This window comes from Ketobacter alkanivorans, assembly GCF_002863865.1.
In the GTDB taxonomy this organism is placed as follows: Bacteria; Pseudomonadota; Gammaproteobacteria; order Pseudomonadales; family Ketobacteraceae; genus Ketobacter; species Ketobacter alkanivorans.
The window spans coordinates 115,343-346,028 of sequence record NZ_CP022684.1; the positions used below are offsets into that span (position 1 = coordinate 115,343).

198 protein-coding genes, 4 tRNA genes and 9 pseudogenes (1 of these 211 only partly in view) are annotated in these 230,686 nt (G+C 49.8%); 104 read left to right on the forward strand and 107 right to left on the reverse strand.

Translation table 11 applies throughout. The features are described 5' to 3' along the window. Positions 1-66: 66 nt before the first annotated feature. The 7 genes from Kalk_RS00525 to Kalk_RS00555 all read left to right on the forward strand — a co-directional run bounded on the left by Kalk_RS00525 (position 67) and on the right by Kalk_RS00555 (position 8,516). On the forward strand, positions 67-1,554 hold the full coding sequence (locus Kalk_RS00525) for a Wadjet anti-phage system protein JetA family protein (protein WP_101892362.1): 1,488 nt from the start codon (positions 67-69) through the stop codon (positions 1,552-1,554). Then, positions 1,544-2,179: a DUF4194 domain-containing protein gene (locus Kalk_RS00530; protein WP_101892363.1), complete on the forward strand. Its 636-nt coding sequence runs from the start codon at positions 1,544-1,546 to the stop codon at positions 2,177-2,179. Before Kalk_RS00525 ends, Kalk_RS00530 begins: the two co-directional genes overlap by 11 nt. After that, positions 2,176-5,604, forward strand: coding sequence for an SbcC/MukB-like Walker B domain-containing protein (locus Kalk_RS00535; protein ID WP_101892364.1), 3,429 nt, complete (start codon positions 2,176-2,178; stop codon positions 5,602-5,604). Before Kalk_RS00530 ends, Kalk_RS00535 begins: the two co-directional genes overlap by 4 nt. Further along, on the forward strand, positions 5,597-6,838 hold the full coding sequence (locus tag Kalk_RS00540; protein WP_101892365.1) for a Wadjet anti-phage system protein JetD domain-containing protein: 1,242 nt from the start codon (positions 5,597-5,599) through the stop codon (positions 6,836-6,838). Before Kalk_RS00535 ends, Kalk_RS00540 begins: the two co-directional genes overlap by 8 nt. 67 nt (positions 6,839-6,905) lie before the next feature. Further along, positions 6,906-7,103, forward strand: coding sequence for a hypothetical protein (locus Kalk_RS00545; protein WP_101892366.1), 198 nt, complete (start codon positions 6,906-6,908; stop codon positions 7,101-7,103). Between the two features lie 6 nt (positions 7,104-7,109). Next, complete coding sequence (locus tag Kalk_RS00550) at positions 7,110-7,382, forward strand: hypothetical protein (protein ID WP_101892367.1); 273 nt, start codon at positions 7,110-7,112, stop codon at positions 7,380-7,382. Between the two features lie 51 nt (positions 7,383-7,433). Next, positions 7,434-8,516 carry an IS5 family transposase gene (locus Kalk_RS00555; RefSeq protein WP_101892368.1) on the forward strand — a complete coding sequence of 361 codons (1,083 nt, stop codon included), beginning with the start codon at positions 7,434-7,436 and terminating at the stop codon, positions 8,514-8,516. 135 nt (positions 8,517-8,651) lie between these two features. Here the strand turns inward: Kalk_RS00555 and Kalk_RS00560 are convergent. The 3 genes and pseudogenes from Kalk_RS00560 to Kalk_RS00570 form a co-directional block, all read right to left on the reverse strand. Further along, positions 8,652-10,394, reverse strand: a pseudogene (locus Kalk_RS00560) (efflux RND transporter permease subunit); the annotation flags it as partial. Between the two features lie 10 nt (positions 10,395-10,404). Then, positions 10,405-13,458: an efflux RND transporter permease subunit gene (locus Kalk_RS00565; RefSeq protein WP_087461795.1), complete on the reverse strand. Its 3,054-nt coding sequence runs from the start codon at positions 13,456-13,458 to the stop codon at positions 10,405-10,407. Continuing rightward, on the reverse strand, positions 13,455-14,504 hold the full coding sequence (locus Kalk_RS00570; RefSeq protein ID WP_157678301.1) for an efflux RND transporter periplasmic adaptor subunit: 1,050 nt from the start codon (positions 14,502-14,504) through the stop codon (positions 13,455-13,457). The genes Kalk_RS00565 and Kalk_RS00570 overlap by 4 nt, the downstream gene beginning before the upstream one ends. On the opposite strand from Kalk_RS00570, the gene Kalk_RS00575 reads away from it, so the two are divergent. Next, on the forward strand, positions 14,503-15,189 hold the full coding sequence (locus Kalk_RS00575) for a TetR/AcrR family transcriptional regulator (RefSeq protein ID WP_087461793.1): 687 nt from the start codon (positions 14,503-14,505) through the stop codon (positions 15,187-15,189). The two genes, Kalk_RS00570 and Kalk_RS00575, sit on opposite strands and share 2 nt — an antisense overlap. 78 nt (positions 15,190-15,267) lie before the next feature. Beyond that, positions 15,268-15,444 (forward strand): YnfA family protein, encoded by a 177-nt coding sequence (locus Kalk_RS00580; protein ID WP_407656844.1) that lies wholly within the window; start codon positions 15,268-15,270, stop codon positions 15,442-15,444. A gap of 89 nt (positions 15,445-15,533) precedes the next feature. On the opposite strand, the gene Kalk_RS00585 is transcribed toward Kalk_RS00580, so the two are convergent. Continuing rightward, the gene (locus tag Kalk_RS00585) at positions 15,534-16,556 is read right to left on the reverse strand and encodes a tyrosine-type recombinase/integrase (protein WP_087461791.1); all 1,023 of its coding nucleotides are present in this window, start codon (positions 16,554-16,556) and stop codon (positions 15,534-15,536) included. A gap of 205 nt (positions 16,557-16,761) precedes the next feature. On the opposite strand from Kalk_RS00585, the gene Kalk_RS00590 reads away from it, so the two are divergent. Further along, on the forward strand, positions 16,762-17,811 hold the full coding sequence (locus Kalk_RS00590) for a DNA-binding protein (protein WP_101892370.1): 1,050 nt from the start codon (positions 16,762-16,764) through the stop codon (positions 17,809-17,811). A gap of 65 nt (positions 17,812-17,876) precedes the next feature. Here Kalk_RS00590 and Kalk_RS00595 read toward each other — a convergent pair whose 3' ends face one another. Together Kalk_RS00595 and Kalk_RS00600 are read right to left on the reverse strand one after the other, a co-directional pair. Then, entirely contained in the window at positions 17,877-20,240 is a 2,364-nt protein-coding gene (locus Kalk_RS00595; RefSeq protein ID WP_199767986.1) for a Tn3 family transposase, read from the reverse strand. 111 nt (positions 20,241-20,351) lie between these two features. After that, positions 20,352-21,829, reverse strand: a pseudogene (locus Kalk_RS00600) (DUF4158 domain-containing protein); the annotation flags it as partial. Positions 21,830-21,958: 129 nt separating this feature from the next. On the opposite strand from Kalk_RS00600, the gene Kalk_RS00605 reads away from it, so the two are divergent. Then, complete coding sequence (locus Kalk_RS00605) at positions 21,959-22,420, forward strand: YkgJ family cysteine cluster protein (RefSeq protein ID WP_158643243.1); 462 nt, start codon at positions 21,959-21,961, stop codon at positions 22,418-22,420. A gap of 35 nt (positions 22,421-22,455) precedes the next feature. Here the strand turns inward: Kalk_RS00605 and Kalk_RS00610 are convergent, their stop codons facing one another. The 3 genes from Kalk_RS00610 to Kalk_RS00620 all read right to left on the reverse strand — a co-directional run bounded on the left by Kalk_RS00610 (position 22,456) and on the right by Kalk_RS00620 (position 24,455). Beyond that, positions 22,456-23,802: a type II toxin-antitoxin system HipA family toxin gene (locus tag Kalk_RS00610; RefSeq protein WP_101892372.1), complete on the reverse strand. Its 1,347-nt coding sequence runs from the start codon at positions 23,800-23,802 to the stop codon at positions 22,456-22,458. After that, a complete protein-coding gene (locus Kalk_RS00615) occupies positions 23,803-24,168 on the reverse strand; it encodes a helix-turn-helix domain-containing protein (protein ID WP_101892373.1) in 366 nt (121 codons plus the stop codon). A gap of 62 nt (positions 24,169-24,230) precedes the next feature. Further along, positions 24,231-24,455 (reverse strand): hypothetical protein, encoded by a 225-nt coding sequence (locus Kalk_RS00620; protein ID WP_101892374.1) that lies wholly within the window; start codon positions 24,453-24,455, stop codon positions 24,231-24,233. A gap of 124 nt (positions 24,456-24,579) precedes the next feature. Between Kalk_RS00620 and Kalk_RS00625 the strand changes: the two genes are divergently transcribed. Beyond that, positions 24,580-24,966, forward strand: a complete 387-nt coding sequence (locus Kalk_RS00625) for a hypothetical protein (RefSeq protein WP_101892375.1) — start codon at positions 24,580-24,582, stop codon at positions 24,964-24,966. A gap of 12 nt (positions 24,967-24,978) precedes the next feature. On the opposite strand, the gene Kalk_RS00630 is transcribed toward Kalk_RS00625, so the two are convergent. Genes Kalk_RS00630 through Kalk_RS00645 form a run of 4 tightly spaced genes read right to left on the reverse strand, consistent with a single transcriptional unit; the run spans position 24,979 to position 29,320 of the window. Beyond that, positions 24,979-26,571: a flavin-containing monooxygenase gene (locus tag Kalk_RS00630; protein WP_101892376.1), complete on the reverse strand. Its 1,593-nt coding sequence runs from the start codon at positions 26,569-26,571 to the stop codon at positions 24,979-24,981. Further along, positions 26,568-27,536: an alpha/beta hydrolase gene (locus Kalk_RS00635; protein ID WP_101892377.1), complete on the reverse strand. Its 969-nt coding sequence runs from the start codon at positions 27,534-27,536 to the stop codon at positions 26,568-26,570. The genes Kalk_RS00630 and Kalk_RS00635 overlap by 4 nt, the downstream gene beginning before the upstream one ends. Before the next feature lie 14 nt (positions 27,537-27,550). Then, on the reverse strand, positions 27,551-28,378 hold the full coding sequence (locus Kalk_RS00640; RefSeq protein ID WP_101892378.1) for an SDR family NAD(P)-dependent oxidoreductase: 828 nt from the start codon (positions 28,376-28,378) through the stop codon (positions 27,551-27,553). A 9-nt stretch (positions 28,379-28,387) separates the two neighbouring features. Then, positions 28,388-29,320, reverse strand: a complete 933-nt coding sequence (locus tag Kalk_RS00645; protein WP_101892379.1) for a metal-dependent hydrolase — start codon at positions 29,318-29,320, stop codon at positions 28,388-28,390. Between the two features lie 245 nt (positions 29,321-29,565). Here Kalk_RS00645 and Kalk_RS00650 point away from each other — a divergent pair, with 245 nt between their 5' ends. Then, positions 29,566-30,168, forward strand: a complete 603-nt coding sequence (locus Kalk_RS00650) for a TetR/AcrR family transcriptional regulator (protein WP_101892380.1) — start codon at positions 29,566-29,568, stop codon at positions 30,166-30,168. Between the two features lie 12 nt (positions 30,169-30,180). Here Kalk_RS00650 and Kalk_RS00655 read toward each other — a convergent pair whose 3' ends face one another. Together Kalk_RS00655 and Kalk_RS00660 are read right to left on the reverse strand one after the other, a co-directional pair. Further along, the gene (locus Kalk_RS00655) at positions 30,181-33,231 is read right to left on the reverse strand and encodes an efflux RND transporter permease subunit (RefSeq protein WP_101892381.1); all 3,051 of its coding nucleotides are present in this window, start codon (positions 33,229-33,231) and stop codon (positions 30,181-30,183) included. Beyond that, a complete protein-coding gene (locus Kalk_RS00660; RefSeq protein ID WP_158643244.1) occupies positions 33,228-34,274 on the reverse strand; it encodes an efflux RND transporter periplasmic adaptor subunit in 1,047 nt (348 codons plus the stop codon). The genes Kalk_RS00655 and Kalk_RS00660 overlap by 4 nt, the downstream gene beginning before the upstream one ends. A gap of 702 nt (positions 34,275-34,976) precedes the next feature. Here Kalk_RS00660 and Kalk_RS00665 point away from each other — a divergent pair. From Kalk_RS00665 to Kalk_RS00715, 11 genes are all read left to right on the forward strand, one after another. Then, a complete protein-coding gene (locus tag Kalk_RS00665) occupies positions 34,977-35,846 on the forward strand; it encodes a metal-dependent hydrolase (RefSeq protein WP_101892383.1) in 870 nt (289 codons plus the stop codon). 21 nt (positions 35,847-35,867) lie between these two features. Then, positions 35,868-36,836, forward strand: a complete 969-nt coding sequence (locus Kalk_RS00670; protein WP_101896149.1) for a BtrH N-terminal domain-containing protein — start codon at positions 35,868-35,870, stop codon at positions 36,834-36,836. Between the two features lie 54 nt (positions 36,837-36,890). Continuing rightward, a complete protein-coding gene (locus Kalk_RS00675; protein ID WP_199767987.1) occupies positions 36,891-37,367 on the forward strand; it encodes a PaaI family thioesterase in 477 nt (158 codons plus the stop codon). Positions 37,368-37,370: 3 nt separating this feature from the next. Further along, entirely contained in the window at positions 37,371-37,793 is a 423-nt protein-coding gene (locus Kalk_RS00680) for a PaaI family thioesterase (RefSeq protein WP_233716760.1), read from the forward strand. 15 nt (positions 37,794-37,808) lie between these two features. Further along, a complete protein-coding gene (locus Kalk_RS00685; RefSeq protein ID WP_101892384.1) occupies positions 37,809-39,359 on the forward strand; it encodes a long-chain-fatty-acid--CoA ligase in 1,551 nt (516 codons plus the stop codon). Between the two features lie 43 nt (positions 39,360-39,402). Next, on the forward strand, positions 39,403-40,563 hold the full coding sequence (locus Kalk_RS00690) for an acyl-CoA dehydrogenase family protein (protein ID WP_101892385.1): 1,161 nt from the start codon (positions 39,403-39,405) through the stop codon (positions 40,561-40,563). Between the two features lie 9 nt (positions 40,564-40,572). Next, positions 40,573-41,685 carry an acyl-CoA dehydrogenase family protein gene (locus Kalk_RS00695; protein WP_101892386.1) on the forward strand — a complete coding sequence of 371 codons (1,113 nt, stop codon included), beginning with the start codon at positions 40,573-40,575 and terminating at the stop codon, positions 41,683-41,685. After that, a complete protein-coding gene (locus Kalk_RS00700; protein WP_324773228.1) occupies positions 41,672-43,276 on the forward strand; it encodes a GMC family oxidoreductase in 1,605 nt (534 codons plus the stop codon). The genes Kalk_RS00695 and Kalk_RS00700 overlap by 14 nt, the downstream gene beginning before the upstream one ends. Before the next feature lie 8 nt (positions 43,277-43,284). Beyond that, the gene (locus tag Kalk_RS00705) at positions 43,285-44,097 is read left to right on the forward strand and encodes an SDR family oxidoreductase (RefSeq protein ID WP_324773231.1); all 813 of its coding nucleotides are present in this window, start codon (positions 43,285-43,287) and stop codon (positions 44,095-44,097) included. A gap of 90 nt (positions 44,098-44,187) precedes the next feature. Then, positions 44,188-45,360, forward strand: a complete 1,173-nt coding sequence (locus Kalk_RS00710; protein ID WP_101892389.1) for an acyl-CoA dehydrogenase family protein — start codon at positions 44,188-44,190, stop codon at positions 45,358-45,360. A gap of 183 nt (positions 45,361-45,543) precedes the next feature. After that, the gene (locus Kalk_RS00715; protein WP_101892390.1) at positions 45,544-46,698 is read left to right on the forward strand and encodes an acyl-CoA dehydrogenase family protein; all 1,155 of its coding nucleotides are present in this window, start codon (positions 45,544-45,546) and stop codon (positions 46,696-46,698) included. Between the two features lie 247 nt (positions 46,699-46,945). Here the strand turns inward: Kalk_RS00715 and Kalk_RS00720 are convergent, their stop codons facing one another. After that, a complete protein-coding gene (locus Kalk_RS00720) occupies positions 46,946-48,163 on the reverse strand; it encodes a hypothetical protein (RefSeq protein ID WP_101892391.1) in 1,218 nt (405 codons plus the stop codon). Between the two features lie 489 nt (positions 48,164-48,652). Between Kalk_RS00720 and Kalk_RS00725 the strand changes: the two are divergent. After that, a pseudogene (locus Kalk_RS00725) lies at positions 48,653-48,982 on the forward strand (acyl-CoA dehydrogenase family protein); the annotation flags it as partial. 184 nt (positions 48,983-49,166) lie between these two features. Further along, positions 49,167-49,478, forward strand: a pseudogene (locus Kalk_RS21730) (transposase); the annotation flags it as partial. A 206-nt stretch (positions 49,479-49,684) separates the two neighbouring features. Here Kalk_RS21730 and Kalk_RS21150 read toward each other — a convergent pair. After that, positions 49,685-49,852 (reverse strand): hypothetical protein, encoded by a 168-nt coding sequence (locus tag Kalk_RS21150; RefSeq protein WP_156873100.1) that lies wholly within the window; start codon positions 49,850-49,852, stop codon positions 49,685-49,687. Positions 49,853-50,261: 409 nt separating this feature from the next. Between Kalk_RS21150 and Kalk_RS00735 the strand changes: the two genes are divergently transcribed. Then, positions 50,262-53,045, forward strand: coding sequence for a hybrid sensor histidine kinase/response regulator (locus Kalk_RS00735; RefSeq protein WP_158643245.1), 2,784 nt, complete (start codon positions 50,262-50,264; stop codon positions 53,043-53,045). 106 nt (positions 53,046-53,151) lie between these two features. Here the strand turns inward: Kalk_RS00735 and Kalk_RS00740 are convergent. The 10 genes and pseudogenes from Kalk_RS00740 to Kalk_RS00785 form a co-directional block, all read right to left on the reverse strand. Further along, positions 53,152-53,421: pseudogene (locus tag Kalk_RS00740) on the reverse strand (acyl-CoA thioesterase); the annotation flags it as partial. A 120-nt stretch (positions 53,422-53,541) separates the two neighbouring features. Further along, positions 53,542-55,779, reverse strand: a complete 2,238-nt coding sequence (locus tag Kalk_RS00745; RefSeq protein WP_158643246.1) for a TRAP transporter large permease subunit — start codon at positions 55,777-55,779, stop codon at positions 53,542-53,544. Positions 55,780-56,122: 343 nt separating this feature from the next. Further along, positions 56,123-57,142, reverse strand: a complete 1,020-nt coding sequence (locus Kalk_RS00750; protein WP_101892396.1) for a putative solute-binding protein — start codon at positions 57,140-57,142, stop codon at positions 56,123-56,125. 34 nt (positions 57,143-57,176) lie between these two features. Continuing rightward, the gene (locus tag Kalk_RS00755; protein WP_158643247.1) at positions 57,177-57,332 is read right to left on the reverse strand and encodes a hypothetical protein; all 156 of its coding nucleotides are present in this window, start codon (positions 57,330-57,332) and stop codon (positions 57,177-57,179) included. A gap of 111 nt (positions 57,333-57,443) precedes the next feature. Further along, positions 57,444-58,322 carry a metal-dependent hydrolase gene (locus tag Kalk_RS00760; protein ID WP_101892398.1) on the reverse strand — a complete coding sequence of 293 codons (879 nt, stop codon included), beginning with the start codon at positions 58,320-58,322 and terminating at the stop codon, positions 57,444-57,446. Between the two features lie 39 nt (positions 58,323-58,361). After that, complete coding sequence (locus tag Kalk_RS00765; RefSeq protein ID WP_101892399.1) at positions 58,362-59,222, reverse strand: SDR family NAD(P)-dependent oxidoreductase; 861 nt, start codon at positions 59,220-59,222, stop codon at positions 58,362-58,364. A 24-nt stretch (positions 59,223-59,246) separates the two neighbouring features. Further along, entirely contained in the window at positions 59,247-60,746 is a 1,500-nt protein-coding gene (locus tag Kalk_RS00770; protein ID WP_101892400.1) for a flavin-containing monooxygenase, read from the reverse strand. A gap of 4 nt (positions 60,747-60,750) precedes the next feature. Next, the gene (locus Kalk_RS00775) at positions 60,751-61,692 is read right to left on the reverse strand and encodes an alpha/beta fold hydrolase (protein WP_101892401.1); all 942 of its coding nucleotides are present in this window, start codon (positions 61,690-61,692) and stop codon (positions 60,751-60,753) included. Between the two features lie 187 nt (positions 61,693-61,879). Beyond that, complete coding sequence (locus Kalk_RS00780; RefSeq protein ID WP_101892402.1) at positions 61,880-64,975, reverse strand: Ig-like domain-containing protein; 3,096 nt, start codon at positions 64,973-64,975, stop codon at positions 61,880-61,882. Positions 64,976-65,022: 47 nt separating this feature from the next. After that, complete coding sequence (locus tag Kalk_RS00785; protein WP_101892403.1) at positions 65,023-66,414, reverse strand: OmpP1/FadL family transporter; 1,392 nt, start codon at positions 66,412-66,414, stop codon at positions 65,023-65,025. A gap of 314 nt (positions 66,415-66,728) precedes the next feature. Between Kalk_RS00785 and Kalk_RS00790 the strand changes: the two genes are divergently transcribed. After that, positions 66,729-68,528 carry a sensor domain-containing diguanylate cyclase gene (locus Kalk_RS00790; protein ID WP_158643248.1) on the forward strand — a complete coding sequence of 600 codons (1,800 nt, stop codon included), beginning with the start codon at positions 66,729-66,731 and terminating at the stop codon, positions 68,526-68,528. Positions 68,529-68,914: 386 nt separating this feature from the next. Here the strand turns inward: Kalk_RS00790 and Kalk_RS00795 are convergent, their stop codons facing one another. The 3 genes from Kalk_RS00795 to Kalk_RS00805 form a co-directional block, all read right to left on the reverse strand. After that, a complete protein-coding gene (locus Kalk_RS00795; RefSeq protein ID WP_156873124.1) occupies positions 68,915-69,346 on the reverse strand; it encodes a type 2 periplasmic-binding domain-containing protein in 432 nt (143 codons plus the stop codon). A 13-nt stretch (positions 69,347-69,359) separates the two neighbouring features. Then, a complete protein-coding gene (locus tag Kalk_RS00800) occupies positions 69,360-70,430 on the reverse strand; it encodes a hypothetical protein (RefSeq protein WP_101892405.1) in 1,071 nt (356 codons plus the stop codon). 822 nt (positions 70,431-71,252) lie between these two features. Then, positions 71,253-72,329, reverse strand: a complete 1,077-nt coding sequence (locus Kalk_RS00805; RefSeq protein WP_233716762.1) for an AraC family transcriptional regulator — start codon at positions 72,327-72,329, stop codon at positions 71,253-71,255. 111 nt (positions 72,330-72,440) lie between these two features. Here Kalk_RS00805 and Kalk_RS00810 point away from each other — a divergent pair, with 111 nt between their 5' ends. The 6 genes and pseudogenes from Kalk_RS00810 (at position 72,441) to Kalk_RS00840 (ending at position 77,859) form a co-directional block, all read left to right on the forward strand. Then, positions 72,441-72,761, forward strand: a complete 321-nt coding sequence (locus Kalk_RS00810) for a 2Fe-2S iron-sulfur cluster-binding protein (RefSeq protein ID WP_101892406.1) — start codon at positions 72,441-72,443, stop codon at positions 72,759-72,761. 14 nt (positions 72,762-72,775) lie between these two features. Next, on the forward strand, positions 72,776-74,188 hold the full coding sequence (locus Kalk_RS00815) for a cytochrome P450 (protein ID WP_324773257.1): 1,413 nt from the start codon (positions 72,776-72,778) through the stop codon (positions 74,186-74,188). Between the two features lie 17 nt (positions 74,189-74,205). Next, positions 74,206-75,843: a GMC family oxidoreductase gene (locus Kalk_RS00820; RefSeq protein WP_101892407.1), complete on the forward strand. Its 1,638-nt coding sequence runs from the start codon at positions 74,206-74,208 to the stop codon at positions 75,841-75,843. Between the two features lie 86 nt (positions 75,844-75,929). Then, positions 75,930-77,159, forward strand: coding sequence for an NAD(P)/FAD-dependent oxidoreductase (locus Kalk_RS00825; protein WP_101892408.1), 1,230 nt, complete (start codon positions 75,930-75,932; stop codon positions 77,157-77,159). Positions 77,160-77,178: 19 nt separating this feature from the next. After that, positions 77,179-77,670 (forward strand): annotated as a pseudogene (locus Kalk_RS21415) (transposase). A gap of 9 nt (positions 77,671-77,679) precedes the next feature. Further along, entirely contained in the window at positions 77,680-77,859 is a 180-nt protein-coding gene (locus tag Kalk_RS00840; RefSeq protein ID WP_101892411.1) for a hypothetical protein, read from the forward strand. Between the two features lie 245 nt (positions 77,860-78,104). On the opposite strand, the pseudogene Kalk_RS00845 reads toward Kalk_RS00840, so the two are convergent. The 5 genes and pseudogenes from Kalk_RS00845 to Kalk_RS00865 form a co-directional block, all read right to left on the reverse strand. Further along, a pseudogene (locus Kalk_RS00845) lies at positions 78,105-78,815 on the reverse strand (Tn3 family transposase); the annotation flags it as partial. 80 nt (positions 78,816-78,895) lie between these two features. Further along, complete coding sequence (locus tag Kalk_RS00850) at positions 78,896-81,829, reverse strand: Tn3 family transposase (protein ID WP_087461799.1); 2,934 nt, start codon at positions 81,827-81,829, stop codon at positions 78,896-78,898. A gap of 201 nt (positions 81,830-82,030) precedes the next feature. Further along, positions 82,031-82,399, reverse strand: coding sequence for a DUF4158 domain-containing protein (locus tag Kalk_RS00855; protein WP_087461798.1), 369 nt, complete (start codon positions 82,397-82,399; stop codon positions 82,031-82,033). Positions 82,400-82,519: 120 nt separating this feature from the next. Next, positions 82,520-83,917 (reverse strand): efflux transporter outer membrane subunit, encoded by a 1,398-nt coding sequence (locus Kalk_RS00860; RefSeq protein WP_101892412.1) that lies wholly within the window; start codon positions 83,915-83,917, stop codon positions 82,520-82,522. Further along, the gene (locus Kalk_RS00865; RefSeq protein ID WP_407656790.1) at positions 83,910-84,962 is read right to left on the reverse strand and encodes an efflux RND transporter permease subunit; all 1,053 of its coding nucleotides are present in this window, start codon (positions 84,960-84,962) and stop codon (positions 83,910-83,912) included. The genes Kalk_RS00860 and Kalk_RS00865 overlap by 8 nt, the downstream gene beginning before the upstream one ends. 48 nt (positions 84,963-85,010) lie before the next feature. On the opposite strand from Kalk_RS00865, the gene Kalk_RS00870 reads away from it, so the two are divergent. From Kalk_RS00870 to Kalk_RS00960, 19 genes and pseudogenes are all read left to right on the forward strand, one after another. Continuing rightward, the gene (locus Kalk_RS00870) at positions 85,011-86,774 is read left to right on the forward strand and encodes an efflux RND transporter permease subunit (RefSeq protein ID WP_456077567.1); all 1,764 of its coding nucleotides are present in this window, start codon (positions 85,011-85,013) and stop codon (positions 86,772-86,774) included. Between the two features lie 273 nt (positions 86,775-87,047). After that, complete coding sequence (locus tag Kalk_RS00875) at positions 87,048-88,556, forward strand: thymidine phosphorylase family protein (RefSeq protein ID WP_101892414.1); 1,509 nt, start codon at positions 87,048-87,050, stop codon at positions 88,554-88,556. Next, positions 88,553-89,482, forward strand: coding sequence for a ribose-phosphate diphosphokinase (locus tag Kalk_RS00880; RefSeq protein WP_101892415.1), 930 nt, complete (start codon positions 88,553-88,555; stop codon positions 89,480-89,482). Before Kalk_RS00875 ends, Kalk_RS00880 begins: the two co-directional genes overlap by 4 nt. Continuing rightward, positions 89,479-90,834, forward strand: coding sequence for an MBL fold metallo-hydrolase RNA specificity domain-containing protein (locus Kalk_RS00885; RefSeq protein WP_101892416.1), 1,356 nt, complete (start codon positions 89,479-89,481; stop codon positions 90,832-90,834). The genes Kalk_RS00880 and Kalk_RS00885 overlap by 4 nt, the downstream gene beginning before the upstream one ends. 121 nt (positions 90,835-90,955) lie before the next feature. Then, a complete protein-coding gene (locus Kalk_RS00890) occupies positions 90,956-91,216 on the forward strand; it encodes a DUF5676 family membrane protein (protein ID WP_101892417.1) in 261 nt (86 codons plus the stop codon). A gap of 10 nt (positions 91,217-91,226) precedes the next feature. After that, on the forward strand, positions 91,227-91,352 hold the full coding sequence (locus Kalk_RS21585; RefSeq protein ID WP_267892413.1) for a hypothetical protein: 126 nt from the start codon (positions 91,227-91,229) through the stop codon (positions 91,350-91,352). A 51-nt stretch (positions 91,353-91,403) separates the two neighbouring features. Further along, positions 91,404-92,384: an FtsH protease activity modulator HflK gene (gene hflK, locus Kalk_RS00895; protein ID WP_101892418.1), complete on the forward strand. Its 981-nt coding sequence runs from the start codon at positions 91,404-91,406 to the stop codon at positions 92,382-92,384. After that, on the forward strand, positions 92,381-93,337 hold the full coding sequence (hflC, locus tag Kalk_RS00900) for a protease modulator HflC (protein ID WP_101892419.1): 957 nt from the start codon (positions 92,381-92,383) through the stop codon (positions 93,335-93,337). The genes hflK and hflC overlap by 4 nt, the downstream gene beginning before the upstream one ends. A gap of 101 nt (positions 93,338-93,438) precedes the next feature. Then, entirely contained in the window at positions 93,439-93,960 is a 522-nt protein-coding gene (locus Kalk_RS00905) for an ATP-dependent metallopeptidase FtsH/Yme1/Tma family protein (protein ID WP_101892420.1), read from the forward strand. Between the two features lie 22 nt (positions 93,961-93,982). Further along, positions 93,983-94,762, forward strand: a pseudogene (locus tag Kalk_RS00910) (S1C family serine protease); the annotation flags it as partial. A gap of 32 nt (positions 94,763-94,794) precedes the next feature. Beyond that, complete coding sequence (locus Kalk_RS00915; RefSeq protein ID WP_101892421.1) at positions 94,795-96,090, forward strand: NAD(P)/FAD-dependent oxidoreductase; 1,296 nt, start codon at positions 94,795-94,797, stop codon at positions 96,088-96,090. Between the two features lie 121 nt (positions 96,091-96,211). Beyond that, the gene (locus Kalk_RS00920; protein ID WP_233716765.1) at positions 96,212-96,808 is read left to right on the forward strand and encodes a LemA family protein; all 597 of its coding nucleotides are present in this window, start codon (positions 96,212-96,214) and stop codon (positions 96,806-96,808) included. Further along, entirely contained in the window at positions 96,808-97,494 is a 687-nt protein-coding gene (locus Kalk_RS21590; protein WP_101892423.1) for a TPM domain-containing protein, read from the forward strand. The genes Kalk_RS00920 and Kalk_RS21590 overlap by 1 nt, the downstream gene beginning before the upstream one ends. Beyond that, positions 97,491-98,111 carry a TPM domain-containing protein gene (locus Kalk_RS00930; protein ID WP_101892424.1) on the forward strand — a complete coding sequence of 207 codons (621 nt, stop codon included), beginning with the start codon at positions 97,491-97,493 and terminating at the stop codon, positions 98,109-98,111. Before Kalk_RS21590 ends, Kalk_RS00930 begins: the two co-directional genes overlap by 4 nt. Before the next feature lie 58 nt (positions 98,112-98,169). Beyond that, complete coding sequence (locus tag Kalk_RS00935; RefSeq protein ID WP_101892425.1) at positions 98,170-99,165, forward strand: type I glyceraldehyde-3-phosphate dehydrogenase; 996 nt, start codon at positions 98,170-98,172, stop codon at positions 99,163-99,165. Between the two features lie 101 nt (positions 99,166-99,266). After that, positions 99,267-99,890 (forward strand): methyltransferase family protein, encoded by a 624-nt coding sequence (locus Kalk_RS00940; protein ID WP_233716768.1) that lies wholly within the window; start codon positions 99,267-99,269, stop codon positions 99,888-99,890. Beyond that, a complete protein-coding gene (locus tag Kalk_RS00945; protein WP_233716770.1) occupies positions 99,887-101,026 on the forward strand; it encodes a phospholipase D-like domain-containing protein in 1,140 nt (379 codons plus the stop codon). Before Kalk_RS00940 ends, Kalk_RS00945 begins: the two co-directional genes overlap by 4 nt. Positions 101,027-101,064: 38 nt before the next feature. Continuing rightward, positions 101,065-102,141, forward strand: coding sequence for a saccharopine dehydrogenase NADP-binding domain-containing protein (locus tag Kalk_RS00950; RefSeq protein ID WP_101892427.1), 1,077 nt, complete (start codon positions 101,065-101,067; stop codon positions 102,139-102,141). A 691-nt stretch (positions 102,142-102,832) separates the two neighbouring features. Continuing rightward, on the forward strand, positions 102,833-103,189 hold the full coding sequence (locus Kalk_RS00960; RefSeq protein ID WP_158643250.1) for a hypothetical protein: 357 nt from the start codon (positions 102,833-102,835) through the stop codon (positions 103,187-103,189). Between the two features lie 85 nt (positions 103,190-103,274). Here the strand turns inward: Kalk_RS00960 and Kalk_RS00965 are convergent, their stop codons facing one another. The 4 genes from Kalk_RS00965 to Kalk_RS00980 form a co-directional block, all read right to left on the reverse strand. Continuing rightward, entirely contained in the window at positions 103,275-104,168 is an 894-nt protein-coding gene (locus Kalk_RS00965; protein WP_233716772.1) for a DMT family transporter, read from the reverse strand. Positions 104,169-104,267: 99 nt separating this feature from the next. Beyond that, positions 104,268-104,885: a CBS domain-containing protein gene (locus Kalk_RS00970; protein ID WP_101892430.1), complete on the reverse strand. Its 618-nt coding sequence runs from the start codon at positions 104,883-104,885 to the stop codon at positions 104,268-104,270. Further along, positions 104,882-105,103, reverse strand: a complete 222-nt coding sequence (locus Kalk_RS00975; RefSeq protein WP_101892431.1) for a hypothetical protein — start codon at positions 105,101-105,103, stop codon at positions 104,882-104,884. The genes Kalk_RS00970 and Kalk_RS00975 overlap by 4 nt, the downstream gene beginning before the upstream one ends. A 249-nt stretch (positions 105,104-105,352) precedes the next feature. Further along, positions 105,353-105,589: a DUF2934 domain-containing protein gene (locus Kalk_RS00980; protein WP_101892432.1), complete on the reverse strand. Its 237-nt coding sequence runs from the start codon at positions 105,587-105,589 to the stop codon at positions 105,353-105,355. A gap of 703 nt (positions 105,590-106,292) precedes the next feature. Here Kalk_RS00980 and Kalk_RS00985 point away from each other — a divergent pair. The 11 genes from Kalk_RS00985 to Kalk_RS01035 are packed head-to-tail and all read left to right on the forward strand — an operon-like array spanning position 106,293 to position 116,226. Continuing rightward, on the forward strand, positions 106,293-106,703 hold the full coding sequence (locus Kalk_RS00985; protein WP_101892433.1) for a MerR family transcriptional regulator: 411 nt from the start codon (positions 106,293-106,295) through the stop codon (positions 106,701-106,703). Between the two features lie 2 nt (positions 106,704-106,705). Continuing rightward, entirely contained in the window at positions 106,706-109,315 is a 2,610-nt protein-coding gene (locus Kalk_RS00990) for a heavy metal translocating P-type ATPase (protein WP_233716774.1), read from the forward strand. Positions 109,316-109,327: 12 nt separating this feature from the next. Continuing rightward, positions 109,328-109,612: a DUF2933 domain-containing protein gene (locus Kalk_RS00995; RefSeq protein ID WP_101892434.1), complete on the forward strand. Its 285-nt coding sequence runs from the start codon at positions 109,328-109,330 to the stop codon at positions 109,610-109,612. 26 nt (positions 109,613-109,638) lie between these two features. Further along, on the forward strand, positions 109,639-110,292 hold the full coding sequence (locus tag Kalk_RS01000; protein WP_101892435.1) for a methyltransferase family protein: 654 nt from the start codon (positions 109,639-109,641) through the stop codon (positions 110,290-110,292). A 52-nt stretch (positions 110,293-110,344) separates the two neighbouring features. Next, positions 110,345-110,815 carry a hypothetical protein gene (locus tag Kalk_RS01005; protein WP_101892436.1) on the forward strand — a complete coding sequence of 157 codons (471 nt, stop codon included), beginning with the start codon at positions 110,345-110,347 and terminating at the stop codon, positions 110,813-110,815. 53 nt (positions 110,816-110,868) lie between these two features. Then, the gene (locus Kalk_RS01010) at positions 110,869-112,221 is read left to right on the forward strand and encodes an APC family permease (RefSeq protein ID WP_101892437.1); all 1,353 of its coding nucleotides are present in this window, start codon (positions 110,869-110,871) and stop codon (positions 112,219-112,221) included. A gap of 28 nt (positions 112,222-112,249) precedes the next feature. Then, a complete protein-coding gene (locus Kalk_RS01015; protein ID WP_101892438.1) occupies positions 112,250-112,621 on the forward strand; it encodes a hypothetical protein in 372 nt (123 codons plus the stop codon). Positions 112,622-112,642: 21 nt separating this feature from the next. Next, positions 112,643-113,101: an ATPase gene (locus Kalk_RS01020; RefSeq protein ID WP_101892439.1), complete on the forward strand. Its 459-nt coding sequence runs from the start codon at positions 112,643-112,645 to the stop codon at positions 113,099-113,101. A gap of 26 nt (positions 113,102-113,127) precedes the next feature. Continuing rightward, positions 113,128-114,261 (forward strand): ABC transporter permease, encoded by a 1,134-nt coding sequence (locus Kalk_RS01025; RefSeq protein WP_101892440.1) that lies wholly within the window; start codon positions 113,128-113,130, stop codon positions 114,259-114,261. A 3-nt stretch (positions 114,262-114,264) separates the two neighbouring features. Beyond that, positions 114,265-115,386 (forward strand): ABC transporter permease, encoded by a 1,122-nt coding sequence (locus tag Kalk_RS01030; RefSeq protein ID WP_101892441.1) that lies wholly within the window; start codon positions 114,265-114,267, stop codon positions 115,384-115,386. Between the two features lie 3 nt (positions 115,387-115,389). Next, positions 115,390-116,226: an ATP-binding cassette domain-containing protein gene (locus Kalk_RS01035; RefSeq protein ID WP_101892442.1), complete on the forward strand. Its 837-nt coding sequence runs from the start codon at positions 115,390-115,392 to the stop codon at positions 116,224-116,226. Between the two features lie 14 nt (positions 116,227-116,240). Here the strand turns inward: Kalk_RS01035 and Kalk_RS01040 are convergent, their stop codons facing one another. The 6 genes from Kalk_RS01040 to Kalk_RS01065 form a co-directional block, all read right to left on the reverse strand. Further along, complete coding sequence (locus tag Kalk_RS01040) at positions 116,241-116,603, reverse strand: hypothetical protein (protein WP_158643251.1); 363 nt, start codon at positions 116,601-116,603, stop codon at positions 116,241-116,243. Between the two features lie 81 nt (positions 116,604-116,684). Continuing rightward, the gene (locus tag Kalk_RS01045) at positions 116,685-117,257 is read right to left on the reverse strand and encodes a c-type cytochrome (RefSeq protein ID WP_101892444.1); all 573 of its coding nucleotides are present in this window, start codon (positions 117,255-117,257) and stop codon (positions 116,685-116,687) included. Positions 117,258-117,279: 22 nt separating this feature from the next. Beyond that, positions 117,280-117,558: a hypothetical protein gene (locus tag Kalk_RS01050; RefSeq protein ID WP_101892445.1), complete on the reverse strand. Its 279-nt coding sequence runs from the start codon at positions 117,556-117,558 to the stop codon at positions 117,280-117,282. A gap of 41 nt (positions 117,559-117,599) precedes the next feature. After that, complete coding sequence (locus Kalk_RS01055; RefSeq protein ID WP_101892446.1) at positions 117,600-118,460, reverse strand: copper resistance protein B; 861 nt, start codon at positions 118,458-118,460, stop codon at positions 117,600-117,602. Further along, on the reverse strand, positions 118,457-120,271 hold the full coding sequence (locus Kalk_RS01060) for a copper resistance system multicopper oxidase (RefSeq protein WP_101892447.1): 1,815 nt from the start codon (positions 120,269-120,271) through the stop codon (positions 118,457-118,459). The genes Kalk_RS01055 and Kalk_RS01060 overlap by 4 nt, the downstream gene beginning before the upstream one ends. A 116-nt stretch (positions 120,272-120,387) precedes the next feature. Beyond that, on the reverse strand, positions 120,388-121,140 hold the full coding sequence (locus Kalk_RS01065) for a MauE/DoxX family redox-associated membrane protein (RefSeq protein ID WP_101892448.1): 753 nt from the start codon (positions 121,138-121,140) through the stop codon (positions 120,388-120,390). 212 nt (positions 121,141-121,352) lie between these two features. Here Kalk_RS01065 and Kalk_RS01070 point away from each other — a divergent pair, with 212 nt between their 5' ends. Both Kalk_RS01070 and Kalk_RS01075 read left to right on the forward strand, forming a co-directional pair. Next, positions 121,353-122,045 carry a heavy metal response regulator transcription factor gene (locus Kalk_RS01070; protein WP_101892449.1) on the forward strand — a complete coding sequence of 231 codons (693 nt, stop codon included), beginning with the start codon at positions 121,353-121,355 and terminating at the stop codon, positions 122,043-122,045. Further along, on the forward strand, positions 122,032-123,441 hold the full coding sequence (locus Kalk_RS01075; RefSeq protein ID WP_101892450.1) for a heavy metal sensor histidine kinase: 1,410 nt from the start codon (positions 122,032-122,034) through the stop codon (positions 123,439-123,441). The genes Kalk_RS01070 and Kalk_RS01075 overlap by 14 nt, the downstream gene beginning before the upstream one ends. Before the next feature lie 91 nt (positions 123,442-123,532). Here the strand turns inward: Kalk_RS01075 and Kalk_RS01080 are convergent, their stop codons facing one another. The 3 genes from Kalk_RS01080 to Kalk_RS01090 form a co-directional block, all read right to left on the reverse strand. Continuing rightward, on the reverse strand, positions 123,533-124,396 hold the full coding sequence (locus tag Kalk_RS01080) for a sterol desaturase family protein (RefSeq protein ID WP_101892451.1): 864 nt from the start codon (positions 124,394-124,396) through the stop codon (positions 123,533-123,535). Positions 124,397-124,477: 81 nt separating this feature from the next. After that, on the reverse strand, positions 124,478-125,227 hold the full coding sequence (locus Kalk_RS01085; RefSeq protein WP_101892452.1) for a helix-turn-helix domain-containing protein: 750 nt from the start codon (positions 125,225-125,227) through the stop codon (positions 124,478-124,480). 513 nt (positions 125,228-125,740) lie between these two features. Then, a complete protein-coding gene (locus Kalk_RS01090; RefSeq protein WP_101892453.1) occupies positions 125,741-126,790 on the reverse strand; it encodes a DNA-binding protein in 1,050 nt (349 codons plus the stop codon). A 205-nt stretch (positions 126,791-126,995) separates the two neighbouring features. Between Kalk_RS01090 and Kalk_RS01095 the strand changes: the two genes are divergently transcribed. Continuing rightward, complete coding sequence (locus Kalk_RS01095; protein WP_101892454.1) at positions 126,996-128,021, forward strand: tyrosine-type recombinase/integrase; 1,026 nt, start codon at positions 126,996-126,998, stop codon at positions 128,019-128,021. A 16-nt stretch (positions 128,022-128,037) separates the two neighbouring features. On the opposite strand, the gene Kalk_RS01100 is transcribed toward Kalk_RS01095, so the two are convergent. The 8 genes from Kalk_RS01100 to Kalk_RS01135 all read right to left on the reverse strand — a co-directional run bounded on the left by Kalk_RS01100 (position 128,038) and on the right by Kalk_RS01135 (position 136,810). Beyond that, a complete protein-coding gene (locus Kalk_RS01100; protein ID WP_101892455.1) occupies positions 128,038-128,364 on the reverse strand; it encodes a YnfA family protein in 327 nt (108 codons plus the stop codon). 14 nt (positions 128,365-128,378) lie between these two features. Further along, the gene (locus tag Kalk_RS01105; RefSeq protein WP_101892456.1) at positions 128,379-129,278 is read right to left on the reverse strand and encodes a cation diffusion facilitator family transporter; all 900 of its coding nucleotides are present in this window, start codon (positions 129,276-129,278) and stop codon (positions 128,379-128,381) included. Between the two features lie 52 nt (positions 129,279-129,330). Then, a complete protein-coding gene (locus Kalk_RS01110) occupies positions 129,331-132,453 on the reverse strand; it encodes an efflux RND transporter permease subunit (RefSeq protein ID WP_101892457.1) in 3,123 nt (1,040 codons plus the stop codon). 10 nt (positions 132,454-132,463) lie between these two features. Further along, on the reverse strand, positions 132,464-133,537 hold the full coding sequence (locus Kalk_RS01115) for an efflux RND transporter periplasmic adaptor subunit (RefSeq protein ID WP_101892458.1): 1,074 nt from the start codon (positions 133,535-133,537) through the stop codon (positions 132,464-132,466). 66 nt (positions 133,538-133,603) lie between these two features. Continuing rightward, positions 133,604-134,878 carry a TolC family protein gene (locus Kalk_RS01120; protein WP_233716777.1) on the reverse strand — a complete coding sequence of 425 codons (1,275 nt, stop codon included), beginning with the start codon at positions 134,876-134,878 and terminating at the stop codon, positions 133,604-133,606. 67 nt (positions 134,879-134,945) lie between these two features. Beyond that, the gene (locus Kalk_RS01125; protein WP_101892459.1) at positions 134,946-135,374 is read right to left on the reverse strand and encodes a hypothetical protein; all 429 of its coding nucleotides are present in this window, start codon (positions 135,372-135,374) and stop codon (positions 134,946-134,948) included. A gap of 75 nt (positions 135,375-135,449) precedes the next feature. Beyond that, a complete protein-coding gene (locus Kalk_RS01130) occupies positions 135,450-135,821 on the reverse strand; it encodes a hypothetical protein (protein ID WP_101892460.1) in 372 nt (123 codons plus the stop codon). Between the two features lie 89 nt (positions 135,822-135,910). Continuing rightward, entirely contained in the window at positions 135,911-136,810 is a 900-nt protein-coding gene (locus Kalk_RS01135; RefSeq protein WP_101892461.1) for a cation transporter, read from the reverse strand. Positions 136,811-136,887: 77 nt separating this feature from the next. On the opposite strand from Kalk_RS01135, the gene cadR reads away from it, so the two are divergent. Beyond that, positions 136,888-137,295, forward strand: a complete 408-nt coding sequence (gene cadR, locus Kalk_RS01140) for a Cd(II)/Pb(II)-responsive transcriptional regulator (RefSeq protein WP_101892462.1) — start codon at positions 136,888-136,890, stop codon at positions 137,293-137,295. Between the two features lie 114 nt (positions 137,296-137,409). Here the strand turns inward: cadR and Kalk_RS21635 are convergent, their stop codons facing one another. The 5 genes from Kalk_RS21635 to Kalk_RS01165 form a co-directional block, all read right to left on the reverse strand. Then, complete coding sequence (locus Kalk_RS21635; protein ID WP_456077568.1) at positions 137,410-137,646, reverse strand: GDCCVxC domain-containing (seleno)protein; 237 nt, start codon at positions 137,644-137,646, stop codon at positions 137,410-137,412. Continuing rightward, positions 137,643-137,930, reverse strand: a complete 288-nt coding sequence (gene merP / locus Kalk_RS01150; RefSeq protein WP_101896162.1) for a mercury resistance system periplasmic binding protein MerP — start codon at positions 137,928-137,930, stop codon at positions 137,643-137,645. Before merP ends, Kalk_RS21635 begins: the two co-directional genes overlap by 4 nt. 17 nt (positions 137,931-137,947) lie before the next feature. Beyond that, positions 137,948-138,307 (reverse strand): mercuric transporter MerT family protein, encoded by a 360-nt coding sequence (locus tag Kalk_RS01155; protein ID WP_101892463.1) that lies wholly within the window; start codon positions 138,305-138,307, stop codon positions 137,948-137,950. A 76-nt stretch (positions 138,308-138,383) separates the two neighbouring features. Next, the gene (gene merR / locus Kalk_RS01160) at positions 138,384-138,788 is read right to left on the reverse strand and encodes an Hg(II)-responsive transcriptional regulator (RefSeq protein WP_101892464.1); all 405 of its coding nucleotides are present in this window, start codon (positions 138,786-138,788) and stop codon (positions 138,384-138,386) included. After that, entirely contained in the window at positions 138,785-140,023 is a 1,239-nt protein-coding gene (locus Kalk_RS01165; RefSeq protein ID WP_101892465.1) for an ATP-binding protein, read from the reverse strand. The genes merR and Kalk_RS01165 overlap by 4 nt, the downstream gene beginning before the upstream one ends. A 249-nt stretch (positions 140,024-140,272) precedes the next feature. Here Kalk_RS01165 and Kalk_RS01170 point away from each other — a divergent pair, with 249 nt between their 5' ends. Further along, positions 140,273-143,260, forward strand: a complete 2,988-nt coding sequence (locus Kalk_RS01170) for a Tn3 family transposase (RefSeq protein WP_101892466.1) — start codon at positions 140,273-140,275, stop codon at positions 143,258-143,260. Positions 143,261-143,574: 314 nt separating this feature from the next. Here the strand turns inward: Kalk_RS01170 and Kalk_RS01175 are convergent, their stop codons facing one another. Beyond that, on the reverse strand, positions 143,575-144,366 hold the full coding sequence (locus Kalk_RS01175) for a site-specific integrase (RefSeq protein WP_101892467.1): 792 nt from the start codon (positions 144,364-144,366) through the stop codon (positions 143,575-143,577). Positions 144,367-144,515: 149 nt separating this feature from the next. Here Kalk_RS01175 and Kalk_RS01180 point away from each other — a divergent pair, with 149 nt between their 5' ends. Beyond that, positions 144,516-144,863 carry an MbcA/ParS/Xre antitoxin family protein gene (locus Kalk_RS01180; RefSeq protein ID WP_101892468.1) on the forward strand — a complete coding sequence of 116 codons (348 nt, stop codon included), beginning with the start codon at positions 144,516-144,518 and terminating at the stop codon, positions 144,861-144,863. Between the two features lie 326 nt (positions 144,864-145,189). On the opposite strand, the gene Kalk_RS01185 is transcribed toward Kalk_RS01180, so the two are convergent. Beyond that, positions 145,190-145,378: a hypothetical protein gene (locus tag Kalk_RS01185; RefSeq protein ID WP_101892469.1), complete on the reverse strand. Its 189-nt coding sequence runs from the start codon at positions 145,376-145,378 to the stop codon at positions 145,190-145,192. Between Kalk_RS01185 and Kalk_RS21155 the strand changes: the two genes are divergently transcribed. After that, positions 145,377-145,532, forward strand: a complete 156-nt coding sequence (locus Kalk_RS21155) for a hypothetical protein (RefSeq protein WP_158643252.1) — start codon at positions 145,377-145,379, stop codon at positions 145,530-145,532. The genes Kalk_RS01185 and Kalk_RS21155 overlap by 2 nt on opposite strands. Before the next feature lie 109 nt (positions 145,533-145,641). On the opposite strand, the gene Kalk_RS01190 is transcribed toward Kalk_RS21155, so the two are convergent. Next, positions 145,642-146,679, reverse strand: coding sequence for a lipase secretion chaperone (locus Kalk_RS01190; RefSeq protein ID WP_101892470.1), 1,038 nt, complete (start codon positions 146,677-146,679; stop codon positions 145,642-145,644). A gap of 1 nt (position 146,680) precedes the next feature. Beyond that, entirely contained in the window at positions 146,681-147,616 is a 936-nt protein-coding gene (locus tag Kalk_RS01195; RefSeq protein WP_199767988.1) for a lipase family alpha/beta hydrolase, read from the reverse strand. 321 nt (positions 147,617-147,937) lie between these two features. On the opposite strand from Kalk_RS01195, the gene Kalk_RS01200 reads away from it, so the two are divergent. Beyond that, complete coding sequence (locus Kalk_RS01200) at positions 147,938-148,558, forward strand: TetR/AcrR family transcriptional regulator (RefSeq protein ID WP_101892471.1); 621 nt, start codon at positions 147,938-147,940, stop codon at positions 148,556-148,558. A 66-nt stretch (positions 148,559-148,624) separates the two neighbouring features. Here the strand turns inward: Kalk_RS01200 and Kalk_RS01205 are convergent, their stop codons facing one another. Continuing rightward, positions 148,625-149,605, reverse strand: a complete 981-nt coding sequence (locus Kalk_RS01205) for an oxygenase MpaB family protein (protein ID WP_101892472.1) — start codon at positions 149,603-149,605, stop codon at positions 148,625-148,627. Between the two features lie 461 nt (positions 149,606-150,066). Here Kalk_RS01205 and Kalk_RS01210 point away from each other — a divergent pair, with 461 nt between their 5' ends. From Kalk_RS01210 to Kalk_RS01220, 3 genes are read left to right on the forward strand one after another with little or no spacing between them, the layout of a single operon-like run. Next, entirely contained in the window at positions 150,067-150,909 is an 843-nt protein-coding gene (locus Kalk_RS01210; RefSeq protein WP_101892473.1) for a mechanosensitive ion channel family protein, read from the forward strand. After that, positions 150,881-151,738 carry a magnesium transporter MgtE N-terminal domain-containing protein gene (locus tag Kalk_RS01215; protein WP_101892474.1) on the forward strand — a complete coding sequence of 286 codons (858 nt, stop codon included), beginning with the start codon at positions 150,881-150,883 and terminating at the stop codon, positions 151,736-151,738. Before Kalk_RS01210 ends, Kalk_RS01215 begins: the two co-directional genes overlap by 29 nt. Next, positions 151,722-153,047 (forward strand): magnesium transporter, encoded by a 1,326-nt coding sequence (locus Kalk_RS01220; RefSeq protein ID WP_158643253.1) that lies wholly within the window; start codon positions 151,722-151,724, stop codon positions 153,045-153,047. The genes Kalk_RS01215 and Kalk_RS01220 overlap by 17 nt, the downstream gene beginning before the upstream one ends. On the opposite strand, the gene Kalk_RS21425 is transcribed toward Kalk_RS01220, so the two are convergent. From Kalk_RS21425 to Kalk_RS01235, 4 genes and pseudogenes are all read right to left on the reverse strand, one after another. After that, complete coding sequence (locus Kalk_RS21425) at positions 153,044-153,322, reverse strand: TrkA C-terminal domain-containing protein (RefSeq protein WP_407656845.1); 279 nt, start codon at positions 153,320-153,322, stop codon at positions 153,044-153,046. The two genes, Kalk_RS01220 and Kalk_RS21425, sit on opposite strands and share 4 nt — an antisense overlap. 9 nt (positions 153,323-153,331) lie before the next feature. After that, positions 153,332-154,255, reverse strand: a pseudogene (locus tag Kalk_RS01225) (ATP-grasp domain-containing protein); the annotation flags it as partial. Between the two features lie 19 nt (positions 154,256-154,274). Then, positions 154,275-154,718, reverse strand: a complete 444-nt coding sequence (locus tag Kalk_RS01230) for an ATP-dependent zinc protease family protein (RefSeq protein ID WP_101892477.1) — start codon at positions 154,716-154,718, stop codon at positions 154,275-154,277. Between the two features lie 76 nt (positions 154,719-154,794). Continuing rightward, complete coding sequence (locus tag Kalk_RS01235; protein WP_158643254.1) at positions 154,795-155,613, reverse strand: hypothetical protein; 819 nt, start codon at positions 155,611-155,613, stop codon at positions 154,795-154,797. 285 nt (positions 155,614-155,898) lie between these two features. Here Kalk_RS01235 and Kalk_RS01240 point away from each other — a divergent pair, with 285 nt between their 5' ends. Together Kalk_RS01240 and Kalk_RS01245 are read left to right on the forward strand one after the other, a co-directional pair. Beyond that, a complete protein-coding gene (locus tag Kalk_RS01240) occupies positions 155,899-157,053 on the forward strand; it encodes an NnrS family protein (protein WP_101892479.1) in 1,155 nt (384 codons plus the stop codon). 80 nt (positions 157,054-157,133) lie between these two features. After that, complete coding sequence (locus Kalk_RS01245; protein WP_101892480.1) at positions 157,134-157,370, forward strand: hypothetical protein; 237 nt, start codon at positions 157,134-157,136, stop codon at positions 157,368-157,370. Positions 157,371-157,385: 15 nt separating this feature from the next. Here the strand turns inward: Kalk_RS01245 and Kalk_RS01250 are convergent, their stop codons facing one another. Next, entirely contained in the window at positions 157,386-158,318 is a 933-nt protein-coding gene (locus Kalk_RS01250; RefSeq protein WP_158643255.1) for an adenylate/guanylate cyclase domain-containing protein, read from the reverse strand. Positions 158,319-158,393: 75 nt separating this feature from the next. On the opposite strand from Kalk_RS01250, the gene hisI reads away from it, so the two are divergent. Next, positions 158,394-158,828, forward strand: coding sequence for a phosphoribosyl-AMP cyclohydrolase (hisI, locus tag Kalk_RS01255; protein WP_101892482.1), 435 nt, complete (start codon positions 158,394-158,396; stop codon positions 158,826-158,828). 79 nt (positions 158,829-158,907) lie between these two features. Here the strand turns inward: hisI and ppsA are convergent, their stop codons facing one another. Next, positions 158,908-161,274: a phosphoenolpyruvate synthase gene (ppsA, locus tag Kalk_RS01260; protein WP_101892483.1), complete on the reverse strand. Its 2,367-nt coding sequence runs from the start codon at positions 161,272-161,274 to the stop codon at positions 158,908-158,910. 278 nt (positions 161,275-161,552) lie between these two features. Between ppsA and ppsR the strand changes: the two genes are divergently transcribed. Continuing rightward, entirely contained in the window at positions 161,553-162,371 is an 819-nt protein-coding gene (gene ppsR / locus Kalk_RS01265) for a posphoenolpyruvate synthetase regulatory kinase/phosphorylase PpsR (protein WP_101892484.1), read from the forward strand. A 42-nt stretch (positions 162,372-162,413) separates the two neighbouring features. After that, the gene (gene pabB, locus Kalk_RS01270) at positions 162,414-163,751 is read left to right on the forward strand and encodes an aminodeoxychorismate synthase component I (RefSeq protein WP_101892485.1); all 1,338 of its coding nucleotides are present in this window, start codon (positions 162,414-162,416) and stop codon (positions 163,749-163,751) included. A 9-nt stretch (positions 163,752-163,760) separates the two neighbouring features. Here the strand turns inward: pabB and thrH are convergent, their stop codons facing one another. Next, entirely contained in the window at positions 163,761-164,378 is a 618-nt protein-coding gene (gene thrH / locus Kalk_RS01275) for a bifunctional phosphoserine phosphatase/homoserine phosphotransferase ThrH (RefSeq protein ID WP_101892486.1), read from the reverse strand. A gap of 238 nt (positions 164,379-164,616) precedes the next feature. Between thrH and Kalk_RS01280 the strand changes: the two genes are divergently transcribed. Beyond that, positions 164,617-165,351 (forward strand): phosphoadenylyl-sulfate reductase, encoded by a 735-nt coding sequence (locus tag Kalk_RS01280; RefSeq protein WP_101892487.1) that lies wholly within the window; start codon positions 164,617-164,619, stop codon positions 165,349-165,351. A 12-nt stretch (positions 165,352-165,363) separates the two neighbouring features. Further along, on the forward strand, positions 165,364-165,699 hold the full coding sequence (locus Kalk_RS01285) for a hypothetical protein (RefSeq protein WP_101892488.1): 336 nt from the start codon (positions 165,364-165,366) through the stop codon (positions 165,697-165,699). 73 nt (positions 165,700-165,772) lie between these two features. Here Kalk_RS01285 and cysB read toward each other — a convergent pair whose 3' ends face one another. Beyond that, the gene (gene cysB, locus Kalk_RS01290) at positions 165,773-166,744 is read right to left on the reverse strand and encodes an HTH-type transcriptional regulator CysB (protein WP_101892489.1); all 972 of its coding nucleotides are present in this window, start codon (positions 166,742-166,744) and stop codon (positions 165,773-165,775) included. A gap of 174 nt (positions 166,745-166,918) precedes the next feature. Between cysB and Kalk_RS01295 the strand changes: the two genes are divergently transcribed. Beyond that, positions 166,919-167,704 (forward strand): sulfite exporter TauE/SafE family protein, encoded by a 786-nt coding sequence (locus Kalk_RS01295; protein ID WP_101892490.1) that lies wholly within the window; start codon positions 166,919-166,921, stop codon positions 167,702-167,704. Here Kalk_RS01295 and Kalk_RS01300 read toward each other — a convergent pair. Next, complete coding sequence (locus tag Kalk_RS01300) at positions 167,685-168,209, reverse strand: universal stress protein (RefSeq protein ID WP_101892491.1); 525 nt, start codon at positions 168,207-168,209, stop codon at positions 167,685-167,687. The two genes, Kalk_RS01295 and Kalk_RS01300, sit on opposite strands and share 20 nt — an antisense overlap. A 281-nt stretch (positions 168,210-168,490) precedes the next feature. On the opposite strand from Kalk_RS01300, the gene Kalk_RS01305 reads away from it, so the two are divergent. Continuing rightward, positions 168,491-168,967, forward strand: coding sequence for a hypothetical protein (locus tag Kalk_RS01305; RefSeq protein WP_101892492.1), 477 nt, complete (start codon positions 168,491-168,493; stop codon positions 168,965-168,967). A 6-nt stretch (positions 168,968-168,973) separates the two neighbouring features. On the opposite strand, the gene Kalk_RS01310 is transcribed toward Kalk_RS01305, so the two are convergent. The 3 genes from Kalk_RS01310 to Kalk_RS01320 are packed head-to-tail and all read right to left on the reverse strand — an operon-like array spanning position 168,974 to position 175,924. After that, on the reverse strand, positions 168,974-169,888 hold the full coding sequence (locus Kalk_RS01310) for a 5'-nucleotidase (protein WP_101892493.1): 915 nt from the start codon (positions 169,886-169,888) through the stop codon (positions 168,974-168,976). Continuing rightward, on the reverse strand, positions 169,888-173,265 hold the full coding sequence (locus tag Kalk_RS01315) for a UvrD-helicase domain-containing protein (protein WP_101892494.1): 3,378 nt from the start codon (positions 173,263-173,265) through the stop codon (positions 169,888-169,890). The genes Kalk_RS01310 and Kalk_RS01315 overlap by 1 nt, the downstream gene beginning before the upstream one ends. Further along, on the reverse strand, positions 173,252-175,924 hold the full coding sequence (locus tag Kalk_RS01320; protein ID WP_101892495.1) for a PD-(D/E)XK nuclease family protein: 2,673 nt from the start codon (positions 175,922-175,924) through the stop codon (positions 173,252-173,254). Before Kalk_RS01320 ends, Kalk_RS01315 begins: the two co-directional genes overlap by 14 nt. Before the next feature lie 169 nt (positions 175,925-176,093). Between Kalk_RS01320 and Kalk_RS01325 the strand changes: the two genes are divergently transcribed. After that, positions 176,094-177,161 carry a 3-deoxy-7-phosphoheptulonate synthase gene (locus tag Kalk_RS01325; protein ID WP_101892496.1) on the forward strand — a complete coding sequence of 356 codons (1,068 nt, stop codon included), beginning with the start codon at positions 176,094-176,096 and terminating at the stop codon, positions 177,159-177,161. Between the two features lie 81 nt (positions 177,162-177,242). On the opposite strand, the gene nfuA is transcribed toward Kalk_RS01325, so the two are convergent. Next, entirely contained in the window at positions 177,243-177,839 is a 597-nt protein-coding gene (gene nfuA, locus Kalk_RS01330; RefSeq protein ID WP_101896164.1) for a Fe-S biogenesis protein NfuA, read from the reverse strand. A gap of 228 nt (positions 177,840-178,067) precedes the next feature. On the opposite strand from nfuA, the gene metH reads away from it, so the two are divergent. From metH to Kalk_RS01365, 7 genes are all read left to right on the forward strand, one after another. After that, complete coding sequence (gene metH, locus Kalk_RS01335) at positions 178,068-181,754, forward strand: methionine synthase (RefSeq protein ID WP_101892497.1); 3,687 nt, start codon at positions 178,068-178,070, stop codon at positions 181,752-181,754. A gap of 5 nt (positions 181,755-181,759) precedes the next feature. Next, positions 181,760-183,097, forward strand: a complete 1,338-nt coding sequence (locus tag Kalk_RS01340; protein WP_233716779.1) for an MATE family efflux transporter — start codon at positions 181,760-181,762, stop codon at positions 183,095-183,097. A gap of 17 nt (positions 183,098-183,114) precedes the next feature. Further along, positions 183,115-183,360: a DUF2970 domain-containing protein gene (locus Kalk_RS01345; protein WP_101892499.1), complete on the forward strand. Its 246-nt coding sequence runs from the start codon at positions 183,115-183,117 to the stop codon at positions 183,358-183,360. A gap of 191 nt (positions 183,361-183,551) precedes the next feature. Further along, positions 183,552-185,204, forward strand: a complete 1,653-nt coding sequence (locus tag Kalk_RS01350) for a nitrite/sulfite reductase (RefSeq protein WP_101892500.1) — start codon at positions 183,552-183,554, stop codon at positions 185,202-185,204. Further along, a complete protein-coding gene (locus tag Kalk_RS01355) occupies positions 185,194-185,685 on the forward strand; it encodes a DUF934 domain-containing protein (RefSeq protein ID WP_101892501.1) in 492 nt (163 codons plus the stop codon). The genes Kalk_RS01350 and Kalk_RS01355 overlap by 11 nt, the downstream gene beginning before the upstream one ends. Positions 185,686-185,802: 117 nt before the next feature. Continuing rightward, the gene (locus Kalk_RS01360) at positions 185,803-186,849 is read left to right on the forward strand and encodes a methyltransferase domain-containing protein (protein ID WP_101892502.1); all 1,047 of its coding nucleotides are present in this window, start codon (positions 185,803-185,805) and stop codon (positions 186,847-186,849) included. A gap of 62 nt (positions 186,850-186,911) precedes the next feature. Beyond that, positions 186,912-188,078, forward strand: a complete 1,167-nt coding sequence (locus Kalk_RS01365; RefSeq protein ID WP_101892503.1) for a cation:proton antiporter — start codon at positions 186,912-186,914, stop codon at positions 188,076-188,078. Here Kalk_RS01365 and Kalk_RS01370 read toward each other — a convergent pair. From Kalk_RS01370 to Kalk_RS01405, 8 genes are all read right to left on the reverse strand, one after another. Beyond that, positions 188,075-189,076: a YhdH/YhfP family quinone oxidoreductase gene (locus Kalk_RS01370; RefSeq protein ID WP_101892504.1), complete on the reverse strand. Its 1,002-nt coding sequence runs from the start codon at positions 189,074-189,076 to the stop codon at positions 188,075-188,077. The genes Kalk_RS01365 and Kalk_RS01370 overlap by 4 nt on opposite strands. A gap of 10 nt (positions 189,077-189,086) precedes the next feature. Further along, complete coding sequence (gene sohB, locus Kalk_RS01375) at positions 189,087-190,124, reverse strand: protease SohB (protein ID WP_101896165.1); 1,038 nt, start codon at positions 190,122-190,124, stop codon at positions 189,087-189,089. An 81-nt stretch (positions 190,125-190,205) separates the two neighbouring features. Beyond that, on the reverse strand, positions 190,206-190,862 hold the full coding sequence (locus tag Kalk_RS01380) for a hypothetical protein (RefSeq protein ID WP_101892505.1): 657 nt from the start codon (positions 190,860-190,862) through the stop codon (positions 190,206-190,208). Between the two features lie 25 nt (positions 190,863-190,887). Then, positions 190,888-191,706 carry an NAD(+) diphosphatase gene (gene nudC / locus Kalk_RS01385; protein ID WP_101892506.1) on the reverse strand — a complete coding sequence of 273 codons (819 nt, stop codon included), beginning with the start codon at positions 191,704-191,706 and terminating at the stop codon, positions 190,888-190,890. Positions 191,707-191,718: 12 nt separating this feature from the next. Next, positions 191,719-193,431, reverse strand: a complete 1,713-nt coding sequence (locus Kalk_RS01390) for a hypothetical protein (RefSeq protein ID WP_101892507.1) — start codon at positions 193,429-193,431, stop codon at positions 191,719-191,721. Positions 193,432-193,702: 271 nt separating this feature from the next. Continuing rightward, the gene (gene dnaQ / locus Kalk_RS01395; protein ID WP_101892508.1) at positions 193,703-194,416 is read right to left on the reverse strand and encodes a DNA polymerase III subunit epsilon; all 714 of its coding nucleotides are present in this window, start codon (positions 194,414-194,416) and stop codon (positions 193,703-193,705) included. Between the two features lie 3 nt (positions 194,417-194,419). Further along, entirely contained in the window at positions 194,420-194,863 is a 444-nt protein-coding gene (rnhA, locus tag Kalk_RS01400) for a ribonuclease HI (protein ID WP_324775028.1), read from the reverse strand. Then, positions 194,860-195,678, reverse strand: coding sequence for a class I SAM-dependent methyltransferase (locus Kalk_RS01405; protein ID WP_101892510.1), 819 nt, complete (start codon positions 195,676-195,678; stop codon positions 194,860-194,862). The genes rnhA and Kalk_RS01405 overlap by 4 nt, the downstream gene beginning before the upstream one ends. A gap of 86 nt (positions 195,679-195,764) precedes the next feature. Here Kalk_RS01405 and gloB point away from each other — a divergent pair, with 86 nt between their 5' ends. Further along, positions 195,765-196,544 (forward strand): hydroxyacylglutathione hydrolase, encoded by a 780-nt coding sequence (gloB, locus tag Kalk_RS01410; protein ID WP_199767989.1) that lies wholly within the window; start codon positions 195,765-195,767, stop codon positions 196,542-196,544. 168 nt (positions 196,545-196,712) lie between these two features. Continuing rightward, on the forward strand, positions 196,713-198,305 hold the full coding sequence (locus Kalk_RS01415) for a lytic transglycosylase (RefSeq protein WP_101896167.1): 1,593 nt from the start codon (positions 196,713-196,715) through the stop codon (positions 198,303-198,305). Between the two features lie 2 nt (positions 198,306-198,307). On the opposite strand, the gene Kalk_RS01420 is transcribed toward Kalk_RS01415, so the two are convergent. Next, the gene (locus Kalk_RS01420; RefSeq protein ID WP_158643256.1) at positions 198,308-199,933 is read right to left on the reverse strand and encodes an HDOD domain-containing protein; all 1,626 of its coding nucleotides are present in this window, start codon (positions 199,931-199,933) and stop codon (positions 198,308-198,310) included. A gap of 204 nt (positions 199,934-200,137) precedes the next feature. On the opposite strand from Kalk_RS01420, the gene Kalk_RS01425 reads away from it, so the two are divergent. Genes Kalk_RS01425 through Kalk_RS01445 form a run of 5 tightly spaced genes read left to right on the forward strand, consistent with a single transcriptional unit; the run spans position 200,138 to position 207,590 of the window. Further along, positions 200,138-202,003 carry an extracellular solute-binding protein gene (locus Kalk_RS01425; protein WP_101896168.1) on the forward strand — a complete coding sequence of 622 codons (1,866 nt, stop codon included), beginning with the start codon at positions 200,138-200,140 and terminating at the stop codon, positions 202,001-202,003. A gap of 40 nt (positions 202,004-202,043) precedes the next feature. Next, positions 202,044-203,858 carry an extracellular solute-binding protein gene (locus tag Kalk_RS01430; RefSeq protein WP_101892512.1) on the forward strand — a complete coding sequence of 605 codons (1,815 nt, stop codon included), beginning with the start codon at positions 202,044-202,046 and terminating at the stop codon, positions 203,856-203,858. Between the two features lie 3 nt (positions 203,859-203,861). Beyond that, positions 203,862-204,947: a microcin C ABC transporter permease YejB gene (locus Kalk_RS01435; protein ID WP_101892513.1), complete on the forward strand. Its 1,086-nt coding sequence runs from the start codon at positions 203,862-203,864 to the stop codon at positions 204,945-204,947. Positions 204,948-204,950: 3 nt separating this feature from the next. Continuing rightward, the gene (locus Kalk_RS01440; RefSeq protein WP_101892514.1) at positions 204,951-205,976 is read left to right on the forward strand and encodes an ABC transporter permease; all 1,026 of its coding nucleotides are present in this window, start codon (positions 204,951-204,953) and stop codon (positions 205,974-205,976) included. Positions 205,977-205,991: 15 nt separating this feature from the next. Beyond that, positions 205,992-207,590, forward strand: a complete 1,599-nt coding sequence (locus Kalk_RS01445) for an ABC transporter ATP-binding protein (protein ID WP_101892515.1) — start codon at positions 205,992-205,994, stop codon at positions 207,588-207,590. A gap of 57 nt (positions 207,591-207,647) precedes the next feature. Here the strand turns inward: Kalk_RS01445 and Kalk_RS01450 are convergent, their stop codons facing one another. The 10 genes from Kalk_RS01450 to Kalk_RS01495 all read right to left on the reverse strand — a co-directional run bounded on the left by Kalk_RS01450 (position 207,648) and on the right by Kalk_RS01495 (position 217,092). Continuing rightward, a complete protein-coding gene (locus Kalk_RS01450; RefSeq protein WP_101892516.1) occupies positions 207,648-209,564 on the reverse strand; it encodes a SurA N-terminal domain-containing protein in 1,917 nt (638 codons plus the stop codon). Between the two features lie 115 nt (positions 209,565-209,679). Beyond that, positions 209,680-209,756: transfer RNA gene (locus tag Kalk_RS01455), tRNA-Asp, on the reverse strand. Positions 209,757-209,894: 138 nt separating this feature from the next. Beyond that, a complete protein-coding gene (locus tag Kalk_RS01460; RefSeq protein WP_101892517.1) occupies positions 209,895-210,170 on the reverse strand; it encodes an HU family DNA-binding protein in 276 nt (91 codons plus the stop codon). Between the two features lie 302 nt (positions 210,171-210,472). Then, positions 210,473-212,890, reverse strand: coding sequence for an endopeptidase La (lon, locus tag Kalk_RS01465; protein WP_101892518.1), 2,418 nt, complete (start codon positions 212,888-212,890; stop codon positions 210,473-210,475). A 167-nt stretch (positions 212,891-213,057) separates the two neighbouring features. Further along, positions 213,058-214,359 (reverse strand): ATP-dependent Clp protease ATP-binding subunit ClpX, encoded by a 1,302-nt coding sequence (gene clpX, locus Kalk_RS01470; RefSeq protein WP_101892519.1) that lies wholly within the window; start codon positions 214,357-214,359, stop codon positions 213,058-213,060. A 130-nt stretch (positions 214,360-214,489) separates the two neighbouring features. Beyond that, positions 214,490-215,119, reverse strand: a complete 630-nt coding sequence (gene clpP / locus Kalk_RS01475; protein ID WP_101892520.1) for an ATP-dependent Clp endopeptidase proteolytic subunit ClpP — start codon at positions 215,117-215,119, stop codon at positions 214,490-214,492. A 203-nt stretch (positions 215,120-215,322) separates the two neighbouring features. Next, positions 215,323-216,639: a trigger factor gene (gene tig / locus Kalk_RS01480; RefSeq protein ID WP_101892521.1), complete on the reverse strand. Its 1,317-nt coding sequence runs from the start codon at positions 216,637-216,639 to the stop codon at positions 215,323-215,325. Positions 216,640-216,757: 118 nt separating this feature from the next. Continuing rightward, positions 216,758-216,833, reverse strand: a tRNA-His gene (locus Kalk_RS01485). Between the two features lie 60 nt (positions 216,834-216,893). After that, positions 216,894-216,970: transfer RNA gene (locus Kalk_RS01490), tRNA-Arg, on the reverse strand. Positions 216,971-217,015: 45 nt separating this feature from the next. Further along, positions 217,016-217,092: transfer RNA gene (locus Kalk_RS01495), tRNA-Pro, on the reverse strand. Between the two features lie 209 nt (positions 217,093-217,301). On the opposite strand from Kalk_RS01495, the gene folD reads away from it, so the two are divergent. Genes folD through Kalk_RS01510 form a run of 3 tightly spaced genes read left to right on the forward strand, consistent with a single transcriptional unit; the run spans position 217,302 to position 219,461 of the window. Continuing rightward, positions 217,302-218,156, forward strand: a complete 855-nt coding sequence (gene folD / locus Kalk_RS01500; RefSeq protein ID WP_101892522.1) for a bifunctional methylenetetrahydrofolate dehydrogenase/methenyltetrahydrofolate cyclohydrolase FolD — start codon at positions 217,302-217,304, stop codon at positions 218,154-218,156. Between the two features lie 52 nt (positions 218,157-218,208). Next, on the forward strand, positions 218,209-218,718 hold the full coding sequence (locus Kalk_RS01505; RefSeq protein ID WP_101892523.1) for a peptidylprolyl isomerase: 510 nt from the start codon (positions 218,209-218,211) through the stop codon (positions 218,716-218,718). Positions 218,719-218,732: 14 nt separating this feature from the next. Further along, a complete protein-coding gene (locus Kalk_RS01510) occupies positions 218,733-219,461 on the forward strand; it encodes a UDP-2,3-diacylglucosamine diphosphatase (protein ID WP_101892524.1) in 729 nt (242 codons plus the stop codon). A 25-nt stretch (positions 219,462-219,486) separates the two neighbouring features. Here the strand turns inward: Kalk_RS01510 and miaE are convergent, their stop codons facing one another. Then, a complete protein-coding gene (gene miaE / locus Kalk_RS01515; protein ID WP_101892525.1) occupies positions 219,487-220,113 on the reverse strand; it encodes a tRNA-(ms[2]io[6]A)-hydroxylase in 627 nt (208 codons plus the stop codon). A gap of 113 nt (positions 220,114-220,226) precedes the next feature. Between miaE and Kalk_RS01520 the strand changes: the two genes are divergently transcribed. Then, positions 220,227-221,132, forward strand: a complete 906-nt coding sequence (locus Kalk_RS01520) for a lysophospholipid acyltransferase family protein (RefSeq protein ID WP_158643257.1) — start codon at positions 220,227-220,229, stop codon at positions 221,130-221,132. A gap of 230 nt (positions 221,133-221,362) precedes the next feature. Continuing rightward, on the forward strand, positions 221,363-223,966 hold the full coding sequence (gene acnB / locus Kalk_RS01525) for a bifunctional aconitate hydratase 2/2-methylisocitrate dehydratase (protein WP_101892527.1): 2,604 nt from the start codon (positions 221,363-221,365) through the stop codon (positions 223,964-223,966). A gap of 97 nt (positions 223,967-224,063) precedes the next feature. Here the strand turns inward: acnB and Kalk_RS01530 are convergent, their stop codons facing one another. The 8 genes in view from Kalk_RS01530 to Kalk_RS01565 are tightly spaced (at most 42 nt apart) and all read right to left on the reverse strand, a layout consistent with a single transcriptional unit that may run on beyond the window. Continuing rightward, positions 224,064-224,468: a GFA family protein gene (locus tag Kalk_RS01530; RefSeq protein ID WP_101892528.1), complete on the reverse strand. Its 405-nt coding sequence runs from the start codon at positions 224,466-224,468 to the stop codon at positions 224,064-224,066. Positions 224,469-224,510: 42 nt separating this feature from the next. Continuing rightward, positions 224,511-225,125 (reverse strand): outer membrane beta-barrel protein, encoded by a 615-nt coding sequence (locus Kalk_RS01535; protein WP_101892529.1) that lies wholly within the window; start codon positions 225,123-225,125, stop codon positions 224,511-224,513. Then, positions 225,122-226,039 carry a hypothetical protein gene (locus Kalk_RS01540; protein WP_158643258.1) on the reverse strand — a complete coding sequence of 306 codons (918 nt, stop codon included), beginning with the start codon at positions 226,037-226,039 and terminating at the stop codon, positions 225,122-225,124. Before Kalk_RS01540 ends, Kalk_RS01535 begins: the two co-directional genes overlap by 4 nt. Before the next feature lie 2 nt (positions 226,040-226,041). Further along, entirely contained in the window at positions 226,042-226,782 is a 741-nt protein-coding gene (locus Kalk_RS01545) for an SDR family oxidoreductase (protein WP_101892531.1), read from the reverse strand. 2 nt (positions 226,783-226,784) lie between these two features. After that, positions 226,785-228,086: an FAD-binding oxidoreductase gene (locus tag Kalk_RS01550; RefSeq protein ID WP_101892532.1), complete on the reverse strand. Its 1,302-nt coding sequence runs from the start codon at positions 228,084-228,086 to the stop codon at positions 226,785-226,787. 3 nt (positions 228,087-228,089) lie between these two features. Then, positions 228,090-229,511, reverse strand: a complete 1,422-nt coding sequence (locus Kalk_RS01555) for a UbiA family prenyltransferase (protein WP_101892533.1) — start codon at positions 229,509-229,511, stop codon at positions 228,090-228,092. 3 nt (positions 229,512-229,514) lie between these two features. Then, complete coding sequence (locus Kalk_RS01560) at positions 229,515-230,483, reverse strand: lysylphosphatidylglycerol synthase transmembrane domain-containing protein (RefSeq protein ID WP_101892534.1); 969 nt, start codon at positions 230,481-230,483, stop codon at positions 229,515-229,517. A 19-nt stretch (positions 230,484-230,502) separates the two neighbouring features. Continuing rightward, positions 230,503-230,686: the 3' portion of a transglutaminase TgpA family protein gene (locus Kalk_RS01565; protein WP_101892535.1), read on the reverse strand. The gene runs 1,859 nt beyond the window's last position; only the last 184 of its 2,043 coding nucleotides appear in the window; the start codon falls outside the window, past its right edge; the stop codon is at positions 230,503-230,505.

The window sequence follows — 230,686 nt, forward strand, 5'->3', positions numbered from 1 at the left end:
TGATCTTCTGGATTGCAATTTACATGCATGTTAATTTAACATTGATGTTAAAAGAAGGGAAGACCAATGACTGATTTGATCGCTAATCTCTTTGATCGAGTTCCGGAGCGTGTCTTTCGTCCATTAGGGGCGGTTGACCACACTCGGCGCAATTGGTTGTTGCTGTCCCATCTGTATAACGACTTTTTTGCGCCCGAGGCTGACCCTCCTGATGGAGAAGGCTGGACTCAAAAGCGCGTGACTGCCTCCATTGAGCGTTTTCTACAACGCTGGGACGATGAGCATGGGGCTGACCCTGAGGAGCTAGGAACACCACTCAATGTAAGAGCGCATGGTGCATTAAAAATGCTGACGGAGAGTGAGTGGCTTAGTGTTGACCGAGTGGGATTTACTCAATTCATCATCATGCGGCCAACTGTACAAGGGCTTTTTGAACTACTGAAGAACTTTGCAGAGCAAGGTCCGGAGTTCATCGGTGGTCGCGTACAGTCCATACGCAATAACTTGGTTCAGGTGCAAGCTGACCCTGAGGCGAATGCGGCTGTATTTCAACTGGCTGCCAAGGAGTGTTCAGCGCTGTTGCGCATGTTGAACACCACAAGGATGCGTGTACGGGAAGCAAGCGATTATCTTCGTCAGCAAAACACAACACACATTTTTCTCGAGCGCTTTTTTGGTGAGTATATATCGAGTTTGTATATTGGAGACTACTCCGATTTATTCTCTAAAAACCACCCATTGACATCTCGGTGGGAGATTATTGATCTGGTTTCCCAGATATCTGAGGAGACTGAAAGTAGAGGAAAATTGCGAGCCTGGTATCGAAAGAATCTCCGCTGTCGAAATGATGAGGAGGCGGATTACCTGATTGACGCCGACACCTCAAGGGTACTGGCACTGCGCGAAGTAGACAGGCTACTGACACGATTAAAAGATGCAGTGACCCGCGCGAACGATCAGGCACTGGGTTACCTAGAGTATAAAGTAAGGTCACAGGGTAATTTCGATCTGTGGATCGATCAGACGCTTGATGCTCTTGTTCGCACGGCAGATTCGCAGAAAGAAGAGGACTTGTTGATAGCGATGGGGTGGTCACAAGGCAGGCTTCTCAGTGAAGCAGCTCTGAAGTTACCTACTGTGAAACCACTCAAGCGTAAAGGCGCGGTTATTCAAAAACGCCAGCTCTCTCCCGAAGCTCAGGCCCGGCGTTTGGTGCGACAAATAATGAAAGGTAATCGCGAAGTTTCTGAGGCCAAAATACTAGCCTATGTTGATCGCCACTTGCCTTCTGGAGGTGAAATCGAAAGCGGATCGTTGGTCGTTGAGTCGATCAACGATTTATGTGTTTTGGCCGCTTTCAGCCGGTTAGGACTCGTGGCGGAAAGAGCGCTGAGAAACGAGAAAAAAGGTCTAGTGAGAGACAAGCTCTACAGAGAGCTCGGGCGATATATTGAGATTGAGCTCACCGGCGAGCGTTTTGAGAATCAATATCTGGAAGCGCCATCAGTAAGGATTCGTCGACTTCAAAACAAAGGGCAGGCGTATGTCGGTTAATTGGCACCGTGTTGCTGAACGCCAGGGAACGTTCACTGTTCAAGATTTTCAACGAGCAGCGCTTCGCTTGATCGTCGATCAGATTCTTTACCAAGCCAACGCAAAGCAACGTGTCGACTACGATCTTATTGCTGCCTACGAAAAAGAATACACAGAAGTGCTTGACCTGCTGGGTTGCAAACTTGACCACAATGCAAGAGAGCGCTATGTCGCGGCTGTCCCCACACAGCCGGATGTCAGCAAAATACCTCTAATGCATACGCTTTTGGCCTTGGTGCTGAGAAAGCTCTACGACCATCATATGAATCGCGGTTCTCTCAATGCCGGCATAGCGGGTGTCAGTCTATCCGAATTGGAAACAGCTTTTAAAGAATCGACCGGTCGCGATCTACCCATGAAGCCGCAAACTGAGTTGATGGCTATGTTAGACGCGATGAAGCGTTGGGGTATTGCTCGAGCTGTGAAAGCCGATAACGTGGGCGAGGTAACGTGGTATGTGGAAATACTGCCAGGGATTCAGAGTTTGATCACTGAGCGATCGCTGGCTATGTTGAAAGCCCACGCAGAAGTACTGTATGAGCCAGACGGAGTTAATCCAGAAGATACTGATGGGGGCAGGAGATGAAACAGCTTCGTCGCGTTGCATTGGTTCAATTCTACCTCCATGAAGCCTTTGATATCGAGATGGATGGGTCTACTGCTTTTCTCGGGCCAAACGGTTCCGGTAAATCGTCGACTCTGGATGCTATTCAAATTGCGATGCTCGGCGGCAACCAGCAATACGCCCGCTTTAACACTCAGTCTGTTTCAAGTAAACAGCGGCGTAGCTTATCCGGGTATTGTCTTGGTATGTTGCGTAACCCGGAAAAGGATAGCCAGGTTATTGGCCGAGCACGCGACGAGGCTCGTACTTACATTATTTTAGTATTTGGTGATATGGATTCTGGGGCAGACGTCCTTTCTGCGGGGATCTGTATAGAAGCTGATGTCGAGTCTGAACAGCATGAAGTGAAAGGCTTGTTTGTACTCCCTGGGCAAAACCTACGGGCCAATGATTGCATTGTTTATGACGGCAATGACCGCTTCCCAATGCCTTTCGCAGAGTTTCGGGACGCGGCAAGGGAGCAGGCAAAGAAAATTGGTCGTACAGCTATTTTCACAGATAAGTCCGGCGAATATGTACAAGAACTGCTCTATGCCCTAAATGGGCAGCGAATGCCTGATTCGCGCCGATTTATGTCTTCGTTCGTAAAGTCGATGACACTGAAAAATGTCGACTCTATTGATGATTTTGTGCGGAACTATGTTGTCGAGCCTAATCCTGTTGATATAGCTGCGTTTCGGAAGCAGGTAGAACAGTTTGAAGCATTGCGTGATCTTATCAAAAGAACCAAAGCACGGATTTCTCGCTTGACGGGCATTCTTTCAGATTTTGAACGCGCTCGTTCGGCTGAGCGTCGGATCGCATCACTTGAAGCCATTAAAGCGGTTTTTCAGGTTGAATGGCTGGGAGAGCAAATCGATGAGCTGGACGAGCGCATTGAAACACTGAGCAATCAGCGCCAAGTGGCACAGGACAAGGCGCAACAGGCAAAAAAGGATCGAGATACTCAACAAGAAAAGGTCAATAAGCTAACAGTCCAGTTGGAATCCGATCAGGCTGAACAGTCCCGTCTGCGGCTAGAAGGAGAAATCCGGGCAAATCAACAATTGATTGAGGCCTACCAGCATCCGGAGCTGGCAAGGGCGAATCGATTAATCAATGCATTGAGAGATGTGCTTGATGATGATGCCTTTAAAAGCACAAAGGGATTGGTTGTTTCCGCAATCGACTCTTTAGTGCAAGCGCGAAGCGAAGATGGTTCGGGCTCGGTTGTGGTAAAAGCATTGAGCGAGTTGGACACCCAAATTGCCCCCGTACGTGCTATTGCCAAGAATCAATTGTCTGCAGTTATAAAGCAAGGCGATGCCTTAACTGAAGAGAGCGAGGCGACTCGTCGACGAATCGCGGCTGCCGGTAGAACAGGGCGATTACTTAACGACGGTGCAGCACTACTCCTAGAATTATTGGAACGTGCCGGAATGGCTGTACAACCAGTATCTGCCCTAGCCCGTATTTCGAGGCCGGAGTGGGCGCCAGCACTGGAAGCCTATTTAGGTGGTGACCGTGATGCGATGGTGGTAATAGAAGGTCACTCCCAAGAGGCCGTGAAGATCCTGCGGGAAGCGCGACGACGCGGGCAAAAAGTCGATGGAGCCGCTGTTATACAACCCAACCACCTTCGCCAGGTTAACACCGCCCCCAAAGGGGCTGAGTTTGCTGTAGGCTTGCTGGAAACCAGCAACGATACCGCACGCCGCTTTTTGTGGCAAAAGTTTGGCAACATACGGCTTGTGGATACTGAAGAAGAACTGGAGACGCATTCTCGGGCGATTACTCGTGACGGCATGCTCAGCCAAGGCGGACTCACAAAGTCTATCAGGGTTGCACCTGTAAGCGATCTTCGCGTTGGCAAGGATATTGAAGATACCTCACATTTATCTCGCCATTTGGCGGATATTCAAGGTCAATTGGAAGTCCTGACAAAGCGACAAACGCGGTTGGAAACTTTGGTAAGGGCGTTGTCCAGTCAAGACAGCTTTGATGACGAAGGAATAGCCGAAAAATTGGCCGAAGCCGAAAAGACTATCGCCGTAGCAAAACAACAATTGGCGACACTGGATATCTCTCATCTGGGAGAGATACGAACGTTGTTGAAACAATCTCAGGCCAGCTATCAACAACTGGATGAAGAGTACACGAAAAATGATCGTCTAGCTGTCGGGCTTAATCAACAAATAGAGGATCGGGTTTGCGACAAGACCGCTTTGCTAGATCAATTACCCGAGTACCGTGAAACCGAACAATCTGCCTTGAAGAATTCACTGATTGTCGTTGAAATGATGGATAGCTTGAAGGATGAAATAGAGCGTTCTGAAAGTGCGTATCGCGCTCGAATTGCCGAAGTTGAGAAAAAGCTCACTAATAATCAATCGCGCCTTAAAACAGCCGAAGAGCGGGGATCATTGGATCTCGTAAGTTATGTGCAGGATGAACGTCTTGATGTGCAGGTGTCAGATATGCATTGGCACGATCGATTTTTCTGGGCATCTGAAGAAAAACACAAACTTGCTGATACCCAACTACAGAACTACGAAGCTGAAGCCGAGCAGGCACGCCTGGCATCCGAAGAAACCCTACGCTCTGATATTGCGATGTCGCTTCATGACCGATTCAAGGAGATGGATCTTGAACGACGGGAGCGAAATAAAATTCTCGATGCTTGTCCTGCATTTACCGGAGGCGAACGTTACCGTTTTACGAGCAGTGTCGTTCCACACTATGAGTCACTGGTGCGGTATATCAATCAGATTGCTCAAGATGAACAAAGTCTGTCGTTATTTGACGACAACGCAGATGACATAAATGAGACGTTGCGTGAACTTGTAGAAGCAGCTGCAGAGTCTGGAAATGCAAGCGCTGTTTTGGACTATCGCCAGTTTTTTACCTTTGATCTCGATATTCTAGTTGATGGAAAACGAGTTGACCGCATGAGTAATCGGCAGGGAGCGGGTTCTAATGGAGAACACATTGCGCCGATGTATGTTGCTGCGGGAGCGGCATTAGCTAAGGCCTATCGCCTTCATAACCGTAAGGGACAACAACGTGGAAGTGGGTTGATTTGCCTTGATGAAGCCTTTCATGGGATGGATACCACAAACGCGGTGGCAACTGCGCGCTTCCTGCAGAGTATTGGTTTGCAGCTGATCATGGCAGGGCCGGAGCTGGAGCGTACAAAGCTCGCGCCGATAACACAAACGATCTATGACTTGGACCGGGAAGGGTTGGATCTGCTAATGGAGCGAACCAAATTTAAGGCAGCAGCGAATGCGCTAATGGTCAGCGATATGCCAGGAGAAAATCCTGAGGTGATGGAGAACGCTTATCAACAGTTAGGGCTAGCGCCTCATACAGCAGAGTCCGTCGAGCAAGGTGTCGATAATGGCTAGCAAAGGTGCTGAAGCCTGTAACAAAACCATAAACAGGCTTATTCAACGTGCGGCTCGTCGAGTGTTCACTGAAGGCAATTTGTCGCCTACAGCCGAGCAGAGCTCAGTTAGCTTTCCTGCCACGTCATCGAGTCTTTCTGAGTATTTTCAACTCGAACGCTTTGCTGATCGTGAAGATTATCATGCCAGGTTGCAGTTCTTTATCAGAGCACGCGCTGTGAGGGCAGATTGGGATCGACACTCCAGTGAGCAAGGTCAACTAGCCAGGCTGACATTGAGCGACCCAGCGGCAGCTGCCGAGTTGCTTGGTATCGATTTGCCGTGGGTAGTTGCCGCAACGGCGATTGAACACCTTGAGCAGGTCGCAGAGGGCTCTAACATTTCGATTGATCTTATTATTGATGGCTGGAAACATGGTAGGGCACCCGGAGGCGTTTCAGCAAACAAGGCCAGTCAGTTTATTGATAGCATGCATGTCATAGAGACGGCTTACCAATTGGGAGCATCCCAGAAAGACTTGTTGCTTCGGAGAGTGAGCACGGAGTTGTTTGGTGATAGTAAACGCATAGAATCATTGGCGAGGCCTATCGCGTATCTACTGGGCGAATTTGATGGCGCCGATGACAATGTTTTTTCTCACCTTGGGCTAGTAAAGCATCCCCAGCCGATGCTGCTGAGTGGTGCCGCTACATGTCGGGTTCATGTGGGGGATGGCTTAATCCCCTTATTAAAACCTTACATAGGTCTTCGCCCAGATAAAATAGAGGGGCTCTCAGTTGGCAGTGGAAAAATTAAATATTTGCTGACTATAGAGAATCTTGCCAGCTTCAACGAGGCAGCGGAGTATTGTGATAATCCAGATGATTTACTGCTCGTGTATGTAGCAGGCAACCCCACGCCCTCATGGTTGGAGGCTTATAGGAGGCTCTTGATATCCCTCAAGCCTACTAAGCTGATGCATTGGGGGGATATAGATGTAGGAGGGTTTCGCATCGCTGGGAGGATCGCTGGGAGCGCGATGGATGCTGGTTATTCGCTTAATCTCTGGAAGATGAATGCTGCTGAATTTTCAAGCAACTCTCAAAATAATGCACCAAGTAGAGAACAGCTTACTCAAATTGTGCAGCTATGTGAAAAGTATGGCTGGGTTCAGGAGTTATCAGGATTCAAAGAGAATCCCATTTTTCAAGAGCAAGAGCTCATTGAATGGATGCCGCAGAAAGTAATGGTCTAGTGAAAACATAGCTCAAAAAACATAAATATATAGGTGGTAAAATGCGCAGATTAAGAAAGGAGAAAGTATGTTAGAGGATCTTTGGCAGACTATTTTAGCCGAAAAAGAGTGGGTATTTTCTGGAATAGGGGTCTTGGTGTTATCAGTTATATTGGGGATTTTCTTTAAGAAGAAAGCATCAACGGCCCAGAAAATCAAATCAGGAGCTGGCTCAACGAATGTGCAAGCGGGTCGTGACGCTAACGTGAACCTGAAAAGTGATTAGCATCCTATGCTTGATAAAAAAGAGCAAATAATCAACGCAGCCCCTAACTCCACAAACATTCAAGCTGGTAGAGATGTTTATATTGCTGGAGGGCCAAAAGAACTAATAGATGAAGCAATAACCAGAGACTTGCTTGAGATTAGGAGGAAACGTTTTTTTGGTGAGTATGACAAAATACCGAATGTGCTTCGGCTAGGTAATCTACTAGCAAGTGGCGACTATGTTGGTGGTAGTTCCGAAGTTAAAGCTAACAGCTTGTTGAAAAACTCCCCCTACTGACTATTTTATGGAAAAATAGCGTTTTCTTCTCTTTGAATACAGAGCCTATCTATGCGCGGTGAAGACATCAGCCAACCTAAACTGTTTATAACGACCACGGTTACGGATTTTGTACCCAAAAGTCATCCGTTGAGATCGCTGCGCAAACTGCTTGATGCCGCCCTGAAAGAACTCGATGATCATTTTGACGACATGTACTCCGATATTGGACGAGAATCTGTTGCCCCCGAGCGGCTGATTCGCGCGTCATTGTTACAGGTACTCTATACCATCCGCAGTGAGCGGCAATTGGTGGAGCAAATTCGATATAACATGCTGTATCGTTGGTTCGTGGGCTTGGAAATGGATGATGCCGTTTGGCATCACTCAACGTTCACGAAGAACCGGGCGCGTCTGTTGGAGCATGCGGTATTACCCGAACTGTTTGACGCAGTATTACGCCAGGCTCGCAAGCGCCATCTGTTATCAGACGATCATTTCAGTGTCGATGGAACGCTGATCGATGCATGGGCATCCCACAAGAGCTTTCAGCCACGCGACGATGACGATGATGACGCCCCTCAGAGCCGTGAACGGGACTTTCACGGCGAAAAACGGAGCAATCAGACCCATAGCTCCAGAACGGACCCGGATGCAGAATTGATGCGTAAGAATAAGGGACAGGAATCAAAGCTGCGCTATGGTGTTTGTCATGTAACCGAGAATCGTAACCACTTTGTGGTAAAAGTGAAAACGGCACCGGCAGCCAGTGTTACGGAAAGGGAAGTATCACTTGATCTGCTGGCGGAAATTAAGGGTGAGCATCTTAAGACATTGGGTGGCGATAAAGCCTTCGATACGCACGATTATGTTGACGCCTGCCGGGTGATGAAATTTACACCACACTTTGCTCAGAATATAGAACGTAAAGGTGGTTCCGCGATAGATGAACGTACAACTCGTCACCCTGGCTATAAAATAAGTTTACGCAGACGAAAAATGATTGAAGCCACCTTTGGTTGGGTTAAGCAATACGGTGGTTTGAGACGAATAATGTATCGGGGTATGCCGCGAGTGGATGCGGCGGTCACCTTTGCGGTGACCGTATACAATTTGCTAAGGATCAACAATCTACAACCGCATTGGCAAGAATAGGAGCTTGAAAAGAGGGAAATCAACGTGGCATGAACCAATTATTGAAACGGATCAGGCCATTTTCAATATTATTCACGAAAATCATTATTTATATCCAGAATTGTCGGCATTCAATGACGAATGTGATTTCTATTTTCAGGCTATTTTCAACAAGCTGCTAAACAGCACGTCAAGGCTTTCGCCGCTACGACTCTGAAGATAACCCTCGAAACCGCCGGTTGTACTGATGCCGGTAATTGGCGGTGGATTGAATGCAAAGACCATCGCTTCGCGAATATCGCCACCCAACATCATAAATCGACTTACCAACAGGCGGGCATCCTCCGCGGGTTCGGTACGCTCAGACCAATCTTTCAACGGCACAAACGACATGCCACTATTAGACTTTTGAGATCGACTTAGAATATCAAAGCCGGCGAAAGTCACCGTAGAGTGAACGGTAGGCTCATCTCTAAGCTTTTCTGACATCTGACGTGTGACTTGCTCGGTACGGTTGAGTGCCGTTGCGGGCGGCAGCTGGTAGACCATGACTACATAGCCTTGATCTTCAGGAGGTACCAGACTGCTGGGCACGCGTTCGAATAAATCGAATGTGATAGCCATTAGGCCGGTAAACACTAGCAAACCCAGTCCGATACGACGCAGTATAAAGCGCACACCGCCAACGTAGCCTGCTGTAAGGACGGTGAAGGCGCGATTGAACCAGCGAAAAGGCAGGGTAGGTTCGCCATGTGTGGGCTTGAGCAGCAGCGCACACAATGCCGGCGTCAGCGTGAGCGCAACAATACCGGAAAGTATTACCGATACTGCGATGGTCACTGCGAATTGCTTGTACATTTCCCCCGTAAGTCCACCAAGAAACGCAACGGGGATGAAAACCGAAGAGAGCACGAAAACAATGGCGATCACCGGGCCGGAGACTTCTTCCATGGCTTGGATAGCCGCCTCCCTGGGCGGCAATCCTTCTTCGCTCATGTGACGTTCGACGTTCTCGATAACAATGATGGCGTCATCGACCACGATGCCAATGGCTAGTACCAGACCGAACAAGGTCAGCAAGTTGATCGAAAAGCCGAGTAAATACATGCCGGCAAAGGTACCGATAATCGAAACAGGAATGGCCAGCACTGGAATAATGGTGGCACGGATGTTTTGGAGAAACAGGAAAACCACCAGCACGACAAGCATAGTGGCCTCAACAAAGGTCTTGATAACTTCGTTGATCGAAACCTCTACAAATTTGGTGGTGTCGAACGGGACGTCGTAATTGAGTCCCTCGGGAAAACGTTGCGCCAACTCCTCCATTTTGTCTCTGACGGCGGCTGCTGTTGCAAGGGCGTTGGCACCAGGTTGTAAATAGATCCCGATGGGCACGGCCGGTTCCCCATTGGCCGTTGCGGTGAAAGCATAGTCCTGAGCACCCAGCTCCACACGAGCCACGTCCTTGAGTCGCAAGACTCCCCCCTCAGCGTTAGAGCGAAGGATGATGTCTTCGAATTCGCTGGGCTGGACCATCCGGCTGCGGGTTGAAACACTGTAGGTAAAGGCCAGGTTGTCTGGCATGGGTTCCTGGCCGAATTGACCGGCGGCGAACTGCGCATTCTGGTTGCGAATTGCTTCGGCGACTTCACTGGGAGTAAGCCGATATGCGGCGAGCATATCCGGTCGCAGCCAGACACGCATGGCATAGTCTTTGGCGCCGAACAGGGAAGCGCTGCCGACGCCTGGTATGCGCTTAAGCTCGTCAATCACATTGATCAGCGTATAGTTGCTGATGAAGATTGAATCATAGTGTTCGCCGGGCGATGACATGGTCACGACCTGGAGGATACTGTTTGATCGCTTCTCGACCTTGACTCCTTGACGACGAACCTCCTCGCATACGCGCTTATCTACTGTCCAACCGGAATGCCAACGCATAAAGCGCGGGCACGAACAAAAGCGTAATGGCGGTGCCCACAACGACGCCACCAATCAAAACGTACGCCATCGGCCCCCAGAAAATATCGGTCGTCAAAGGAATGAACGCGAGCGCGGCAGCCAAAGCAGTTAACACCACCGGTCTTGCGCGCCTGACAGCTGCCTCGACTACCGCGTCTGATAGCAGCATGCCGTCATTAAGGTTATCGCTGACCTGTTGGGTTAGAATTAAAGTATTGCGCATTAATATGCCCGCCAATCCGATCAGCCCAAGCAAGGCGACAAATCCGAAAGGCTGTTTGAAAACCAGCAGTGCCAAAACGGCGCCAATGACGCCTAAAGGGGCTGTTGCCAGCACTATCAAGACACCAGTAAAACTTCGCATTTGCAGCATCACGCAAGTTACCATCAAGGCAATCATTAGCGGGAAAACTTTATTTATAGAGTCCTCTGCTTCTTGTGAACGTTCCAGACTACCAGCTATATCAATCCTGTAACCATCAGGGAGCGCTACACGAATTGATTCCAGATCCGCCCACAATGCTTTGGTGACATCTTGTGGTTGCGCATGCTTTACTTCCCCTCGAACCGCCAGAAATAGCTCCCGGTTGTGGCGTCGAATCATGGCATCTTCGTAAGCCAGTTTCACCTCACCCAGATGCGCAAGCGGTATCTTTTGACCCTCTTCATTCCGGAGTTCATAAATAGGAGGCTCATTTTGGGCTGGTTTGGCGCCTTGGCCACGAACGTAGACATCGACAGTTCTAATGTCTTGCCTGACCTCAGTGATAGGAACGCCTTCTTGTCGGTATTGTATTTGTTGAGCAACCGAGTTTGGTGTCAATCCCATTAGTCGTAGCCGCTGCTCATCCATTTCAAGTTTCAACGTCGGTACACGCTGATCCCACTCCAAGTGCGGATTGACAACATGAGGGTTTTGGGACATAACCTCCCTAACCTGGTGAGCCACTTTCCTTAAGGTTGCGGGGTCTGGCCCGACAATACGGAAGCTGACAGGCCAGTCAACTGGCGGCCCGAATAACAGGCGCCTAATACGAATACGCGCCTCGGCAAAAGCGCCATTGGCAACATGTTGCTCTAATGCACCAATAATTCGGTCACGTTCGACCGGTCCCGTCGCTGTTACGATAATTTTAGCAAACGAAGAGTCCGGATGCTCGGGATTGACTGAGATGAAAAAGCGTGGCGCGCCACCACCGACATAACTGGCATAGTTTTCAATACCACCCATGGAATCCAATAGCTCCTCAAGGCGCTTGACGGTCGCATCAGTTGTGATGATCGATGTACCGGGCGGTAGATTCACATCAATCAATATTTCGGGCCGATCGGAGCCTGGGAAAAACTGTTTTTCCACCGGCCCCGCCATGCCCGCGATGCCTAATACCAACATTGCAAAGGTAATAAAGACCACGGTTCGCCGATGGCGAACGCACCACGTAATCAAAGCCCGTAGATGCTCGTATACCTGGGATGATTTGTAATGATCGTCCATATGGTTGTCGGCTTTCTGCTTGGGTGCACGCAAAAATTTTACGCCCAAATAAGGGGTGAAGGTAACGGCCACCAACCAACTGATAATGAGCGAAAAAGCCAAAACCCAAAAAATATTACCGGCGTATTCGCCTACCCCAGACTTGGCAAATCCAATCGGAACAAAACCGAACATGGTGACCAGCGTGCCAAAAAGCATGGGCGAGGCTGTCGCATTCCAGGCATGAGTGGCGGCACTTACTTTACTCCAACCTTCTTCCAGTTTTACCAACATCATTTCGATCGCAATGATGGCATCATCAACCAATAAACCCAACGCGATGATTAATGCTCCCAAGGTAATGCGATCCAGATTGACATCGGCGGCTTTCATCGCTACAAACGTCAGCCCTAGGGTAATCGGAACCGCGACGCCGACAATAAGACCGGCGCGCAGTCCTAATGCTAAAAATCCAATCCCCATCACCACGATAACGGCCACCAGAAACTTCACCTGGAACAGATTAACTGCCGCTTTAATGGCATCCGCCTGATTGGTGATTTGAACCAGTTCCATACCCAAGGGTAGCTCAGCTCGCGTTTTTCTTAGAAAAGCATCAAGGCGTTCACCAAACACCAACCCGTTTTCACCTTTGTTCATGACAACGCCGACAAGCATTGCATCTTCACCATTGACTCGAGCTAAATATGATGGTGGTTCCTCGTAACCTTGGGTAATGGCTGCAATATCCCCCAGTCGGATTATATGCTCACCAGTACGGATAGGGACTTGTGCCAAGCGCCGAGGATCAGACAGATCTGCATCGAGCCGAAACCGTAAGCGTGGCCCAGTCGTGTCGATCTGACCGGCTGGGATCAACGTATTGTAAGCTCTTATCGCGTCGAACACGGCTTGGGATGTGATACCGCTGTTAGTCATAACAACATTGTTTAAATCTACATAGACTCTCTCCTCGCGCTCTCCGATCAAATCGGCTTTGCGGGCACCGGAAATGAGTTGTAATTCATCCCGGAGCCGTTCGGCGTAACGTGTTAGTTTTCGCATCGGAAGGCCGGGCGCAGAAAGGCTGAAAAGGCTGAAATACACATCGGAAAAGTCATCATTGACGATCGGTCCTATAACCCCTTCAGGCAGATGGGAAGACAGATCCAACATGCGCTTTCTAACCTGAAACTGTAGTTCCGGCATTTTTTCCTGTGGCGTATAACTATGAAACTGGACCTGGATATCTGCCCGACCAGCCTTAACGGTTGTCTTGATTTCGTCAAGATACTCAACTTTTTGAATGTTTTTCTCAATTGGATGCACCACTTGCTGTTCGATCTCTGCAGGCGTGGCGCCAGGCCAAACTGCGGACACCACTAACATTTGCAGTGTAATGGAAGGGTCTTCCGCGCGCCCCAGGGTGGCAAAGGCATAGACGCCTACGAAAATGGACAAAACCAGGAAATAAAGTGTGACTGACCTCTCACGTACAGCAATCGCCGATAGGTTAGGAAAGCTCATTGCGGATACTCCTTAACAGGCATCCCCGATACGAGCAAATGAGTACCCAAGGCTATAACTCGATCACCAGTCTTAAGGCCTTGCCCATGAATTTGAGCTGAGATAGGCGTAACCCCAACCACCACAATGGCCTGAGGCTGCGCCTGCCGATCGACGATTTTCCAGACCCGGGTACCTTCGCCTCGCTCATCCAATGCCGCCAGCGGTACTGAAAAAACCTTTACAGGAGAATCAGCGACCGTCACGTTGACCCTTACCAACATACCCAACTTTAAATCGCTTTCAGAGGACTCAATCTGATAACGTACGCGCCAGGTTCTACTGTGTTCATTAGCGGCGCCAGCGGTTTCACGCAGCTTTAGTGGTATACGAACATCATCGATATGTGCCAGCGCTTCGGTCGGCGGAAGAACGCTCCGGGGTAAAAACACTTCGACCTCTAACTCACGGGTATCGGCCAACATCCCCAGGGGTTGTCCAGCCGTTACCACTTGCCCTGGCATGCCCGTGACATCCGCCAGAATACCTTGCCTTGTAGCCTTTAGGGATGTATGTTGAAGAGCAATCTCGGCTTGCCGAAGCTTAGCCTGGGCAACCTCTTTTTGCGCTTGCGCGGCACGTTTAGACAACAAGGACGCTTCAAATATACGCTGACTGATACTGTTCTGCTCGATCAAGCGGCTGTCCCGCGCTAGGTTGGCTTCCGCGTGTATCAATTCAGCTTCAGCAACTGCCAATTGGGCCTTGGCAGCCTCCAGGTTTTGCTCAAAGTCCTTTGCGTCCAATGAAAACAATGTTTCGCCCGCTTCAACGAATTGACCGGCGTCCACATGCCGCTTCAAAATCCGGCCACTTACTTGAAAGGCTATCGGAACTTCGGTACGCGCTTGTACAGTGCCTGAAAACCCTTGCGGCATGGTCGGGGAATGCTCTGACAAAGCCACGGTGTATACTGGATGCGGTCTGTTCACCCCAGTATCCAACTGAGAGGATTCCTGACAGCCATACAGGGCTGCGGACAAGGTAAGAAAGAGAGCCAGACGCATGAAGAGTAAAACCTCAACAATTAATGAACGAAAGCGTACAGATAACATGTTAGACTCCGATAAGCAAGTCGCCCAGCCTGGGCGACCCATTGATAAGGATAAAGACCAGGCTATCCTGGAAGCAGCAAGGGAACTACTGTTTGGCGAGGGTCCGCACGCAGTCACAATGGAAGCGGTGGCCAAGCTGGCAGGTGTGTCAAAAGTGACGCTTTATTCCCGGCACAGCAATCGCAACGAATTAATAGCGGCCGTCATGCGCCGGCAAGCGGAAAGCTTTGCAGAAACGATCACCCTCATCCCAGGGGTAAAGCCAAATGCGAACAAATCGTTGCTTGATTTCAGCTTGGCTATTCTCAATTTCCTGGTTGACCCAAAGCATTTGCAATTTATGCGGGCACTCAACGCCGCGCATGGCACTGAACTGGATTTGCAGTTCTTTTATCTCCAGGGTCCCCAAAAAACGGTGGAACGGCTCAGTCAGTGGTTAACTGCGCTTGCACAAGCCGGTGAAATTGAGTGCGAAGATTCGATACGCTCAGCAGAGGTATTTCTCGGTATGTTGATGCGTTTGGATCTGGTGCGCGGGCTTTATGGCATTCCCATCGATAACTCTCTAGAAAATCTGACTGCACACGCCGAATTCGTGGTGAAGACCTTTCTTAAACTACATGAAAGCACCGAATAAGGTTGAACATTCTGTACGCACCTAGGTACCTAGGCGCAGAGCGAAATAGGTAACATATAAAAGTTGCTCACCTGGCTTTTGTCTCTGTACCCGACAGCTGGAGGTCGCATTTACGCGACTTATGGCGTTATTTATGTGTCGATCGTCCTGTTGTGGTTGTGGGGTGCGGATGAGATTCTTCCGCATTTGTGGGATTTTGTTGTCGTGGTGATAATGCTAATGGGTATGGGCATTGTTATGTTTTCACCGCGATAATGAGCATTTGTTTCTGAATCAGTTGTTTTTAATGCTTTAAGACTGTGGAGCGGATCCTCTGGATGGATTACATTGGCAGCAGAGGAAAGTTACATCAAATCAGACTCGATCGAGAGCAAGGAAGCCATTTTTTCCATCAATATGACTGTCGCATTGTCGGATAGCTGTTGGCCTTCCTCGATGTACTCCCAGACCGTGGCGTCGCTCTTCCAGCCCCCTTGCTTCTTGATCAACTCAAAGTCGACTTTCTCCCGTCCTGCAGACGTGGAGAGGCCCCGCCGAAAACTGTGGCTACTCAGCTCAGGGACAAAGTCAAACTGGCAGGCACCACCCAAGGTTTTGAGCAAATCATTGATGGCCCCAGGATTAAGCTGCTTGGTTTGAATCTGATCCCAGCGATTGACTGGCCGGAACAGCGAACCAGTCACTATATCAGCGATATCCATCCATTGCCTTATTGCGCTGCCTGGGCAACAGACCGGATTCTTTGCAAAAGGCAGGGCTCGCGCCAAACCGGTGGCTTGCTGATCGGTCTTGGAACGGGGCAACCGAATGATCAAACCCGCCGGCTCCCACACCAGGTCGTTGATTTGTATTGCGACCAGTTCACTGCGACGAAAGGCCCCGAAAAATCCCGTTAGCACCAGCGCGATATCCCGATACTTCTTCATGCTATCTGGTAGTTTCTGGAGATGCTTCACCATCTGCGCGATGTGCTCCAGCCGCAGGGCCTTGGCTTTGCGCTTGGGTTGACCATGGGTGCGGCGGATGCCATCCATGGTCTTACGCACCAGAGGATCGCGAACGGGATCATGCAGCCCCTGATAATGATGCCACTGACTGATCGCCGTCAGGTGCAGATCCAGGGTTCTGGGATTAAGTAGTTCGGCTCTGGCCAGTAGGTAGCGAACGATCGTATCTCGATCCGTAGGCAGTCGGCCGCCCCATTTTTCAAATTGGCGAATGGCAGATCGATAAGCCTTACGTGTGTTGTCGGAGGTGGCCGCCTGTAGATAGTAACGCAGTGCTTCGGATTCCTGATGGGCAATCTGGCCTGATTCCTCATTACGTAATGATAAGTCAGTGGTCAATTTGGGCGGTTTGCTGTGCATGAATCGAATTCCTATCGCAGTCGCTCAAAAGGCGGCTATGTACCGGCGTTACGAACAGAATATTTTAGACAAAACATTATAACCAACGATAACATTAATTATCAAAGGTTAAAGAATAGAATTCAATGCCGATTGAAAATCGCATATATAATGTTATATTGCATGTTATGTAATACGTTACTAAATAATCCGAGAGGAATCGACCATGGCCCGCGCTGGAGTCACCTATATCGATATCGCCAAAGCCGCCGAAGCGATTAAAAGCCACGGCCAGGAACCGACTGTCGACCGCATCCGTGAGCGCTTGGGAACCGGCAGCAAAAGCACCATTGCCCCCTTGCTCAAACGCTGGCGATCGCACAATACGGAGGCTACCGATATCAGCGGACTTCCCAATGACCTGGTTGAAGTCGTTAAGTCGCTCCATGAAAGGGTGCAGCAAGTGGCTAACCATAAAATCGAGCAGGCCAGGAAGGAGTACCAGGCGGCCAATGAGAACCTCCAAGCGGAGCTGACCGAGGCGCGCAACACCATTACCCAGCTCACGGCTCGCCAGCAGGATCTGGAGCAACAGAATAAAGGCTTGATCGACGAAAAAACTGAACTCTACAAAGCCCTGGAGGATACGCGTATCAATCTGGTAAAGGCGGAGTCGCAACGGGATGAAGCCTTAACACGCGTCGCTGAACTGAAGGCGGCAGTGAGCGACCTCAAACAAGAAAACCGGGATATACGCAACCATTTTGAGCATTACCAGCAACGAACTGCCGAAGATCGTCAGCACGAGCGAGAGCAATTCCGAGCTGCTAACCAGCAGCTACAGAGCCAGGTGCACAGCCTCTCTAACCAGCTAGCCCAGTCCGAATCACACCTATCCGAGCTACTAAAAGCAAACACACAACTGCAAACCATGATCGATGGGTTGAACGAAAGCAATCACGCACTTCAGCTAGAATTAAACCAAAAAAACGAGACGATGAAGAGTTTGAACCACAACCTTGAAGCTACTTTGGCAGAACACCAAACGTCGAGCCGCCAAAATGACGAGCTTCGCGAAAAAATAGCGGCGTTAACGAGCCGGCTTTCAGCGGCCGACAAAGAAAACTATCTATTAGCCCAGGCACTGGAAAAAGCAGAAGCGGAACTGGGGTCAACAAAAGACAAGGTTGCTTTTTTAGCAGAGGAGAACAAGGTTATTCTTCAAGAAAAAGCGGTAATTCAAGGACAATTTAAACAACTGCAAAGTTCATTGTAGGTAAACATTTGCCCTAAACAGTACGCAAGAGGCCGCTTTAGCGGCAAACTGACAGAAGCCTACGGTTACGAGGTGGCCATGGAAATCAAAACCGTAGGTTTTCGTTTAAATGCGCCCGCTGGTCCATGATTAACCCCATGGGTATCGGTCGATAATACATCGGGTTGTATCTCTGATGTATTGCTTTGCAACAAATCAAAGATGTAGTGGGATTCATGTTCGTTGGAGCCAATCACCTTGGCGTTTAGCGCTGCGTGATTGGCTATCAAAGTGATGGCCGAGACGCCTTTGTTAGTACCAAAGTATTTTGAGGAGTACCGGGTTTTAAAAGTCTCCAACCGGCTCTCGAACTTTTGCCCATCGGCACTGGCATGGATGAGGTCTTCCTGGATATTGTAGTGTTTAAAGATGGCCAGCCTGGCGACCGAGTTGTTGATTACATCATTGGCATTATTTAGCGTCTCCGGCCGCAGGTAATTGGCTTGGATACCTTTTAGTTGGTCATACGCCCGGTCGGAGATATTGGCCATGCCGTACAGCCCGTAATTAGTGCCGTTACCAATAATAACGGCCAACAGATCATTAACATTCGCACGGCCTTTCGACTGGACAGGTAGTACATGTTCAAAGTTGTCCAGAAAGCCAGTCTCCTGATCCACGTAGCGCAGTACATCGGTAATATTAATCGGTTTTATCTGGTCAAAGAACGGGTTGTTCAGCATACTTTTAACACCGGTTGAGGGCAGCCGCCACTTTGTTTTACCGGTGCGATTGCGCAGGATAACGTTTTGGTTGTCACCGTTTTCGATGCGCCGACTGACCTGTTGTAGTTTATCGTTGAGATCACAGGATAAAGTCTCGATTAGTTTGCTGGGTTTCGCCGTCAGGCGAGGCAACATGGATTGTTGGATCAGCGTCTTTTTGCCTTTCCAGCGCTCATTGCTGACCAAATCATCCTGGAGAGAACGGAACTTAATGACGGTCGGGAGATAGAGCTGTCCATTCAGCTTGCTGGGAATCTGCAGATATAGGAGCCACTCAAAACGATCCGGTAGGACGTTGTTCTCCTGATCAATAAGGTATGCCTTCTGTTTGGGCTGAATTAGCCGTCGGTTCATGGTTTGGAGAATAGCACCAGTGGCTAACTCGCCCTTAGTGACGGCTAGCTGTGTAGCCAGGGCCTGTGTGTTCTCAGTAGCCTGGAAGGCTAGACACTGGAAGATTGGCCGTAGCACCTTCTCTAACAGCGGCTTTTGTTGGTCATAGTATTCCCAGTAATAATCATCAAGTGCGCGTTTTTGCTTGTTAAGATACAGGCACAATGACTCGATATCCCGACATTTAAGCAGCTTTTGAGCCTCCCGTTTTACAGCACCAAAAGGCTGTTTTTCATCGATGGAGTTATCAATAAAAAGATGGAGCAATTCCGCAGCCTTGCTGATATTGGCAGCAGCGCCTTCCCAGTCCCGGTAGGCTGCCTCTTTCGCGTACACTTTGGCCTGCTCATGGACTTTCCGAATGTGGTAGACAAAACCGTCGGCCAGACGCTCACTATTTTGCTCGGCACGCTCCTGTAGATAGCACAGTAAATAGAGCTGCTGCGTAGATCGGTCAAAGCGCTTGAGTTTGCTCCCATAATAATCAACCATCGAAGCAAAGTGCTGTTGGTTTTTTATTGAGAGCGATAAGGCTTTAACCACGGTGTTAACTTCACTCATCCAAGGCTCGATTAATCGGTTCACCTTGAGCTCCTTTTCCAATTCCGGGGGAGTAAAGCTCTTGGCAGACAACCTCAATTTAGACAGAGGTAATGCCCCTTTTCCGTCCACCAAGTTTGCGAGCTCAGTCGACAACCTCCCTGATAACTGGTTTTGCAGCGAAGCAGTAATACGCTCTCGTTCCTGTTTCATCGCCTGGCTTACCACGGTCTGCATCACCGTGTATTTGGGAATTGCAATACGACGCAGTGATAAATACTCGGTGGTTGCATCGAACAAATACCGGGGTTCAACCCACGACTTAGCTGTTTGCTGTAAGTGAGTGATTAAGGAACCTCGATCCTGTCTATCCCGCCATTTTTGATAATTGAGGAGATCAAATATTTTCTGGTATAGGCGATCCTTTTGCTTTTGATCCAATGAGAAGCGCCTGATACCGGGACCAGGCAACTGTTCTTTGGCGATAAACCGCAAATCCTCTTCGACATCGCCAAAACTCGGACTCAGAACCACAGGCCTGGACTTGAAGTAACCCAACAGAGCGACAAAGAAACAGCGGTGAGCCCGGCTACGGATAGCGTTGGCGACACGGGCTTCCATCTCATTCAGAGTAAAGTAAAATCGACGTTCTTCGAGGGTGAAACTGGGAGGGCTGTACAAATCATTGATTTCTGAGTCAATGAGGATCTGGAGCCTTTCGGTATATGCCATATCTGATGCCTAAAAAGCTCAGCATAATAACCGAAAGGGACAAGTTAAGGGCTAGGAGGAAGTTAATACCCCGCTGGAGGCCAGGAGCCACGGGGGCTGTAGAGGATTATGTCTTTTTAAGACGGAAAATCCCCAGGACCCCAAAGGGGTCAGCTGGCCTTGCTTCAGCAGCGTATATTTGTGTTTTCGCCAGTGTTCCCCGTCGATCAGGTCGGCATCGAGTGCCCGGTATTTAATGATTTCAGGCAGTGTCAGTTGGCCATTCAGGCGATCGGGAATCTGTTGATAGAGGAACCACTCATAACGATCTAACAGGATATTGCCTGCACGATCCAGCAAGAATTCGCGTATTTTTTTTGATAGAAACCGGGTGTCGGCGTTTGCAATTGGGCCTGGGCGTTGAGTTCGCCTTGTGCATTCGCCAAGGCCGCCGCTAGGTGCTGGGTGCCATCGTTTCCTTCGAAGCGCAGACATAGGAACAAATCTCGTAGCAAACCTTTACGTAGACTGTCTTTCTCGTCGTAGTACTGCCACATGGATTCATCGACCGAGCGCCGCTGCTCATTCAAAAATAGGCAGACGGATTCCAGATCCTTTTTTGCCAGCAGGCCCAGTGCTTTTTGTCTTACGGTTGCAAACGGTTGCTGCAGATCAATGCTGTCATCAATAAACAAATGCAGTACAGCCGCCGCTTTGCTGACATTTTTGGCTGCTCGTTGCCAATCCTGATAAACCGCATCCTGCGCATACTCCTTTGCTTTATGTTTGGTCTGTCTGACATGATGCACAAAGCCATCAGCAATACGTTCCAGAGCCTGTTGCCATCGCGTTTGCAGATAGCACAATAAATATAACCGTTGGTTGCCTACGGTTTGCCGTTTCAGTTTGGCACCGTAGTAGTCGACTTTCTCCGCCAGGTGTTGTTGATTTTTCTGCGACAGCGATAGCATACCCAAAAGCTGATCCACTTCCGGTATCCAATGTTGGATATGGCGATAGACAACCAGTTCCTTTTCCAGCTCGGTTCCGGTGAAGTTGCGAGCTGATTGTCGCAACTGCCGAAACGGCAGTGGACCTTCGCCGTTAACTAACTCTGTCAGCACCTGCTTAAGCTCGTGTGACATTGCACACTCAAGCTGGGCTGCCATGTGTTCCTGCTCATCTCCCGCTACCTGACTGATTATCTTCTGCAGCGTGCTGTAAGCAGGGATCGCGATCTTCTGTCCCGCTAAATATTCAATGGCCGCATCGAAGAGGTGCCTTGGCGCTGTCCAGGCTCTGGCTTGCTGGGATAGGTAGGCACTTAACGCAAGTCCGTGTTCTTTGGCATTCCAGCGCTGGTAGTTGCAAAGCTGGAAGATACGTTGGTAAATCCGTTCGTTCTCTTTGGGCGTGAGATTGAAAGGCCTACAGCCCGGTCCCGGTAAAACGGTTTGATGAACGTATTTGAGGTCCTGCTTGATCTGATGGAAACCGGGACTCAGCGCCACCGGCTTGGCCTTAAAATAGCCCAGCAGCACAACCAGCATATAGCGCTGGCCCCGGTGTCGGAGGCCTTGGGCGACTGCCCGTTCCTTATCGTTTAGCGCACAAATGGGGATCTCGAAAAAAGTAATACCCTTCTGGAGGCCACGAATGGCAAGGCCTCCAGAGCACTTTGTCGTTTTTGGACGGAAAATCCCTAGAACCCCTATATCCGAGTTGAGATGGATTCGAAAGTGAAGAAGAAAGTTAAGCAACAGGCTAAGCGCTGGTTCCTTATGTTTGATCGAGTGACTCGCGAAGCTTCTATGGACAACCCACTCACCAGTGAAGAGTTTTTTTCTGCAGAGAAAGAGCTCAGTCAGATGAAAGTAGTATGTCCCTTCCTAATCAACCGAAGCTGTAGCATTTATTCTGTTCGACCAGTGGCTTGTCGTACCTATGTTGTCGATGACAGTCCCTCGGTCTGCGAACAAAACCCAGTGAGAAACACGTTACCCAAGGCTCACGAAATCTACAAAGAGGCCTATGACAAACTTCACAACCTGGTGACACATACTCAGATGAGACCGCTAGTGTATGCGGTTTCTGAAGCCCTTGGCTTAAAGATTAAATTCAAGCCTTTGTTAATGTCCGCATACGTGAATAATGATGCCGAATACAAGTTGCCTGCATTGGGCGGCATGGTGGAATCTTAGCACCTTCATTCATGGTATGAGAAGTGCGAGAACAACTACAGGCCTTCCCACTCTAACCGATGATCCTGCTGAATCAGCTCCATCCAGGAGGGACCCTTGGTGTGGCCGGGAAAGTGTGGGGGCACTCCCGCCTGCTCAGCAAACTCAGGCCACTGACTCACCTCTTCAAGGATTTCTCGGATAATGGTCTTTGCTTTAGTTGGTCGAATGTCCGCATGCCGCGCCACTGCCAATAGATCGTCCGTCACAAAGTGATTACGCTTACCGTTGACGGTCATCTGGTGCTGGCTGGTCCAACCACTGCCATTGCAATAGGTAATGTCATAGGCGGGGGAGAGTGACCAGATTCCGGCTTTGTCCATTAAAAACGCAATGTTCTTGGTGTGATCGTCCTGATTGCGGGCCACGACGTTAAACACAACCCTTCGAAAGAATTGTTCAAATTCCGGCTTGGGCAGATCCAGATCCCGCATCACACCGATGGCTTGTTCGTAGGAATAGGCGCCAGCCTGGTTAAAGTCATAATGCGCCAACCCACAGAGGGACTGCATATGGATCTTTTCGCCACCGTCTTTACGGTCAAACCGTCGGGTCATAAAATGAGAACGGCCGTTTTCCTTAAAAATACGGCATTCTGTCATGTTGATGCCACAGGCGATGGCCATTAGATAATAGGCGTATTCCACTAGACTATAGCCTTTGGGATCTGCTAATACTTCGTGATCCCGGTTTTCTTCCACCCCGTCGAACTTCAATAACCAGTAACCAAAGCCGGCATCGGTTTTCACCTGTCCGGAACGCACTTCCTGCGTATCCGGGTTCCATTCAATCACCGCTTTAGCGCGGGCGCCGCCGGCCGAAGTCCCGACCGAAATAATCTTTTCCAGCGCTTGCTTCTTGTTGGCATCCGCCCCGGCCAAATCCACAGCCATGGCTTGCTTGGCACTCAACGCTTCATTAGCCAGTCTGACCAGTTCCGCGATCTCGATGGGTTGGGCCGTTTCATCCCAGGTGGCTATAGCAGGTTGGAACTCCAGAGCACCCATGCCCCGTGAACCGATATAACTGAGGCGCTCCAAAGGACTGAAACTGTCCGGGGAACGACCCTGGCGTTCCAACCATTGATTGATCAGTCGATTACCAAATTTGTCCGGTAACGAGTCGGCCAGCAATCCCGGCAGCCCTTTGAAGGTTTCCCGGTTTAGTGTGGGAAAGGAAAAGGATCGGTTGCTCAATGGCATCATGATCGGGGAAGGCTCGATACCCGATGTTTGAAATGCCGGGTCATATTCAAAATAGCCTCGATCATTGGTCCAAATCAAGGTACCGATTTGTCGCCCCCATAACAGCACTCGGGCGACCGCTTGAGTAGTGTCTGCCATTTAATCATCCCCCCAGGTCCAGGGCTTTTTATTGCTTCCTTCATGTGTACTCTGACCGGAACGGGAAGCTCGTTGTCGGGTTTTTGCCTGTAACTTTTCAATCTGTACCAGGGCCTCGGCCCGGGGTGGAGGAGCCGGCAGAAACTGATCCAGTTCCTCTAGCTTGCCCAACGCCCGGAGAACGGCGACCACGTTCAATAACCCCACACTTTTTGTACCATTTTCCAGGTTATAGAGGGTGCGCTCAGTAATACCGGCTTTCTCCGCCAGATCCACCATGGTGATATTCTGGCTGAGCCGGGTCGCCCGGAAGCGTTCTCCAAGCCATTCCAGGACTTTTTGGTTGCTCAGATGTGATATCGACATAAAAGGAAATATATTGCCGATTGAGATCGTTTTAGGTTTATATAAGAACTATATTTCCATTTCTAAGTACTGTCAAGCTCGTGGGATGAGCGCAAACTATAAGCAACCACCTCCAGCTTAACGGGAACCGTCCCACCTAAACCAAAGGCTTCGTCACGTTCAATAAAACCCAACCAGGAAAAATACCCAACCTCACCATCGTGCCGCAGAATACCCACCACTTCCCCAGACCGCTCCCGATCCAGCAGGATATTCCGGTAATTCAACTTACGTAGGAGCATTGGCATACTGAATATACTTTACTGTTTTGGTGACTGGTAATATATACAGTGTAATGCTTAGGCTACTAAGGAGTGAAATGGAAGTTGGGCCATCAATAGTATTATAAATAACAAAAGCATTGAGGTTTATGTGACTTTAATACTAAACGTTCTTCACAAAGATATGTCTGTTTTAGCCGCAGAAATAATGGCGAGAGCAGAGTGGTCAATTTCGCCGATGTCCTTTTCTTCCGTACCTCTTGGAAAAGGCTACGCAGTTCATGACTTCAATAAAGTCACAATAAATTCAAGTAGGACGCTGGCTCTAGGTATCGCAGGCCTTACGCAAGATCATGGTTATACTCAGAAGATTGAGCATAGTGAAAAAATCGATGACGCGTTACAAGCGATTCGAAAGCACATCGAAGGTTTTGTGCCTATCTATGATCGCGGCAAATTAAGAAAATTGTCCCAGTTTAGTGCTAATGAGGGGATGGCTCCAGAACCCCATTTAGCTAGATATTTTCGAGCCCAGTAGCTCAAAATGCGGTTAGTTCCAGACGCTCTTCGCTGAGTCAGTCGCAGGCTGGATCATGCCTTGCCTGTCACCACCTCCGCTGAATTGGTAGTGTGTCATCGGCAAGTGCTTCGCGCGCCAAAGCATCTCCAGCGAAGTTGAGGGTCGCAGCATGGGTGCGTCACCATGACGATCAAAGTAATAGCTGTTCGAGGTAGCACAGTTGTGGTTCAGGAACACAGTCCCCTGCTGGCGCTTCTGTATGTCCTGGAAGTAACTATCATGCGCCTCTTGCCGAACCTCGACTCGCGTTGCTGCGCGCCTGTGGGACTCACGAATACACCTCGACAGGTGAATCGCGTTACCCTCCACCATTTTGAAATAAGACGTACCGATCAGGGCGTAAGGGCCGAGCATGATGTAGAAGTTCGGATAGCCCGGTATGGTCAATCCCTCGTAGGCTTGGTAGCGATTGTCATGCCAGAACTGTCCAAGGTCGGTGCCGTTGCTCCCGATCAGTTCGAAGGAGGGGATATTGCCTTTCTCGAATGTCTTGTAGCCGGTGGCGAGCACAAGTACGTCAATGGGGCGTGACTTGCCGTCGTTAGTGGTGATTCCCCTGCGGGTGATGTGTCGAATCGGTGTTGTCACCAGCTCGACGTTGTCCTGCGCGAAGGTTTTGAAATACTCGTTGGAGAAGGTGGGGCGCTTGCAGCCAAAGCCATAGGCAGGGCTGAGCTTCTCCCAGAGATCCTGCCGATCAGGAAGTTGTTCGTACATGTTTTGGAGGGCAGCCTTCTCGCAGGCACGCACGATCCAGGGAGCTTGGCGGTAGTAGATTGCGGACAATACCATCAGGGTTTCGCTGGAAGCGTCCGTTACACTGCGAATACCTTGCTGTAAAGCAGGTGAGGCGCGAAATAGGGTTTTTAGCCAGCCCGGCAAGGTTCGATCCGGCTTTTTTAGCACCCAGATAGGTGTTCGTTGGTAAACATCAAGTTGGCGGACCTGTCGAGCAATTTCTGGCACCAGTTGCACCGCGGTAGCTCCGGTGCCGATGACCGCGACACGCTTGCCCTTCAGGTCGATGCCCTTTGGCCAGCGGGCGGTATGGATGATATCGCCTTCGAAGTTGTCGAGACCCTCGATGTCGGGTAGTTTGGGCGAGATCAGCCCCCCCCCTGCGGAAACCAGATGTCGTGCCCGCAGGGTTTTGCCCTGCTTTAATGTCAGCACCCATAGGTCATTGTGCTTATCGAATCTGGCCTGTTGCACTTCGACGCCAAAGCGGATGTGCGGGTAGATCCCATATTTGCTCGCTACCCGGCGAGTGTATTGATAAAGTTCGCTGCCCGGCGCGAATATCCGTGACCAGTTGGGGTTCTGTTCGAATGAGAATGAGTAAGTGAACGAGGTGATATCCACGGCAATTCCAGGATAGCGATTGTCGCGCCAGGTGCCACCAACATCAATGCTGCGCTCAAGGATAAGGATGTCGTCAATACCGTCCGCTTTGAGTTGTACAGCGGTGCCAATGCCAGAGATCCCTGCGCCTACGATGATGACTTCGTGGTCAGGGCGCGCCGAATGCATCGATTCCTCAGGTGCAAAGGCAGTCATGTTCATGCGACGGTCTCCTGTACGTTGGAGCAAGCCGGAACGTCGTTACCAAAATCGTGGCGATTTTGAGCTTTAACCGGGGCACTGCGTAACTGCGTTTGTACGAAGTTGATCAACCGTTCGGTGTCTTTTCGTGCTTCCGGCAGCAGTAGCCGCAAGATCGGCCAGACATGCGGCATGTCTGGTCGCGATAGCAGTTTCACTGGCACGCCTGCCTGGCGTGCGCGTTCGGCCACGGCATAGGCATCATCGCGCAAGCATTCCTCCTCGCTCACCGTCAGCATCAATGGTGGTAGCTGTCGGTAATCGCCACGGCACGGGGAAGCGTAGGGGTGCAGCGGATCGGCGCCCTGCAGATAGAGCTTTGTGGCACCATCGATCATTGCTTGGGAAAGCATCGGATCGGAGTCGTTGTTGGCTTGCCGGGACATCAACTCGCCGGTGGCATCGGCACCTGGAGAGATGGCGATGGCACATACCGGCATCGGAAGTCCCTCGTCGCGGGCGCGCAGAAGTGTCACCAGCGTCAGATTACCACCGGCAGAGTCACCGGCCACGACCAATGGCCGAGAGTCATCAATCAATTCACGGTACACGCTCAAGGCATCGTCCGGTGCGGCCGGATAGGGATGCTCCGGGGCTAGCCGGTAATCGGCAAGAAAAATACGCGCGTTCAGCGCCTGGGCCAGCCTGCCACAAAAATTGTGGTAGGTGTCGAGGCGGCCACCGACAAAAGCACCACCGTGCAGGAAAAGCAGCGTTACGGTCGGAGTGGCGGTGGTCAGCCACTGTCCTGGGATATCGGCGACACGCGCATACCTAAGGCTAACACCGCTTGGCAGCAGTGAGGGTAACAAAGGCGCATTCATAACCTTACGCAAATGACGAACCAGATGTTCGGGATCCAGAATATCGCGTTTCATCATAACGCGGAAAAGGGGCTTAATAATTTTTGCAGGAAGGGATGCCATTAGTGTCTCCTAATTCAGTCGGCCAGCAGGCGATAGGTCTCACCCACGATACGGGTGTACAAGCGAGGCATGAGGCGTTTGAAACGCCAAGCCATGAGGCCATCAATTTGCGGCAGCATATAAAGTTCCCCTCGATCCAGCGCATCGAGTGTTTGTCGGGCGACCTTGTCGGCTGTGGTCAGGGCGAAGCGGGTCATGGCGGCACGGGCAAACTCTCGGCGCTTTTCCGGCAGTTTGCCATCATTGACGATGTTGGTGGGTACCACTGTAGGACACAGTGCTGTGACGTTTACGCCAGTGCCAGCCAGCTCGGCGGCCAGTGTTTCCGACAGCGCCAGTACACCTGCCTTGGTGACGTTGTAGGTGCTCATCTCCGGCGCAGCGCCAAATGCGGCGGCGGAAGCGACATTAATGATGCCGCCATAGCCGAGATCCCGCAGTTTCGGCGCAAAGAAATGGCAGCCGTGAATGACACCCCAAAGGTTGACGTTCATGCACCAGCGCCAGTCGTCCAAGAGCACCTCACCGATGGGACCCCCCAGGCCCACGCCGGCATTGTTGATTACCAGCGTCACCGGACGGCCGAGTAGTTTCTCGGCTTCATCGCTGAGGGCGGCCATCTCTTTTGCATCGCCGACGTCACAGCGATGGGGAATGGCCTTACTTCCTAGCGCCTGTATGCTGGCGGCGACCTGTTCGGCTCGTGCCTCATTGATGTCTGAGCAGATCACCACACCTCCACGGCGCGCCAATTCATACGCAAAGCTACGGCCAATACCGCTGCCAGCTCCAGTGACAACAGCGGCTGCGTTGCGGGAAGGTGGTAAAGGTTGCTTCGTCATAAGAACTCCTCAGGCGGGTTGCGCCACTGGATGTAGACCGTCGCCTATCCGAGGGCCGGACTGGTGCTTCCGTACCGCCTCGAACGCCTTGTGGGTGTCGCCGGTTTTTTCGTAAACACGCTTCCAGACCTTGATGATCTCACGATTGTCATCATCCCAAGGGTGGAAGGTGGGGGAGAAGTAGGGAAAGATGCCTGCCAGCACTTTGGACAGAATGCCTGGTTTAAGGAACAGAATCCTGGTCATAGAGGCCGCTGAACGCAGGTTGAGGATCTGCTTGTCCTTATAGAGCAAGAATGCCTGATTACCGAGCATGAGGGGAAAACCAAGAGCGATAGCCAGAAGCATGCCGCTGGTGCGCAGTCGATAACTACGCAGGCCGCCACCGCTTGCGTCGACGAACACATCAAAGCTTACACTCTTGTGTTCAGTTTCCTCAACGAAGTGCCAGTACAGCATGGCACGTAATTCAGGGTGTGTTTCATCGAATAGCTCCGGGTGCTCCAGCATCACCGCGGAAATGATAGCAGTGAAATGCTCGAACGCCGCCGCAATAGAGCTTTGCATGTCATCGCTCAGGCGATGCTGGAGCTCCTTGCGAATGTGCTTGAAGATCCCCTCGACCTTGTCGATAGGGACGCCCTGTTGCACGCATATGGCGTTCATCTCGTCATGCTCACGGGCATGGATGCGCTCCTGGCGGATGAACTCCAGCGCGGCCTTGCGCACTTCCGGGTCGCGCAATTTATCGAGCTGACGCCGTGCTGAATTCATTACCCAGCGCTCACCATCCGGCACTGCGGCCAGAATGGCATTCATCCAATGCGTACACCAGGGGTCTTTGTTAAACCAGTGGCGCGCGACCGTCTCACGGTTCATTGGGAAATGGATGTCGCGCGTTACAACTTCGTCATAACCGATCTTTCGACTTGCCAGCGCCATTTGTCTGTTCTCCTAGTAGATTTCTTCATGTTATTTGTTTGGACAACCAACCATATTATGTGTCTTGGTGACCTAATGGTCAAGCAGGTGTTAAACAAAAGGGTGGAAGATGTATGTATTTGGCACAAAAGAAGGATCGCTTTGAGAGTTGCTGATCAAGTCGGAGCTGGGTTGTAGAATTGAAAAAGGTGCGCCACGGAAACATATCGACTAATATCATCGACTTGCATACGCAGGAGGATTAAGTGAAAAAGAAAAATGAACCCCAGCAAGTAAAAGTGTCTGACCGCGACTTTGTGTTAAATTCAGCCGCTCGGCTGTTTCGAGAGCAGGGCTATGATCGGACGACGGTGAAAGAAATTGCCGAAGCATGCAATTTACTGCCCGGAAGCCTTCATTATCGCTATAAAGCCAAGGAAGACATTCTTGTTGATTTGATGCGACTGGGCTTGGAGCATGCTTCGAGCGCTGTCTACAGAGCGGTGACAAGCGTAACAGATCCTGTAGAGCAATTACGGCTAGGCATAAATTCGCACCTGGAATTAGTAGTCAGTGGCTCGGATTTGGTCTACGTGCTGCTGTTCGAATGGCGCTCCTTGCGCGGTGAAGCACGAGCGGAAATGATCGAACTGCGTGACCGCTACGAGGCATTATGGGGCGCTATGCTTAGGTCTCTTGCGGATATAGGGGGGCTACGTGAGGACGTTGATCAGGATTTGCTGCGCCTTATTGGTCTTGGAGCACTCAACTGGGTAGCAACTTGGTTTCGTGAAGATGGTCGCTATTCGCTTGAGGAGATAGGTGATTTCGTCTGGCGAGTGATTCGCGACGCGGTGCTTAAGGATTAGGTGCATAGTTCCTCATCTACTTTCCAAACGAAACGCCAATGCGTAAAGCGCTGGCACGAACAAAAGCGTAATGGCGGTGCCTACAATGACACCACCAATCAGAACATACGCCATCGGCCCCCAGAAAATATCGGTCGTCAAAGGGATGAACGCAAGCGCAGCTGCCAAAGCGGTTAGCACCACCGGTCTTGCGCGCCTGACAGCCGCCTCGACGACCGCATCTGACGGCAGCATGCCATCCTCAAGGTTATCGCTGACCTGCTGAGTTAGAATTAAAGTATTGCGCATTAATATGCCCGCCAATCCGATCAGCCCAAGTAAGGCGACAAATCCGAAAGGCTGCTTGAAAACCAGCAGTGCTATGACAGAGCCAATGACGCCCAAGGGTGCTGTTAAAAGCACTATCACAACACCAGGAAAACTTCGCATTTGCAGCATCACGCAAGTTACCATCAGGGCAATCATCAGAGGGAAAACCTGATTTATAGAGTCCTCTGCTTTTTGTGAACGTTCCAGGCTACCCGCAATATCAATCCTGTAACCATCAGGGAGCGCTGCATGAATTGGTTCCAGGTCCGCCCATAATGCTTTGGTGACATCTTGTGGCTGCGCATTCTTTACCTCCCCGTGAACAGCCAGAAAGAGCTCTCGATTGTGGCGTCGAATCATGGCATCTTCGTAAGCCAGTTTCATCTCGCCCAGATGCGAAAGTGGTATCTTTTGACCCTGTTCATTGCGGAGCTCATAAATGGGTGGCTCATTTTTGGCTCGCTTGGCACCCTGGCCGCGAACGTAGACATCAACAGTTCTGATGTCTTGTCTGACCTCGGCTACTGGAACTCCATCTGTTCGATATTGCATCTGTTGAGCAACTAAGAGCGGTGTCAATCCCAGTAGTCGAAGGCGCTGTTCATCCATTTCCAGCTTCAATGTCGGTACACGTTGATCCCACTCCAAATGCGGATCGACTACGTGAGGGTTGTGGGACATGACCTCCCTGACTTGGTGGGCCAGTTTCCTTAAGGTCGCAGGGTCTTCTCCGACGACACGAAAGCTGACAGGCCAGTCAACTGGCGGCCCGAACAACAGGCGTCTGATACGAATACGTGCCTCGCCAAAAGCACCATCGGCAACATGTTGGTCCAATGCAACAATAATTCGGTCACGCTCAATCGGTCCCGTCGCAGTTACGATTATTTTAGCAAACGAAGAGTCCGGATGCTCGGGGTTGACCGAGATGAAAAAACGTGGCGACCCGCCACCGACATAACTGGCGTAGTTTTCAACACCTCCCATTGAATCTAATAGTGCTTCAAGACGTTTGACGGTCGTATCCGTTGTCGTGACCGATGTACCTGGTGCCAGATTGACATCAATCAAAATTTCGGGCCGATCCGAGCCTGGGAAGAACTGTTTTTCCACTAACCCCGCCATGCCTGCTATGCTTAGCGCCAACATCGCAAAGGTAATAAAGACCACGGTCCGCCTATGGCTAACACACCATGTAATCAAGGCCCGTAGATACTCGTAGCCCCTGGATGACTTGTAGTGATCGCCCATATTGCCGGGTTTCTGCTTGGGTGCACGCAAAATCTTTACGCCCAAATAAGGGGTAAAAGTAACGGCCACCAACCAACTGATAATGAGCGAAAAAGCCAAAACCCAAAATATATTGCCAGCGTATTCGCCTACCCCAGATTGGGCAAACCCAATCGGAACAAAGCCGAACATGGTAACCAGAGTGCCGAAAAGCATAGGCGAAGCTGTCGCATTCCAGGCATGAGTGGCGGCACTTACTTTACTCCAGCCTTCTTCCAGTTTTACCAACATCATTTCAATCGCAATGATGGCATCATCAACCAATAAACCCAGCGCGATGATTAGTGCCCCTAAGGTAATACGATCCAGATTGATATTGGCGGCTTTCATCATCACAAACGTCAGCCCCAGGGTGATCGGAACAGCGATACCCACGATCAAACCGGCGCGCAGCCCTAATGATAAAAATCCAATGCTCATCACCACGATTACGGCCACCAGAAATTTCACCTGGAACAAATTAACTGCCGCTTTAATGGCATCCGTCTGATTGGTGATTTGATCCAGTTCCATACCTAAGGGAAGCTCAGCTCTTGTTTTGCTTAGAAGCGCGTCAAGGCGTTCACCAAATTCTAGTCCGTTTTCACCCTTGTTCATGACTACGCCGACCAGGATCGCATCTTCTCCATTTACTCGAGCAAAATACGACGGTGGTTCCTCGTAACCTTGCTTAATGACGGCAATATCTCCCAGCCGGATTAGATGGTTACCGACGCGGATAGGAACCTGTGCCAATCGCTGAGGATCGGACAGATCTGAATCGAGGCGAAGCCTCAGGAGCGGCCCGGTGGTGTCAATCTGACCGGCCGGGATAAGCGTATTGTATGCTCTTATGGCGTCGAATACGGCTTGGGATGAAATGCCGCTGTTAGTCATTACGACATTGTCTAAATCGATATAGACTCTCTCTTCGCGATCGGCGATCAAATCGGCTTTCCGGGCGCCGGGAATGAGTTGTAATTCATCTCGGAGCCGCTCAGCGTAACGTGATAAATTTCGCACCGGAAGGCCGGGCGCAGAAAGGCTAAATATGCTGAAATACACATCGGAAAAGTCATCATTGACGATTGGCCCTATAACCCCTTCAGGCAAATGTGAGGACAGATCCTGCATGCGCTTTCTAACCTGAAACTGTAGTTCCGGCGTTTTATTTTGTGGCGTGTAATCATGAAATCGAACCTGGATATCAACCCGGCCTGCCTTGACTGTCGTTTTGATTTCGTCAAGATATTCAATTTTCTGGATGCTCTTCTCGATTGGGTGAGCCACTTGCTGTTCGATCTCTGCAGGAGTGGCACCTGGCCAGACTGCTGAAACCACTAACATTTGTATTGTAATAGAAGGGTCTTCCGCACGTCCCAATGAAGCAAAAGCATAAGCCCCTGCGAACACGGATAAAATCAGGAAATAAAGAGTAACTGATCGCTCTCGTACTGCAAGTGCCGATAGATTAGGAAAGCTCATTGCGCGTATTCTTTAACAGGAATCCCTGGTACTAGCAGATGAGTACCTAAGGCGATAACACGATCACCAGTCTTAAGGTCTTGCCCTTGAATTTGAGCTGAGATAGGCGTCACCCCAACCACCGCAACGGTCTGGGGTTGGGCCTGTTGATCGACAATTTGCCAGATTTGGGTATTACTTCCTCGCTCATCCAGTGCCGCCAGTGGAACTGAATAGACCTGTGTGGGAGAGTCAGGGACCATCATGCTGACCCTGACCAACATACCCAACTGTAATTCGTTACCAGAGGACTCAATCTGATAACGAGAACGCCAGGTTCTGCTGTATTCGTTAGCCGCGCCAGCGGTTTCACGAAGCTTTAGTGGTATGCGGGCATCATCGATATGGGCTAGCGCTTCTGTCGGTGGAAAAACACTCCTGGGTAGGAAAACTTCGATCTCTAACTCGCGAGTATCAGCCAATATTCCTAGGGGTTGTCCAGTCTTTACCACTTGCCCCGGCATCCCTGTGACATTCACCAAGATACCTGGCCTTGTAGCGGTTAGGGACGTATGCTGAAGCGCAATTTCTGCTTGTCGAAGTCTAGCCTGGGCAGCCTCTTTTCGCGCTTGCGCTGCATGTTTGGACAACAAAGACGCTTCAAATATACTTTGGCTAATACTGTTCTGTTCGATCAAGCGGCTGTCCCGAGCGAGGTTGGATTCCGCGTGTATCAATTCAGCTTCAGCAGCTGTCAATTGGGCCTTTGCAGCCTCCAGGCTTTGTTCAAATTCCCTTGCGTCCAACAAGAATAATGGCTCGCCGGTTGCAACAATTTGACCGGAGTCCACATACCGCTTCAGAATTCGGCCACCTACTTGAAAGGCTATAGCAACCTCTGTACGCGCCTCTACTGTGCCTGTAATCCCTTGAGGCACGGTCGTAGAATGCTCTGACACTACTGCAGTGTATACTGGATGGGGTCTGTTCAGTACAGTATCTAAGTGAGAGGACTCCTGACAGCCATACAGTGTTAACAGCGTAAGAAAGAGAGCTAGACGCATGAAGAATAAAACCCCGGCAATTAATGAGCGTGAGCGCACACATAGCATATCGGGCCATGGTAAGCAGAGAAAACACACACAGATAGCCGTGCTGCCATAAATGCGTTAATGATTGCGAATCATCCTGGGAGGTCGATCTAAATAATATGCATTAACTTTCATGTTTGCCGCTATTGGCAATGTGGTGAAATATCAGACATCGAGGAACAGTTAGCGTCCTTAAGCTCTAGCTCTAAGAGGGGGTCCTCCACTAATTGCCGGTTGGTTAAATATACATTATTTGGCTTCGAATCATTTGATTCACTCACAACACTAACAAGAAATACGTTTATCGCTGTTAAGCAGCCCAGAATAGCAATGAACTCAAGCACAATGATCCCCCTTTAAAGATAAACGTAAAGTAGCGCACATCCATAGGTTGGTCAACCACCCAATGTCCGTGCAAAACAAGTCTATAGTGTTGAGGATGAGGAGAAGAAGGGGCAAATAAGCAGACACCTACGCTACAAGGCCACCTGGCTCAAAGCCGTATGTTTTCGTTCAGATGTCCACCCCCGCTGGTCCGTTATGCCGTCGCAGAGTCTGACAGAGGAATTTTGTTTCTTACTAAAATGTCCTGGTATAGTATTGAAGTTTGGTTGGCTAGCCAATAATATACCCTCAAAGGTTAACACCCTGTGAAGGCTTGTACGGAGGCTCTTTATGAACGCGATACCAATAAAACCACGAAAAGTAACCTTTGATGTATCTACTGTTCCACGACATTGGAATGGTGGAGACCCTGTGCTAACTCGTTTCTTTGATGCCCTGTCAGTGCATTTCCCCGAGGGTGAACGGTTTTTTATCCAGTCGGTACGGAATTTCCAGGATCGGGTAAAGGAGCCAGGTTTGCGTGAGGATATTCGCCACTTTATTCGTCAAGAGGGGCAGCATGGTATTGTCCACGATCGCTTCAATGAGGTGATGGTTGGGCAGGGTGTTGATGTTGACAAGATTACCAGCAATCTGCGGCGTTTCATTCGCTCGTCACAAAAGTACTTGCCAGAGAAGTATCAGCTGGCGATGACTGCGGCATTCGAACATTTTACGGCCACTCTGGGCGAGGCAATGCTTAAGGATGAAGCTGACATGTTTACCGAAGCAGACCCTGTGATGAGGGCGATGTTTCTCTGGCATGGTGTGGAAGAGGTTGAGCATAAGGCAGTAGCCTACGACGTCTACCAAACGGCGGCGGGCGGCGGTTATCTGTCACGGGTCTCGGCGTTGGTAGTGACCATGCTAATGATTCATCTGGTGGTCGGGCCAGTGTTCGTGAACATGTTGCGTCTAGATGGCGCCATGCGCCAGCCTGGGGTGTTGATGCGTGGGCTGAATCGTCTCTATGGCCGACGTGGTATTCTAACTCGAATGTTGCCTGAATTCATGGCCTGGTTTCGCCCCGGCTTTCATCCTTGGGATACGGGCATGCCAGAGAAAGTGGCGGCATGGCTGGAAGAGTATGGGGATCATGGCGACCCAATGCGTGCATCCGCTGCCGTTTACGGAAGCTCGCCGATGAGCGAGGCAGCCTGAGTGGATGGCGAAAAGGCGGTTATGACTCACTGCCATAGGCCAGGCAGGCACTGTGGCAGTTCAGCAATACGTGACTTACTTGAGTACCATGGCTTATTGATGAGCGAAGCATGTTGTTTCGGTCTCGGGGCTGGACTCGGTATTACTTACGTGGAGATACCAGGTACCAGCACTCCTTTCATTGTTCATGTGCGCTCAATGGGGTTCGAGGAGAAGGTGTTTAATACCTTAGAGGTTCCTTTTTGTTGGACCAGTTACAGCGACAAGCCGTCCGCCAGCGCTGATTTATATCAGGCATTGCATGAAAATCGGCCTGCATTGCTTTTAACGGATATATATCATCTGCCTTATTTTGGCAGTAGCACGCATTTTCCTGGACATGCCATCGTGGCATGGCACCTCGACGAGGAGCGTAACGAAGTGCTGGTTAGCGATACGGAGCGCCCGGACTTAATTGCTGTTGCGGCGAAGAACTTGGCTGATGCACGTTTCTCGACCGCGCCACCCTTCATTCATCACGGTAACATGTTCGCGCCTCACGCCATTGATTCCAGTGTAACTCCAGAACGTGTGCGGCAAGCAATCTTCGACAATGCCTACGCGTTGGCTAATGGAAACCGTTTTAGCGGGCTTGCGGCTTTGGATACCTGGGTTGATGCGCTACCACGCTGGTCAGCGGAGGAAAACTGGCGCTGGTCGTTGCGCTTTGCCTATCAGGTGATCGAAAAGCGCGGTACAGGTGGCGCTGGATTCCGTGCCATGTATGCCGATTTTTTGGAAGAAGTGGGAGAAATGCTCCCCGCTGTAATTCATGCGAATTTAGTAGAATTAATGCGCAGCGCGGCAGCGAGCTGGTCTGGTTTGGCTGAGACTTTGAAACAGGGCTCCGAGTCAATGGTGTTCCCCTTCGTTGAAATAAAGAGCGCCATTAATCATGTAAAGATGCGCGAGTCACATTACGTGAAGTATGCGCTGGATGTCCTGGCCTAAGTCACAGCAAATCCATAGGTTCTTGGATGCAATTAATTATATAAGAAGTTACCAATGATTGAGGAAGATACCTTGGCGGCGGATCGTAATATGACCATCGCCGAAACATTTTTTGGAACATCTCATCCCTTGTTCAATGCGTTTGGTGTACAAGTGGAAGAAATCGGCAAGGGGCGAGCAGTGATGAGTCTCGCCTGCCGTCCTGCCCTTTGCAACCGAGTTGAGGGCGTTCATCGCGGAGTGGTAGTCACGTTGCTAGACACCAATTGTGGGCTGGCGATATTTTCGCGACTCGGTGATATGCGTCCGATTGCTACTATCGATCTTCGCGTCGACTTTATCAAGGAAGTGCCTAGTGGAGAGGGTATTTTCAGTGAGGTGGAGTGTTATGCGGTGCAGGGTGATATAGCTTACGTCCGCGGGCGCGCTTGCGCGTGCTCTGATCACTCTTTGTTGGCTTCGGTGTCAGGCTCCTTTGCTGTTGGTACTCTTGGTCCAGCGTTTGATTCAGCGATGAAAGAAAGGAGCTAGGAAATGGGTGAACCAACTGTGTTTGAAGCTCCACGAATGAATAAAGTGCAGAAAGAGATGCTTGAGAATACCCCTTTTGTGGAGTTTCTGGGGCTTGAAACGGTGGATTCGGATAAAGGTATAGCTTATCAATTGTCTTTCCGCGAGGAGCATATCGGCAATACACTGCTACGCACTTTTCACGGAGGCATTCTCGCTAGTTTTGGCGAAATCACAGCGGCCCTCTATCTGGTGCAATCGCTTGATCTGGATAAAGAGCCTTCGTGTAACAGTATGACCTTTGACTATCTACGTCCCGCGTTTGCTGGGAGCATTCGTGCCGAGCCTCGCCTTATCCGTGCTGGCAGACGTTTTATCGTTGTTTCTGTCGATATCTATCTGGACAAGAAACTGGTCTCAATCGGACGTTTTATCTACACCCGTTAATATAAGGAGCTTGTTGTGATCATATCACAGACTTTGCGCCGTGCCGCGCAGCAACATCCCAATGGTACTGCGACGATCTATAAAAATAGAAAGCAGTCATGGCGGGAGTTTGAAGGCCGCGTGGCTAGACTTGCTGCAGGCCTGCTGTCATTGGGGATAGAAAGGGGAACCCGCATTGCGATCTTGTCTCTTAATAGCGACCGCTATCTCGAATATTTCTATGCGGTGCCCTGGGCTGGCGCGGCCCTTAATCCCGTCAATATTCGGCTTGCTCCCCCGGAAATCGCCTTTACTCTTAATGATTCCGGCTCGTCAATCTTGTTTGTGGATGACACCTTCAGTGCGATGCTACCGAAGTTGCGTCCGCTGCTTGATAGTGTCGAACATGTGGTGTTTATGGGCGACGGCGAGTTACCGGAAGGTTGTGTTAGCTACGAGGCGTTGATTGACGCGTCAAAACCTATACAGGATCTCAGCAAAGGCGGAAAGGAGCTCGCCGGACTTTTCTATACCGGGGGTACCACCGGCCGGTCCAAAGGCGTGATGCTGAGTCATGACAACCTCGTTTTCAACGCGCTTAATGTGGTGCCGGAAATGAGTTACGGGCCTGACACTATTTATATGCATGCGGGTCCGATGTTTCATCTGGCTGATATGGCAAGCACCCTTGCAGTAACCCTGGCCGGTGGAACCCACGGGATTGTGCCACGTTTCGAAGTCGGCGATGTGCTGGGCTTCATTGAGCGCGAGAAAGTCACACACACGCTACTCGTACCTACAATGATCAACCTTCTCGCGTCGTCCGGAAAAATAAAGGATTTCGATGTCAACAGCGTGAAGCGCATGCTGTATGGCGCGTCGCCGATGCCAGAGGCAGTATTGATCAGTGCCATGGAGCAGATGCCGCACGCCTTGTTTGCCCAGGGTTATGGGCAGACAGAGGCTTCACCCATCATTACCGCGTTGGCCCCGGAGTTCCATGTGCCGGGAGGCGACAAGCTACGAAGTGCGGGCAGGGCTGCGCTGGGTGTCGAGGTTGCCATTCTTGACAAAAATGATGTTGAGCTACCGCGTGGTGAAGTCGGGGAGATCTGTGCCAGAGGTGGGAACGTTATGCTCGGTTACTGGGGAATGGAGCAGGCATCGGCCGAAACTCTGCGCAACGGCTGGTTGCATACCGGTGATCTCGGCTATATGGATGAAGATGGGTTTGTCTTTATCGTCGATCGTAGCAAGGACATGATCATCAGTGGTGGAGAGAATATCTTCTCTGTCGAAGTGGAAGGCGCCATCTACAGCCATCCTGCGGTGCAGGAATGTGCGGTAGTAGGGATTCCCCACGACGAATGGGGCGAAACAGTGCATGCCATCGTGGTGCTTTGCGAAGGTCATACTCTTAAGGAAGATGAGCTGTTGGTCCATTGCCGGGAGCGCATTGCGGGCTACAAGCTCCCTCGAAGCGTCGAGTTTCGAAGCGAACCATTGCCCATAAGTGGTGCCGGTAAGATTCTCAAAAACGAACTTCGAGCTCCTCACTGGCGGCAGAAGGAGCGGGGGGTCAACTGAACCACTGTTTTCGCTAAGATCAATTACTAGCACGGAATAAACCATGAATCTTGAATTTACACAGGAAGAGTTGGATTTTCAAAAGTCCATACGCGCATGGATGCGGGAAAACGTACCTGAAGCGCTTGAGCGCGTGTCAGCACTTGGCAATATGCCAACCAAGTCGCAGCAGCAACAGTGGGAGAGGTGTTTGGGTAAACAGGGCTGGCTGGCGCTAACTTGGCCAGAACAGTACGGTGGGCCAGGCTGGACGGCGACGCAGCGCTATATCTTCGATATCGAAAGGGCGATGGCCGGAGCGCCGCCAACCAGCCCCTTCGGTGTCGCCATGGTAGGCCCAGTTATTTATACATTCGGCTCGCCGGAACAGAAGGAGAGATGGCTGCCTGGGATTACCAGCGGCGAGACTCTCTGGTGTCAGGGATATTCTGAGCCCAATGCCGGGTCGGATCTCGCGTCGCTTAAAACCCGCGCTGAACGCAAACAGGATCACTATCTGGTCAATGGACAGAAGATCTGGACCACGCAAGCGCATTGGGCAGACATGATGTTCTGTCTCGTCAGAACCGACCCCGAGGCAAAGAAGCAACAGGGCATCTCTTTTCTGCTTATTGACATGAAGACACCGGGCATCGAAATTCGCCCCATTTATTCCATTGATGGGCACCATCATCTCAACGAAGTATATTTCACCGATGTCGAGGTACCTCTGGAAAATCTGGTTGGCCAGGAGGGTATGGGCTGGACCATAGCCAAGTTTCTACTGACACATGAGCGTACCACGATAGCTGGCGTGGCCGACAGCTATTATGCGCTGGCACGGATGAAGCAGGCGATTGAAGATGTACCCTATTATACCGACAAGCCATCGGCAAGGCGGCGTATGGCCGAACTCGAAGTCGAATTGATGGCGCTGGAGTATACCAACTTTAGAACCGTTGCAGCCACAGACGAGGGTAAACCCTTCGGACCGGAGTCCTCCGGGTTGAAAATCAAAGGTACGGAACTGCAGCAAAAGATGTCTCAAGCCATGGTTGAGATTGGGGGGTTGATGTCGCTTGCCTGGGATAGCCCTTCGGTAGTGGGTAACGAAAGCTTCAATAATGCTCCCCGGCGTTACAATTTTTTACGTGCTTGCACGATCTATGGCGGCTCAAATGAGATTCAAAAGAATGTGCTTGCCAAAATGCTGCTGGGATTATAAGGGGCGATAATGGAATTCAATCTTTCTGAAAACACGACAATGGTTGCGGATACAGCGCGGCGCTATCTCAAGGATCACTATGGTTTTGTCACTTATAATGAACAGCTAAACCAGACCAGTCATTGTGATCCGGCACGATGGGGGCTAATGATGGAGCTTGGGTGGTTGGGTCTCCCGTTTCCCGAGACCGTCGGAGGCTACGGTGGCGAGCTGATTGATGTTGCGATGATTGTCAGGGAGCTTGGAGCGGCCTTGTGTCTGGATCCTTATGTTGATTTGGTGGTCGCCCCAGGAAAATTGCTCGAATATATTGGATCCGAGCGCGCGATCGGGCTATTGCAATCCATCGTCGAAAACAATGAAAAGGTGGCGTGTGCATTCTATGATTGTCATGCCGGTTACAACGTTCATAAACCGACTTCGTCCATCAGAGAAGGTAAGCTGTCAGGCCAGAAGAGTTTTGTTCCGGATGGCGGCTGCGCGAGCAAGGTTCTAGTGACGGCGAGGCTCGGAGAAGAGTTAGTATTGCTCGTCGTGCCGCTTGAAAGCTGCGAGATCACGCGTTATCGGGCGCTGGACGGTAGTCGATACGCAGATCTGGTGTTTCATGATATCGTGATTGAGGACGGAATGATTCTCTCGCGTGGCGCGGAGACTAGCCGTGTTATCAGCCAAGTTGTTGCCTGGCTTCAGGCCCTTGATTGTGCGCGGATGTATGGCGCTGCGAATGCGCTTTATCTGCGCACCCTTGAATATGCAAAGACGCGTAAGCAATTCGGCTCAGCCATAGGTAGTTTTCAAGTTATTCAACACTATCTTGTGGATATGTTTACTGACCTCCAGCAATTGGAGTCAATGTTATTCATGGTCTCAGTGAAAGCCGAGCTAGGAAATGCGCAAGAACGAGATCGTGCGTGCTCGGCGGCGAAGGCCTACTATGCCGACAAGGCGGTAAAGATCGCTCAGCAAGCCATCCAGATTCACGGTGGTATTGGCGTCACCGAAGAGCTGGACATAGGCCACTACTTTCGTCTTATGACCCACTGTTCCTTGACTCATGGTCATCGTGACTATCACCTTGATCGTTTGGCCTCCTTGAGCGAGGTGAATGGTCGTGGATGATTATGACTTTATCGTCGTCGGAGCGGGGTCCGCCGGCTGTGTCTTAGCCAATAGATTGAGTGAGTCGGGGGAGTTCTCGGTTTGCGTGCTGGAAGCAGGTCCGCATGACAATAGCGGGTTCGTGAACGTGCCATTCGGAGTCATCGGACTGATCAAGGAGGGAAAGCGCAACTGGGGTTATAATACTGTAGCGCAGAAATCGCTTGATAACAGGCAACTTTATTGGCCTCGCGGAAAAACCCTTGGTGGGAGTAGCTCGATCAATGCTATGGTTTACATTCGTGGTCAACCTCAGGATTACGATGCCTGGCGCGATTTAGGTTTGAAAGGTTGGGGTTGGGACGATGTGCGACCGCTCTTCAATGCTCATGAGCATAATGAGGAATACTTGTTTGACACATGGCATGGTAACGGAGGGCCGCTGAATGTCACCCGCGTCAGAGATCCGAACCCGCTGACTGAGCTGTTTATTCGTGCCGGCCAAGAGCTGGGCGAACAACGTAACGATGATTTCAACGGCGAAACCCAGCGCGGTTTTGGTCGTTTCCAAGTGACGCAAAAAGACGGTCAACGCTGGAGCGCGGCACGGGCGTTTCTTGATCCGGCGAAGGAACGAAAGAATCTGAACATTCTGACCGATGCGGTGGTCTCCCGAGTTTTAATCGAGAAAGAGCGTGCGGTGGGGGTCGAATATATTGATGCGGCGGGTACTTCGCACATACTTCGGGCGAAGTGTGAGGTTGTCCTTGCAGGGGGCGCTATCAACTCCCCTCAGTTGCTAATGCTTTCTGGTATTGGTGATCGTGACCATCTACAAAGTGTTGGTATTGATTGTCTAGTTCATTCTCCTGAAGTGGGTCGCAATCTTCAGGATCATCTCGACATGACTATATCGATTCATGATCGCAGCCGGCAGTCGATTGGCTTTTCCCCTTACTTCGTACCGCGTTTGCTGCGTGCGTTCTACGATTACTTCCGCTATCGGCGCGGGTTTCTTGCCAGCAATGCAGCGGAAGCGGGGGCGTTTGTCAATGTGGGTGGCGGCTCTTGTCCGGATGTACAGTTGCATTTTCTGCCTACGTTTTTACGTGATCACGGTAGAAAGTTGACCCCAGGCTTTGGTTGCACTATCCACGTCTGCCAGTTGCGACCCAAAAGCCGGGGATGGATTCGTCTGATCGATAACGATCCTGGTAGCGCACCACTAATCAATCCCTGTTATCTGTCCGACGATGATGATCTCCGAATTCTGCGTGAGGGTGTCAAGTTGGCTCGCCGGGTATTCCACACCAAAGCTTTCGCTAGAGCTTATGGAGGCGATGATCTGCCGGCTAGCGATGTCGTCACTGATGCCCAGATAGACGCTGATATACGTCAGCGTGCTGAATCCATCTATCATCCGGTGGGCACCTGCCGTATGGGAAAGGATAATCTGTCAGTAGTAGATAGCCGGTTAAGGGTCAGAGGCTTATCTGCTTTGCGTGTTGCCGACGCATCCGTCATGCCGTTATTAATCAGTGGTAATACGAACGCGCCTACTATGGTGATTGGCGAGAAAGCGGCTGGTTTTATTCTTCGGGACAATTCGTGATTAGATAATTGAATATCGGTGACGCGTTTATTGGCAATTCAAATCAAAGGTATATTATGGAATTAAACGGTAAGATAGTGGCAATTACAGGTGGTGGTCGCGGCATTGGCCAGGCAATAGCAGTGGGTTTGGCTAAGAAGGGTGCCAAGATTGCTATCCTAGATTTGGATCAAGATGCTTTGGCTAAAACGAAGGCATTAGTGGAGGCAGAGGGCAGCGAAGCCCGTGGATATCAATGTAATGTCGCTGACGAGGAACAAGTAGAGTCCACTTTTAGTCGAATCGTTGCGGATTTTGGTTCCATTGAAGGCCTAGTGAATAATGCAGGTATTCTTCGTGACGCTCAGTTGATCAAAGTTAAAGAAGGCAAAGTGGTTAAAAAGATGAGTGCTTACCATTTTGAACTTGTTGTAGATGTGCATATGAAAGGCGCTTTCTTATGTGCCCGCGAAGCGGCTGCACACATGGTTGAACTAGGTGTAAAGGAAGGCTGTATTGTTAGCATGTCATCTATCGCTTATCGCGGTAATTTTGGTCAAACAAATTATTCTGCAGCCAAAGCTGGCATTGTTTCCATGAGTCGTGTTTGGGCGAAAGAACTTGGTCCATACAATATTCGCTCAATGGCTGTTGCACCGGGTACTATTGAAACTGAATTATTAAGAAGCATGCCTGCAGATATTCTGGAAGACTTTGCGAAAATGGTTCCACTACGTCGAATTGGTAACACAGATAATATTGCTCAAGCGGTAGAATCTATATTTGAAAATAGCTATCTAAGCGGCGATGTAATGGAAGTTCATGGTGGCTTTACTATTTAAGTATACGGTTAATGTAGTGGTGTTGCGGTTATTTCCCTTAACCAATACTCTCCTTTTACTATCGGTGGAAAAATAATAAACGAGGTCAGTATGTCCCTGGATTTCGATGGAGCACGTTTACCCAACCCCTATTTGACCGAAGATCACGAGGCCTGGCGCGATCAGCTGCGTAAGTTTATTGATTCCGAGCTGATGCCCTATGCCAATCAATGGGAGGAGGATCATAAGGTTCCCGATGAGATCTTCCCCAAGGCTGCTGAAGTGGGCATGTTTGCCGTGGGTTATCCCGAGGCCTACGGCGGCCTGACTGAAGGGTTGGATGTATGGCACGGCAATATCATCTATGAAGAGTTGGCGCGTCTTGGTGCCGGTGGTGTCGGTGCCGCTCTCACCGTGCATGGTATTTCACTGCCTACCATTTTGAAACTGGCCTCCGAGGAAGTTAAGCAAGAGGTTGGCCCCGCTGTAATCAGTGGTGAAAAGCGTATTTCTTTGGCGGTGACCGAGCCCGGTGCAGGTTCTGATGTGGCGCAATTAATCACCACTGCTGTGTGCGATGGAGATTTCTATATTGTTAACGGCTCCAAAACCTTTATCACTGGCGGCATGTACTCCAGTTGGGCCTCCACCGCCGTTCGTACCGGTGGAGAAGGGTTGGGCGGTATCTCTCTGTTGTTGATTCCTCTCGATGCCGAGGGCGTTAGCCGCACGCAGCTGGATAAAAAACAGGGCTGGTGGGCATCCGATACCGCGACCTTATACTTCGACAATGTGCGAGTGCCTGTAGGCAACTTGGTGGGCAATGAAAACGAAGGTTTTAAAGCCATTATGGGCAACTTCAATCTGGAACGTATGCAGTTGATTGTGTCCATGGAAGCCTTCGCCCGCGTCTGTCTCGAAGATGCGGTAAAGTGGGCCCAGGAGCGTAAGACCTTTGGCAAGACCTTGTCCCAGCATCAGGTGATCCGTCACAAAATTGCTGATATGAAACAACGCATAAACGCCACTCAAGCCTATATCCAAGTATGCTCCAAACAGTTGATGGATGGTAAGCCCAATGCTGGCGATATCGCAATGTGTAAGGTGCAGGCCAGTCAGACCATGGAATTTTGTGCTCGTGAGGCCATGCAGATTATGGGGGGTATTTCCTATATCCGTGGCAATCGCGTGGAGCGTATTTACCGTGAAGTGCGCGTCAATGCCATTGGCGGGGGATCGGAAGAAATTATGCGTGATCTAGCGTCACGTCAGTATGGGTTTTAATCACGAAAAGCCTTATAAATGGCCCCTCATTCCCGCGAACACCGGAATAACGCAGATAACTAAAGCGGACACAAAAATATAAAGGATAACAACAATGACAATGAAACTGCCTACATTTAAGTAATTGTTTTTTCCCGTAAGTAGAGCAGGTAGCCACAGACTATTAAGCGAGAGAAAATAATTATGAGATTTACTGAAGAACACGAAGCAATACGTAATACCATTGCCCAGTTTATTGATAAAGAAATCAACCCCTACTGTGATCAATGGGAAAAAGACGGTATCTTCCCAGCTCATAAGTTGTTCAAAAAAATGGGCGACCTTGGTCTTCTGGGGATCGCCAAGCCAGCCGAGTACGGCGGCATGGGATTGGACTACAGTTATCAAATTGTGTTCTCTGAAGAGCTAGGTCGCATTGCCAGTGGCGGTGTTTCCATGGCCATCGGTGTGCAAACCGATATGTCTACACCGGCCATGGCCAAGTTTGGCAGCAACTACATCAAGGAAGAGTTTCTTTCAAAAGCCATTGCAGGTGATGCAGTATGCTCAATTGCTGTGAGTGAGCCTCACGCCGGTTCTGATGTGGCCAATATTAAAACCACCGCTGTAAAAGACGGAGACGACTACATCATCAGCGGCACCAAAATGTGGATCACCAACGCCACCCAAGCGGACTATCTGTGCCTGCTGGCCAATACCGGTGGTGACAAGCCTCATAAGAGCAAATCTTTGATCGTCGTGCCTACCAACACCCCGGGTATTTCATTCTCGGAAAAGCTCGACAAATTGGGCATGCGTTCTTCCGATACTGCACAGATTTTCTTCGACGAGGTGCGCGTCCCACAGAAGAACCTGATTGGTGAAGAGGGCATGGGTTTTACCTATCAGATGATTCAGTTCCAGGAAGAGCGTTTGTATTGCGCTGCGGGATTACTGAAGTCCATGGAACACTGCATTAACACCACTATTGAATACACCCGCGAGCGCCAGGCGTTTGGTAAGCCGCTGTTGGATCAGCAGGTAATTCACTTCCGTCTGGCGGAGTTGCAAACCGAAGTAGAAGCTCTGCGTGCGTTGACCTATGACGCGGTAGAGGGCTACATCAATGGCATGGAAGTGACCTTGAAAGCCTCCATGGCGAAGTTGAAAGCGGGGCGTTTGGTGCGTGAAGTCACAGACGCCTGCCTGCAGTACTGGGGAGGTATGGGCTTCATGTGGGATAACCCAGTTTCCCGCGCCTACCGTGATCAGCGTTTGAGCTCTATTGGTGGTGGTGCCGACGAGGTAATGCTTGGCATTATCTGCAAGAAAATGGGCACCTTACCGCGCTTAATTTAGCAACAGGGTTATTAGCAGGGTTAGTTCATGGGAATTGTTGATAGAAAGATTCATTAACTTACTTGTAGTAATTGCCAACATATACATGGTGATAAAATCAAATGACGCTGCATTCCGCTCAACCAAACTAGCATTTATGGTTTTTCTGTTACAAAAAATGCCTCCTTTATCTAAAGGAGGCTTCAGAAAATGCACTCTAAAGAGTGGCACAAAAAACGATCATTAGACTTATATAAAGCAGTTTAGATTATGCCACCTTACGGCCCCAATTTAGAATTTTTCCACCAGTCTCAGAGGTGACTTTTTTACCCGCCCTATAAAGATCGAACACCTCCTTTTCGATCCTTGCCATCTCTTCACCAGTAACCGATTCCGAACTCATAAAATCAATGTAATCATGGCCTTTCCGCGTAAGTTTAGCGTACATGTTGAAGGCATCATTTAACATTTCTGTTAATACGACGGGAGGAATTACCATATGAAATCCAACTCGATCCGTCATATGAAAAACTTTTCGAACCAACGATCCTCCAAACTCTAAAGAATCTACACCTAATACTGCCATGTCTTTTTCAATCGAAACCAACAAAGGAATAGCAGGAAGCACCATAGATAATCGGCGCAACTGAGCATAAGGGCTGTATTTTTGCCACCAGGACATCGGCAACTCATCAAAATAATTAACTGGCAGTGCGCAATGCCTGGATTCGTCCAAGTGGAACATTTTTAGAATTTCTAGCCCTGGCATCTCTCCAAACATACCAAAAAGACCCATTGCTATATTTTCAACAAGGACGTTCATGCCAAAGAACTTTTCGAGCCCCTTGGACTTTAGCGTACGCTCCATTACTAAGTATTCCCAAACAAGGAATCTTGGCACTTCACAATCCCAAGCCAATAGCAACTCACGCAAAACCACAAAGTGTTTCGCCTCCTCAAGAACTTGCATAGTAACAGCAGCCTTACCGCCCGTGCTCTCCGCATCAACCAACACTTCCGCTGACACCATCCAGGCATACGCTTCGCCATGAGCAATCAGTGACAAGACATTAACGATCGCCTGCTTTTGCTCTTGAGTGTAATGAGCGTTTATTAGTGCCTTGTATTCTTCTGTTGAGTAGCGGTCCAGCTCTTTCTTTTCAGCAACACTTAACGAATCTTTTGCTTGAGTTAGAAACGCTTTTTCATCTTTTGTTAAATCTTTAAAATCAGTTCCAGTATGAGGGGCATGCTGCTCAGCTTTCCAAAGCATACGCAAACTCTTGTCATAATGTTTAATTCGAAGCTTATCATTAGCCCCGCCTACAAATTCGAAATTATAATCGTCATAACGCCCCTTTCTTCCACCGATACCAATCAAACCCTTAGCTTTGTCGTAGTTACGAATCGCGCTATTTAACACACGCTCAAATTTGTCGAAATTGTCATGGAATTTGCTGTTCACCGGCAACGGTTTAATATTCATATGTTTTCTCCGCTAGACTACTGAGTAGAAGGCTAAAACCAAGTGCATGAAATTATTTGTATGTACACCCAACCAATAAAACTCTTGCACAATTCAATGAACATTTAATTGATATGTGTCATATAGTTTTTAAGTACACTGATAAATTCATCAAATGATGCCGAAGCATTCCCTCGATATCACCGTAGCTCAGCGAGTAGGCCAAATACCGTCGAACTGATTGCAAAATGACATCCTGTGTGGGTAGGCGTATCCTTCAAAGTTGATCATCGGTCACTGTTCAGATAATCAAAAGTGTAACAAGACCGAGACAGATACGACGCAACCGTGATATTGAAGGCATTTCTTTTAGATTGATTATGGTTTCAGGTAATGCGGTAAATCATCGTGCCGTTTGTAAGCAGTTTCCCAGAATTCTCCTCGCTGATGTTCACTTCTGAAAAAACGAGTTCTCGCCCGCGTTTTACAGTGTAAGCGGTGACAATAATATCCTTTGAATATACCCGCGAGCGCCATGTACTTGATAAGCCGCTGTTGGATCAGCAGGCAATTCACTTCCGTCTGGCGGGATTGCAAACCGAAGTAGAAGCTCTGCGTGCGCTGACCTATGGGGCGGTAGAGGACTACATCAATGGCATGGAAGTGACCTTGAAAGCCTCCATGGCGAAGTTGAAAGGGGGGCGTTTGGTGCGTGAAGTCACAGACGCCTGTATGCAGTATTGGGGAGGTATGGGCTTCATGTAGGATAACCCAGTGTCCTGCGTCTACCATGATCAGCGTTTGAGCTGCAAGAAAACGGGCACCTTACCGCGCGGCTAATTGAACTACAGAGTTTAGCATGGTTAGTTCACGGCAGTTGTTGAAACACAACTGGGCACGTAGTTTGATGGGTTCCAAAACAACCTTAAACCACATGCGGGCTCCTGGCGAAAACCCTCGCTATGTCGTCACCAGCCTGTCTGACACACCAAAAGCCATTTATAGAAAATGATATTGCGCCCGGGGCGACATGGGAAATCGGATCAAAGAACAGCAGTTTTTATTTTCTGATCGAACGTCCTGTCACCACTGGTGGCCTAACCAATTCAGGCTCTTACTCTCTGTTATGGCCTATACATTGGTTTACAGGCTGCGTCGTTTGGCACTGCATGGAACGGAATTGGGTAGTGCTCAGGTTAACACCGTCCGAACTAAGTTATTCAAAGTCGCAGCCGTTGTAGTGCAGAACACTCGACGAATTAACTTTATGTTGCAGAGTCGTTATCCGCATAGGGATCAATTTGAGAAAGCGCTGGCCAATTTAAATAGTGGATAGAAGAAAGGGTGCTGGCCCGGCACGGAATAATGAATGGGGTAAGGGGAAGTACGCCCAAAATTTATAAATCGGTATGATATACGCTCAATCTAAAAAAATTAGGCAATGTTAGCCAACAACTTGAGATCTTGATGTCCTTGCTTGATTTGGTGAAATATTCGGGCTAGGGGGCAGGCCTTGGGCACGCAATAGCCACTACCCGCCGACTAGGGTTGCTCTGGCGCGAAGAGTGTAGGGTCAAGCGGGATCTTGTAGGGATCATAGCGAATGTCATCGCGTACGGCATAGTAGAGCTGGTCGGCGCGATTTCGGGCAAAGGCCTGGATGTCAATGAAGTCGCTCCCTGCCAGGTAACTGTGGGTATCTACATTCATCTCAGTACTCGTTCCTTAGGGTGGTATTCATCGCCGAGTGTGGATGAGTGCCATATAAGCCGATTCACAAGGCTCATAATGCAGGTGGTAACACGCCCGTCGACCCTAACAGGTTTCTTAAAGATAAGCGAGGGGTGGCTTTTACGGCTATGAATCTGCTGGGCCTGTGCGTGCGGATGGTTGCGGTCTATACTAATTTAATAGCTTGGTTCATTGGCAGCTCACTTTTATCGGCGTGATACGATAAAGAATCTGGCCTACACTAAGATAATATCTAATTCAAAGAGAGTTGATGTGACTGAAGACTCGAGTCGTTCCTAACGTTTGCTCATTGGCAATACTTCTAGCCCGCTTATCTAGAATGTTTGTCATAGTATTATTGTTCTCGCCGTGGAGTGTAGCTAGCGCTGTGGAAAACTATAGTGCTGCGCAGCTCTCCTATGAAGTTCACTATATAACTTTACCACCAGATTGCACTTCCCATTCTGCAATAGACGATTCAGAATGGTTGACGATGGAAGGGCATTCTAATAGCTTTGGTTTGACTTCTGATTGTTATGTCTTCCGTGTTGCAATAACCAACCATACCCACTCTGAACTACCTGTTATGCTCGAAATTACCTATCCGCTGCTCGACAGTGTAGAGGTCTACAAATCGAGTCTGGCTGCTACCTCTCATGTTTTATCATTGGGGGACCTGAAGCCCTTCGGGAGTCGCCTTATGGATAAACGAACCTTTATTATCCCCTTGAAGTTGACACCAAATCAGGAAATTACATACTTTTTTAGTATAAAAACTGACAGCGCTATGCAATTTCCGCTTAAGATTTGGAAACCCGAGGCCTATTACAAGGCTGAGATAGGCCAGCATGCCTGGTATGGAATGTACTTTGGGGTATTGATGGTAATGGCCGCCTATAACTTGATTATATTCTTCGCGGTTCGCAATCAGGCCTATCTTTGGTATGTATGTTATGTAATTGCATTTGCATTTTTTCAGGCTTCCATAGAGGGTTTATCGTTCCAGTATCTGTGGCCAGACAGTGTCTGGTGGAACTCCGTCTGCAGAGCTTTCTTCGTCGGGTTAATGATGTTTGGGATAGTGCTTTTTCAAATGCATTTTCTGGATCACCGTTCCCACAGTCCTAGGCTTTATAAGCTCTGTAACTGGGCAGTCTACGCGTCAATACTTCTTATGGTGACGACTTTCTTTATACCTTATGCAGTCAGCATTCATGTTGCGGCGGTGCTTGTTTGTTTGCTGGTTTGCTACGTTTGCATTTTAGCTCTAATTAGTGGGTACTGGGCCTGGTTCAAAGGCTTTGCTCAAGCTCGTTACTTCTGCCTCGCCTGGACAGTATTGCTTCTGGCAGGATTAATAACTGTAATGAACTACGTAGGACTGTTACCGCGTAGCTCGTTTACTGCATATTCAACCCAAGTGGGATCAATTATAGAAATGATTCTGCTGTCCTTTGCTTTGGCTGAAAGCATCAATCGGGAACGCCAGGACAAAATGAAGGCTCAACAGAGAATGCTGGAACAGGCTGAGGAAATCAACCGTGAGCAGAAGCGTACACATTTGTTGATGGAAGAATCTTATGAGAAAGAAATGGCTGCTTTACAGAAGGCCATGGATGCGGAAGCGGAAAGCAAGTCTAAAAGCCAATTCCTAGCTACCATGAGCCATGAAATACGGACCCCGATGAACGGAGTTATTGGCATGACTGAGTTGTTGAGGACAACACCTTTGAGTGCCATTCAAAGTAAGTATCTGGAAATAATCAACAATTCAGGACAGGCTCTGTTATCCATTATCAATGACATACTAGACTATTCCAAAATTGCTGCCGGTCACATGGAGCTTGAGCTAATTACTTTTGATCTCGAAAAACTGGTTCATGAATGCACGTCGTTACACAGTGTTAACGCAGAAAAGAAGTCAATTGAATTGGCCGTTTTCACCGACCCTGCCTTGCCGAAAAGAATCATAGGTGATCCAACACGACTCCGACAGATTATTAATAACTTGCTGAGCAATGCGACTAAGTTTACTCAGGATGGTTATGTAAAACTCCAGGTAAAAAAAACTCAGCATCAAGATCAAATTTTATTTGAAGTAGTTGATACCGGGCCAGGTATCAGCCCCGAACATCAAAGTAAGCTGTTTACTGCTTTCCAGCAGGCTGACTCTTCTACCACTCGAAAGTTTGGAGGAACCGGTCTTGGGTTGAGTATTTGCAAACAGTTAACTCATCTCATGGGTGGTGAAATTGGTGTCAGAAGCGAAGCCGAAAAAGGATCTACATTTTATTTTTTCATTCAATACACTGAATCTGATGGTGCCAATATCAGCAAGGCGGATCGTTTACGGGGTGACGATAGATTCTTGGTTAGATCGACATTCCTGATCAGTACTCAGCCATTACTCTTACAATTGTTCGAGGAGGCCGCCTCGAGGTATGGCTTTTCATGCTCCGTCTATCCGAAATTTTCAAGCTTTGCGCTCGACGTGGAGCAAAATAGTCAGCTTAGGGCAAAACCATTATTAGTGTTTGTCGACCAGAAACAGATGGAATCCGGTGAGTTGAACCCCGATTTGGTATCCGATTTTGCAAGCAGCAATCCCGTAGTTGAGTTTGTTTACCTGACCGGAATTAATGCGAGTTTGGCCAATCAGAGATCGCTTATTGCCGGTCGTTTCCTGTCTACTCAAAAACCAGTATCCGTGCTTGATGTCGCTGCACTGCTGAAGAGTTTCTCAGAGAGCAGTGCAGCTGAGATGCAGAGCGAAGCTGAACGTAAATATCCAGATCTTAGTCATCTACAGGTTCTCGTGGCGGAAGACAATCCGGTCAATCAAATGGTTATCAAAGGTATGTTGAGTAAATTTGGCATTGATCCCGCCATTGCAAGGAATGGAAAAATCGCAGTTAACATGGCAACAGAGAATCATTTTCATGTCATTTTTATGGATTGCGAAATGCCCGTTATGGATGGTTTAAGGGCCAGCAAACTAATTCTCAGGCAGGGAGGCAGGTCAGGTGGAACTCCACAGATTGTGGCGCTTACCGCGCACGTAATGCAGGATATCAGGGATCAATTCAAGTCCATCGGTGTGCATGAGTTTCTTGTGAAACCAGTCATGCTGGATGATATTAGTCGAGTTTTCTCAGATCTGTGGCCAGATTAGCTCGATACGTCTGCAAAAAAAGATCCTAACCTGTCGGTATAATAGTTAGGCAATCAAGCTTCTTTCATGGTCAATCAAAATCGATAAGGTTTAGTTTCATAATTATCCGGGTGGTAAAACTGCCACCGTCTCGAATGCGGTCCACTTCAAACACAATGGGCGCGTTCATGTCGCCGGGGCGCAGGAAATAGGCGTGCAGCGAATGACACTGACGTTGTTCCTCAAGGGTTCGATAGGCTGCCACCAGGGACTGGCTGATCACCTGACCTCCAAACACATTGCGGCCGACCACATCCCGGCTTACGCCTCTGAACAGGTTCAGCTCAATGCTTTCCAGGTCCAACAGGTTGATCAATTCATCTACCAGGTTAGTCATCTACTTCGCTCCGGATAGTGGGTTGGAAAATTAAGCGGACAGTTGAAACAAAAGAAGGCGACCGGGGTCGCCTTCTCAGTATAGGGCAGGACGCGTTTCGCGTTGCCCCCATATCAGTTGTCAGAAATACTGTTGGTACACCAGGGGGCCGAATGCCACCAGCACCAGGGCTATACCCATCACGGTTAGCGGCAGCACATAGCGTTCGTGGCGAATCCAGAAACTCTTGCCGCGGGTATCCTCTTTGGCTTTCTCTATTTCCTCTTCGCCCACCACTTGCCGCGTCAACAGGTGGTTCACGGCCACCGGCGGGCTGAGGTAACCCAGCTCAAAGGCCACCAGGGTGATCATCCAGAAATGCAGGGGATCGATACCCTGGCTGTAGGCCGCCTGAGCCACAGTGCCGGATACCAGTACGATGGCGCCAAAGGGATCCATAATCATCCCGATGATGACCAGGACAATGACCAGGGCAATCATGGCCGTCCAGATATTGCCGAAGAAATCACTCTGTGCGGCGACTTCTTCGAAAATACCGGAATCTTCGATTACACCACCTACGGTCAGGCTTAACGCCATAATGGAAAGCAAGGCACCGATATGGACCGTGGTATCAGTCGTGGCGCGACGTACGGAGTTTTCCAGTGAGGTGGCACGCTCTTCACCTTCATAGGTTTCATGTTTGTCTTCATCCGGTGAATGTTTGACCTTGGATTCCAGCACCAGGACCAGCAGAAGCAGCAGGGGCAGGATCGCGGCCGTCATCAGTCCATCCTGCTGGTACATAAAGGTCGCAGTGGGTATCACTAACAAGAGCAGCCAGGGCAGCAGTTTTTTGGTGTTTTTGACGACAAATTCGTATACCAGCAACAGCAGGATGATCATGGGCAGAACCACCGGCGCGGTGTGTTCGTCCAGGTGGGCATCCAGCAGGAAGGCGTAGGCGGCTGCGGTAACCACAAAAATCAAAACGTAAGGAACCAGCGGCTGGAATGCACGCAGACTGGGGGACAGGGCTTCCGAAATCGGGGCAATTTTCATGGGCCCCTGTTTTGCAACCAGCGACACCAGGAAGAACAGGAACGAGGTGAGCATAAACACCTTTACGCCCCAGCCGTACATCATGTCGGTGGTGACTTCCTTATTGAGCATGGCGATCAGGAGCACCAGCAGACAGGGGCGCAGTACCACACCCAGGCTACCGCTCATGGCGGTGGCAGCCAGGGCCAGATTGCGACGGGCGCCAACCCGCCGCAGTTCAGCGTACACCACTGCACCCATGGCGATGATGATAATACCGGAGGCACCGGTGTAGGCTGTGGGTACCGCCATGATCACAACAGCCACGAATGCCAGCAGTTCCGGCGGCAGCTTCCAGGGTTTAAAGATGCGGAATATGTATTCACCCAGGTAAGTTTGTTTCAGCAGCATACCCACCCAGATATAAAGTCCGATGTTCAGGAACAGGGAGGCCTGATCCATAATTTTGTCGACGAACAGCACCATGCCCTGCGGGTTTCCGGTTTCAAAAATGAAGAAACGGGCAGAGCTGATGGCCATATAGGCGAACAACGGGACCGAAAGCAGGGCTTTGCCGATGCTGCCCCCGGGTTTGGCCGTCTTCGGAATGGTGAAAAGCTGGAACAGCGATACCAGTGCCAGGGCTCCGAAACCAAACAGATAGAACCAGCGAACGTGTTCATTTTGGATCAGAGTACCGGATGCCCAGCCATTGTTGAGATAACTGTAGGAGGAGTAGGTTAAGGAAACATGGGCTATCAGCTGTGCTGTAATGCCGAAACGATAGTCCATCACTGTCTGCATGGGCCGCAGACCGATGTGGTGATGGGTCAGGGCAGCGGTGAGGGCACAGACAAAGAATACTATGGCGAGGAAAATCTGGTTATTGTCGCGGCGGAATTGGGACAAGGCAGAGAGCGCCATATCCACTGCAACAAATCGCTCTACATTGGGTGTTTTCAGCTCGATGGTCTTTTGCGCGGCTTCATGCTTCATGCGGCACAACTCAGCCTGCTTGCCGAGGGATTCCCGGATGGCTCCCTCGTTTACTTCTTCAGATCCGAACATACCGCCAAACGGGTCATCAGCGGCTTCCTTTTTTTTCTGGGCGACGATTTTTTGGACTTCAGATTCGATATCGATATTGGGATCACAGGAGGGGACGGGAACGTCCAGCCGGAGGATGTGATAGTCGGGCCAGATATGATTGCCCAGTTTGTTCAGTTGCGAATTCAGGTTTTCTCCAATGCTGAGTACGAGTACCCCGAGAAGAATGATAAAAACCGGTAATGAGGACAGCCACTCACGTGGATTTCGTCCCAGAAAGTTTATGTTCATTTCCCACCACATCTAATTTTTGTGATTAAACACTTGTTGTGATTATTGCTGTGCTGGTTTGTCAGACTGCAATAGTATGGGGCTAATATAGGGAAAACAGCCTAATCCCTCAAAAGTCAGAAAGTTAAATCACAGCAGTACAAGCACTACAAATACTGTCGAAAAAATAAAGGTCCAGATTATAAGTTATAAGAGTGTCAGGCATTGTGTGCCATAGATCACACAATGAATTCCCGAACTTTTACACTATCTAGCGTTGTATCCTGTGCCTGCTCGTTGACAGGGTAAAAAGAAGCAGGCTGACGGTTAGCCAAGCCTGCTTCTTTTTGTATACCGGAACCGGTTATTCGCGATCTTTAGCAGTACATTCTGCCAGTGCTGGATCTTTCTTGCAGCGCACTTTACTCAGGAATGACAGCATTTTCCCGTCATATAGTCCCTGGTCGCGCAGGGTTAAGCGGGACTGGCGGAACATTTCCATATAACCTTCCTTGTCTTTATCAGGAAGATCCAGCCAGTAGCTGGGGTTGATGCTTTTTTCCGCAGCGCTCACCACATCCATTGCCTTGCCGTACTGGCTCCAGACATAACCACGGGAGCTTTGGCCGAATCCTTCAGGGAAGCGATTATGGCGGGCAACAATTTGAGCGGTCAGCTGAATAATGGCAAAGTTCACCACCGCGCCTTTATCACCCAGGCCCTTGTAGAGTTCCAGTGCGTCATAGGCAATGGCAGGGGCCCCGATGATGTCCACGCTGCCGTTGTTGAACATGGAACCGAAGTTAGTCAGGGATACAGATACCGGAGAGGCTCCCACCGATTCAATCATGATGGCTTGAGCCTTGTCGAAATCCATGGCAGCAAATTTCTTGCCCGCCAATTCACCCACGGTGTCAATGGTACGGTCATTAGTGAACAGGTAAGCGGCACCACCGGGCAGAATGCCAGCAATTTCATATTCACCGGAAATCATCAGCTTGGCCAGTTTGGGATCTGCCAGATATTGCAGAACCACTTTCATGTGGTCTTCATCGGGAATGGCGCCAATGGAGTCCAGGGTGCCGGTGAAACTGCTAAACTCACGGGCACGCAGACCAGTGATACCAGCGGCATCACAGGCGCCTGATTTCAGGTCTTCTGCGGCAATTTTTTCGTCCGTGTACACCTTCATTTCCAGGTCCACGCCCCATTTAATGGCCTGCAGACGGTAATCTTCCATCTGGCTGGCAACGGGGCCTGATTTACCCACGATATCCCACACACACAGGGTTCGTTTTGGTAGGTCAGCGGAAAACGCCGTGGTGCTCAGCGCCATGGCGCCGGCGGCGATTGGGGTTAAAAGAGATTTAAACAGTTTGTTCATAGCCTCATCCGGAAGTCTTGGGTTTCTAATAGTTTTAATGGCCCGGAGCAGTTCCCCGCTCCGGGAAGGTTTTGACTGGACTTAGAGCAGCTCTATCTTTGGCGACTTCGACAACTTCACTACCAAGTAGCTTTTGGAAAAACACATCTGGGAACATGCCAATAAAAGTATCGATAAACGGATTATCCATGGATAACTCGCGAATCGTGATAAAGAAAGTAACGGCATCCAAGTTGCCGATGCCGTTCGTCAGGTTCGCATCGTCTGCTATATAATGCTAAAGGAAGTTGACCAGGGTGCGTCATGCAGCGCGGTTCTTGTATGCCTCAAATAGCTGTCCACCCTCACCAAAGAGGCGTTCCCTCCAAGCCTCCTCTAACGCTTTGGTATCATGATCGTCTGGGTGGAAGCGCCGAGCAATGAATTCTGGCATGCGAGGAAGGATTCGCGAGACAAACCCGTTGCGACCAAACATCATCTTCAATCCTTCAGCATTGTCTTTCACGTCTCCAAGTTTTCCGTCCTTGGCTAACATCCACGCCCAAGTGACACCCATCATTGGTATCAGTACCACCACTGAGGCGGCGGCAGCTGCGATTCGCTCACCATGGCTATTGCCGATCAGTTCGTAAACGTCGTAGGCGACAGCCTTGTGTTCGAGTTCTTCGAGAGCGTGCCATTGCCATATCTTGATCATCTCTGGATCAGCGAGGCTCCGGAACTCTTCGTCCTCTAGCAGCTGCTCCGCGAGTAACGCCGTAAAATGTTCCATGAAAGTGGTGGCTGCGAGTTGAGTGCTCTTAGGAAGTTTTGTTAGCACGCTAAGCATGACCTTCACGAAGCGCTCCGGGGTTTCCATATCAAAGCCTCGTTCAGCAAGCAGTTCATTGAGTCGGTCATGCTCACGACCGTGAATGGCTTCCTGACCCATAAATCCAGAAATAGCGGCGCGCTGTCGCTTGTCAGTCACCCGGTTACGAAAATGACGTACCGAATCCATAAAGAAGCGTTCCCCAGGTGGAAAGGATGCGGACAGCATTGCGAAGAATATCGTTGCTGTAGCGTTATTAGCATAGAAGTATTTTGGCATCGTCTCGGAAAATTGAAAGTCCATGTGCCGAGGGGGGATGCCCACTGACGCACCACCTTTCAGTACTTTATCTGTGTTTTTTGAAGTCATTGGTTGCCTCCTACTTTTTAAAGTTCAATTCAGTTGGTTTCATAACGATTCTCTCAGCGCATTTTCCTTACCCTCGCGCCTGTTGAAAAATGTTTCGAGTAGCCGCTGGTAGCCTGTCGGCATTAAGCGCTGACCGATATCCAGTAATACTGCGTCTGCACCTATGAGTACTCTGCGCTGATTCTTGCGGACTCCCTGCAATATGGCATTGGCTGCCTGTTCCGGCGTTGTGCGGGCGATGCGCTCGAAAAGCTCTGCGATCTCTTCCTTACTGCCTAGAGTCAAGCTGCCTGTATCACCCATACGGCTATTGCGAGCAATCGCGGTTTTAACTCCACCCGGATGTACGCAGGTTGCGCTGACGCTGCTACCTTCAATATCCAGTTCTTCCCGTAGTGATTCAGTAAAGCCTTTGACAGCGAATTTCGCTGCGTTATAGGCAGATTGTGTAGGCACACCGATAATGCCAAAGATACTGGAGATATTGACGATGTGGCCGTCACCGGATTGCTTTAGATAAGGCAGAAAGGCCTTGGTGCCGTACACCACGCCCCAGAAGTTGATGTTCATGAGCCATTCGAAGTTTTCGTAGCTCATGGCTTCGACAGTTTCACCAAGGCCGACGCCAGCATTGTTGATGATCAGGTTTACGTGGCCGTGTGCTTTAATGCAGTCGTCGGCGTACTGATAAACAGCCTCCCGGCGACCGACATCTACAACATGGGAGGTAACCTTGACAGGATAGTCGCGCAAGCGGGCGACAGTGTCTTGCAGGCCGTTCTCACTGATGTCCGCCAGTGCTAGGTGACAGCCTTCTTCAGCCAGTGCAATGGCGATGGCCTGGCCGATACCCGATCCAGCCCCGGTGATGGCTGCTACTTTATTGTAAAAATTCTTCATGTGTCCTCCAATCGATTGAACGGGTCAGGCGCTGAGCAGACCTCTCAGTACACCACCTTTCCTGCGTTTGGTATTTCCCTCAAAATGAAGGTGACCGTCCTCCAGGTTGCCGTAGCGCAATGCGGGCAGGTCACGTAAATAATCATCAAGGTTTTGCCAGGGAACCTTGCTGCCTTGGCGTGGCAGGCGGTCATTGGCACGCTGAACGTATCCAGAGCGAAGATTAAGAAAGTTCAGATCTGTAGCGCATCCTTCTTCGTCGACAGGCGTGACCACTCGGGCGCCGATGCCGCGCATGTGATTCAGTAGGCGGCAGACGAATTCACTGGCGATATCCGCCTTCAATGTCCAGGATGAGTTAGTGTAACCAAACACGAGGGCCATATTGGGCACACCTTCTAGCATCAGACCCTTGTACATCATGGTGTCGGCCACATTGACCTCACGTCCATCCACTTCTAACTTCGCGCCACCGAACAGTTGTAGATCAAGACCCGTGGCGGTGATCAGAACATCTGCGTCAAGATGGTCACCAGACTTCAGTTGGATGCCAGTTTCAGTCACAGTGTCGATTTGATCGGTCACCACGGAGGCCTTCCCTTCGCGAATTACTTTGAAGAGATCACCCTTGGGTACAGCACACATACGCTCCTCCCAGGGATTGTAATGGGGCTGGAAATGCTTCATGTCGATATCCGGACCCAACTGGCGGCGCGCAGCCGCCAAAAGTAGGCGGCGCATCGCCTTGGGTTTAGCCAGCGAGAGCCGGTATACTGCTCTCTGTAGTAGGATGTTTCGGGTCCGAGCCATCCGGTAAACGGTCATTTCCGGCAGGATGCGACGCAGGTTTCTGGAAATCAGATCTTGCTCTGGTACGGAGGCGACGTAGGTAGGGGAGCGTTGCAGCATCACCACGTGAGACGCCTTGTCTGTCATGGCCGGCACCAGCGTCACGGCAGTGGCACCACTCCCAATAACCACCACCCGTTTACCACTGTAATCGTAGTCTTCCGGCCAGTGTTGTGGATGAATCAATTTACCCTTGAATTTGTCGAGACCCGGAATGTCCGGGGTGTAACCGGCATCGTATTTGTAATAGCCGGTACAGTTGAGTACAAAGCCAGCGTTGAACTGGTGCTCTTCACCGGTTGTTTCGTCAATGGCAGTAACGATCCAATGGTTTTTCTCACTGTTCCAGGATTCCGAAAGCACTTTCAAACCGAAGTTAATATGACGTTTTACGCCATATTCGCTTGCTGTGTCTTCAATGTAATTGCGAATAGAAGGGCCGTCGGCAAGCATCTTGGTGTCAGTCCAGGGTCGAAAGTTGTAACCTAAAGTAAACATGTCGGAATCCGAACGGATACCGGGGTAACGGAATAAGTCCCAGGTGCCACCAATACGTTTGCGCCGCTCAATGATACCGAAACGCAGACTCGGGCATTTCTTTTTCAGGTGACAGGCCGCGCCAATGCCCGACAGGCCTGCGCCAATAATTAGAACATCTAAATAAGTATGTTTCATGCTATTACTCCGTTTCAGTCAAGGGGCCCGCCCCCCACGCGTCGCCTATGCACGACGGGTTGTGTAGAAAATTCAATACCGCTTCGGTGAAAATAGTGTTTCTGTCCCCGGCCACCATATGTCCTGCCTGATCCAGCACTTCATAGTGCGCGTGGGGAACCAGGTCGAGTAGTTCGCGTGCGCCCTGGTCGCTGAGCACGTCGCTCTGGTGCCCCCGAATTAGTAGTACTGGCATGGAAAGCTTTCTAGCTGCTGACTCCAGCCTGATTCGCTCAAACATGCCGTCGTCGGTTTCCGAAGGTAAGCGGGCGTGATCCAGAAAGGCAGGATCCCAATGCCAGTAAAGACGGCCATCATTATGGCGGCGCAAATTCTTGTGCAGTCCTGACAGGTCATTGGCATGAGCACGATGTGGATTGTATGCGGCGACTGCATCGCGCACCTGTTGAATGTCATCGAATCCGTCATGATGGCGGCACATGAATTCTATGATGCGACGAACGCCTTGCTGTTCGAGACGTGGTGCCACATCCACCAGTACGAGTGCTGAACAGGGCAGCGAGTCATCCTCCCCAAGGGCGAGCATGGCAGTCAGACCGCCCATGGAAGCTCCGACAATGACGGGGGCTGTAGGCAACGCGCAAATCACAGCGCCAAGGTCAGCGACCAAGCTTTCGGTGCTGTAATCACCTTGTGCACACCAATCGCTTTCGCCGTGCCCGCGCGCATCCAATGTGATTGCGCAGTAGCCCATCTCGGAGAGAGCTTGTGCAGTATGGTTCCAGGCGTAACGCGTTTGCCCTCCGCCGTGAAGTAGCAACACGATGGGGGCTGTTAACTCGCCGAATCGACTGGCCCGGAGAATCAATCCACCAGCACCGACATACTCTGTAGGCGTCACTGATGAAGTGAACTGATCAGTTTGTCGGGTACGACTACATGTCATGTCTACCTCTATTTTTTTAAGCATTGAGCTATAATTTGGTTGGCTGACCAAATTATAGCTCAATGCATTCCCCACTGGCAAAACGTTTTTGCCAGTGGGGAATCAGACTGCTTGATTAGACCCTTTAAAGGCTCTATTGAGAGATCAATTGACTTAACTATTGCCCGTTATAGAAGTGAGTTCCGCGTCAGAAATTTTTGACAGGCAGGAAGGTCAAAGTCATATCGAGAGCAAGCGGGGGAACTTCCAGTTCCACGCTCCCTAGGCCAAGACCAAGTAAGCTTATACCGGCCGGAATCACGAGAGCGTCAGCGTTGCCCAGCTTGAGGACCAACCGACCATCGTCGACAAAGCGCAGTGGCCCCTCAAGCGTTACATTGGCTACCGGTTTACTGCGAATATCGTGACTAAGCACAATAGGGCCCAGCGCGGGTCTCAGCTCGGGGGCATCCACGAGTACGTCGAAGGTGGCATTGAACCAGGGGCCGTTCGGCGTGTCGGAGATAAACCCTGTGATAAAGGGTTCATCCGATTCTTGGGGCAACAGCCTGAGAATCAGTGGCCCCGTATCCAGGCCGATAGTGATGAGTCCTAGAGCCTGAGCCTCCAGAAAAACGCTGGTAGTACTGACCGTTGTCGGGTAGACGTTGGCTCGTATGGCACCCGCTACGAAATTATCTGTGGCTGGGTTACTGTCGATCAGACGACGATTCACCTGAACATCGGGATCGTGTGTACGTGGGCCGGCTGCTAGAGCACCGCTGCTAATAAATGCGAAGTGGTTTTCCGGGCAATCCTCCCCAAGTGAACAACCGAGATTGGCATTCGTTATGACGCCGCCATAACTCTTTAACACCATCCCTAGATGATTGGGTGGTGGCTCGATACTGCTGTCCTCGAGGACTACCGCACCTTGTTCTTCTTCGTCAAGCACCATATTGGTATTGGCATCCGCCACTGGCAGAACGCGCAAACCAACTAACGTATAGCGATCATCCTCACCGGCAGCGACAAAGTGATTCACCATATCAGGGCCTCCTTCGCGAGGGGCAGGAGCAGATGCACTGCTTTGCGAGATTTGTCTGGTTTGAAGCGGTGCACCATCCGGCGAACAAATGGCAGTGACCCCGCAATCGGGATTGTCCACCGATTTTAAGGTGTACCTATAAAGTTCACCGACCTGCCAGGGGGTATCCGGGAAGAACTCCACCCGCTGGGGCAGGATATCCAGCCGACCCGGTATGGGTAGCCAATTGTTGCTTGAATCCCGGCGTTCAACGAAGAAGGTGGTCTCGTTGATCGTTGACGGATCGATGTCGCGGTTGAACAAGACGCGGATGGGGTAGTCCTTGTACAGACCATTCACGTGGAATTTGGGGTCGCTACTCTTGCCGCCAACGCAGCGACCGTTGCGCCATGTGGACCGCTCGCCGGTGAGCTCGGCCTCTGTTAGCGCGCAGGAAAAGCCGGGAAATACGGCCGCGATGGGCGAGCGCAGCCCGGTGCCATCGCCGTTAGGACGATGCAGGTCAGGAAGGCGCATTGCAAGCGCTCTGTCCTGATTCAGCGGATTGCCCTGTGTATCGCGCAGCAGGCTGGACAGTGTGATTTCAACATCCTGATTGTGCTCAACGATACCGGAACCCTTGATGACGATGGTGGCACCGTCCTGGCGCATAAGCACCTGATTAGGTAGCAAGGGAATACCGTTAACGTTGACCGTAATAGCGCCATCAAGGAAAACCGATGCCGGATCAAGGGGCTTGTTAAAGTTTAGGATAACAGGGTCACCGGGGCGGGCATTGGGTTGAAAATTATCCCCGGGTGACCAGGATTGCAGCTCAAGTGGGCGCGTATCGGTTGGCGGTACCGGCGCGTTGCGTTGGTCGGCATAGGCTTCCAGGCGGAAAGACAACAGGCCGCTGGCGCGTTCCAGGCCGAGAATTTCAGGTTCAACTACACTAACGGCATCCATCACCAATACACCATCTTCTACTATAGCAAGGCCTACTACCTGAATGTCCAGTAAGTTCTGGCTCAGCGCAGCGTTGGCGATACTTCCCGCTGCGGTCATGGCCGCATCCATATTTAGTAAAGCATAGCGCGGAGCGTCCTTTGCGTCGCTGAACGGGTTGGCTATCAGGTAGCCGTTTGCATCACTCAGTAGTGTGATCAACACCTCTCCGGTTTCAATGCCTGCATTGACTTCGCCAAGAATGTTGACTGCCACCGGGCTTCCGCGTAGCACTGAACCTGCAGGTACCCGCAGGGGGGCTGCGTCAGCAAAATGCGGAACGAAACCCAAGTCCGCCGCCAGATCGCCCTCCAGTTTGGTAAAGGATTCGGTACCCAGTACAAAACTTTCTACCGGAACCTCATTGATGCTTTTCCCAGTGAGCTTTGATTCCAGGTCCGGCTGTTGTTCACCAAGCGCGCCCACTTTGAGTATTGCTGTTTCACGCGGTATTGTGGCCACAGGTGTGAAGGTGCGCTCAAGGTCCGGGAGCGTCTCACCGCCCCGGCTGCGCAGACCGGACAGGATCAGGGTATGTTTCACCGGTTTGAGATCATTCATTGGGTCGAGCACCAGATAGCGTCCCTGAAGCAAAAGACTGACCCTGACTAGACTGCCCTGAGCGTCGATAAGCTTGACCTGCTCTCCATAGTTGGCGGTAGCCGGATCTAGCAAGCGATTGAACACCATTCTTAGGGTGCTCATGTCGTTTGGCTGTCTGGCATCGTCAATGCTGGCCAACAGCGCGCTCTGATCCAGGGGGGCGATGGTGAGCAGTTCGAAGTTTCCGTCGCCAATCGTCTCGGCAAACCCCTGCTGCGCGCCAGCGGTACGAAAACGAAAGTCACGGAAAGGGCTTGTGTCGATCCCGCCGATACCCTCTCCGATCAGTTGCAGCCGGTATTCCGTATTTGGTGTGAGTTTATCAACAGGGCGTAGCACTAGGCCGCGTTTGTCATCCGCTGCGTCATGATCGAAGGTGATGGCGTTGTCACCCTCGACAGTAACCAGCTGCAGTCGGTTATGTAAGTCCGCAGTAACGCTTTCATCAAGGGGAGCTGAGAAACGAAGCACAACCTGGGCGCTGGGCGTCACTTCCCGTTGACCCGGATAGGGGTAGGCGAAAATAAGACTCTTGGAAGTAGGGCTTCTAGTAAAGGTAATAGCGCTATTATCGCCTCCACACCCGGACAGCAAGAGGACGTTGGGCAGCAGTACCCATAGTGCAATAAAACTAGTTATTGTTCTGTGGTTTATTATTGTTTTCATTATGTTTTTTCCCTGTTCGCGATTCGTCAAATCTGCCGAAGTTCTGCTCAGAACTTCATTGAAGCAGATAATGAGAAGAGGTGAATATCGCCATCAGCGCGCACCGTCTCGAATGGTGCCGGATCGGAGGGAGAGTTGATTGACGTCAGCTCAAAATCGCGCTCCTCGATCTGCTGGTACTGATAGGCCAGCGACAGCACCAGGGGAGCATTGATGATGGGTGCGTTCTTGAGCCGGTAGTCGCCGCCAATGCCGACCACCGTTTTATCGCTATCAAGAAAGTTTACGTCTTGTGAGCGGGATGATTTCAGGGGAGAATCTTCCCATGCCAGCCCGCCAAAAAACCGGAGCTGGTCAGACAACTGGAAGCGGGCGCCAACGCGGGGAACGACCACATCATTAAAACGCAAACCTGCCTGCTCTCTGACTGTATCTCCGGCAAATTTGCTTTCCAGCTCAGACCAATTTTGCTTTTCGACAGAGGCTACAAGCTCGAACTTTCCAAGAGGCAGCAGGATGCTGCCGCCGAACACCTGTGGCTGATACGAATCGATGGTTGACAGAGCCAGATCAAGTCCCGGCTCGGGGATGACGCCAGGAATAACCACGTTAGCATCCACACTGACCTCGTAGTTGGTTTCATCACGCCAGAACAGCGCCACCTCCAGTCCATTGAGGCCGAACGGCATACAAGATGTACGACGCCAAGGTGAGTGACCACAGAAGAGCTCGTTTGTGCGGATGTTAATTCCCAGCGCCGGGGACAGGGTAGGCTTGGCTTCCAGCGAAAGCTGCTCGGAATCCGTATTGCCCGCGAGATCGGAGACCGCTTCAAGGCGTGCCTTCGCCGCTAGTGTCAAGCGTGCTGAAAGGCCTGCATCAACACCGCGAACGAGATCACGAACAGCACCACCAAAGGCCAGATAAAGCGGTTGGGACTCGTAACGCAGGAATTGTCCTTGCTCTGCTGTGTTGGCTTGGTACGGTAGAATGTTGGAGATGTATTCATCGACGCCTACGTTAATACCCAAATACATGGAGCGGCTCGTGTCCGATTCAGATGCGCCCGTAATGCGGGTTTTAATGCCTAGCAGCACAAGCTCGGAACTGCTGTCCGACAGGACGTCACTCTCTCGCGTCAACGGGTCAGAGCCCCCCAGCGATTTTGCGCGCAGCTCCTGGTCGCCATATTGCACGACCGCACTCAGATCGCCTTCGGGGGAGCGGGCCATCGCTGCGGGGTTGTAGTACACAGCCCAGGGCCCAGACTCGAAAGCGCTGAAAGCTTGCGCGGACCCGGCGTTGATGGGACCAAGGCCATAGGTGGATGCCGCGTCGCCTGCGCCGGCAAGGGCATCGTCTGGCGGTACGGCAACGATTGCTACAGCCAACAATAATTTGAAGATAGTCGGCAAGATACGGTTAATTATGCATGTCATGAAAATATCCTTATTTTTGTTATGGTTGTTCAGTTTCTATTCTTTCAGTTGTATATTTACTTGGTTAACCAACCAATTTCAAGAAAAAAGTAAAATCACACAATCGTAGAAGTACGTAAAAAAAGAATATTGGGCATAGGCTTTCGGATTGTTTCTCGGATCAGAGGACCAAAGTTCCCGTATTTGCAGACGGGGAGAGCAATCACTGCCCCAGAACACTCCTAATTGATCCCGAGCATACATGTAGGATAACAATGACTCAGGATGGGCTAAACTGGGTTAATTACGCTTGTTTACTCTAAGGATCCATGTTCATGACATTGAAGATGACGTCAAGATGGCGCCTGCTCCTTTGGTTTCTGGTACCCGTCTTGGTGGTTTGTTCAATCGAAGTTCAGGCACAACTGAAAGGCTATACTGCAGAGCAATTGCGTTATCAGCTCTATTACAAGGTTCTTGACCCAGCTCAAACGCTGTCCGATTCAAGGTGGATGCGTTTGGAGCCCAACGAAAACAGCTTCGGCTTCACTGACAAAATCTATGTATTTAAATTGAATATAATCAACCTTGGCCAACAGACATTGCCTGTATTGCTCGAGGTGGCCTACCCGCTGCTGGATCACCTGGATATCTACGAGGGTAATCTAGCCCCGTCATCTCAACGCTATTCGCTTGGTGACAAGAAGCCATTTTCCGATCGCGTAATCAAAAACCGAAATTTCGTAATCCCTGCTGACTTAGAACCCAACAAGACAGAGATCTATTTTTTCAAAGTCCAGACGACCAGCGCCACGCAGTTTCCTCTAAACATCTGGAATCCGGTTGATTTCCATGAAAGAGAAAAGATGCTTTATGGTTGGTACGGACTCTATTTTGGCACTATGCTGGTCATGGCCATGTACAATCTTTTTATCTACTCCTCTGTTCGTTACAGCGCTTATCTATGGTATGTCGTTTATGTTTTGTCCATGACTCTGTTTCAAGCAGCCATAGAGGGCCTGACATTTCGGTACGTCTGGCCCCAAAGCCTGTGGTGGAACTCTATCTCCATTAGTTTTTTTGTTTGCACCATGATGGCGGGTGTCCTTTTTTTTCAAATATATTTTCTGGATTTGAAGAATCAAAGCCCGAACCTTTATCTTTTGAGCAAGGTGGCCATCGCGGTGTCTGCTATTCTCATAATTTCGACGTTTATCGTTCCCTACCAATATATCATCAAAGTAGGTGCAGTCCTGACAACTTCGAGCTGCATTATCGCGCTCTTTACCGGCTACTGGGTGTGGTACAAAGGTTACCGTCAGGCCCGCTATTTTTGTCTTGCATGGACAGTGCTCGTGATAGTCGGATTCGGCACGGTGATGAACTATGTTGGGCTTTTGCCTCGAAGCGTTTTTACCGAATACTCAACCCAAATTGGTTCATTGATAGAGGTGGTGCTACTCTCATTCGCGCTGGCTGAATACATCAATTACGAAAAAAGCATGCGCTACGAAGCTCAACAGCATGCATTGTCATTACAGAAAATACACAATGAAGAATTGGAGACGAAAGTCGCCCAACGCACAGAAGAGTTGGAGGTGCTAAATCGAAAATTGTCGGACTTAAGCACCACGGATCAATTGACTGGCTTACGTAATAGACGCTTTCTGAATAGCTATCTGAGAGAAGAGTTGGAACGCTGCCAGCGATATAAACGCCCGATGACTTTAATGATGCTCGATATTGACCACTTCAAGCAATTCAATGACATTCACGGTCACCTGGCCGGTGATGCTTGCCTCCAAGCTGTAGCCAAGTGCATCAGCGTTAGTCTACGCTGGCCGGGGGATCTGGTGGCACGTTTTGGTGGCGAAGAGTTTTGTGTGCTGTTGGGCGAAACCGATTCAGCCGGTGCCGTTAAAGTGGCCGAGAGAATACGAGGCAATGTTGAGCAGCTAGAATTCCGCTGGCAGAATCAAACGATGAAGGTCACCATTAGTCTCGGGGTTGTTGTCAAAACTCCTGATGCTGGTGATTCGATCGAAATTCTCATCAGTTGTGCAGACGATGCCTTATACAAATCCAAGGCTGCGGGCCGCAACCAGGTGACGTTTTACCAGGCCACTTGTGCCTGAATGGATTCAGGTGCGCCTTCTCGCACTTTGAAAAAAACTGGAACTTTTATTTTTGTCAGAGAATTACAATTTAGCATGTTAATTGGTCTGTTGTTTAATATGTTAAGTCCGTTAACACGCTTTCTAAATTGGGTATACCTACAGAACCGGGTCAAATTTCCCATGATGGAGATTCAAGCTTCATAAGTCATTGTGTGGCTGCTGATTAATTTCAAGCTAAAGGCCTCAAAAAGCCGATAAATATCATTATCGGCTTTTTCAAAAAACAACTATTATTCAAATATTACAGTAACTTATAGCTGAAGATGGGAATCTAGGACCGCTTCTGTAGGTATACCTTAAATTCATATTCCAAAGGTGAGCTATAAAAGTTTGAATGGAAATTTCTATTCAAGCTTTCGGATAACTTTTACCGTATCATCAATTTCTGATGCATCAATATACCCAATGAATACTGGATTCTCCGATACCAGCTTCTTTACGTCAGCGCTCCCGTTGACAGTTTTGGGTGGTTGACCTTTACCCGTAAAAATCCGCTGAGACCAATATGCTCTCAACTGTCCTTCATTCTTTTCAAGAATTTTCTCATTAAATTTATCCCGGGCTGACGTACCCGGTTGCTGTTCAATAGGTACAGCCGAGCTACCGTCCGGAAATTTCGTTTTCTTCCCTAAGAATATGGCACCAAGCCACTTATCATTGAGCTCTGATACAGAATTACTTGGGTTTACAATCACGACTACATCGGCAAAGGAATGGGAAGAAAGAAATGATATAATACAAGCTACTAAAGTAGCCGTTATATTGAATCTAATCATATTAATCCCCTCTCTAAAATACTAAGTCAATTGCTGCGGCGACTACTTCAATTTTGGTTTCTTGCGGAGGAAGGCACATCCCGCTCATAGGATCACATGGAGTTGCTTCAGTTGTAGATTCTGAGTACTCCAATTTAAACGCTGTACCGGGCAAATAGTCCCAGCGTATCCCTATTGTGTGAGTTTCTACTTCTGCGAGAAAGAAAGCGGCTCTATCTTGCTCAGAATAGGTATAATGGGGTGTAAAATTGCCTATAGTGTATCCCACCGATGCATACCCAAATTTATCCTCTAAGCCGGTGTCATCATCTTCAAGATTTCCGTATTCACTTCTAAACTTGAAATTTTCATAGTCTGCGATCACGGCATATGCCGAATAAATTAATTTAGTATCTACGCCCAATCCTTCAATTGCTGAATCCATCGTGTTATACACAGCACGTAACTTTATCCAATCGTAAGCTAGCATAAAGTTAATACCTATCATGTCAGTCAGCTCACCGGGTGATCCCAGGAACTCGATTTGCTCCTCCCCCGTCCAAATCTGTGTGGATAATTCAAAGTCACCTAGATAGCGAAAATCATTCAGAGAAACGCCCGTCGTCGTTGAATATGGTGCAACGTACATGTCTGTCGGGGCTCTTAACCAATAGTAGGCATAGGATGTATCTAAAAAGTCGGAATAATAGAACAGTGGTGCGCGGAATCGTCCAAAGTTGATCTTGGTATTGTCAGTTACAACAAGCGTGGCATATGCCCATTCAAAGGAAGTATCAAAGCTTTTCTCATTTGACCCTTTTGCTACCGCTTGTACCGTTGCTGAAACCGATTCGTTTACTTGGGCGAAAGCCTGTATGGCCATTGTACTTTCCGGCAGGAAGCGCAATGTATTATCGTATGCACCGCCGGTGACGTTATCAACAACATACTCTGCATCATCGCTTCCCAATGTTTGTCCGGCAGCAACCGACGCAAAACCACTCCATGTAATATCAGCAGCATCGGATAGTCCCGGTGTCATGAAGCAACTAGCCAACATTAACCTGCTGGTTACTTGCGCAATAGTAAATTTCGTTCTAGGCATGTATATATCTCCATTATTTTTGCTAAAAATTAGTTTACTCTTACTACCACACAGACAATGTCTCTTAGACTGCTAGGGATGCCACGCCAGATTGAGCCCTATCAATCCCTTAGGCCATTACATCTACTGCATCTTTCGAAGCTGTAATCAGGTTGTTAATTGTGTTGTGGATTTCCTCCTTAGAGTCTTGTGTTTTTGATGCAAAAGAACGAACCTCGTATGCCACGATGGCAAACCAACTCCTTGCTCTCCTGCCCTAGCTGCCTCATTTGGCAGCATGTATGTAGCGCTAGTAGGTTAGTCTGGTTAGCGTTCCTTTTGATTACTTCGATCACTATTTAGGTTGAGCGACATTGAAGGACCAATTAAGTAAGAAATAAGAAGAATGTGTATGAAAGTAGAGATACCAATTGTCATACCGTAAATAGCCATTTGCTCGCTTCTGGACTCTGCTTCGACAACGAACTTGCCAAAATACGTTGACTGGTGTCGCGAAACTCTAGCAGATTCATTGATGCGTTTAGTTTACTTGTCATCAGTTTGGAACCGGATGCTAACGCAGTGAAGTCAATGGAAAAAAAATAATGAAGCCTGCAGTGGCTACATTAGTAATTAAATAGATTCTAGTTTGAATCGATAAGCGTCTGAACAAATTCACTTTTCCACATCTTCATGCTTCTATTATTTAGAGTGTAGACAAATCTTTGGTTTGTTGTAGGAATAATATGAGTGAATGCGCGAGGCAACGTATATTGCATTATTCTGGGAGAAATAGGTGCTAGCAAGAACTCGTAGGCCATCCCATGTGCTCTACCATCAGCGTCATGACCGTGGTGTGGTGTCCGAGGAATCGCCGTGTTGCCTGTACTGAGTGGGTGACCGACCAAACCAGCGCTTGAAGGCGCGCCTAAAACTCGAGTTGTCGTGATAATTCAAGAGAGAAGCGATAGATTCGACGGATAATTGACTTCCACTCAAATAGTCCGCTGCTTGCCGTGACAGAATCTCGTCGCGAATTTGTCGAAAACTGCTGTCTTCTTGTTTTAGTTTGCGCGCCAGGGTGCGTTTGCTCATAAATAGGGCCGCCGCCGCCTCTTCTTCACTAAGCGTTCCAGGTGGTCGGGACAACATCATCTTCTTGAGCCGGGTCTGGTAGCTTGGCTTCTGGGTCTGAAGTTCCGCAAGCATCGACTCACACTGCCGCAATGCTAGGCGATAGTTTTCGTTGTTGGCGGAGGCGTTGGGTTCCCTGCACAGAACCATCGGTAATCTAAGCATAAGTTGATCGCAACCAAAGCGAACCCGCCCGGACATACATTCGGAATAGGTCGCATGGTACTGAGGGGGCGGGTAGGAAAAGCCGATTTCAGCCTCGTACAGGGGGCGGCCTACAATGAATTCGCCAAACGCTAGCAGCGTCATAATGATAGTCTCTGCCACGCAGCGTTGGAGGTCGTCGTCCAGCTGCATCAGGAAAGCCAGTCTGCATTCCAAGTGATCTTCAATCTGCTGCAAATGCAGCTGAATAACGCTGACGCGCGTAGGCAAGAAGGTGTGTATCGCCTGGAGCGCACTGAGCAAGTCCGGGCTGCTGGAGGCGGCGAAGCCCATCGCACCGTGAGTAGCTGGCGTCAGGCGCTTGCCCACCCGTAAACCAAATTCGGGCTGGCCGGACAGCGCCAACGCGTTGCGCAAAATCTGTATCTGCTGGGCTGGCGTGAGCAGGTTGTCCTCACTCAGAAACTGCTGGATGGGGAGACCGGTGCCATGCAGTAATGTGGGCAATTGACTTAAGGTGAGATCTAGCTCGCGGGCTATAAGTCGTGAATAGTTTGATGGAATACCAGTTTCCACAGCTTCTAAACCATCCTGTTGAGTCCACGTAATATGTGCTTCCAAGGAACTTGCTTAAGTGTCTTTAAATGTCCCCCTCATGTCAATAAATGTCCTCGTTGACGTAACGGTAAAATGTCAGTCTAAAGCCTAGACATTAACGGAAGGATAGAATTAATGGGTGAAATTATCTTTATTGAACATGATAACACCAAACATGTCGTGGAATTGGAGCCAGAATCTACGTTGATGCAAATCGCAGTCAGTAATGCAGTGCCGGGTATTGATGGAGATTGCGGCGGAGAGTGCGCGTGTGGAACTTGCCACATGATCGTTGCGGAGGAGTGGTTTAACAAGACCGGTGCGATCACCGATGCCGAAGAACAAATGCTGTCAATGACTCCAGAGCGGACGAAAACCTCACGCCTGGGTTGCCAGGTCAAGGCCAAAGATGCGATGGACGGTATGACCGTTCACTTGCCAGAATTTCAGATGTAACCCCGGAGCAGACTATGTCAGCAGAAATAAGGCCAATTGATACCATTCAGAAAAAAGTGATCAACACCACATCCAGAGTGGTGCCTATGTACTCGCAGATCAGGGCACTAAAACTGCTAATGAAGGCCAAGAAGAAGATCATCGGTACAAAGCGACCCCAGATCAAATTCATCGATAAGCCTTTGCCCGATGTCAACTCCCTGGCACTCGATAGCATTGACACCAGCAACCCTTTTCTCTACCGGCAAGGCCAGTGGGGTGCCTACTTCAAGCGGCTCCGTGACGAGGCGCCGGTTCACTACCAGAAGAACAGCCCCTTCGGGCCGTTTTGGTCGGTGACGCGCTATGAAGACATTCTGTTCGTGGATAAGAGTCATGAGCTTTTTTCCTCCGAGCCGCAAATTATCCTGGGTGATCCCCCGGAGGGGCTGTCGGTAGAAATGTTCATCGCCATGGATCCGCCCAAGCATGACGTGCAGCGTCGGGCGGTTCAGGGTGTTGTGGCGCCAAAGAACCTGAAGGAAATGGAAGAGCTAATCCGCAGTCGCACCAGAGAGGTGCTCGATAACCTGCCCTTGGATAAACCCTTCAACTGGGTGCCGACAGTATCAAAGGAACTCACGGGACGTATGCTGGCTACATTGCTGGATTTTCCATACGACGAACGCCACAAATTAGTTGACTGGTCGGATCGAATGTCAGGTGTATCATCCGCAACTGGTGGCGAGTTTACCAGTGAAGATGTTTTTTTTGACGATGCTGCAGATATGGCTCGAGCTTTCTCCGAACTTTGGCGCGACAAGGAAGCACGCCGCAAGGCAGGCGAAGCACCTGGTTTCGACTTGATTAGCATGCTGCAGAGCAACGAAGACACCAAGGATTTGATCAATCGTCCGTTGGAGTTTATTGGGAATCTGGCGCTGCTTATCGTGGGCGGCAATGACACCACGCGTAACTCCATGAGCGGCGGGGTGTTGGCTTTGAACCAGTTCCCCGAGGAATTCGCCAAATTGAAAGCAAATCCGGATCTGATTTTGAACATGGTTTCTGAAATCATCCGTTGGCAAACCCCGCTGGCGTATATGCGCCGGGTCGCCACGCAGGACGTGGAGCTGTGCGGCCAGACCATCAAGAGGGGTGATCGTGTGTTGATGTGGTACGCCTCGGGCAATCGGGACGAGCGAAAATTTGAAGCTCCCGATCAGTTTATTATTGATCGTAAGGACGCCCGAAATCATATGGCATTTGGCTACGGCGTCCACCGCTGCATGGGTAACCGCTTGGCCGAACTACAATTGCGCATTTTATGGGAGGAGCTGCTGAAACGATTCGACAATATTGAAGTTGTTGGCGAGCCGGAACGTGTGCAGTCCAACTTCGTGCGGGGCTATTCCAAGTTGATGGTCAAACTGACCCCTAAACGTTGAGACAGCGTGTAACCAGTATGTCGTCCGAACAATTCGACTATGTTGTGGTCGGTGCGGGTTCGGCCGGTTGCGCTGTTGCCAATCGGCTCTCCGAGAGCGGCCGCCATTCGGTTCTGCTGCTCGAAGCTGGTCCAGAGAGTCGGCGCAATCCGTTCGTAAACACGCCGCTAGGCTTACTGCAGCTTATGTTCAGCCGCCGCTTCAATTGGCAGTTCAATACCGAACCCCAGCGGCATATGTATGACAGAGCATTGTTACAGCCCCGTGGCAAGATGGTTGGTGGCTCTAGTGGCATGAACGCGCAGGTCTATATCCGCGGGCATGCCTCGGATTATGATGAGTGGGCCCGCCTTGGTTGCAACGGCTGGTCGTACTCTGAGGTGTTGCCTTACTTCCGCAGGTCTGAACATTTCGAGCCGAAGCTGGCGTCGGCTGACGTAGCATTTCACGGTCAGGGCGGACCGCTCAATGTAGCGGAGCGTCGCTATACCAATCCACTAAGCGTGGTGTTTTTAGACGCAGCGATACAGGCGGGCTACCAGCGCAATGCGGATTTCAACGGCAGTGAACAGGAGGGCGTGGGGTTTTACTACGCCTATCAGAAGAACGGTATGCGCTGCAGCAATGCACAGGCGTATCTTGAACCCGCAGCTGGCCGTTCCAATCTGACGGTTCGCAGTGATGCGCAAGTTACCCGTGTATTGTTAGAAGGCACCCTCGCTACCGGTGTTGAGTACCGCAGCGCAAAGGGGCTGGTGCAGGTCTGTACCCGACGCGAGGTTGTACTCTGCGGTGGCGCGTTCAACTCGCCACAATTGCTGATGCTGTCCGGTATTGGCCCGCCTGAGGAACTGGCACGGCACGGAATTAAGCTGCGCCATGCGCTGGAAGGCGTGGGACAAAATCTTCAGGACCATATTGACGTGTTTGTTCGCGTTAAAGCGCGCAGTCGGCAGAGCATCTCGATGCATGCGAGCTACTGGCTCACCGGGCTGCGGGCCCTGCTGCAATACATGAGCAGGCGGTGTGGTGTGCTGTCGAGCAATGGTGCCGAGGCTGGCGGATTCATCCGTTCCCGAGCCGAGGAGCCGTTGGCTGACCTGCAGTTGCATTTCGCGCCAATGCTGTACGCTGATCACGGGCGGGATCTGAAGACTGCGATGAGCGGTTATGGTTACGCGGTGATGATCTACGGGCTAAGGCCACTGTCGCGCGGTCGCGTCGGTTTGCACAGCGCCGATCCGTTCGCGGCACCGTTGATCGATCCCAATTATATGGCCGAGTCCGCCGATGTCGAGCAGCTCGTTCGTGGGGTGCATCTGGTGCGTAAGATTTTGGCGCAGCCGCCCTTTGCACCGCACCATGAGGTCGAGGTGTCGCCGGGGCCTGCTTTGCAGAATGACGACGACTTGGCCGACTGGGTGCGTCGCAGCGGCGAGTCGGCGTATCACCCAGTCGGCACCTGCATGTTGGGCGTCGATCCGATGGCGGTGGTCGATCCGCGTCTACGTGTGCATGGCCTGCAATGCCTGCGGGTGGTCGATGCCTCCATCATGCCAACGCTGGTGGGTGGCAATACCAATCAGCCGACGACCATGATCGGCGAGAAGGGCGCCGCGATGATACTTGAGGATGCCGGGGAAGCGGCCATCTGAGCGCCCTGTGAGGGTGTCACAGGGCACAGTTGGAGTCTTAACTTCTGATCAATCTGATCCTAAAACACAATTGAAAGAGACAGGCTATGGCAATCAAACGAAAAGAGACGACAGTCATTGTGGGCGGTGGACATGCTGCAGGTGCCCTTATGACAGCCTTGCTGCAAAAAAAATATCAACATGATGTGATTCTGGTGGGTGAAGAGCCCCATCCGCCGTATCAGCGTCCGCCCCTGTCCAAGAATTACCTTGCAGGAGAGGTTGATCAGGCGTCGCTGTACCTGAAGCCGCGCTCGATGTATGAGAACGGCGGCTATCAATTACGGCTGGGCGTACGTGCCGAACAAATTGATCGGGACAACAAGATCATCGGATTGTCGGACCAGAGCACGTTGAAATACGATCGATTGGTTTTGGCAACGGGGTCACACGTGCGACGCTTGAAGGTGCCCGGGTCAGACTTGCAGTGCATTCATTATCTGCACGACATCGCTGACACAGATGCCCTGCGTGACCAATTAATCCCCGGGAAGCGTTTAGTCATCGTTGGCGGCGGCTATATTGGCCTTGAAGTGGCGGCCAGCGCCATCAAGAAAAGGGTGGGAGTCACAGTTCTGGAAGCCGCCGATCGTCTTATGCAGCGCGTAACTGGCCCAGAAATGTCTGCTTTCTTTTACGCCAAGCACAATGCGGCTGGCGTGGATGTACGTCTGAACGCGGCAGTAACCGGTTTCGAAGCAGGTGATCAGGGGCGCGTGGCTGGCGTGACGTTGGCGGATGGAGGTAAAGTGCAGGCCGACATTGTGCTTGTCTCGATTGGCGTTATACCGGAAACCGCGCTGGCCGAAGCTTCTGGGCTACCCTGTGATGATGGTATTGTCGTCGACGAGTTTACCCGTACTAGTGATCCTGAGATCCTGGCGATTGGCGACTGTACCCGCCACCGGAATCTTTTCTTTGAGAAAATGCAGCGGCTTGAATCAGTCGCCAACGCGGTCGATCAGGCCCGTATTGCAGCCGCCACCCTAATGGGCGAGGAGAAGCCCTACAACAGCGCCCCGTGGTTCTGGTCGAACCAGTATGACCTTCGATTACAGATGGTTGGGTTGTCGCAAAATCATGACCAGCGTGTTGTACGCGGCTGTTTCGAGAAAGAGGAATTTGCGGTGTTCTATCTACGAGAGGGCCAAGTCATCGCTGTTGACGCGGTGAATATGCCGGTGGCTTTCATGGTTGGCAAGCAGCTGGTTCAGCATCGTAAGAGCGTCAGTGCAGAAGCATTGAGTGATCCGCATAGTGAACTAAGGAACCTCTGAACAACCCCACAGATTACTGCTGGTCAAGGCGTTGCGGCGGCACTGGCCGAAGGTGGAGATCATCTTTCGGGGCGACAGCGGCTTTTGCCGCTGGAGAATCCTGCGCTGGTGTGAGCGACACGACGTGCGCTATATCGTCGGGCTGGCCAAGAATGGTCGGGGAAAGGCGCAAGTGGCGCCGTGGATCGATCGGGCCGATTCCCTGCATAAACAGACTGGCAAGAAGCAGCGTCTGTTTGCCTCTATTCACTACGGCGCGCTCAGCTGAGACAAGCCGCGACGGGTCATCGTCAAGGCCGAGCACAATCGCCTGGGTGCCAACCCCCGCTTCGTGGTGACCAACCTGGCGCAGACGGATCTGTACCTATACGACAAGCTCTACTGTGCGCGGGGCGACATGGAGAACCGGATCAAGGATCAGCAGCTGGATCTGTTTGCCGGGCGCACGTCCAGCCGTCGCTGGTGGACCGTTCCGGCAGTTGCTCTCGGGGCTGGCTTACACGCTGTTTGAAGGGTTGCGATGCCGCGCCTTGCGGCACACCCGCCTGGCGAGCGCCACTCCCAATACGCTGCGCTGACACTGCTAAAAATCGACACGGTCATCGTCTGTAACAAACGCCGAATCCGCATCCTGCTGAGCAGTGCCTGTCCGCATCAGGATCTGTTCCGCAGCGTGGCCCTGCATCTGAACACCTCATAGCCCACAAGGAGTGCTGCCCCGGCACGTTGATAAACAGTGGGGGTTGGGGAAGCTGTGTCCGGAGAACACAAAAAGACCGAAAAAACAGGCAAAATCCAATCAATCAAACGCGCCTTATAAAAACCGCCAAAAGAAAAGTGGAAATCACGCTAAAGCAACACCTTGGGGTCCTGGGGATTTTCCGTCTTAAAAAGACATAATACTACACAGCCCCCGTGGTTCCTGGTCTCCAGAGGGGTATTAACTTAGACATTTCCTCCAGTTTCGGTAATCGGCCGCATTATTTCCTCGATATCGATCAGGTTTTGTTCAAAGTCGAAGCTATAAGTCCCATTCAGATTAATGTTGTGCCAAGCCACCGGCGACACCTGCTTTGTAATCCCCAGCTTTTCTTCATCGCCAATGCCCTCGAAGTGCCTCAGTAAACGGGTCAGTATCATTGAGTTGAAGTAAATAATGGCGTTGGTGAGCAACCTCGCGCATTCATTCCACAAGCTGATTTCATAATCTGACGAACCTCGGAATCGGTTACCATTAACCGATGCGATAGCACGGCGTAATTGGTGGTAGGCCTCGCCTCGATTCAGTGCTCGCTGTACATATCCCCGGAGACTAGCATCGTCGATATAGTCCAGTAAGTACATGGCCTTGATCATACGGTTGTACTCAGTCAGGGCCTGTAATAACGGGTGGCTTTTGCTGTAACCAGATAACTTGCGAACCAGAATCGCTTGTGTGGTACTTTTCTCCTGAAGCGAGATGGCAATACGCTGGATGGTATCCCAGTGCTCAATGATGAGGTCTGTTTTAATCGGCTTTTTTAAACTCAGTGTTACGCCCTGGTCTTTGTTTTCACTGACTTTGAACATCTCTTCAATGACCTTGCCGAACTGGGCATATCTGGGGGCAAAGGTGTAGCCAAACAGATCCAACAAGGCAAAATTTACATGATGGACCAGCGGGCGCATTTGAACGAAAACCTACGGTTTTGATTTCCACGGCCACCTCGTAACCGTAGGTTTGCGCCCAACTACAACTACTCCTTCCCCTCATCCTCGATAAAGTAAGTCCCGTTGGGCAACACGTGTTTATACGGCAACAAGGAGATATGGGATAAGGTCTCATCATCAATCGCTTCTCCCTGCTGCCTGAGTTGCTCAACAATGTCGTTTATTTTGATGGTGTTCCAATACAAAATGGCGTTGGATACAAAACTGAGGCTGCTGGCCTTGTTCATGATTTCTTCGTAGTCACCGGTAGTGAATTCGCCTTGGTCAGCAAAGAAGATCCAGCGTGGCAGCTTATGCCGGTATTCGCCTTTATTCAGTTGCCGCTGGACGGTACGGCGCAGCTCCGGATCGGTGAGGTATCGCAAGATATATTCGGTTTTGATGATACGCCCAAGATGGGTGAACGCTTTGGTCAGGCGATCCGAGGGCGAGCCATTGGTTAACCGTTGCACGATGACATGTGCCGGAGCAGTTTTCTGCTTAAGCGAAATGGCCACCCGCATCATGTATTCCCACTGTTCCTCGATGATCGCCAAATCGGCCGTTCTGGTGAGTAACTGGTTGAGGTCACCATAATCAGCGGTCTTATCAACCCGATACAACTGTTGGTCCTTCAGATCCCGTATTCTGGGCATGAAGTAGAACCCGAGCAGATAGCACAGGGCAAAGACGATTTCAGTGTAGCCATGCGTATCGGTGGTATGCTCCCGGATTTTAAGAATGGTATTGTTTTCCAGCAGCCCGTCGAGCACGTACAAGGCTTCCCGTGGGCTACAGGAAATCACCTTGGTACTGAATACCGAATACTGATCGGATACATGCGTGTAGATGCCGATGGCCTTCTCATAGTAACCGTAATAGCGCGGATAGTAAGAGGCTAACAGGCTGTCAGCGCGAATTTTAAAACGTTGGGCGTCGGATGAAGATAAGGTACCGGTGCCATGCATGGCGCTCAATGGCAGTAGATGGTGTTGATTGACGATTTCAGCGCTGGCGTTAATCAAGGTTTCTTCCCGGATATAGTATTGCAGGATATGCCGTAACATATCCACGGTAACCCCTTTGACGCTGGCACTCATGGAAACCACGCCTAAATTGGTGGCTTGCGAGATAATGGCGGCAATCAGACTCTTATAAAACGCTTTCGGGCGCGATTGATGGTGTTGGATAGGCACAAAATGGCGACTGTAATGGGTCATTTGATCCACTTCCATCAACAGCTGCTCGATGCGGATGGTTGGCATATGGGCGTCGATGACTTTTTGTAGCTGAGAGACTTTATCCGGTACATCCAGCTTGTCGTCGCGCTTCAATTTTAATCGGCCATTATGTATTTCGGCAAAGTTATCCAGACCAAAACGCTTTTGGGCTTCGGATACGGCTTCGTGGAACTGAGAAGAGATGGCCGAGCGGATTTGGTGCGGGAATGGTTGTTGGAGTTCGGTATAGACCGTGTGTCGGGTTTCATCCCAGTTCGGTTCGTTGAGTGTGAGATCCCAGAAGGACACGTGCTGCTTGCTCTGCGGCAAATACAGGTCTCCGGAACGCAAAGCGTCTTTCATCGCCAATGCCAACCCCATTTCCCACACATTGCGATTGATATTCCCGGATGAATCCTTCAAGCTGCGCCGTAATTCGCGTGGAATAAACGCAATCGGTGCATTCTCGGGCAGCCTCTTTATTTCGCCGGCGTCCAACTGACGAACCAGTCGAATGGCCCGCAATAAGGCGCCCGATCCTTTCGCAACGTCAAAAGGCAACCGGATAAAATCAGCAAAATACTTACGCAAGCTGGGATAACGGGTCAGCAATAAATCGCAGTACCCACGTTCTTCCAGTCGTTTAAAGATATACAAATCGTCAATGGATGCACGCAACTGCTTTTCGTCGATGCGTTGCCATAAATCTTGCTTATAGAGCGGTTGTTCATCCGGCCATTCCAACAGTACATGAGTCGTATCGAGTACCGCGTCGATCGCTTTCTTTTGCCGTTTACGAAATTCTTTGTGCTTTTTGTCGTGGCTGTTTTTGGTCTGCCGGCACAGTTCCGTCATGTACTGATCGTGCATTTTGACCAAGTGATCCAGCAACAGTTTGCGCGACTCCAATAGAAAACACACCATCAAGGCATAGCGTTTATGATCCTTGAACCGCTTCATATCGTGGGCGCTGTAGCGTTTGGTCAAACGGTACAAATAGTGAAGAAAAGCATTATCAATGATCTTTTCTTCGAACGCGTTAATCCCGGTGGCCACTAGATTTTCGTAACGTTCCAAATAGCGTTTCAGCGATGAGATTTTGGCGCCCGGCGGATATTCCTTCAATTGGTTGAAATAGGTCCGTTGATTGCCGCCGGCGGTTTGCAACAGATCATCGATCGCGGCGCGCAGTTCCGGCGACATCTGTTCGAAGACCTGCTCATAGAGCTGGGCATGGACCTGATTACAAACACGAATAATCTGCCGCTCTATCGTGGTGGGGCCAGGCAGTACAATGCGTTTCAGCAACAGATGCCGTTCCGCCCGGTGAAAGAGTTCGTCCGGCAACAGTCCCTGACGGGCATGCTCTTCGATCCAGCGATCAAGCGCCGCTTCGGCCTTCTCGTCGAACCGCTTAAAACCCAAATATTGAAGGATATTATTCCGGTGCTCGAGTAAGGTGGCCTCCCGCTCGGGTACTGCCACCGTCAACGTGGGCGGCAATTCCAACTGATTGCTCAGGTAGCTGATGACCCTGGGCGAGAGGTCATTGAGCTGGTTCAGAAACCGACCATACAGGCGCATGGCGCAAAGTTGAATGGCGAGACCTAAGCGATACTGTTTGCGGTACCGGTTGACCATTTGGCCATCCCGGCGGCTCAGCGTCCAGTCACGTACCATCTCTTCATCGGAAAATCGCTGGGGTAATGTTAAAGGTTGATAGCGCTGCTGATTCGTCAGGAATTGCTCATTGGCTGTCATGGTCGCCTTCCTCGGGTTTGGGTACGCCAACAGCTCCTATGGCGTTGTTTTTATTGTTTTTTCTTTTGGCGGATGCAAAAATGGGTATCTCTACAAAAGCGGGGCCAGATTCCCACAAAACCCTGTTACCCGCTGAGTCATTGAGAATTTGCTCTTCGTTTTTCTGAGAATATAGCTTTTAACTCTTCATTCAGAACTATATCAATAAAAACAGGCAATTAGGCTATATCGCGGGAAATCTGGCCCCGCTTCTGTAGAGAGACCTCGAGATAGGCTTCCTTTGAACTGGGTGGCAACCGCATCGCTGTAATAGGTTGCAATGATATACTGAACATCGCTGCTGACCTCGTCGAATGAGAAGTTGAAGAACTGCTGTTTGGCCTTGAAATAACCCAATTGAAGAATAAAGTGGATGCGGGTCCGGGTATTGCGAAACTGCTCAAGTGCGGCGAGTTCTGCCGGGCTTAATGAAAAATACAGGCACTGTTCATGGGCATTGAATTCAGGGCGAGCATATAGCTCTTCGACTTCCGTGCTGGATAACAGCTGAATATGTTTGATGTTTTCCATAGCGAGTGCCGATTCAATGCAGCCCGATCGTCAGCCACATTTAAATTCCATTCATTTATTGTTGAGGCTTGTGGTTGTTGATTAAGTTCAAAGGGTGAACCAATTACATCCCAGGGACGATTAATAGTCACCACCCAGGGAACGAAAAAGACTAATGGCCGCTAGCAATCGATCACGCTTGATTTCGACAAGGGCTAGCTCCGCGTTAAAAAGGTTTCTCTCGGCATCCAGCACTTCCAAGTAGCTTGAGTATCCCCCTTCGAAGCGTTCGCGCGCCAAATGAGTCGATTTTTTTAGCGCAGTGACTTGAATATGTTTTGATTGTAAACGCTCGTCGGTGCGTTGGACTTGTTCTAACGCATCCCAAACTTCTCGAAAGGCATTTTGAACAACGCGCCCATAGGATAGATAGGCCTGACGTTGTCGTGACTCGGCTTGTGCGATAAGTGCCTCGGTGCGACCGAAATCCACCAGTGGCGAAAGCAAGGAACCTCCTAACTGCCAATTTGCGGCATTACTGGAAAACAAATCACCTACTTGGGCGCTTTGTAAACCGATAAGCCCCGCAAATGAAATGGTCGGCAAATAGGCAGAACGGGCGACACCGATCTCGGCATTAGCCGCTTTTAAGAGTTGTTCAGCGGCTTTTATATCTGGCCTCCTCACAATCAACGCCGCAGGTGTCCCTGCAGGAAATGTTGCAGGTGCCTCGAGAGATTCGATTGAACTGTAAGTTGTAAGCGAATCTTGCTTCATTGCGTGAGGTGGTTTTCCCAATAGAACAGCAATTGCATGGATCTGAATGGTTTGTCGAAGACGTAAAGCGGGCAACTCTGCCTGTGCCGCCGCCAGCTCCGCTTCCGCCTGCCGCAGTGCCAACTCATCAATATCGCCACCTTGAAAGCGGGCCCGTTGCAACTGAACTGATTCACGTCGCGTGGCTATGGTGTTTTCGGCTATATCTATCTGATGATTCAGCGCGAGTAAATTGATATAGCCGGTCGCCACCTCTGAGATAATAGCCAGGCGCACCGTCTCGTGATTAGCAGCGCTGGCCAGCAGCCTATATTGTGCAGCCTCGCTGGCATTTGCCTGTCGTCCCCAAATATCAAACTCATAGGTCAGTAGACCGCCAACTCGAAAGTCTGTAAAGGGTTTAGCCTGATTGGGCCCAAAACCCGCTGCTTCTTCGCTCGGCCCTTGACGAGTGCCGCTGCCTTCGATACTCAGCATTGGGTAACGTTCCGCTTCTTGACCCAAGAGAAACGCGCGAGCCTCGGTGACGCGAGCAGCTGCGATCTGAAGGTCGAGGTTAGCGTCAAGGGATTCTTGCACCAACTTCGCGAGAGCCGGATCGCCAAACCTCTGCCACCATTGTTCGGCTCGAGTTTCGTGATCATCCAGCCTGGGATCGTTCCACTGTTCAGGCAGCGGTACCTGCGGTTGTTCATATTCGGGCGCGAACGAACAACCGCCGATCAGCAAGCCGGTTATTGTCAGCAAAATGAGTCTACTCATCGGAGGGTTCCTTGTATGGTGTTGTTGCGGAGAGTGATTTTTCACGCCGACGATCAGTGAATTGACCAATCATGCAAAGAAACAGCGGAATGAAGAATGTCGCAATGAACGTGGCTGCCAGCATGCCACCGATAACGCCTGTACCGATGGCATGGCGGCTGGCCGAACCTGCCCCGGAACTGATGGCCAGAGGGACGGCCCCAAGCGTAAAGGCAAGAGAGGTCATAACGATCGGACGAAACCGCAGGCGCGCCGCTGCAATCGCCGCATCAACAAGGGATAACCCCTCGCGCCGATGGAGCATGGCAAATTCAACGATCAGAATCGCGTTTTTGGCGGATAGACCGATTAGCGTAATAAGACCTATCTGGAAATAGAGATCATTGTCCAATCCTCGCAACCAGGTTGCTAAGATAGCGCCGAATACAGCAAATGGAACTGCGGTGACGACCACCAGAGGTAACGACCAGCGTTCATACTGCGCCGCCAGGATTAGAAAAACCATGACGATGCCGAACAAAAATGCAAAAGCGGCAGTACCAGCAGCCACCTTCTCCTGGTAAGCCGAGCCGACCCAGCCTAGTGAATAATCTTCGCCGAGAACCTCGTCCGCGATAGTCTCAAGCGCTGCAAGGGCCTGGCCGGAGCTGTAACCCGGTGCCGGTTCGCCCATGATTTTAGCCGCGGGAAAAATGTTGAAACGCTCCACGATATCAGGGCCAATAATGCGTTTCACCGTTACAAGCGAATCCAAAGGCACTAAATGTCCGCTCTCAGACTGGACAAAAACGTGGCGCAAGTCTTCGGGGGAGCGTCTAAAATCAGCTTCCGATTGCAGATTGACGCGGTAGTTACGGCCAAACAGGGTAAAGTCATTGACGTAAAGGCTACCGAAGGTGCTTTGCATAGTTGCAAATACTTGATCGATTGGCACTTTCAGTGCTCGTGCCTTTTCCCGGTCAAGGGTGATGAAATACTGTGGTGTGTTAACGGAAAAGGTAGTGCGCACGCGTGTCAACTCGGGTCTTTTGTTCGCTTCGGCCACTAGTCGGCTGGCAGTGCTAACAGCCTGTTGATCATTACGGTAAGTTTCGTGCCGGTGTTCACCCTGGAAGCCCAGGAAGGGCGCATGTTTTCGCCCCTGGCATTCACCAAAACCTACGCGATGGCGGCCAGTGCCGCGCTGGCAATTACCCTAGTGCCGGTACTGATGGGGTATTTCATCCGTGGTAAGGTGTTGCCTGAACACAAAAACCCGCTGAACCGGGCGCTGATTGCTGTGTATATGCCCGTATTGAAAACCGTACTCCAATACCCCAAATCCACGCTCGTACTGGCGCTAATCATCACGGTGGTGGGGTTTTGGCCGGTGAACAAGATCGGCAGCGAGTTCATCCCGCCGCTGGATGAGGGTGACCTGATGTACATGCCAACCACCTATCCTGGACTATCTATCGGTAAAGCGCGGGAGATTCTGCAACAGACCGACAAGCTGATTGCTACGGTGCCCGAAGTAAAAAGTGTTTTCGGCAAAATCGGCAGGGCAGAGACAGCCACCGATCCCGCGCCCTTAACCATGATCGAAACTTTTATCCAGATCAAACCGAGAGATGAATGGCGTGAAGGGATGACCACCGACAAGCTCAAAAAAGAGTTGGATGCGCTGGTGAAATTTCCCGGGCTGACGAATGCCTGGGTGATGCCCATCAAAACCCGTATCGACATGCTGGCCACTGGCATCAAAACCCCGGTGGGCATCAAAGTGGCCGGCCCCGACCTGAAAGAAATTGAAAAAATTGGCAAGCGCCTGGAGCAGGTCTTAAACGATGTGCCGGGCACAGCGTCCGTTTACTCTGAGCGGGTGGCAGGAGGGCGCTATATTAAAGTGGACATCCAGCGTGAAAAAGCCGCACGTTACGGGCTTAACATTGCAGATGTACAGCAGGTGGTTGCCACGGCGATCGGTGGAATGAATGTCACTCAAACCATTGAGGGGCTTGAACGCTATCCGGTGAACCTGCGCTACCCTCAGGATCTTCGCAATTCCCCCGAGCAGCTCGCCTTACTACCGATTGTGACCGGCACTGGCCAGCGTATCGCATTGGCTGACGTGGCGAATGTCTATGTGGAAGACGGACCGCCCGCCATCAAAAGTGAAAACGCGCGCCTTAACGGCTGGACCTTTGTCGATATTGACGGGGTTGATATCGGCAGCTATGTCAAAGAGGCCATGGTTGTGGTGGCCGACCAGGTTGATTTACCGGCAGGCTATTCCTTGAATTGGTCAGGGCAGTACGAATACATGTTACGCGCCAAGGCGAAACTGACTTATGTGGTGCCTCTGACATTAGCCATCATTATTGTGCTGCTCTATTTCAACTTCCGCAGTTTTGCCGAGGTAGCCATCATCATGGGCACCTTGCCCCTGGCCATGGTAGGTTCGATCTGGCTGATGTATCTGTTGGGATACAACTTCTCAGTCGCGGTCGGGGTAGGCTTTATTGCGCTGGCGGGTGTGGCTGTAGAAATCGGCGTCATCATGCTGGTGTACCTTAATCAGGCTTATCACCATATGGTGGAAGAGTGTGAAAAGAAAGGCGTGGAGCCGAGACTGAACACACTACGCCATGCTGTACTGCATGGTGCCGGATTACGGGTGCGTCCAGTGATGATGACTGCAGCAGCGATTATCGCGGGACTGTTACCGATCATGTACGGCACAGGCACCGGCTCTGAAGTCATGAGTCGCATTGCAGCGCCGATGGTGGGCGGAATGATTGGCGCGGTCATACTGACGTTATTGGTCCTGCCAGCCACCTACCTGCTTTGGAAACGATCCAAAGTAAACGTATCTTGAATACATTTACGCGATTTTTTTGATTTGAGTCAGCAAAACTCCCCAACATTACACGCGTGTAATGTTGGGGTAACCCCAGCGTAAGCGTCTCCCCATTAGCATAAACAACTGAAATCGATGGTTCATGCCCCATCACAAATGCTGCTTGAGCTGTGTGCAGGACATAGGTGTATAACCTCGTTCCATACCTTGATTTTACGGAATCAGGGACACTCCCTTCAATCAATAGTCTAAAACGACAGGCAGCTTGTGGCGCCAAGTAAGGATTGGTCAATGAGATATGGGAATACGCTAAAAGTATTGGATATCGGCATCGACACCCATCAAGAGCCGATAGTGTATATGCGCGCCGATTGCAATATTTGCCGCTCTGAAGGCTTTACGGCTAACAGCCGTGTCTTGCTGATCTACAACACGAATCGAGTGATCGCCACGATCAATGTCGTGGATGAAAAGGTACTGGCACCGGGTAGCGCAGGGCTGTCTAAAATCGCCATGGAGCGATTGGGTGTTGCCACGGGGGACTCGATCAGCGTTAGCTATGCGCCGGTGGTGAACTCATTGGGCGCGGTGCGCAAAAAAATCTTCGGTCATAAACTCTCTGACAAAGAAATCGGGGCGGTTATCAAAGATATCAGCGCCCATCGCTACACGGATATCGAAATCGCCAGCTTTCTCAGTGTATGTGCGGGGAGCCGCCTGGATGTTGATGAAATAATCGCCTTGACTCAGGCCATGGTTGCCTGTGGTAAACGCTTAACCTGGCCAGGCACTGCCATGGTACTGGACAAGCATTGCATTGGCGGATTGCCGGGAAATCGTACCACGCCGCTGGTAGTCTCCATGGTCAGCGCTGCCGGGTTAACCATACCGAAAACATCGTCGCGCGCCATCACCTCACCGGCAGGGACTGCCGACACCATGGAGTCTTTGACCAACGTCAATCTGGATCTCGCCAGGATTCAAGAGGTGGTCGCCGAAACACACGCCTGCCTTGTCTGGGGCGGGGCGGTGAATCTCAGTCCTGCCGATGATCTTTTGATTCGCATAGAACGCGCTCTGGATCTGGACGGCGAAGGCCAGTTAATTGCCTCTGTGCTTTCCAAAAAGATAGCCGCGGGTTCGACTCACGCCGTCATTGATATTCCTAAAGGTCCTACTGCTAAAGTCCGAACCCACAAAGATGCCGAGCGACTTGCATCATTATTTACTCAGGTTGGAGCTGCCTGTGGCGTACACATCCGCTGTTTAATTACCGATGGCATACAGCCTGTTGGCGAAGGCATTGGCCCTGTGGAAGAGGCGAGGGATGTATTGGCGGTATTGCAACGAGCAGATACCGCACCCAAGGACCTGCGCGAGCGAGCGCTTATAATTGCGGCGCAATTGTTTTCAATGGCCGACGACATTTCCTATCCGCGAGGGCTGATCAAGGCGACCGATATCCTTGATAGCGGTAAAGCCTGGACGCAGTTTCAGCGCATTATGAAAGCACAAGGCGGCTTGAAACCATTGCCCGAGGCCTACTATCAACACACCGAAACCGCAAGAACAACCGGAGTATTGCAGGGCATTGATAATCGTCGGCTCGCCAGGTTAGCAAAACTGGCGGGCGCACCGGCCACTGCTGCGGCGGGATTGCGATTACATAAGCGTGTTGGCGAAACGATACACGAAGGAGACGCCTTATTTACGCTGTATAGCGATACCGAGGGTGAGCGGCAATATGCGCTTGCGTATTATCAGCAGACGGATATTTTTTCCATTGGGGAAACATCATGAATGATTCGCAAAAAAAGACATTTGATCATTGGCCGCTTATATTTGACCTGGTTAGTCACCCCTTGACCGATTCATTGGGTCGAGCCATCGGAGCGTACCCAGGTGAGCTTGATACCCGCCAATTTCCTGATGGCGAATCTTACTTGCGAATACTATCTGATTTGGAAGGTCGCCCTTGTATTGTCGTTGCTGATCTGTCAAACCCTGACCCCAAGTTTTTACCCTTACTGTTCTTACTGGAAACACTGCGAGAACTCGGTGCCTCGCAAGTAGGATTGATCGTACCTTATCTGAGTTACATGCGCCAGGATCGGCGTTTTGTCGAAGGAGAAGCGCTCACTTCGCGAATTTTTGCCCAGGCACTTTCAAAGCATATCGATTGGCTGGTAACTGTCGACCCTCATCTGCATCGCTACCACTCACTGGATGAGATTTATTCCGTACCAAACCGCGTGGTGCAAGGGGCGCCAGCCTTGGCGCAATGGCTGAAGACGCAAAACAACCTGTTACTGGTGGGGCCAGATAGTGAAAGTGAGCAGTGGGTGTCGAATATCGCCGCTTTCAGTCAACACCCCTACGTGATTGGAGAAAAGCAACGCTACGGTGATCGCCATGTGGAGGTGACGCTTCCTGATATTGAAAAATATCAGGAACGAGCTGCCGTTATTATTGATGATGTCATCTCAAGCGGCCAGACCATTCTCGAATGTATAAAAACCCTCAGATCCAAGGGAATAGGCAACATTCAATGCGTGGCCATTCACGGTATTTTTGCGGGCGACTCTGATCAAGCACTGTATGAGGCTGGTTTGAATCAACTGGTAACCACCAATACCGTTCGTCACTCATCAAATGCCATTGATATAACACCACAGCTAATTCCGCCCGTCATCAGCTTACTAAAATCATCTGGATTGCGATCATGAAAATTACTTTTCTAGGCGGCACTGAAACAGTCACGGGATCGAAATATTTACTGGAAACAGACAGAACCTCAGTGCTGGTGGATTGTGGCCTGTACCAGGGATATAAGTGGTTACGCGAGCGAAACTGGCAATCGTTGCCACTGGATATCACCACGTTGGATGCAGTTTTGCTCACTCATGGGCACCTGGATCACTCTGGTTACATACCTGCCTTGTATAAACGCGGTTTTCGTGGCCCGGTGTATACCCATCACGCCAGCAAAGCCCTGTGCCAAATATTGCTGGCTGATAGCGGTCATCTTCAGGAGGAAGATGCCAAATACTACAGTAAACATAAGCTAAGCAAGCACAAGCGACCGGAACCACTTTACGACCGTCAAACCGCTGAATCAAGCATGGCGCTGTTTCGGGGAATTAACTTTGACGAACTGATTGACCTGGGTGATATTCGCTTTTATCTGCAACCGGCGGGGCACATCTTGGGTGCGGCAAGCATTATTGTTGAAGCAGAAGGTAAGCGTGTTGGTTTTTCTGGGGATGTGGGGCGTTTCGATGATGTACTGATGCTCCCGCCGCGCCCCCTACCGGAGCTTGACCTGTTGCTGATGGAGTCCACCTACGGTAACCGACCGCATGCTCCTCACGATGCCGCACAGCAATTGGCGGCAATCGTAAACCGAACAGCAAAGATAGGTGGTGTGTTGCTCGTGCCGGCTTTCGCTGTCGGTAGGGCGCAGGCTTTACAGCACCTGCTGGCAAACCTTATGGATATGGGTACCATTCCGAAGCTCCCCATCTATCTCGACAGCCCGATGGCTATCAAGGTAGCGGACGTTTTTTGTAGATTCAGCGACCAACACCGCTTAAATCACGACCAATGCCACCGCATGTGTGATCTGGTGACCTATACCCGTACAGTGGATGAATCCAAGGCTCTGGCGGGTCAGTCTTTTCCCCACGTCATTATTGCAGGCAGCGGTATGGCCACCGGCGGTCGTATTCTTCATCACTTTAAACGGCTACTTAGCGATAGCAAAACAACCGTATTATTTACCGGCCATCAAGCCGGTGGTACTCGCGGAGCGAAAATGATAGCCGGTGCGGATGCTGTAAAAATACATGGCGGCTGGATCCCTGTGAGGGCAAAAGTCGATGTAATTTCCGGCCTCTCTGGACATGCGGATTATCTAGAATTAACCGAATGGTTGTTTCAATCCAAATTACCCAAAAAGACGCCAATAAAGCTGATTCATGGCGATCCAGAGGCGCTGGACGGATTGCGCATGTATTTACAGGGACACACTGAATTCCACGTAAGCGTGGCCGGTTATCGCGATATCCTGCGACTTTAATTAAACAATCAGCACCATCAGATGAAAAACCAAGGACCACCAGCGGCTCATTTCCACAACACCGCTTGTGATGAAGGCAGCGGTCAACACCGACAATCAAACAAGACAGGAGTGGATTTATATGAAACTGCATGAAGTCAAATTTGGTACAGCCTGCGCAATCACCGCAGCACTGCTCTGGGTTCTTTGTACCATTCTCGTGTTGGCGATGCCGTCGTTAATGCTTTCCATGACCGGGGCTATGGTGCATATGCAGTTGCAGGATATGGGATGGCACCTGAATCTGGCAGGCGCGCTTCTCGGGTTGCTGGCATGGGTGTTAGCGGCTGGTTTCTCCGGGTGGTTGCTTGCCAGTGTTTATAACCGGTTGCTGAATCGATAAAGGTAGGTACATGAACGATGTCAATGAACGCCAGCGTCGGTTTCTGATTGGCGCTACTTCATTTTTGATTATTCCTCGGCATCAGTACCTTGATAACCACGTATTGGAGATTGGCACCGATGCTTCAACTAATTAAGGCCGCCTGCTACAAGTACGATAGCGAAAGCACGCCCAAAAGGAGATATACATGAATGATAATACTCACCCATCTTTACCGGATATACCGGCTACGCCTCGTCAGATTGCGCTTGGTTTGATAGTCGTGCTCGCCGTTTATCTGGGATTTAGTAGCTATTACACAGTGTCGGCGGAATCTGTTGGTATTGTTCAGCGTTTCGGACACTATCACTATGTCGTTGATCCGGGTTTACATTTCAAAATTCCATTTGGCGTTGATCAGATAACGCAGGTACCCGTAAAACGCCAGTTAAAAGAAGAATTTGGCTTTGGCACACCGGGCGCGACATTCAAACAACAGATGTCAGACCCTCGGGAATGGCGACTGGAAACCATCATGGTCACCGGCGATTTGAACACTGCTTTAGTAGAGTGGGTTATTCAGTTCCGTATCGAAGACGCATTTGATTTTCTGTTTAAAGTACGCGATCCCGGTGATGCGCTGAGGGATATTTCTGAGTCGGTGATGCGTGAAGTGGTGGGTGATCGCACAGTGGATGAGGTGCTCACCATTGGTCGTCAGGATATTGAAGCCAATGCGCAATCAAAAATGCAGGAGGTGGTGAACATGTATGAGATGGGACTTCGCATAGATCAGGTTCAGCTAAAAAATGTCAACCCGCCACAGCCTGTCCAGGCGTCGTTTGACGAAGTCAATGAAGCTCAACAAGAGCGAGAGCGCATGATAAACGTGGCACGCGGTGAATACAATAAAGCCGTACCCCGTGCCAAGGGTACCGCGGAACGTACCATTCAGGCTGCGCAAGGTTACGCCATTCAGCGTGTCAATCAGGCGGAAGGCGATGCAGCAAAATTCAATGCGCTGCTGGCGGAATACATTAAGGCTCCTGATGTAACACGTCGCCGCCTTTACCTGGAAACCATGCAGGAAGTGATGCCTGTGGTAAAAAATAAAATCGTTCTCGATGATAAGGCGGCATCGGTGCTGCCTTTACTCCAGCTCAACAGCATGCAAGGAGGTACTCAATGAACCGTGGTATCTATATCGCACTGGCGATTCTTTTTCCCTCGCTGATTGTCGTTTATGAGGCCTTCTATACCGTTAATGAAACCGAGCAGGTAATCATTACCCAGTTTGGTAAGCCGGTTGGCAATATTGTCGAGGAAGCTGGCTTGAAGCTTAAGATACCCTTTATCCAGGAAGTTAACAGGATCGAAAAGCGTATTTTGCTGTGGGATGGTTCAGCGAACGACATGCCAACCAAAGACAAACTTTATATCACCGTTGATACCTTTGGGCGATGGCGAATCAAGGATCCCTTGCAGTATTTTTTGCGTCTGCGTGATGAACGAAGTGCACAGTCACGACTTGAAGACATCCTGGGAAGTGAAACGCGGAATGCCGTTGCCAAACATGAGCTGATCGAAATTGTTCGTAGCACGAAAGGTAGATCGCCTGCTATCGATCCGCTGTTAAAGAAGGCGGATGTAGGTAAATTACTTCCTATAACGCGGGGTCGCCGACAAATCGAAGAGGATATTTTGGCTGCAGCGTCGGTGAAATTGTCCGAGTTCGGAATTGAATTACTGGACATTCGCTTCAAGCGGATCAATTACAACGAAAGCGTCAGGCAAAAGATATACGCGCGAATGATCAGCGAACGTCAGCAAATCGCCGAACGATTCCGATCCGAGGGGGCAGGGGAGGCTGCCAAGATTATCGGTAATAAAGAGCGGGATTTACAGCGCATAGAGTCAGAAGCTTATCGAGAAATCCAGTCAATTCAGGGCGTGGCCGATGCCAAGGCCACCGATATTTACTCTGCCGCTTACAATCGGTCACAAGCAGCACGTGAACTTTATGATCTGGTCAAAACACTGGAAACCTATAAAAAAGTGATCGATCCGTCAACGACACTGGTGCTGACAACGGAAAGCGAGCTCTATCGGTTGATGAACGGTGTCAATCAGCCCCGAAAATGATAAGCCCCTGGAAACATAATGCTTGTTGCTTGCGCACGGCCAACGAGTTCATCCAAGGGGTGTAAACCTACTGCAACGAGGTGAACGCTGAGGAAAAAGATATGGACAGAGAAAAGCAATTAAACCTCGTGTATTTGTTTGTTGCGATATGGGGGGTTGTGCTCTTTCAAAGCTTCCTGGGCCATACCACGCGTCAGGTTGAGCTTAGTTATAATGAATTTGAGCGCTACCTGGAACAGGGGTGGCTTAAAGATCTTGCGGAAAAGCTGGCACCCTATAACGTGAACTATAAAGGCGTTATCACTGGTGGCCCCTTGGCAACATTGATCGGCTGGTTTGCGGCTTTGGTATTCTTTCTGGTGTGGTTTCTGCTGTTTCGCAAAAGCCGGCTGGGCGCCCGTATCCCCAAAGGTATACTGTTGGTGGGCCGCCCGGATAAAGCCGGTCGGGAACAGATTTTGCGCGTGCATTTGAAGAAAATTCAGGCCGATGAAGCCGTCAGTATCTCAGCGGTAGCATCGCTTACAACCGGGTTTAGCGGTGCGTTTCAGATCGGATCCAGAAGGCAGCATTCTCGCGTTATCGCTCAACGGAGGACGCTTGATCTACCAGCATTCCAATAAGGTGTCACTTGTCTATGTTCTCATCGGCTTGGTAACCGTATTCTGGTTAGGGGCTTGCTGGCAAGACTGGCTGAGCCATCGTGACCTGGAATACCGGCCGGTAACGGCTCGCGGTGAACTGGGAGCGGAAGAGCAGAATACGATTGAAGTGTTCCAACAGGCTCGGGCATCCGTCGTGTTTATTACGACGCTATCTCAAATCGTCAATCCCTGGAGTCGAAGCGTGTTCAGCGTGCCGGCGGGCACGGGCTCCGGCTTGTTATGGGATGCCAAAGGCCATATCGTTACCAACTACCATGTTATCCAGCGCGCCAGCGGTGCCCAAATCCGATTGACTGATGATCGCACCTTTAATGCGACGCTGGTCGGCGTTAGCCCGGAACATGACCTGGCAGTGCTGCGTGTACAGTCTACTTTGGGGGCACCAGCACCCATTCCATTGGGCAGCAGTAGCGATTTAAAGGTAGGCCAAAAAGTCTACGCCATTGGCAATCCGTTCGGTCTTGATTATACGCTAACCACCGGCATTGTTTCCGCCCTTGACCGCAGCATCGGCGAAACCAGCGGACAGACCATTCGTGGTGTGATTCAGACGGATGCTGCCATCAACCCAGGCAATTCGGGCGGCCCGTTATTGGACAGTGCCGGCCGGCTGATTGGTATTAATACCGCCATTTATTCCCCTTCAGGAGCGAGCGCCGGAATAGGCTTTGCCGTGCCGGTGGATACCATCGCCAGCGTTGTGCCACGACTGATACATGAGGGTCGTTACGGACTGCCTGACCTTGGTAGTAAACTGGATTTGGATGATGGCACGATTCAGGAGTTGCAGTGATGACTGAGAAGACTCGAATTGTGATTGTCGGTGGCGGTGCCGGGGGACTGGAATTGGCGACGCGGTTGGGGCGTAAGTTCCGTCAGCAACCCTCAATCTCTGTGTTATTGGTCGACAAGCAGCCATTTCACGTTTGGAAACCCCTGTTCCATGAGGTTGCCTCTGGTTCACTGGACATAGATATGGATGGTGTTGATTACCGTGCCCATGCGGCCAATCATGGCTTTGAATTTCAATTAGGGGCACTGGCAGGGCTGGATCGCGTAAACCGCAAAATCCAGTTGTGTCCGTTGATCGACGACAACGGTGACGTGTTCGTTCCTCAACGGACCATCAATTACGATATTTTGGTGCTGGCAATCGGGTCGGTATGTAATGATTTCTCTGTCCCCGGTGTCCGTGAGCATTGCTTTACCCTGGATAGTGCCGCAGACGCTAATCATTTTCACGAGATGTTGCTCAATCACTTTCTTAGAATGAAGGCATTTGGCCGTGAAGAGCCCCTCAGTGTGGTGATTGTTGGCGGTGGGGCGACTGGTGTGGAGCTTGCGGCTGAGCTGTACAAAATCACCGATTATTTACCTGTCTATGGTTTTCCGACAATTGACCGCGGTTCATTGACTGTTCATGTCATCGAAGCCTCGGATCGGATACTTAAAAGCCTGCCCACGCATATATCAGATAAAGCCACCCGGATTTTAACCGGTTTGGGGGCAAAACTTATGACCAACGCGGTGGTAGCGTCGATATCCAGCAACGCTGTCATTTTGAAAGACGGTAAAAAGATATCGGCAGACGTGGTGGTCTGGTGTGCAGGTGTCAAATGCCAGGATGTTCTGAGAAACATTGATGGCCTTACAACCAACCGCGTCAACCAGATTGTTGTTGATCAGGGGCTGCGTTCTGTTGATGACAAATTTATCTATGCATTGGGCGATTGTGCCGCTTTCACCCAAAAAGATGGTTCACAGGTACCACCTCGTGCCCAATCGGCTCACCAAATGGCAGCATGCGTTTACAGGAATATCCATAATCAGTTGAATGGATCCCCCAGCATTCGCTTTCAATACAGTGATCGCGGTTCGTTGGTGTCCTTTGCCGATTACAGTACGGTGGGTGTGTTGGCAGGGCTGGTTGGTAAAACGTTTTTCGTGGAAGGTGGGATCGCGAAATACCTGTATATATCACTGTACCGGCTACACCAGATTGCCTTACACGGCGTTTTAAAAACCGCCTTGCTAGCCTTGGTCGGGCGTATCAACCGCCGCCTGCGGCCACCTCTTAAGCTTCATTAGATTATTGTGCTAAGGAATCAATGAATGAATACGAAAACGCATTGCCATTACCTCACGCAGTATTCACGTTCATCAAAAACGGAGACGCTCCATGAATAGTTCGCTTAGCCGGTACAGGGTCATGCCACTAACGTTAAGAAAATCACTGCTGTGCTTACTGCTTGCATTACCTTTGCTCAGTGGCTGCGGCATTAACAATATTCCTACTTACGACGAACAGGCCAAGGCAGCCTGGGCACAGGTGGAAAATCAATATCAGCGGCGTGCTGACCTTGTGCCAAACCTGGTGGCAACCGTGAAAGGCTATGCAGCCCATGAGAAAGAGACACTGACAGCGGTTACGGAGGCCCGCGCTAAAGTCGGTTCCATTCAGCTGGGAAAGGGACTGCTTGATAACCCCCAAAAGCTGCAACAGTTCCAGGCAGCACAAAGTGAATTGGGTTCGGCGTTGCAGCGGTTGATGGTAGTCGTTGAACGGTACCCGGATCTAAAAGCCAACCAGAACTTTCTGGCATTGCAATCGCAACTGGAAGGTACAGAAAACAGGATCAGTGTTGCCCGCCGAGACTTTATAAATTCCGTGAATCAATACAACCGGGAACTCCGAACGTTCCCAGGCAGAATATGGTACTGGCTACTGTACGACGATATGGAATTACGTGAAACCTTTCAGGCGACCAGTGAAAACACTGAGCAAGCGCCCAAGGTGGATTTTTAATGAGTAGCGTCAGGCTTTGCTGCATTGCTTTGTTTTTGTTGTGGTCGGATTTGGCTAACTCCGCAGACGTCACCTTTCCACCACTATCAGGGCGGGTGGTGGATAAAGCAGGTCTGTTAGACCAAGCCACGGCTACCCGGCTTGAACAGCGCCTAAAGGCCCACGAGGCTGCTACTGGCAACCAGGTTGTGGTGGCGACGCTTAATAACCTCCAGGGCCTCAGTATTGAGGAGTATGGATATCAATTGGGGCGAGCATGGGGTATTGGTCAAAAGGGCAAGGACAATGGCGTATTGCTGATAGTGGTACCCGGTCTTCGCAAGGTGCGTATTGAAGTTGGGTATGGCTTGGAAGGCGTACTGACGGATGCCCTGTCCGGCAACATCATCCAGGCGGTGATTCTGCCGGCATTCCGCGCCGGTAATTTTGATCAAGGCATTGTTGATGGTGCCGAGGCCGTTATCCAGGCGCTGGGCGGGCAGTACCAGTTTAGGTCGCCGCCACCCCTTAATGACGAGTTACCTCCCTGGTGGGTGATCTTCTTTATCCCCCTGATATTTTTACGACGGTTTGGACTGGGCGGATTTTACGGTTACCACGGAGGCCATCATGGCGGTTCGCGGCGCGGAGGGTTTAGCGGCGGCGGTGGTGGTTTCGGTGGTGGCGGCGCTTCAGGAGGTTGGTGATGCAGTTTTCAGAAGAATTACAGAAACGAATCAGCGATGCGATTAGCGACGTTGAACGGCTCACCGACGCTGAGGTGATGTGTGTGCTTGCACCGCGCAGCGATGATTATGACTACATTCCTGCTTTATGGGCAGCATTGGTTGCCTTGCTGTTTCCATTGCCTCTATCGCTGACTCCCTGGTGGGGGCACAGCAATACGCTGTCGCTACTACAGCTGGGGGTTTTTGCCTTGGCCTGGCTGGGCTTTCGCTGGCAGCCGGTGTTCCAGCGCATTATTCCCAAATCCGTAAGGTACTGGCGCGCAGGCAACATGGCTCGACGACAATTTTTGCAGAACGGCCTACATCATACACGAGATGGGGCCGGATTTTTGATTTTCGTCTCGGCACAGGAGCGCTACGTGGAAATTCTTGCTGATCACGGCATCGCAGCAAAGATATCGGATGAGCAATGGCGGTATATCGTTGCCGCCTTCGTGTTGCAGGTGAAGCGCAACCAGATAGCCGATGGGTTTATACAGTGTATTGAGTCCTGCGGCGAGCTGTTAGCTCAATGCTATCCGGCGACTCAGGAGAAGAACGAGTTACCCAACAAACTGGTCGTGCTGCCGGGTTAGGTCAGCCACCGGTAATCGTAATAACAGATATGCGGAACAACAACGAGGAGTTCATACCATGAAACGGTTTGCTATCAATGGTGCCGGCAGGATCGGTCGGCTGGTGATTCGAGAGTACCTGCATCGGAAACCCGATAACCTGACATTAGTTGCGATCAACGATCTAACCGACACGGATACCCTGGCGTATTTATTGGAATTCGACTCTGTGCATGGTCGGCTGGCCGGGCCGGTTGAATCTTCAAATTGTCAACTTCGCGTCTCCGATAATGAAATTCCTGTTTACCACCATTCGGAACCAGAGCGACTGCCCTGGTCCGACCTTGCAGTGGATTGGGTACTGGAAGGCACCGGTAAATTCAGGAAACTTGAAGACGCAAGCAAACATATTACGGCCGGCGCCAGGAAAGTACTGATCAGTGCACCCTCAGAGTCAGCCGATCTGACGATTATTTATGGTGTCAATCAGCACGAATTCGAGCCTGACGCGCACTGTGTTATTTCCAATGGCTCCTGCACGACCAACTCACTGGTTCCAGCGCTGTCGGTCCTGCTCGAACACTATGGTATTGAAACCGCCTCCGCTACGACTATCCATGCCTACACCTCCTCGCAAGGGCTGGTTGATGTCGCATCACGAAAGCGTATTCGAGGACGTGCAGCAGCCGTCAATCTGGTTCCGACATCTACCGGCGCGGATAAGGTGGTTACGGCCGTGTTACCTGAGCTGGCAGGTAAGTTCTGTGCGCTGGCGGTCAGGGCGCCGATCCCTGATGGTGGCCTGACGGATATGACAGTCCGTCTTCAACAGGCAGTCACCGAAGCGCAAATTAACCAGTGTTTAGCAGATGCCTGCCAGGACAAGCTGAAAGGTGTTATGGACTTCACGCAGCAGGAGTGGGTAAGTAGCGATATCATCGGTAATCCTCACTCAGCCATTGTGCATGGATTATCGACCCGCGTAATTGGTGATCGCACAGTCAAGATCCAAGTGTGGTACGACAACGAATATGCCTATGCCTGCCGTTTACTGGATCTGCTTGAAACGCTCTAATTGTAACCGCATACCGCTGGTGTTATGTACTAAGCGACCACTCAAATATAAAGGCGAGATTGATTATGGAACAAACAGTAAGCCATTCCGGAGCCTGGGGCTTGGCTCTCATCATGATAGTGTTTGTATCATGGATATTTTATAAGTACTTTGCGCCCAAATCCTGGCACGAGTGGGCAAGCGCAGGGGTGGTGCAGGCCTTTATCATCGCGCTATACGCGGAAATGTACGGCTTTCCGCTTACGATCTATTTACTTTCCCGGTTCTTTGGTCTGGATCGTGGCGATATGGATGCAAGCTTGTGGTCATCATTGCTGGGCCTGGGTGATACAGGCATGATGGTTTCCATGATACTTGGGTATGCGTTGGTTTTTTTGGGCATTGGGATTTTTTTTAAGGGGTGGCAGCAGGTTCACAGAGCGCGACAGCATTCCCGTCTGGTTACAGACGGGCTCTACAAGTACGTTCGCCATCCCCAGTATACCGGACTTTTTATCGCGTTGTTTGGTGAAGGGGTTGTACATTGGCCAACCTTATTTTCAGTGGGCCTGTTTCCTCTTGTCGTGTTTGCATACTACCTCCTGGCCAGAAGAGAAGAACGGAAAGTGTTGGCTGAATTTGGGGAATTTTACCGACAGTACCAACGCCAGGTGCCTATGTTCATACCAAATAAAAACCAGTGGCGCGAGTTTTTCCAGGCGTCATCTTCAAGCTCTGACAGATGAACCCTGATAGCTACACCACAACGATGGCTTTGTTGCCAACCTGCAGTAGAGGCCTGGACGGTCCTGACATTACAGATGAAACCTTCCAACTCTTTATAGAAGGTGATGATTTATATAATGCGATGTTGGCTGCGATCAGGAAAGCGCAGCATAGTGTGCAACTTGAAAGTTATATCTTTGCGGATGATAACATTGGCCAGGTCTTTGCGCGTGCTCTGGTAGATAAAGCCAGGCAGGGCATAACTGTGAAAGTTCACCTTGATGCGGCCGGTTCCCTGTTTTGGGTATCGCGCCGCCTGGAAAACATGATGCGCCACGATGGTGTTCAGCTACGCTGGTTTCACCGATGGAGTTGGCGCAATCCCTGGCGCTATAATCGGCGCAACCATCGCAAACTATTGATTGTCGACGAAGAAACTGCGTTCCTGGGTGGGTTCAATATCCATAAGGAAAGCTCAAGGCGTAATTTTGGTGAAGCAAGGTGGCGTGACTCGCATGTCAGGGTCGGTGGCCAGCTCAGCCAGATAGCCTCGCAATTATTTGAGGCATTTTGGGAAGGCTCACTGCATTGGTCACCCGTCAGCGCCGGTTCTGGTGATCAACTACTGCACAATCACTCACGAAACTGCAACCACAGGTTAAGGTGTGTCTATATTGACGCCCTAAAACGGGCAGAGCGCTATATTTATATAACAACGCCTTATCTTGTGCCGGATCAACTAATTCTCAGTCAACTATACCATGCCGCTTCCCGGGGCGTAGAGGTGTTCCTGCTGGTGCCTGAAAAATCCGATGTTCCCATTGCTCGCTGGGCAGCGCAGTCCATTTATGCCGGGCTGTTTTCTTCTGGGGTGCGGGTGTTCGAATACTTACCACGCATGCTTCATGCAAAAACCATCGTTGTCGACGATGGCTGGTCCATGGTTGGCACGGCCAATTTGGATTATCGCAGCCTGTTTCATAACTACGAACTGAATCTTGTAAGCACAAGCCCAAATCTGGCTACCAATCTTAAAGCGCAGTTCCTGGTTGACTTAGCGGAATCTGCTGAAATTGGTCAGCAGCAATGGAAAAAACGTGGCCTTGCAACGCGTTCCCTTGAGCGCTTTGCAAGGCTATTTAGGTATTGGCTGTGAACCGTCGATGAAATAGCCAAAACATATATGAGTGCCCAATGAGAAAAATAATGATACTCGGTGGTTATGGTGCCGTTGGCAAACACATAGCCACAGAGCTGGCGAAAATCTACCCGAATCAGATTATCGTGGCCGGTAGAAATGGGGAAAAAGCATCTTCCTTGGCAAGCGCACTGAATAACACAGTGATTCCTCTTGCGTTTGACCTAGATACATTGTCAGAGAATGACGCCAGACTGAATGATGTGGCGATCCTTATTATGTGCATTGAAGCTCGTAATGCACCAACAGCCAAGCAATGTGCGCAGAGAGGCATACATTATCTCGACACCTCTGCCAGCTATGATTATTTGAAAGAGATTGAGCGCTTGCATAACAGTGCTGAAAAGGGTTGCGCTACCTTTTTACTCAGCGCAGGGATCGTGCCCGGCTTAAGTAATCTGTTAGTAAAACATTGTGTGAATACGTGCGGCAACCGAGGCGTTGCGGAAATATATGTATTACTGGGGTTGGGGGAAGCGCATGGCGAAGCGGCTATTCATTGGTCGATTGAGCAAATGAATGCCGAATATGTGGATAGCCTCGGGAATCGTACGAAAAGCTTTGCGAACGCAAAGCAGACTGCTTTCCCCGGAGACCGCTTTGCTCGAAATGCCTACCAGTTTAATTTCTCTGACCAGCACGTGCTTCCCCACACATTATCGATCAGTTCAGCCACCACAAGACTGTGTTTTGAATCGCGCTTCATCACTGCGCTATTTTATTTCATGAGCGCTAGCGGGATAGGAAAAGTATTGAAGCTGCCGTTCGCCCGTAATGCAATGACATATTGCCTGCAAAAGTTCCGTTTTGGTACCGATCGTTTTTCTGTAAAGGTGGTTTATCGGCAACAAGCCACAGATGGTGCGACGTTTAGCTGTTCAATAACAGGCCATGAAGAAGCAAGAATCACGGGTATTACCACCGCATTACTCGCCCATCAAATGATGAAGACTGACTACCCCCATGGGGTTTTCCACATAGAACAGTTATTCGAACCTATGAAAATAATTAATGATCTGAATCAACATGGCATTCAATTCGAGCAAACCAATATGCGGTTTGGTAATGATTAAATCATACCTTATGCTATTTTACCCTTACCTTAGGTATGTACTGGCTCAGGTTTAAACCATGGCGTGTCACGAAAAGGCGCAAGATTCAATTGAACTCTCGTTGATGTTTGGTAGTCTTAATAGATACAGGCGCACAGGACATATATTGTGGAAACAATGTATTCGGCAACCAGAAAACTAGTGATAGTCGGTTTGCTTTTTATAAGCAGCAATGCACTATCGATAACCGTTGATCACACCTATGTGAATCATTTGTCTGTGCCTGTTCACATCCTCCATCACACTTCCAAATCTGATAAACAGGTCGCGACAACGCTTAATAGTAAACGCTGTCACGAAGCTGTAAGACCACGTTTGTGCAGATGTGATAATTGTAATGATTGTGAACTGTTCCATTGCGCAACCGCTCCCACCATTACTTCGGTAATGCTGATCTATCAGGCGATACCGCGATCCCAAACCTATAGTTTTGATTGCTCTGGTATTGCGGCAGCGCATTCCTTGCCACCCTATAAACCACCGATCGCGTGACTGTGACAATCAATTATTGATTGTCACAATGTCACGCGCTGGCCTCAGTTATAGCGTGTTGTACATATTAGCGATATTGGTGTCGCCCCAAACACATATTGTGCTTGTGACACCTGAGATTCAATATGAAGACTATAAAGATTATATTTTGGAGATAACCATGAAAAACATCGCGATTAACATCATTCTGGTATTGATGGCATACTTGACTGTTTCCACGAATTCTTATGCCGATGATCCATTGAAAGAGCAGATGCAGGCGCAGCGATCAGCATTGAAAGCTTTTGAAGGTAGCCCAAACCTGTCAGCAGCGAAGTTTGCCGCATTGGAAAAGAGCATTGCACTCATCAAGAAACGCCAACAGGAGAAGAGAGAAGAGAATATTGCCTGTCTTGAGGCTGAAAAGAACCTGCCAACGGACATAGAAACATGCTTTGAAGTGGAATCAACCGACGATGCGCAACTCAGCTTGCTGGTGTTGGCGGTTGAACAGTTAGTCCAGGCGCAGCAACAGTAGGCGAATGGGGTAGCTCCCCTCTATAGTTACAATTGCTTGCTATAGAGGGGTAAACTCACAAGTAGTTGTACATGGCTGGTTGGTCTTAGTCTGCCATTGTGTGTTTCGAGCCAAGTGGTTGATTCGTCGTTGTAGCGACCAGTATAATAGAGGCAATAATCAGACCGATACCAGCCCACTGGTTGAATGAAAATGATTCAGAAAAATAGGTATACCCAATTGTTAGCCCGAAAACCGGCGTTAAAAAACTGAAAACGTTGAGCTTGTAAAGGGGAGCCTTGTCCATTAGCCAAAACCACAAAATCAAAGGTAGCGCAGTCCCCGGCAGAGCCAGGATAAACAACACCCACAGGAATTCACCAGACCAATGTGCCGACTGTTGATCCTGAATTAAAGTCAACAGCCCTAATGGAATAGAGCCCAACACTAACTGGAACCCCATGGCGTAAAGTATATCGATTTTGTTGACCACCAGTTTTAGTAAAATATTGCCAATGGCAACCCCAAGCGCTGCCAACAAAATGTAGGCAATGCCTAGCAGAGAATGTCCTGTCCCTAGTAATGTATCCACGCTAATCACAACGATGCCAGAAAAACCAAGTATAGCACCCACTACGGCTGGCTTGTTCATTCTCTCGTTAAGAACATACCACCCCAGAACGGCAGCAATCAGTGGCTGTGTATTCGATATCACGGTGGCTAAACCTGGGGCAACGAGTGTACCGGCATAAAACATACCCCAAAAACCTAAACTGGTGGCTGTGAGCCCAATCGCCAGAATATACACAAAGTCTCTCAGCGTTTTCGGCACTGGACGTTTAAACAGAACGGCCACGACGATTAAGAGGATGCCAGCAAAAACAGCACGTAGGGTCGCGGTTAGCATAATCGGCGCATAGGGCTCGCTTAACGTTATCATAGGATAACAAATCGCCCAGCCCAACATGACCATTGAGGCTCCCAACCCAGTCAGTTTCAATGCCTACTCCCTCTTAAACTTTTGGTTCGAGATTTCCATAGATATTCAATATGAAAAGCAGATATAAAGGGTACGGATTCAAGCCTCATCGTTTTTTGGCTACGCCCACAGATTGAGTGAAAAGTGTTTCATGATACCCGTCAGTATATCACTACGTGTCAATATACCGTGCAATGTACCACTATCTACGATGGGCATGGCACCAATACGACGCTCAACAAAAAGACGTGCAATATATCGGGCATCTGTATCCGGGCTGGCCGTTAGCACCTCCCGTTTCATGATGTTCACAATCGATAGGTCGGGGCTTGGTGATTTTTTGGGTGGTAAGTCCATGCCCGATAAAAAGTGTAGTGCATCACGATCGGATAATATGCCAGTGATAATCTGATTATTCCCGAGTACAGGCAAATGACGAAAGCCAAAACGTTTGAATAGATTGAGCGCATCCTGAATAGAATTCCGCGTGCTGACCGTGATCACAGGCGAAGACATTAACTGCTTAGCCGCGATCAATGATTGCCCTTCAGTCAGCTTGTCAATGCGTGCGTATACCTGCCGGGAGTGACCTCGCTGATAAGATTGGGGCGGCACTACATCAGGGCCAGTCGGGCGCAATTTGCTGATTTTTTCCGCTGCTTGTAATTGAGGTTGTTTGAATAATTTCTCAAGTGGCCAGTGATCGGGGCCGCTCATACCATATACGGTAAAAGTCACTTTAAAAAGCCCGACGTTTTCGTCTGTTTGCTGAAAGTATCGTTTGATGGCTGGCTAACCTCCAGATGATAGCTTTCAAGCACATCAGCAATCTCTATAACGGTTTCGGAAGCGGGTGGTTTAACGCCTGTGAGTTCATAATGCTCGCCCAAAGCAGCCCATTTATATTCACCTAATGCATGATAGGGTAAAAGCTCAACTTTCTCGACGTTTTTCATCGGACTCAGGAATCGTCCTAACGCATGCGCCGATTCTAAATCCGTCGTATATCCTTCAACGATTACATAGCGAAGGGGCCATCCAGAAAACCGTTCCAGGCGCTGGATTCTACATCGGCGCTGTTCGATGGTGTTGCCATTGATAGAATACTTCTGGTTGCAGTCGGATGGGTCCTTCCTGGCCTTGAATTTATACGTTACAGGTATTTTAAACCCGTATAATGACCAATACGTCTAAGACGACTGGATTTACTTTTCAGAAAGTTGCGAATTTATTTCCGTTTCAGCTTCCAGCCCATCCATTAATTTTTCTTCATCACAGCCACAAAACTGGCGCTTTTCCGCTTTGTAGTAAGCTGCCTCAGCAATCATTTGTGCCTTTTTACTGTCAGTAATAGTAGCATCATTGAGCTCGTTGTGGGCTGCTGTCGTTTTACTGATTTCGTTTTGTGTGGTTTTTTTAGATTTGTTTTTTGAGGCAGACATTTACGGTTCCTTTTGAATGTAGTCACTGTTTTATTCTGATCTGTGTGGTGATCGTACACCTATGCCCAGGACCTATGTCAACACAACGAACATCTACCTCTATGAGGAAAAAGTTAACCTGGTGACGACAATCCAGGGTTTTTGCTCTGAAGCTAAACCGATCCGTTGAGATCATTCGATAAGCGCTATCACTGCTCGCCGCGTAACCGTGCGCTACTTTCTGATTTTGCTTCCTGTTGCCAGTTATAGCAGGGAACTATTTGTTTCTCAAAATATGTTTCTCAATATAATCGTCGATGCAATGCATTGTTTTTTTGAGTGTCGCTTTTGTCGATGTTTGGTAAAGGATGTGAGTGGGGCTGCGCACCGCCAACTTTATTGACGCAAATCAAAAGAATGAGCCATAGATTACAGATCTGTAATGTTGGCGTAATTTGGGTGACAGCGAGGCTTATTTACAATGATGATTGACAGGAAAGGTGTCACTTGCCCCTTAGGCACTTGATTGAATCTGCCTTATCGCTTTAAACATCCAGGATTCAGGAGCAACTGACGAAGTCTGGCAATGTGTTTATGCGAGGTGCTTGACCTATGTGCGGGACATAGGTGTAGGGTGGAAGATCAGGCAGGCAACTGGGTTTCGAACCCGGGTTCTGCAAGGTACGACAACGCAGGCATCCACATGTGATCCAGGAGAAAGCCTATGAAAGTATTGGAACTGGCAAAACAACTGGGTGTGACGGCGGAAACCGTGCGGTTTTACACACGGATAGGTGTATTGAGGCCGACCAAGGATAGTGCTAATGGCTACAGGATATACAGTGATAAGGATCTGAGGCGGTTGCGGTTTGTACTGAACGCCAGGCAACTGGGTTTCTCCGTGGACGACATCAAGGAAATTCTCGCTCATGCGGACAGGCAAAGATCACCCTGTCCTACGGTGAGGCGGCTGATAGAAAGACGCCTCCATGAGACCGAGCAGCGATTTTCAGAGACGCAAAGGCTTCGAAACCGCATGCAGGAGGCTGTAACACAGTGGAGTAAGAAACCGGACAAAGCACCGACAGGCCATATGATCTGTCATTTGATCGAAGAGTTTGCCGAGGGGAATTGAGCATGGCAACACCGAAAACGGAAAAAGAAATGAACTCAAAGAATTGCTGCTGCGCAGACAAACCGGACAGCGCCGGCACTCAACCGAAACCACAGGCTAATCGGGATACTTCAAAACCTTCGCAAAGCGGCCAGAATGCGACAGCTCAGCTCATTGTACCCGGTATGGGCAGCAATCATTGCGCTGGCCTGGTCAACACCTCGATCGAACGATTACAGGGCGTTGCCACGATTCAAACGAATATCGCCAGCCACCAGGTTGATATTGTGTTTGATGTGAACAAGACGAATCTGGATGAGATTCGAATCGCGGTGGAAAGCGCGGGTTATGACGTTGCTGATGCGCAATTATCGCTCAATGGCGATGCACAAAAGGTGGCGATGACGGTGCCCGGGATGGGAAGCAACCACTGTGCCGGGTTGGTGCGCACATCCCTGGAACGGCTACAGGGAATTGTGGATATTCAAACCAACATCGCCAATCATCAAGTGACCGTGAGTTTTGATCCTGGACTGGTGGACCGACAGGCACTGAAAGCGACGGTGGAAAAGGCCGGCTATGATGTGGCCAGCATTGAAAGCGCCTCCAGCGACTCGCACCAGGCAGCGGAGGACGCAGAAGAGCAATACCTTGCGCAGGCGTGGCGCAACCTGTGGTTTGCCGCGATTCCAACAACGATCATCATGTTGCTGATGATACCGGAGATGTTCTGGCAACCTATACCCGGCTACCTGGCAATCGTAGCGCTGCTGGCATTCCCCGTGGTGTTTTTTAGAGGCGGGAAAGCCACTCACCGATCAGCCTGGCGCTCCCTCAAGAATCGAACTGCCAACATGGATGTGCTGATTTCACTAGGCAGCATGCCGCCCTATCTTATTGGCTTAATTGGCTTTTTCTATCCCATGACGTCGTTTATTGAAATGGCCTCGACCATCATGACGTTTCATATGCTGGGCCGCTACCTGGAAACGCGCGCAAAAGGCCGTGCATCGCAGGCAATCAAGCGACTTATCAATCTGGGTGCAAAAACAGCCATTATCATTCGAAACAACACTGAGCTGGAAGTGCCTGTTAAAGAATTGATCATCGGCGATGTAATGGTCGTCAAACCCGGAGGCAAAGTGCCGACCGATGGCGAAATCGTGGAAGGGAACAGCCATCTGGATGAGTCTATCGCTACCGGTGAATCAGTACCGGTAGAGAAGGGGCCGGGTGACCTGGTTCTGGGTGCCACCATCAACAAAGAAGGGCTGTTAAAGGTTAAGGCGACCAAGATTGGTGCGGATACCTTTTTATCCCAGGTTATCCGACTGGTTGAGCAGGCGCAGGGTTCCAAGGTGCCGATCCAGGAATTCGCTGACAGAGTCACTGCGAGCTTTGTTCCCGCGGTGATTGCAATCGCACTAATGAGCTTCGTGGCCTGGATAGTATTTGCCGATACGTTTCGTCCGATACTGGAATGGGGCGCCACGTTTCTCCCTTGGGTAGATCCGTCACTTAGTCCGATAATTGCCGCTACACTGGCGGCCGTTGCTGTGCTTGTTATCGCATGCCCCTGCGCCTTAGGCCTGGCCACCCCAACCGCCATCATGGTCGGATCCGGCATGGGGGCAGAAAAAGGGGTGTTAATTCGCTCAGGGGAAGCCATTCAAACTCTAAAGGACATAAAAGTCGTAGTACTGGATAAAACAGGCACCATTACTGCGGGTAAACCTTCGCTCACCGATGTGATACCCACATCAGCCTTTTCCAGTGAGGTATTGTTAGCTGCCACGGCAGCGGTCGAATCTGGTTCAGAGCACCCCTTGGCGCAAGCGATTGTGCAAGGCGCTAAAGAGCGTCAATTACACATTCCCCCTTTGGAGAATTTTCGGTCTATCACCGCGCGCGGTGTAGAAGGGGTCGTCAATGGTCAACTCGTCCACGTGGGCAGTCGCCGACTGCTGAGTGAGCAGGGTGTCGATCTGGGTGAACTGGATGAGACCTTAAGATCACTCGAAGTTCAGGGTAAAACCGCCATGCTCGTTGCTATCGATAAACAGGCAGCAGGTGTTGTCGCGGTGGCGGATACCATTAAAGAAGACTCCAAATCTGCTATTAAAGCCATGCATGAACTGAATATCCATGTGGTCATGGTGACTGGAGACAACGAACGAACCGCCAAGTATGTGGCGGATCAGGTGGGTATCGACCAAGTATTGGCCAATGTGTTGCCCGAAGGAAAGGTGGACTCGGTTAAACAATTACAAGCTAAATACGGTAACAGTGTGGCCATGGTGGGCGATGGCATTAACGATGCACCTGCGTTAAAGCAAGCCAATGTCGGGATTGCGATAGGTGCGGGTGCTGATGTGGCAATAGAAGCGGCCGATGTCACCCTGGTCAAAGGCGAATTAACCAAGCTGGTGGAAGCCATACTCTTGTCGCGGGCAACCTTCAGAAAAATCGTACAAAACCTGTTTTGGGCCTGGTTCTACAATCTTGCGGCAATCCCCGTCGCTGCGGTGGGGTTACTACACCCGATGATTGGTGTCATTGCAATGACGGTCAGTTCGCTCTCCGTTATCGGCAATTCTATTCTGTTGAAACGGGCGAAAATCAACGTTAATTAGTCGGAGGTCATCATGGCTCAGCAACCACAATCTTTTTGGTTTACGCCCAAAGGACTGGCGGCTTTGGGGCTTATCGGTGCCGTCAGCTATTTTCTGCTGATGGAGCACCGCGAGCATCTTTTTCAATTCTTACCCTTCCTGATTCTGTTGTTGTGTCCGTTAATGCATCTCTTTATGCACGGCGGACACGGGGGGCACGGAGATCATACTGATCATAGTGATGAATCCGAGAAAGATGCTTATCAACAGGGACTGGAAGACGGACGCAAGGAAAGCCAGCACCGCCATCATCATTAGAATAACGTTACCAAGGGAGAACATACATGCACGGTGATTCCGCTTACGGGCTCTGGACGTTAGTCGTTATCAATTCAGCCATTTTCATTTTCTTTGCGTTCAGCTTTACCAAGCCGCAAACAAAAACAGACTGGCGCAGCCTGGGTGCTTTTTCAGCCTTTGTCATTGCTTTGTTTACAGAAATGTATGGTTTTCCGTTAACTATCTATTTCTTGTCCGGCTGGCTCGCAGAAAAATACCCCAGTATTGACTTTTTATCCCATGAGAATGGCCACCTGTTACATACACTGATGGGGTTTGAAGGTGACCCGCATTTTGATCCACTGCATATCGCCAGCAATCTATTCATTGTGGTGGGTTTCTTTCTGCTGGCTTCCGCATGGAGTGTATTGCACAAAGCCCAGCAAACCCGGTCACTGGCGACAACCGGGTGGTATGCCCGGTGCCGGCATCCTCAGTACGTCGCGTTTATCCTGATTATGTTTGGCTTTTTATTGCAATGGCCCACCATTCCCACGGTGGTGATGTTCCCCATATTGGTGGTGGTGTATGTGCGCCTGGCAAAACGGGAGGAACGTATAGCTATAGAAGAGTTTGGCGATGAGTACCGCCGTTATATGGCGTCAACGCCCGCATGGATTCCAAAACTCAGCACCAGTGAAACAGCTTCAAGCGAGTAACAACAACTCTACAAAGCAAAGTAAACGAGACCAGCACCAAGAGGAAATTCCAATGAAAAAATTGATTCCAGCATTAGTCTTCGCAGCCGCAATTTCGTCACCTGCCTTTGCCGAGAAAGGGCACAATCATGACGATGGTAAAGAAGGTGCCATAGGCGGCATGATGATGGGTATGATGAGCCATGATCAAATGATGGCGATGCATAAACATATGCAGGAAATGCATGATCAAATGGCAAAAATCAAAAGCGAAACCGACCCGGATAAACGCCATAAGTTAATGCAAGAGCACATGGAGGCCATGCAAAAAGGCATGCAGATGATGAACCATGGCATGGGAAAAGGCATGAACATGGCCAAACACAAGAAAGAAGGTATGGCGGAAAAAATGGATGAAAAAACCATGATGAAGCGGATGAATATGATGGAGCAACGCATGAATATGATGCAAATGATGATGGGGCAGATGATGGATCACGAGTCCGAGAGCAGAAAAACACGGCGTCACCGTCATAAGAAATAGCGGGTTTAAATCCTCCGATTCATCGCAATAATGCACCCTACCAAGGAGATTGGATGAAAGATCAGGATCGTACCACACAATACGATGAGGGCAGTTTGACGCTGACCGGAACCGTGATGCTCGGCACCGGCGTTATGATCGGCGCCGGGATATTTGCCCTAACCGGGCAGATGGCCGAAATGACTGGCGCCCTGTTTCCGCTGGCATTTCTGGCTGCTGCCGTGATCGTTTCATTCAGTGCCTATTCCTATATCAAGATTTCCAATGCCTACCCCTCAGCCGGGGGCATCGGCATGTATCTCCACAAAGCCTATGGGGATCGGTTACCCACGGCCTTTAATGCCCTGTTAATGTATTTTTCGATGGTTATTGCGCAAAGTTTTCTGGCTCGTACCTTTGGCTCATATACCATGCAGTTGTTCGGCGGCGATGAGTCAGGCCGTATGGTGCCGATACTCGGCGTTGTATTAATTATCAGTGCTTTTATCGTGAACCTGCTTGGCAATCGGTTGATCCAGGGAGTTGCCGGGCTGATCGGCATCCTGAAAATTGGCGGTATTTTGATTTTTGGTGTTGTCGGTGTTTGGCTGGCGGATAGTCTGGCGGTTGATTTCAACCGTGTAGGGGAAACCGGTACGATGGCCAATTTCCTTGGCGCAACCGCCTTAGGGATTCTGGCTTTTAAAGGCTTTACGACTATAACTAATAGCGGTTCGGAAGTCATCGATCCTCATAAAAATGTTGGCCGCGCCATTATTATTTCCATCGCGGCCTGCGTGCTGATCTACACGCTGGTTGGTTTTGCGGTTGCCAGCAATCTTTCTCTGGCTGAAATCATCGAGACCCGCGACTACTCGCTGGCGGCTGCGGCCAGACCAGCGCTCGGTGAATACGGTGTATGGTTTACGGTTGCCATTGCCATCACGGCAACTGCCGGCGGTATCCTTGCCAGTATCTTTGCCGTTTCCCGTATGCTGGCGATGTTGACGGAAATGAAGCTGGTTCCTCATCGGCATTTTGGTATGCCGGGAAGCATCCAGAAACACACATTGGTATATACGGTTGTTTTAGGGCTGATCCTGACAGCGTTCTTTGATCTTTCTCGTATCGCCGCGCTGGGGATTATATTCTATCTGGTTATGGATTGTGCGATTCATTGGGGTGTCATTCGCTATCTGAAAGACGATATCAACGCTAAAGGCTGGATTCCGGTTGTGGCCATTGTATTGGATCTGTTGGCGTTGGTTGGGTTCTGCTGGGTGAAGTTAAACTCGGACCCGTTTGTTTTGGTAGTCGCATTAATCACGATGGTGCTGATTGCTCTGGGTGAGGTTTGGTTCTTGCGATCGGCTACACGAAAGCAGGAACAGCATGAGAGCCACTCCCATGAGCACCATCATTCGTAATGGGTTATACGGTTAGGGAGCATTAAATATGACCGGTAAAAAAGAACATCGTTTAGGGGTTTCTGAAGCAAACCTAGTGGTTCGTCATTTGAAGCTTGAACCGGCGGACGGCTCCCGCTTGCTCGATGCCATTGCTGAAATTGATGAACTTTACGGATTAGATGATATTTCCTTTGACGACAGGTCTCACGTACTCAACATCGCTTACGATGCATCGCGGCTTTGCCTTGATGGGGTTGAAGATGTCCTGAAAAAGCATGCGGTTGAAGTCAGCCATGACTGGTGGACGCGTTTTAAAACAGGCTACTACCGGTTTGTCGATGATAACGTAAAGGACAATGCGGGCCATGAACCCTGGAGTTGCCACCAGTCGCCACCGGGCAATAAACGCAAAAACTGATCATTTTTAAAGGGCAAAAATATGCAGATTGAAACTCTAAAAGATGTGCTCCACTGGACTCAGCAGTTTCATCACAATTTGAGTGAATGTTTATCTCATTGTGAAGACAAGAATGTAGATGAGAGAGCCAGGATAATGTTGGATTATCTGTCTGAGCACGAGAAAGTGCTAAGCGGTGTCGTGAGCGGCTTTGAGAAATCAGGAAACGAACATGCACTCAACACCTGGTGCTATGAATTTGTCAACCGGCACCCGATTACCCAACACGTACACTGCGACGCGCCGTTCGCCGAGTTGGATGCCACCCAAATCATGGAAGTGGTGTCAGACCAGCACCAACAGGTGATTGAGCTTTACCGGCATCTTGCTTCGCGGGCTGATATACCCGCAGCCAGAGAACTGCTGGAAACACTCCAGGCACTGGAAGAGCATGAAATGATGCGCATGACTCATGCGTCCAACCGGCTTGAAGATTACTGATCGGGCCCTTACACGTAACGCATCCGATGCTCAAGTTTGTTATAAAGCAACTACTACACGACAAAGCCAATACCTTTATTACCGTGTTGGCGCTGTCTGCTTCTATTGCAGTGATTGTGGTATTGCAAGGTTTCGAGCAGGGGCAATATGAACAGCTCAAGCTTGCCTCCATTAATCGTGGCTCAGACCTGATTGCCGTGCAGTCGAAAGTGAACAATTTCATGGCCACTCGCTCGGTGATTCCACAGTTGGCGCGGGAACAGATCGAAGCTGTTCCCGGCGTTAAGGCTGCGCACCCCTTAACCACGCTGCCGGTCATTTACCGGCATAAAAGCATGCAAACACCGATTTACCTTATTGTGTTTGATACCGCCGGTGGTCCATCGAATTTGCTGGCGGGCGAAGCAAAGAACCGAGGCCAAGGCATTGTTATCGATCGTTCTTTAGCCAAAAAGTACGACCTGAGCATCGGCGATGAATTCATTGTGGCGAATTTTGCGTTCAGCATATCTGGGATAACCAGTGAAGCAGCGTTCATGACACCCTTTGCGTTCATAAATTATGATGGATTGATCGATTTTTTTCTGGATTCTGATATTGCATCGGATTTGAGCACCTTTCCGCTGGTCAGTTTTTTATTGATCGAAACGGATCCCAAGGCACCATTGGAAAAAATACGGCAAACTATCGAGGGCGAGGTGACCTCGGTTGATCTGTTCACGCTTTCGGAAATGGCAAAAAATGACGTGAAGCTGGGCCAGGGATTTTATAAACCCATCCTAGGTTTGCTGGTGAGCGTGGGGTTCTTGCTGGGGTCTTTGTTGATTGGCCTGTTGATGTTTTCGGCCGCTCACCGGCAACAAAGGGATTTTGCAGTCATGTTGGCGTTAGGCTTCAAAGCCCATCATTTGTTTGGTTTCACTTTATGCCTATCCAGCGTATTGCTGTTGCTCTCGGCTGTACTTGGCTTGTTGCTTGCCGACTTTATCGGTCATTTAATTGAATCGGCGCGACCGGTTTATTATTTTGCTGTATTTCACCCTCAGGTACTTACTAAGGCAGGCATTATCGTTGGGCTCTTTGCCCTGCTGGGCGCCGTGGCCCCCTATGGGCTTATCCGCAAGTCTGACCCAATAACTGCGCTTCACAGGGCCTCCTGAAAGATGAAAATGATACTGCGATGGGGATACAAAACACTCACTATGCAAAAGGCCGCAACGCTGGCCAGCATGGTTGGTATTGCGTTTTCGTTTTTACTTGCTTTGTTCTTTGCCGCGGTATGGCAGGGTGAAACTCAGCAAATTGTCGCCTATCCCAATAAAATGAATCCCGATCTTTGGGTTATGCAGGACGGCGTATCCAACATGCACATGGCATCGTCCTTTGTTTGGGACTGGAAAGGGGAGGCGATCGCAAAGATGGCAGGTGTTGAGCAGGTGACGGGGTTTTTATATCTCAATACCGTGATACAGGTCCAGGATAACAAGCTGTTCGGTTTTGTGGTGGGGTTATCTGATGGAAAAGATCGCGCTGGGCCTTGGGCATTAAGTGATGGAAGGCACCTGGAAAACCCGGATGAGATTATCGTTCCTGATACTCTGAGTTCTGTCTTTGGTCTGGCGCAGGGCGATACGGTTCGGATAGTGGACAAGGGCTATCGGGTAGTGGGGTTTTCCAAGGGTACATATTCCTCAGCAAACCCGGTTTTCTTTGTGCTCAAGGATAGATTGCAAGCTTCTTTGTCATCCGATGGTACGCTTTCCTATTACCTGGTGGATACCGAGCCTGATGTCGATATAAAAGCGCTTCAGCAAAAGATCATGACTGAGATTGACAATATCAATGTGGTCACTCAAGCGGAATTCATTGCCAATGACTACGAAATGGCAACCCAGATGGGCGCCGAAACCATTCTGATCATGACGCTAATCTGTAGCACTCTGGCGGCGTTGATCATAGGATACGCCTGCTATTCCTTGGCGATTAAAAAGCGCAAGGAACTGGCCATTATCAAGGCTGTGGGCGCCAGGGATTACCAATTGGTTATAGTGGTTTTATTGCAGTCGATAGCCGTCACTTTACTGGCGTATCTGTTAGCTATTAATTTCCTGGTGCTGTTGAGTGTGGCGATGCCCTTGATAGCACCACAGATCACGGTGGCGCTAACGCCGTCGCTAATACTAAAACCAGTGCCATTGGCATTCGTAATCGCCGTTATCGGGTCAGTCTATCCGGCGATTAAGTTGATTAGCCTGGATCCGGCCCTGGCCTACAAAAATGGGTAATCGATGAGCATCATTTTAGAAACACGCAGTATTTCCAAATCTTTTGGGGTTGGAGCTGCTAAAGTTAGCGCCGTCGACCAAATTTCGCTCCAGATCAGAATGGGTGAAATATTACTTATTATGGGGCCGTCTGGCTCCGGCAAAACAACCTTTCTGTCAATGCTGGGGGGCCTGCTGAGTGCCGATGAAGGTGAAGTGCTCATTGATGGGGTGGATATCACGCAGTTGAAACCTTCGCAGTTACCGGATATCCGGGCCAAAACCATCGGCTTTATCTTTCAGTCCTTTAATTTGCTGGATGCTCTAACAGTCGAAGAGAATATTCTGTTTCCCGCGTCACTGCTTGATGAGAAAACGGACTCCGTAAGGCAACGTTGCGGCGAACTGATTAGAAAGTTAGGGCTACAGGATCGCCGAAAAGCGCTGCCCCAAACACTCTCAGGCGGGGAAAAACAACGTGTTGCCATAGCCCGTGCACTCATCAATCAACCGAAGGTGATTTTAGCTGATGAACCGACCGGGAACCTGGATTCCCAATCCGGCCAGGAAGTCATGATGCTGTTGCATGATGTCGCTCGGGATCAGGGTGTGGCGGTGCTGATTGTTACTCATGACCCAAGAGTAGAAGATATCGCAGATCGGATATTATGGCTTGAAGACGGTAAAATTATTGACCGCAAGGCCGAATCCCATCAATGGATAAAAGACCCGGTTTGCGGTATGCGGGTTGATGAATGGCGCGCCTTACATTTTGTGGATTATCAAAAGTCACGCTATGCGTTTTGCTCCCGCCGATGCCGTGAGCGATTTGTTGAAAATCCAGAAAAATACGTTGAGTAATGCCCGTAGTGAACTTAGTCCAGCAGCACTTCGGCCTGTTCTAAGGTGTTTTTGAGCTGGACGATGGTGTCGTCGACGCTTTCCATGTAGTCATATTTGTACTTGCTCATTTTTTCTTTGATGTGTGGGTAATCGCTAGCCATCAGGTTTCTCAGGACTAAGAGTTTGCGCTCTATTGTTTCCACTTGAAACTGTAAATTTTTTAATTGCTCTTCAGGGTTAGTCGCGGTTTGAAAATCGGACTGTCGCTGCCGCACATCACGATTATATTCCTGAATGTCTTTAATCGGGTCATGAGCCGAGTGTGAAGATGCTAATGTGGGAATGAATAGCATGCCCGCTAATGTAAACGCATGGAAAGACATAGACTTTTTCAACATAAACTCCTTTCAGTCTTTGAAATAGAAATGGGCGTCACAGGTTAATCATATGTATCAGGCATGGGTCGCCATTTAATATCAATGTTCCTCAGGCGCGCCTCGGGCAGTCAATATCTGGTATTGCGCCTCAGAGAGGGTCGGCAAACGTTGCAGGAAGGTCACCATATCCCAAATCCGCTCGTCACTGTGGGTCGGCCCCCAGGCCGGCATGCCCGATGCTTTGATGCCGTGCTTGATAATCCAGAACTGACGTTGTAACGCGGCTTCACTGGAGCCTGAATGGTTGCCATGGTCATGACCATGGGCATCTGCGGTTACCGTCAGGTTAGGCGGTGAGGGGTATAATCCGATTGAAAAATCGCTTTCGGTTTTGCCGGGCTTCAGGTGGCAGCCGGCGCACATGTCGTTATAATCAGCGCCACCGGCAAGCAAGCGTTCTGGCGAATCCAGGTTTGTCGGTATTTGAATATCACCGGTAGCACGGGCAACAGACCGCTCCCGCAGGGTTTCCAGTAGCCAGTAGGTTACTTTGAAATGGGGTACGTCTGCACCAATGGGATAAAGACCCGAATAAATAAACGCGCCCCCCGCAGCCAGTGCAAGTACACCGGCAATCATCAAGCTCTTGATAAAGTCAGCAAGCGTTGGCATGTGAATATCCTTGATTTATACGTTAGTGCCCGTGATCCAAATGCTGCTCTCCAGATGCCTTTTTGTGGCCCCGGTGATTCGCTTTGACATCGGTATCCTCTTGATGGTGCGTATCAGCCATGCATTTTTTCATCATGGCCTGCATAACGGGGTCATTGCGGTCCATTTTGCTGTGATCCATATTATTCATGGCAGCACAATCCGGTTTCTCCGCATCTTTCATGTGTTCTTTCGGGTCATGGGCTTGCGCCAGCAATGGCAAGCTCAATCCAGCAACCAATAGCATATATTTAACTTTCATGTTGTGTTCCTTTTAAGTTATTAGTGGTGACAAACCGATGCTTAGAACCAGAATTTCAACCCGGCAACAGCTTGAGTCGTTGAGCGATCTTCTCCTGCGGCACGTCGGTAATCGGCTGTATCGCCAAACGCGCCAGTCCATTCAACACCCACATAAGGCGCAAACTGGCGGCTAATTTCATAACGCAGGCGCAAGCCCAATGCGATGTCTGACAAGCCTGAGCCAATGCCATTTTCGGCATCATCCTTGCCATACAGACTCAGTTCGGCCCGAGGTTGCAACACCAACCGTTGTGTTAACGGCAGTTCGTACTCTGCTTCAGCAGCGAGTGCCGTTCGGCTGTTGTCGCCTATATAGGCAGTGATATCCAATTCAAACCAATAAGGTGCCAGCCCCTGAACGCCCAACGCCAGCCATTGACGGTTCTGGCCTTCGCTCGATTGATCGAGGCGAATACCAACTTGCGTATCGAAATAGCCATTCAGCGCACGGCCCCATAACAGATCAGTTGAGCTTTCCTCCAGGGTGTCGTCTGCGATATCGCCTTCTGCCTTGATCACCAGGCGATCATAGGTGGTGCCGTACCAGGCTTGCAGGTCATAGACGGTGGTTTCGCTGTCTTTCTGGTATTCAATTCGGTCACCCAACACGGCCCAGAACGCATGTTCATCAGCCAGTGTGAGCTGTCTCGGGCCGGGTAATGCGTAAGGGCCCTCGGTGAGGGTGTATCCTCCTGAGTAAGCATGGGGATCCCGGGCATCCGGCGGGGCGCTGCCACCTTGCATTTGCCCCATGTCATGCGTCTGAGCGCCATGATCCATTTCGGCCAATACGTAATTTGCTTGCAGATAACTAAAGGCGAGTGCAAGAGCTGGCAAGCATTTCATCGGTTTCAATCTCATGACACCACCACCTCGCGGAACATCCCCGCATCCATATGAAACAGAAGGTGGCAATGCCAGGCCCAACGCCCCAAATCGTGTGGCGTGGTTAAAAAGCTGATACGTTGCGCCGGTTGTACCGGAATGGTGTGGCGACGCACCCGCAGTTCACCCTGGTCGGTTTCAAGTTCACTCCACATGCCGTGCAGGTGCATGGGGTGGGTCATCATGGTGTCGTTCTGGAGGATGATCCTGACCCGCTCATTATGGCGCAGGGAAACTGGTGTGCTCTGTCCGAATTCAAGCCCGTCGAAAGACCAGCTATAGCGCTCCATATTACCAGTCAGATGCAATTCAAGCTCCTTCGCAGGGGGCCGACGATCAGCAAGGATACCGTCAATGGATTTGAGGTCCGCCAGTGTCAATACCCGGTGGCTTTTCGGACGCAACCCCTTTTGGCGTAGATCACGCAAGCCAATACCCGGATCATCCAGGTTGGTCCGGGGCATATCCACTCGCATATCCACGGACGGACCATACTCGGTGCGTGCATGACGAACAGTGGAAGACGGCTTTTTCAGCTGGTGTTTGCCCTGTGTCATATCATGCATATCAAGGTGCTGATGTTGGCCGTGATCCATCTGACTGTGGTCCATTCCACCATCGCTATTTCCGTGGTTCATTGCGCCCATCATATCCCTCATGGTCAACCATTCGACCGGATCCAGCTCGGGTACCGGTGCATCCAGCCCCGGCCGAGTGGCCAGCGTACCTCTGGCATAACCACTGCGATCGATACTTTGGGCGAAAATGGTATAGGCGTCTTCCCGCGGTTCGGCCACCACATCGTAAGTTTCGCCAGGGCCAAACCGGAATTCGTCCACCGTAACGGGTTCCACATCCTGACCGTCGGCCTGAATGACCGTTAGCTTTAAGCCGGGAATACGCACATCATAAAAACTGTTACTGGCTGCATTAATAAACCGCAGGCGTACCCGGTCACCTTTGTTAAACAGGCCGGTCCAGTTCCCGGCCGGTGCAGCTCCGTTCATCAGAAAGGTCATGGTAGCTGCAGACAGATCAGCAAGATCCGTGGGGTTCATCCGCATCTGGTTCCACATTCGGCGTTTTCCTAAAGCCGCCTGTAGCCCCATGCTGGCTACATCTTCGGAAAAATCGAAGAAGGTGGGCTGGCTGAAGTTATAGATATCACTTTGTACCTTTAATTTGCTGAAAACGTGCATCGGGTCTTCATCTGTCCAGTCTGAGAGCTGAATCACGTGATCCTGATCGGCAGGGTGCCGTTCACCTGTTCTGGGCTCTATGATCAGTGCTCCGTACATCCCTGTCATTTCCTGAAACCCGGAATGGCTGTGATACCAGTAGGTGCCACTCTGGCGGAGCTTAAAGCGGTAGGTAAAGGTTTCCCCCGGTGCAATACCCGGGAAACTGATGCCGGGCACCCCATCCATTTGATAGGGCAACAGAATGCCATGCCAGTGAATAGACGTCGGTACCGATAATCGATTGGTAACCCGAATAGTTACCTCATCACCTTCGCGTAACCGTAGGGTAGGGGCGGGGATTGATCCGTTAATGGTGGTTGCCATTCGGGTTACGCCGGTGAAATTGACCGGGTTTTCGGCAACGACCAGATTGATCTCGCGCCCGCTAAGGACTGGCGGGTTGTTGTGACCTCGTAGCGATGCTTTAATTTGGGCGCCGGCCTGCAACCAACCGGGCGTTAAACCCAGTACGCCGCCGATCGCTACCCCCTGCACGAAGCGGCGCCGCGTCAGGTGGTCAGGGATCCTGTTTAACGATTTGGTCATAGCGTGTCCTCTAAAGCCTCTATTCATAGTGTCACACTCGTAATGCGTACATTCTAGGGACTGAAAACTGTCAGCAGCATGACCCCAGCATGACAATGCGGTAATCCGGGTGGTCGCTACCCCAGCAAAGCCGGCTTAACGAGCATCCAGATCGCCATGCCCAGCATCATGAGATTTTCAGTAAGTGAGATAAAACCCAGCGGCACGTTGCTCTCGCCTCCCACGCAGGCACACTTCAGCTCTCTTTTGTCGATGTACACCGCCTTAAACACCGATACGGCACCGACAGCTCCGATGAACAGCGCGATCGGTATGGAAACGAAGGGCAGCACCCCGGCAATCATCAACAGCCCAGCCATACCTTCTCCATAGGGGTACACGTATCCGTAGGGCACCCATTTTTGCGCCAGGAGATCATAGTTGAGAAACATGGTGGAAAAGCCTTCCACATCGCGTATTTTCAGGTAGGCGAGACCACACATGGAAAACGCGATAAACCATTCAAAGGTGCGTAGAGATAACCATTGACCCTCGACCACCGAAGCAGCACCGGCTGCCATTAAAAAGGTCATTGAAAACAATGAGATAACTGGCCAGTAGGTGGTTTCATCCTCGCTCTTTGATGGTTTGCCAAAATAGGCTTGCAGCTCATCGAAACCGCCAATCCGATCGTCATTAATAAAGGTTTGGGGCGTGGTATCTACATTATGCTCGTTCTTGAACGCGTTGATCGCTTCACGGCTTTTCAGGTGATGATCATCAACCTCATACCCCTGACTCTCCAGCAGATGCTTGGATTTCAGTCCGTAAGGGCAGAGATGGTCGTCCATCACCATACGGTACAGTTGCGCGGTTTTAGGTGCTGACATCTTGTTTCCTCCTTAAATGGTCGCCCCCTCGCAATAGTTATTGCTAAGCCAGGAGTGTTTTCGGATAGACCGCTCATATTAACGGCAGGCAGCTTTCCCCGACATGACTCCAAGATTACAAACATGTAATCTTGGAGTCATGTTCCTGTTGGAATACAGCCGATAAGCTTAGAGCAATGTTAAAAAATGCTGGAATTTAAGGCGGTAAAGCAATGCGCTTGCTAGTGGTCGAAGACGAGGTCAAAACGGGCGATTATTTGCAGCAGGGCCTGAGAGAGGCAGGCTTTATGGTCACGTTAGCGCGTAATGGGCTGGACGGACACCATCTGGCGATGACTGAAACATTCGATCTACTGGTGTTGGATGTCATGCTGCCGGATGTTGATGGCTGGCGCATCGTCGAGTCGATCCGCGAGGCCGGGCGCCAGACGCCGGTGCTCTTCCTGACTGCTCGCGACAGTGTGGAAGACCGGGTGAAAGGTCTTGAAATGGGTGCTGATGACTATCTGGTGAAACCGTTTGCCTTCGCCGAGCTGCTGGCCCGGGTTCGCACCCTGTTACGTAGACGCACAGCGCCGGTGTTAACAGATCAGATCCAGGTGGCGGATTTAACCCTTGATCTGCCGCGCCATCGAGCAACTCGCGCCGGACGTAAAATCAATCTGAGCCACAAGGAGTTTTGCCTGCTGGAGCTGCTGGCCCGCCGCCAGGGCGAGGTATTGCCCCGGTCCCTGATAGCATCGCAGGTGTGGGATATGAACTTTGATTCCGACACCAATGTCATCGATGTGGCAATCCGCCGTCTGCGAGCCAAGATCGATGACGACTTTGAGCCAAAGCTTATTCATACGGTGAGAGGCATGGGGTACAAACTGGATGTCGAGGACGATTATGGCGAACGTTAGCCTGGCAAATCGTCGTCCGCTATCACTCAACAATCGTGTGATGCTATTCGTTGCCATTGCCATTACCCTAAGTTTGCTGTTGATTGGTTACCTGGTGCAAAAAACGGTAGAACGTCACTTTGAGGAACAGGATGCTGATGAATTGGTGGTAATTACCCATGCGGTGGAAGAGGCGCTTGAAAAAGCCAGTAAAGAGCGAGTTACACCGGAAAGTATTCTCGATAAGGCTGTCTCAGGTCATCATGGTGTGTATTTTCAGGTTTGGGATGCAAACTATCAGTTAATTTTTGGCTCAGCCGATTTCCAGCCACCAGCACATTTACCGACGCTCGCACCGTTAAGTCGCATTCATGCTGACAACTTATACCAATGGGAAATAGAGGATAAAGTGTACCGTGGTGCAATATCACTCCTGCATATTGGTGATGCTCGTTATCGGGTTGTCGCTGCTATCGACATGGGCTTCCATATTCATTTTCTGGAGAGCTTTAGCCACACGCTCTGGCTCATTATGATCCTGGCAGGAGTCGTGACTTTACTGGCTGCCTGGTTCGGAGTCCATCAAGGCCATGCCCCACTACGCGCTTTAAGTGAGGCCATGCGGGATATTCAAGCTGATCGTTTAGATGTGCGACTGGATACGGACACGGTACCGGCGGAATTGATCACGTTGGTCGATTCCTTTAACCGCATGATCAGCCGGCTTGAGGAAAGCTTTGAAAAATTGTCTTACTTTTCGGCGGATATTGCCCACGAATTACGCACACCCCTTACCAACTTGATAACCCAAACCCAGGTGGGGCTTGGCAAGTCAAGAAGCCTTGAGGAATACAGGGAGTTACTGTATTCCAATCTGGAAGAGCAGGAACGCTTGACAAAGATGGTCAACGATATGCTATGGCTTGCCCAGAACGACAATGGTTTACTCGATCCCGATTGGGAATCGTTAGATTTGGTGCAGGAAGTCAGAGCCACCTTTGAATTCTTTGAAGCGCTGGCAGATGAGAAAGGTGTTCGCTTACAAGTCGAGGGTAAGGCCAGCTCAATGACCGGAGATCGAGCGATGTTGCGACGGGTATTATCGAATCTGCTTTCCAATGCTATTCGGTTTACACCCCGTGGCAAAGACGTGAGTGTAAGAGTATCGGATAGCACTGCATCAACGAACTTGGTTGTTGAAAACCCTGGTGCCGAAATTCCAGGTGAACACCTGCCACGGTTGTTTGATCGGTTTTACCGGGTTGATCCGTCACGAAAGCGGGAAAGCGAAGGCGCAGGACTTGGCCTAGCGATTGTCCGTTCCATTGTGGAAGCGCATGGTGGCACCGTTGATGCAAATTCCCAACGAGGACGAACCTCATTCAGCATTAGCTTCCCCCGTAAAACATCTAATTGATCAGCAAGTTCTTGCTTTATCAACGCATGGCACTTAAGCAAAAGGGGCTTTGTACGTTGGGTATTACTGGATAAAGCATGTGTTAAAGTGGTCATTCGTGCCGAGTTTTTCGCAACGGTTCAAGGAGTTGTGGCATATAGCCGACAGGATAATCTGGCTCAGATGCAATACCCAGATCGTCGCTGCCTATCACGCGGTCACCATCATAGTACCACGTTCCTAACAGGTGGTCGGTAAAGGTTGTGAAAAGACCGAAGTTTACATCGCCTTCTTCTGCAGTGTTCAAATGGTGGAAGCGATGCACTGCGTTGATTGCCAACACAAACTTTAAAGGACCCGCATAGTAAGCAACGTTGGAGTGTTGCAACAGGAGCTGTAGGGTGACCGCCGTTGCGAGCAATACCATTATCTCCGTTGGTGCCCCCATTAACAGCAAAGTAGCTACTCCGGCGGTTGTTTCAATTAGCTGATGTAGTGGGTGCTTCATCAGCCCATTAAATCCGTACATTCGCTTAACGCTGTGGTGAATCGCGTGTAGCCGCCACAGTACGCGAAGTCGATGACTGGCATAGTGCGCCAGCGTAATCCCGACATCTGCGATCAAAATAGCTAGGATAAACTCCAATGCCAGGGGCCAGTCATTCGGCCAGATGGCCCCCAGAGTTAATGAGTCACCGACCAAAGGCAGGCTAAAAAGGCCTGCTATAGTTAACGACTCATTAATAGTGGCATGCAGGGTGTCGCGCTTCTGATCCCCTGCGGGTGTATTGAACGCAATGTCATAGGCTGCCAGTTGTTCAGCCAGAAAGGAAAAACCGATAAAGATTAAAACCCAGGCTACCAGCCAGGGTTTCGAATAACCCTCAGATATCCAGTAGACGGCGACGCCGTTGCCTATCAAAAGGAAAAACGGCAGGTACAGAGTGCGTACCAATAATTCAATGGTTTGGCGCATCGTTCAAAGTTCTCTTGGTTCACATTGACTGATTTAGTGTGTCAGAACGATGGGCAGAAACATTGAACGAAACTGCTAATCTCAAGTAAGAAGCCGCATTATAGTGCGTGAACTGACACCAAAGGCTTGCGTGACGGTACGACAAAAATGGGCCTGATCAGAAAACCCTGCGGAGACTGCGGCAACCGCCAACGGCATTTGACGCGAAAGTTCGAAGCAGACGATTAACTTTAGCCATTTTTTGTAGCTTCGCAGAGGCAGGCCCGTTTGTTCCTTAAACCAATGAGAAAACCGGCTAGGGGACAGGCACACTAGCCCTGCTAAATCGTTTAGGGGGCTGTTCGAGCCGTCAATAACATCCTGTTTCAACCGAGATAAAACTCGAAGCAACCGATCATTGATTTCTATCTTTTCACTCTGCTGATAGTGGGCCTGAAAGGCGTCCAATGCCGATTGAAGATTGTCTGCCTGATAAACACATGACGTGAGCCGGGCGGCTATTGATGGGTGTACCAGGATAACGGATTTGTCGCTCGCTAGAGAGGAAGAAGCACGTAGCGTAGGGCAGAGAAGGTGGGTAGGATCGATATACAGACTCACCACTTTACCATGCCCAAGCTGATGAGATAACCCCGCTGGAATCCAGAGCCCATCGCCCTTATGCCGGATGCCATCAACAATGATGTCGAGATTAGCGTCGAGACCAACAACCAGCTGGTGCGCCCAGTGCTTGTGCGGTTTATTGTCCCCGGACGTGCCATAGAACAGGCCAATTCCTGCCGACAATGACACGCCACCAGCCCATGACTGCTGAGTTATCAAGGTTTCCATAGCCCCAAGTTCCTATTATTCATCACCAGTAACGTTTTCGTAAGGGTCGAGGGTTGATACGACCAGCAGAGTCAGCTATTGCTCCACAGAGCAAGCGTTATGCGTCAGACTGTAAATCAAGTAACTAAAAGTATCTGGATTAATCCATACTGGCAAATTTCAAATAACCTTAAATGGACCAGCGGGGGCATTTGAACGAAAACCTACGGTTTTGAATCCTGTGGCACCCTCGTAACCGTAGGTTTTCGTTTGATAGCCGTTAATCCCTGTATTTGAGGTTCGGCTGCATTCGGCCGGTAAAAGCGTTGAAATTAGCCACAAAACCTATAACACATTGATAATATGTAGGAATATCAATATTCTTTTTCCACCTGACGTTTGTCGAATCGATGCTTCTCCTTGGCCTGCAGGGTCTTGTGGAAGAACCGACAAATTTGCCAAGTTTGCTCGTTTAGGGGCTGGCAACGATTTCTGCATTTGCAGCCAGACGATCAAAACACATCCATTAAATCGTTATAGCGAACTTTGAAGCTGTTTAAACTGCCCTTGGATCACTGCTTTTTCCTGAAGAATCACCTTATTCTCATCGGTCAGAAATGCCACTTTATCCTGGGCGGTTTTCAGTTCGGCTTTGGTGGTCTCCAGTGCGTGGGATAACACGGCCACTTGCTTATCGACATCTGCTTTCTGAGTGGTGAGCGCGGCCATGTTTTCCGACAATTGCTCATTTTTATGCTGGTATTCCCGGCACCTTGTCACGGCTTCTTCATACTCGTGTTCCAGGTTCTGGATATCTTCCATCTTTGCGTTCAAGTCGCTATTTAGCGCCGCATTGGCCCGTTTTAATTCATCGGCATTTCGTTGTAACTGCGCGTTGATGTCGAATAGCTCGGACGCTCTCGACTCAGTCTGTGCGAGCCGGTGTTGCAGATCCTGAATCTGATCATTTAACCCCTGGTTAACTATACGGAACTGTTCGCGCTCCTGCTGGCGGTCTTCGGCAGTGCGCTGCTGGTAATGTTCGAAATGATCGCGGATATCCCGGTTTTCCTGCTTGAGTTCGGCAACGCTTTCTTTCAATTCAGTGGTTCGTGCAAGAGCTTCATCCCGCTGGGACTCGGCTTTGGCCAGGCCGACACGGGCGTCTTCCAGGGACTTGTCTTGCTGGCTTTTTTTCTCAATAACACGTGATAGTTGGTTGTTCAGATCCTGTTGGCGAGCGGTAAGCTGCGCGATAGTGTTGTGGGCCTCGGTCAGTTCTTTTCGGAGTTCATCATTCGAAACCTTGAATTCGTCGCGAGCCTGTTCGATCCGATGGTCGCCCATCTGCTGCACCCGCTCATACAGGGACTTTACCACTTCGACGAGGTCGTTCGGTAGTCCACTGACATCGGCCGCCGCCCCATTGTCTAACCGCCAGCGTTTGAGCAACGGCGCGATGGTGCTTTTGCTGCCGGTGCCCAGGTGCTCGCGCACCCGGTCCACCGTGGGTTCCTGGCCGTGCGTGCTAATGGCTTCGGCGGCTTTGACAATATCGTGATAAGTGACTCCGGCACGGGCCATGGCAGGTTCCTCTCAAATTATTTGGTAATGTATTACGTAACACGTAATATAACATTATCTTTACTGTTTTCTAGGCTGCTTGAATATCAATTATTAACCAACGATAATCTAACTTATCGTAGGTTAATAGGCTGAACCGTAAATTCTCGACTTGTAACACCGGTACACAGCCGCCTTTTCAGCGACTCTTAGAGGAAGCCTATTCATGAGCAGCAAATCACCAAAAAAGGTCCATGAATTGTCGTTACGTAATAAGGATTCGAGCCTGGCTGCATGCCAGGAAGCCCAGTCATTACAGCAATACCTCCAGGCAGCCACCTCCGACAACACCCGCAAAGCGTATCGATCAGCCATCCGGCAATTTGAAAAATGGGGTGGTCGCCTGCCTTCGGATCGGGATGCCGTCGTGCGCTATCTACTGGCAAGAGCCGAAGCGCTCAATCCCCGAACCCTGGATTTACATCTGACCGCCATTAGCCAATGGCACCATTACCAAGGGCTCATCGATCCGGTAAGTGATCCGCTGGTCCGCAAAACCATGGAAGGCGTCCGCCGTACCCATGGCCAACCCAAACGCAAAGCCAAGGCATTGCGCTTGGAGCACGTCGTCCAAATGGTGAATCATTTGCGGCAACTGCCAGACACCAAAAAGAAACTGAGGGATATCGCGCTGGTGTTGACCGGCTTTTTCGGTGCCTTTCGCCGTAGTGAATTGGTGGCCATTCAAATCGGTGATCTGGTGTGGGAACCAGAAGGACTTCTCATCCGGCTGTCTCGTTCCAAGACCGATCAACAAGCCATGGGCTTAGTGCGAGCATTACCTTTCGGTGCACCAGGCTGCTGTCCTGCTATGGCCATGAAGAACTGGATAGAATTGGCTGATATCAATGAAGGTCCGGTTTTTCGTCCCATTAACCGTTGGGATAGGGTTCAACCCAAAGCATTGAATCCCGGTGGCATTAATGAATTACTCAAGACTTTGGGCAAGGCCTGTCAGTTCGATTTCGTACCTGACTTAAGCAGTCATAGTTTTCGCCGCGGCCTCTCTACCTCAGCGGCTCGGGAGCGCGTGGACTTTGAACTAATTAAAAAGCAAGGAGGCTGGAAAAGTGATGCTACCGTTTGGGAGTACATTGAGGAAGGACAGCAGTTCAATAATAACGCATCAATAATTCTGATGGAAAAAATGAGCTTGTTGCTGAACGCTCAATCCCTAAAAAAGGGAAAGTAAATCCGCAGGATCGAAATCATCTCGGTGCAAACATGATCATACCCATCCCTAACAAGGTGATGGCCATGCCTACAAAATCCCACAGATGCGGGCGAATCCCATCCACACCCCACAACCACAGTATGGCCACCGAAACATAAACGCCGCCATAGGCCGCATAAACCCGCCCCGCAGCGGTCGGATGAAGAGAGAGCAACCAGGCAAACAGCGCTAAGCTGAACGCTGCCGGCAACAGAATCCATACGGATGCGGATTTCTTCAGCCAGAGGTATGGCAGATAACAGCCAACTATTTCCGCAATAGCAGTGATGATGAACAAACCGAGCGTGGAGAGTATGGACATACGAAGTTCTCTTATTAGTGCTGGTCCGTTTGGCTGGGCACGGGTTGATCCCTGCATGCTTCTTCTGCCAGCTCGATTTCAATTGTGGTGTGAGCCAGCTCGTACGTTTCCAGGGCTGACTGGATGATGGCCTTGAGCTGTGCGTATCTCGCCAGATCTTGCGTCAGCACGGCTTTAACATGAGCTGTCAATACGTGATGTTCTCCATCGAGGGACCAGAGGTGTAAATGGTGTACGTCGTCGATTTCCTTGAGTGACATCAGGGACTCGCGAATGCTCTCCAGCAAATCTGGATCAGGCACTGCCTGAAAAAATAACCGCCCTGTTGCCAATAGATTACGTAGTACGTTGATCAGAATAAACAAGGTGAAGCCGATCGACAGCAGCGGGTCGAGAATGGGCCAGTCGACGAATTGCATGACCGTCGCCACAATCAGCACAGCCACCCAACCCAGCACGTCTTCCAGCAAATGCCAGTTGAGCGCCTTTTCGTTCAAGCTTTTTCCCTGGCTAAGGCGATAGGCGGCGTAGCCATTCACCGCCACGCCCAGCACGGCAAGGGCCAACATTCCTTCGGTATGTGGCATGACGGGGTCTGCCAAGCGGGGAATGGCCGTGACCAGTATCCAGACCGATCCCGCGATTAACACCAGGCCATTAATCAGAGCGCCAAACAGCGACAGCCGCCGATAACCATAAGTGTACTCAGGATTGGAGGATTTCTGACCCAGACGGTTCAGTAGCCATGCACTGCCAATGGAGAGGCTGTCGCCAAGATCGTGCACCGCATCGGCCATGATGGCGGTGCTGTTGGTCAGCCAGCCACCGATAAATTCAATAATCGTGAAGATCAGGTTTAGGAAAAACGCCCAGCCAATTCGCTTTGAACTGCTGGAATGGTCATGATTATACATGAATACTCCCACAGATTGCGTCGCTGCTCAGAGCAACGACGCAATCAGGATACTATTTTGGTTTTCGCTCAGCAGCATCGCGTCGGTGCACCCAGTGATATAATACCGGCAACACCAGTAGGGTCAGCAGGGTTGAGGAAATGATGCCGCCGATCACCACCGTCGCCAGCGGGCGTTGCACTTCGGCCCCGGTGCCAGTGTTCAGCGCCATGGGCACAAAACCTAAGCTAGCCACGAGCGCGGTCATCAGCACGGGACGCAGACGGGTCAGAGCCCCTTCTGTTACGGCCAACACCAGATCTCCCTTTTCGTGCCAGAGATCACGAATGAATGCGACCATAACCAGACCATTCAACACTGCGACGCCGGACAGGGCGATAAAACCAATTCCCGCAGAGATCGACAGTGGCATACCTCTCAAATAGAGCGACAGCACACCACCGGTCAGTGCCAAGGGTACGCCACTGAAAATGATCAGGGCGTCCTTCAACGAGGCAAAGGCCATCACCAAAATGCCCAAAATTAGCAGTAAAGTAATGGGCACCACGATAGCGAGGCGTTGGCTGGCCGATTCCAACTGTTCAAAGGTTCCCCCGTAATCCAGCCAATAACCGGCGGGCAACTTAACCTGCTCGGCGATCTGCGCCTTGACGTCCTCAACAAAACTGCCCAGATCCCGCCCACGAACATTGGCCGTCACTACCACCCGGCGCTTGCCGTTTTCACGGCTGATCTGTGCCGGTGCGGGTGAAATGTCCAGCTCCGCCACTTCTTCAAGCGGGACGTACTCTCCGTTGGGCAAAGGCACCGGCAAAAAAGCCAGTTTTTCAAGGTCGCGACGCAATGTTTCAGGTAACCGCACAATCAATTCAAAGCGACGATCGCCTTCGTAGAGAATGCCTGCGGACTCACCGCCAATTGCCGCTGATACCCAATCCTGTAGCTCAACGACGTTCAGCCCGTAGCGGCCCAGCGCGGTGCGATCGGGAATGACCGAGAGTGTCGGCAGACCGGTCACCTGTTCCACGCGGGCATCAGCGGCACCCGGCACTTTGCTCAGGACTTGGTGGATCTGATTGGCGGTCACAACCAATTGATCCAGATCATCACCAAAGACCTTGATGCCCAGATCGGCCCGCACGCCGGATATCAACTCGTTGAAGCGCATCTGGATCGGCTGGGTAAACTCGTAATTGTTGCCAGGCAACTCCTCCAGGGATTCCTCCATCTCCCTGACTAAGTCTGTCTTGGTTTTGGCCGGGTCCGGCCATTCGCTGCGCGGTTTTAGAATCACGAAATTATCGGCCACATTGGGCGGCATCGGGTCGGTAGCCACTTCAGCTGTGCCAATCCGGGCAAACACTTTGTCCACTTCGGGGAACGACTTGATACGTTGCTCTAGAATCTCCTGCATTTCAACGGCTTGCTCCAAGCCAGTGCCCGGAATGCGCATGGCGTGCAAGGCGATATCGCCTTCATTGAGTTGCGGAATGAATTCCGAGCCCAACGTCGAGGCCAGCCATAGACACAAACCGACCAACAAGGTCGCCATCCCTACGACCAGCCAGCGAAACTTCAGAGCAAGTTCCAACAGCGGTGCATAGACCTTCTTGGTGACACCGATAAAAACGCTTTCTTTTTCGCTGATCCTCCCGCGCAAAAATACGGCCACGGCTGCCGGTACTACGGTCAGAGACAGTACCATGGCGGACAGCAATGCCATTACCACGGTGGCGGCCATGGGGTGGAACATCTTGCCCTCGACACCCGTCAGCGAGAAGATGGGAATGTACACCACCGTTATGATGGCGACACCAAACAGGCTGGGGCGAATCACTTCAGCCGTGGCCTCATAGACGGTATTCAACCGCTCTCGCAAGGACTGGATGGTGCCATTGTGCTGGACCTGGGCCAGGCGTCTCACCGCGTTTTCGACAATAATAACCGCGCCATCCACAATAAGCCCGAAGTCCAGTGCGCCCAAACTCATCAGGTTGGCGGATACTCCGGTCTTCACCATCCCGGTAATGGTCATTAGCATCGAGAGTGGAATGACAGCAGCGGTGATAAGCGCGGCACGCAGATTGCCAAGCAGCAGGAACAGTACGACAACAACCAATAACGCCCCTTCAAGCAGATTCTTGGTCACTGTAGCAATGGCCTTATCGACCAATGCAGTGCGATCATAGACCGCTTCAGCCACCACGCCGTCCGGTAGCGAGGCCTTGATCTCCACCAGCTTTTTGGCCACGTCCCTTGATACCGCGCGGGAGTTTTCTCCGATCAGCATCATCGCTGTACCCAGTACTGTTTCTTGGCCGTCCTGGGTTGCGGCCCCGGTGCGCAGTTCCTTACCGATGCCAATCTCAGCAACATCGCGGATCTTAATGGGCACATTGTCGTGTTCGGTAATGATGACGTTGCCGATGTCTTCCAGCGTCGCCAACTGGCCTGGGGAACGCACCAGCAGTTGTTGCCCGTTGCGCTCGATGTAGCCGGCACCGCGGTTATCGTTATTGGCTTGGAGGGCCTGCACCAGGTTCTCGACGCTGACATGGTAATACAACAGTTTTTTCGGATCGGGCAGCACATGATACTGTTTGTTATAGCCCCCGATGCTGTTGACCTCGATCACGCCTTTCACCTGGGCCAGCTGCGGTTTGATGATCCAGTCCTGGATTTCACGTAGCGCCGTCGCGTCATAGGGTTTGCCATTGCTCTGCAAAGCACCCGGCTCGGCTTGCACGGTGTACATGAAGATTTCGCCCAGGCCTGTGGAGATTGGCCCCATCTCAGGCTCGATACCCGGTGGCAGCACACTCTTGATCGCGCCCAACCGAGTATTGATCAAGTTGCGTGCGAAGTAGATATCGGTGCCTTCCTCAAAGACCACGGTTACTTGCGACAGGCCGTAACGTGACAACGATCGGGTATAGGCCAGATTCGGCAACCCATAAAGCGCGGTTTCCACTGGGTAGGTAATGCGTTGCTCGGCCTCCAGCGGCGAATAGCCGGGAGCCGCCGTATTAATTTGTACTTGGACGTTAGTGATGTCCGGCACAGCGTCGATGGGCAGGTGTTGATAGCTCCAGATCCCGATGCCCAGGATCACCAGAGTCAGACTCAGGAATAAATAGCGCCGCGCAATGGCAAGGCGCAAGATGGACTCGATCATGATGCGCCTCTTAGTGTTCGTGTTCCGCTTCGGATTTTTCGATGTCGGCCTTGATCAGGTAGCTGTTCTTGCTGACATAGGACTGCCCGGGGTTCAGACCTGATAACACTTCGACGTAACGGTCATCAGCACGACCAAGTCGTAACGGCGCAAAGCCGTATTCGGATGCGTTTTTGACAAATACACCCGGCTGTTCGTTTAGGGTTTGAATGGCCGCTTTCTCAACCGCCAGATCCACTCGGAATTCCCCCACGATAATTTGTCCTTCTACCAATAAACCGGGCGTCAATCCGCTGGAGCGGTTATCGAGTTTTACTCTCGCCAACTGATAAGGCTTGTCGAGCGCAGGAATGATGTGCTGGATCTGGCCACTGAATTCTCGCTCATCCACATCGATGTGCGCTGACTGGCCTGCCTTGACAACGGATTGTTGTGACGGATAAATGCGGAATTCCGCCCACAAGGTGTCGAAATTCGCGATGGAAAACAGCACTTGATCCTGTGTCATTTCGCCGGTGTTGGCGTGGCGCTGGATAACGGTCCCACTGATAGGAGCTTGGATCGGATAGACTTTCAGGCTTTCGTTGGATTCCACTTCAGCAAGTAAATCGCCTTTTTTGATGGCGTCACCGATGGTGTGCTTAACCGATTTGATCAGGCCGGAGTAACGCGCCCTCACATGGCTGATTTGTCCGGCGTCGGTGGTGAGACGGCCGTAGGCAACGATACTCTGGCGCAGCAGTTGGGACGAAGCACTGGCGGTTTTGATTTCCACCTGGGCGGCCATGACATCATCAATACGGGTACTTTGTTCTTCTCCGTGTTCACCACCGTGACCATGTTCTCCCTCATGATCGTCATGATCCTTTTCATCATTGCGATGTTCTTCATCAGTATGCGTATGATCCGTTTCATTTTCGTGGTGCGCTTCGTCATCGTGAACCTCTTCGCCTTCCTGATGGCTGGTTTGGGGCGCATGATCTGCGTGTGAGTGGCTTTTTTTGTCCGGTGTTTCAGCGGCAAATGCAGGGTTCTGACTCAGCCACCCCACAAGTATTGCGGATAATATCAGGGTCAATTTCATATTAAAAAATCCTGTCTGGTTTGCTCGCACCGTTTCGCAAATGTTGAACAGCGCGGCGAGTAAGGTTTATTCCGTCAGCGGCTGCGCCGTAAGCTGTTCGATGACCGCTTGATTCAACAGTGCGACGGTTGCCGTCTCAATCATCTGCTGCTTGGCGTTCAGTAGCTCCTGTTGCGCAGTAATCCAGTCTTGATACTTCAAGCGTCCCCGATCATAGGCTTGGCGAGTGATCGTCAGAGCTTTTTCCAGATCGGGAATCACGCTTTGCTTCAGCTGCTGATGGGCCGCAATAAACTGCTCACGTTGCGAATAAGCACTATAAAGCCGACTATGCAGCGCCAATAACCGGTCGCTGCGCCGATACTCCAGTGCATTGCGTTCTGCCAGCGCGGATTTTACGGTACCGCTGTTACGACTTTCATTGAACAAGGGCATGGAAAAGCCGAGCGTGAGCGCTGAGTCCCCTGTCTCCTCGAAGCGTCTAATGCCAAACTGCCAACCGAGGTCGGCACGGTTCTGAGTCTGTGCCAGACGTACTTCGGCGTCTTTCAAGCGTTGTTCAGAAGCAAAAACCATGATGGCCGGTGATTGTTGAACCGCTGTGTATAGGTCAGAAAAAGCTTGGCTCTGACCAAAAGCGAACAGATCTCCCTCGACGCTCGAGAACTCGATCTTCGTGCTTCCCCAGAAACGCGCGAGTGCGATCTTCTGCCGTTCCAGGCGTCGGCGTAAATTTTCTTGCTGGATGTTGGATTGGGTGAGCATGGCCTTAGCACGCATCACTTCAGCGTCCGATATTGCGCCACTGTGGGCGCGATTTTTGACGGTGTTGTGCAACGATTTTGAAAGTTCCACCGCTTCTGCTGCCAGTTTCAGCTCCTGTTGCGTGGACATAAGTTGAATGAAGCTGCCAGTTAACTCTCCGAGGACATCAAGGGTTTGCGCCTGTCGTTCGAGTTCTAGCGTGTTCATTCTTGCATTCGCTAAGGCAACGCGTGATTGTCGCTTGTCTCCAAGCTCGATTACCGAAGAAAGGGCTACGGTCAGCTCAGCGCTATCGAAGCTCGATACCTCACCCGTACCCGCGAAATTCTCTAGTTCCACACCCAACTGATACGCGGGCTTCAAATCAGAGGTTTCGCGCTCCGATGCCAAGCGCTGGCTTGCAAACTCAAACTGATGCAACTGTGGATTTTGTTGCAGAGTTCTTTCAATAGCCGTTTGTAATGTCAGCGCTTGTTGTGTATTTGCTGAATAGGAGAATGACGAGATGAGTGCGCAGCTCATGGCAAGTATCAGCGCAGCACCCCATTGCTGTGGCACTAAATAATTTTTTAACATAGGTAAACCTTTCAACGGTTTGGCAATAAGGTTCTCTGTCCGCTTGTAGAGGACAGAGAACCACCCTTTATTTGGCGATATTGCCGCTATGGGAAGGGTTTACCTCGGTTCTGGGCGGATCACGGTGAAAAGCCACTTTGACCACGGCATCCGAAGGTAATGGCTTGTCAAATACTGCGGAAAACTGTACGCCGCCTTTTTTCTTCATGGTATGGGTCAGCATGGAAGGCACGTAATCTGTCGTCGTTTCGGCGATGAGTTGACCTGATTGTGAATAAGCTGCTACATCCACATGGCCGCGGGGCAATCCCATGGGCAGGCTGGATGTCAGGCGGCCCGATACCTTGGTGGAGGCATCGGCCGAATAAGCCATCAGCTTTTGGAAGCGCCATTCCTGATCTGGCTGCGGGACAATTTCAACAGAATAGTTTTCGCCCGCCCAAGCAGACGCAATAACACAAGAACCCAATAACAGGGAGACAAGAAATTTTTTCATGGTTCGTTCCTCACAATTGAACAAGTCGATAACCGAGACAACAAGTCCGGTCGGTATTAATGCCTGAGTATTCGACTAGCCAATGGGAGGGGGGTTATCCGGTGCTCCGGCGAAAGAATGGTAGATAAAGCGGTAGTCCGAGCTCCCTTTACCTAACGTTGTGAGTTCCAGGTTATCCGGATGGCCACCCAGATATAAACACGTCATGCCATGGCAATGGCAGCAGTGATGACAATCCTGGAGAACTGAGCTGGCGGGATCGGCGGCCTTGGTTGCTTCCATGGAGGTTTTCTTGACTGAATCAGCAGGAGCTGAATCATGCTCATGATCGAAGTTTAGGTGTTCTGTTCCAGACTGATGAAATCGGTGGGCGTCCGCCATGGCAGCCACGGATTGCAACGCAATCAGTGCGGCTAACAACAAGGTTAAATAATGGCGGATGTTCATGTGAATTGTGGAGCCCTTATGTTATTCGGTTCAAAACACTGATAGAGACTATCATATTATAGAAGAATTCCCCAAATGCTCATTTTTAATCAGGATTTTAGCTGCAAAATACGTCGTGCTCCGTTTAGGACAACGACACCAATAATGAGACCAATCAACAGATCCGGATAGCGAGAACCGGTCCAAGCCACCAATCCACCGGCAAGGATCACCCCTAGATTGGCAATCACGTCATTGGCGGAGAATATCCAGCTAGCTTTCATATGGGCACCATTATCCCGACTTTTAGCAATCAACAGCAGACAGGTCACATTGGCCACCAAGGCGACAAGGCCGAAGCTCATCATCAAAGTGGAAACCGGTTCACTACCAAATACCAATCGCCTTACCACCTCGCCCAAAGCGCCCAAGGCGAGAATGATCTGAAGCCAACCGGAAAAATGAGCTGCGCGCAACTTCATCCGCACACTGTGCCCTACGGCATACAGCGCCACGCCGTAAACGGCGGCATCAGCGAACATATCCAGGGAGTCCGCAATCAAACCAGTGGATTGTGCCCACCAGCCAACGGTGATTTCAATGGCAAACATGATGCCATTGATTGCCAGTAGCCACTTGAGAATACCAGCTTCTCTTTCTGCCTCCTGCTTTGCGGAGGCCTGTGCACGGACGAGGGGCTCGCTGGCGACGGGCGTTGTGCTTACCAGCCTCGCGCCCAGACCGACTGATTGCATTCTTTTTTCAATAAGGTCAGCGTTATCACCATGGTAGACACGCACCTTGCGCTTGGGGGTATCGAATTCCAATGTGACTTTAGGTTCCGTACTGTCCAATGCCATACGGATCATGCCTTCCTCTGAAGGACAGTCCATCTTGGGAACATGATACTCACTAACAAAGCCGCCATGAGCAGTATCGTGTATCTCGGCAGTCTGGGACGTGTTCTCCGTCGCGTCACTTTGGCAATGGCCACCGCATCTGGTTGTCATAAAAAGCCCTTGTTCTATCCAAGGTGTGCAGTTTAAACTCTATAGTCACTATAGAGTCAAGCGCAGAGATTGAGTAAATGAAGATTGGCGAGCTGGCAAAAAGGACGGATTGCTCGGTGCAAACTATCCGTTACTATGAAAAAGAACAGTTGCTGTGCACGACTCAGCGTAGTGACGGCAATTTTCGACTTTACGATGAAGCTGCTATCGAACAGCTGCTATTTATCAAGCTCTGCCGCAACCTGGATCTCAGTTTGTCCGAGATCCGCCAGTTACTCACATTAAAACGCTCTCCGGGCGCGCAATGTGATCAAGTCAATCGCATGATGGATGAGCACATTCAACAAGTAGAAACACGCATTCAGGAGCTGGTTGAACTGCGCAAGCATTTGAAAGTGCTTCGCCGCAGCTGCTCCAGTGAAAGGACGATCGAACAGTGCGGCATCTTGCAGACGTTAACCACTGATCAGCATAAAAATCGGTAATACTTGCGCGCTTGAAATCGGACGCCTGTGGTTTCTCGTGTTTCAATTTGGACAGTATTTAAAAAATACCAGGGAAACCAGAAGCCGTTCGTTTCTGAAAAATTGCGAGCGAATTTAAGCGCCGCAACAGTCGCCTTTGCCCTTACTTTCTGGTGCGAGTTGAATCGGCGGACAAGGCACGGAGCCATAAGAACAATATACACAGCAGTCACCCGCTTTGGGTTTCAACAAGGTTTGACACTGTTTGCACTCGTAGAACCATTGGCAGGCGTCAGTCGGCATGGTTTCCATTTTTTTATGGCCGCATTCGGGACAAGTCAACTCTGACTGCAAAATCACCTTTGGCATCATGGTGTTTCCTTTTTTACGATGGTTGACGGATAACCGGCATTGGTGGTCGCTTCGACCAATCTGTCAACGTTGGTCAGAGAATCCTCAAAGGTCACTACGGCTTGCTTATGCTCATAACTGACCTCGGCTTTTGTCACGCCTTGGACCCTGGTCAGCGCCTTTTTAACCGTGATCGGGCACATGGCACAGTTCATGGTTGGCAGATCCAGCGTGATGGTTTGTGGCTTGGCCCAGGCCGAGAAGCTGGCGATGGTCAATGCGAGACTGAGAATGATTTTCTGTATGGTTAGCTCCAGAGTGTTCATGCGAACAGAGGAATCCAGTAGGCACTGGTAACAAGAACCAGCGCGACGATTACCGCGATCCAGAAAACCATTTGCCGCCGTTTCCGAGTTTGCGGCACAGCGCAGGCGGTTCCCGGTTCACAGACCTCGACCGGTTGATAAACCTGCCAGCCCGCCCAACTGAACAACAACATAACAAGCATGATGAATACGGGACGGTAGGGCTCCAATACAGTCAAGTTACCGATCCAGGCCCCGCTGATACCCAGTGACAAGAGCAGGAAAGGCCCAACACAACATAGGCTCGCGCCGATGGCAGCGGTAATGCCACCGATGATAGGTAGCCTTGTGTTGGTGAATGACTCTTTTCCTGCCATCGCCGACTCCACTTTATTGACCTGATGAAATCAGTGTAAATGCCGTACCAAGGTACGGAGTCAAGCCCAATGCCTTTTATTGACGAGGATCAGGTTGGAGGGATTCAACAATAGGACAAGCCGCATTATCAGGATTGGTCCGGCACTGTGTGACGAGTTCTTCCAACACCTGTTCCAGGCGGTGCAGATCGTTAATTTTTTCACGCACGCTGGCCAGCTTTGCTTCGGCCAGTTCCTGGACTTCCGAGCAATGCGACTCGCCCAATGACAGCAGGTTGTTGATCTCCTCCAGCGTAAAACCCAGTTCCTGGGCACGTTTGATGAATAAAATTCCAGCCAAGGTTGCGTTTGGGTAAGTACGGTATCCCTCGGCGGGTTTGGGTGGTTGACGGATCAAACCACGGCGTTCGTAGTAGCGGATGGTTTCGACGTTGACACCTGCTGCCTTGGCTAACTGGCCAATGGTGTAGTTTTCGTTCATGACCAGAGCGCTCCCAGCGGGACAGCATAGAGATTGTCACCAAAGGCCGTCGTGTGATCACCATCGTAGAGCAATGCACCGATTTTGCAGCGCTCTCCGGCCACACTTTGAAAGCGTTTCAAGCCGGTAAAATCCTTGGCACTCAAGGTTGCCGCAGCCTTGACCTCAATGGCAAAACAGTCGCCCATGGCGTTTTCGATGATCACATCAACTTCCACTTTGTCCTTGTCGCGGTAGTGGTAGAAGTTCAACGGCTCCTCGATCCACACCGCCTGTTTGCGCAATTCGTTGTAGACGAATGATTCCAACACCAACCCAAAATCGCCTGGATGTTTCAGCAAACGCTCCCGATTGAGGCCCCGCACGGCGCACATCATGCCGGTATCGACCGAGTGCAGTTTGGGCGTTTTCACCAGGCGCTTATATTCGTTGGAGTGCCAGGCCGGCAGCTGTTCCACCAGGAACAACTGCTCCAGTAAGGCCATGTATTTTTTGATGGTCAGCCGATCCAGGCCCAGTTTGCTGCCCAGCTCAGTCAGATTAACCAGCTTGCCGGCATAGAACGCGGTGAGCTTGAGCAACTTGGCCATGAGATCTGGGTGATCGATGTGGGTCAGATCGCGGATATCCCGCTGGATCAAGGTGCTCAGATACTGTTGATACCAGGCTTGACAACGCCGCTCGCTGGTCCGTTGTAAAGGCTCTGGAAAGCAACCGGTCACCAAGCGATGGAGCAGATGCTCCCGCACACGGATGTCCTGGGTGGTGGGTACGTTCTGATCCAGCAGTTTGGTCAGAAAGCCCGCTTGCCGACCCTGGATTTCGCACTCCGATAGCGTCATCAGGCGTATCGATTCCATCCGGCCTGCCAGGGAATCCGATAACCGGGGCAACAACAAAGCATTGGCGGAGCCCGTCAATAGAAACCGGCCGGGGGTACGCAGTTCGTCCACGGCCTGCTTGATGGACACAAACAGTTCGGGAAGACGTTGTACTTCGTCGAGGGCAATCCGAGTGGGCGGCAGATTGCGGATAAACCCAACCGGATCAGCCCGGGCAATCTCAAATTGGGCCTGATCATCCAGGGTGATAAAGGTCCAGTTGTCAGCTCCCGTTTCCGTGATCAGCGTTTTCACCAAGGTGGTTTTACCGGCTTGGCGAGGGCCCATGATGAACACCACCGGCGTATCACTCAGCGCCTCTTTGACATTGTGATCAGAATAACGTGGATACATGAATGGGATCCCAGCTAATTGATGGTTGAAAAACGTCTATTAGGTATTTTAATGTCGTCCATTCGTTATTACAATAGCGTCTGATTGCGAAAAGGCTGCCACACGGTCGCTTATCGAAAACTCTAATAGAAACGAGCTATAGAAATTGCCGGCGAAACTGAATACTTGGAATCCCAATGATGACCGCTAAAAACCTGTTAGCCAGACTGCGTCATCCGTTGATGCCACTATCAGCGGAAATCTAAGTCGATGGCAGCCATCTATCAGACAGCCTATCCTCGAATCAAGTCAGATATCACAGAAGACGAATTGGGGGATATTTATACACCTACAACGGAAGATCAGCGATGGGCTTTGCGTCACTGTAGACGGTCAAGCGCCTCTTTTTTGGGATTATTGGTTCAATTGAAGACGACACAACGTTTGGGCCGATTCGTTGGTCTTGGCGATATTCCCAAACCGATTATCGCGCATATCAAAACCCAGTGTCGCTCGCGGGTGACACAGCAGGACCTCCATACCTATTACACATCGGGCGCGAAGGACCGCCATGTAAAGCTGATTCGACGCCATCTCAATATCAAAGCCTACGATGCCGCTAAGACATCTGCATTGGCGCAGACTTGGGCACTGGAAGCAGCGACCACCAAGGCGGCATTACCGGATATTATCAATGTCACGCTGGAATATTTGGTCAAAGAGCGATACGAACTCCCGGCGTTCAGTGTACTTGAGCGTATCTGTCAGGCGGCCAGGGCTGAAGTCAACACTCGGTATTACGATCAATTGTGTGATTTTTTAGAGTCTGAAAGTCGCCAGTGCATTAACGATATTCTTCGATCCAGCACGGGGTTAAATGGTTTTGGTTGGAGTACTCTGAAAAATGAACCCAAACGCCCGACCCCTCGTAATATCCACGCGTACATCCAATACCTGGAGTGGCTGACATCTCTGCAAACCCTTTTACCCACGGATTTGGGGTTGCCGCCGGTGAAACACCAGCAATTTATCAACGAAGCCAAGGCCCTGGATTACGCTGAGCTGATAAAGCTCCGGCTGAATAAGCGATTTGCACTCGTCATCGTCTTAATTCGCCACCAATACGCACAAACTTTGGATAATGCCGCCGATATATTTATCAAGCTGCTGTTAAAAATGGATCGCTCGGCGCAAAAGCTGCTGGAGAAATATCTGGCAGACCATCAAAAGCAAACCGATCATTTGATTTCTGTGCTGTCTGGGACAGTTAAGGTGTATCTGGATAAGCCCGATTCGGTGACGGCCTTTGATCCGGTACTGGGAAAGAACAGTGATCAGCTACTGCAAATGTGCGAGCAATATATGGCATTCGCAGGCAACAACTATTTGCCGTTCATGGTTCAACTCTACAAAAAACAACGATCGACCTTATATCGCACGATTGAAATACTCAACCTGGCATCGGCCACGGAAGACAAGGATTTGCTCAATGCTTTTCAGTTTATTTTGAAGCACAAACAGCGTCGCACGGAGTTCCTGTCCATTCAGAACGATCCGAACGATCCATCTTCCAGGAATGTCATCAATATTCGCTGGATTCGAGAAAGCTGGTGGAAATTAGTCACGGGAAAATCAACCAAATCAGCACAGGTGACTGAGGTTAATAAAAGCTGTTTTGAGCTGTGTGTGTTTGAACGGATCGCTGAAGAACTGAGTACCGGTGACTTGTTCGTTCCCTACAGTGAAACCTTCGATGATTACCGGGAGCAGATGATCACCTGGGAAGAATACGAAGCGCAGTTGCCTACCTATTGCGAGGAAGTAGGGCTCGTCGCCGGTGATACAGAATTTACAAGCTCCCTGAAGAAGTCGATGGAGGAAAGCTGTTGTAAAGCTGACAGCCGATTCCCTGATGACGAACTGGTTCGCATTGAAAATGGGAATCTAATTATTGGAAAGCCAAAACCGGATCAACCATCACCAGAAGTCGAAGAAATTGGAGCGCTATTGCGCGATCGATTGGACAAAATCAATGTGCTTGATGTGATTATCAATGTTGAAAAATGGCTGAACCTGAATAAACATTTTGGGCCGTTGTCGGGTTTTGAATCACGTATCAGTGACCCAGTGTTACGTTTTGTTCTGACCATATTTTGCTATGGCACTAATATCGGCCCCACCGAAACCGTACGTTCGGTGCAGGGCATATCTCGCAAGCAAGTCGCTTGGCTTAACCTAAAGCGCACCACAGAGGCCCGTCTCGATAAAGCCATTGCGAAAATCAATAGCGAGTACAAAAAATACCGGCTCATAGAGTGTTGGGGATCAGGCAACAGTGTGTCGGCCGACGGAAAACTTTGGGATCTCTACGAAGATAATTTGCTATCTGAATACCATATTCGGTATGGCAGCTACGGCGGCATTGCCTATTACCACGTTTCGGACACCTATATTGCATTGTTCAGCCGGTTTATTCCCTGCGGTGTCTACGAGGCGATTTATATCCTGGACGGCCTACTCAACGATGAATCTGATTTTAATCCGGACACCGTTCACGGCGATACACAGGCGCAATCCACACCCGTCTTTGGCCTGGCGTACCTGCTGGGCATCAAGCTCATGCCGCGTATCCGAAATATCAAAGATCTCAGCTTTTATAAACCTGATCGCTCCATGGTGCTCAAGCATGTTCAGTCCTTGTTTAAGGAACCGATCAAGTGGGATCTCATTGAAAAGCACTATGCGGATATGATGCGAACGGCCATGTCCGTTAAAGCAGGAAAAATCACCGCCTCGACAATCCTGCGCCGGTTCGGCACCAAGAACCGGAAAAACAAGCTGTACTTTGCGTTCCGAGAGCTTGGGCGCGTGGTTAGAACCATGTTTTTGCTGGAATACATTACCGACGTTGATCTACGCAAAACAATCCAGGCAGCGACCTGTAAGAGCGAAGAGTTCAATGAGTTTGCCCGGTGGTTGTTTTTTGCTAATGGCGGGAAAATTCCCGCAAACTTAAGACACGAACAAAGCAAAATCGTGAAATACAATCATTTGCTGGCCAACTTCGCGATCCTATACAACGTAAACGCGATGACCGAGGTGTTTAATCAATTGAAGTCGGAAGGGCACAATATCACTCGCGACCACATGGCCGCATTCTCGCCGTACCACACCGAACACTTAGGCAGATTGGGAAGTTTTGAGCTAGATCTGACCAGGCAGGTCAAGCCCATGACTTTTGAGCTTCTTGTTGATTAATGCTTTAAATTCAAATGGTTGCATTCCAAGTGGCTAAATTCAACGCTTTTACCGGCCGGACCTCTTACAGGGATGGGCATAGAAGTGGGTTGAATCCAAAGTGTGGGATGATCTCAAAATTGTCTAAGAGATATTGATAAACGATCAAGGCGTCAGGGCAAATTGAAAACCTCCTACATCGTCAATAGAGATTGAGGGTGATTCCACTACCATTCATGTCCTCTGAGAGAGTCCAGGCGCTTTTGTACTTCGTAGAGCGCCCCGAAGTCCCCTTTCCCGATCAGGCTCAGTAATCAACGTGTACCGCCAGTTGATTAGTTATGGCCGTTAGTTGGGGAAAGGTTCTTTAGCGCATCCTCGATCATCTCTTCAGGTGGCTCTTCATATATAAGCGTGGTTGATGGATTAACGTGCCCCGCTATTTTTTGCGCTATTTTCACCGATTTTTTCTGTTTATGGATCACATTGGTGATTAGCGATCGCCGACCACTGTGAGAGCTGGCTTTTTCTATTCCAGCCCAATCACGGAGCATTAATGCCATATGCTCTTGTAACGTGTTTGGAGAATATGCGCCGCCTTTTTGGGTGATAAAAAGAGGGGAGGAGGGCTTGAGTCGTTCCTCTTTAACCAAGCGAAGATGTAAGTATTCAGACAATGCCTCTCTGAGATCAGCATCAACCATTGGTAAATCTCGAGACTTACCACGATGTTTCTTCACTGGCGGATAAAAGTTTTCTGGATCTATTTCAGCGCCCGATTTAGCAAGCGATTCGATTTGCCGAACCAGTTTATTAAAACTGTCTATATCGAAGCTAATCGTATGACGGTGATATTTGGATTTGGAGCGTTTCATCGCATCAGCCCCCTTTGTATAGGAAGCTGGCAAACTAAGAACCTCGTATAGATGAAAATCCGTTCCGCTAGGATTAAGTCGAGCAACTTCTTTAATCTGGAGGAGCGATATTTCCTGGGCACGAAGGCCGAGCTTAAAGCTAATCTGCATGATGGCCGTGTTCTTTTCAGGGTATCGATGTTGTTTGATAACATCAAACAGATATCGCTGCTGCTCTACGGTAGGAACTCTGGCTTGTCCAGACTTGGGCATTTTGACCTCCGAGTAGGGATAGATTAAATCCGTAATAATAAGATTTTAACGGATTATAGTGATTTCGATAGTGAGGTTTGACATAGAGTTGCAATTTTCCACAATACAACCAATATCATGATTTATCGGGAAAAAACCGGAGATCGAACATGAAATCTGAGATCGATATCGAAGTCGCCAAGAAACTTTTCCATAAAATCGCTAGTGAATGGAGCCTTACAGCCGCAGAGATAAACGCTTTACTCGGTGGCACTGGAGACATCGATGATCGCCAATTAACCGAAGAAGATATATTGAAAATTTCCACGATAGCTGGAATCTACGGAGCACTACAGACCTTGTTTGTTGACGAGAGCCAATGGCGTGGTTGGGTCAGAAAGCCAAACAGCGATTGGAACGGGCTATCCGCTTTGGATGTGATGATCTCTGGAAAGCTTGAAGATATTCAAAAGGTTCGAAATTATCTCTCCGCCTGGGGCGAACAGCACAACCTTTAACTCTCTAGCCACTCATACCTGATATCTAACTCTATCCCAAACCTTAGTAATAGCCATACTTGTGGATCTGGACGACGACATTACTAATTGTCTTGGAAATTCACCATTTGTTCTGGAAATCTTCACTGTTTTACTTGGTCATCCATTTGGGGCTTCTACCTGGTGTTCCCAGGATATAGCATTCGGCATAATATATATTATGTTAAATTCGTCGAGCCGACAGAATGGCCCCCAATCACGATAGTCAAATGGTTACGCTCCTGACGTTGTAAGGATCGAAGGCTAATAGCCATGAACACTCCAAGATATTATTTTGTTGTTGATGCTCAACCTGCACCTGGTGGACGCAATAAGGGTTTCAACAAGTATTCTGCAGCCCGTCGCAGTCCGTCACCATCATCACCCAGTTGCCCACCAGGGCTTATTACTGCAGAGACTAACATCCGAATCAACAGCTCACCCGCAACATCCAACTCATCTTCGATCAACCAATCAAGGAATTTTGGCTGGCGCATGATGGAATCTGAATATTCGATGCCTGGCAACACGACCGAGCTGGGTAATTCGGAAGATCCCACCAAATTAATCTATAACCCATATTCCGGTAACGAAATCACGGCCAGCTTCGAGGTCATTTTATTTGAAGCCAGTTATCGCTTCTTTTTCTAGTGATCAGAGCCGGCGTGCGCATAGGCATAGAGGGTAGCGTGGTCACTCCCGCAGCTTTGGCTGATTCAGCAACATTCAGCTCTTTGTAAGCATGGGTTTTCAAAAGTCGTTATAGCCCATGAGTATAGTCGCGCAGATACTCCAGTGCCTGTACCCGCTTCAATTCCAAGGAGCTGAAGTACTCAGATCGGGCTCTGTCTAGTTCTACCATCCTATCTTGAGATGCCAGAGACTCTTCCACAAGAATCTGACCGCGCATAACCATCCATGCATCCACTCTGGATTGCCAATCCGAGCGTTGTTGATCCAGCTTTTCCAAGCGATCCGTAGCCGCCGAACCCACTACACTCTCCCGGATCTGGCGCAAGGCAGCAGCATCACCCTGCTCCATTTTCCATCCCTTTTTAAGTTGAGACAAAAGCTGAAGCCGGGATACCGAAGCTATCTGTTGTTTAATAGGCTCAGGCAGCGCCGCTTCGAGTTCGGCGATGGCTGCGGCCTTCTCGGTGGATGGTAGTTCTGTATTTTCTACTAACGCCAGCTTTGCCAAGGTGTATTCGTCGAATAGATCCTCTTCTTCGTAAAATGCGCGATCCACGTGAGGGCTAAGATAATGAGAGCGCAATTCCAGAATCAGCTGCTTGTTATTGCGGAGAGTAGCAGAAGTCAATTCTCTTTCATCAGAAAATCGAAATGAATCGATCTTCATGTTACTTGGTTCATCCCCCATGGCTTCCCGTAATGCAAGATATTCCTCTAAGGCCTGTAAAGCCTGTACTGCGGCTAAATCCGGGAGCTGCCAGTTAATATAGGCTTTAATACGTCCGATGATCTGATCTTTCGGTTCTTCACCCACTGCATTCAGAAAAAAATCAAATACGCGACGTACATCGGAATTCAAAATCAGGTTACCCGCCGTATCGGGCTGCAATTCACCGTCCACCTGAATACCTTGCAAGGAGTTAGGCAATGACTCCAGTCCAGTAGTAAAAGGAGTCCGATTTATAAGGCGCCTGGTGTCCGAACGATTGTCGCTACCGGGTTCGGGATTGAACACGATGCCCGATCCGGATTCTTGGTGGAAGATGAACAATGTAGTGCCGAAAATGACACCAAACAGTGCCGGAAATAAAAACCGCTTACGCATGTCAAAGACCTTGCAGTTTCAAACGGTTCGCGTGCTGGCGAAACAGTGCTTTTGGGTTTGGATTGAACATACCGACCATCCCGAAGAAATGATTAATCTCATCCAGGTGATTCATACGGTAATCGTCTCTGATGACTGTGCCCAGATGACTACCACAGCGTTCCACTAGTCCATCATTTTCAGTCGGGAACAGCGTTGCAGTCAGCGCAAATACATAGTCCGCAGGATCAAAGTAATTATTGAACGGCTTGGTACCGCTCCATGAATAATAACGTACCCCATCGACGACAGGTTCACCTTCACCACATTCCTCCAATGGAACGCCAGCAGGGTAATTGGCATTAAATTCTGTGGCGCCTATTGTGGATAGAGAATATAGGGTGCCACGTGGGTCTCTGGGCAGGGATATATCATTGTTTGTCTCCAGCAGTCGGTTATAGAGTGACGTCACCAATTCCATAACACCGTCTACCACAACGCCGATAACCGGTGTATCCAATGCGGAAATCACTAAGTCCACCGCTTTGGTGCCAAAGGTCGGTGAACCAATCGTGGTAACAGATGCAACCTTTTCAGGAGCAACCCCCGCAGCATAACGCACGGTCGGGCCTCCCTGACTATGACCGATTAAGTTCACTTTATCTGCACCGGTTATTGCTAGAATGGTCTCAATTTCAACCAACAATTGCTCGCCACGCATTTCATTCAGGCCAAAAGGTGATACTTGAACGACATGAACATCAGCACCATGTTTTGCCATGTCCTGGGGAATTCCATACCAATAGTCAATAGGGCCGATTTTATCGAAACCGAACGTTCCATGAACAAGCACAATGGGGTAACGGGTCTTGGCGTATTCGTCGGCATTTGCGATGACTGAAAAAAGAAATACAGTAAGACTCAATACGCTAAGAAACATCTGCTTTTTTGTTTTCATCATATGCTCCGATGTTTAGGATCCACGCTTTAACTATTGCACAGCTCTAGAACGTTCAGCTGCATGAAGGGATACAATGATAATCCGAGCTTAAGCTTGATTAAACTCGGATATCGGATGTACTCTAGGCGGTAGCGTTTATTCGTCTAACGTATTGTAATTAAGGGTTATATTTTGTGTTCTACAGTGAAGTTCAGCTAAGAAAGGGCTTCCAACTCCGTTCAAAACTCATGTTTTAGCAAGTTAACCATTCGGAGCGGTCATACCAGAACATTCCGTAATGTTTCTCGCTGCAAACCCGAGCAGGATGCAAGCAAACATATGACGACTGAACAAATCGATCTAAAAATGAGGAAGATTCCGCGCCAAGCTCGCTCTAAGGCTTCTGTTGATGCGATCATTCAAGCCTGCAGACGAATACTGGTAAAGCGGGGATACGAAGCCCTCACCACTAATGAAATAGCACGTGTGGCTGGTGTCAGCGTAGGGTCATTGTACGAGTATTTTCCAGGAAAAGAGGCTGTGGTTGCCGCCATGGTAAGGGATATGGCAGACCGCTATTTCCAGACACTCAAATCTGAGATAACGGCTAAACACAATAACAGTTATGAAAACGCCATGCGCCACTGGGTTGGATTACTTTTCAACTTAGTTCAGGAAAACAAACGGCTGGTACAGGTATTGGTATTTGATGTGCCTTACAGTTTTAAAATTATTCCTTTTGATACAATTACAACCGAGTTTTTCAATATCGTGATGAAAGGAGCAGCCCGTTCACAGAATCAGTATAAGTTAGAAGTGACCCCAGAGATATTGTATCTTATCTCTACGACCACAGCAGGCACGCTCACAGGCCTTGTCTTTGCTCCATCGCCTTATGTTGATAAAGAAAGGGTTCTGGATCAGCTCGCAAACAAAATAGCAGCATGGATGACCCAATAATCCTGTCTAAGCAAGACGTGCAGGACGCTTTCTACCAATGTTAATCGCAGCATCAAAAAATAATCTTTATCTAACCAGGCTGGGCCTGCCGATCATTTGCTGGTTCAGCCTCTCCAGCATACGATCCCGTTTCGTATTGCCATTAATCCGCAAAATGGCTTCGTGATACGCAGGTACGTTGGCCAATTTTCTCGGCAACAGTTTGTTGATCACTTTCAAAAAACGCTGAACACGCTTGGCAGTTCTCATATTGTTGGGCGTGGCTTGAGGTTGATCCAGCATCACTTGAATTGATTGAGGCAGTGATACGCACAAAAACGTCCATACAGGGGATCGTATGGGTCGTGGCAGGGTGTTTTCCAGAAAACTTCTTATAGCGAACCCAGCATCGGTTCTACCCAGTGTGTCCGATTGGCTCACCATAGCAATATAGTCCTCCACTTCCTGCCAGGTTTGCGGATGCATGTCTTCAGGGATACCAAAGCAAAACGCGTAACGAATGGCTTCCTGACAGAACTGATCCAGCTGCTGTGGCGTCAAAGGCTTTATCAATGCCTGATATAATTTCACTCGGCTGTAGAAGGCCGTTACATGCACCCAAAGCAATGCATTAACTTCATTTGCCTGATAGTGATTGCCTGTCAGATGACGACCAGCGGGCTGAGACAACTCACCTTGCACCCGGCTATGCACCTTGAATAGAGCTTTGGCTTTGTTCTGCACCATATTCAAATCGCCGTAGATGAGGGACCACAAATAAGTATAGGTCAGCTGGGCGCGCTGCTTGGGATCGGACATAATTTTGGAATGTTCAAATACAGCAGTGGCGATCCATGGGTGGCACAGCTGCATCTGCACCGATTGAACGGCACCAAGGAAGTAAACCAGCGTATGGCGATTCACCTCCCAAAAAACGGAATCCGGACCAAACAATCCAACCTTGGGATCTCTCACAAATCCGGCAATACCATTTAAAAAAGGGCTGATTTCTTCTTCGGAAAGATAGGAAGGCGCAATTACTTCATTGTTATCGTGTGGAGTCTGCATACTTCAGGATCCTTGTTTTTGTACTAGGTTGGGATCTTAAATGGAAAGCACATGATAATCCGAGCTAAAAGGCCGATAAACTCGGATATAAAACAAGCTTCACCCACCCTTCTATCTCCTAGTAAATAATTGATATTATTGATCTTTTCCAGCTTCAGTCAATGTCGGGCCGACACCACCAAACGCCTGTTTACAGTCTTCGTTCGGGTTTTCTCAGCCAACTATTTCAGCTGATTGAAAGGAGTATCTCGATCATTGCTTGGCTCAAGCGGCAAACACATTCATATACCAACCTGATAGGGTACATTAGGCACAGGCTGTATCTTACTCAGATATCCGCCCATTCTAAGATTTACTTCACTCTATACTTTCCTACAAAAGCTTTATCACAATAGTCGCAAATAGATGGTAAGCTCAGGCATGGTTCCACCATCGAGATGTTGCCAGTGAACGGAGTCACTATGCTAGAAACGATCAAGCTCCAAACTGTGGAAGTGTTCAATACCGTAGTGGCACTATTGCCGACTTTCGCAGGTGCATTAGCATTGTTGTTACTTGGTTGGATTCTCGCCAGGTTCTTAAAATTGTTGACAATTCGGCTTACCGGTTCGCTCAATAACCTACTAGCGCGGCGTTTTTACGGCTCTACGTTAGAGTTCGCGCGTCTCTCCCCTTCTTTACAACGCATCCTAAGTTCCGTGGTTTTTTGGGCGACAAATATCGTTTTTGTTGCAGTGGCGGTTCGAGTGGCGGGATTCACTGGCGCAGCGGTATGGCTTGAGCGGGTAGTTGTCTATTTGCCTTCACTGATCGGTGGTGGCCTTATTATTGTTGGCGGCGTTGTTGTTGGTGGCGTTACCCGAAAATTCATCAATCATGCGGCTCTAGCGGCAGAAATTGATAACGCGGAGCTATTGGGTCGTTTTTCCCAGTTCACTTTTGTCATTGTTGGGTTGGTTATAGGGCTGGGTCAGATAGGGGTAGATGTCACGCTCCTCATTCTGCTGTTTGGCATCGTGCTTGCCGCAATATTGACAGGGTTCTCCTTAGCGTTTGGCCTGGGTGCGAAGTCGATGGTTGAGAACCTCATTGCTAATCAACATATGAAGTTAATGATAAAGCCGGGCCAGCAGATAGTTTGTGGTTCCGTGCAAGGTCGAGTGCTTGAGTTTACGCCTACTTGCGTGGTACTTGAAACCATCGAAGGGCGCACATTGATCCCGGCAAAATTATGCATGGACCAAACGCTGGATATCATCATTACCGAGGTGAAGGATGAGCACAACAAATCCATTCAGCCTTGATTTTTTGTTACAGAAGCCTGGTAAAGCGGCGAGAGTGATTCAAACGCTTGATTCTCGTCAGGCTGCCCTTTATCTTTCAACCGTTCCCGTACGGGTGCTTGCTCCGGTCATCGAACGTATAGAAAGCTGGCCCGCAGCTAGAATTATTGAACTGATGCCGACCGAACAAAGCAGTGCCGTTCTGTGTAAGGTTAAATTTCCCGCCGCGGCCGCTGTGTTGAGATTAGTGGATGATTCAACGCGCAATGCCCTGCTAACAAATTTGCCAACACAGTTGACTCGCACTCTTAGCCGTTCGCTAAACTACCCTGACGACACTGTTGGTGCTTGGATGGATAGGTCTGCACCTCATTTTTCGCGGGATTTGTCGGTAGCTGAATGTGTTGCGTTACTCAGGCAATTAAACCAGACATTTGAACTTGTTGTCGCTGTAGATGACAATCATGGAATCGATGGAATCATCCCGGTCAGCGCGCTGCTCATCAGTGAACCATCCCGAACGCTTAGAGAGTTGGCTGATCGTCAATGTGCTCCTTTAGTTGCGCAAGCCCGTTTGGCGAAAGTGAAAGATGTAGAGGAGTGGCAACGTTTTAATACTCTACCGGTAAGAGGTCGCAACGGTTCTTTTCTTGGTACCTTGAGTCGTCAAACACTTTACCATGCACTGGATAAGGACAGCCCTGCTCCATCTGTGCCGCTGCGCGACTCTTTGCTTGCGCATTTGAGCAGAGCAATGATGGCCAGCGTTTCAGGTTTGTTGTCGATTTTAGTCAATAAACGAGGAAGAGTGAGCCTAGGTGGGGATGATAATAATGAACTCAACCACTGAAACTGAGGTATTAATCGATGCGGTCGATGACATATTGACGCATCGTTTTCTGCTCGATTACCCCAGAGACGCTGCGCAGATTATTGAAGAGTCAGACGTAACTGCTGTTGCGGATGTATTAAGTAATCAAGATATCTATGTTCAGCTTCCAGCGTGGCAGCAATTGGTTCCCCACGCAGCATCACGGTTGCTTGATGCAATGCCTGTGGATGTCTGCCAGAAAATACTTACCGAATTACCGCCACATTATACAGTGAAAGTGCTGGGGCAGTTCGATGAGGCGCGTCAGCAGGAGTTCTTGAACCTTTTGAGCCCTGGAATTCAAAAGGAGTTGAATGATCTAATGAGCTACCCGAATGAGTGCGCGGGCAGGCTTATGGATACTCGTATTACGCATTTTCGCGGTGATATGACGGCCGAAAAAACCTTATCAATTTTACGTAACTCGAAATTGAAAACGGCAAGAGCGCTGTTCTTGGTGGATAATGATGGCCGTCTTACAAGTAAAGTGCATTTGCAGGATGTTGCTGTTGCTGATCCGAATACTCCACTGCATACGCTAGCGCAGCCCATTGTAACTGCAGTGCAAAGCATGGCTCCCAATGAAGAAGTCACAGAACTATTTGAAAGCCAGCAGCTGTTAGACTTGCCAGTAGTTGATCTTGATAACCATCTTTTAGGAATCATCTATCACGCTAATCTTTTAAAGGCATCACAGCAAGAGCTTTCATCTGATCTGTTAGCAATGGTTGGTGCCAGCAGGGAAGAAAGGGCTCTGTCTACGCCTTTTTTCGCGGTAAAGAAAAGGATGCCTTGGTTACAGATTAATTTAATCACGGCATTTATGGCTGCTTCTGTAGTAGGAATCTTCGAGAACACGATTGCTCAGTTTACTGCATTGGCTGTGTTGCTTCCGGTGGTTGCCGGCCAATCCGGTAATGCTGGTGCTCAGGCGTTAGCGGTTACCATGCGAGGCCTTGCGCTACGTGAAATCACTATTCGCCAGTGGGGTTTAGTGATGTGGAAAGAAGTAAGCACTGGATTGATGAACGGGCTTTGCATAGCGCTTACTTGCGGAATCGGTGTTTATGTTTGGAGTCAATCATTAGGATTGGTAATTGTAATTTGTTCATCCATGATTCTTGCAATGATTGCGGCGGGATTTGCAGGAGCCTTGGTGCCTATAATGCTAGTGAGGCTTGGGCAGGATCCTGCACAAGCCTCTTCGATCATACTGACTACAGTAACGGATATCGCGGGTTTTTTCGCCTTTTTAGGCATTGCCACGTTGCTGTCTGGAATGCTTTAGGCATCTTCTGGGCCAGTGTCCTCAGGCAGATGAGCAGGCAAATCTGCTATATCAGGTCGGCGACGACGACGTGTTTTTGCAGGCACCAGCTCGCGCATGGATTCAAGTTTACCAAAACAGAGTAATTTGTCTTTAGCTTCCAATGCGCGCTCTGGCTTTGGATTCGGGATGGTTTTCGCGCCCCGGTAGAGCGTGAGCACGTTAATGTCCTGCTCACGCAGTTTGGTATCTTGAATGCTGGTGCCTACGAATTTCGATCCGTCTGGTATATAGATTTCACTTACTCCGTAGCCTTTGCTTACTGTGAGTCTTTGTCGAACATCAATTTCGGGGAAGTCTACTTGGGCCGCAATGTATTCTATAACTGCGCCCGCAACGTCCAAGCCAGTGCACTTTTCGATGCCTTCCAATCCAGGCGATGAATTGACTTCCATGATCTGAGGGCCGGTTTTACCTTCCAGCATATCTACGCCGGCTACCCTTAGGCCCATAATTTGCGCTGCGCGAACAGCTGTTTCGATATACTCATCTGGCAGGTCAACCGCTTCGGCAACGCCGCCACGATGAACGTTACTGCGAAATTCCTGGCCTTGGGCAACGCGTCTCATGGCTGCAACAACTCGATCACCAACTACAAAAGCTCTTATATCCTTACCTTTGCTTTCCGCCACAAACTTCTGAATAAGCACGTTTTGCTTTTGGCTTTGCAATAATTCGATAATGGATTCTGCCGCTTTAACCGATTCTGCCAAAAGAACGCCGATGCCCTGAGTACCTTCGATCAATTTAATGATGACCGGTGCCCCGCCTACTCGCTCAATGGCAGGCAAAACATCCCGTTTATCTCGGACAAATGTTGTGCGTGGAATGCCGATATGATGCCGACTTAAAATCTGCAGGCTGCGAAGTTTATCGCGAGAATTACTGATGCCATGGGCTGTATTAGCACAGAACACATCCATTTCTTGGAATTGCCTTACAACGGCTGTTCCATAGTAGGTTATGGAAGCACCGATACGGGGTAATACAGCATCGTAGTCATCCAGGGGCTTTTGGCGATAATAAAGATCAGGCACACCTCGCTGGAGATCAATGGCAAATTTCAACGTATTGAGCACTTTCACATCGTGGCCACGTTGTAGAGCGGCCTCTTTAAATCGAATAGTGCTGTATGCGTTTGGCCCGCAGGACAATATGGCAAGTTTCATTAATCTATGCTCCTAGCTTTTAATTATTTTTCGACAAAAGAAATTCATCACCTGGATCAACCAATATTCGACCGTTCATGGCTTCTCTACCCAACAGCATCAGGTTGGTCATTGTCGAGCGATCCGTTAAGGTTAGCTTAATCTTCCAGACTTTTCCGCCAAGCTGAATGTCAGTTCTGATCACTACACGCTTTTCTTTGTCTGCGGATGAACTCTTAACTATTTTTTTACCCTTTAAGGGGGCAGTGGTCGTCACGATTCTATCGACATTGTGAACGTCCGGGTGGATGTCAAACTTAACCCAAGCCTTGCCATCTTTCTCAAATTCTTCAATATTATCCACATGCAAAGACGACGTAGCTGCTCCTGTATCTACTCTCATTTGTAGATCCGTTAGGCCAAGTTCGGGTAGATCGCAGCATTCCAGCGCACCTACTACCATTTTATTTGCTTTCTTTTTCATGCTGTTGTGACCTGATAAATATAGATATGGTGACATCTTGCCATACTGCGGATTGTTTAGAAACTTTGCCCGTGCACTATGGTTTGATGTCCAGTCTGTTCTCGCCATTAATCAGTGTGATGCTAACAACCTTGTTGAAATCGATTGCCTCATAGCGATTCCAGTTAGTATTAGATCGTTGTATTACTAAAGTTACGCCCTTTTCACTATCATTCTCAGCCATCCTCGTCTGATGGCTTTTTACTTCATCACAAAAATATACATTGCACACATCTGAACGCATCGCTTTGGGGAGTGCGCAGCCGGATTCTGTTTGATTGATGCAGGAATGATCGATGCTGTGATCAGGAATGTGGGAAAGATAGCTGTTCAGTATTGATTGGGCCGTTAGATCTGGGTCTTTATCCATTAGCCGCCTGATGGTTACCGCGCTGATAAAACCGTGGTCTCCACCGGTTGAGCAACAACCGCCTTTGCATAGTCCGCATAGTGTATCGGAGGCAGCACTGATATGGGGATGAGACTGCAAGAACTCGTCTTGTTGTTTTAAGCGTTCGTGGGCATCGTAGTGCTGATCTCTAACGGCATCATCCGCGTTGCTGTACTGAACGGCCTCCTCTATGGTTTCTTCCAAGTGCTTTTGATACTGGGCTTTTCGTGCAGAGGATAGCGGCACTGTATGTGCCAGGCCCGTGGGTATCATAACCAGTTTGATTTGTTCAGGTGGGATGGATTTATCTGTGTTGATATAGGCATCCAATATCTTCTGATTATCGAGGGCTTCGTGGGCATCAATACTGTCGGCATGACGTTTGTCATGCTCTTCTTTAGCTTTTCGTTCTAATATTAACTTTTTCCGAAACTCAAAATGTGGTTTATACAATGTAGGATTCATTGTGAATCGTTGATTGTAAAGCTGTTTGCACTCGAAGTTCTGACATACGGTACTGGCATGATTGAAGTCAGTTTGATGGGTGATCTCACAGCAACAGACTTCACACTGTGCAGTCTGTCCAGACGGTTGGTTGGAAATATTGAAATTAACCATGCTTATCTGCTCTATCTTTGTCGAGTAACTAAGCGTTTACCTCATCTGGATCAATAACTTGGTGATTGATGAGAGCTAATCTCTAGGGGCATCGCGGTACAGCTGAAACGAGTATAAAACGGGTGGTTGCTAATGGAAAACAGATTTGTGCGAGTGATTGATTATCCTTTTCGAATATTCTTCCTCTCTGCTGGGTGTTGGGCCGTTTTGGTTATTCCATTGTGGGTGTTGGGTGTGACGGGAGCAGCGTCGCTGCCCACTGCCCTGCCCTTATTAAGTTGGCATCAGCACGAAATGTTATTTGGGTTTCTAAACCCGGCGATTGCTGGCTTTTTATTGACGGCGGTTTGTGTCTGGACAGGCACAGATCGGACCCACGGCACACCTCTGTTGATATTGTGGCTGCTATGGTTGTGCGGTCGGCTGGTGATGCTGTTCGATCTGGGGCTGCCTCCATTTGTGGTGGTGGCCATAAATTTACTGTTCTTGCCCATGGTGATTCTGGATGCCGGGCGCCGTGTATGGCAGGTTCGCCAAAGACGACAGTATGTCCTATTGGGTGCACTAGCGATGGTGTGGGCGGCAGAATGCGGCTTGTTGTTGTTCCCTATGGGTGGTTTCGATAAAAGTGCCATGATCATTATTTTTGCCGTTATGGCGGTGATTGGTGGCAGAATCACGCCTGGATTTTCTGCTGGCTGGTTGCGTCAGCGGGGTGGTAATGCCGATGCCGTGTACAGCAGCACGGTGCTGGATCTTATTGCGTTGATCGCTACTTTGGCGCTGGGCGTGTTGTTGCTTACGCCTTGGGATCTTGTCATTTTGGTCTGTGCGGTTGCCTGTGGCTTGCTGCATCTGGTCAGAATTGTGTTATGGCGCGGCTGGCTGGTAAGGAGCGAGCCACTGTTGTGGATATTGCATCTGGCATTACTTTGGATTCCCATTTCGTTGTTTATGTTGGCACTGGGTATTGCTGGATGGATACCGGCAAACTTGTGGCTACATGGTGGCGGCATCGGCGCCATAGCCACACTAATACTGGGGGTTATGTCCCGCGTGTCTCTTGGCCATACTGGTCGTCCACTGGTGCTGCCTCAGGGGATGGTTTCTGCCTTTGTGCTCATTCAGTTGTGCGTTTTGGTTAGGATTGTGACTGGGCTGGGCGCTGTCGATTGGCGCCTGGGCATTAGCATTACGGCGTTGTTATGGGTGATTCCATTTGCGTTATTTGTGTGGCGATACGCTTCGGTTCTGACTTCTGCCAGGGCCGATGGCAAACCGGGCTGATGTTGTCGTTACATTGATAGTAATCAATAAGTTGGTTTTGGGTTGATATAACCTATGAGTAACATTTAGGAGGAGTTTTCATGACGATTGATCTTCAGGCGAAGAAGGCCGAGTTATTGAGTAAAAGAGAGGAGCTATTGAATCGGCTGGATGCGATTAAAAAGGATTACGCCAATGGCCTGTCGGCCGATTCTGAGGAGCAGGCTTTACAGCTTGAAAACGCTGAGGTTCTGGCTGAGATAAGCCGGGTAACCAATGAGGACTTGCAGAAGGTAACGCAGGCAATCGAGCGTATCGAACATGAGCTTGCTCAATAAGGCTCCTCAACTGGGTTAATGCTGATCTATTTTGTATCCCAGCAGGTTCACCTCTTGAGCCTGCTGTACAGTGGTACCAATGGCGATCTTGCCAGTACCGTGCAGAGCCGCTTCCCTTCGATGGAGTCTGATTGAGGTTCCATCGCCCTCGCGCTTGCCACGTTGGGCTTCTACGTAGGTTCCGTTTGTGCTGTGATCGGTCAGAATAGCTTCACCCCAGCGAAATTCAATGCGCGCATGAGTCCGCGAAGCTAGCGCACTGTCGATTACGAGATCGCAGTGGGTTTCCCGTCCGATGATGAATGCCCCCTGCCCGGCTGCTAATTCATACACTTTACCCCGATAATAAATTTGCAAACTCAGTGGTTGGCTTTCTAATTGGGTGAGCTGAGTCATCTGTGTGGCATTGATCATGGACGTGGAGTCTTCACGGTCCCACACGATTTCCTGCACTCGAATGGGCTTTGATTTGCCTTTGACTCGAGCGGTCTGATAGGGGCGCAACTGAAATTCCTGCTGCGTAGCTAATCCGGATACGGTGGTATCTGTGGCTATAATTCGACCTGATTCGCACAGCGCAGCCACCCGTGCAGCCACGTTCACGGTGTCGCCGAATGGGTGCCCTTCGTCATATTCAATGGGGCCGTAATGGAATCCAATGCGAATTTTAATAAAGTGATCGTGAGCAACGGGGGTTTGAAAGAAATGCTGCTGCATATCGATAGCGGCCAATGCAGCGTCTTCTATTTTAGCAAACATGATCATCGCCTCGTCACCAATGGTTTCAACCAAATGGCCGTTATGTTGAGAGGCGTGGTGGACAATGCGGTTCAGGCTTTCGCTGATGCAATCATGGGCATCGGTATCACCCAGGTTCTCGTAGAGCTGGGTACTGCCTGAAACATCAGCAAACATGATGACAATGTGATCTGGCAGATCTTGATTCAAGTGATTGGCCCACAGCAATGGATGTACGGTATGATTCTAAGTATACAAAACATTCGAGCCCTGTAAAAAAACACTATGAATAGATTTAAAGCGTTAGAAAAAAGTGAGGTTGGATTTCGGACACCTTTGGATGAAATGATGCGCCATATCAAGTTCAACGATCAAGGGTTGATTCCAGCGGTGGCGCAACAATTCGACACCAAGGAAGTGTTGATGATGGCCTGGATGAATAGAGATGCGTTACAAGAGACCCTTGATACGGGGCGTGTGTGCTATTGGTCGCGGTCCCGAGGCGGCTTGTGGCGCAAAGGTGAAAGCAGCGGGCAGATTCAACTGTTGAAGACGCTGGCTTTGGATTGCGATGGCGATACTGTTTTGATGCAGGTAGATCAGAAGGGGCCGGCTTGTCATACCGGTCGACGAAGTTGTTTCTTTTACCAGGTGGATGGCAGTGAGATCACTGTTAACGCCGATGTGTTGATTTCCCCGGATGAGCTGTACAAAAAATAAGCTTATGTCGATCTACATGTCGATAAAAAAGGGGAGCAATCATGCTCCCCTTCTCTTTTCCTGTTGCGCTTACTGCTGATCAGGTATGGTTTTCAGCCAGATAGAACCATGTATCCAACACTGAATCAGGATTCAGAGATACGCTGTTGATACCAATATCCATCAGCCAACGCGCCAGATCAGGATGATCGGATGGGCCCTGGCCACAAATCCCCACATATTTATCGGCCTTGATACAGGCCTCTATGGCTTTCTGCAGCAACGCTTTTACTGCCGGATCACGCTCATCAAACAAGTGGGAGACAATGCCAGAGTCACGATCCAGGCCCAGCGTTAGCTGTGTCAGGTCGTTCGAGCCGATGGAGAAGCCATCGAAATGCTCCAGAAACTGCTCAGCCAGCAATGCATTGGTGGGCAGTTCGCACATCATGATGACGCGCAATCCGTTCTCACCGCGTTTGAGGCCGTTTTCTTCCAGCAGTTTAATGACCTGTTCGGCTTCACCCACTGTGCGTACGAAGGGCACCATCAGTTCGACGTTATCCAGCCCCATTTCTTCACGCACTTTTTTCATGGCACGACATTCAAGCTCGAAGCAATCGCGGAAGCTTTCGGAAATGTAACGGGATGCACCGCGGAAGCCCAGCATGGGGTTTTCTTCTTCCGGCTCGTACAATTTGCCGCCAATCAGGTTGGCATACTCGTTGGATTTAAAGTCCGAAAGACGCACGATGACTTTCTTGGGATAGAAAGACGCGGCCAACGTGGAAACACCTTCAACCAGCTTTTCGATATAGAACTCAACCGGCCCGGCATAGCCTGAAGTACGGCGTTGCACGGCTTGCTTCACATCTTTTGGCAGTGTTTCATAGTTCAGCAGTGCTTTCGGGTGCACACCGATCATACGATTGATGATGAATTCCAGTCGGGCCAAGCCGATACCGGCGTTTGGCAGAGCCTGGAAGTCAAAGGCACGATCAGGATTGCCCACGTTCATCATGATCTTGAACGGTAGGTCTGGCATGGATTCAATGGAATTCTTCTGAACATCGAACACCAGTTTACCGTCATACACCAAACCGGTATCACCTTCAGCGCAGGATACAGTAACTTCCTGGCCTTCTTGCAGAATGTCTGTGGCATCACCACAGCCCACTACCGCTGGGATACCAAGCTCACGGGCGATGATGGCCGCGTGACAGGTACGGCCACCACGATTGGTGACGATGGCTGAAGCACGCTTCATGATCGGCTCCCAGTCGGGGTCGGTCATGTCTGTTACCAACACATCGCCAGGCAGAACTTTGTCCATCTCACGCAGGCTGGTAACCAGTTTCACACTACCGCTGCCAATTCGGTGCCCGATGGAGCGGCCTTCCACCACAACCTTGCCAGTTTCTTTCAGCAGGTAGCGCTCCATCACGTTGGTCTGACGGCTTTTTACTGTCTCAGGGCGAGCCTGAACGATGTACAGCTTGCCGTCATCACCGTCACGTGCCCATTCCACATCAACCGGGTGGTCATAGTGCTTTTCGATGATCATGCACTGTTTAGCCAGCGCTTGAACTTCGTCATCGGTAATAGAAAAACGCTGACGATCTTCTTTTTCCACATCCACCGTTTCAACGGACTTGGTGGTGGTGTTTGCGCTGCCGTAAATCATTTTTACCGCTTTGCTACCCAGGTTTCGGCGCAGGATCGAAGGTCTACCCGCTGCCAGCGTGGGTTTGTGTACATAGAATTCATCAGGGTTAACCTGGCCTTGCACAACGGTTTCACCCAGCCCGTAGGCTGCAGTGATGAACACAACGTCGCGGAAACCGGACTCGGTATCCAGTGAGAACATGACGCCGCTGGAGCCGGTTTCGCTGCGCACCATGCGTTGAATGCCTGCAGACAGGGCAACATGGCGATGCTCGAAGCCTTGGTGTACTCGATAGGAAATAGCGCGATCGTTGTACAGTGATGCAAATACTTCTTTTACCGCATGGAGAACGTTATCGACACCATGGATGTTGAGGAAGGTTTCCTGCTGGCCTGCAAATGATGCATCAGGAAGATCTTCTGCTGTGGCGGATGAGCGAATCGCCACAGACATGTGCTCATTGCCGTCTTGCAATTTGGAATAAGCTTCCTTGATGGCGCTTTCCAGTGCGGGCTGCAATGGCGTGTTAATGATGGATTCGCGAATCTCTTTACCGACTTCGGCAAGCTGGTTCACGTCATTAACATCGAGCTTGTCGAGGGCATCGTTGATCTTTTTATTAAGTCCGCTTTGCTCCAGGAACTCGCGGTAGGCTTGGGCTGTGGTGGCAAAGCCACCCGGTACAGATACACCCGCACCAGACAGGTTACTGATCATTTCACCGAGAGAGGCGTTTTTACCACCTACTTTCTCGACATCGTTCTTGGACAGTTCCTGGAACCAGATTACATAATCGCTCAAGGTCGTTCTCCCTACCTTGTAAAATGTGGAATCTAGGCACTTTTGGTGCCTGGCCTAAAACAAGCACAGTACAGTGCCCGCTCCGTTAGCGCGACCGGTCGTTCGCTGCCGAAATGAGCAGGAATAATGTACTGAGAAGGTACTCTCAGCCATTAGCAGCCGCGCGGCGTTTCTTTTTGAGACGCAAGATTCTACTAAAAAAGGCAATAAATTACTCGTTCTAAATGGGGTTTCACGTTAAATTATTGCGACGATTTTGCCAAGCCCAGGAAGCACTTATGAAGCGTACGGTATTTTTTATTTCAGATGGCACAGGGATTACAGCAGAGACCCTCGGGCACTCTCTCCTGGCCCAGTTTGATACCGTCGATTTCGATCAAATTACCATTCCTTATGTGAAGGATGAGGAAAAGGTGCGGGATGCTGTGTCCCGAATTAATAAGGCAGCCATGTCGGACGATATGCCACCTTTGGTGTTCAGCACGGTCATTAACGACGATATTCGCGTCATGCTGAGCCAAAGCAAGGCATTCATGCTGGATATCTTCTCCAGCTTTCTGAAGCCGCTTGAAGGCGCGCTAGGGGCTGAATCCTCGTATTCTGTGGGTAAATCGCACTCTATAGTGGATGATCAGAGCTACAAGGTGAGAATTGACTCGGTTCACTATGCTTTAGACAACGACGACGGTGCCCGAACCCGGCATTATGATATGGCCGATGTGATTTTGATTGGTGTGTCCCGCAGTGGTAAAACGCCGACCTGTCTGTATCTGGCCCTGCAGTTCGGCATTAAGGCGGCCAATTATCCGCTAACCGAAGACGATCTGGATGACCTTAATTTACCCAAGGCGTTGCGCGAGCATCGCAGCAAGCTGTTTGGCCTGAGCATCGAGCCCGAGCGCCTTGCTGCCATCCGCACCGAACGCAAACCTAATAGTCGTTACGCCTCGATCAACCAATGTGAAAGCGAAGTTCGCGGTGCCGAGGCTATCTTTAACCGGTTTGGAATCCCCTACGTAAACAGTACCCACGCTTCTATTGAAGAGATTTCCACGAAGGTAATTGAAGCAGCTGGCATCAAGCGTAGATTAGCTTAAAATCAATTACTTAAAGATCATACCTGAAGCTGATTCTATATAATGAAACCTGATAGAGCGCTGTTGTTTTGCGAACTACCCTACGGAAATTCACTGGATCGCTTTGCGCAAATACGTCCATTGGGGCATGCAGTACTACTGGATAGTGGCGACAGTTACCAGGATCATATTGACGTCTACACTGCTGCGCCAGTGCGCACTTGTGTGTTGAATGCACAAAATCAGGATCTACCACAAGCCCTATCGGACTTACGCCACCAACTGAAGGCTTACGAGGTTAAGGCGCGTCCAAACCATCCTGCCCCTGGTTGGTTTGGTGTCTGGAGCTATGATTTAGGTGAAATTACAGAATCCATTCGAATCAAGCGTGATGATTCAGACTTGCCGCTGCTGTGGATGGGGTTTTACCCTGCCCTGATTGTCAGCAATCATCGCACCAGGCAGACGCAGCTGGTCACATTAGAGGGCTTCGAAGCCCAGGGCGAACAATTGAAGGCGGCATACCTGTCTGCGACTCCCGAGCCGCCGCACGCCTCTCCAGCCGATATTGCATTCAGCCTTGTTGACGAGTTCGTCGGCGACATGCCACCGGCCGTGTACCGCCAACTGTTTTCTCAGGTGCAGGAATATATCTGCAGTGGAGATTGTTATCAGATCAATCTTGCGCAACGTTTTCAGGCGCCATTCACGGGTTCCCCTTGGCAGGCCTACCGCAAGCTGCGTCAACAGCAGACAGCCCCGATGGGTGGATACATCGAAACTGAGCAATGGGCGTTGTTGAGCCTTTCACCTGAGCGTTTCATTCGTTGTACCGACCGTTCGGTGGAAGCAAAGCCGATTAAGGGCACTCGACCACGCAGTGCCGATATGACGATGGATGCGCAGCTCAAATACGACTTGCAACACAGCGACAAGGATCGTGCTGAAAACCTGATGATCGTGGATTTGTTGCGTAACGATCTGGGGCGCACCTGCGAGATTGGCTCGGTGCGGGTTGATAAGCTTTTTGATATCGAAAGTTTCAGTGCGGTACATCATATGGTTAGCACCATTACTGGCACCTTAAAACCGGATCTGGATGTGTTGGATCTTCTGGTGGGTGCGTTTCCTGGTGGCTCTATCACTGGAGCCCCCAAACGTCGGGCTATGGAGGTGATCGAAGAGCTTGAACCCAACGGGCGTGGGCTTTATTGCGGCAGTTTATTGTATGTCGACGTGTGCGGCCGCATGGATTCGAGCATTCTGATTAGATCTTTGGTGGCGCGACAGGGAATGATCAGTTGCTCAGGCGGCGGCGGAGTCGTGGCTGACTCCACCTGTGATGCCGAGTATCAAGAGATCCAGGACAAGATTGGAAACCTTCTTAAGTCCCTTCAGTAATGCATTGAATTATAAGGCCAAATCCCTGTTGGAAGCCTTAATGAACTCCAGCTTCAGCTCTTCATAAGTATGAACCGCCGGGAACTGGGGAAACTCCTCAATCACATTCTTGGGGGCTTTAAACAGAATGCCGGCTTCTGCCTCACTCAGCATGGTCGTGTCGTTGTAAGAATCCCCTGCCGCTATGCAGCGGTAATTCAAGGAATGAAATGCTTTCACAGAGGAGCGTTTCGGGTCGGCCTGCCGTAGCTTGTAATCTACAATGCGACCGTCCTCAGCCACCTCAAGGCGATGACAGAACAGGGTCGGCCAGCGCAATTGGCGCATCAAAGGCTGCGCAAACTCGTAGAAAGTATCTGACAGAATGACTACCTGAAAGCGCTCCCGGAGCCAATCCACAAACTCCAGTGCACCGTCCATCGGCCCCAGGGAATCGATCACTTCCTGAATTTCATTCAACCCCAGTTTATGCTCGTTCAATATAGAAAGGCGCTGTTTCATCAGCACATCGTAATCGGGAATGTCGCGGGTGGTGGCTTTAAGTGCTTCTATACCGGTTTTCTCGGCAAAATTGATCCAAATTTCCGGTACCAGAACCCCTTCCAGGTCAAGACATGCAATTTCCACAACGTTCTCCAGTTAACGAGTTGATCTGAGGTTTTTCGCTGGCCGCAACTCTAGCGATATTCGAGTCCGCTTGCAATGTGCACTGATTGATACACAAGGGCACTTTCAGACGGTTTTTATATTCTATCCGGTTATATATCAGTTTCATTCTTATATTTCGGTCTGTTCACTTTCTTTGCTAGAATACGCGCCCTCCGAGAGGTATGACGAATCAAGAGCAGTGAGTAGAGAGGCAAGCATGAGTTTAACCCAAGCAGACGCGCAAGCATGGAACAGTGATCTGGAATCCAAGAGCCCCCAGGAAATTCTGGCAGCCGCTTTGGATAAGTTTGATGATAACCTGGCAATTTCCTTCAGCGGCGCTGAAGACGTTGTATTGGTTGATATGGCTGCCAAACTTGGCAAGCCGTTCCGTGTATTCACGCTGGATACCGGCCGCCTGCACCCGGAAACGTATCGTTTTCTGGAAAAGGTTCGAACTCACTACGGCATCAAGATCGAGGCAACCTTCCCTGAAGTGGCCCAGGTTGAAAAGCTGATCGAAGAGAAAGGCATGTTCAGCTTCTATCAGGATGATCACAAAGAGTGCTGTGCGATTCGCAAGGTTGGCCCTCTGCGCCGCAAACTGTCTACGTTGAGCGCATGGGTAACCGGCCAGCGCAAGGATCAAAGCCCTGGTACTCGTGTGGATATTCCTGTGATCCAGATTGATGGTGCATTCTCCACCGAATCCAATCAGTTGATTAAATTCAACCCTCTGGCAAACTGGAGTTCCGAGGAAGTGTGGGCCTACATCCGCACCAATGAAGTTCCTTATAATGAACTGCATGAAAAAGGTTTCACCAGTATCGGCTGTGAGCCATGCACGCGAGCAGTTCTGCCTAACCAGCATGAGCGTGAAGGTCGCTGGTGGTGGGAAGAAGCAACCGCCAAAGAGTGTGGCTTGCACGCCATTAATGTCGATAAAAAGTAGCGAGATAGAGCGATGAAAATTACTCTGGTTAAGAAAATTCTAGCGGATGGCTCACCCTGCAAGAAATGCGGGGAGGTAATCGGCCGACTGGAAGATTCAGGCCAAATCGATCGAATCAACGAAATTCTGGTGGCCGATGAGCGTGACCCTACAAGCGCCGGCATGTTATTGGCTGCTGAGCTGAACGTTGATCGTGCCCCCTTCTTTGTGGTGGATTATGATGATGGTCGCCAGAGTGTTTACACGGTTTACTTCAAGTTTGTGAAGGAAGTGCTGGATCAGCAGACAGAAGAGAAAGATGAATTAAAAGAAATCCTGCATAACAACCCGGATCTCGATTTTCTCTGATATCCGCCTTTGTTTTGGCAATAAAAAGGCCCTGTAGAAGTATATCTACAGGGCCTTTTTGCTGAGGAGCTGGTTAAAGGGTGGGCAGTTGAATATGGCTGAACAATTCGTCCAGTTCAGACCGGGTATGGCGATCCACTGCTTCATCCACGACTTCTTTGGTTAAATGTGGTGCAAACAATTCGATGAACTCATACATGAAGCCCCGCAGGAAGGTGCCGCGACGGAAACCAATCTTGGTTACGCTGGGCTCAAACAGGTGTGAAGCGTCCAGCGCCACCAGATCAGGATCGTTTACATCACAGGCCATTTTCGCCACGATTCCAACACCCAGTCCCAGTTTGACGTAGGTTTTGATCACATCAGCATCGGCCGCTGTGAAAACCACCTTCGGTGACAAACCTTTGTCCAAAAACGCATCGTCCAGTTTGGAGCGGCCAGTGAACCCAAAGGTATAGGTTACGATGGGCTGGCGAGATACTTCTTCGAGGGTGACCTTGGATGACTGCGCCAACGGATGGTTGCGCGGCACAATGATGGCCCGATTCCAGCTGTAGCAAGGCATCATGATCAGGTCACCGAACAGCTCCAATGCTTCTGTGGCGATAGCAAAATCCACTGTACCATCGGCAGCCATTTCAGAAATCTGAATTGGGGTGCCCTGGTGCATATGCAGGGAAACGTCGGGGTATTTATCGATAAAGGTTTCTATTACGCCAGGCAACGCATAACGAGCCTGAGTATGGGTTGTGGCCAGTGAGAGGCTGCCTTTGCTCTCGTCACTGAACTCCTGAGCCACCTGCTTTATACTGTCCACTTTACGCAGTATTTCGCCAGCGATTCTGAGAATGGCTTCCCCTGCGGGTGTAACACGAGTCAGGTGCTTGCCGCTTCTGGAGAAAATCTCTACCCCCAGTTCATCTTCCAACAAGCGGATCTGCTTACTGATTCCGGGTTGCGAAGTATATAGGCTTTGCGCGGTAACCGAGACGTTCAGATCGTGTCGCGCCACTTCCCAGATGTAACGCAATTGCTGAAGTTTCATTGATCTCCCTCCCCTTTCCTTTTGTTATTTGGCTTCGGGGTTATAACAATATGAAAATATATTCCTTTGCAGAATAGGACAGAATCGTTAAATTTACCAACCTCAAAACTTCAGATTGTTAAATAATTTTCTGTTATCGCCATTTCAACTTAGAAGAGATTGTCGGCATCGTCTATGGATATCGTAGTTTATATACTGGCGGGAGCCGCTGTTGGTTTTGCTGTAGGGGTTACCGGTGTTGGCGGTGGCTCATTAATGACCCCTCTTTTATTACTGTTCGGCTTTCCGCCTCATGTTGCCATCGGTACTGATCTTCTTTATGCCTCCATCACCAAATCGGGTGGCGTCTTTGTCCATAAACGTCAAGGCACCATACGCTGGAACATCGTATTTACACTGTTTGCCGGTAGCCTGCCTGCCAGTTTAGCAACCATTTATGTCCTGCATACCTACTTTCAGGATTCGGAATCTTACGGGCACGTGCTGACCTCCATGCTTGGAGTAATGCTTATACTCACTTCCATCGTGCTGTTGTTTCGTAAGAAGATAATTGCTGAGTCTCATGATCATGAGGCCACAGGCTTTCTGGCTCATTTGCAAAGGCACTCCCCCCGCTATACCTGGGTCATGGGAATTGCCTTGGGCATTATGGTTACTTTGTCTTCGGTAGGAGCCGGGGCATTTGGGGCTGCTATCTTGCTGCTGTTATACCCTCGTATGCCGTCCATACATGTGGTTGGCACTGATCTCGCCCACGCCGTTCCGTTAACGCTGGTGGCGGGTACAGGGCATTTACTGTTGGGAAATGTCGATTTTTATCTGCTGGGGTCGCTGTTGATTGGCTCACTGCCTGCTATTTATATAGGTACCAAAGTGGCTACCCGCCTTCCTGAGAAGTTTTTACAGCCCATGCTGGCAAGTATGTTGTTGTTATTGGGGGTTAAATACGCGTTTTTTTGAGGCGAGGCCGGGTTTGGCTCTCCCTCATCATAGTAGTAGGCACTAAATAGATTGGCACTTGAGACAACTGCAGCACTTTGGTTGCGACCGATCCTATCGCGGTGCTCCTGTTTGAGTGGCCGCCATGGGTGCCCATCACGATCAGATCGGCATCAATTTTCTCCGCTGTATCTAAAATCACTTGGCAGGCGTCACCGTCATAGACCTGCACATCACATATACACTCTGTAGACCCCTTGAAGTCAATAAAGTCCTCTTCGAACGCCTGCCTGACACGGGCTCTGATGGTGGTCATCACAGCCTCGTAACCATGGTGTTTCAACGCAGCCTTATCTTTCTGCGGCACATAGGTTTCCAACAACGCCCCTGCAAACACACTAACAGGCTCTACCGCATGCACCACGGTAACCTGGGCATTGTGCCTGCTCGCAAGCTCACACACATGCTCCAGAATGAAAGGGCCAAACAAGCCGAGATCGGCAGCATAGAGGATGTTATTTAACATTAATTAACAGAACTTCAACGGCGAAATGTATGTTTATTGACCATCTTTAGATCATAGCAGGTGACGTCGTTTTTGCCTGTTATGCGCACAGTAAATAATAAAGAAGGGGTAACTAAATTCGGTTAGGTGAGATGCAGTAAACGCAGACAATACTTCTGATCAAAATAGCGACTTACTGCTCATTCTGGAAATTACAAATTGGTTTAGTTTGAGATGCTTAACTACTTTTAAGGTACGAAAACGCCGCATTTTTCATTAACGTATTAGGTAGTCGTTGCTGTATGAAATTCATCGGATTTTGGAACAGGGTTATTGCGCTTGCCGGAAGCATCTTATGTATTGCCTCCACAAGCGTCTTGTCTGCAGAATCGCACCATCTTGGCGTAAAGCTAACGGACGAACAAAGTCGTTTGTTGAATGGTTATCATCAGCCCGCACTTGCTAACTTCGATATGAACAGTCTGTCAACGCGATCCGTTTCTGCTGTTCCCCTGATCAGTTTGACATTTACTGCTGAAACAAACCTTATGAAAGGAAACGCTTTTGAATTAGGCGCAAACTACAGTTCTTGGACGCTGAATTCAAACTCCGCTCAAATCGACGTTGTTTCGGTCGGTACCTCATTCACTTTGCATGCGCCGATTCAACAGGCGATGGACTTTTCCAAATCAATTCGCGAAAAGGTGGAGCTCTGCCCTGAAAAGCTGCTCGACAAGCTCGTGGTTGATGGCGCTGTTGCAATCAACTATAGCTGGTAGAGCGCTCTATTCCTGCGGCTTGTTTGCCACCCCATGGGGAACATGCCCCGCTGCAACGTGTTCACTTGCAGAGACGCAATGCCCTTCCTGATCATCAAAGAAAACATCCGCCCCAAACGCTTTAAGAAACGCGCCTTTATCAAGCCCGCCAAGAAACAGTGATTCGTCTATTCGAATATTCCAGTTCCTAAGTGTGCGCACAACTCGCTCATGGGCTGGTGCTGAACGCGCGGTAACTAACGCTGTGCGTATAGGGCAACTTTCTTCAGAGAACTGTGACTGCAGATTGTGTAATGCTTGTAGAAACGGCTTAAATGGGCCGCCGCGCATGGGGGTTTTCGCTGCTGCACGCTCTGAGGCTGTGAATGCCGCGAGCCCCTGTGTTTGATAAATCTGTTCGGATTCGTCAGAGAACAATACCGCGTCACCATCGAAGGCGATTTTTAACTCAGCCGCAAGATTTTTTGTTGTGGCTCTGCTTGGGGAGATAATACTGGCAGCGGCATAACCCAGATCTAGTGCAGCACGAACATCTCCGGGGTTTGTAGACAGAAACAGATGCGCACCGAATGCCTCAACATATTGATAAGGGCTTTTGCCGCCAGAAAAAGCAGCACGGGTAATCGGCAGGCCCCAATGTTCAATTGAGTTGAATACCCGCAACCCAGTATCAGCCGAGTTACGTGAAAGCAATATTACCTCTACTCCACTGTTGCTGTTCACCATATCATTGATCGCCAGAAGCTTTCTTACCAGCGGGAATGCTTCCCCAGCTTCGAGTGGCGTGTCTTCTTGCTCGATCTGATATTGACGATAGGCTTCCAGCCCTTGCTCGTTGAATATGCGATGACTTTCTGACAAATCAAACAGAGCGCTGGATGATGTTGCGATAACCAGTTTTCCGTCGAAGGTGATAGGCATTAGAGGGTTACCTCCTGGAGATGATCGATCAGTGGAAAGTAGAGGAACAATTTGGTGGGTGATGCTTCCATTGCATAAAGTGCTTGGTGATAACCTGCTAACTGCGCGCGATAATGGGCCACTTCCTGATTAATAAAAGCATCTGTATCGCCTTCGGGCTCCGATAATTTATAGTCAATTATAAATCGCGTTTCGTTTTCAATAAACGTTCGATCAATAATAATATTCTTCGAAACGGTCTGAAGAGGATTTGAACTGTCTTCACTTTGATAAATAAGTGACAGCTCGGCCTGATCCTGAGTACGGGTTTTGCCGAATAACCAACGGCCATTATCTGAAGATTGCACATTGACAATAGCCCTTGTAACGATGTCGAGGGCTGCTTCAAGGGAGGATTCCATAACTCCCATGCGAATAAGCTCCTGCCGCCAGGAATGAGCGCAGCGTTCTGGTGAGAGTGAAGCATACAGGGAGGGGTTATTGCTAAGCTGCTCAAATAGCCGATGGGTTAATATACCTGCAAGGCGTCTATGCTGCTGGCCGGTTTCTTGTTCAGATTCCCCGATAACTGAGACATCCACAGGTTGATGAATAGCTGAATGGTCGCTTTGGCCGAGCATATTTATAAAATCATCTGAGGTGATGCGGAAAGGCCTCTTCGGTGAATCCAATTCCGATAGAGTGCAGGTATGGACGTTGCTGTCAATAACATCTCGAATGGGAAACAGCAGTGCCAGAAGGCTGTTGGTTTCTGGCTTTTTGAAATCGCCATCTTTTTTTTCCACGCAGGCACTCAGGTATAGTTTGCGTTTTGCTCTTGTGCAGGCAACGTATAATAGCCGTGCGGCTTCGTTCAGCGCTCGTTGTTTCTTTAGTTTCCATAAGTAATCGTACACCGAACCAGTGGACTGCAGTGTTCTGCTTTCCAGTGGTGCCAAAAACAGTTCCTGCTCCTCACTGGCGATGGCTGTCTGCTTATCCAACAGAATGAGCGGTTTGTCGTCGCCTCTGGGCTTGCGATTAAGTTGCGGTAAAAAAACAACATCAAATTCCAGGCCTTTTGATTTGTGCATGGTCATCACTTGAACAACCCGCTGATCTTCTGGGTACACTTCGGGTGGCACAAAGAAATCGGTTAGCTTGCGCTGCAATGCGTTGAAGTCGGGCGTGTCCGCTATGGTGTTAATAGAATCAAGCAGCGCAAAAAACAGATCGATCGATTCAAGTTCTGCAGCATTGTTTGCCGTGGCGGGCAAACCAAGCCCAAGAACCAATTCTCTTAGAGATTGTTGCCAGGAATAACGATGTCGATCACCATAAGCTTTAACAAACAACCCATGCAGGTGCTGCAGCTTATGCTGTACCGGTGCCTCAAAGTGAACACTCCATTGATCAGAATTCGATAGGATCTGCAATGCCTGCCAGGGGGTAGCCGCAACGCTCGCCACACGCTGAAGATCTATCAAGGATATACCGCACCATGGGCCGCGCATTAAGGCAAACCACGCTGTTTTATCATTCGGAGAAAGATAAGCCCTGGCCACTGACATCAGATCTGTGATCATCTGGCTATGGGCCAATGATTCAATATCCACTGCCTGATAGGCGATGCCTGCGGATTTCAGTTCCGCAACGATTGGGGCGACGTGAGCTTTTCCTTTAGCGAGGATCGCGATGGAATCAGATGCATTAGTCTTGGCAATGGTATCTGCAATCCATCGAGCTTCATCTTTGGTTGCGCATGCCTTCTGCTTCTCTTCATGGCTAAAAAATTCAAGCGCAACGATATCCTCATCTTTTGCAGTACGATTTGCCTTAGACTGCGAATAAGTAACAGCGCCCTTTCGAGTATCAGCCCGGCTGGGAAATACCCGTGAGAAAACATTGTTGACCCAGGATATGATGGTTTCAGATGAGCGAAAGTTGGTCGATAAAACCAAAGGCGTAATCGGCACCTGGCCAAGCCGCTGCTGATACCAAAGCCGTATAAATAGGCCCACGTCTGCCTTCCGAAAAGCATAGATCGACTGCATAGGGTCACCCACCAAGAACAACGTGCGACCATCTCCTTGCTCCCAGCCAGCAGTCAGTTTATCCAGTAGTTCAACCTGGATGAAGGATGTGTCCTGAAATTCATCAACCAGTATATGGCTGATTCTGTTATCCAGTATTAATGTGAGGTCAGATGGGTCGTCTGCACTGCCCAATGTTGCCAATGCGGCTAACGCAATTTCGCTAAAGTCGACACGATGCTGAGATTGAAACTCCAGTTTAAGATGCGCTGCGGCGAAGCGCATAATCAGCACAAGATCTTCCAACAGTTGCCATTGAGATTCTGTGAGGGATTCGTCGGGCAAATTGATAAAATCCTGAATCGCAGTCAGTCCGGGTGATCCGCTTCTATGAATTTGCTCGATTAACGCTTTAGCACGTTCTTTGTATAATTTGTTTTCTTTCTTTTCTGCTGCGTTATCTCCGGTTGGAAAACCACCATTTTTATCCAGCCGAGAGCGTGGCTCAAGTTTTGCCGTGAGCAATAGTTTTAGCTGCTCCTTTTGGTGCTGGGCTGAGCTTGCCTTCGCTGTTAACAGCGAATGTTCAATCTGTTGCAAGCGTAGCTGGTTTTCGGCAAAGACAGCAAGGCTGTCTAATTCGGGAAAAAAATCGGGGTTAAAGGCTTCTTTGACTGCAGCGAGGGCATCTTGATTCAGGTTTCGAAGTGAATGTTCCAGCAGTAACCGGAATTGGATCATGTTCCCATGAATATTGGTAACGTCGCTGATCCAGTGATCCCGTTGTGAGAGCATTTGACTAACCAGTGAGCTGAGCTTGCTGAACTGATTGTCCAACTGCCCAAGAACCCTGCGCAATGCGCTACCTAGGTCGTCGTCTTGGTCAAGAGATGCTAATAATGCACGGCTAGCGTTCTGATAAAGTTCGCTGGCATCTTCTGCTACAGTGAATTGAACACCCAGGCCGGAACCAAGTGGTCGGTTCCGCACAATGCCATTACAGAAGCTATCAATGGTGAGCAAACGCAGTCTACTTTGATTTTGCTTCAATCCCCATGACCTTTCTACATCCCGTTGCAGCACGCTCCGACCCAGATAGTAGAACTGCTGATCGTACGCACTTTCGGGTGGCGTGGCGTGACTTGCCAGCTCGAGTGCCTCCATCACCCTCACCCGCATTTCCGCTGCGGCCTTTTTAGTAAAGGTGATAGCAAGTATTTCTTCAGGGTTGTCAACGATCGTAAGTAAACGCAGAATGCGCAGCGTCAATACGCCGGTTTTACCGGACCCTGCTGGAGCCTGTACGATGAAACTCTCACCAACATCCAGAGCCTGCTCCCGCTCTTTATGGTCATTCATCGTCATGATTGTGCTCCTTGATCCGACATACTGGCCCAAGATGGCAAAATTGACACACACTATCTGATAGGGGTGCTACACGCGCAACCCCTTGCTGATACTCGATAGCAATCGCCTCAAGGCTTAACTTCCAGGCAGAAACCTGTTCTTCCCACCCCTCCTCTGGGTTTTTCACTGTACGCAGGGCGCTGGCGCTAAACGCAGTTGTTGTGGACTGCAGGCCATGCCATTCGGCTTTGTCCGGGCGCACGATGCCAAAGTAAATGCCCGTGGTGTTGGTGGGATCCAGTAAAGCATAAAGCGGCAACTGGGGTTCCTCTGGCCGCTCACCCAACAGGGATGAGGTTGTTTTCAGCCCTGTTTTGTAATCAATAATGATACGGCTGCCATCCTCAAGCACGTCAATTCTGTCTGCCGTTAGGGAAAGCTCCAAACCGGCGAGAGAGATCTTTTGACGCTTTTCAAGTTTATCTACAACAAAATTGGATCGGCTGCTTTCTGCGCTCAGCAGCCATTGGGAAACTGCATTAAACGTTCTTTCCCGCTCTAAAGCGTAAAGAGCCTCAGGCTGTAAAAACACATCCTGCTTAAAACGAATCAGCTCTTTCTCTATTAACTCATGCAAAAACTCGCTTAACCGTAATTCGTTGGACAGCAGATGTTGTAGCGCTGAATAATTTTCCACTTGTTCCCAGAAGGCTTCTAATACCCGATGCACCAATGTGCCTCGGTCACTGGCTTTAACGCCGTCTTGTAAGTCGTCTTCTTGTTTTATACCAAGCCTATATTCTGCATAAGCTTTAAAGGGACAGAGTGACTGAGCTTTTATCAAGCCGCTGCCGCCCTTGCTATGAGTCTCGGAAAGCGGTACACCGACCTCGTCGGCCGCTACACTCAGCACGGCAGACCGGTGCTCATATAATCGTTGCTCCCGCGACTGTGCATTCAATGAGGTTGCTTGCGCGTTTGTGGCAGGCAGATCCTCCAGGAGTGGCGACAGCAGAAGTTGCGAATCCCCCTGAAATTGCCCCCAACTAAACACAACCTGCGGTGCACAACGGCGAAAGCCCTCTAAAATCGATTTTGCATACTGCAATTCACGATCAGGGCCTGATCCCGGCATATTATATTTACGCAAAGTTTGGCGGGGCAGTGCCGGGTTTGAGGTTGCGGCTTGTGGCCATTGCTGACTTTCACATTCGCACACCCATAGCCCGTCAAAATTCAGAGAGGCCGCCTCCAATACACCCATAATCTGGATGGGCGCTGTGTCTGTTTGTGGCTGGAATGTGGTGTTCTTCAGCTGGGTGAACAGCTCCTGGGTGAAATCACTGAAGCTGAGGTTGTCTAAGAAGCCCTCTAGCTCCACCATGGATTGAAGTGTTTCCTGAAGTCGCTGATTTACCTGGTAGGTTTCGCTATCCAGAGTAAACTCGCTTAGCCAACCCAACTGTTTTAAGGTTTGCTGCAGCCACTGCAACCATTGTGACACGCTTTTCTTGAATCGGACTTGGCTGAGTGATGCGTCGGCAAGCGATAACGGTGCTTCACTCTGTTCTTGGTTTTCTCCACGCCCGGAGTTAAAAGCATGCCATTGCTGCTGTACTTGCAGCCAACTTAGCTGTGGCCGGTTGTTGCTGCGCAACCAACACACGAAGCTGTCTCTGAGTTCAAACTGGCGGATACCACCTTTTACAAACGGGCTTTTGATCAGCACGGCCCATTCATTCAAGAGTAAGGCGTTATGCATCGCTCTAAGCAACAGTTGTAAATGGCTGATTATGGGGTAGCTGGATAGCGGACGCCCCGCAGTAATGTTGATAGCGTTCTGCCATGCAGCAGGGAGACTGCCGGGGTTGGCGTGGGCCAAATCGTGACAAAGCTTTTCGAGATGGCTGCGCTGTTGTTGCAGGTTGGGTATAACAATCGCAAACAGCCCCTGCGGGTTGTTATGATATTGATTGATGGCCCACAGTAATGCCTGTTTAAACTGTAATTGGTGGTCTGGCAGGCCGATAGTGTGAGCATTGAGCGGGTGAGTGGCCGCGCCAGAAAAGTGTACGGAGGCTCCGTGACGCTCAAATAATTTGCCAATGCTGAGCAACTGCGGTTCAGACAGATCATTGAACCCGTGCAGGAACACCCTGTCGTAAGACTTAAGATGGTTATGGCTTTCGCGCAAAAGCAACGCAGCCAACCCGGCAGCATCAACCCAGTTCTGTGCCTGTAATTCCGCAAGATACGCTTCGTGAGTGCATGCGAATACGCGGTTTTCCTCGGTTTCACCCTGGTTCCAGTCTTCGTTTCGTAGCTGCCAGCGGCAGGCAAGGCTGCGCGCTTGAATACAAAGCTGCACCATCCCTTCCCGATCTGTGCCCTCCTCCATGTTCCGCGCCAGGTGTTTTTGCCAGATCAACCGGCTCTGCTGTGGAGACAGCAAGCGCGGTAACGGGTTATCGCCCGTATGGATCAGTGCAAGAGCATCGTATTGCTCCAACAGCCAACTATCCACGGGCATCGCTTTCAAGCTATTCCACGCACGCTTGCCTGAGCCTAACATCAGCTCATTGCAATCCCTTTGCAGCCAGGCGGACAGGCGGCGGTTAGGTGTGAGTATGAGGTCGTTTGCCCCAATTCTTTGCAGATCAAGTGTCGTCAGCGTCACCGGTACCTTTAACCGTTAAAATGAACCGTTAATATGGGAAAACTATCAGATTTATGAAGATATTTTTCGAATTCTGATGGTGTAAGTATGCAACTGCAGCGTCGATTGGGCTAGAATCGACCCTCAGCCCATGATACCTGAAAGCTAGATTAAATAGGATTCAAAAACGATGTCACAGAATAGTGTCGACAATTTAAATGTCGCCTCACAGGAGTTGTTGATAACCCCTGGTCAATTGAAAGCCGAAATCCCCCTGACTGATAAAGCCCGCGATGTGGTTGTTAAAGGTCGTGAGGACGTGCGCAACATTCTTGACCGTAAGGATCACCGCTTGTTTGTAGTGGTAGGCCCCTGCTCTATTCATGACGTCGATGCCGCTAAAGATTATGCGCAAAGGCTGCAAAAGCTTGCGGCTGAAGTATCTGACACGATTTTGCTCATAATGCGGGTGTATTTTGAAAAGCCACGTACGACTGTTGGGTGGAAGGGCTTGATTAATGACCCTTACTTGAATGATACCTTCAAGATTCAGGATGGTCTGCACATAGCGCGTAAATTGCTGGTGGATTTGTCCGAGATCGGGCTGCCCCTTGCCACTGAGGCGCTGGATCCTATTTCACCGCAGTATCTCCAGGATTTGATCAGTTGGTCAGCCATTGGTGCGCGCACCACTGAGTCTCAAACACACCGGGAAATGTCTAGCGGCTTGTCTTCTGCTGTGGGCTTTAAGAACGGAACAGACGGCTCTATGACTGTTGCTGTGAACGCGTTGCAGTCGGTTCTCAGCCCCCATAGCTTTCTGGGTATCAATCAGGAAGGTCAGGTAGCCATCATCAACACCAAGGGAAATGCCTATGGCCATGTGGTGTTGCGCGGTGGTGGCGGCAAGCCCAATTACGATTCAGTGAGCGTCGCTCTGGCTGAGAAGGAACTTGCCAAAGAAAAGCTATCTCAGAATATTATGGTGGATTGCAGTCACGCCAACTCCAATAAAGATCCCGGCCTGCAGCCTTTGGTAATGGAAAACGTCACCAACCAGATCCTGGAAGGCAACAAGTCCATCGTTGGCTTGATGGTGGAAAGCCACATTAATTGGGGCGCGCAAAAGATCACTGAAGATCATAGCCAAATGCAATACGGCGTATCGGTAACGGATGCTTGTATCGATTGGGAAACCACTGAATCCAGTATCCGTAAGATGCGTGAAAAGCTTAAAGACGTGTTGCCCAGTCGTTAATCGCGCCGCAACATATGATAAAAAAGGCCCGTATTAAGGGCCTTTTTTATGCGTGGGCTACAAGCTTTCGAGCGTCTGCCGCTATTTAAAGTAGGCGTTGTCCGTCACGCTGTGGTCCGTTTCATCGGTGACACGCTTCAGCTGGGGGATTTTCTCCAACAGCGTCTTTTCAATACCTTCTTTCAAAGTAACATCGACCATTCCACAGCCTTGGCAGCCGCCGCCAAACTTGAGAACAGCAACCGTATCGTCTTCCACCAAGCCAATTAACTGAACGTTTCCGCCATGGGATGCCAGCTGAGGATTGATTTCACTATACAGGTAGTAGTTTATTTTTTGCTCAATGCTGGCGTCGTCATCGATCTGGGGTACTTTAGATTTGGGTGCGCGGAAGGTCAGTTGCCCCCCCATGCGATCTTTAGCATAGTCAATAACAGCATCTTCCAGAAAAGGAAGGCTTTCTGCATCGATATACGCGCTAAATCCCTCAAACGGTAATTTGGTGTCAGTAGCGTCCTCTTCTCCGCTGGCGCAGTATGCCATGCAGCACTCCGCATGGGGCGTTCCCGGTCGTTCTACAAATATACGTACACCCATCCCTTCGCTGTCTTGCTTTGCGAGCAGCCCAATCAAATACTCCTGGGCGGATGGGGTCACAGTAATTGAACTATTTGACATGGTTGAACCTTTAATTCGAGGTGCTTCTAATTCAAAGTGCATCTGTAGCATAGCGTTTTGATGATCTAAAACCAAGTACTGCGCTCGGGTATTCATGGTGCGGATGAAGAAAACCGCAGCCAACATGAAAAATAATCAACCTAACGATACCGATGCAATGTAGACATTCTGGTACACTATCGCCCTTTGAATTCCGCACATTGTATATTCTAAGAGCCTGATTTTAAGATGAAAAACCTAGAAGACCGTCTTGTAAGCCTTAATTCTGCCCTCGCTCAGCGCATCCTTATTCTGGATGGTGCCATGGGGACAATGATCCAAGCCTACCAGCTTCAGGAGCAGGACTACAGGGGCGATCGCTTCATCGAACATGGCGAAGATCTCAAGGGAAACAACGATTTACTGTCGCTCACCCGGCCAGATGTGATAGCGGCTATTCACAAAGCCTACCTGGACGTGGGTGCGGATATTATCGAAACCAACACGTTCAATTCAACTGCTGTTTCACAGGCAGACTACAACCTGGAAGAGATCGTTTACGAATTAAACAAGATCGGCGCTGAACTGGCTCGCCAGGCTTGCGATGAAAAGACTGCGGAGAATCCGGATAAGCCTCGTTTTGTTGCAGGTGTGTTAGGGCCAACCAGTCGTACTTGCTCTATCTCTCCTGACGTGAACCGCCCTGAATATCGAAATGTTACGTTTGATTTGCTGGTTGAAAATTATACAGAAGCAACTCGAGGACTGGTTGACGGTGGTGCGGACATCATCTTAATCGAAACCGTGTTCGATACCCTCAATTGCCGAGCTGCGATCTTCGCGGTGCGTCGTTTTTTCCGAGACAATGGCATAGAGCTGCCCATCATGATTTCGGGAACGATTACCGATGCCAGCGGCCGTACTCTGTCGGGGCAAACAACAGAAGCATTTTACAACTCGATCATTCACGCCAACCCTATCAGTATCGGGCTGAACTGTGCCCTGGGTGCCGAGCAGCTGCGCCCTTATATAGAGGAATTGTCCCGTGTGGCCAGTTGCCGGGTCAGCGCGCACCCGAACGCAGGTTTACCCAATGAGTTTGGTGCCTACGACCAGACCCCTGAGGAAATGGCCGAGATCGTAAAGGAGTTCGCCAGCAGTGGGTTTATCAATATTATCGGCGGGTGCTGCGGTACCTCCCCTGCCCACATTGAAGCCATTGCCAAAGCGATGGATGGTCTTGCCCCGCGCACGATTCCCAAGATCAAACCTGCGTTGCGTCTTTCCGGCCTGGAACCGTTTACGGTTGATGAGCATTCCCTGTTTGTGAATGTTGGTGAGCGCACCAATGTGACGGGGTCGGCCAAGTTTCGTCGCCTGATAAAAGAGGAGCAATTCGAAGAGGCCCTTCAGGTTGCTCGTGATCAAGTGGAAAATGGTGCCCAGATCATCGACATCAACATGGATGAAGGCATGTTGGATTCCGAGGGAGCGATGATCACCTTTCTGAACCTGATTGGCTCCGAGCCGGAAATCAGTCGTGTGCCGATCATGCTGGATTCTTCCAAGTGGGAAATCATCGAGCAAGGCCTGAAGCGAATTCAGGGCAAGGGGGTCGTGAACTCGATCAGCCTGAAAGAAGGTGAAGCCGAGTTCCTGGAAAAGGCCCGTTTATGCATGGAATATGGTGCAGCGGTTGTGGTCATGGCATTCGATGAGGTGGGCCAGGCAGATACCGTTCAACGTAAGCGTGAGATAACCAAGCGATCCTATGATCTGTTGGTTGGCATCGGGTTTCCGCCCCAGGACATAATTTTTGATCCTAACGTATTTGCGGTGGCCACCGGCATTGATGAACATAACAATTATGCTGTGGATTTCATCGAGGCCTGCGCTTATATCAAAGAGAATTTGCCCTACGCGCTCACCTCCGGCGGGATCAGTAATGTGTCGTTTTCATTTCGAGGTAACGACCCCGTACGAGAGGCCATACATACTGTGTTCCTGTATCACGCCATCAAGGCTGGCCTGACCATGGGTATCGTTAACGCAGGCCAGCTGGGAATATACGAAGACATCCCGGCCGATCTGCGCGAGCGAGTGGAAGACGTGATTCTGAATCGACGGGATGACGGAACCGATCGTTTGCTAGAGATCGCAGAACAATTCCGCGGGGAAGGCGGACAAAAAGTCAAAGAGGATGAAGCCTGGAGGGATCTGCCGGTAACCAAGCGCCTTGAGCATGCTTTGGTAAAAGGTATCACCACACACATCATTGCGGACACAGAGGAAGCGCGCCTGCAAGCCAAGCGCCCTATTGAAGTGATCGAAGGCCCATTGATGGATGGCATGAACGTGGTTGGTGACTTGTTCGGTCAGGGCAAAATGTTCTTGCCGCAAGTGGTGAAAAGCGCACGCGTGATGAAGCAGTCAGTGGCCCATCTGATTCCCTATATAGAGGCCGAAAAGGATGAGCACACCAAAGCCAAGGGCAAGATCCTGATGGCGACCGTTAAAGGTGATGTGCATGATATTGGTAAAAACATCGTAGGCGTTGTGCTGCAATGCAATAATTTCGAGGTCATAGACCTGGGTGTAATGGTGCCTTGCGATAAGATTTTGGCGGAGGCAAAAAAACACGATGTTGACATTATTGGCCTCAGTGGATTGATCACGCCATCGCTGGATGAAATGGTGCATGTGGCTAAAGAAATGCAACGGCTGGATATTAATTTACCGCTGTTAATTGGCGGTGCCACCACGTCGAAAGCACACACAGCCGTTAAAATCGACCCTCAGTTCGACAAGGCTCCTGTCGTATACGTGGCGGACGCCTCTCGGAGTGTGAATATCGCTTCTAACCTGTTGAATGAAGTCCAGCGCAATGAACTGCATGCCAAGGTAAAAGAAGAATATGAGGTCATTCGTGAGCGCAACGCTAAACGCGGTAACCGCACCAAGTTGCTTAGCTATAATGCCGCCAAGGCCAATGCACATAAAATTGACTGGGATGCATATACCCCACCCAAACCAACGTTTACCGGTGTTAAGGTCTTTCGAGATTATCCTTTACAGGAACTGGTAGATCGAATCGACTGGACGCCATTCTTCATTTCGTGGGAATTGTCAGGAAAGTATCCCAAGATTCTGGAAGATAAAGTGGTGGGAGAAGAAGCCACCAAGCTGTTTGCCGATGCGCAAGCCATGCTGCAGCAAATCATTGCAGAAAAATGGCTTAGCCCCCGAGCAGTAATAGGCTTCTGGCCTGCGCAACGTATCGGTACTGATGATGTTGCGCTATTAAATGAAGACGGCTCCGAGCTGGCAGTACTGCATCATCTGCGCCAGCAAACAGATAAAGCCAACGATAGCCCCAACTTTTGCCTGGCAGACTACGTAGCGCCCGCTGGCAGCAAGCGTGACTATGTCGGCGGCTTTGTTGTGACCGCAGGGCACGGTGTCGAGGAGAAAGTAGCTGAGTTTGAAGCCAACCATGATGATTACAACGCCATTTTGTTGAAATCTCTGGCTGATCGCCTGGCAGAAGCATTAGCCGAGCGTATGCACGAACGGGTTCGTAAAGAATTTTGGGGCTACGCCAACGACGAGCAGCTCAGTAATGACCAATTGATTAAAGAGCAATATAAAGGCATCCGCCCCGCGCCTGGCTACCCTGCCTGCCCGGATCATACTGAAAAGGAAACTTTATTTAACCTGCTGGACGCAACCGAAAATACCGATGTCACCCTTACTGAACATTTTGCCATGTTCCCAACGGCAGCAGTCAGTGGTTGGTATTTTTCTTACCCGGACTCCCGCTACTATGCAGTAGGCAAAATCAATCGAGATCAGGTGGAAGACTATGCCGATCGCAAGGGTATGACGTTAGCAGAAGCTGAGCGTTGGCTAAGCCCCAATCTTGGGTATGAGCCATAAAGATCGTGACGCAATATTGGCCAACAGGGGCGCGCCTGCAGCAAATAATGGTGCTGGCGCTGCCCATTATGGCCGGTATGCTATCCCAAAGCATTCTGAATATCGTCGATACGTGGATGGTGTCCAGTTTAGGCAGTGATGCTTTGGCCGCCGTGGGCATGGCCAGTAACACCAACTACCTGGCTTCCGCTGCTGTGATTGGCTTGGGCGCAGGGGTGCAGGCTATGGTGGCGCGCCGCCGCGGTGAAAACAACGAAACCGCCATGGCCCTGCCCCTGAATGCAGGCTTGAGCATTGCATTGTTGATGGCGTTGCCTTTGTTCCTGGTGTTTTACCTCGGCGCAGCTCCTCTTATGGCATTCCTGATTGATGATCCGTTGGTCGCGCCGATTGCTGCAGATTATTTTGGCATCCGCATTGTTGGGATCTTCGCACTGGGCATGAATTTCAGCTTTCGCGGCTACTGGAATGGCGTCAATCGCTCTACGGTATATATGCGTACCTTGATCGTAATGCATGTCTGCAATGTGGTGCTCAGTTACGGCTTCATATTTGGCGCTTTCGGCTTTCCCGAACTTGGCGTTTACGGTGCCGGCCTCGGTACATCGTTGGCACTTTATATTGCCAGCGTTCTCTATTTAATACAGTGTTGGATGTACTCAAGAGGGCATGGGTTTCTGGCCGTTATGCCGCGCTGGCCACAGATTCGTGACACCTTGAAATTGGCGCTGCCCAACTCCATCCAACAGGTGTTTTTCGCCGGCGGCCTTACCATGCTGTTTTGGATCATTGCCCGGGTAGGCACTCCAGAGCTGGCCGTTGGCCACGTATTGATCACCATCATCTTGTTTCTGATTCTGCCCTCAATGGGACTGGGAATGGCAGCCACCTCCCTTGTGAGTCAGGCTCTAGGGCGTGGCGATGCAGAAGATGCTCATCGCTGGGGCGTTAACATAACTCTTTTAGGCATGGTACTGCTATGGGTGATTGCTCTGCCCTTGGTTGTGGTGCCCGATTTGATTTTGAGCACTTTTTTCCATGAGCCCGAATTGATCGATTTGGCCAGAGCCCCCCTACAGATTACCGGGTTGTTTATTGGCCTGGACGCCTGCGGCATTATCCTTTCTCAGGCACTGCTGGGTGCGGGTGCCAGTAGCGCTGTAATGAAAATCAGTATCATTCTTCAATGGGCGTTCTTTATACCGGCAGCATTCATTGTGGGTCCGGTTCTGGGATACGGGTTGCTTGGAATTTGGCTGTTTCAATTGATTCAGAGGTTGCTGCAGGCCATTATAATGGCCAGGCAGTGGAAGTCGCGGACCTGGGCGACCATCAAGATATAGGATATCTGGAGGGTTAAATGACTGAAAAACCTGACAATAGTACTGGCGCGCCAGATAGCAATAGCGCCGACCGAGGCTTTTGGGGGTTGGTGCAGAGTACGCTGGCCGCAATTTTTGGCATTCAGAGCGATAAAAACCGCCAACAAGACTTTAAGAAAGGTGATGCCTCTCAGTTTATCACCATGGGCATCATTGCCGTTGTTGGCATTGTGATCACCATGATCGTAGTGGTGAATAGTGTCCTGGATTCCGCTGCCAAATGACCCGCAGATTGCTTGCGGGTAATGCTCGTTATTCATAAATCGATATATTGATATTTCAAAATATTCCTTTTATGAATAAAGCCATACTGGTAACCTGCACGCCTCAAAATCCCATGACCCCTGTTTAATTCGGCTTAAGCCATATTTTTCATGTGGTTACGCACCGTCAAACGCAGTAAACGAACTTAGTTATGTACGCATATACAGAATACGATCAGCAGTTGCTGAAAGAACGGGTTGCCCAGTATCGCAATCAAACCGAACGTTATCTCGGCGGCAAGCTGTCCGATGAAGAGTTTCTGGCCTTGAGGCTGCAGAACGGCTTGTACGTACAGCGCCACGCGCCAATGTTGCGGGTTGCTATTCCCTACGGCATGCTGAACAGTGCTCAGGTTCGGGTTCTGGCTGAAATCTCCCGTGATTTCGATAAGGGCTATGCACATTTCAGCACCCGACAGAACATCCAGTACAACTGGCCTGCTTTGGAGCTGGTTCCAGACATTCTGGATAAACTGGCGTCGGTGCAAATGCACGCCATTCAAACCAGTGGCAACTGCATTCGCAACGTAACCACAGATCAGTTCGCCGGTGTGGCTACGGACGAGATCGAAGATCCTCGCCCTTACTGCGAAATCATTCGTCAGTGGAGCACATTCCACCCTGAGTTTGCCTACCTGCCTCGCAAGTTCAAAATTGCCGTGAACGCCGCCGAATCCGATCGCGCCGCTATCAAGTTCCATGATATTGGAGTTGAGATCGTGCGCGATGCCGCAGGCAACACCGCTTTTGATATATGGGTTGGTGGTGGTTTGGGTCGTACACCGATTGTGGCAGAAAAAATCATCAGTGCCCTGCCCCGCAAATATCTGCTCTCCTACTTGGAGGCTGTGTTGCGGGTTTATAACCGTTATGGTCGCCGTGACAACAAATACAAAGCCCGTATCAAAATTTTAGTGAAAGCACTCGGCGTAGATGCATTCCGTGAAAAAGTTGATGCTGAGTGGCAGCAAATGAAAGATTCAGAAATGGATCTTCCGGACGCTGAAATCGAACGCATGAAAGGGTTCTTCCCTGCCCCGGCCTATCAATCTCTGGCAGATAACCCTGCAGAAATGGTGGAAGCCAGAGCAGAAAATCTAGGATTCGACGCCTGGATCAAGCGCAACTGCACCGCACACAAGCAGTCGGGTTATATGGCCGTGACCCTATCGCTGAAGGCAACCTCCATTGCCCCCGGTGATGTGACAACTGAAGAGCTATCCGCCATCGCTGACTTGGCTGATCAATTCAGCTTCGGTGAAATACGCAGCACCCACAAGCAGAACGTGGTATTGGCCGATGTGCGACAGGATCAGTTGTTTGATCTTTGGCAACAATTGAAAGCACTTGGCTTCGCAACCGCTAACATCGGCTGCCTGACTGACGTAATCTGTTGCCCAGGTGGTGACTTCTGCTCATTGGCAAATGCCAAGTCGATTCCTATTGCAGAGCAGATCCAGCGTCGTTTTGACGATTTGGATTATCTCTATGACTTGGGTGAGATCGAGCTGAACATCTCTGGCTGTATGAACGCCTGTGGTCATCATCATATTGGCAACATAGGCATCCTGGGTGTGGACAAGAAAGGTGAAGAATACTACCAGGTATCATTGGGTGGTAATTCCGGGCGCGACGCCAAGATCGGTAAAATCGTCGGCCCTTCATTCTTCGAGAACGATATTGCCGACGTTATTACCAAAATAATTGACGTTTATGTCGAGAAACGTATCGAGGGTGAGTCTTTCCAATCTACTTATGAGCGGGTCGGAATGGCTCCATTCAAGGAGCGTGTCTATGCCGCGTAAAATCATCAAAGATCGAGAGATTGTTGAAGATACTTATACTCTGGTGACCGAAGCTGGTCAGTTACCCGATGTTGGCGATGCACTTATTGACGCAGCCATATGGGAAGAGCTTCAACCTCAGTTGGCAGGCCGCACTGGCAAGATTGGCATAAAAGTTACAGGCGATACTGAAATCGATCAGTTGCCCGCCAATGTGCAAGAGCTGGATCTTATTGCCATTGAGTTTCCAGTGTTCCGCGATGGTCGTGGCTATTCACTGGCTCGCATCATCCGTGAGCGCTTGGGCTATGGCGGTGAGCTACGGGCCTGCGGTGATGTATTGCGGGATCAGCTGTTCTATCTGCAGCGCTGTGGCTTCAGTAGCTTTGAGACGCGAGAAGATCGCTGCATCGAGGACGCACTGAACGGATTAACCGACTTCACCGTGACGTATCAGGCTGATGCATTCGAGAAGCGCCCTATTTACCAGCGACGTTCATGATGTCGAGTGTTCGAAAGCAGTGTTAAAATGAGAAGCCGCCAATTGTGCGGCTTTTCTTTTGGGAGAAAACCGACAACAGTATGGTCTTAGATCGTATCTGAATTGTGGAGACAGATAATGCATGAACAAGTAAAAGACTATTATGGCAAGACCCTTCAAAGCAGCGACGATCTGCAGACCAGCGCATGTTGTACCGACAGCGATCTGCCTGATTATCTGAAGCCCATACTGTCAAAAATCCACGATGAAGTGATGACCCGTTATTACGGCTGCGGCCTGATTGCTCCCGATGTATTGGAGGGTATGAAAATCCTCGATTTGGGCAGCGGCTCTGGCCGTGATTGTTATGCATTGTCTGCCCTAGTAGGCGAAGACGGTTTTGTGGTGGGCGTTGATATGACCGACGAGCAGCTCGCCGTGGCAGATGCCCACAAGGAATACCATGCACAGCAGTTTGGTTTTAAGCAACCTAACGTGCGTTTTCTAAAAGGCTATATTGAAAAACTGGATGAACTTGATCTGCCAGATGCTTCATTCGACATCATCATATCCAATTGCGTGATTAACCTGTCTCCTGACAAAGAGGCAGTACTGAAGCAGGCTCATCGTCTGTTGAAACCCGGCGGCGAAATGTACTTTTCGGACGTTTACTCCAATAAACGGGTTCCTGAACATTTGGTGTCTGATCCACTGCTGTATGGCGAATGCCTCAGCGGTGCATTGTATTGGAATGACTTCGTTAACCTGGCCAAGCGCTGCGGATTTGCCGATCCGCGCTTGGTGGAAGATCGACCTCTTACCATTGATAACCCGGCAATTGAACAACGTATCGGCCATATTGAATTTTTCAGTGCTACCTACAGACTGTTCAAAATTGAACAGCTGGAACCGGCTTGTGAAGATTATGGCCAGGCGGTTATTTATAAAGGCTCCATCCCGCATCAACCCAATCACTTTGTGCTGGATAAGCACCACTTTATTGAAACCGGCAAGGTGTTCCCGGTTTGTGGTAATACCTATCGCATGCTGAATGACACTCGCTTCAGCGCACATTTTGAGTTCATCGGTAACTGGGATAATCACTATGGTATTTTCGAAGGTTGCGGCACCTCTCTTCCCTTCGATCAGTACGTAGTGGAATCCAGCGGCGGAGGTTGTTGCTAAAAATGACGCCCCTCAGCTAATTCAATTTGCTAAACTGATAGAAATGTCTGGGGGTTGTTTCCATGGGTTCTGAGTCCATCGTTTTTTCGATATTCCTGATTTTCAGTGGCGCTGCGGTGATTTCTTCCTTCGCCTTGCTCACACGGCAACCCTTGATTGTTGGCTACATTGTGCTGGGTGGGTTGTTTGGCCCTTTCGGCCTGGATTTGGTGTCTGACAGTAAAATTCTCGAGCAGATCAGCCACATTGGCATCATATTCCTGCTGTTTCTATTGGGGCTGGATCTACAGCCCAGAAACTTTGGTAAGTTGATTGGTCGCAGTGCATTTGTCACCATCACCAGTGGGGTGATTCTATGCGTACTGGGCACGCTGATCTGTCGGCAGTTTCAATTCAGCTGGCTTGAATCCGGGTTGATTGGCATATCCCTCATGTTCTCCAGTACCATTATTGGTATTAAGCTGCTGCCCACCACCATGCTGCATCATAAGCATACCGGTGAGGTGTTGATCGCGATCTTGTTGATACAGGATATTCTCGCCATCATTACCTTGATATTGCTTTCTGGTACTGACCATATTGGTGACGTTGGCGCATGGCTTGGGGTTGGGATATCGTTACCCGGGTTATTGATTGGTGCTCGCTATACCGTACGCTGGATCATATTGCCGCTACTGACCAGGTTCGATCGTTTCCACGAATATATTTTTCTGTTGGCCATCGGCTGGTGCCTTGGGGTGGCGGAACTGGCTCAAGCCTTGGGTTTATCACTGGAAATCGGAGCCTTTATTGCGGGAATCAGCCTTGCTAACAGTCCGATTGCGCAATACATCGCCACTAACCTGAAGCCATTGCGTGATTTTTTCCTGATATTATTCTTCTTCTCCATCGGCGCTGGGTTCAATTTAGGGCTAATCGAACAGATTTGGCTGCCCAGTATCCTGATCACTGCGCTGGTATTGGTGTTGAAGCCGGTGCTGCACGCCAAATTACTGAGTGTGACAGGGGAATCGAAGTCTCTTTCCTGGGAGGCAGGTTTCAGGCTAGGTCAAACCAGCGAATTCTCTTTGTTGATTGCCTTTATCGCCAGTGCGCAGGGTTTGATCGGGGTGGTAGCAGCTCATGTGATTCAAGCTACCGCCATTCTGACATTTTTGATATCCACTTATATTGTGGTGTTCCGCTTTCCCACACCCATCGCTATATCCGACCGGTTGCGCAGAGACTAGATTTTTACCAGATAGCGCCCGGTATGCTGGCCTTTTAGCACCTGGGCGATGGCCTCGGGTAGTTGTTCCAGGCCGATTGTCTGGGTGGTTTTCTGCTTGAATTCGCCAAAGTTCGGGAACAGCCATTGCTTACCGATCATGTTCCAGATGTCTTGTTTAACGTCCAGGGGTAACTCCACTGAATCAACACCCAGCAGATTCACGCCTCGCAGTATGAAAGGAAATACGCTGGTGTTCAGATCATTACCGGCAACCATGCCGCAGCATGCTACGCTGCCACCGTACTGGATCGATTTGAGCAGGTTACCCAACACTGCGCCCCCCACCGTATCAACGGCAGCGGCCCATTGGGGTTTGTTCATGGGGCGATTAGCGTTTTCCAAAAGGGTTTCACGCTGCACAACGCTGCTGGCACCAGCGGCTTTCAGCAGCTCTTCGTGACCAGTCTTGCCAGTGCTGGCAACTACCGTAAATCCAAGGTTGTGCAACAACCACACCGCAATGATACCAACACCACCGGTGGCACCTGTCACCAGGACTGGCCCCTGCTCCGGCGAAATTCCCACTTGCAGTAATGTGTCCACGCTCATGGCTGCGGTAAACCCTGCGGTACCAAAGGCCATGGCGTTTTCTGCGCTAAGGTTATCAGGGCGATAAACCACCCAGTTGGCAGGCACCCGAATCCGACCTGCAAAACCGCCAGAAGTGTTCATCCCCAGGTCGTATCCTGTGACGATAACGGCATCACCGGGTTTATAGTGTGAGTCGGTGGAAGACACTACCGTTCCCGCTGCATCAATACCGGGTACATGAGGGTATTTTCTGGTAACGCCACGGTTGCCAGAGGCAGACAACGCGTCTTTATAGTTCAATGACGAATATTCAACATCTATTACTACATCCCCAGCAGGCAGCTCTTCTGTTTTACGCTCAACAATAGAATGATCGAAGCCTGAATCGGATTCGGTAACCAGAAATGCTTTGAATGTGTTCGTCATTTGAATCTCCTTATACCAGGCTCTTGCCACGTGAGGTAAGTGATCCCATTAGTCGGGTGAGCGACTTGGTGAGGGCACCTTCCATTGCGAACCCCAGACGGTCTGCCATGGTCTTCTTCATCTCATACGAGACTTCGTAGATGTCGCAATCCTTGCTGGCGGCATATAAATAATCATCGCTGGTTTGAATGTCGTCGATCAGGCCTTTTTCCAAGCATTGATTGCCATACCAATGCTCTCCGGTTGCAACGGTGTCGACGTCCAATGATGGGCGGTTGCGTTTGATCAGCTCTTTAAACAAAACGTGGGTTTCTTCGATTTCCTCAACGAATTTCTTTTTGCCTTCGTCGGTATTCTCACCCAGCATGGTCACAGTGCGTTTGAATTCGCCAGCGGTATAAATATCGTAGTCGACATCGTATTTACGAAGAATGCGATTGAAGTTCGGCAGTTCGGCGACGACTCCGATGGAACCAAGTATGGCAAAGGGTGCCGCGATTATCTTATTGGCGGTGCATGCCATCATGTAGCCACCGCTGGCAGCCACTTTATCGACGCACACTGTTAACGGGATCTCTCTTTGGCGAAAGCGCTCTAACTGTGAGGATGCCAGTCCATAGGAATGTACTTGCCCGCCTGGGCTTTCCAGACGGAGCACCACCTCGTCCTGGCGTTCAACCATCGTCAGCACGGCGGTAATTTCGTTGGCAAAATGCTCTACACCAGAGGCTTTGACATCACCATCAAAATCCAGCACAAAAATACGCTTTCGACGTGGTTCATCCTTGATTTTTTTCTTGGCCTTTTCTTCCTTTTTGCGTGCTTTTTCAAGCTCTTTCAGCTCGTGCTTGTCCAGCAGGTAATGGCGCAGGGTGTCTTGAAGATCATCGAAAAAATCATTGAGAGGCGTAACCATTATTTCGCCTTTGTGGTCACGTCGCTGCCGGGATTGTGCACTGGCTGCCGCCACACTGATGATCATGATGATGGCGATAACGACGGTTACGGCCTTGGCAAGAAAAAGGCCGTATTCAGACAAAAATTCGATCACGTAAAAACCTCGTAGCTAGGATGGATCCTGAATGTTATTCGAGGCCATAAGATACCGCAAAGGCAATGGGAATCCTACCTATTCCCATTCTTTGATGGCAATGATTGCACGGTCGTTTTCCGGGCGTGCAATCAGGCCGTTGTTGGTGAGCTGGATGGTAAACAAGGCACCATCGGCCATGGGGAGAAAGGTGGCGCTGCCATATTCAGCATCAAACCACGCAAAGTGATTGGACAGGCTATCCAGCGCATTCCACAGATCGAAGCCTACATCAGGATTGCTGAGAGCGTAGATGCTGCGGGGCTTGGTGCGCTCGTCCTCAAGTGTGAAGTAGCGGCCCTGAATGCGATCCAACTTATAACCAGGACGCCCGCCCAAGGTTGCGAGTAGCCCTTTCCACTTGATTACTCGGGCATCCACTTGCCAAAGGTCACCGCTGATCTCGAATGGCATTTCCGAGCCACTGGAGGACATGACGACGTTGGCCTTGTAAAACTGGTTATCGAGCTTGTCAAAACTGATGGTGGCCACTGTGACTTCTTTGTCCACAGGCCGATATGCGTTTACGTTCAGGGCGGTCAGGCCCATGATGATAGAAAGAGTGAGAAAGAGGAATCCTGCTGTGCCTTTGATCCAGCCCAGAATCCAATCCTTGCGTAATAACATGAACAGAGCGATCACCAGCAAGATAAGGCTGAAGATGGCAAACGGCGCTGTGATCCATTGATATTGCATAGAGTGATTCCGTTGTAATTAGCCGTCAGGTTGACATTGTTGCCAGATATTGTGCAATTAGCTCATGGGAAATTGAGCCTCGCGGTGGGATAGATGGCAGGTCATTGATGTTCCACCACCCCGCCTCTTCGATTTCATCATCCTCTAGGATAATGTCGCCACCTGCGTATTCAGCATGAAACCCAATCATGAGTGAATGGGGGAAAGGCCACGGTTGGCTGCCTTTGTATTCCAAATTCTTAACCCGTACCCCCACCTCTTCTTGTATCTCACGATGCACAGCCATTTCGAGGGTTTCACCCGCCTCCACAAACCCTGCGAGGGTTGAGAACATGCCCTGGGGGAAATTCGGTGATCGAGCTAACAGTATCTCAGTGCCTTTGGTCACCAACACGATGATGCAAGGCGAAATACGGGGGTACTGGGTGTGGCCACAGCTAGGACACAGTTTGGCCCTATCCCTGTCGTGATGCACTGTTTCTGTGCCGCAGCGGCCACAAAAGCGGTGGTTGGTATCCCAATCCAGAACCTGTCGCGCTTTACCGGCGATCATAAACAGATTCGGGTCGACCATCATGGCCACGCGACGTAGGTCGTGCAGCATGTAGTTGGGTGGCAACGGGCCCTCACATTCCAGCGTAACGGCATAGCAGGGGCTGCTTTGCAGTTGGCCTAAATAATGGGGGCTACGATGGGGAATGCCCAGCAGTGAGAAACGGTCAATCTGCGGCACCATCAACCCATACTGATCCTGCACCATCAAAAGCCTGCCTTTATGAAATGCAAACCATATGGCTTCGCCTTCGTGATCGTCGGGGGCAATGACTCCGGGTACAAAATCCATTACATTCAACCGTTATGCCGCTTTAACCGGATAACCCAGTTCCTGCATGCTTTCTTCCGCTACTTCCATGATGCCTTCGCCGATGGGCTTATCGTCCTCCATGCCTTCGAGGAAATAGTCCACGCTGGTGATGGCATCGGCCAGGGTTTCCATTAAGGCTGTTGTAGGGGGCGCACTGCGATCTCGGATCAATTGATTCTCGATGAAGGCTTCGCAGGCTTCAACCACCGCGGCAGCTCGATGCAGCTGTAAAAACAATAAGCCGCCCCATACGGACTTAAGAGTGACCGGTACGTTGTTGAGGTGCATGCCATCCCAGTTAGAGTCCATAAATGAGGTGATGGCTCGCTTGGCTAGGGATAACCCGGCCCGTGCCTCTCCGACGACGACGCGACGGGCATCATCAAGCTGGGTGACTGAAATGCCGTCAGACATGGCTTCTTCGGCTTTACTGCTGTACAGACTGCTATCTGGGCCGCGACGTGGCGACAGGGTGGCCACGCTGTTTTCTACGTACAGCAAGGCATCCGCCACCCGGTTGAACTCATCGGACTCGGCGTCAACGTCTTCGGCTTTCCAATTGCGCACGATGTCTGCCTTCTCTTTGAACAAGCCAGCGGCTTTGCTCAGGCCGAGCATAATCAGGGTATTTCCCACCTTTCTCATGGCTTCAGCGATGGATTCGAAGCCTTCGTCATCGGTGGAGGCACCACGTGCACCCAAATCCAGCGAGTCTTTAATGTGATTCAATTCTTCGGTCAGGGCCTCAGCGACTGAGCGAATTACGGTGCCACCAGGGCCGCGCAGTATTTCCTGCTCCTGACGCAGATTGGCATCGGTCAGTCCGCCTGTTTCCAGTTTAAACAGATCCATCACCTCTTTGAGATGATCGCCAACCGGGCCAGCCAGGGATGCGATGTAAACGCACTCCTGAACGGTGGGTTTGGGGGGCTCTTTGTTAAGCGCAGACTCCCCCAGATGAATGACGTTTTTAATTTGCCGATCCACCAAACCCAAAAGCGATTTGCGCGCTACGTTCAGTTCCACAGCCTCTTTGCCGATTGCTTCGAGCACGGCAAGGGTTAACCACCACAGCTTGGATATGGGAGCGTTTCCGGTTAGAGCGTCGATACGGGAAACCGCGCGGGACATCATTTTGGCGTTGGCCGAAACACTTTCGTTACGCAATATGCCTAACAATCCAACCTGATACATATGACGCAAGCGTCGACCGGATGTTTGCAGTTGTTCCATGTCCGGTGCTGCCGCAGCGCCTTTCGATGGGCGTGGTGGATTCTCCCCCAAATCAAAAAATACGCTTTCGGTGATCATGGGGCGATTGAGAAAAAACCGAACTTCGTTGATGGTGGGTATCAGCAATACTGGCAATGCCTGCTTTTTGACCTCAACGTATTCAAGGTAATGAACCAGCACCATAATGGCGTTGCTGATAGCAGCCAGTTCCGGTTCATTATTTTTGTCGTGATGAGCCAGTATTTTATGCCCAAGCAGCTCAAGCTCTTCTGACAGAATGGCAGAGCCTGGCAGGTTTATGAGTTTGAACACGCCCTTTATGAGAGCAAATTGCTCAATTGCCGCTTTTAAACGGGCTTCGTTCTCGGGTTCCTCAACGAACTGCTCAAGATTGGATTCTGCAATAGACAGTGATTCATCAATCTGTTCTTTGACCAGGTTTAGTGAGGCTGAACCTTCAATTGTTAGCATGCTGACACCGTTCTTGTTCTTAAAAGCGGACTCAATGGATCAGGCTGCTTTAAAGGCACACCTAACCTAAGAATGTTTACACAGGGCTTATCTCATTATAGTTTCTTTTTCTTGTTTTACTTCAATGAGATAAAGCCACCCCGACCGCATGTTACTGGGGTTGTTTAGGTGGAGCGTGAATAAACACAGCTAACCTATTGTTTAAATGTATCTTTTAATTGAGATTTGGACAACTTAAACAATAGAACCACCGCACAGAACCGGAAAAATATTAGTGCTTGAGCCAGACGCAGTTTCCACCGCTGATCTTGTCGAGGCTCTGCAGCCTTTCTTCGTGTAACACCAATTCTTCAGGGGTGGCTTGGAGCACCCGCAAGGGGGGCCTGTCCGTTGGCAGACGTTTGATGGCTGCCCCGGTTATTCCGCCCTCTTCCCCGCCATCACCGGTGGATAGGATTAGGTTGGTCTGGCCACCGGTCATGCCGAGGTAAACGTCAGCCAATATCTCGGCATCCAGCAGTGCGCCGTGCAGATCCCGGTGGGAGTTGTCTATTTCGTAGCGTTTACAGAGAGCATCCAGACTGTTGCGCTGGCCCGGATGCATCTTTCTGGCCATCAGCAGCGTATCAAGAACCGTACAGTGATCCTCAGTTTTGCCCAGCTGCGGCCCTACCAGCCGAAACTCATGATCCATAAAGCCCACGTCAAATGCGGCATTATGGATGACTAATTGAGCACCCTTGATGTAATCGAGAAACTCCTGCGCGATGTCTTTGAAGCGAGGTTTGTCCACCAGGAACTCATTGGTGATACCGTGCACTTCGATTGCGCCGTCGTCTATCTCTCGATCGGGTTGCAAATAGCGGTGGAAGTTGTTCCCGGTCAGGCGGCGGTTGACCATTTCCACGCAGCCGATTTCAATGATTCGGTGACCTTCAGCAGGCTCCAGGCCTGTGGTTTCAGTATCCAGTACTATCTGTCTCATAACCTAACGCCCTAACATTTCATCGATGGCCTGATTTGCCAGTTGATCCACTATTTCGTTCTCTCGATGACCGCTGTGCCCTTTTACCCAATGCCACTCCACTTCATGCTGCTGGCGAACAGCATCCAGTGACTGCCAGAGGTCGGCATTTTTCACCGGTTGTTTGCTGGCATTCTTCCAGCCTTTCTTTTTCCAGCCATGTATCCATTCGGTAATACCTTTGCGCACGTATTGAGAGTCCGTTGTGAGGCTGACCTTGCAGGGGCGCTTCAAGCTTTTCAGGCCTTCTAACGCGGCCGTTAACTCCATGCGGTTGTTAGTGGTGTCTTTTTCTGCGCCTTTCAGGCTTTTTTCAACGCCGTTAAAACGCAACAGAACACCCCAGCCACCTGGCCCTGGGTTTCCCTTGCAGGCACCATCGGTGAATATTTCTACAAAATCCATTATGACTCCGAACTGCTTCCCGGGTTGCACTGGTGTCGTGTGGACGGCTTGGCGATTCCCGCTATGGGGATGTTAACCAAGGTGTCCTTCACGGTACGGAAGCGGGGTTTGATTGGGGTAAGGGTTGAAACCTGTTTGACCGCCACAAGGACGTAAACGCCGCCGCGCTGTTGCCAGATGCGCTGCCCAAGATAGGCGATCCAGTTAAACAGCTTGCGAGTGCGGCGATTGGCGGTGGGCAGGCCGAACGCTGTGCTCTCGTATCCTTCGACGTGGAAATCCAGCAGCTTCAGCCAGTCTGACAGGCGATAGGGGCTAATAAAGTTGCCACTCCAGGGCATGCCTGCGGTTTGCATCAGAAAGAAACGACCCAACCCCCAGATACTCCACGGATTAAAGCCGACAATGACAATACGCCCGCCGGGAATCACCGCACGGGAAATCTCCCGCAGAGCACGATGAGGCGAGCTATCGAAATCCAGGCTATGGTGCAAAATTGCTACATCCACACTTTCTGTCGCCAGCGCCAGTTCATCCAAACGGCTGCATACACAACGATATTGATCATGGTGTTGCGGCTTTTCACTGACGTAAAGTTTGTTGTGAATGGTGCTCGTGCCCGCTAGCCAATGGGGTCTGCCAATACCGGTCTGCACTAAATGATAGCCAAACATGGAGGGCAGCACCCGATCAAGGATGTCCTGCTCCTCTTCGAGCAGTTCCTGACCCAGCTCTGATTCAAACCATTTGGTGAGCAGCGGATGAACCGATGCACCATGCACCTGTTGAAACGGCTTGAATAGTCTGGGTAAACTCATAGTCTCTCGGCTGTCCTGCTATGGCTCGTTCAGTGGCTGGATGAGTAGGCTAAATAAAACAATCAAACATCAGGTTACCATAATCCATGCTGACTCTTCATCCGTTACCCGTGTTTACTGATAACTATATATGGTGTCTTCATGACAACCAAACTGCCTATGTAGTGGACCCAGGGCAAGCCGATTCGGTACTGGACTATCTAAAGGATCGCTCGCTCGATTTGAAAGGGATCTTGATTACCCATCATCACTGGGATCATGTATCCGGTATTGCCCCTCTTGTGGCGGCTTATCCCGGCATACCCGTTTGGGGCCCGGCGACAGAAACCATTCCTGGCTGCACTCAACCGCTGTCTGGTGGTGACACCATTGAGCTGGCATGGGGAATCACATTTGGGGTAATCGATGTGCCGGGCCATACCTTGGGCCACATTGCCTACTACGCTAAAGAAACACCCAAAGGCCCCCTGCTGTTTTGTGGTGACACTCTGTTCTCCTCAGGTTGCGGACGGCTGTTCGAAGGCACGCCTGAACAAATGCATGACTCACTTCAGACTCTGGCGGCATTGCCGGTTGAGACCACCGTTTGCTGCACCCATGAATACACCACCGCCAACCTCAAATTCGCGCAAGCGGTGGAGCCCGACAACGAAGACGTGGCCAAGCGTATAAAAGAGGTCATGAAGTTGCGTGATCAAAATTTGCCCAGCTTGCCATCCTCTATTGGTCTGGAGCTGAAGGTGAACCCCTTTCTTCGAGCAGATAAAGAGTCGGTATTGCGGACTTTACAATCAAAATGCGGAGAGCGTCCCGCCAATGTCCTGGCCAGTTTTGCTACACTGCGACAGTGGAAAGACAATTTCTAACGCTTTTCACCGAATTGTTCTAGGTAGGCACTGTCCATACAATACCCGCCTAACCTATTGGCATCATGACTTCCGGAATCCTACGTGTTGAGTTCGTCTAAATTGCTGTTCAGGCTTCCCAGCCTTATTGTCGTATCATCGCTGTTCACACTGTCCTGTACCTCGAACATGACTAAGGAACCCGAAATTGTTACCTACGAGGCCAGCGTAGCCCCGTTGATTAACGATATCCTGGATGCAGAGGAAGCGGCCGCCGAAGAAACTTTCTATGATGGCCCTGAATACTATATCCCCGATGCCTCCGATGACGTGCTCCTTATGGATAGTCATTCTGGGGAGAGCAACGCAGAGATTGCTGTCTCCATGTGGGAGGTGTATCGCAAGAACACCATCCTCGACCTGAATGCAGATAATCCTCGCATCAAAGTGCAGCGGGACTGGTACGCCAAGCACCAATCCTATCTTGACCGGGTCACCCAGCGGGCCGAACCGTATCTTTATTACATCATCGAAGAGTCCAAAAAGCGGGGCTTACCCAGCGAACTGGCGCTGCTGCCAATCGTAGAAAGCGCCTACGATCCTTTTGCTTACTCCCACGGTCGCGCTGCCGGCATCTGGCAGTTTATACCCGGAACCGGGCGCGCATTCGGGCTGAAGCAAACCTGGTGGTACGAAGGCCGGCGTGACATTGTTGCCGCAACCGACGCAGCCATGAACTATCTGGAATCCCTCAATAACCAGTTTGATGGAGACTGGATGTTAGCTTTGGCCTCGTACAATTCCGGTGCCGGTACAGTGCGCAATGCCATTCGCAAGAACAAGCGGCTGGGCAAGCCCACCGACTTTTGGTCACTGGATTTGCCCAAAGAGACTCGGGCCTATGTCCCCAAACTGGTGGCCATCGCACAGCTATTCGATAACCCGGAGAAATACGGCATTACCTTGATAGATTACCCGTATCAGCCGTTTTTTGAGTCTATTGATATAGGCGCTCAACTGGATCTGGCCTTGGCCGCAAAGATGGCTGAAATGTCGATCAATGAGCTATACCGACTCAACCCGGGTTTTAACCGTTGGGCCACTGACCCCGACGGCCCGCATCGCCTGCTGGTGCCGGTTGAAAAAGCCCAGATCATGCGAGACGCCGTGGCACAATTACCGCCGAACAAGCGCGTGGAATGGGCTCGCTACACCATTAAGCCCGGTGATTCCATTTTGTCCATTTCATCCAAGCACAACATCACGCCCGAACTTTTGAAACAAGTAAACCAGCTCCACAGCAACACCATCAGAGCCGGAAAAACCCTTCTGATTCCACAATCATCCGAGCCCCTCAATCACTACAGCCTTAGCGCCGATCAGCGTCTTGAAACCAAGCAGAATCGCTCTGTCTCCGGCAAGAACAAAATCATGCACACGGTGCAATCAGGTGAGAGCTTTTGGTCCATCTCCCGACACTACGGCGTTGACCATCGTTCATTGGCGAAGTGGAACAGCATGGCCCCCACCGACACCCTGTCGACCGGGAAAAAACTGGTAGTGTGGACAAAACAGCCACAACAGGTTGCCACAGGGATGAAGGATCAACGCATGCGAAAAATACGCTATAGGGCGCGTAGCGGTGATTCTTACGCGGGGATCGCTGGGAAGTTCAACGTATCATTAGGGCAGCTGAAGCAGTGGAATAAAATTGATACCCGAAAGTATCTGCAGCCCGGGGACATGCTCACGCTCTACGTGGATGTGGCAAATGCGCCTTGAGGCTAACCCTGATTGGCCGTTAGCGCCAATCCAACCTGCTGCGCCAGCATAGAAAAACCAGCGTACTGCTGATCGTTTAGTGGCGCTTTCGAAATGGCCTTGTCACCGTAAAACACACCAATAGGACGCCGGGATACGATAATCGGTGCCACAAAGTATTCATGGTAACCCAGGGCCTCCTGCAGCTTAGCAGTATGCAGATAAGCCCGCCCCGCCATCAACTTTGATCCCATCCACAGCTGTTGTGATTGACGAATCGAGCTGGCAAACGCGTTTTCTTCAGTTAGGTCGATTTTTAATTGCTCCTTAAACGCCAAATCCACCTGCCCTTTAAAAAACTTGGGAACCATGGCTTTACGGTCTTTAGAAACCAGAGCCATCACCACGCGATCCAACCCGATCGCATCACACATGCCGTTCAATACCAGATCCAGCATAGAGTTCACGTCAATGCGTTTGTCTGCAATCAAGATATTTAACTTCTGCATAATGTCCATCTGAAGCTGAACATTGGAAACGCCCGTTTGCGCACGGGTTTCCGTATCTTCTCGGTCCAGAACAGGCTGTGGCTCGGGGGATCTACCACCACTTAATGCCATTTCGATCAAATCTTCGATGCCGTCATCTTCATTAGAGGCGGTCGACTCCGGTGCAGATTCGCTAACAGGAGGCGTGTCTGAAACCACTATCGCATCAGGTTTAGGCTCAACGTTAATTGGCACAACTACGGATGGTTTGGCTTCCGTATCTTCTGATCGGGTTTCAGAGTTTGGGATCAAGTGTTTAACTTTTGATGCGCCATAATGCACTGCCAGATCCTGAGCCATGTCCGCCATCTGCTTCACCTCCACCATGGCGTCCTTGAAGGGAATGTCGCGGTACTTGGCGATCTTTTTCACCACGTCTTTAACCGGTGAGGCATTCCAGCCCAACATGGCCACCTGACTCAACTCATCCCCCAGCAACACGGCTTGCGCGGGTCGACTCGGCATCTTGGGCTTGCTCAGCGCCTCAAGCAAAATATCCCCAAGCTCCCATTGCTTGGCAAGGGCAACAGAGATCTGGTCAAAGCTGCACCCTAACACCTCTACAGCGGCATCATTCACCGACATATTGTTATCCCGCAGCAGCATATTCAGCTTACGACTAACCTCGTCGTCCCGAGACAGCATGGAAAGTTCAGCAAAATGCAGCAGTAAGGTGGAGATGAAAATCTCCTCCTGATCCGTTGTTTTGGCGGTTCGTAGCAACCCCCGGGCTTGCATGGCGGCATGAAACGAATTGGCAATTTGGGTCATTAAATGATCTGAAGGGTTTTGCTTGAGGATGTTATCCAGGATCTGCATCGACATGGAAATGTCTCTGATCGTGGTAAACCCGAGCATGACTATAGCGCGGGTAATGGTTTTGATATTGCCACCAAACCCTTTGTAAACCACGCTATTGGATATCTGTAATATCCTGGAAGTGATGCTTGGATCTTTCAGAACCTGCTCAGTCAACTGGGATACGCGTGAATCGTCATCCGTTGTCAGTCTGCTCAGTTTCTGCACAGTTTCGGCCAGCGCCGGCATGTGCTCCTTCCCCAGGAAATCCACCCACTCATCGACAGAACTCGTTCTCTCCACCAGCATTCCAACTCGCTTTCTATTAATCCTGTTTACCTTAAAGTTTAGCCACTTTCAAAGGATGTGCTTGTTTTGTTTGAAGTTATTGTGGTAACCGGTTATAAAGGTTGTGCTCAATTCGCTAAACTATTAATACCCATAATAAAACCAATAGGTTACATGACATTTATGGCACTAAACCCGGCGGCTCACTGCGGTGATGATATGCGAGTCATAACCCCTCCTCGCCGTTGTCTTCCTGCGTTTTTATTGCTAATCCTCGCCATCAGTCTGAATGGCTTCGCTCGCAACACAGCAGCTGCAGACGTGTTGGTGGCCACCGCCATCGCCCTGTACGACCAGCCCAAGTACCCCCAAGGCTTCCAGCATTTCGATTTTGTAAACCCTGAGGCCCCAAAAGGTGGCAAGATCACCCTGCCCGCCTTAGGCAGTTTTGATACCCTCAACCCCTATGTGCTGAAGGGCATCAGCCCATCGGAATTCTCGGCGATGTACGGCATAACTCAGCTCAATGAGCCGTTAATGATGGGCACGCACTATTACCTGGAAAGCGGTGACGAACCACAAACCGCCTACTGCCTTATTTGTGAGTGGATAGAATATCCGGCCGATTACCGCTGGGTAATCTTCCAGATAAACCCTAAAGCGCGATTTCACAACGGTGACCCGATCACCGCTGCAGACGTGGCCTTCAGTTATAAACTGTTGATGACCGATCAGGCTCACCCCATGTTCCCTAACAATCTGGCCGCAGTTGAGTCCGTTGAGGTGCTTGATACTCACAGGGTGCGGTTTACCTTCAAAGGCCAACCCGAGCGCTCCAATCTGCTGCGGGTGGGCGAGATACCCGTGATGTCCAAGCGCTTCTGGGAGTCTCATAGCTTTGGCGCGTCCTCTGGAACTCCGCAGCCCTTGAGTGGTCCCTATAGAGTCAGCGATTTTGTATTGGGAAGCTACGTGACATTGCAGCGCGTTGATGATTTCTGGGCCAAGGATCACCCGGTCTACCAAGGGATGTTTAACTTCGATGAAGTGCGCGTTGAATTCTATCGTGATCGTACCGTAGCCTTTGAAGCGCTGAAATCAGGTGGCGTCGACTTCTGGGTGGAGAACGTCTCCAAAAGCTGGGCGACTGGATACGACTTCCCAGCAGTTCGAGACGGCAGAATTATTAAAGAAGAATTACAACACAGCATACCTTCAGGCACCCAGGCGTTTTTCTTGAATATGCGCCGGGACGTGTTTAAAGATGTGCGGGTACGTAAAGCAATATCACTAATGTTTGATTTTCAGTGGACCAATCGCAACATATTCAGTGACGCCTATGCTCGCAACAACACGCATTTCCCAAACTCAGAGATGGGTGCCACAGGGCTGCCGAGCGCAGCAGAAAAAGCGCTGTTGGAACCGTTCCGAAAGCAACTCCCTCACGCGCTGTTTACTGAAGAGTTCAAATACCCCCGCTACGACAGCGCCAAAGATTTACGTCAGGCGATGCGTGAAGCCATTGGCTTGTTGAAACAGGCAGGTTGGGTCTATAACAATAAACGCTTGGTCAACGCTGAAACCGGCGAGCCGCTCAGATTTGAAATGCTCATTAATAGCCCTTCGTTTCAGCGGGTGTTACACCCCTACGTTAAGAACTTGAGCAAAATTGGCATAGAGGCCAACATACGCATTGTGGATAGGGCCCAGTATAAAGTCAGGTTGGATGACTTTGATTTTGATATGACGGTGTACGTCCTGCCTCAATCGGCATCACCTGGCCAGGAGCAACGCCTGTATTTTCACAGCGCACAAGCCAATGTCAGAGGCGCAAAGAACCTCTCAGGAATTCAAGATCCAGTGGTAGATGCATTGATCGAACAGATAACCGCAGCAAAGAGCCGAAATGACCTGATTGCCGCGGTTCGGGCAATGGATCGCGTGTTATTGTGGAACTATTACACGATACCGCACTGGCATCTGGGTTATCATCGGCTAGCCTACAAAAACACATTCGCCAGACCAGAAACCTCTTCAGCAATGACACTGGGTTTTCAGACCTGGTGGTTGAATGATTTGAAGTAATGAAAACGAACAGATGCACATAGATGGGAAGCGGAACTCAATGCACGTATTCATAAAGCTATTTCTGACAGCCTGCGTAGCCATTACCACCGTGACTGCGCTCGCCAGTGAAGTCATCACCAGCCACGGCATAGCAATGCATGGTGATATGAAATATCCGTCGGATTACACCCATTTTGAGTACACCAACCCAGACGCTCCCAAAGGCGGCTCTGTCGTGCTGGCTGCCTACGGTACTTTTGATTCGTTTAATCCTGATGTGATCAAAGGCGATCCAGCCGCCTACATGGAGCTGACCTACGACACACTCATGGTTCAAGCCATGGATGAACCGTTTACGGTTTATGGCCATGTCGCAGAAAAAGTTGAATACCCAGAAGACCGCTCCTGGATTATTTTTCACATCAACCCCAAAGCAAAATTCCACGATGGACAACCCATCACAGCTGAGGACGTGGTATTTACCTTCAAGCGCCTTATGGAAGATGGACAACCGTTCTATCGGGCCTATTACGCCGACGTGGTAAATGTTGAAGCCCTCGACTCACAGCGCGTCAAATTTACCGCAAGAGACGACAAAAACAGAGAGCTTCCACTGGTACTTGGTCAGCTTAAGGTGCTGCCCAAGCATTATTGGGAGCCGCGTGATTTTAGCCAGGCATCGCTGGATATCCCATTGGGCAGCGGCCCGTACCGCATAAAGTCGTTTGACACGGGCAAAAGCATCGAGCTCGAGCGGGTCAAAGACTATTGGGCAGCGGATTTGCCTTCGCACCGGGGTATGTACAACTTCGATAACATCAAAGTCGAATACTATCGGGATCAGACCGTTATGCTTGAGGCATTTAAAGGCGGTCGCTACGACTACAGAGAAGAAAAGCAGTCCAAGCGCTGGGCGACTGAGTACGAAGGCCCCAAATTTGCCTCCGGTGACATCATCAAACTGGAAGTGACCCACCAGAACCCGACAGGAATGCAAGCGTTCGTAATGAACACGCGGCGGGACCTGTTTAAAGATGCCCGAGTGCGCGAGGCCTTGGATTTGGCGTTTGATTTTGAATGGACGAACAAACAGCTATTCTATGGCGCCTATAATCGTACTGAGAGTTATTTTTCCAATTCAGACCTGGCATCTACCGGCCTGCCCTCAGAGGGTGAACTCAAGCTGCTGGAGCCATTTCGTGACGACCTTCCAGCAGAAGTCTTTACCAAGCCCTACGTCTCACCGAAAACCAACGGAAGCGGCAATAATCGTAAGAATATAAGAGCGGCAATCAATTTATTGAAAGAAGCCGGCTGGCGTTTTGAAGGCACCGATTTGGTTAATGCAGAAACAGGCAAACCCTTTCAGTTTGAAATACTGCTCTACAGCAAAGATTTTGAGCGCATCGTTTTACCTTATGTTAAGAATCTTAAAAAACTGGGTATCGAAGCCAACGCCCGCATCGTTGATTCTACAAACTATATCCGTATCGTAAGAGACTTCGAATACGACATGATCATCGGCGGCTTTGGTCAATCAAACTCCCCGGGCAATGAACAGCGTGATTACTGGTTCTCCAAGTTTGCTGATCATAAGGGCAGCCGTAACTACATTGGGGTGCAGGACCCTGTCGTTGATGTATTGATCGATGCAATTATTCGCTCACAAACACGGGCAGATTTGATTGCAGCTTGTCGCGCCCTTGATCGGGTATTGCTGTGGAATCACTACGTGGTACCGCAGTGGCACATAAACAAACATCGCATTGCCTATTGGGATAAATTTGAACATCCAGAGATAACACCGATATACGGCGATGTTGGCTTCTTCTCCTGGTGGCTAACGCCAGTTAAAACCAGTGGGCAGCAATAAATTATGCTCGCCTATATAATACGCAGGCTGTTACTCATTATTCCGACGCTATTGGGTATACTCACCCTCAACTTCGTGATTATTCAGGCGGCTCCCGGTGGCCCTGTAGAACAAATGATTGCTCAGCTCGAGGGAATAGACGGTGGCGCGGCTTCTCGCATTGGTGGTGGCGCACAGTCTGAGGTCAGAACCAATACCAGTAGCAATTCATCCTATCGGGGCTCCCAGGGACTGGATCCTGAGCTGATAAAAAAGATCGAAACAATGTATGGCTTCGACAAGCCAGCCTGGGAACGATTTCTAATCATGGTTAAAAACTATTTCACGCTGGACTTTGGTGATAGTTTTTTTCGTGACAAAAGTGTCACCGATCTGATCTTGGAAAAAATGCCGGTTTCAATCTCCTTAGGGCTTTGGTCAACCCTGATCGTCTACCTTATATCGATCCCACTGGGTATTCGGAAAGCCATTAAACACGGAACTAACTTTGATGTATGGAGCAGTTCTGTGGTCATTATAGGCAATGCCATCCCCTCCTTTCTTTTCGCTATTTTTCTGATAGTAGTATTCGCGGGGGGCAGCTATTTGAATTGGTTTCCATTACGAGGTCTAACCTCCCCCAACTTTGACGAGCTGAGTCTGGCGGGCAAAATCCTAGATTACTTCTGGCACCTGGCAATGCCCATTACGGCACTGGTTATTGGCAGCTTTGCAACCTTAACCATGCTAACCAAAAACTCATTTCTGGATGAAATTGGCAAGCAGTACGTTGTTACCGCAAGAGCCAAGGGATTAAAAGAGAATCAGGTGTTGTATGGGCATGTGTTCCGCAACGCGATGTTGATTATTATTGCAGGTGTACCCGCCGCACTGGTGTCCATCTTTTTCACAGGGGCATTCCTGATCGAGGTTATCTTTTCTCTGGATGGTTTGGGCTTACTTGGGTTTGAATCCATATTATCCCGTGATTACCCCGTCATATTTGGAACCCTGTTTATATTCACCCTTATTTCATTAGTGGTTAACCTGATCAGCGATGTCACCTACACACTGGTGGATCCACGCATAGATTTCGAGTCGAGGGCTTAAGCAGTGTTTGGCACCTTAACTCCAATCAACCAAAGACGGTTTCAGCGCTTTAAAGCCAATCGCCGTGGCTGGTGGTCTCTCTGGATCTTCACGCTGCTGTTCTTTGTCAGCCTATTCGCAGAACTGATCGCTAACGACAAACCTTTGCTGATCCAATTTGATGGCCAGTATTACTATCCTGTTATAGCAACCTATTCAGAAACCGAGTTCGGTGGGGATTTGCCAACAGAAGCAGACTATCGCGATGAGTTTGTGATTGACCTCATCAATGAGAAGGGCTGGATGATTTATCCGCCGGTACGGTTCAGCTTTGATACCATTAATTACGATTTGAGCACCCCTGCCCCTTCGCCTCCTGATGAGGCAAACCTGCTTGGAACAGATGATCAAGGACGCGATGTATTGGCCCGCGTGATTTACGGTTTTCGAATTTCCGTTCTATTTGGATTGGTGCTTACCATTTTCAGTTCCGTGGTAGGTGTAATGGCTGGTGCAATGCAAGGTTATTACGGCGGCAAAACCGATTTGTTCGGGCAACGGTTTATCGAAATATGGTCATCCCTGCCGACTTTGTTTTTGCTGATCATTCTCTCCAGCATAGTTAAGCCAAACTTTTGGTGGCTACTCGGCATTATGCTCCTGTTCAGCTGGATGACCCTGGTGCCGGTGGTGCGGGCCGAGTTTCTTCGCGGCCGCAACCTGGAATACGTCAAAGCGGCCAAAGCATTGGGCCTGAACGACAGCGGTATCATGTTTAAACATATTTTACCCAACGCCATGGTCGCCACCATCACCTATATGCCATTCATCCTCACAGGCTCCATTACCACGTTAACCGCACTGGATTTTCTAGGTTTTGGTCTGCCTCCGGGTTCTCCATCACTAGGAGAACTTGTTTCTCAGGGTAAATCTAACTTACAGGCCCCTTGGCTTGGTATTTCGGCATTCTGCGTGCTTAGTATTATGCTGACATTGCTGGTATTCATTGGCGAGGCATTCCGCGATGCGTTTGATCCACGAGCACAATAAGGAGGCAACCAATAGATGAGCGATCAAGTTGTACTCAAGGTTGACTCACTGTCTGTCTCATTTCACCAGGGTGCTACGGTTAATCACGCAGTAAAAGATGTGAGCTTCGAACTGCTCAAAGGCGAGACGTTCGCACTGGTTGGTGAAAGCGGGTCAGGAAAATCCGTAACCGCAATGGCATTAACCAAGTTACTGCCCAAAAACATTACCCACTATGATGCCGGTAACGTAATGTTTGAAGCAGAAGACCTGCTGTTGAAAAATGAAGAGCAAATGCGAAAGATTCGTGGCAATCGCATCGGTATGGTGTTTCAGGAGCCGTTAACAGCCCTCAACCCACTACACAATGTCTACAAACAAATAAGCGAAGTATTGCGAATTCACCAAGGTCTTAGTGGTCAGAAAGCAAAAGAACGCATCCTTGAACTACTGACGCTAGTTGGCATACCTAACCCTGAAAGCAGGCTGAAGTCATATCCCCATCAACTTTCAGGTGGCCAACGACAGCGCATCATGATCGCAATGGCGCTTGCCAACGAACCAGAGATCCTCATAGCCGACGAGCCTACCACCGCGCTGGATGTCACTATACAAAAACAGGTATTGAACCTGCTACAAGAACTGCAGCAAAAGCTCGGCATGACTATTCTTTTAATAACCCATGATCTTGGTGTGGTGCGGCGTTATGCCCATAGAGTTGGGGTAATGACAAAAGGTAGCCTGGTAGAAGTTAACGAAACAGCGGCCTTGTTTGAAACACCTCAACATAGCTATACCAAAGCGTTGTTAGCTGCAGAGCCCTGTGGGCATCCAGTGGAAACCGATGCCAATGCCATCCCGGTTATGACCGTGGATCAGCTACGGGTTTGGTTCCCCATAAAAAGAGGCGTATTCAAGCACACTGTTGGGTACATTAAAGCAGTCGATGATATTAGTTTCGAAATACGACGCGGACACACACTGGGCATAGTCGGCGAAAGTGGCTCTGGCAAGACGACATTGGTTCAGGCTCTGCTTAAACTGATCGATAGTGACGGCAGCATCATCTTCGAAAAACAGGAGTTAAGTAAACTCAGCTCGCTTCAAGTCAGGCCGCTCAGGCGACGTATGCAAATAGTATTTCAGGATCCATTCAGTAGCCTGTCACCAAGAATGAGTGTTGAAGAGATCATCTCCGAAGGGCTGCTCATTCATCAAATCGGCACAAAAAAAGAGCGAGAACTAAAAGTTATTCAATCCCTGCAGGAGGTCGGATTGGATCCGGAGACTCGCCACCGGTTTCCACACGAATTTTCAGGCGGTCAACGACAACGTATCGCAATAGCGCGCGCATTGATTCTTGAGCCTGACCTCATTGTACTGGATGAACCTACCTCTGCCCTTGACCGATCTATACAAGCCCAACTGATGGATTTGCTAAGGGATCTGCAACAGCGACATGGCTTTTCATATCTCTTTATCAGCCATGATTTGAAAGTGGTTAAAACCATTGCCCATGAGATACTGGTGCTAAAGGAAGGTAAAGTTCTGGAATCAGGCGGGGCCGAGTCAATCTTTGCTGAGCCTAAACACGAATATACCAAAGAGCTACTAAACTCAGCATTTTCCATATAACAAAAGGGCCGCAACGTTTAACACGCTGGCGGCCCTTTTTGTGCAGAATAAAATTATTTATCGGATTTCGATTTCGGCACTGTCTTTTAAGGATGCAACATAATTATTGAAGTCCTGGGTACCAAACTGCTCTGATGCCGAGGCCTTGGCTTGCAAGGCTTCTGTATCGGTCAGCGAGTTCTCACCGTCGATAACTTTGGAGAGAACAACGATCTCCTGATCACCGCTGGGCAGAGCAACTTTTTTGGCACTTACGGCGTCATCTGAAGGTTTTGGCATCTCAAACGCCGTTGAAATAATGGATCTGGAAAGATCTCCACTCTGACGAGTGATCTCAACGTTTTCTTGCCAGGTTAGATTGAATTCTTCACCCACGCTGGCGAGGTCGCCACCCTCTTTGAGTTTAGCCACAATGGCCGTGGCTTTCTCATCGGTTAACTGACGCAGCTTTTGTTGGATCAGCGCCGTTTTAACTTGTTCCTCAACCTCACTCAGTTCCTGATCTCTCGCTGGCTGGTGTTTGGCCAACCGCAGCACTGCGACGCGGCTGTCGCCCAGTTCAATGATCTCACTGTTATGACCTTCCTTGATGACAGCATCCGAGAAAGCCGCAGTAACAAACTTTGGATCTGCAGCAATACCGCTGCCACCCATCTGGGTAAAGAATGGTGTTGTCTCAATCGGCTTACCGTAACGCTCAGACACGGCTTGAAGGTCGCCGGATTCATAAGCAATTCGGCCAATCTCATCAATGGCCTCATCAAGTTTGATCCTGGCGTGATCAATTTTAATATCAGCGATCAACTCAGCTTTCTTGGTATCAAAATCTTCAATTTCAGGGGTTTCGATTCCGGTAAGCTTGATTACGTGATAACCAAACTCGGTTTTCACAACACCTGTCACATCCCCTTCTGCTTTTAAGCCAAAAAGTGCTTCCTCAAAGGCTTCGTCGTAAAGGCCTCGACCTGCATAATCTAGGTCTCCGCCAGCAGTAGCTGTGGCGATGTCATCAGAATATTCCTGAGCAACGGATTCAAAGCTGTCGCCCGCCTGTAAACGTGCCAGCGCTTCTTCGATCCGAGCCTTGGCACCGGCCTGCGAACGGTCGTCATTGATCTCCACCAGTACGTGAGAGGCTCTACGACGCTCCTGGTCTTTCACGCCTTGTACATAATCATCATATGCAGCCAGTAGCTCAGATTCTTCTACCTCGGCATCATCAGCAAAGTCATCCATTGCGACGACAATATAGTTGACCTTTACCTTCTCTTCGGTTCGGTATTGAAGTTTGTTCATCTCGAAAAAGGCGCTGATTTCTTCATCACTTAGCGTAATGCCATCTTTTAGCGGTGCAGCCGCCAGCGTTGCGTAACTAACCACTCGTTTTTGATCATTCAGCTTAACAATGTAGTCAAGCTCTGCGGAAGTAATAAACGCGGTGGAACCGATACCTGATTGCAGCTGCTCGAGAACCATGCTTTCTTGAACGGCATCAAATAAGCGGGCTTTGGTAAAGTTGGCCTGAACGAGAAGTGTTTCCAGTTTGTCATTGGAGAACTGTCCCGTATCATCCTGAAACTGAGGTAACGAGCGCACATAGGATTTGACGAGGTTAGATGAAACCGCCATGCCATCACGCTCAGATGACTGGCGGATTAACTCCTTCTGGATCAGCCCTTCAACTACACGGGGTCGCAGCAGTTCATCAGTTAAAAATGAATCGTCTATATTGCCGCCCATCTGTTCTTTGAGGTTACGACGCTGGTTCTCTATGGCCCGGCTGACCTCGATCTTGGGTATCTCAACGCCATTCACTGTTACGGCAACATCCTGGCTGCCGCTGGAGTTGAAGATGCCTTCAATTCCAAAGAACGCGAAGGGAAGAATAAAGATAAAAAGCAGAAGCTTTCCCACCCATCCTTTTAGCAAATTTCGAAACTGCTGCATGATTTGATAGCTCCAATCAGAGGTCATCTAGAGGGTTGCCCCTAAGAGGGCCCCGAAAATAAAAAAGAGAAGCGTATCATAGATGCGCTTCTCTTCAATCTTACATCAGGCAGTAATCACAGAAAATCGGACAATAGAGGAATGGCGGAGCGGACGGGACTCGAACCCGCGACCCCCGGCGTGACAGGCCGGTATTCTAACCAACTGAACTACCGCTCCATAACTCCGAACACAATTAAATGATTTAGAACAATATTTGCCCAAACTGGGGTGCCCTAGTTGACCGTGCCTGGTCTATTCAACTGTTATTATTATCGTCTTCAATGATCATTAGGCCTGGTAAAACGGCTGCAATGATTAACCGTTTACTGCATCTTTAAGTGCTTTGCCTGGCTTGAACGTAGGAATTCTGGCAGCTGGAATTTCGATGGGCTGACCAGTTTGTGGGTTACGGCCACTGCGAGCTGCACGATCTTTAACAGCAAAAGTACCAAAGCCGACTAATACTACTTGATCGTTTTGCTGCAGCGCACCGGTAACGGTTTCGATAACTGCATCCAAAGCTCGACCTGCTTGGGCTTTAGGAATGTCCGCTGAGGCGGCGATAGCGTCGATGAGTTCAGATTTGTTCACAAGACTCCCCTTATAAAAGAATTTTGTCTGCGGATTTTACCAAGGATCTTGGCACAATTTAGGGTGAAATATTTCGGCCTTAGGGCCGTTGAAGCCCCGTCCCTTGCGGCGGAGCAACTTTATACCAACTGCTAAAAAGGGCTGTCAAGCAGACCTCTCACGCTGCATGTAATTATTTTTTTGCAAGTCATTTTTACGGGCTTCTTATCTTATTTTTATGGCTATTTTATAAAATCTAATAACTTTGTCGTGCTCTAAATTGTGTCAGGTGTCACTCAACAGTGCACCCGACACAACCAAATTTAGTGCGTACTAAGTCGATCTGAATCATCTTCTTCTGGATCATCACACTTCGCAAGCTCAACATTTGCCGTGCCAGCACTTTCAGGTATTGGTTGAGGCATACGAACCAGAGCCAACTCCAGCACTTCGTCAATCCATTTAACACAGTGGATATCTAAATCCTCTTTGATGTTATCAGGTATTTCTTTGAGATCCCTTTCGTTTTCTTTTGGAATGACGATAGTGGTGATGCCACCACGATGTGCCGCCAGTAGTTTTTCTTTCAACCCACCAATTGGCAACACCTGTCCACGAAGGGTTATTTCCCCAGTCATGGCCACATCAGAGCGCACAGGTATATTCGTCAGCACTGAAACCAATGCGGTACACATCCCTATACCGGCACTGGGGCCGTCTTTGGGCGTGGCACCTTCCGGAACGTGTATATGTATATCATTTTTTTCGTGGAATTCAGGATTTATTCCAAGCAAATGAGACCGACTCCTCACAACCGTCAGAGCAGCTTGAATCGACTCCTGCATAACATCACCCAATGATCCAGTTCGAATCTGTCGGCCCTTACCGGCCACCGCTGCAGCCTCTATGGTGAGCAGCTCTCCACCGACAGAGGTCCAGGCCAAACCGGTGACTTGGCCAATGCGATCTTCGTCTTCCTTCTTGCCGTAATTAAACTTGCGAACACCACTGTACTCTTCCAAAAGCTCGGGAGATACAGTTACTAGGTCTAACGTTGCACTTAACACATTCTCTTTCACATGCTTGCGGCAAACTTTCGCGATCTCCCGCTCCAACCCTCGAACACCGGACTCTCGCGTGTAGTAGCGAATCAGGTGGCGTATTGACTCGTCGCTCATTTCGAGCTCTTGATCCTTAAGCCCGTTCATTTTTCTTTGCTTGGGTACAAGATACTGCTGGGCAATATTAAGTTTTTCGTCTTCGGTATAGCCAGGAATACGAATGACTTCCATTCTGTCCAAAAGCGGTGCGGGTATGTTCATAGAGTTGGAGGTGCAAATAAACAGCACATCAGACAGATCGTAATCCACTTCCAGATAGTGATCGTTAAAGGTGTTGTTCTGCTCTGGATCAAGCACTTCCAACAAGGCGGACGCCGGGTCTCCACGCATGTCGACACCCATTTTATCGATCTCGTCCAAAAGAAAGAGCGGGTTTTTTACACCGACTTTAGAGATTTTTTGCACTAACTTACCGGGCATTGAACCAATATAGGTGCGTCGATGACCGCGAATTTCTGCTTCATCTCTCACGCCACCCAATGCCATTCTGACAAATTTACGATTGGTTGCTTTGGCAATGGATTGCCCGAGAGAGGTTTTGCCCACGCCCGGCGGCCCCACCAGACACAAAACAGGGCCGCGAATTTTGTTTACCCGTGCTTGAACGGCCAGGTATTCCAAAATCCGTTCTTTCACTTCGTCCAAACCATAATGATCCTGATCAAGAATTTCTTTTGCCTTGCTCAGGTCATTGCGTACCTTGCTCTTTTTGCGCCAGGGGAGGTTCACCATCCAGTCCAGGTAGCTTCTTACCACCGTGGCTTCCGCTGACATGGGCGACATCATCTTTAACTTGTTCAGCTCGGAGCGAGTCTTCTCCTTTGCCTCTTTGGTCATACCGGACGATTCGATGCGTTTCTCAAAATCTTCCAGCTCGTTACCGCCCTCTTCCAGATCCCCAAGCTCTTTCTGAATGGCTTTCATTTGCTCATTCAAATAATACTCACGCTGGCTCTTCTCCATCTGCTTTTTAACGCGGCCGCGAATACGCTTCTCCACTTGCAACAGGTCGATTTCACCTTCCATCAGCGCCATCAGGTGATCGATGCGCTCACGGATGTCGAATATTTCGAGGATTCGCTGTTTGTCCTGGATTTTTAGTGCCAGATGCGCTGATATGGTGTCCGATAAACGCCCGGCTTCTTCAATGTTGCTAACCGAAGTCAGTATCTCTGACGCAACCTTTTTGCTCAGCTTTACATACTGTTCGAATTGCGAGAGCAGCGACCGTACCAGAACCTCTCCTTCGCGTTCGTCGATCTGAGAATGCGGCGTTTCGCGTATTTCAGCGCTCAGAAAACCATGATTCAAAGTTACATTTCTTGTAAAGGCCCGATCCGCCCCTTCAACCAGAACCTTCACCGTGCCGTCGGGGAGCTTTAATAGCTGCAGGATGGTGGCGACCGTACCTACTTGATACAGGTCACTGGGTGCAGGGTCGTCGTCAGACGCATTGACCTGAGCAACCAGAACAATTTGCTTGTCTGTCTCCATTGCCTCTTCGAGTGCCTTGATGGATTTCTCACGGCCCACGAACAAGGGGATCACCATGTGGGGATACACCACTACATCGCGCAAGGCCAGAAGAGGATATTGTTTTGATTCGCTGGGAAATGCCATTGCCAATACCTGCTATCAACGGGGTTTGACGGGCTGTGGGCTCTGCCGGACAGCCAGATATACGTATCTAATCACAATGGGGACAATGTGGCCCATAATCAAGGGATTAGATAAAAACTCTGAATAAAAAGGGGCCTTGTGGCCCCTTTTTAGCTTTGGGTTAGTGCTTAGTCGTCAGGAACGGCTTTCGCCTGGTCATTGTTCTCATAAATCATCAGCGGTTCTGATTCACCTTTGATAACCGCACCGTCTATAACAACCTTGACCAAGTTGGTCATGGAGGGTACGTCATACATGGTATCCAGCAGGACTGATTCCAGAATAGATCGCAGGCCACGAGCGCCGGTTTTACGCTCCATTGCTTTTTTAGCAACAGCGACAAGAGCATCTTCACGGAAATCCAGCACCACGTTATCCAACTCGAATAACTTGCTGTACTGTTTGGTGAGTGAGTTCTTGGGCTCGGTAAGAATCTGAACCAACGCTTCCTCATCCAGCTCTTCGAGGGTAGCGATGACGGGCAGACGCCCTACGAATTCAGGGATAAGGCCGTAGCGCACCAAATCTTCCGGTTCAACTTCCTTCAAAGTCTCGCCTACGTTCTTTTTATCTTCTTTGCTTTTCACCGTAGCGGAAAAACCAATGCCACTCTTTTCCGAACGGTCGCTGATTACTTTATCCAGGCCGGCGAATGCACCACCGCAAATAAACAGGATGTTGGAAGTATCAACTTGCAAAAATTCCTGCTGCGGGTGCTTGCGGCCGCCTTGCGGCGGTACCGATGCAACGGTACCTTCAATCAGTTTCAACAATGCTTGTTGTACACCTTCGCCTGAAACATCTCGGGTGATGGATGGGTTGTCTGATTTACGTGAAATTTTGTCGATCTCATCGATATAGACGATACCCATCTGGGCTTTTTCGACATCGTAATCACACTTCTGAAGCAATTTCTGGATAATATTTTCAACGTCCTCGCCTACATACCCGGCTTCCGTTAAGGTCGTTGCATCCGCAATCGTAAACGGTACATTCAAAAGACGAGCGAGCGTTTCTGCCAGCAGTGTTTTACCACTTCCGGTGGGGCCGATCAGCAGAATATTACTTTTGCCCAGCTCCACTTCTGCGCTACCGCCTTTTGCGGATTTTGCAGAGCCTGAACGAAGGCGCTTGTAGTGATTGTATACAGCAACCGAGAGCACTTTCTTGGCCCGTGACTGACCGATAACGTAATCGTCCAGAATATGCTTGATCTCTGTCGGCGTAGGGAGCTTGTCCGTAGAGCTATCGCTGCTTTCTTCTTGTACTTCTTCACGAATGATGTCGTTGCACAGGTCGACACATTCGTCGCAGATAAACACAGAGGGCCCAGCGATCAGCTTGCGCACTTCGTGCTGGCTTTTGCCACAAAAAGAGCAATACAACAGTTTGCCGCTGTCTTCGCCTTTGCCGTCTCTTTCGTCAGTCATTTACTTACCTCATCGGACCAGCATCTTCTTCTTTAGAAAGATGCAGCGAAAACCCCGTTTTTGCAAGTACGGGATTCCCGCATTTCTTAGAAATATTCTAGGTTTTGATCATAACCTTTTGAATTTAAAACTAACGCTTCTCAAGCACCTGGTCAACCAATCCATATTCTTTTGCATCATAAGCGCTCATGAAATTATCACGATCTGTATCTTGCTCGATCTTTTCAATCTTCTGCCCGGTATGGCCTGCGAGTATCTCATTCAGACGTCGCTTCATCTGGATGATTTCACGGGCGTGAATTTCGATGTCTGAGGCCTGGCCTTGGAATCCACCTAGCGGCTGATGAATCATCACCCTGGAGTTCGGTAGACAATAACGCTTGCCTGCGGCACCCGCCGTGAGCAGCAGTGACCCCATGGAACACGCCTGACCTATACACATTGTAGACACATCGGGTTTGATGAACTGCATGGTGTCGTAAATGGCCATCCCTGCAGTCACCGAGCCACCGGGTGAGTTGATATAGAAATGGATGTCTTTGTCGGGGTTTTCAGATTCCATAAACAGAAGCTGAGCAACAATCAGGTTCGCCATGTGGTCTTCGACTTGACCCACCATGAAAATAACGCGTTCTTTCAATAAGCGGGAATAGATATCGAAGGATCGTTCCCCCCTGGCTGTCTGCTCTATAACCATTGGCACCAGGCCAGTATTAAGGATTGGGTTGCGATCCAACAGCTCTTCGTATCGGTGGGACATGTCGTAATCCTTACAATTGCGAGTAATGTTATGGTCTTATGGCAAATGATACATCTTCAAAATGCTAGATGGGGCCTTTGTAAGGTATTTCAATACCTTGGCTCACTTTTATTAACTATAGCGCCTATACCACCAGTATCACATGCTTTGAGCAAAAAAAAACGCGACCAATATGGCCGCGTTCTTTTGGAGCAGTCTAAAGCTTATTCAGCTTCATCCTGAGGCTGCTTTACGGCCTCTTCGTAGCTCATTTTTTGATCAGCAACAGTGGCTTGCTCTAGAATTACATCAACCACTTGATCTTCCAGCACCATCGCTTCTACTTGCTGGAGCATTTGCTCATTTTCGTAGTAATAAGCAACTACTTGCTCAGGATTCTCGTATGGCTGAGCCATCTCCTCGATAGTGCTGCGCACACGAGTGGCATCTGCCTTGATTTCCTTATCCTTGATCAGCTCACCCAGTACCAATGCCAACTTAACAGCACGGTTAGCCTGACCTTCGAATAGCTCTGCCGGTAGCATGCTCATATCGAAGTTCTGCCCGCCGCCGAATTGTTGCAGCATTTGCTGACGCTGACGGTTGATTTCAGAATCAAGCAGCGCCTTGGGCACATCGAGTTCGTTATGCTCAAGAACACCGTCCATCACTGCTTTCTTAACACGGTTTTTAACCGCATTTTTGAGCTCGCGCTCCATGTTCTTACGGATTTCTACGCGGAACTCGTCCAGGTTGGAATCGTCTTTCTGCGTGAAGTTTTTGATGAATTCTTCATTCACTTCAGGCAGTGAGCGCGCAGAAACGCTGTTCACGGTGATTTTAAACTGGACTGGCTGACCTTTCAGTTCTTCGGAGTGATAATCCTCGGGGAAAGTAACGTCGATTACTTTCTCGTCACCTTTTGACATGCCGACGATACCATCTTCAAAGCCTGGAATCATGCTGCCGGAACCCAATACCAGGTCCTGGCCTTCTGCTGTGCCGCCGTCAAAGGCTACGCCTTCTTTGGTGCCTTCAAAGTTGATGTTAACCTGATCTCCATCGGCAGCAGCACGCTCGACTTCAGCAAAGCTGGCACGTTGTTCACGCAGGCGCTCGATCATGGCATCGATATCGGATTCTTCGATTTCGGCAATCGGGCGTACTACAGAGATCTTATCCAGACCTTGAACCTGCACTTCGGGGTACACTTCAAATGTCGCCACAAACTCCAGGTCATGGCCTGGCTCATCTTTGGTGCGCTCAATAGAAGGGTAACCTGCAGGATTCAGTGATTCTTTAGTGACGGCGTCATAAAAGGAGTTGCTGACAACTTCACCAATGACTTCTTCGCGAATGGATTTGCCAAAGCGACGACGCACCTCTTTAAGAGGTACTTTGCCCGGACGGAAACCATCGATTCGAACACGCTGAGCGGCGTCCTTTAATTTCTCGTCAACGGCAGTGTCGATTTTATCAGCTGGAACTCCAACGGTCAGTCGACGCTCAAGTCCAGAGGTGGTTTCCACAGAAACTTGCATAGTAACCTCACCTTTCGGTTGTGTGCTCTGAAAACAAGAAACCGGCAATATCCGCAGGACATTACCGGTCTCGATTTTTACCCCCAACCGATGCCGATCAAATCAGCATCCGGGAAAATGGGGTGGACGATGGGGCTCGAACCCACGACCACCGGAATCACAATCCGGGGCTCTACCAACTGAGCTACGCCCACCAGCAAACTTTCAATCAAACCCGAGTACTCTACCCGTTTTGACACTTCAGATGAAGAGGCTGGCGCGCCCGGCAGGACTCGAACCTGCAACCCTCGGCTTAGAAGGCCGATGCTCTATCCGGTTGAGCTACGAGCGCATTAACTCGAGTACACTGCTAATCATCTGAATTAACTAAACTTTATGGTCGGGGCAGAGGGATTCGAACCCCCGACATCCTGCTCCCAAAGCAGGCGCGCTACCAGACTGCGCTATGCCCCGTTTCTACACCTCAACGGTGAAGAGGGCCGCATGATATACATCCCAAATGCACACGTCAAACACTTTCATAAAATTCAATGAGATCAATCCCTTGATGGCAGATCTTTACCCCATGACATCTATAATGAGACAATACCGGCCCTGAATTACCGCGGCCCACCGGCCCGCTGATTATTGACCTTTACTTGCCTGGAAACTGACTTCGAACTATGACTGCGAACATCATTGACGGTACTGCCATTGCTGCCAATCTGAAAGCTGATATTAAAAGTGCCGTTGCATCGCGCATTAGCGAAGGAAAACGCGCACCTGGGCTGGCGGTGATCTTGGTGGGTGCTGATCCAGCCTCTAACGTTTATGTAAGTAAAAAACGCCAGTCTTGTGAGGAAGTGGGTTTTGTCTCCAAATCTTATGATCTACCGGCAGACACTACCCAAACAGCCCTAAACGAGCTTGTTGAAGAGCTAAATAGCGATCCTGAAATCGACGGCATACTGGTCCAGCTGCCCTTGCCGCCACACCTCGATGACAAAACCATCATCAATGCGATTCGCCCGGATAAAGATGTTGACGGCTTTCACCCATACAATATGGGTCGCTTGGCACAACGCATTCCCCTGCTCCGACCCTGTACCCCCAAAGGGATTATGAAGCTGATCGAATCTACCGGTGTTTCATTGTACGGCTTGGATGCGGTTATAGTTGGTGCGTCCAATATTGTGGGCCGCCCCATGGGTCTGGAGCTTTTGCTTGCAGGTTGCACTGTTACCACATGCCACAGGTTCACCAAAGACCTGAAAGCACATGTTGGCCGCGCCGATTTGTTGGTGGTTGCAGTCGGGAAATCTGAATTCCTACCGGGCGACTGGGTAAAACCCGGTGCAATCGTAATTGATGTTGGCATTAATCGTTGCGCTGATGGCAAGCTAAGGGGTGATATTGAATTTGGAAAAGCAGCTGAGCGGGCCGCCTGGATAACCCCAGTACCTGGCGGTGTTGGGCCAATGACCGTTGCTACTCTGCTGGAAAACACGCTGATTGCTGCACGCGATCTACACCCATAAGTTATACGACAATCTAAGTTAAACCCAAACACTCAACCGACGGGAAAGTAAAATGGATGCAATTCTAGTTATTCTTCACACCAGCATGGGCGACATCAAACTTGAGCTGAACAAAGAAAAGGCTCCTGTTACCGTGGAGAACTTCGTAAATTACGTCAATGATGGCCACTACAACGATACAGTGTTTCATCGTGTTATTAATGGTTTCATGGTTCAAGGTGGTGGCTTTGATAAAGACATGCAGCAAAAGCCCACCAATGCCCCCATTAAAAATGAAGCCAACAATGGCCTTAAAAATGAAGTGGGCACAGTGGCCATGGCGCGCACCCAGGATCCCCACTCCGCTTCGGCGCAGTTCTTTATTAACGTAAAAGATAACGACTTCTTGAACTTCTCTGGTGAAAACATGCAGGGCTGGGGATACGCGGTATTCGGTAAAGTCGTGGACGGTATGGATGTAGTTGATCAAATCAAAGCGGTAAAAACTGGCCGCCACGGTTTCCATCAAGACGTGCCAATGGAGCCCGTATTCATTGAAACGGCCGAGGTTGTTACCAAGTAACCATGCAGACACCTATGCAGACCTTGCTTGTATCAGACCTGCATTTGGAAGATAACCGCCCGGACATCACCCGGGCGTTTTTTCATCTTCTGGATCAATTTGAGGGAAAGGTCGCTCGCCTTTTTATTCTCGGTGACTTCTTTGAAATATGGCTTGGCGATGACGTGCTCACTAAAACCGCGCAACAGGTTGCCCAACGGTTACAGAGTTTCTCTGCGTCCGGCACTGAAGTGTTTATCATGCATGGCAACAGGGACTTTCTGATTGGAAGTCACTACGCTGCCAGCTGCGGCGCGAGCCTATTAGCAGACCCTGCGACACTGAACATCGCTGGCCGCCCTTGCCTTCTCATGCATGGTGATACGCTGTGCATTGATGATACAGAGTACATGAACTTCAGGAAAATGGTCCGCAACCCCGCTTGGCAGGCCGCTTTTCTAGGAAAAACTGTTGCCGAACGCATTGCATTCGGCAGGCAGGCACGAAGCCAAAGCCAGCAAGACACTAAAAACAAAAGCTATGAAATCCTGGATGTGAATCAGGATGAAGTGGTTCGGATTTGCTCCGAAAGCAATGTGCCGCTACTCATTCACGGCCACACCCACCGACCCGCCCGACATAAAGTTGAAACGGATAATGGATCTTGCGAACGCATCGTGCTTGGCGATTGGCATGAAAAAGGCTGGTATATTTTGGCAGGTGAGCACAGCCTTGAATTGATTGACTTTGAATTCCCACAATAGAGGTCTGCAATCGGTTGCCGTCAGATCATGAGCCGATTGCAGGCACGCCACTATGAAAACGGAATTCAGTGTCATCCGACTCGATCAGGTCTTTTTCGATATCTCTGAACTCGTGGACTCTCTGGTCGATCGACTCATGCGCGTATTCTTTTGCCAAATTCAAGTAGTCTTCAAAGTGGCGGCTTTCTGATTTGAGCAGGAACTGATAATACTTGCCGATATCCTGAGTGTCAGGGTTCTCGATCAGATAGGGTGCCAACGCCTCAAAGCGCTCACAGGAGCGGGCCTCTATAAAGGCACCGATGATCAAAGTATCCACTAGCTTTTCAGGTTCGGTATGACGAATGTGTTTACGCAGCCCCATGGCATAGCGGGCGGGCGTCATGTGATCGTATTGAACACCATGCTTTGTCATCAGTTCTAACACTTGCTCAAAATGAAGCAGCTCTTCTCGGGCCAGTTGAGACAATTTAGTAAGCAAATTGCTACGATCAACGTATCTAAACAGCAGATTGAGGGCTGTGGACGCGGCTTTTTTCTCACAATGAGCATGATCAATCAAAAGTGTTGGCAAGTTCTCCAGAGCAACTTCAATCCAGCGTTTGGGGGTTGCGCACCCCAGAAATGTGCGGACTTCACTCATCTCAGCCATTTTACCGTACCTGATTTCATTATTGAGCGCAGGATTATACGGATACCATAGAGCGAAATCGATTTTTATCCTATTCTATGACCCTTCGAATTCTAGTGGGGTTAATCACCACGGTGAGCAAGCAAGTAGAAGACCAAGACATTAAAGGGTCTGTATTAGTATTTTTTGTGAAGTTGATCGGTTGGTTGCCCTTACCTGTCGCCGGGAGCTTAGGACACATCCTGGGCCATTTGGTGTGGATGTTTGCCGCCACACCAAAGAAAGTCACCTTAAAGAATTTGGAACTATGCTATCCAGACCTTAGCGAGCATGAACGCAGAAAACTGGGCAAGGCCTCCATGCTCGAAACCATCCGTACCGCGTTTGAAGTTGCTACTGCGTGGAACCAACCACCCGAAAAACTGCTCAAACTGATTACCCATGCCTGCGGTGAAGAGCTGTTGAATGAAGCGCTTGAGCAAAAGAAGGGCATTGTGTTCATAGTGCCCCATTTCGGCAACTGGGAGCTGGCAAATTATTACATGGCCAGCAAATGTCGCCTGTTGGCCATGTACAAACCCGCAGAGTCCGCCGCCCTGGATAAAATGATCTATAAGGCGCGCTCGCAGAACACGCAAATGGTTGCTGCCGACCGGCGTGGTGTAGTGGCCCTGTATCGGGCGCTCCCCTCCGGTATGGCCACAGGTGTGTTGCCAGACCAGGAGCCCACGGTTAAAAGTGGTGTGTGGGTGCCCTTTTTCGGCGTCACAGCACTGACCCCCAGGCTGGTTAGCAAAATCACTAACGACACCAATTCAATCGCCATTGGCTTCGGTTGTCAGCGTAACCCTGACGGCAAATCCTTCCATGTTTTCTACGAGCCAGTGGATGCTGATTTCTACAGTGATGACATTATGGTGTCCGCCGCCGCCATGAATCGTTGCGTAGAAAGAATAATCAATCGCGACCCCAAGCAGTATCAATGGGAATACAAACGCTTCAAACGACGCCCAAACAGAGAGCCAGGTTTCTACAAGTGACTATCCGGTCATATGCTATTTTGGCTTCATCTGCCTTTATATCAATAGGTTATGTGTAAAACCTCAAGTGAAGACGAAAGTATAGGCTGCTGTAAACTGATTTGAAGTTTGATATAATGCGCGCGCAAAATTTTCGGTATCGAAGGCCCACCTATTATCCATGTGGGTTTACGCTGGCTGGCAATATCCAGCCCAACGCAATCGAAGTCACACTGTAGAGAGGTCATACCGTGCTCGAAGCTTATCGTAATCATGTTGAAGAACGCGCCGCCCAAGGCATCCCACCGAAGCCATTGGACGAGAAGCAAACCGCCGAACTGGTGGAATTGCTAAAAAACCCACCTGCCGGAGAAGAAGATTTTCTAGTAGAGCTTTTGACCTATCGTGTTCCTGCTGGTGTTGACCAAGCAGCCTACGTTAAAGCCGGTTTCCTGACAGCAGTCGCCAAAGGTGAGGCTACCTCCCCTCTAATAGACAAAAAGAAAGCAACTGAGTTGCTGGGTACGATGCTGGGCGGTTATAACGTTGAACCGCTGATTAGCCTGCTGGATGACGCCGAAGTGGGCGATATTGCGGTTGCTGCGCTCTCCAAAACACTGCTGGTGTTTGATACGTTCCACGATGTTGTAGAGAAGTCCAAAGCCAGCGCCAATGCCAAGAAAGTATTAGAATCCTGGGCGAATGGCGAGTGGTTCACCAGCAAACCTGAACTGCCCGAAAAGCTCACTATTACTGTATTCAAAGTGACTGGCGAAACCAATACTGATGACCTCTCACCTGCTCAGGACGCTTGGTCTCGCCCTGACATTCCACTGCATGCTAACGCCATGCTGAAGAACGAGCGCGACGGCATCACCCCTGAAAAGCCCGGTGAAATCGGCCCAATCAGTCAAATTGAAGCACTGAAAGCCAAAGGCCACACGGTTGCCTACGTCGGTGACGTTGTGGGTACGGGATCTTCCCGCAAGTCTGCAACCAACTCTGTATTGTGGTTCACCGGTGACGACATCCCGTTTGTTCCAAACAAGCGTCAAGGCGGTATTTGTATCGGTAGCAAAATTGCACCTATCTTCTTCAACACCATGGAAGATGCCGGAGCACTGCCGTTTGAAGCAGACGTCTCCAACCTGAACATGGGTGATGTTGTTGATATCTACACCTATGAAGGCAAGATCAAAAAGCATGGTACTGATGAAGTCATATCTGAGTTTGAACTGAAATCAGACGTACTGTTGGACGAGGTACGTGCTGGCGGCCGTATCAACCTGATCATTGGTCGTGGGCTTACCAACCGTGCTCGCGAAGCGCTGGGCATGGGCGCGACTGACTTGTTCCGCTCTCCGGTTGCCGTAGCCGATTCCAGCAAAGGTTTCACTCTGGCACAGAAAATGGTTGGCAAAGCCTGTGGCGTGGATGGTGTTCGCCCTGGTCAATACTGCGAACCACGCATGACCACTGTTGGATCTCAGGATACCACCGGCCCCATGACTCGAGATGAGCTGAAAGATTTGGCGTGCCTTGGCTTTTCTGCCGATCTCACCATGCAGTCTTTCTGTCACACCGCCGCTTATCCCAAGCCTGTTGACGTTGAAATGCAACACACCCTGCCCGACTTTATTATGAATCGCGGTGGTGTTTCCCTGCGCCCTGGCGACGGCATCATTCACAGCTGGCTCAACCGTATGCTACTGCCTGACACCGTAGGAACCGGTGGTGATTCACACACCCGTTTCCCCATCGGTATTTCGTTCCCTGCTGGTTCTGGTCTGGTAGCGTTCGCAGCGGCCACCGGTGTTATGCCGTTGGATATGCCTGAGTCTGTGCTGGTACGCTTTACCGGTACCCGTCAGCCTGGCATCACCCTGCGCGATCTGGTACATGCGATTCCTTTGTATGCGATCAAAGATGGCCTGCTGACTGTTGAGAAGAAAGGCAAAAAGAACATCTTCTCTGGCCGCGTTCTGGAAATCGAAGGTTTGGAAGATCTGACCGTTGAGCAAGCATTTGAATTGTCGGATGCGTCTGCAGAACGTTCTGCTGCTGGTTGTACCATCACGCTGTCCGAAGACTCCGTTGCAGAGTACCTGAAATCCAACATCACTCTGTTGAAGTGGATGATTTCCAATGGCTACGGCGCAGCCCGCACACTGGAACGTCGTATTCGCGGTATGGAAGAGTGGCTGGCTAACCCAAGCCTGATGCGTGCTGACGCAGATGCTGAGTACAACTCAGTTATCGAAATCAACATGGACGAAATAAAAGAACCTATCCTGTGCTGCCCTAACGATCCAGACGATGCTAAAACCCTGTCTGACGTTGCTGGTGACAAGATTGATGAAGTATTTATCGGTTCGTGCATGACCAACATTGGTCACTTCCGTGCTGCCGGTAAACTATTAGAGAAGATTCCCAGTGGCTCCCTGAGCACTCGTCTATGGTTGGCTCCGCCTACCAAGATGGATGAGCATCAGCTGATGGAAGAAGGTTACTACAATATTTTCGGCCGTGCCGGAGCACGAACCGAAATGCCAGGATGCTCGCTGTGCATGGGTAACCAAGCCCGCGTTGCACCTAACACCACTGTAGTGTCCACCTCTACCCGTAACTTCCCTAACCGCTTGGGGCAGGGTTCAAACGTGTATCTGGGTTCTGCTGAATTGGCGTCTGTTGCTGCAGTGCTGGGCAAGTTGCCTACTGCTGAAGAGTACATGGTTTACGCGAAAGATATCGACAGCATGGCTGCAGATATCTACCGCTACATGAACTTCGACAAAATGCCAGAGTATCAGGAAGTAGCTGATAAAGTGAAAATCCCGATGGCACAAGAAGGTTAAACAGCGGTAAAGCCTTAACCCACAAAAAAGCCTCGCATTGCGAGGCTTTTTTGTGGGTATTAATGAGGCGCTCAAACTGCATATGCCGAATCAAATACTACCCATTGTCTGGAGCACCTTCGGCGTATGTTTTGACACCTTCAGGCATGACTTCCCACGCTGCCTTAGAACCAACAAATATGTGATAACCGATCTCAACGTGAGGGTCGCCGTTGACACAACCCAGCGTAACCCCATGAATCAAACCATTGAACGTACCGCAAAGAGTGGAACCGCACTTACTGCAAAACTGCAGACCAAACGATTGCTGAGATGAATAGCTGGTAAGCAAGTCAGCCCCTTGAAGCCATTTGAATTCATTATGGTCTACCAGGGCATAAGCCGACGCTTGAGAGCTAAATGTTTTGCGACAACGGGAGCAGTGACATGATCTGGCATCCTTTAGAGCGCCACTTATCTCATACTTTATACTTCCACAGAAGCATTCACCGGTTATAGACATAGCTCTCCCAACCCTGATAAATCAATTTCAAGTAGAGACACCTTAAAATTGGTGCAGAATACCCACAGACAACCCATAACTCGTAACATCGAATGGCCGGCTGCTTGATGACAAGAAATCTTTACGAGATTTATATAAAAATTCCGCCAGCAAAGAAAAATCTGATCTTAATCTAAACTCGCCACCCAACCCGGCATAGAAACCATAACCACGGTCGTCGGCTGAGTCCGTCCCTGATGGCTTTAAATCATAGAAGCCCTCTTCGATTTCAACCTCCATGGAATATGCTAATCCGCCACCTCTAACGTAAGCCGATATATGAGGCTGAATATCGAACCGATATGCACCACCGAACAGCAAATCCAGGCTGTTTATCGTTAACTGGTAAGATCCAGTGTTGTCTTCAACCACATCTGTTTGGGAATCATTGATGCCAGTCAAGGCAACCTCCAGAGACAGGTTGTTTTCCAGTTGCAAGCGCAACCCAGCTTCAAGAGTCAAAGATCCATCAAAGTCGGCCGATGATACATCGACCCAATCAAAGCCAAGCTTTCCAAACCCACTAACAACTTGACCTTCTGATGATTCGGCTAGCGCAGTACCGCTCCAGCATGCCATCAATAAAGCGGCACAATATAGTTTGAACATCTGATTCATGGTTCATACCGCACTGTAACTGTATCACTTGCACTACCGATGGCGTATCCGCCGCTGATATCGGCCCCTAGATCATTACTGATCTCCCGGAATACCGTCAGCGAAATCGTACAATAATCCAGGTTATAAGAACCAAGATCTATATCATCTGCGCTAACCAACCCAAATGTGTAGGCCTCCAATACAGAACTCACGATCATAACGCTGATTTGTTGGAAGAAATCGCTGATAGCATTAACGACAGTGGTGGAAGGAATAAGCGAACCTACGCTGATATCGTGTGATCCGGTATCCGTAGAATTAATGATTGTTGATGTAGCCCACTGCACACTTTGATCACCCGAAAAGCAGGTCTGAACACTGGTCAACCTAATCTGGTCGCCGTTGGTTTCAGTGTTCCAGTTGAGCGCTATTGTCTGCCCGCGGCTCGTGTACGTGTCTGTAGGCAATGGACTGGTGAGCATTATTTCAGACGGGAAGTTTACGTCGAAAGCGTAGCCTACTAACTCACCTGGGCCGGGATCTACAAGCAATTCATCAACGGGATACCAGCGATCTTCACGGGCCGCCACCGGATCATGCTCAACAGCAAACTCAACGCCCTGCCCGGAATCATCCACTTGGATGTTCGCAATATAATCACCACCCAGGTTTTCGATGGAACGTAGAATAGAGGAATGCAAACCGCTGTCGCTGGATGCCACCACGATATCGCCACCCACCAACGCCTGCTTTCTTCCATCCTTATACAAGGATGCTGCTACCTGAGCCTCCATTGCGCCAAAAGGTAGGTTCGCCTGGATAGTAGCGGACACACCTTGTTGAGATACAGGATTTCGCAGGGAATCATTGCTTCCGGTGTAACAGGAAGCGCAAAGCAGCGAGACGAACACAACAAAACAACTACGCAACATGTCTAAAGGCTCAATCGTTTAAAGATCATTTCGGGGATATGTTTGATAATGTTCATTATCCCCCACCAAAACCACGGCAAGTACACAACATTACGCCGTTTATCAACCGCAGATACTATACCATTGGCCACTTGGTCTGCTGATGCCCACAGAGGCCCGCCTTTATCGAATTCTGCCGTCATAGGGGTATCTACAAAACCCGGTTTAATCGTTGTGACATGAACACCGGATTTGAACAATCTATTCCGCAAACCCTGCAGGTAAATGCTGACCAAGCCTTTGGCTGCACCGTATACGTAATTAGATTGTCTTCCCCGATCACCGGCCACAGAGGAAATCACCGCGATATCACCCTTACCTGCTTTCTCAAATTCATTCGCTGCAATGGTACACAGAGAAATAACGCTCATACCGTTAGTGTTAATTTCTAATTGTGTGGTGCCAAAGGACGCCTCACACGCCTTCTGATCCGGTAACGTGCCATGCGCGATGAAGATACCATCAATGCGCCCCATTTGCTCCGCTGCTGCATTCCAGCAGGCTTCATGTGCTTCGAACTGATTTACATCCATCACGTGCGTATATACATCGCTGGCACCTCGTACGCTGTAGTCGTCACGCAGTGTGGCCAGCTTTTTCTCGTCACGCCCTACCAGAAACAATTTATATCCACGAACCGACCAGATTCGACAAACTGATTCTGAAATAGCGGAGGTGGCTCCAATAATGATCCAATTCTTCATGATTATGCTTCCATTACTCGCTTCCAGAAACTGGAAGTAATATTCGGGTCTTTGAATTTTGCCAGCTGATTCGCACCGGGATAAAACAATCGGAAATGCTCCGCCTTCATGTTGGCGTCTTTTGCCGGGTACAAAGCCCCACCCGCCTGCACCACGACTTCGTCCAGCTGATCAAATAATTGCATTGTCTTATTGCCGCGATATGGAAAGTCCAACGCGAGGGTCGTGCCGGGCCGTGGAAACGATATCAGACCAGGGGAGGCAACCTCGCCAAACACTTTCAATACAGCCAAAAACGAGCCGTAATTCGCACGGCCAATTCTATGAAGCAGTTCGGTTATTGCTAAGTGGCTGTGCTCCATAGGAATCACACATTGATATTGTAGAAAACCTTTAGGGCCATACATTCGGTTCCAGTCATGGATATGATCCAAGGGATAGAAAAACGGATCGTAATGTGTGGTTTGATAACGCACCGGTTCTATCTGTCGATTGTAATAAAGCCAGTTAAATGCTTTAAGGGAGGCACTGTTTACCAATGAAACAGGTGGATCAATCGGCATTGACAGTGCCATTGCCGGTTTAGATGGGCGCGGTTGCACCGGGCGAGCGTGATTGCCTCTGGAAAAGTGGCCACGCCCTAACTTATCCCCGGATGCCAGACAATCCACCCATGCAACCGTGTATTCGTAATCCTGTTCCGACGCCTGTGACAACTCAAAAAACTCGGACAAATTGCGGTACTTGATGTTCTCAGCATTGATAGCAGAGTTACCAACTTTCTTAAGCTGTATCTCTACCCAAGTTATAAATCCTGTTATGCCCAATCCGCCAACAGTTGCGTTAAACCATTCGCTATTTTCTGAGGGTGAACAGACTCGAACGGAGCCATCGGTACGCAGCAGCTCGAAGCGAGTTACATGACAACCAAAGGTACCTGCAACGTGATGATTTTTGCCATGAACATCATTCGCAAGTGCACCGCCTACGGTCGCAAACTTTGTACCGGGCGTAACGGGAAGAAACCAGCCCTGCGGTTCTGCCACGTTAAGGATGTCCGCCAATGTCACCCCGGCTTCACACTGTATCAGCCCCGTATCGGGATCAAATCCAATAAACCGGCGCATAAAGCGGGTGGAAAGAACATTTCCACCTTCCAGCATGCAGCTATCTCCGTAGCTACGAGCATTACCCTGCGGCAAGAATACCTCATCGCTGGGCAGCGAAGTGGGCCGCCAATGCAAATCGACCCCTTTTTGTTCGCGGTAGGGGTATCGGCCCCAAGAGATATAGGGTTTAGTCATTCGTTATACCGCCAATGCCATGCAGCCTGCAATAAGCACGCCGCAGATTATGCTTGCTTTATCTTTAAGGGCAAACACGATTGGATCGTCATCCATACCGCCGCGATGAGCAATGATCCAGATATGGCTTACCCAATACAACATCACCAGGCAGGCAGGCCACATTAAGGATGGATCGCCATACATACCCTTAACCTCAGGGCTATTGATGTAAAGCGCTAAAACCAGTACCGAGATATAGCCGCTGGACCCACCCAGTGACGAAAGCAGTTCGAGATCTTCTACCTGATAGCCTCGGCCAAGTGCCTTGGTTGCACTTTTGGTTCTTAGTTTCATAAGTTCGGTATAGCGTTTAATGATTGCCAGGCTCAGAAACACGAATATCGAGAAGGACAAAAGCCAGAATGAAAGCGCTACGCTGATGGCAGCGGCCCCGGCCACTATTCTGATTGTATATAACGACGCGAGTGCGACTACGTCTACCATCACCAGTCGCTTTAGTTTAAAGCTGTAGGCAAGAGTCAGCACGTAATAGACTGCTAATACGATCTGAAACTCGACCGGTAAAAACAGGCAAATACCGATGGCCGCCAGTAACAACAAGGGAGCGCCTGCAATTCCAGCCAGGAGTGAGAGCGTGCCTGCGGCAAACGGTCGGTTCTTTTTGGTTGCATGCTGTCGATCGTCATTGAGATCCAATAAATCGTTAAGAAAATATACGCTGGATGCACACAGTGAAAATGCAACGAATGCCAGCAAGCTGGTGATCAGCATCTGTACATTCTGGAATTGATGGGCCGTGAGTAGCGGTATAAATATCAGAGCATTCTTAACCCATTGGTGAACACGCAGGGCCTTTATCACGACTTTAGCCGATGGCATAGCGACTGCAATGTGGCGCTCCAGACCACACAAGGCCTCCGCCTTTTTTGCCAAGCCATCAGAACCAACTACTACGGCACTGTCGCTGTGCTGCCATACCTTCAGATCCACATTGGCATTGCCTGCATAGACGTAGTTGCCTTCTCCGTATCGTTCAGTAAGCGCTGCACGTTTTCGGGCGCCGGACAGGTTCACCTTATCATCAGACGCTAACACGTCATCAAAAAGTCCGGTGTGTTGTGATATGGATTGGGCATAACGTGAATGGGATGCGGTGGCAAGAATGACCTCCCTACCCTCTTCGCGCTGTTGTCTCACATACTGGATGACCTCATCATTGTACGGCAGATACTGAACAGGAATATCAACCCGTCGGGCGATTTGGGCTTTGAGGTTGGCTTTACCCCCCAGCAGCCAAAGTATTGCGTAGATTGCATTAAAAGGGTTGCTTCTTATGAGCAACATGAAAGATTCAAGTAACAGATCTGTTTTGATAAGGGTTCCATCCAGATCGACTACTAATGGTTTCTTATTGTTAGACATACATCAACCCTGTTCCACTACTTCACTCGCTGCAACAGGGACAATGCCTCTTGCGGCCATGATCCCGGCGACGATCAACCCGATAAAAACTGCAAACCAAAGCGTTGCGATTCGACAAATCAAAGTCGCAGCAATTGCGACCGGCTCCGGCACACCTACGCTGATCAGCAACAGCCCCATAACGGCCTCGGTTGAGCCAAGTCCGCCCGGCAAGAACGATATAGCACCAATTAGCACCGCAACACCGTAGATACTCACTGCAGCCAGCAAATCCACATCTTGACCCAACCGTTCCAGCAAATACCAGAATCCGATTCCTTCCGCCATCCATGCGGTTATCCCCAGCAGGATGCCACCCATTAGCTCTTTGTTCTTCAACAACACTGCAGAGGTATTTAGCAGTTCAATCAGGTGGCCTAAAGCGGCCCCGAACTTGGTCGGCAGAGCAGAAGACATTCGGTCGAGTTTGGAAAGCACCAAGCGGCTGTGTAACACCGGAAGGCTGGCAAACACTACCCCAGCACTGATTATGATCAAGTAGCTGTAGCCTTCGAATAATACAGCGGCCGCACTGGACATCAGAACAATGGTAAGCAGATCCTGAAACCGCTCCACAAAAAAAGTGCTGAAAGTATTTGAATAGCTGATCCCGTGCTGTTTCAAATACAGTGAACGCACCGTTTCACCGGCTTTCCCGGGCGTGGTGGACAGCGCAAAGCCACTTACGTAGTAAGCCAGATGCCGGCGGCGAGGCATTCTAGTGCCGGAGAGCTTTGTTAAATACCATTCCCACCGCCAATATCTGAGCAGATAATTAACGAGCGACAACGACAGAATGACAATCCAGCCAACTAAGCCCAGTTTGGCGATGGCTGCTCCGGTTTGTTGAAAATCACCAAGAAACATCGCGCCAAAATAAAGCCCGATCCCCAGGATGACCGATAGAATAATGGGTTTTTGAAACCGCCCCATGAAGAAGATTCCACTGCTGTTATAGTTTAAAGCGCGCGACGGCGTTTAAGAGTTCTTTTTCTAGTGGCCTGAGTTTATCACTTCTCGCTACCAATGTGTCGCTTTCAGCGTAGGAAGCATCGCTACAGCCATACTTGATATCACAATATAACTGATTGATTTTATTTATATTATCTGCCTGATCGGGAAACTTTTTTTGTGCT

Bases quoted from the DNA above. Each gene is read 5' to 3' on its own strand.
- Kalk_RS01080 (WP_101892451.1), bottom strand. From the start codon at position 124,396: ATGCGCCAAACCATTGAATTATTGGTACGCACTCTGTACCTGCCGTTT.
- metH (WP_101892497.1), top strand. From the start codon at position 178,068: ATGAAAAACCTAGAAGACCGTCTTGTAAGCCTTAATTCTGCCCTCGCT.
- Kalk_RS00530 (WP_101892363.1), top strand. From the start codon at position 1,544: ATGTCGGTTAATTGGCACCGTGTTGCTGAACGCCAGGGAACGTTCACT.
- lon (WP_101892518.1), bottom strand. From the start codon at position 212,890: ATGGCATTTCCCAGCGAATCAAAACAATATCCTCTTCTGGCCTTGCGC.
- Kalk_RS00670 (WP_101896149.1), top strand. From the start codon at position 35,868: ATGACTCACTGCCATAGGCCAGGCAGGCACTGTGGCAGTTCAGCAATA.
- Kalk_RS00585 (WP_087461791.1), bottom strand. From the start codon at position 16,556: ATGCACAGCAAACCGCCCAAATTGACCACTGACTTATCATTACGTAAT.
- Kalk_RS01365 (WP_101892503.1), top strand. From the start codon at position 186,912: ATGGGTTCTGAGTCCATCGTTTTTTCGATATTCCTGATTTTCAGTGGC.
- Kalk_RS01055 (WP_101892446.1), bottom strand. From the start codon at position 118,460: ATGAGATTGAAACCGATGAAATGCTTGCCAGCTCTTGCACTCGCCTTT.
- Kalk_RS00630 (WP_101892376.1), bottom strand. From the start codon at position 26,571: ATGAACATGACTGCCTTTGCACCTGAGGAATCGATGCATTCGGCGCGC.
- Kalk_RS01545 (WP_101892531.1), bottom strand. From the start codon at position 226,782: ATGAAGAATTGGATCATTATTGGAGCCACCTCCGCTATTTCAGAATCA.
- Kalk_RS01050 (WP_101892445.1), bottom strand. From the start codon at position 117,558: ATGAAAGTTAAATATATGCTATTGGTTGCTGGATTGAGCTTGCCATTG.
- Kalk_RS01105 (WP_101892456.1), bottom strand. From the start codon at position 129,278: ATGTATAATCATGACCATTCCAGCAGTTCAAAGCGAATTGGCTGGGCG.
- pabB (WP_101892485.1), top strand. From the start codon at position 162,414: ATGAAACCTGATAGAGCGCTGTTGTTTTGCGAACTACCCTACGGAAAT.
- Kalk_RS00635 (WP_101892377.1), bottom strand. From the start codon at position 27,536: ATGGCATCCCTTCCTGCAAAAATTATTAAGCCCCTTTTCCGCGTTATG.
- Kalk_RS00615 (WP_101892373.1), bottom strand. From the start codon at position 24,168: ATGTCGATATCACATCTGAGCAACCAAAAAGTCCTGGAATGGCTTGGA.
- Kalk_RS00880 (WP_101892415.1), top strand. From the start codon at position 88,553: ATGAATGATTCGCAAAAAAAGACATTTGATCATTGGCCGCTTATATTT.
- Kalk_RS01390 (WP_101892507.1), bottom strand. From the start codon at position 193,431: ATGCTAACAATTGAAGGTTCAGCCTCACTAAACCTGGTCAAAGAACAG.
- Kalk_RS00525 (WP_101892362.1), top strand. From the start codon at position 67: ATGACTGATTTGATCGCTAATCTCTTTGATCGAGTTCCGGAGCGTGTC.
- cysB (WP_101892489.1), bottom strand. From the start codon at position 166,744: ATGAAACTTCAGCAATTGCGTTACATCTGGGAAGTGGCGCGACACGAT.
- Kalk_RS00995 (WP_101892434.1), top strand. From the start codon at position 109,328: ATGGCTCAGCAACCACAATCTTTTTGGTTTACGCCCAAAGGACTGGCG.
- Kalk_RS01550 (WP_101892532.1), bottom strand. From the start codon at position 228,086: ATGACTAAACCCTATATCTCTTGGGGCCGATACCCCTACCGCGAACAA.
- Kalk_RS00620 (WP_101892374.1), bottom strand. From the start codon at position 24,455: ATGCCAATGCTCCTACGTAAGTTGAATTACCGGAATATCCTGCTGGAT.
- Kalk_RS01100 (WP_101892455.1), bottom strand. From the start codon at position 128,364: ATGTCCATACTCTCCACGCTCGGTTTGTTCATCATCACTGCTATTGCG.
- Kalk_RS01430 (WP_101892512.1), top strand. From the start codon at position 202,044: ATGCACGTATTCATAAAGCTATTTCTGACAGCCTGCGTAGCCATTACC.
- folD (WP_101892522.1), top strand. From the start codon at position 217,302: ATGACTGCGAACATCATTGACGGTACTGCCATTGCTGCCAATCTGAAA.
- Kalk_RS00755 (WP_158643247.1), bottom strand. From the start codon at position 57,332: ATGGATAATCCGTTTATCGATACTTTTATTGGCATGTTCCCAGATGTG.
- Kalk_RS01065 (WP_101892448.1), bottom strand. From the start codon at position 121,140: ATGTCAGCACCTAAAACCGCGCAACTGTACCGTATGGTGATGGACGAC.
- Kalk_RS01000 (WP_101892435.1), top strand. From the start codon at position 109,639: ATGCACGGTGATTCCGCTTACGGGCTCTGGACGTTAGTCGTTATCAAT.
- Kalk_RS00985 (WP_101892433.1), top strand. From the start codon at position 106,293: ATGAAAGTATTGGAACTGGCAAAACAACTGGGTGTGACGGCGGAAACC.
- Kalk_RS00690 (WP_101892385.1), top strand. From the start codon at position 39,403: ATGAATCTTGAATTTACACAGGAAGAGTTGGATTTTCAAAAGTCCATA.
- Kalk_RS01560 (WP_101892534.1), bottom strand. From the start codon at position 230,483: ATGGGGCGGTTTCAAAAACCCATTATTCTATCGGTCATCCTGGGGATC.
- Kalk_RS00905 (WP_101892420.1), top strand. From the start codon at position 93,439: ATGGACAGAGAAAAGCAATTAAACCTCGTGTATTTGTTTGTTGCGATA.
- Kalk_RS00885 (WP_101892416.1), top strand. From the start codon at position 89,479: ATGAAAATTACTTTTCTAGGCGGCACTGAAACAGTCACGGGATCGAAA.
- Kalk_RS00825 (WP_101892408.1), top strand. From the start codon at position 75,930: ATGGCAATCAAACGAAAAGAGACGACAGTCATTGTGGGCGGTGGACAT.
- Kalk_RS00575 (WP_087461793.1), top strand. From the start codon at position 14,503: ATGAAGAGTAAAACCTCAACAATTAATGAACGAAAGCGTACAGATAAC.
- Kalk_RS01090 (WP_101892453.1), bottom strand. From the start codon at position 126,790: ATGGCCCGTGCCGGAGTCACTTATCACGATATTGTCAAAGCCGCCGAA.
- hisI (WP_101892482.1), top strand. From the start codon at position 158,394: ATGAATAGATTTAAAGCGTTAGAAAAAAGTGAGGTTGGATTTCGGACA.
- Kalk_RS01185 (WP_101892469.1), bottom strand. From the start codon at position 145,378: ATGCGCCAGCCAAAATTCCTTGATTGGTTGATCGAAGATGAGTTGGAT.
- Kalk_RS00590 (WP_101892370.1), top strand. From the start codon at position 16,762: ATGGCCCGCGCTGGAGTCACCTATATCGATATCGCCAAAGCCGCCGAA.
- Kalk_RS00645 (WP_101892379.1), bottom strand. From the start codon at position 29,320: ATGGCGCTGGCAAGTCGAAAGATCGGTTATGACGAAGTTGTAACGCGC.
- Kalk_RS00565 (WP_087461795.1), bottom strand. From the start codon at position 13,458: ATGAGCTTTCCTAACCTATCGGCGATTGCTGTACGTGAGAGGTCAGTC.
- Kalk_RS01405 (WP_101892510.1), bottom strand. From the start codon at position 195,678: ATGAGTTTACCCAGACTATTCAAGCCGTTTCAACAGGTGCATGGTGCA.
- Kalk_RS01020 (WP_101892439.1), top strand. From the start codon at position 112,643: ATGCAGATTGAAACTCTAAAAGATGTGCTCCACTGGACTCAGCAGTTT.
- Kalk_RS01205 (WP_101892472.1), bottom strand. From the start codon at position 149,605: ATGCAGACTCCACACGATAACAATGAAGTAATTGCGCCTTCCTATCTT.
- hflC (WP_101892419.1), top strand. From the start codon at position 92,381: ATGAACCGTGGTATCTATATCGCACTGGCGATTCTTTTTCCCTCGCTG.
- Kalk_RS00680 (WP_233716760.1), top strand. From the start codon at position 37,371: ATGGGTGAACCAACTGTGTTTGAAGCTCCACGAATGAATAAAGTGCAG.
- Kalk_RS00800 (WP_101892405.1), bottom strand. From the start codon at position 70,430: ATGCCTAGAACGAAATTTACTATTGCGCAAGTAACCAGCAGGTTAATG.
- Kalk_RS00980 (WP_101892432.1), bottom strand. From the start codon at position 105,589: ATGTCTGCCTCAAAAAACAAATCTAAAAAAACCACACAAAACGAAATC.
- Kalk_RS01005 (WP_101892436.1), top strand. From the start codon at position 110,345: ATGAAAAAATTGATTCCAGCATTAGTCTTCGCAGCCGCAATTTCGTCA.
- Kalk_RS00665 (WP_101892383.1), top strand. From the start codon at position 34,977: ATGAACGCGATACCAATAAAACCACGAAAAGTAACCTTTGATGTATCT.
- Kalk_RS00990 (WP_233716774.1), top strand. From the start codon at position 106,706: ATGGCAACACCGAAAACGGAAAAAGAAATGAACTCAAAGAATTGCTGC.
- dnaQ (WP_101892508.1), bottom strand. From the start codon at position 194,416: ATGAGACAGATAGTACTGGATACTGAAACCACAGGCCTGGAGCCTGCT.
- Kalk_RS01305 (WP_101892492.1), top strand. From the start codon at position 168,491: ATGAAATTCATCGGATTTTGGAACAGGGTTATTGCGCTTGCCGGAAGC.
- Kalk_RS00890 (WP_101892417.1), top strand. From the start codon at position 90,956: ATGAAACTGCATGAAGTCAAATTTGGTACAGCCTGCGCAATCACCGCA.
- Kalk_RS21635 (WP_456077568.1), bottom strand. From the start codon at position 137,646: ATGATGCCAAAGGTGATTTTGCAGTCAGAGTTGACTTGTCCCGAATGC.
- ppsR (WP_101892484.1), top strand. From the start codon at position 161,553: ATGAAGCGTACGGTATTTTTTATTTCAGATGGCACAGGGATTACAGCA.
- Kalk_RS21585 (WP_267892413.1), top strand. From the start codon at position 91,227: ATGAACGATGTCAATGAACGCCAGCGTCGGTTTCTGATTGGCGCTACT.
- Kalk_RS01190 (WP_101892470.1), bottom strand. From the start codon at position 146,679: ATGCGTAAGCGGTTTTTATTTCCGGCACTGTTTGGTGTCATTTTCGGC.
- Kalk_RS00945 (WP_233716770.1), top strand. From the start codon at position 99,887: ATGAACCCTGATAGCTACACCACAACGATGGCTTTGTTGCCAACCTGC.
- Kalk_RS01345 (WP_101892499.1), top strand. From the start codon at position 183,115: ATGACTGAAAAACCTGACAATAGTACTGGCGCGCCAGATAGCAATAGC.
- Kalk_RS01125 (WP_101892459.1), bottom strand. From the start codon at position 135,374: ATGAAAAAATTTCTTGTCTCCCTGTTATTGGGTTCTTGTGTTATTGCG.
- Kalk_RS00595 (WP_199767986.1), bottom strand. From the start codon at position 20,240: ATGGCATATACCGAAAGGCTCCAGATCCTCATTGACTCAGAAATCAAT.
- gloB (WP_199767989.1), top strand. From the start codon at position 195,765: ATGCTGACTCTTCATCCGTTACCCGTGTTTACTGATAACTATATATGG.
- miaE (WP_101892525.1), bottom strand. From the start codon at position 220,113: ATGGCTGAGATGAGTGAAGTCCGCACATTTCTGGGGTGCGCAACCCCC.
- Kalk_RS01135 (WP_101892461.1), bottom strand. From the start codon at position 136,810: ATGACAACCAGATGCGGTGGCCATTGCCAAAGTGACGCGACGGAGAAC.
- Kalk_RS01035 (WP_101892442.1), top strand. From the start codon at position 115,390: ATGAGCATCATTTTAGAAACACGCAGTATTTCCAAATCTTTTGGGGTT.
- Kalk_RS00935 (WP_101892425.1), top strand. From the start codon at position 98,170: ATGAAACGGTTTGCTATCAATGGTGCCGGCAGGATCGGTCGGCTGGTG.
- Kalk_RS01245 (WP_101892480.1), top strand. From the start codon at position 157,134: ATGACGATTGATCTTCAGGCGAAGAAGGCCGAGTTATTGAGTAAAAGA.
- Kalk_RS00745 (WP_158643246.1), bottom strand. From the start codon at position 55,779: ATGAACATAAACTTTCTGGGACGAAATCCACGTGAGTGGCTGTCCTCA.
- Kalk_RS01300 (WP_101892491.1), bottom strand. From the start codon at position 168,209: ATGTTAAATAACATCCTCTATGCTGCCGATCTCGGCTTGTTTGGCCCT.
- Kalk_RS01010 (WP_101892437.1), top strand. From the start codon at position 110,869: ATGAAAGATCAGGATCGTACCACACAATACGATGAGGGCAGTTTGACG.
- Kalk_RS01210 (WP_101892473.1), top strand. From the start codon at position 150,067: ATGCTAGAAACGATCAAGCTCCAAACTGTGGAAGTGTTCAATACCGTA.
- Kalk_RS01295 (WP_101892490.1), top strand. From the start codon at position 166,919: ATGGATATCGTAGTTTATATACTGGCGGGAGCCGCTGTTGGTTTTGCT.
- Kalk_RS01155 (WP_101892463.1), bottom strand. From the start codon at position 138,307: ATGGCAGGAAAAGAGTCATTCACCAACACAAGGCTACCTATCATCGGT.
- Kalk_RS01280 (WP_101892487.1), top strand. From the start codon at position 164,617: ATGAGTTTAACCCAAGCAGACGCGCAAGCATGGAACAGTGATCTGGAA.
- Kalk_RS21590 (WP_101892423.1), top strand. From the start codon at position 96,808: ATGAGTAGCGTCAGGCTTTGCTGCATTGCTTTGTTTTTGTTGTGGTCG.
- Kalk_RS00540 (WP_101892365.1), top strand. From the start codon at position 5,597: ATGGCTAGCAAAGGTGCTGAAGCCTGTAACAAAACCATAAACAGGCTT.
- Kalk_RS00535 (WP_101892364.1), top strand. From the start codon at position 2,176: ATGAAACAGCTTCGTCGCGTTGCATTGGTTCAATTCTACCTCCATGAA.
- Kalk_RS00815 (WP_324773257.1), top strand. From the start codon at position 72,776: ATGTCAGCAGAAATAAGGCCAATTGATACCATTCAGAAAAAAGTGATC.
- Kalk_RS01120 (WP_233716777.1), bottom strand. From the start codon at position 134,878: ATGTTAAAAAATTATTTAGTGCCACAGCAATGGGGTGCTGCGCTGATA.
- Kalk_RS01535 (WP_101892529.1), bottom strand. From the start codon at position 225,125: ATGAATCAGATGTTCAAACTATATTGTGCCGCTTTATTGATGGCATGC.
- Kalk_RS01220 (WP_158643253.1), top strand. From the start codon at position 151,722: ATGAACTCAACCACTGAAACTGAGGTATTAATCGATGCGGTCGATGAC.
- Kalk_RS01045 (WP_101892444.1), bottom strand. From the start codon at position 117,257: ATGCCAACGCTTGCTGACTTTATCAAGAGCTTGATGATTGCCGGTGTA.
- Kalk_RS01085 (WP_101892452.1), bottom strand. From the start codon at position 125,227: ATGGAAACCTTGATAACTCAGCAGTCATGGGCTGGTGGCGTGTCATTG.
- Kalk_RS01215 (WP_101892474.1), top strand. From the start codon at position 150,881: ATGAGCACAACAAATCCATTCAGCCTTGATTTTTTGTTACAGAAGCCT.
- Kalk_RS01165 (WP_101892465.1), bottom strand. From the start codon at position 140,023: ATGTATCCACGTTATTCTGATCACAATGTCAAAGAGGCGCTGAGTGAT.
- Kalk_RS01175 (WP_101892467.1), bottom strand. From the start codon at position 144,366: ATGCCCAAGTCTGGACAAGCCAGAGTTCCTACCGTAGAGCAGCAGCGA.
- Kalk_RS00785 (WP_101892403.1), bottom strand. From the start codon at position 66,414: ATGACATGCATAATTAACCGTATCTTGCCGACTATCTTCAAATTATTG.
- Kalk_RS01380 (WP_101892505.1), bottom strand. From the start codon at position 190,862: ATGCAATATCAATGGATCACAGCGCCGTTTGCCATCTTCAGCCTTATC.
- Kalk_RS00570 (WP_157678301.1), bottom strand. From the start codon at position 14,504: ATGCGTCTGGCTCTCTTTCTTACCTTGTCCGCAGCCCTGTATGGCTGT.
- Kalk_RS01285 (WP_101892488.1), top strand. From the start codon at position 165,364: ATGAAAATTACTCTGGTTAAGAAAATTCTAGCGGATGGCTCACCCTGC.
- Kalk_RS00795 (WP_156873124.1), bottom strand. From the start codon at position 69,346: ATGATTAGATTCAATATAACGGCTACTTTAGTAGCTTGTATTATATCA.
- Kalk_RS01310 (WP_101892493.1), bottom strand. From the start codon at position 169,888: ATGCCTATCACCTTCGACGGAAAACTGGTTATCGCAACATCATCCAGC.
- Kalk_RS00875 (WP_101892414.1), top strand. From the start codon at position 87,048: ATGAGATATGGGAATACGCTAAAAGTATTGGATATCGGCATCGACACC.
- Kalk_RS00850 (WP_087461799.1), bottom strand. From the start codon at position 81,829: ATGACAGCCAATGAGCAATTCCTGACGAATCAGCAGCGCTATCAACCT.
- Kalk_RS00655 (WP_101892381.1), bottom strand. From the start codon at position 33,231: ATGAGCTTTCCTAATCTATCGGCACTTGCAGTACGAGAGCGATCAGTT.
- Kalk_RS00700 (WP_324773228.1), top strand. From the start codon at position 41,672: ATGGTCGTGGATGATTATGACTTTATCGTCGTCGGAGCGGGGTCCGCC.
- Kalk_RS00695 (WP_101892386.1), top strand. From the start codon at position 40,573: ATGGAATTCAATCTTTCTGAAAACACGACAATGGTTGCGGATACAGCG.
- Kalk_RS00810 (WP_101892406.1), top strand. From the start codon at position 72,441: ATGGGTGAAATTATCTTTATTGAACATGATAACACCAAACATGTCGTG.
- Kalk_RS01180 (WP_101892468.1), top strand. From the start codon at position 144,516: ATGAAATCTGAGATCGATATCGAAGTCGCCAAGAAACTTTTCCATAAA.
- Kalk_RS00610 (WP_101892372.1), bottom strand. From the start codon at position 23,802: ATGGCAGACACTACTCAAGCGGTCGCCCGAGTGCTGTTATGGGGGCGA.
- Kalk_RS00545 (WP_101892366.1), top strand. From the start codon at position 6,906: ATGTTAGAGGATCTTTGGCAGACTATTTTAGCCGAAAAAGAGTGGGTA.
- Kalk_RS01325 (WP_101892496.1), top strand. From the start codon at position 176,094: ATGTCACAGAATAGTGTCGACAATTTAAATGTCGCCTCACAGGAGTTG.
- Kalk_RS00950 (WP_101892427.1), top strand. From the start codon at position 101,065: ATGAGAAAAATAATGATACTCGGTGGTTATGGTGCCGTTGGCAAACAC.
- Kalk_RS01530 (WP_101892528.1), bottom strand. From the start codon at position 224,468: ATGTCTATAACCGGTGAATGCTTCTGTGGAAGTATAAAGTATGAGATA.
- clpX (WP_101892519.1), bottom strand. From the start codon at position 214,359: ATGACTGACGAAAGAGACGGCAAAGGCGAAGACAGCGGCAAACTGTTG.
- Kalk_RS01015 (WP_101892438.1), top strand. From the start codon at position 112,250: ATGACCGGTAAAAAAGAACATCGTTTAGGGGTTTCTGAAGCAAACCTA.
- Kalk_RS00750 (WP_101892396.1), bottom strand. From the start codon at position 57,142: ATGAACAAACTGTTTAAATCTCTTTTAACCCCAATCGCCGCCGGCGCC.
- Kalk_RS01170 (WP_101892466.1), top strand. From the start codon at position 140,273: ATGGCAGCCATCTATCAGACAGCCTATCCTCGAATCAAGTCAGATATC.
- Kalk_RS01025 (WP_101892440.1), top strand. From the start codon at position 113,128: ATGCTCAAGTTTGTTATAAAGCAACTACTACACGACAAAGCCAATACC.
- Kalk_RS01450 (WP_101892516.1), bottom strand. From the start codon at position 209,564: ATGACCTCTGATTGGAGCTATCAAATCATGCAGCAGTTTCGAAATTTG.
- Kalk_RS01540 (WP_158643258.1), bottom strand. From the start codon at position 226,039: ATGTTGCGTAGTTGTTTTGTTGTGTTCGTCTCGCTGCTTTGCGCTTCC.
- Kalk_RS00710 (WP_101892389.1), top strand. From the start codon at position 44,188: ATGTCCCTGGATTTCGATGGAGCACGTTTACCCAACCCCTATTTGACC.
- Kalk_RS00975 (WP_101892431.1), bottom strand. From the start codon at position 105,103: ATGAAAAACGTCGAGAAAGTTGAGCTTTTACCCTATCATGCATTAGGT.
- Kalk_RS01110 (WP_101892457.1), bottom strand. From the start codon at position 132,453: ATGATCGAGTCCATCTTGCGCCTTGCCATTGCGCGGCGCTATTTATTC.
- Kalk_RS21150 (WP_156873100.1), bottom strand. From the start codon at position 49,852: ATGAATGTAGATACCCACAGTTACCTGGCAGGGAGCGACTTCATTGAC.
- Kalk_RS01415 (WP_101896167.1), top strand. From the start codon at position 196,713: ATGACTAAGGAACCCGAAATTGTTACCTACGAGGCCAGCGTAGCCCCG.
- Kalk_RS01030 (WP_101892441.1), top strand. From the start codon at position 114,265: ATGAAAATGATACTGCGATGGGGATACAAAACACTCACTATGCAAAAG.
- Kalk_RS00820 (WP_101892407.1), top strand. From the start codon at position 74,206: ATGTCGTCCGAACAATTCGACTATGTTGTGGTCGGTGCGGGTTCGGCC.
- Kalk_RS00840 (WP_101892411.1), top strand. From the start codon at position 77,680: ATGCCGCGCCTTGCGGCACACCCGCCTGGCGAGCGCCACTCCCAATAC.
- Kalk_RS01200 (WP_101892471.1), top strand. From the start codon at position 147,938: ATGACGACTGAACAAATCGATCTAAAAATGAGGAAGATTCCGCGCCAA.
- Kalk_RS01130 (WP_101892460.1), bottom strand. From the start codon at position 135,821: ATGAACATCCGCCATTATTTAACCTTGTTGTTAGCCGCACTGATTGCG.
- Kalk_RS01425 (WP_101896168.1), top strand. From the start codon at position 200,138: ATGCGAGTCATAACCCCTCCTCGCCGTTGTCTTCCTGCGTTTTTATTG.
- Kalk_RS01075 (WP_101892450.1), top strand. From the start codon at position 122,032: ATGGCGAACGTTAGCCTGGCAAATCGTCGTCCGCTATCACTCAACAAT.
- nudC (WP_101892506.1), bottom strand. From the start codon at position 191,706: ATGGATTTTGTACCCGGAGTCATTGCCCCCGACGATCACGAAGGCGAA.
- Kalk_RS01230 (WP_101892477.1), bottom strand. From the start codon at position 154,718: ATGAAAAAGAAAGCAAATAAAATGGTAGTAGGTGCGCTGGAATGCTGC.
- Kalk_RS00780 (WP_101892402.1), bottom strand. From the start codon at position 64,975: ATGAAAACAATAATAAACCACAGAACAATAACTAGTTTTATTGCACTA.
- Kalk_RS01240 (WP_101892479.1), top strand. From the start codon at position 155,899: ATGGAAAACAGATTTGTGCGAGTGATTGATTATCCTTTTCGAATATTC.
- Kalk_RS00790 (WP_158643248.1), top strand. From the start codon at position 66,729: ATGACATTGAAGATGACGTCAAGATGGCGCCTGCTCCTTTGGTTTCTG.
- Kalk_RS00920 (WP_233716765.1), top strand. From the start codon at position 96,212: ATGCCACTAACGTTAAGAAAATCACTGCTGTGCTTACTGCTTGCATTA.
- Kalk_RS00915 (WP_101892421.1), top strand. From the start codon at position 94,795: ATGACTGAGAAGACTCGAATTGTGATTGTCGGTGGCGGTGCCGGGGGA.
- Kalk_RS01370 (WP_101892504.1), bottom strand. From the start codon at position 189,076: ATGACGAACACATTCAAAGCATTTCTGGTTACCGAATCCGATTCAGGC.
- Kalk_RS00720 (WP_101892391.1), bottom strand. From the start codon at position 48,163: ATGAATATTAAACCGTTGCCGGTGAACAGCAAATTCCATGACAATTTC.
- Kalk_RS01505 (WP_101892523.1), top strand. From the start codon at position 218,209: ATGGATGCAATTCTAGTTATTCTTCACACCAGCATGGGCGACATCAAA.
- clpP (WP_101892520.1), bottom strand. From the start codon at position 215,119: ATGTCCCACCGATACGAAGAGCTGTTGGATCGCAACCCAATCCTTAAT.
- hflK (WP_101892418.1), top strand. From the start codon at position 91,404: ATGAATGATAATACTCACCCATCTTTACCGGATATACCGGCTACGCCT.
- Kalk_RS00660 (WP_158643244.1), bottom strand. From the start codon at position 34,274: ATGCGTCTAGCTCTCTTTCTTACGCTGTTAACACTGTATGGCTGTCAG.
- Kalk_RS01315 (WP_101892494.1), bottom strand. From the start codon at position 173,265: ATGACGATGAATGACCATAAAGAGCGGGAGCAGGCTCTGGATGTTGGT.
- Kalk_RS00555 (WP_101892368.1), top strand. From the start codon at position 7,434: ATGCGCGGTGAAGACATCAGCCAACCTAAACTGTTTATAACGACCACG.
- Kalk_RS01195 (WP_199767988.1), bottom strand. From the start codon at position 147,616: ATGAAAACAAAAAAGCAGATGTTTCTTAGCGTATTGAGTCTTACTGTA.
- Kalk_RS00860 (WP_101892412.1), bottom strand. From the start codon at position 83,917: ATGAGTAGACTCATTTTGCTGACAATAACCGGCTTGCTGATCGGCGGT.
- Kalk_RS00960 (WP_158643250.1), top strand. From the start codon at position 102,833: ATGAAAAACATCGCGATTAACATCATTCTGGTATTGATGGCATACTTG.
- Kalk_RS01115 (WP_101892458.1), bottom strand. From the start codon at position 133,537: ATGAAATTGACCCTGATATTATCCGCAATACTTGTGGGGTGGCTGAGT.
- Kalk_RS01360 (WP_101892502.1), top strand. From the start codon at position 185,803: ATGCATGAACAAGTAAAAGACTATTATGGCAAGACCCTTCAAAGCAGC.
- Kalk_RS00675 (WP_199767987.1), top strand. From the start codon at position 36,891: ATGATTGAGGAAGATACCTTGGCGGCGGATCGTAATATGACCATCGCC.
- Kalk_RS01070 (WP_101892449.1), top strand. From the start codon at position 121,353: ATGCGCTTGCTAGTGGTCGAAGACGAGGTCAAAACGGGCGATTATTTG.
- cadR (WP_101892462.1), top strand. From the start codon at position 136,888: ATGAAGATTGGCGAGCTGGCAAAAAGGACGGATTGCTCGGTGCAAACT.
- Kalk_RS01555 (WP_101892533.1), bottom strand. From the start codon at position 229,511: ATGTCTAACAATAAGAAACCATTAGTAGTCGATCTGGATGGAACCCTT.
- Kalk_RS01510 (WP_101892524.1), top strand. From the start codon at position 218,733: ATGCAGACCTTGCTTGTATCAGACCTGCATTTGGAAGATAACCGCCCG.
- Kalk_RS00770 (WP_101892400.1), bottom strand. From the start codon at position 60,746: ATGAAACATACTTATTTAGATGTTCTAATTATTGGCGCAGGCCTGTCG.
- Kalk_RS01355 (WP_101892501.1), top strand. From the start codon at position 185,194: ATGCCGCGTAAAATCATCAAAGATCGAGAGATTGTTGAAGATACTTAT.
- Kalk_RS00550 (WP_101892367.1), top strand. From the start codon at position 7,110: ATGCTTGATAAAAAAGAGCAAATAATCAACGCAGCCCCTAACTCCACA.
- Kalk_RS00855 (WP_087461798.1), bottom strand. From the start codon at position 82,399: ATGGAAAACATCAAACATATTCAGCTGTTATCCAGCACGGAAGTCGAA.
- Kalk_RS00765 (WP_101892399.1), bottom strand. From the start codon at position 59,222: ATGAAGAATTTTTACAATAAAGTAGCAGCCATCACCGGGGCTGGATCG.
- Kalk_RS00715 (WP_101892390.1), top strand. From the start codon at position 45,544: ATGAGATTTACTGAAGAACACGAAGCAATACGTAATACCATTGCCCAG.
- Kalk_RS21155 (WP_158643252.1), top strand. From the start codon at position 145,377: ATGATGGAATCTGAATATTCGATGCCTGGCAACACGACCGAGCTGGGT.
- merR (WP_101892464.1), bottom strand. From the start codon at position 138,788: ATGAACGAAAACTACACCATTGGCCAGTTAGCCAAGGCAGCAGGTGTC.
- Kalk_RS01235 (WP_158643254.1), bottom strand. From the start codon at position 155,613: ATGAATCCTACATTGTATAAACCACATTTTGAGTTTCGGAAAAAGTTA.
- Kalk_RS01445 (WP_101892515.1), top strand. From the start codon at position 205,992: ATGAGCGATCAAGTTGTACTCAAGGTTGACTCACTGTCTGTCTCATTT.
- Kalk_RS00760 (WP_101892398.1), bottom strand. From the start codon at position 58,322: ATGACTTCAAAAAACACAGATAAAGTACTGAAAGGTGGTGCGTCAGTG.
- Kalk_RS00640 (WP_101892378.1), bottom strand. From the start codon at position 28,378: ATGACGAAGCAACCTTTACCACCTTCCCGCAACGCAGCCGCTGTTGTC.
- tig (WP_101892521.1), bottom strand. From the start codon at position 216,639: ATGCAAGTTTCTGTGGAAACCACCTCTGGACTTGAGCGTCGACTGACC.
- Kalk_RS01095 (WP_101892454.1), top strand. From the start codon at position 126,996: ATGAGCAGCAAATCACCAAAAAAGGTCCATGAATTGTCGTTACGTAAT.
- Kalk_RS01435 (WP_101892513.1), top strand. From the start codon at position 203,862: ATGCTCGCCTATATAATACGCAGGCTGTTACTCATTATTCCGACGCTA.
- Kalk_RS00775 (WP_101892401.1), bottom strand. From the start codon at position 61,692: ATGACATGTAGTCGTACCCGACAAACTGATCAGTTCACTTCATCAGTG.
- Kalk_RS01350 (WP_101892500.1), top strand. From the start codon at position 183,552: ATGTACGCATATACAGAATACGATCAGCAGTTGCTGAAAGAACGGGTT.
- nfuA (WP_101896164.1), bottom strand. From the start codon at position 177,839: ATGTCAAATAGTTCAATTACTGTGACCCCATCCGCCCAGGAGTATTTG.
- Kalk_RS01060 (WP_101892447.1), bottom strand. From the start codon at position 120,271: ATGACCAAATCGTTAAACAGGATCCCTGACCACCTGACGCGGCGCCGC.